Genomic DNA, 230,686 nt, shown 5'->3' on the forward strand with positions numbered 1-230,686 from the left:
GCCCAGGACGAGAGCGGCGCCCGCACCGCGGCGGCAGCGATCGTCCGGCTCACCCACGACCACGGGGTCCAGGCACCACTCACTTCCACCGAACCGGCCTCCACCGAAGAATGAAGACCGCCCGCCCCTTGCCCAGGCCTTCGAGGCCGCAGAGGAGAACACCCATGCCCGTCTTACCGCCCCCGGCCGACGACCTCGACGCACGCACCGCCCGACGCACCGCCCACCTGTACGCGACGGATCCGCAGTTCCGTGCCGCCGCACCCCTGGAGGCCGTCAGCGAGGCGATCCGGCGGCCGGGCCTACCGCTCGCCGACCTCGTGGCCACGGTGATGGAGGGGTACGCGGACCGCCCCGCCCTGGGCGAGCGCGCCACCGAGCCGGTGACCGACCCGGACACCGGCCGCACCACCCTGCGCCTCCTGGACCGGTTCGACACCGCCACCTACGGCGAACTGTGGGAACGCGTCGGCGCGGTGGCCTCGGAGTGGCGCCACCACCCCGACCACGCCGTGGGCCCGGGCGACTTCGTCGCCGTCCTCGGCTCCACCAGCCCCGAGTACGCCGTGCTCGATCTGGCCTGCGTCCGCTCCGGCGCGGTGAGCGTCCCCCTCCAGGCCGGCGCCTCGGCGGAACACCTGGCCACCGTCGTCGCTCAGACCGGACCACGCCTGCTGGCGGTGGACGTGGCACACCTGGACGTCGCGCTCCGGATCGCGGCGGACACCCCGTCACTGGGCAGGATCGTCGTGCTCGGCCACCGCCCGGAGGTCACCGACCACCAGGAGGCGCTGGACTCCGCCCGCGGACGGCTCGCGGCGCAGGGCCGCGGCGTCACCCTGGACGCGCTGGCGTCGATCGTCGAGCGGGGCAGGAGCCTGCCACCGCTCCCCCGGGTCCCCGAGGGCTCGACGGCCGACACGCTCAGCGCGCTGATCTACACCTCGGGGAGCACCGGCACCCCCAAGGGCGCCGTGTACACCGAGCGTCTCGTCAAGCACTTCTGGATCGACTTCGTGCCCGGCCAGGGGCCGCAGCCGTCCATCGTTCTCAACTACCTGCCCCTGAGCCACATGATGGGACGGGGCGTGCTGTTCGGCACGCTCGCCAAGGGGGGCACCGCCCACTTCGTGGCGTCGAGCGACCTGTCGACCCTCTTCGTGGACCTCTCCCTGGTCCGGCCCACCGAGTTCATCCTGGTGCCCCGCATCTGCGACATGCTCTTCGAGCGCTACCGGAGCGAGTCGGCCCGCCGCAACGAGCGGAGCGAGGCGGGGGGCGACACCGCCGGGCAGGCGGACCGCGCGAAGGAGGAGCTGCGGGAGAAGACCCTGGGCGGCCGCCTCCTGTGGGCCACCTACGGCTCGGCCCCGATGAGCGCGGAGCTGGCGGCGTTCCTGGAGAGCTGCCTGCGGATCAGGGTGTTCAACGGCTACGGGTCGACGGAAGCCGGACTGGTCTCGCTCGACGGCCGGGTGCTGCGCCCTCCGGTGACCGACCACCGGCTGGCGGACGTGCCCGAGCTGGGGTACTTCCGCACCGACTCCCCGCACCCCCGGGGCGAACTGCTGGTCAAGTCGGAACGCCTCGTTCCCGGCTACTTCCAGCGGCCGGACGCCACCGCCCAGGTCTTCGACGAGGACGGCTTCTACCGCACGGGCGACATCGTGGCCCTCACCGGCCCCGACGAGTTCGTGTACGTCGACCGCCGTTCCAACGTCCTCAAACTGTCGCAGGGCGAGTTCGTGGCCACCTCCCGGCTGGAGGCCCTCTTCGCCGACAGTCCGCTCGTCCGGCAGGTCTTCGTGTACGGCAACAGCGCCCGCGCCTACCTGCTCGCGGTCATCGTGCCCACCCCGGAGGCACTCGACCTCGCCGCCGGGGACGGCCCGCGCCTCAGGTCGCTCCTGCGCGAGTCCCTGCACCGCCTCGCCACCGGGGCGGGCCTCAACTCGTACGAGATCCCACGGGACTTCCTCATCGAGACCGAGCCGTTCAGCCAGCAGAACGGGTTGCTCTCCGGCGTGCGCAAGCTGCTGCGCCCCGCGCTGGCGAAGCGCTACGGCGAGCGCCTCGAAGCGCTGTACGCCGAGCTGACCGAGCGCGAGAGCGACGAACTCCGGGCACTGCGCCAGGCCGGCCCGTCCCGGCCCGTACCGGAGACCGTGTGCCAGGCCGCCCGCGCGCTGCTCGGACACCGGCAGGACGACGTCCACCCCGGGACGCGCTTCCTCGAACTCGGCGGTGACAGCCTCTCCGCACTGTCGTTCTCCCAACTGCTCAAGGAGGTCTACCGCGTCGACGTCCCCGTAGACGTCGTCATCAACCCGGTCAACACGCTCCAGCGGGTGGCCGACCACATCGAGAACGCCCTCGCGTCGGGCGACCGGCGCCCGACCGCCGACCAGGTCCACGGACCGGGCGCGACGCGGCTCGCGGCGGGCGACCTGACGCTGGACGCGTTCCTCGACCCGGGGACCCCGACGCGGACCGGCCGGCCGACGGGCCCGCTGCCCGAGGCCCGGACCGTCCTGCTGACCGGCGCCAACGGCTACCTGGGCCGCTTCCTGTGCCTCGAATGGCTGGAGCGCGTCGCGCAGCGCGGCGGCACACTGGTCTGCGTGGTCCGCGGCGCCACCGACGAGGCGGCCCGGGCCCGGCTCGACGCGGCCTTCGACAGCGGCGACCCGGAGCTCCTCCGGCGCTACCACGGCCTGGCCGCCGCGCACCTGGAGGTGGTCGCCGGCGACGTCGGGGAGAGCGACCTCGGGCTCGACCGGGAGACCTGGCAGCGGCTGGCCGACACCGTGGACCTGATCGTCCACCCGGCGGCACTCGTCAACCATGTCCTGCCCTACGACCAGCTGTTCGGCCCCAACGTGCTGGGCACGGCCGAACTGATCAGGCTCGCGGTCACCTCCAGGGCCAAACAGTTCACCTACCTGTCGACGGTCGCCGTCGTCTTCGACTCCGCGGCCGCGGCCGCGGCCGACGAGGACGCGGACATCCGCACGGCCAGCGGGACGCGCGACCTCGGCAGCGGCTACGCGAACGGCTACGCGGCCAGCAAGTGGGCGGGCGAGGTGCTGCTGCGCGAGGCGCACGACACGTTCGGCCTCCCGGTCGCCGTGTTCCGCTCGAACCTGATCCTCGCCCACCCGCGTTACCGGGGGCAGCTGAACGTCCCGGACGTGTTCACCCGCCTCCTGCTGAGCCTGCTGGCGACCGGCATCGCCCCCGGCAGCTTCTACGCCCGGGGCCCCGGCGATGTCGGCGGGCACTACGACGCGCTGCCCGTGGACTTCACCGCGCAGGCCGTCGCCGCGCTGGGCGACGACACCCGGGAGGGGTACCGGACCTTCAACATCGTGAACCCGCACGAGGACGGAATCTCCCTCGACACCTTCGTCGACTGGCTGGTGGCGGCCGGACACCCCCTGACGCGCATCCACGACTACGACGAGTGGCTCGACCGCTTCGAGAGCGCCATACGCGGCCTGCCCGACCACCAGCGGCGGCACTCGCTGCTCCCCCTGCTGCACGCCTTCGCCACGCCGTCGGAGCCGCTGCCCGGATCCGCCCTGCCGGCGGACCGGTTCCGCGCGGCGGTCCGGGCCGCCGCCCTCAACGCGGAAAACGACATCCCGCACCTCTCGCGGGACCTGATCACCAAGTACGTGGCGGACCTCCGGGCGCAGCACCTGCTGTAGCCGGTCCGCCCTCCTCCTCCGCACCCACCTCCGCACCCGCCGGCGGGAACGGCCACGGCCGTTCCCGCCGGTGGCGTATCGCGTGCCGGGCGGCCGGAACCGGGGGCCGCTCAGGCCCAGAAACATCCGATGTTCAAATGTCTGATGTTTGTATAGGCTGCCTCCATGAAACGCATCACCCACGACCACGAGGTCCAGGCATCACCGGCGACGGAGGAGCAATGAGTCCACAACTGTCCTCGACGCCCCGTCAGCACTCCGTCTCCGGGCCGAACTCCGTCTCCGGGTCGGCGGCCACCGACAGCACGCGGCCCGCCGTGTCGATCGGGCTCGTCCTCGCGATCTGCCTCGTGGCGGCCAACCTGCGGACCAGCCTCACCGGCGTCGGTACGCTGCTGCCGGCGATCGAGCAGGGCAGCGACCTGACAGCGAGCTGGGGCGGGCTGCTGAGCACCCTCCCCCTGCTGACGTTCGCCGCGACGTCGCCGCTGGTGGCCCGGGCCTCCCACCGGTTCGGCAGCGCGCGTCTGCTGGTGGCGGCCCTCGGCGCGCTGGCCGTCGGAACGGTGGTCCGGTCACTGCCCTCCGTGATCTGCCTCTTCGCCGGGACGGTGGTCCTCTCCGCCGCCATCGCGTTCGGCAATGTGCTGCTGCCCGCCATGATCAGGCGCAGCGTGCCCGCACACCGCATCCAGGGCATCAGCGCTCTCTACGTCACCGTCATGGGTGTCACGGCCGCCGTCTCCTCCGGGATCTCCGCCCCGCTCTCCCACTCCCTGCCGGGCTCCTGGCACACCGCTCTCGCCTGGGGCATCGCCTTCACCATCGCGGCGCTCCTCGTCTGGCTGCCCCGGATGCGGGGCGACGGGGCCCGGACCTCCACCGGCGCGACCCGCAGTCCCGTCCCCTGGCGGTCAGGACTGGCATGGCAGGTCAGCATGTTCATGGGCCTGCAGTCCCTGGCCTTCTACACCGCCGTCGCGTGGCTGCCCAGCATCCTGATCCACCACGGCACGAACAGCACCACCGCCGGATGGATGCTCTTCTACTACCAGCTGATCTCCCTGGCGACCAGCGGCCTGCTGCCCCTGCTCACCCGGGGCCGTCACGACCAACGGTGGACCGCGGCCGTCGCCTCGGTCATCGTGGCCGGCGGCTTCAGCGTGCTGGTGTCCGCCCCCGCACTGTCCGTCGTGGCGTGCACCCTGCTCGGACTGGGCGGCGGCGCGTGCCTCGTCCTCGCGCTGACCTTCCAGAGCGAACGCGCCGGCAGCTCCGGCGAAGCCGCCGCGCTGGCCGGCATGGCGCAGTCCATCGGCTACCTCGTGGCGGCGGCCGGCCCGCTCCTCCTCGGCATCCTCCACGACGCCACGGGCAGTTGGACACTTCCGCTCACGGTTCTGGCCGTCCTCGGCATCGCCATGGCGGCTGCCGGATACGGCGCGGGGCAGGACCGCCACGTGCGCCTTCCTCGGCCTCGCTGACGTCACCATCACCGCACGCGGCCCCGTCCGTCACGCCTCTCGCCCGTCATGCCTCTCGCGCGTTCACCGCAGTCGCGCGTTCACCGCCCCAGGAGTTCGGCGAAGCGGTCCAGCGCGAGATCGGTGCGCCGGCGGTCGCCGGTGGTCGTGAGATCGAACAGCAGACCCCGGACAACGGCCATCACCAACGTGGGCGTGACGGTGTCGTCAGGGCCGGTGGAGACGTCCCGGAAGGTGGCACCGAGAGTGTCGAACCAGTCCGTGATCGCCTCGGCCTGGTCGGGGTAGTTCTCGGGGTGGACCAGGCCGTCGGCATGCACCTCGAAGAACAGCCGGACGAACGGCGCACGTTCGTCCGCGCTCATCCACCCCCAGATGCCACGCAGCCGCTCCTGCACGGAGCCCTTCATCGGCGCGGGGTGCCCGGCCAGACGCACCGCGCCTCGGCGGCGGGCCTCGGCGAGGACCGCCGCGACCAACTCCTGCTTGCTGCCGAAGTCGTAGAGCAGCATCCGCGGGCTGGTGTCGAGGGCCGCGGCCAGTGGCCGCAGGCTCAGTCCGGCCAGGCCGTGCGCCAGCACGTAGTCGGTCGCCCGAGCCAGCGTGCGCTCGCGACGGGCGGGGTCAGGGGGTCGCCCCACGGTGGATCTCCCTTCGGCGCATCGGAGTTGAGACGGCATTAGCGAGTATATGGTACGACTGTTTCAATAACGAGGGGAGACCACATGCACACCTTCGACCGAGCACTCGTCCTGGGCCCCGGAAGTCACGTCGGCACGGCCTGGACAGCCGGACTGGCCTACGGATTGCGCCGCAACGGCGTGGACCTGGGCGAGGCCGGCCTGATCGTCGGCACGTCGGCCGGCTCGATCGTCGGAGCACTGCTCGCCACCGGGCAGGACCCGGGGCGGCTTGCCTCCTCGGCTCGCCAGGCCGCTCACCGGGTCAAGCCCGACCCCGAGCGGATGGGCGCGGTGTTCGCCGTACTCGGCGACCGCAGCCTGGAACCCGGCGAGGCGAGGCGCCGCGTCGGCCGCCTCGCGCTCGACGGCGCCAACCCCCAAGCCGAGGAGGCGCTGATCGCGGGGCGCGCCGCCCTGATCGGTGCGGACGCGTGGCCGGAGCGACGACTGCTGATCACCGCCGTCTGCGCCACCACCGGTGAGCCCGTGGTGTGGGACCGCGACAGCGGCGTACCGCTGGTGCACGCCGTGGCGGCGAGCAGCGCCTTCCCCGGAGCCGCGCCGCCCGTCGCCATCGACGGCCGGCGGTACATGGACGGCGCCCTGCGCGCGGGCCCCAACGCCGATCTCGCCGCCGGAGCCCGCACGTTGGTCGTGGTCGAGCCGATGGCCCACCTGTTCCCCCGGGAACCACTCAACCAGCAGCTGGCGACAGTGGGGGCGGACGCCGTGGTGACCATCGGCCCCGACCCGGCCTCGGTGCGCGCCTTCGGCTCGAACCCGGGCGACCTGGCGGCCTGGGAACCGGCCTACCAGGCGGGTGTTCGCCAGGCCGGCGACGTCGACGCGCAACTCCGCACCATGTGGAGAGCGGAAGCCGACGCGGGCTGACCGCTGATCACCAACGCCTGTCCGTCTTACCGCCGGGGTAGCCCTACTACACCTGACAGTTCACCATCGGGCCCGAAAGGAATTCCAGTCATGAGTGACCGCGCAGACCTGTCCGGCGCTTCCTGGATCAAGTCCTCGCATTCCAACAATGGTGGTGACTGCGTGGAGGTCGCCACCGACGTCCCCAACCTCGCCCCCGTCCGCGACTCCAAGGACCCCGAGGGTCCTGCCCTCGTCTTCCCCGCCGACGCCTGGTCGTCGTTCATCGCCGCCGTCCAGGCCGGCGAGTTCGGCGAGGCCTGACGCACGCACACCGCGCCGGCCCCACTACCCGCTGCGGGTAGTGGGGCCGGCACATAAGACGCCGGACGGGGCCGTCTGGTCACGGTCAGCCGATGGTGGCCGACCAACGCCCCCGGGACAGGTGGATCACTCCGTCCGGGGTGACGACGGCGCGGCAGTCGTAGAGCGGCAGGCCGCCTTCCACCTCCCGCCAGTTCCGGATGGATTCGAGTTCCGACCACAGGCGGCGGGGGCCGCTCTGGTGGACGGTCGGCGGCTCGAACTTCGTTGCCTCTGCGCGCGCCCATGACCCGTCCGGATGGGCGAGACAGGCCGTACGGCCCTCGGGCGTCTCTTTGAAGTCGACTTCGATGCCCGGGATTCTGATCGTGAGCATCGACCAGACTTCCCAGTTGTTGCGGATGTCGGTGACCGGGTACCGGAAGAGCTTGACGTTCTCCCCGTCGGCTTCGCGGGCGGTCTCGAACAGCTCGCCCAAACCGGGCGGGTAGGCGGAGCCGTGGCGCGTGGTCATGAAGCCCGCCCAGTCGCGCTCGATCACGCCGGTCGCTCCGCCGTCCGGGGTCTTGCCAGGCCGTCAGGATCAGCGCCGTGTCCGCGATGGTGGTGACGAGCCGTCCACCGCGCCGAAGCGCCTGGAGCCACGGAACCGGGACGGGGCGGGGCGGGCGGACACGGTGGCTACGATCCGGTCGTAGTCGCCCGGGAGGGCGTCGGTGGCGTCCTGAGTGACGAAGTGAGGGCTCAGCCCCATGCCTGCGAGGCGGCCCCGCGCGGCGTCGACCAGGTACCCGTCGATGTCCACGCTCGTCACGCGATCCGAACCGAGCCGCGTGGCGGCAATGGCGGTCAACCCGCCCGCTCCGGTGCCGATGTCCAGCAGGTCGTGCTCGGCGGCGATCCGGCCGTGCCGCAGCGTCTTGACCACGAGCGGCGTGAGCGTGGCCGACGACGTGGGCAACCCGGTCGGGCGGTCATCCGGCTTCGCGTGGTCCGCGTGCAACCCACCCACGCTGGTGACCAGGGACTCGTTCCCGTAGGCCCGTTGGAGCCAGAAATCCAGGTTCGCTTCCCCTACCTGAAGCTGCCAAGTGCCGCCCTCAGCAGGCTCCCACCACCTGGGAACCAGTTCGTGCCGGGGAATGCCCGCCACCGGGTTCCGCCATCGGGAGTCCGGATCGGTCGCCCGAGCGGCCAGATCGGCGGCCCGCCCTTCCCATGGGATGCGTGTCATGCCTCGGGATCCTTTCAATGAATTCGTGCGGAGCCCCGGCCGTTCACGGCCGGGAGGAATCGCGTCCAGCCCGCAACTTCCGGTGACTGGTTCGGACTTCCTGGAACGGGAATGCAGGAAGGTCGAGGCATGGAGCCGTGACTACGATCGGCTTCGGGTGGAGTCGCGTCCCAAGGTGGCTTCGCCTGCCGTGATCCGCACTGCTCGGAAGGAGCACGAATGACCGGCCCCACCCTTGACCTGGCCAGCGCCGAGTGGCACAAGTCCACCTACAGCAACAACGGTGGCACTTGCGTTGAGGTAGCTCCGAACTTCCCTGGTATGACGCCCGTCCGTGACTCCAAGGACCCCGAGGGTCCTGCCCTCGTCTTCCCCGCCGACGCCTGGTCCTCGTTCGTCGCCGCCGTCCAGGCCGGCGAGTTCGGCGAGGTCTGACGCGCACAACTCTCGCGAGCCCCACTACCCGCAGATGGGTAGTGGGGCTCGCGCGTCGTTCAGCGCCTCACGGCTGTTCGCAGCGGTGTACCCCGAAGCTATCGACATCGCCGCTCTCATCGCCTCCGCGCACTGGCGACAACTCGCCGCAGGTACCGACGAAGAGCACCGTAGTTTCGACAAGGAAATCAGCCGGCGGGTTACCTACCCGTACAACGACCGCCAGGAGTTCGGTGATGCCATCGCCCACTGGGCCCACACCGACTCATGGCGTCCGCCCTCAGAACCCTTGAGGACCTACTCCCCCGCCCGGGCCAGCAGCCTCATGGCTTCGCCACACAAGGGCAGCGTCGACCGCCACTCTCGCAGTGCACTGTGGTTCAGCCGCAACCGACGAGCAGGAACAACACTTCTCCACCATCGTCACCTCACTCCGGTTCTCGAGCGGGACTGGAGTCCATCGTACGAACGCGTCGAGGGATCGATCTGGTACAGCGAGGACGTGAGCTATCACATGCAAAGGAGTACAACACAGCAACGAGCATCAGCAGAGCTCGTGGCTCGCAGCATAATGGCCGGACCATGAGCGAAAGCGGCGTCTACTGGGGGAATTTACGGACTCGATCTCCAGGAACCCTGGATGTCAGCGAGTTCGCGTTTTTGGCTGCCAACTAGCTAGAGCAAGAACAAAGGCTCTCCCTAGAAGAGGGTAGTACCTTCAGCTGGGGGCTCAACTACCGGGCGCGCCCGGACTACATCGACTCCGGCGCGTTTCACCCATCCACGAAAGTCTTTTCCAGCTTTAAAGATCGTCGCCTCTCCCCATTCGGCATCATTTCCGGCGCACATCAGCAACCCAAGATCATGGTTACTTACACCGGGATCTCGCCGCAGCAAATCCAATGCCGCAGAGCCGCCCGGAATAGACCCAAGTGCATTGACAATTGATCCTGGATTTATCTTCCCATCCGCCCCAATAATATTGCTTGAGATATGGAGAGTACCATTTCCTTCCGATGCGATCCTCAGCATCGTCAGCTCGCGCATCGCATTCCGCTTCGCTCGGCCCCAGGAGCTAGCATCCGACAGCGCGATCGGTGAATTAGCCAGCTCGGCCAGTAGCTCAAAGGCCGGCTTCGGCGTACGGAGAACGAATGCACTTCCCTGCCGACGAGGAGACTGTTGAGCTCGCAGTGAGCCGTTCGGGACATGGCCATCAGGCGGGAGATAGAGGCGATCATCCTCAAAGATGGAAAGCCCGGCATAGTCAAACCATAGAGCGAAGCAACGAGCGTAGCCCAGCCATGATTGAGCTTGGGCAGCAACTGCCGGAAACGCATTCGTGAGCTCTCTCGCGTAGGCTCCTACCGCGACTCCGTTGCCGTCTCGCTCGGACAACCCCACGAATGAAGAATAGGCCCGATTTCTTCTAAGCGCCGCAGCCACCCTGCGACGAATCTCAAGATCAATGCTATCGGCATTCATTACATCGTCAAGAATTTTGACGCGATTCGGCTCGTAAGCCGTAATGCCAAATAGGCGAGGCTCGCGCGAGCGGTTGTAGATTACTTTCGTACTTACGTTCAGCTGGACAGCCAAATCAGCTACAGTGACATCCCCACCCAGTTCCAATACCGCAAAGATAAGTTCTGCCACCGCCCGCGGCGTCTGTCGAACGATATAGGAATCCTCAATTGGCACGCGCCCAGTATTGAGAAAGTCTCTAAATGTATCCCAGTACGTGTCGAGCTTTTCCGCCACTGCCACTACAAGGCGCGAGTCCAGAAGAGACTGAATGGCTGCACCGTTATATTTTTCAATGACATCAACAGCGGGCACTGGGGCAAACCTCGCGATGTGCCTGAGCGCGTCAGTTTCCATCGGAGACAAGCCAGCTAGATCAGAATCAAAGAGACTCTGAACATTAAGCGCCTCACTCACTAGCTGCTCTTGGCTCTTCTGATGCGTCTCAAGTTCTCGAATAATATGAACGCTTAGCTTTTTGAACAGCCACGGTAGTCCTTGAGAATACTCTCGGATGCGCTGCCGAAGGTCCCGAGAGAGCCCAGTGCCAAGCCTTTTTTCGAGCCGTCGGAGTAGAGTGTCCACCTCTCGGGCACCCATAGGTCCAACCGAGATAAAGGTACTGTTGCTTCGGATCTCATCACGAAGCCGGTACGGATGTGACTCAGTCCAAGCAACCAAGTCGGTCTTCCAGGCGAAGCCGACCATCAATGGGATCTGAGAATCTGGAACCATCAAGGCCAGATCTCGGAATTCTCGCGTGATGTTTTCATCCTGGAAAACATTCTCAAACTGATCGAAGAATACCATGATGGGTCGACCATCGGCCGTCCAACTGGAACGTCTCAAGGTCCAAATAGAGCTAGCCAGGCTGGCCCAGGATGAATCCTCGGGAAGTTCTACCAGCCCGCGTTCTTGCGCTTCATGGGCAGCCTCACGGAGGACCTCTGATACAAACCGTGGATTAGTTGCCGTCCGACTGTCTACGACAATCGAATAGCCTTGCCGATCTTCCACAATTCTCTGAAGCTGAAGCGCCAACGAGCTCTTGCCCCACCCTGACTGGGCATTCAGAACCAGCGTTCCTCCACGCTGCCTCACGAAGGCTTGCAGATCCTGAACGGTAGAGCCGCGCCCTACAAAATACTCAGGAGATGCGGGAAGCTGATACTCAAAGTCCGCAGAGCTTCCGCGCACCCTTACGATAGTTACAGGGGAACCATCTTCCCGGTCCTCAGGAGATACTGACCTGTCCAGATCGGGCAATGTATTAATAGGGAGCCCGGCGGCATAAGAGTCACCCTTTAGGAGGCTGACTACCCTCCCAGGCACCTTGGCGCCAGCAGCCGACCAAACGATAATTGAGTCCGCTCGATGCGAGTCCGAATTCAAGAGCTTCGCGCAGGAAAAAATTCCATCCTCCGCGACAATGATTGCGGGATCACTGTGAGACGGGGCCCGGCGGGTTATCTGCGACAGATCAGCGATCAATCCGCGACCACGAAGAAGCTTTACAATATCGCCGACATTGAAGTACCTGAAGAGCTTGTCATTGGCGGCAGCCTTTCGGGCCACCTCTTCCCCTTGCGCCACAAGTCGCGGGATCGCAAAGAAATAACCAAAAACATTCGGATCGCCTTCATATCGAGCCAACTGAAGCTTACCGAGAAAGGAAGTGCACGCCTGCGCTTTTACATTCGACGTATAGGACTTACACTCAACGACAGCCACCTGTCTACTGATCAAATTTGTGGCGTTTACGTCGATCTCAATGCCGTCGGCCGTTATGTTCAGGTCACTTGTCGTGGGCGCCTCATAGCCGTATTCGTGCAGCAAGAGCGCAACGAATTCTTCGAAGAGGTGACCTTTAGCGTTACTTCTGTCCGCGACTGTTTCCCCTGCTGCCAAAACCAGGACTTGGTGATCTTGGACGACTACGCGCTCCATGGCGACATCATAGGGGCAGACTCTGGCACTTCGAGCCTGCTTGCAGGCCGCTATCGGTGGCAATCGCCTAAGCCCCAGCTCAGTGCCCGTGTAGCTGCCTAGCGGGTGGCGCAGAGAGTAACGAAGGGTGGCTTCGGGCTGCCCCTCCGACAGGCCGCGCGGCCTCCGACAGGAGTGCAGATCGGACTAGCCCTCCCGGGAGTTCGGCCTCGACGCCAGCCGGGAGTCGTGAAATCGCGATCAACCTCTGTCTCTGACGGGCCGGTAGATACCCCTAAAACTCGCCAGTTATGGCATCAGTTCTAAAGGGGACTCAGCTCACCCCGGCCCCTGCTGGGATCGAACTTGCGCACGGACCAAGGTTGATCAACGCTCACCTCGGAGACCACAGCGACCAACGAGTCACCGTGCCGCACCTCGTACGAAGGCGATGGAGGGCTCGACTTCTTCCTTGCCCAACTCATGTCGCCCCGCGCCCCGTGACACCGAGATTGAAGAGTACTGCTGGACAGTCCCACTCCAGGCAGGCCAGCTCAACCCTTCAACGGCTAGGTCAGCACTTGGTCATCTGCGACGACTGAGGCAGACAGGGCACGCGAGACCGAGCTGGACCCGTCCGCATCACCCCTCAAGGCCTTCGGCGCACAACTCCGCAGGCTGCGCAAGGCGGCGGGGCTCACGCAGACCGACCTCGGGGCGATGACGAACTTGATTGACAGTCAGATCTCCAACCTCGAACGAGGGACACGCAGTCCCACACTCGACTGGGTCGTACAAGCCGACCGGGCCCTTGATGCCGGTGGAACACTAGAACTGACGTACTGGAGTCTCAGCGGCTCATCATTGCTGGAAGGGTTTCCCGAGTACGCCCAGCAAGAAACGAAGGCCCTGAGTATCAACCACTTCGAACTGGGCATCGTGCCTGGTCTGGCACAGACAATGGAGTACGCTGCGGCCTTCGCCTCCGCCGCCGTACGGCGCGGCAGCGTCACCGAGGAGCAGGCTGCGGATCGGCTCGACTTCCTTGCCACGCGCCAGAAGCTACTTGACCGGCAGCCTGCGCCCCGACTCCACTTCGTCCTGGACGAGGGCGCCCTTCTACGACCGGTGGGCGGGCGCAAGGTCATGGCTCGGCAGCTTGCGCACCTTGAAGACCTCGCCACTCGTCCGAACATCACGATCCAAGTGGCGCCGCTCTCTCTCGCAGAAGAGCTGCCGTTCACCATGATGGTCACGCTGCTGACCCTGGCGGATCGAAAACTCCTGGCATACTCGGAGTGCCAGTTGCGCGGCTTCCTCTCGCGGGACGCCGAGACTGCTCAAGCCTGGGAGCGGGACTGCCGCCAGCTCCAGGTGGAAGCGCTCTCGAAGGCTGCGTCACCGGAGCTGATCCGAAAGTGCAAGGCGTGAGAGGGACGTCGTGATCACTCCTGTAGATCTATCCAACGCCGCGTGGGTCAAGGCCAGTTACAGCAACAACGGCGGGTCTTGCGTCGAGGTAGCTCCCGGCTTCCCGGGTGTACTGCCCGTCCGCGACTCCAAGGACCCCGAAGGTCCTGCCCTCGTCTTCCCCGCCGACGCCTGGTCGGCCTTCGTTGCCGCCGTCCGGGCCGGCGAGTTCGGCGAAGTCTGACGCACACCTTGTCCGAGCCCCAGAAGGAACTATGGCAGGGGGCAGCTGCGATCGAGGGGTGGCCGCTCCCCGCCGGAGCGGCGATTTCGGCGGGGAGCGGTGTGGCTCGGCGAGGGTCTGGCGCCAACGTGCCCTCGGAGCCGGCCGGCAGGGGAGGTAGGCCTGCCGGCGCCCGTCCGTGACTGTCCTTCACGGACGGGCGTTGAACCCCGCCGCCGCGCGGGATGAGCACTCGCGGCGCGGTGGCGGGAGCGTGTTGTCAGTCCGGCACGAACGTGCCGCATCTGCAAGGGCGTTGAACCGGCGGCTCGGTGGTCGGCTCGTCACCCGCCTCGACCGCGTTTCGTTGCGTCGTCCCCGCCACGGCGGTGAAGCCGCCGGCCGCCAACGAGCTCAGGTGCAGCCCGGCGAGCAGCATCTCCCCCGAGGTCACGCCGGCTCCGGAAACATCGGCCGACGCTGGGAGTTGCTCCCCGTACCCGGCGCGATCTCCCTGGGGTCGCACCGTCGCAGCTGATCGGGCCTGGTCGTCCACTCGCACCCCCCGCCGAGCGGCCTCAGGAAGGCCGCCCCGCAGAGGATCTCCATGAAGACCCCCTCCTTCGGCTTGCCGTCGTCGTCTCGGTGCTTCAGGTCCCGCACCACCTCGTTGCGGACGAAGTCGGGCAGCGCGGATTTCGGGTTTTCGGGCATGGGGGTCTCCGTAGCGCTTCGCTCTTGGCGTGTCACTTGCTGTAGCCATGGTGGCGTGGTCTCCACTACGATCGCCAGAGTCTTACCTTTGACAGCAATGTCGTGTGAAGGAGCCGAAGGGTCATGGCTGAAGCCGAGGTTGACGCCCAAGCATCACCGCAGGTGCGCTTTGGTCAGGAGCTTCGCAGGTCACGACGGGCAAGGCGCTGGTCGCAGGCCGAAACTGCCAAGCGCCTGGGGTACTCGGGCGCGCACATCTCATATGTCGAGAACGGGAAGCGTTCCCCAACACGGGCATTGGCTGTTAAGGCCGATGAGGTGTTCGAGTCAGGCCAACGGTTCTACGAGTTGTGGCGGCGATACAGCCGCGCAGCGCTCCTTGAGGGCTTCGCGGAGTTCGCCGACGCCGAGGCACGATGCCGTCGGCTGCGGACGGTCGGGCTGATCATCGTTCCTGGGCTTTTCCAAACCCCTGCCTATGCAAGGGCACTGGCACAGGCAGCCGTCAGACGCGGCACGATCACCCCTGCTGAGGCCGACGAACGCACCGACTATCTGTTGCTGCGCCAGGAGATCCTCTCCCAGAAGAATCCCCCGATGTTTCACGCGGTGCTCGAAGAGGGCGTCCTCCTCCGCCCCATCGGCGGGCCACAGGTCATGGCTGAACAGCTCCGCCACCTTGAGGAACTGGCCCAACGTCCGAACGTCACGCTGCAAGTCGCTCCGTTCGGAATCGGCGAAAACCTGGCGTTCAAGCTGCCAATCGTCCTGTTGGACCTGCCCGACCATACTGTCGTGGGGTACGCGGAATCGACGGCGAAGGGCCATCTTGAGCGGTCTCGCGCAACAGTGGCGGGATGGGAGAGAGAGTACGATCAGATGCTGGTGGAAGCGCCGCCGCAGGCCGCATCCCAGGCGATGATCCGCAGGGCCCGAGAGGAACTCCAATCATGACCGACCGCGTAGAACTGTCCGGTGCTTCCTGGGTCAAGTCCTCATACTCCGACAATGGTGGTGACTGCGTAGAGGTCGCCGCCGACTTCCCCAACCTCGCTCCCGTCCGTGACTCCAAGGACCCCGAGGGTCCTGCTCTCGTCTTCCCCGCCGACGCCTGGTCGTCGTTCGTCGCCGCTGTCCAGGCCGGCGAGTTCGGCGAGGTCTGACGCGCACGACTCTCGCGAGCCCCACTACCCACGGCGGGTGGTGGGGCTCGCGCGTTCTGGGCGGTGACAGTGTTTCAACTGCGTTCACCGAATGCTCGTGCGCGGTCTTGTGCACCGTGCGGGCGGCGACGTTGGATGTACACCATCCGCTGACCGTCGCGTTCACGTCATACCCTCACGGAGCCCCAATGCCGCTGTCGTCCCTCCGCAAGGCCGCCGCCGCCTGCGCTGCCGCCGCCGTGCTCGGCGCGCTCGCCACCTCCCCCGCCACGGCTGCCACCGGCGCCACGACCGAGAGCGCCCCGGTCACCGCGCCCGCGCTGGACGTCCTCACGTACAACACGTTCCTGATGAGCACGACCCTCTACCCCAACTGGGGCCAGCAGTACCGGGCGCAGGCGATCGCCTCGGCGGACTTCTTCCAGGGCCACGACGTGGTCGTCCTGGAGGAGGCCTTCGACAACGCGGCCTCCGACGCCCTGACCGCCAAGGCCTCGGCCGCCTACCCGTACCACACCCCGGTCGTCGGCCGCTCCACCAGCGGCTGGGACGCGACCTCCGGCAGCTACAGCTCCGCCACCCCCGAGGACGGCGGCGTGACGCTGCTCAGCAAGTGGCCGATCCTGCGCAAGGAGCAGTACGTCTACAAGGACGCCTGCGGCTCGGACTACTTCTCGAACAAGGGCTTCGTCTACGCCGTCCTGAACGTGAACGGCCAGCGCACCCACGTGGTCGGCACCCACCTGCAGTCCACCGACTCGGGCTGCTCCAGCGGCCAGCCGGCCGCCATCCGGGCCAAGCAGCTCACGGCCATGCGCGGCTTCCTGGACGCCAAGCAGATCCCGGCGAACGAGCCGATCCTGCTCGCCGGCGACCTCAACATCGACTCGCACGGCTCCGAGTACCAGGCCCTGCTGGACAACGCCAATCTGGCGCCGGCCTCCGCCCGCACCGGCTGGCCGTACTCCTTCGACACCGCCGACAACTCCGTCGCCGCCTACCGCTACCCGGGCGAGCCCAAGGAGGACCTGGACTACGTGCTCTACCGGGCCGACCACGCCCGCCCGCAGCAGTACACCAACCAGGTCCTGCGCACGCACAGCGCGCCGTGGACGGTGAGCAGTTGGGGCAAGAGCTACACCTACACCGACCTCTCCGACCACTACCCGCTCGCCGCGCACTGACCGGGGACCAACCCGCGGGGAACTACACCGCCCCGAAGGGCAGTTCCAGCTCCGCCCAGACCACCTTGCCGTCCCTGGTCAGCCGGCTGCCCCAGCGCTGGGCCAGCTCGCTGACCAGGAACATGCCGCGCCCGCCCTCGTCCTGTTCGGCGAAGGGGCGCAGCTGCGGCGCCGACCCGCCGGCGTCGGAGACCTCCAGGGTGAGCACCCGGTCGCGGAACAGCCGCAGCCGCCGCGGGGCCCCGGCGTGCAGCAGGGCGTTCGTGACCAGTTCGCTGACCAGCAGTTCGGCGTAGTCGGAGAGGGCGGTCAGGCCCCAGGAGTCCAGGGTGGCGCGGGTGAAGCGGCGGGCCTTGCCGGGCAGCCGGCCGCCGCCGGTGAGCGGGAGGGTGGCGATCCGGTCGGCGGGCAGCGGCAGGACCCGCGCCATGATCATCGCGATGTCGTCCTCGGTGCCGTCGGTGACCAGTGCGCCGAGGACGGCGTCGCAGTTCTCCTCCAGGGTCCGGCCGGGCCCGGCGAGGGTGTCGGCCAGCAGGTCGATGCCGTCGTCGAGGTCCTGGCCGCGCCGCTCGACCAGGCCGTCGGTGTAGAGGGTGACCATGCCGCCCTCGGGCAGGGTGAACTCGATCGACTCGAAGGCCACCCCGCCGACGCCCAGCGGCACGCCGGGTGGCACCTCGACCCGGCGGGCGGTGCCGTCGGGGGCGACCCAGATCGGCGGCAGGTGGCCGGCCGAGGCGATCTGGACGGTGCGCTCCAGCGGGTCGTAGACGGCGCAGATGCAGGTGGCGAACTGGCCCTCGCCGATGCCCGAGGCGGTCTCGTCCAGGCGTGTGAGGACCTGCTCGGGCGGCATGTCGAGGGTGGCGAGCGTCCGGGCGACGGTGCGCAGCTGGCCCATGGTGGCGGCGGCCCGGATGCCGTGGCCCATCACGTCGCCGACCACCAGGGCGACCCGGCCGCAGGACAGCGGCACGACGTCGAACCAGTCGCCGCCGACCTCACTGACCACGCTGCTGGGCAGGTAGCGGTAGGCGATCTCCAGGCCCAGGGTGCGGTGGATCTCCTGCGGCAGCAGGCTGCGCTGGAGGGTGAGCGCCGTCTCCCGCTCGCGCCGGTAGAGCCGGGCGTTGTCGATGGCCAGCGCGGTGCGGGCGACCAGTTCCTCGGCGAGCGCCACGTCGGCGTCGCTGAACGGCTCGGAGTTGCGCATCCGGATGAACTCGGAGCCGCCGAGCACCATGCCCCGGGCGGTGAGCGGCACCATCAGGTACGAGTGGATGCCTGCCGCGATGCCGGGCTCGACCCGGTCCTCGCTGGAGACCAGGCCGCGCAGCACCTCGGCGTCCACGTGGGCGCGCAGCAGGGGGCGGCCGCTGCGCAGGCACTGGGTGTAGCTGCGGTCGGGGGCGTACTCGGAGGTCTCGCCGACGGTGTCCACGGCGTGCGCGAGGCCCGACTCGTACGACTCGCCGACCGCGACGGCACGCAGGGTGACCGTCCGGTCGGAGGGGATGGGGGTGGGTTCGGCGCCGCGCAGCACCGGTTCCAGCAGGTCGACGGTGGCGAAGTCGGCGAACCGGGGGACGACGGCCTCGATCAGCTCCTCGGCGGTGCGCTGGAGGTCGAGGGTGGTGCCGATCCGGGCCGTCGCCTCGGCGATGGTGGCGAGCCGCTCCTGGGCGCGGGCGGCGCGGGCCTCGGCCTGGAAGCGCTCGGTGACGTCGATGATCGAGGAACAGACGCCGAAGACCCGGCCGGTGGAGTCCTCCAGCCGAAAGTAGGAGGCGGACCAGGCGCGGTCGCGCTTCGGGTCCCCGGGCACCCGGCCGTGGGAGCGGGCGTCCACCACGGGCTTGCCGCTCCTGAGCACCTGCCGCATGGTCTGCTCGATCTCGACGCTGTTGATACCGGGCAGCACCGCGGGTATCCGGCGGCCGAGGTGGGCGGCGATGGGGACGCCGTTCATCCGGGCGAGCGCCTCGTTGAGCCGGACGTAGCGCAGCTCGGTGTCGTAGACGGCCATGCCGATCGGCGAGCGGTCGAAGACGCCGTCCAGGACGGCGAGGTCGGCCTCGACCGCCTGGAGGGCGCGGATGTCGGAGGCGGTGGCGAGCAGCAGCAGGGTGCCGGCCGGGCCGGCGATCGGGTAGGTGCGGAACTCCAGGTCGACCTTGTGGCCGTCGCGGTGGCGGACCGGGAAGACGCCGGACCAGCCGGCGGAGCCGCCCATGATGTGGGCGAACAGGGACAGCACCTCGGGGCGGTCGGTGCCGTCGGTGAGCAGCTGGGCGGCGTAGCTGCCGACGGCCTCCTCGGCGGAGTAGCCGAGCAGCGCCTCGGCGTCCTCGCTCCAGTGCAGGATCAGGCCGTCGCCCTGGAGCAGGGCCGTCGCGAGCGGGACGAGTCGGTGGCCTTCGGGGCGTACGGGGGTGGCGCCCGGTGCGGGGCCGGCGGCGGAGGTCACGTCCCACTCGTTTCCGTGCATGATCAGGCAGCACCCCGGTTCGGCTCGTGCCCGGCCGGGGGCCTCACGGTCCGTGCCGGCCGGGATTCTTCTCCAGACTGCACGGACATCGGCCGCCCGGCGACCCCTTGGTCAGGGGTCGTCCGGCCGTTCCGGTAGTACGGGAGTCATGGGCGTACCGGCCGCAGCGTACTCTCCAGAACGCCGGTCCACTGCCGGATCACCCCGGATCGTCGGACGCTGTCGTCGGTGAGCAGGTTGGCCAGGCCCAGCCCGCGGGCGAGGTCGAGGGTGGCCTGCACGGACTCGCGCACACCGGGGCGGGTCTCGTCGGCGTCCAGGAACTCGACGGCGGCCCGGTGGGCCTCCCGGCCGACGTGCCCCTCCAGGGCGATGATCCGCTCGCGCAGCGGCTCCTCGGTGGCGGCGGCCGTCCACAGGTGCAGGGCGGCGCGGAACAGCGGGCCGGTGTAGAGGCGCACGATCATGTCGACGACGGCCCGGGTGCGGTCGGGGCCGGCGGCCGGCAGCTCGCCCGTGTGGGCGCGGACGGCGGCCAGCCGCTCGGCGGTGACGTGCTCGACGGCCGCGGTGAACAGGTCCTCGCGGGTCGGGAAGTGGTGCTGGGCTGCGCCCCGGGACACTCCGGCGCGCTCGGCGACCACGGTGACGGTGGAGCCGTGCCAGCCGAGCTCGGCCAGGCAGTCCACGGCCGCCGCGAGCAGCCGGGCCCGGGTGGCGCGGCTGCGGTCCTGCTGGGGGGCGCGGGCGGCGGAGTGGCTGGTCATGGCTGGCGGCGGTTCCTGTTCCGGTGGGGGCTCGGCGGGCCGGTCGTGCCCGACGGGCCCGTCGCTCCCGGCGGGCCCGCCGTGCTCGGCGGGTCGATCCTCACAGACGGGCGCCGGTCTTCGGCCGCCGGGGGCCCGGCCGCTCAGCGGGAGGCCTCGGGGGCGGCTCCGGCGGGCGCGGCGGCGGCCGACGCGCGGCGCGAGGCCTCGCGGGCGCGCAGCTCGCGGCGGAGGATCTTGCCGGCCGCGGACTTGGGGACGGCCTCGACGAACTCCACCGCGCGGACCTTCTTGTACGGGGCCACCAGCCCGGCCACGAAGCCGGTGACCTCCTCCGCGCTCAGGCCGCTGCCCGGCGCACGGACCACGAAGGCCTTAGGGCACTCGGTGCCGTCGGCGTCCGGGACGCCGATCACGGCGGCGTCGACGATCTGCGGGTGGCCGAGCAGCACGGCCTCCAGCTCGGCCGGGGCCACCTGGTAGCCCTTGTACTTGATCAGCTCCTTCACCCGGTCGACGATGTACAGGTACCCCCGGTCGTCGACGAAGCCGACGTCGCCGGTGTGCAGCCAGCCCTCGGCGTCGACCACCGCGGCGGTGTCGGAGGGGCGGCCGAAGTACCCCTTCATCACCTGCGGGCCCCGGATCAGCAGCTCGCCCGGCTCGCCGGGCCCGAGGTCCTCGCCGGCGCCGTCCAGGGCGGCGACCCGCAGCTCGGTGGACGGGATCAGCCGCCCCACCGAGCCGGGCGAGGGGTCGCGCTCCAGCGGGGAGACCACGTGGGTGACCGGGGACAGCTCGGTCATGCCGTAGCCCTGGAGCAGGTGCGGCAGGCCCAGGCGGCGGGCGCAGGCGGCGGCGAGCTCCGGATCCAGCGGGGCGGCCGCGCACAGCAGGTACTCGACGGAGGAGAGGTCGAAGCGCTCCACGACCGGGTGCCTGGCCAGGGCGAGCGCGATCGGCGGGGCCACCACCAGCGCCTGCACCCGCTGCTCCTCGATGGTGCGGCAGAACTGCTCCAGGTCGAAGCGGGGCAGCACCACCACGGTGGCGCCGCAGCGCAGCGGCTGGTTGAGCAGCGCCGTCAGGCCGTAGATGTGGAAGAAGGGCAGCACGGCGAGCACCCGTTCGCCCACGGCGGGCCGGTAGAGGGCGTCGCACTGGGCGAGGTTGGTGGCGATCGAGCGGTGGGTGAGCATCACCCCCTTGGGCAGTCCGGTGGTGCCGCTGGAGTAGGGCAGCACGGCGACGTCCCGGCCTGGGTCGATGGCGATCCCGGGGGCGGGGCCGGTGGTGGCCAGCAGGTCGGCGAGCGAGCGGTGGCCCTCGGCGCCGTCCAGGACGAGGATCTCGGCCAGTGGGCCGCCCTGCTCGGCGAGCAGGGCGGCGGCCTTGCGGGCGGTCGGCAGGAGTGGGGAGACGGTCACCAGCCAGCGGGCGCCGCTGTCGCCGAGCTGCCCGGCCAGGTCGGCGGGCGTGGCCATCGAGGACACCGTGGTCACGGTGGCGCCGGCCCGGGTGGCGCCGTAGAAGGCCGTCGGGTAGCCGAGCGTGTTGGGGCTGAACAGGGCCACCACGTCGCCCTGGCGCACCCCGGCCGCGGCCAGCCCGGCGGCCACCCGCTCGACGCCGGCGGCGAGCCGCGCGTAGCTGACGCGCTCCCCGGTGACGCCGTCGATCAGGGCCGGCCCGTCGCCGTACGCCGCCGCGCCGCCGAGTACCGCGTCATGGATCGGCAGGTCCACCGTCGGCACGTCCGGGAATTCGCTGCGGAACACCAAAGTAAGCCTCCAGGAAGGTAGTTGACGCATCGACTGGCGCGGCGAAAGGTCGACCGAGGGTACGAACAGGAGCATACGGACCATGACGTCCGCCACTGCAAAGTTCGCCGAGATGTCCCTCTGGTGACCCACCGGGGGCACGCCCGGCGGGTGCGTCCGGTGGATGCGTCCGGTGGGTGCGGTGCGTCCGGTGCGTCCGGCGCTGCGGACTAATAGGACTTCGGGAGGCCGAGGGTGTGCTGGGCCACGTAGTTGAGCACCATCTCGCGGCTGACCGGGGCGACCCGGCCGACCCGGGTGGCGGCCAGCAGCGCGCCCAGCCCGTACTCCTGGGTGAGGCCGTTGCCGCCCAGCGTCTGCACCGCCTGGTCGACGGTACGGGCGGCGGCCTCGCCGGCCGCGTACTTGGCCATGTTGGCGGCCTCCCCGGCGGCCACGTCCTCCCCCGCGTCGTAGAGCAGCCCGGCCTTCTGGGTCATCAGCCGGGCCAGCTCGATCTCCACCGCGCACTGGGCCAGCGGGTGGGCCAGGCCCTGGTGGGCGCCGATCGGGGTGGACCAGACGGTGCGGGTCTTCGCGTACTCGACGGCCTTGCCGAGGGCCTGGCGGGCCAGGCCGAGGGAGAACGCGGCGGTCAGCACGCGCTCGGGGTTGAGGCCGGCGAACAGTTGCAGCAGGCCGGCGTCCTCGTCGCCGACCAGGGCGTCGGCGGGCAACCGGACGTCGTCCAGGAAGACCTGGAACTGCTTCTCGGGGGCGACGAGTTCCATCGGTATCGCCCGGTACTCGAAGCCGGCGGCGTCGCGCGGGACGATGAACAGGCAGGGCTTGAGCCTGCCGGTGCGGGCGTCTTCGGTGCGGGCGACGAACAGCACGGCGTCGCAGTGGTCGATGCCGGAGACGAACACCTTGCGGCCGGTCAGCAGCCAGTCCCCGCCGTCCCGGCGGGCGACGGTGGAGATCCGGTGCGCGTTGGAGCCGGCGTCCGGCTCGGTGATGCCGAAGGCCATCTTGCGGCTGCCGTCGGCGAGTCCGGGCAGCCAGCGCTGCTTCTGCTCCTCGGTGCCGAAGCGGGCGATCACGGTGCCGCAGATCGCCGGGGAGACGATGAGCAGCAGCAGGGGGCAGCCGGCCGTGCCCAACTCCTCCAGCACGATGGCGAGATCGGTGACGCCGCCGCCCCCTCCGCCGTACTCGGCGGGCAGGTTCACGCCGAGGTAGCCGGCCTTGCCGGCGTCCGCCCACAGCTCGTCGGCGGGCTCGCCGGCCCGTGCCTTGGCCATGTAGTAGGCGGAGCCGTAGCGGCGGCCGAGGTCGCCGACGGCCTGGCGCAGGGCCCGGCGTTCGGGGGTCTCGATGAGCTGACTGCCGATGGTGGACATGCGGGGTCCTTCCTCAGGCTTCTGCGGCGGGCTGGACGGCGGCTGTTGCAGCGGGCTCGGCGGCAGGCCCGGCCTCGGGCCCTGGGGCGGGCTGCACGACGGCGAGCAGGGTGCCGAGCTCGACCTGACGGCCGGGGACGGCCCGGAGTTCGACCAGGACGCCGTCGGCCGGGGCGGTGACGCGATGCTCCATCTTCATCGCCTCCAGGACGAGCAGCGGCTGACCGGCCGTGACGGTGTCGCCGACGGCGGCGGTGGTGCGCACGACGGTGCCGGGCATCGGGGCGAGCAGCGCGCCCGGGTCCGTCCGGGCGGCGGGGTCGGGGAAGCGCGGCAGGGCGGTGAGCGCGATGCCCCCGTTCGGGGTGTCGACGTACACCCGGTCGCCGTAGCGCGCGACGCGGTGGCCGCGCCGGACGGCGCCCTCGCGCAGCGTGACCTGCTCGGGCGAGGCGTCCAGGAGCTCCGTCTGCGGGTGGTCGTCGGCCCGCAGGCCGTCCCGGGTGAGGCGGTAGCGGACCTCCAACTCGGAGCCGTCGTCGGCGCGGTAGCGCTTGGACTGCGGCTGCGAGGGCAGGTTGCGCCAGCCCGACGGCAGTGCGCCGTGCGGGCCGGTTCGCCGGGCGGCGGCGTCGGCGAGGGCGGCGGCCAGGGCGGCGCGCGCGGTCTCCTTGCCGTCCGGGGCGGTGAGCTCCGCCGCGTGCTCGGCCAGGAAGCCGGTGTGCAGGCGTTCGGCCAGGAAGGCCGGGTGCCGCAGCGCCCGGACCAGCAACTCCCGGTTGGTGGCGGGCCCGTGGACCCTGGCGCGGGCGAGCGCGTCGGCCAGCCGGCGGGCGGCGGCGGCGCGGGTCGGCGCCCAGGCGATCACCTTGGCGAGCATCGCGTCGTAGTGCGGGGTGATCTCGTCGCCGGCCGCCACGCCGGAGTCCAGCCGGACGCCCTGCCCGCCGAACTCCTGGTACGGCACGGTGAGTTCGAGGCGGTGCAGGGTGCCGGTGGCGGGCTGCCAGTCCTTCGCCGGGTCCTCCGCGTACAGCCGGGCCTCGATCGCGCAGCCGGTGGCGGGCGGCGGGACCGGCCCGGGCAGCCGCTCCCCCTCGGCGACGGCGAGTTGGAGCGCCACCAGGTCCAGTCCGGTGACCGCCTCGGTGACCGGGTGCTCGACCTGGAGGCGGGTGTTCATCTCCAGGAAGTGGAATCGGCCGTCCTCGCCGAGCATGAACTCGGCCGTACCGGCGCCGGTGTAGCCGATCGCCCGGGCGGCGCTGACGGCCGCCGCGTGCAGCCCGGCGCGCACCGCCTCGGGCAGGCCGGGGGCCGGGGCCTCCTCGATCACCTTCTGGTGCCGCCGCTGGAGCGAGCAGTCGCGGTCGCCGACCGCCCAGACCGTGCCGTGCGCGTCGGCCAGCAGCTGGACCTCGACGTGCCGCCCGGCGGGCAGGTAGCGCTCGCAGAACACCTCGTCCGAGCCGAAGGCCTTCGCCGCCTCGGCGCGGGCGGCGGCCAGTGCGCCGGGGAGCTCCGCGAGCGTGCGCACCACCCGCATGCCGCGTCCGCCGCCGCCCGCCGCCGCCTTGACGAGGAGCGGCAGGTCGGCCTCGGTGGGGTCGGTCAGGGCGTCCAGCACGGGCACCCCGGCCGCGGCCATCAGCCGCTTGGCCGCCGTCTTGGAGCCCATCGCGGCGATCGCGGCCGGCGGCGGGCCGACCCAGACCAGCCCGGCATCCAGCACGGCCTGCGCGAACTCGGCGCTCTCCGACAGGAATCCGTACCCGGGGTGGACGGCGTCCGCGCCCGCCGCCAGCGCGGCGCGGACGATCAGGTCGGCGCGCAGGTAGGTGTCGGCGGGCGCGGCGCCGGGCAGCCGCACGGCCGCGTCGGCCTCACGGACGTGCGCGGCCCCGGCGTCCGGGTCGGAGTGGACGGCGGTGGTCGCGACGCCCAGGGCCCGGCAGGTGCGGAAGACCCGGCGGGCGATCTCGCCACGGTTGGCGACCAGCAGGTTGGTGATCATGTCTCGGGTGCCCCTCACAACTCGGCCTCACAGCTCCGTCGAACAGCTCGCTCTCGCAGCTCCGTCTCACAACTCGGTCTCGCAGCTCGGTGTCGCAGCTCGGCCTCACATCCGGAAGACGCCGTAGCCGCGCGCGCCCTCGACCGGCGCGTTGTGGATCGCGGACAGGCACAGGCCGAGCACCGTACGGGTGTCGCGCGGGTCGATCACGCCGTCGTCGTACAGCCGCCCGGACAGGAAGACCGGCAGCGACTCGGCCTCGATCTGCTGCTCGACCATGGCGCGGATCGCCGCGTCCGCGTCCTCGTCGTACGGCTGCCCCTTCGCGGCGGCCGACTGCCGGGCGACGATCGACAGCACCCCGGCGAGCTGCTGCGGGCCCATCACCGCGGACTTGGCGCTCGGCCAGGCGAACAGGAAGCGCGGCTCGAACGCCCGCCCGCACATGCCGTAGTGGCCGGCGCCGTAGGACGCGCCGATCAGCACCGACAGGTGCGGCACCCGGGAGTTGGCGACGGCGTTGATCATCATCGCGCCGTGCTTGATGATGCCGCCCTGCTCGTACGCCCGGCCGACCATGTAGCCGGTGGTGTTGTGCAGGAACAGCAGCGGGATGTCCCGCTGGTTCGCCAACTGGATGAACTGGGCGGCCTTCTGGGACTCCGCGCTGAACAGCACGCCCTGCGCGTTGGCCAGCACGCCGACCGGGTAGCCGTGCAGCCGGGCCCAGCCGGTGGCCAGGCTGGTGCCGTAGAGCGGCTTGAACTCGTCGAAGTCGGAGCCGTCGACGACCCGGGCGATCACCTCGCGCGGGTCGAAGGGCACCTTGAGGTCGCCCGGGACGATGCCCAGCAGCTCCTCCTCGTCGTACTTCGGCGGCTCGGCCAGCCGGTCCGGCGGCGGGCCCGGCTTGCGGTGGTCCAGCCGGGCGACGATCCGGCGGGCCAGCCGCAGCGCGTCCGCCTCGTCCGCCGCGAAGTGGTCGGCCAGACCGGAGGTGCGGGCGTGCATCTCGGCGCCGCCGAGCGACTCGTCGTCGGCCTCCTCCCCGGTGGCCATCCTGACCAGCGGCGGGCCGCCGAGGAACACCTTGGCGCGCTCCCTGACCAGCACGGTGTGGTCCGACATGCCGGGCACGTAGGCGCCGCCGGCCGTCGAATTGCCGAACACCACGGCCACGGTGGGGATTCCGGCCGCGGAGAGCCGGGTGAGGTCGCGGAACAGCGCGCCGCCGGGGATGAAGATCTCCTTCTGGCTGGGCAGGTCGGCGCCGCCGGACTCGACCAGGTTCACCACCGGGAGGCGGTTGTCGAACGCGATCTCGTTGGCGCGCAAGGCCTTGCGCAGCGTCCACGGGTTGCTGGCGCCGCCGCGCACGGTCGGGTCGTTGGCGGTGATCAGGCACTCCACGCCCTCGATCACGCCGATGCCGGTGACCAGCGCCGCGCCCACCGGGTAGTCGCTGCCCCAGGCGGCCAGCGGCGACAGCTCCAGGAACGGCGAGTCCGGGTCGACCAGCAGCTCGATCCGCTCACGCGGCAGCAGCTTGCCGCGGGCGCGGTGGCGGTCCACGTACTTGGGGCCGCCGCCGGCCAGCGCCTTGGCGTGCTCGGCGTCCAGCCCGGCCAGCTTGGCGAGCATCGCGGCGCGGTACTCGGCGTACTCGGGCCCGGCCGGGTCGACGCGGGTGGGCAGCACGGTCACAGCAGGGCCTCCGGGATATCGAGGTCGCGGGAGCGCAGCCACTCCCCGAGCGCCTTGGCCTGCGGGTCGAAGCGGTGCTGGGCGGCGACGCCCTCGCCGAGCAGGCCGGTGAGGGTGAAGTTGACCGCGCGCAGGTTCGGGAGCAGGTGCCGGGTGACGGGCAAGTCGGCGGTCTCGGGCAGGAGTTCGCGCAGCTTGTCGACGGTGAGGGTGTGGGCGAGCCAGCGCCAGCCCGCCTCGGAGCGGGCCCAGACGCCGAGGTTGGCGTCGCCGCCCTTGTCGCCGCTGCGGGTGCCGGCCACCAGGCCGAGCGGGGCGCGGCGGGTCGGGCCGGCGGGGGGTGCGTCGGGGAGTCCGTCAGGGAGTGCGTCGGGGAGTGCGTCGGGGAGCGTCGGCTCTTCGGAGGTCTCGGCCGGCCGGCTCGTCACCGGGGCCGGCGGGACGGCGAGCCGGCGGCCGTCCGGCAGTACGGCGGTGTGCTCGACGGCCTTGGCGTCGACGTACGCGGCGGCGAACACCCCGTACGGCGCTCCGGGGCCGGGCGGCGCGGTGAGGTGGAAGCCCGGGTAGCCGGCCAACCCCAACTCCACGGCGGCCTTGCCCAGTTCGCGCCCGACCTTGGCCTGGTCCGGGTCGCGGGCGGTGAGCCGGAGCAGGGCGGAGGCGGCCTCCTCGGTGCCGGCGTCCGGGTGGTCGGTCCGGGCGAGCGTCCAGCGCAGTTCGGCGGGCCGGGCGGCGGGCGGCAGGGCGTCCAGGAACTGCCGCCGCACCAGGTCGACCTTGGCCTCGATGTCGAGGCCGGTGAGGACGAACACCACCTCGTTGCGGTGGCCGCCGAGCCGGTTCAGGCCCACCTTCAGCGTGGGCGGCGGCGCCTCGCCGCGCACCCCGTCGATCCGAACCCGGTCCGGCCCCTCCTCGGCGAGCCGCACGGTGTCCAGCCGGGCGGTGACATCCGGGCCCAGGTAGCGCGCGCCGCCCGTCTCGTACAGGAGTTGGGCGGTGACGGTGCCCGCGGTGACGGCGCCGCCGGTGCCCGGGTGCTTGGTGATCACGCTGGAGCCGTCGGCGTGCAGTTCGGCGATCGGGAAGCCCGGGCGGGTCACGTCGTGCTCGCGGAAGAACGCGTAGTTCCCGCCCGTCGCCTGGGCGCCGCACTCCAGCACGTGCCCGGCGACCACCGCCCCGGCGAGGGCGTCGAGGTCCGCCGCCGTCCAGCCGAAGTGGGCGATCGCGGGCCCGGCGACCAGCGCCGCATCCGTGACCCGCCCGGTGACCACCACCTCGGCGCCCGCGGCCAGACAGGCCGCCACCCCGAAGCCGCCGAGGTAGGCATTCGCGGCCAACAGCCCTTCGGGAAAGCCGAGTTCGCTCCGGCGCGCCAGCAGGTCGTCCCCCTCGACGTGGGCGACGGCCACCGCAAGACCCTGGCGCTGCGCCAGGTTCCGCAGTTCGGCGGCGAGCCGGGCCGGGTTCAGCCCGCCCGCGTTCACCACGATCCTCACCCCGCGCTCCTGCGCCAGGCCGAGGCACTCCTCCATCTGCCGCAGGAACGTCCGGGCGTAGCCGAGGGACGGGTCCTTCAGGCGGTCCCGGGCCAGGATGAGCATGGTCAGCTCCGCCAGGTAGTCCCCGGTGAGCACGTCCAGCGGCCCGCCGGTGAGCATCTCCCGCACCGCCGCGAAGCGGTCCCCGTAGAACCCCGAGGCGTTGCCGACCCGCAGTACCGAGCGTTCGCGCGCCAAAGCGCCTCCCCTGCAGACGGGTTGGCGACGCTCCCACACGAGCGCCGCCGGGCAGCAGCGTGGCACCGGGCGCAGAAAAAAGCAATCACGCCTGCTTGTTTCAGGATGGCTCCGCCGTTCGCGTTGAACCACACCCCGGTGTGACTGGAACCGATAGGTGGCGGTTGGAACCGATAGGTGGCGGCTCCAGACTCCCGCCACACTGAGTGACTGTGACTGGTCCAGATAGATGTCACCTGGTCGCGACGTCTGTCACCGCACCTGCTGGCCCTCTCCCCGAAGCGAGCCGGGATGCGGCACCTGGTCACAGCCACGGGTCTTTTCGGCTGGCGCTATCGGTGCTCCGTAGTACATCTTCCGGTGGTGAGTGAATCATTGTTGACCGAGCACGATGACCGTTGGATCATGAACCTTCGCGGCCAGGCCGTCACCAGGATCAGCATCGACTACCAGCTGACTCTCCTGCTTGACTCGGATGCCCGCGTAGTTCTGGGATGCCCCTTCGAGCTCACCCAGGGTGCCAACGGAACCCGTGAGCCTGTCGTCCTCGACCCGGGGCGACAGGATGTGGTAGCCGCACTGGGGCTGTTCGGAGCGAAGGTCCTGTCTGCGGTGGCCTTCAAGGCAGGCTCGATGCGGCTGGTCTTCGACAACGGCTGCCACCTCAACAGCCGCACACACCCGGACTTTGAGGCATGGGAAGTACTCGGACCTGGAGGCTGGCGGATCATCGCGAGGCCGGGCGGGGGGCTGGCGGTCTGGTCCGGCCGGGGCTAGCCCAAAATGATCAGACGCCCGCCGCCGGGTCCTGGTAGAACCTGGTCCGGTGGCACTTGAGCCACGAGGCTCCGGGGGCGGCATGTCGGGACCGGCAGTTGGATTGTGGCTCTTCGAACCATACGGGTTCGCGGACATCCTGACCGATGTGATCCCGTGGTTGGAGACCTTTTGCGACCCGGTGGAAACCAAGGCCGGCGGCGACGTGGATTTCTGGAGGCATGGCTACCGCATCCTGATTTCCACTTGATCAAGTAGCGCCTCAGTGTCGACCTTCTTGGCGAGGAGGTCTCCTTGCCGGAGGAAGAGCCTTCGTAGGGCTGCGTGGTGCCAACAGGGATGACAAGTGACCGCCTGGTGCGAAGAGTTCTGGCAAAGTGGTTCCAACTAGCTCGTCACACACGGGGAAGAAGGCCAGGTCACCGCAACTGGCCGGTCCCAACTAACGCGTCACGCCACAGCCGCAGTCCCGTTCCTATCAACGCTCGTGGTCCTCACCAGAGCCCCTAATCCCCCAGGCCCTGGCTGCGCGAGCCACTAGGTTGGTGTTCGTGGAGACGCGGGGGCAGAGGTATCGGTATGTGGGTCCGGCGGAGCTGAAGGCGCTCGTCCGCGCGGGCAGTGCGGGTCGGAGCATCCGTTCGTCGGCGGACTTCGGCGAGTGGGTCTCTGCGCTGACCCTGGATGAGTTGGCCGAGCCGTTCACGTTCGTCGTCGACAGCGGCGGGGTGCTGCGACTGGCTGCGCGGCGCAGCGAGCACCTGGTGTGTGCTGGCGGCGGAGAAGTGCTGAGCGCTGGCGAGATGAGCTTCCATGAGAAGTCCGGGCGGTGGATGGTCGAGGAGGTCAGCAACCAGTCGACCGGCTACTGCCCGGACGCCAGCTCATGGCCAGCCGTGGCCGAGGCCCTGGACCGGATCGGGATCCATCGCCCGTCCGGGTTCACGCAAGAGGTGGTCTTCCGCCGATGCCGCTCCTGCCGGGAGCTCAACATCGTGCGGGAGGAGGACTTCGTCTGCGTCTTCTGCGGCGAGGATCTGCCGCAGGAGTGGAACGTCAGGGAGCCCGGGTGACTGGTCAGACAGCGAACATCGCATCGCGTTGCGAGTGCGGCAGCACAGCGGTGCGACAGGTGAACCAGCTCATCCTTCACGATGAGTTGTGGTGGGACTCGGAGTTCTCTTGCGGGTCCTGCGGCACCTACTTGTGTGAACACGCTGGTCCGGGACCAGCGCCCGATGATGTCCGGGAGGCTCTACTCGCGGCGCACGGACCCGTCAGGCTGCGGCTGGTCGGTCCGGTTCCCAGTCTCGTCCCGGCTTTGAAGGTCCTTCGGGAGGTCTCAGCGGCCTCGTTGTCACGGGCTCGTGAGCTGGTTAGGGAGCTGAGCCACGATGGCCTGGTGGGGACCTTGTCGGAGATGGAGTTCCTCAAGGCCCGGCTGCAACTGCGCGGGGTTCACGTCGACATCGATCGGTAGCGATCCCTGGAGGCACCGACAACTCGCGGTTGGTTGCAAGAAACGTGACCACTTGGTTCCAACAAGCATGTCCCGTCGTCCGGGAACCACTGGCTCACGCTTCCTCACCGGTGCCAACTACCGTGTCCAGGCTCACTGATTCGGCGGCACCTCGCGGAATCACCTGTGCAGATCACTGACCCGCCCGTTGACTACGGCTTCCAGTCACAACGACCTGATTCTCCGAAACCCGACTGACACCGGCCCGTCGGTGCGACAGGATGTCCGTCCGTCGTACTGGCGAGTGAAAGGCAGTCCGCATGCCGCAGCCTGCACCGCGACCGACTCCCGAATCGACCGACCTGCTCACCGCCGAACTGGTGGTGGACATGGCCACCCCCGTGACGCCGGCCATCTCGCCGGACGGCCGCCTGGTCGCCTACGGCGTGGTCGCGAACAGTGGCAGGGACGGACGGCCGCACAGCTCGGTCTGGGTCGCCGCCGCCGATGGCAGCGCGGCCCCGCGCAGGCTGACCGACGGCACGGCCCGCGCCGCCGCCCCGAAGTGGGCGCCGGACTCGGCTTTCCTGTTCTTCACCTCCGACCGCGAGGAGCGGGGCACCGCTCAACTCCAGCGGATCCTTCTGGACGGCAGCGGGGACATCGCCGAGGCAGAGCCCCTGACCAGCTGGCGCGGAGGCATCGGCGACCACTACCCGCTCGCCGACGGCCACACCGTCGCGCTGCTCGCCGAGGACGAGCCCACCGCGGAGGATGAACGCCGGGAGGCCGAGGGTGACGACGCGAAGGTCTGGGGCCGGCACCTCCCCGCCACCCGGCTGCGCCTGCTCGACCTGGCGACCGGCGCGGTCCGCACCGTGGACGGCCTCGGAGACCGCCATGTCGTGGAAGTGACCCAGCGTCCGGACGGCGGCCCGCTGGCCGTGCTGAGCTGGGCCACCCCCGAACTCGACCCCGGCGTCACGACGGCAAGACTGCACCTGGTCGCCCCGGAGACGGGCGCCGTCCAGGACCTGGGCCCGGTCGGATTCGAGGCCCGGTCCCCGGTCTGGTGGAATCACGAAGGTGAATGGCATCTGGCCCACCTGGCGGTGACCCCCGGGCACTTGGTCGGCGCGCTCGCCGTGATCGACACCGTCCCGCCGGTGACCGGCCCGACCGTCGAACAACGCAATCTCACGGTCGGCATGCCCGCCTGCCCCACCGAGCTGGTGCAGGTCGCCGACGGGCCGCCGCTGGCGCTGTTCGCCGACGGGCTGGACACCGCGCTGTACCGGCTCGATCCGCAGTCGCTGCGGTTCCACCGACTGTCCTGCGCGCCCGGGACGTTCGGCACGCCCTGCACGCTCGCCGGGCTCGCTGCGAGTCGCTCCGGAGAGACCCTCGCCGTGCTGCTGAGCACCGCGCGCGAGCCCAGGAACGTCCACGCGGGACCCACGGGCGGGCCACTGCTCCGGCTCAGCGACACCAGTCCCGAACTGCGCGGGATCCGCTGGGGTGTCCAGGAACGGCTCAGCTACCAGGCGTCCGACGGACTCCAGTTGGACGGCCTGCTGATCCTGCCGCCCGGCCGGACTCGAGGCCAGGGCCCGTTCCCGCTCGTCACCATGGTCCACGGCGGCCCTTACTTCCGCCATGCCGACGAGTTCGCGCTCACCGCGGTCGACTGCGGGCAGTGGCTGGCGACCGCCGGATACGCGGTCTTCCTGCCCAATCCCCGGGGCGGGTCGGGCCACGGCCATGAATTCGCCGCCGTGGTGGCGGGCGCGGTGGGCGGCGATGAGTGGACCGACATCCTCGCCGGGATCGACCTGCTGATCGCCGAGGGAGTCGCCGATCCCGAGCGCCTGGGCATCTCCGGCTGGAGCCACGGCGGTTTCATGGCGGCCTGGGCCATCGGCCAGACCGAGCGCTTCAAGGCCGCCATGATGGGCGCCGGCATCACCGACTGGGGCATGCAGGCCGGGACCGGCGAGTGGGGAGTCATGGACGCGGCGCTCGGCGGCAGCACCGGCTGGAACGGGCCGGGACCGCACCTCCACGACCGGAACAGCCCGATCTCCCACGTGTCCCGGATCCGCACCCCGGTCCTGATCCTGCACGGCGAGCAGGACACCAACGTGCCACTCGGCCAGGCCGTCCACTTCCATCGCGCACTGCGCCACTTCGGCGTCGAGCACGAGTTCGTCGTCTACCCCCGGGAGGGCCACGGGCTGCACGAGCGCGCCCATCAACTCGACGCCCTCCGGCGCATCCGCGCCTGGTACGACCGCTGGCTGTAGGCCCGTACCGGGGTGGGCATCGAGTCATGATCAATGAGTGGCGCGCCCCTGGAGCCCTTCCTCTTTCGGTTCCGGCCTGGTCCACCTTCTCCGGGATGACGGCTTCGATGCCGCGTCTGCGCGGGTGGGCCCGGTTGCTGCGGCACGAGTAGGCCCTGTCCCCGGCAGCCGCGTCCGGCCGGGCAACCAGTGCAGCCGGCGCCGACTAGGCTCGCCTCCGTGTCCGAACCAGCCCCTGACCCTCGCATGCAGTCCTTGATCAACCAGCTCCGGCCGGGGGCCGTGAGAACGGTGAAGGTCACCGGGTTCGACGGAGCGGACATCCTGGTGGAGCTTGTGGATGCCGAAGGAGGGAAGGCCGAGATCGGTCGGATTCCTCGACAGGAGGCGTCGATGCGTCAGATAGAGCATCCATCCGAGCTGTTTGAGGTCGGCCAAGAGATCAATGCCGAAGAGATCGGGCGCTGGCGCGAAGGTCAGCTTCACCTCTCCGCCAGGGCGTGCGAGATTCCGGCCCTTCGGTCCTTCCTCCTCGCGTTCGAACGAGGGCAGGTCGTCGCTGGGACAGTCTCCGAGGTTCACAACTTCGGGGTCTTCGTCCACGTCGATGGCGAACCGGACGGCCTCTGCACGGGCTTCGTCCGGGTGCCGGACCTGACGTGGGCCTGGATCAACCACCCCTCCGAAGCAGTCGAAGCCGGCCAACGGATCACCGCCGAGGTAATCATCGCCGAGACGCGCTCCGGACAGGTCACGCTCTCGTTGAAGGCTCTGCAGGAAGATCCGCTCATTCGGTTTGCGGATCAAGTCGGTCGGGTTCTCACCGGGCCGATCACCAAGATCGTTCCTTTTGGTGTGTTCGTGCAGCTTGCTCCCGACGTTGTGGGGTTCCTGCACCTCTCAGAACTGGCTGACGAGCGCGTCGAGACCCCGGATCAGCTCGTCGATGAAGGCGAACTGATCACGGTGAAGGTCGCCGAGGTCGACCTCCAGCGTCACCGGGTGCGGCTGGGTGCCGCTGGTAGAGCGGACAGCACCGGCCTCATCCGACGAAGCCTGGACCACCCACCGCTGGCAGACACGTCCCCACCGTCGCCCCTGGACACCAGTCCCTGAGGATCCCCACGCCCTCGGGGGACCGTCTCCCAAGTGGCTCGTACTGCGGGCCGCTTGTGCGGGGCCTGGTCAACGGCGGGCCAACACCGCGACCTCCCAGCCGAAGCCCACCACCAACCGGCCATCCGGTACCACGGCCACCGCCCAGACCCGCAGTGGGAACACCAACTCCGGCCCGACCTGGTCGCCGGTGGTCAGGTCCCAGACCCGCACCGTACAGTCGTCGCCGCCGGTGACCGCCACGGGGCGGCCCTCGACCACCGCCGTCGCCACCGCGTTCACCTCACCGGTGTGGCCGGCGAAGGGTTGGCCGATCCGCTGGACGGTGGTCAGGTCCCAGACCCGCACCGTACAGTCGTCGCCGCCGGTGACCGCCACGGGGCGGCCGTCGACCACCGTCGTCGCCACCGCCAGCACGCAGTCGGTGTGGCCGGTCAGGGGCTCGCCGATCTGCTCGCGCGTGGTCAGGTCCCAGACCAGTACCGTGCCGTCGTCGCCGCCGGTGATCGCTACAGGGCGGCCGTCGACCACCGCCGTCGCCACCGCGTTCACCTCGCCGGTGTGGCCCGTCAGGGGCTCACCGACCTGCTGACCCGAAGGCAGGTCCCAGACCCGTACGTCATCGAAGCCGCCGGTGATCGCTACAGGGCGGCCGTCGACCACCCCCGTCGCCACCGCGTTCACCCCCTCCTCGTGGCCGGTGGGCGGCTCGCTGATCTGCTCGCGCGTGGTCAGGTCCCATACCCGCAGGGTTTCATCGTGGCTGCCGGTGACCGCCACGGGGCGGCCGTCGACCACCGCCGTCGCCACCGCCCACACCCAGCCGTCCCGGTCGGTGAGGTGACGGCCGATATGGCGACCAGTGGTCAGATCCCAGACCCGCACGGTCTGGTCAGAACTGCCGGTGACCGCGACGGTGCGGCCCTCGACCACCGCCGTCGCCACCGTGCCCACCTCGCCGGTGTGGCCGGTGAGCGGCTCACCCACCTGGCCGCCCGAGGTCAGGTCCCACACCCGCACCATCCCGTCCTGACTGCCGGCGATCACGTGGGGACGGCCGTCCAGCACCGCCGTCGTCATCGCCCGTACCTTGTCGGTATGGCCGCGCACCGGCTCGCCGAGCGGCTTGCCCGTGGCCAGATCCCACACCTGGAGCGTCCAGTCCTCGCCTCCGCTGACGATGCAGGGGCGGCCTTCGATCGTGGTCGTGACCACCGACAACACCCATCCGTCGTGACCGGTGAGAGGTCGGCCGAGCTGCCGGCCGGTGGCCAGGTCCCACACCCGCACGGTCTCGTCGTGGCCACCGGTGACCGCCACGGGACGGCCGTCGAGCACCCCCGTCGCCACCGCTCGTACCGCCTCCTCGTGGCCGGTGAGCGGCTCGCCGATCTGCTCGCGGGTGGTCAGGTCCCACACTCGCGCGGTCCCGTCGTGGCTGCCGGTGACCGCGACGGGACGGCCGTCGAGCACCGCCGTCGCCACCGAGTACACAGCAGAGGTGTGGCCGGTGAGCGGCTCGCCGATCTGCTCGCGCGTGGTCAGGTCCCACACCCGCACGTCGCCGCTGCCGGTGACCGCGACGGGACGGCCGTCGAGCACCGCCGTCGCCACAGCCAACACCCCGGCTGTGTGGCCGGTGAGGGGTTGGCCGATCTGCTCGCGCGTGGTCAGGTCCCACACCCGCACGGTCCGGTCAGCACTGCCGGTGAGCGCCACGGGGCGGCCGTCGAGCACCGCCGTCGCCACCGCGCACACCTCGCCGGTGTGGCCGGTGAGGGGTTTGCCGATCTGCTGGCCGGTGGTCAGGTCCCATACCCGCACGGTCCGCTCGGAACTGTTGGCGACCGCCAAGGAACTACCGGTGACCGCCAAAGAACTGCCGGTGACCGCCACGGGGCGGCCGTCGACCACGGCCGTCGCGACCGCCAGCAACGCATCGGTAGTGTGGACGGTCGGAATACGACGCCGGGACCGGTCGAGCTGGCCGCCGGTGGCCCACTCGACGCCCCACGGTGCTGCGGGTTCGTTCTCCACCGGTGCCGCGGTGATCCGTGCCGACAGCTCCCGGTCCCCGTAACGGGCCGCGTCCAGCGCCAGCAGCTGTCGGCGCACCCCCGCAGTGACGTCACGATGCAGGTCTGTCGAGGCCCGGTACACCGACGCGGCCAATCGCGCCGCCGGGCCCGACGCCGCGTCCAGCAACGCCAGTACCGATCCCGGGTCCGCGTTCACCAGGAACCCCGGATCGGCCAACCGCCCAACGGCCACGGCGGATTCGGCACGCGGGCGGATGCCCCGCAGATCATCAGACATGACCGGCACACTAGCCGCACCCGGCAACACGGCACCGCAGAAGGTGCGACCGCCAGACCCCGCCTACAGATAGGCAGGGCGACGCCCCCGACGGGCGTCGCCCTGCCGGGCACCTCGGGGATCAGCGGTGCTTGAACTCCTCGATGGCCTCCCGGACGGTCTCCTTCATCTCCTCGCTGCCGATGTGCCCCGAGTCCTCGGAGATGTGCAGCCTCGCGCCCGGCCACGCCTTCGCCAGCTCCCACGCCGTCTGCACCGGGCCGCCCATGTCGTGCCGGCCGTGCACCAGCACCGCCGGGATCCCGGCCAGTTTGTGGGCGTTGCGCAGCAGTTGGTCCTCCTCCAGCCATGCGCCGTTGCTGAAGAAGTGGGCGCAGATCCGGACGAACGCGATCTGCTCGTCGACCTCCCGGGCGCTGTACATGCCGGGCGAGCCGTTGGGCTCGTTCGAGATGACCGCGTCCTCCCAGGCGAGCCAGTCTGCGGCGGCCTTCTCCCGGACCGCCCGGTCGGGGTTCTCCATCAGCCGCGCGTAGGCGGCGAGCAGGTCGCCGTCCCGCTCGTCCTCGGGCACGCCCTCGCGGAACCGGTCCCACGCCTCGGGGTAGAAGGACCCGGCGCCCCGGTAGAGCCAGTCGGTCTCGGCCCGGCGGGTCGTCGTCACCGCCTGGATGATGATCTCGCTGACCCGCTCGGGGTGCTGCTGCGCGTAGGCCAGCAGGAGGGTCGAACCCCAGGAGGCGCCGTTCAGCAACCACCGCTCGATGCCGAGGTGTTCGCGCAGCCGCTCCATGTCGTCGATCAGGTGCTGCGTGGTGTTCAGGCCCATGTCCGCCGCCGGGTCGCTGGCGTGCGGGGTGCTGCGGCCGCAGTTGCGCTGGTCGTAGCGGATCACGCGGTAGCAGTCCGGGTCCCACGCCCGGGTGGGCCGGTCCGGCGTCCCCGCCCCGGGGCCGCCGTGGACGTACAGGACGGGCTTGCCCTCGGGGTTGCCGAGCTGCTCGTAGTAGACCCGGTTGCCGTCTCCGGTGTCGAGGAAACCGTGGCCGTAGGGACTCGTCGGAGGATAGAGATCAACCATGACCGTCGATCCTAGGGCGCGGGCGCGCTCGGGGCCCGTGCTTTTCCGCCCAACCTGCGGCACGGGAACGGGCGTTCGGCCGACCTCAGGGCGCCTCAGTCCAGTGGGAGGGCCATCTCCAGGATGCGGGCCTGCGGGTCGAGCCCGTACGGGGTCTCTCCGCCGGTGTAGGTGAAGCCCCGGCGCAGGTAGAAGGCGGCGGCGCGGGCGTTCGCCTCGTGCACGCCGAGCAGCATCCGCTTGGCGCCGCCCTCGGTGCGGGCCCAGTCGGTGGCGGCGTCCAACAGGGCGTCCGTCACGCCGCGTTCGCGGCCGCGGTGTTGCGGGGCCACCCAGACGCCGATCAGGACGGCGGTCGCGGCCTGGTCCCGGTCGGGGACGGACAGCATCGTGCCGACCCATTCGCCGTCCGGGTCGACGGCCGCCAGGCCGACGCTGCCCGGCTCGTTCACCCGGGCCGCCCGGGCCCGCCAGTCGGCCTCGCCCAGGGCCTGCGCGGCCTCGTGGGTCTCGCCGAACGCTATCGGGAAGTCGAGGAGTTGGGCCAGCCGCACCTTCCGCAGGCGCTGCCAGTCCTCGGCGCCCATCCGCTCGATCCGGTACCGCATGCTCTCCGACCCCCACTGCCGCAGCTGCCTCCGCCGGCGGTGGTCACCTCCGGCGAAGGCAGCATAGCTGCAGGTCAGGGTCCGATGCGGACCGGTCAGGACCTGATGCGGAACGGTCAGGGCTTGATCCGGACCACCTGCGGGTCGTGGTCGCTGGCCTGCTGGGCGAACTCGGCGTTGATGTGCACCACGTCGTACTTGGCGTAGCCGACCTCGGGGCTGACCAGGATGTGGTCCAGCACCTGCGAGTTGCCCTGGTAGACGTACGAGTACTGCTCGGTCTCCGGCAGTTCGTTCACCAGGTCGCGCAGCACGCCGTCCTTGGTGAGCGCGGCCAGCGCGGGCGAGAACTGGTAGTCGTTGAAGTCGCCGAGCGAGACGACGCGCGCCTCCTTGTCGGCGGCCAGCAGCTTGGCGACGAAGGCCTGCTCGATGGTGGCCTGCTTGACCCGCTGCACCTCGGAGCTGCGGGTGGGGGCCTGGAAGCGGCTGTCGATGCCCTGGTCGCCGCCCTTGCTGTTGAAGTGGTTGGCGATGACGAAGACCTTCTTGCCGCGGAAGGAGAACTGCCCGACCAGCGGCTTGCGGCTGTTGGTCCACGCGTCGTCGGCCGGGGCGATCCGGCCGGGCGAGGCGGTCAGCGCGGTGGTGGCGCCGCTGCCGGCGACGTCCACGGCGCTGGTGGCGGCGCCGCCGGGGATGTCGGTGAAGGAGACCCGCTGCGGGTTGAACAGGAACACCTGCCGGATGTTGCCGCCCGGCTCGCCGCCGTCCTTGCCGTCCTGCGGGTCGATCGAGCGCCAGTCGTACGCCGGGCCGCCGGCCGCCTTGATCGCGGCGATGAACTTGGCGACGGTCTGGCTCGCGTCGACCGTGCCGTCGTTCTTGGCGCCGTTGTTGTCCTGGATCTCCTCCAGGGCGACGATGTCGGGCGAGCGCAGGTTGGTGACGATGCCCTGGGCCAGCTCGGCGAACTTGGCGTCCGGGTTGCCGGGGGCGAGGTTCTCCACGTTGTAGGTGGCGATGGCGAGTTCGCGGTCGGCCGCCTTGGCGGTGACCTCGCGCTGGAGGTGGTTGTCCTGGAGCGTGCCCAGGGTGCCGGCGACGAGGGTGTAGCCGCCGAACTGGTTGTAGTCCAGCGGGCCGGTGGTGGTGCCGGTCAGCACGTCGCCCACGTTGGCCACCGGGAACGGCTGCTGCGGGGTGACCGCCGCCTGCTGCTGCACCATCAGGCGGCCCACGTTGGGCTCCGCGTACGACTCGTACAGCACGCCGCCGCGCTTGCTGCGCTGGTCCTGCCGGTCGGCGGCGACCCACAGCTCGTTGTACTTGTCCGTCGCCTGTATTACCCGGACGTCCTTGACCTGGACGAGCATGCCCTCCAGCGACTCGTAGAAGTCCAGGGCGTACTTCTCCGGGTTGAGCGGCAGCGCGTCGATGCTGCCGCCCGCGGGCGCCGGCGGGGCGTAGGTGCCGGGGATGTTGCGGGTGTCCACGACCACCGGGGCCGGCAGCGGGTTGCCGGAGGACAGCACGGTGACGGCGGGGCCGGTGAGCTCGGTGACGGACTGCGAGCCGCCCGCGAAGGCCGGGTAGTACTCGGTGACCTTGCCGCTGACCAGGACCGAGTCGCCGGCCTTCACGGTCGGGTTGCCGCCGGTGTAGACGAAGACGCCCTCGCTGGTGGCCGGGTCGGCGTCGGGGTTCGGGTCCTGCATCCAGAAGCCCTTGGCGCTGCCGTAGGCGCGCACGCCGGTGACGACGCCGGGCACGCCGGTGACGGGCTTCCCGGCCTGCGGGGAGATCCGGGTGGTGCCCTGGATGTCGTGGATGCGCAGCGGTCCGGCCTCGGTCGGCCCGGCGGGGGCGGCAGTGGGCGCGGCGTTCGTGGCGTTCGCGGCGGCGTTCGTGGCGGCGGGCGCGGCGTTCGCGGCCGGCAGCGGGACGAGCACCAGCGAGGCGGCCAGTCCGGCCGGGAGGATCGCGGCGCGCAGCAGGGCCCGGCGGGGGCGGGGAGCGGGGGCGGTGGTCACCGGGGCATGACTCCTAGCTCCGTCGTGCGGCACGGTCGTGGCACGGCGGTCGAGGGTGGAGCGGGGCACAGGGCGTCGTCCACCCGGCGGATCTGCGGCCGCCGGGCCGTGACGCATGGTCAGGCGGCGTGCCCATGGCACGCGCTACCCGCGTAGATAAAGCGGAAGCCGGTCACCCGCCCCCCGCAGCGACCCCAAGATACGCGCGTAGAAAATGACGCGACAAGACCCCGTCAGTGAACTTCTGGTTCCACTCCGACGTCCGCCCCGGCCCTGCTCCCGCCCTCGCCCCTACCCCCGCTCCTTCAGGCCGCCTCGACGCCCCCTCAGCCCGCCTCGATCCGCTCCACGATCAGCTCGCACAGCTCGTGGGTGCGCAGGGCGTCGTGCGCGTCCACGGTCTTGCCGGCCCGGACGGCGTCCAGGAAGGACTGGACGCACTGCTCGATGCCGCGCTGACGGGCGACGGACACCCAGTCACCGCGCCGGCGGACGGTGGGCTGGCCGCGGTGGTCGATCACCTCGGCGAGGTTGTGCACCGCCCGCTTGGAGTCGGCGCCGGAGACCTCCAGGATCTCCTCCGTCGAGCCGGAGAGCCGGTTCATGATGCCGAGTGCCGTGAAGCCGTCCCCACCGAGGGTCAGCACGACGTGCTCGACCAGCCCGTCGCGCACCCGCGAGCGGACGTCGACGTGCTCGATCTCGCCGGGGGCCAGGAAGCGCAGGGTGTCGACGACGTGGATGAAGTCGTCGAACACCAGGGAGCGGGCCGCCTCGGCGAGGCCCTCGCGGTTCTTCTGCAGGACGATCAGGTCGCGGGGGCGCTCCTTGGCCTGGGCGTAGCCGGGCGCGTACCGGCGGTTGAAGCCGACCATCAGCGAGCGGCCCGTCCGGTCGGCGAGGTCGACGAGCCGGCGGGCGCCGTCCACGGTGTAGTCGAGCGGCTTGTCCACGTAGACGTCGACACCGGCCGTCAGCAGCTGCTCCACGATCGGGACGTGCTGACTGGTCGCGGCGTGCACGAACGCCGCCCGGATCCCGCTCCCGATCAACTCCCCGAGATCGGTGAAGCGGTGCTCGGGCGCGATCCGGTGGACGTCGCCGAGGCGATCGAGCTTGGCCCGGTCCCGGGTCATCAACCGCAGGTCGAGGCCCGGCATCGCTCCGAGGACGGGCAGGTACGCCTTCTGGGCGATGTCACCGAGGCCGATGACCCCGACCGGGAGCAGGGTGTCGGGAACAGCGGTCGAACTCATGAGGTCTCCAGTGGTGCGCTCGGTCATCGGCCGTACCCACCCTATTCACCAGCTCCCGTACGCCACCAACCCGTCGCCAGTGGGGCGGGACGCGAGTACACCTCGTTCAGGATCAGATCCACCCTTCTTCCCAGGCACGGCGAGCCGCTTCGTGGCGGGTGCGGACAGCGAGTTTGGTGATGGCACCGGAGAGGTAGTTGCGGACGGTGCCGGGAGCGAGATGGTGCTGTTCGGCGAGGGCGCTGACGGCGTGGCCGTGGTGGACGGCACGCAGGACATCGAGTTCGCGGGGGGTTAGAGGACAGGGGGTTTCGGTGAGGGCGTGGGTGGCGAGCTGGTGGTCGATGTAGCGGCCGCCGGTGTGGATGTCGCGCAGGATGTCGGCCAGTTGGGTGGCGGGAGTGGTTTTGGGGACAAAGCCCTGGATGCCTGCGGCCAGAGCGCGACGCAGGACGCCGGGCCGGGCGTGACGCGTGACGAGGACAGTGGGGATGGGGCGGTGGCGGCGGATCTCCTGGGCGGCGCAGATGCCGTCGAGGTGGGGCATCTCCAGGTCCAACAGGGCGATGTCGATCGGGTGACGGGCGGCGGCCTGGACTGCCGTGAGGCCGTCAGGAGCCTGGGCGGTGACGGTCAGGTCCGGTTCGAGGTCGAGGAGTGCGGCGAGGGCGCCGCGGGTGAGGTCTTCGTCATCGGCGAGCAGGATGCGAATCACGCGGGGTCTCCCGGTGGGTGTGGCCGACCAGTTCGAAGTGGCCGCCGGGGTGGGTGGCGATGCGAATGTAACCGCCGATGGCGTGGAAGCGTTCCTGCAGTCCGGCCAGGCCGCTACCGGGGTCCGCAGGGTGCGACGGGGCACCGTCGTTGCGCAGCAGGACGCGGGCCTGACCCGCGGCAGCGGTGATGGTGATCTGGCAGTGGCGGGCACGGCTGTGGCGGAGGATGTTGGTGATGCCTTCGCGGACCAAGGCGGCGAAGGCCGGCTGGAGCTGGTGAGGGATGCGTGCGGCGTCTCCGTCGATCGCGGTGCGGATTCCGGCGGCTTCCAGGATTCCCGCGGCGTTGGCCAGTTCGCTACTCAGGCTGGCGCGCCGGTAGCCGTGGACCACGGCCCGGGACTCCTCGAGTGCGGAGCGAGCCAGTTCGGTGATCTCCCGGACGTGCGCGCGCGCCTCGTGGTCACTGCGGCCGATCAATCGCTCGGCCAACTCGCCCTTGAGCGTGATGGCCTGGAGCCGGTGGCCCTGGAGATCGTGCAGATCTGCGGCGAACCGCAGCCTCTCCTCCGCCACGGCCAGGGTGGCCGTGGTCTCGCGGACGTGTTCGGCCTCCAGGACCGCCCGCCACAGCCGGGCCACCATCAACTCCACCCCGGCGATGAACAGCACCATCCCCGCACCGGTCGCCGCCGGCACCCCGGGCAGGTAGGGGTTGTCCTGGCGCCACTGCGCCACTGCCTCACCCAGCACCGCACAGCCCAGCGCGACTGTCGTGAGCAGCCGGCGGCGCGCCCGGGCGGGCAGGGTCAGGGCCATCGCCGCTGCCATGGCCCCCGGCAGCATGGCCCAGTCGAGTGCGGTGTACGGACGGACCGCCATGTCGCCCCACGTCGCGATCGCTGCGGCCAGCAGCAGGAGGCTCCACCGCCCCTCGGCGGTGGCGGAGCCATGGCGGGGGACCTGGCCGGCGAGGCCACCCGGCACCGCCCGGCGGATGAGCCGAGTGTGCTGGACCGCGACGGCGACGAGCACCGGAGCGACCAGTGCCTGGTGTCCGGGGCCGAGGTTGAAGACGAGGTCGTTCGCGGCCAGCAACAGCCATAGGGGCCCCAGAGCGAGCAACGTCCAGTGGGTGAGACGGCCCAGCCGCCCCGGATCGACCGTACCGGACCCCATAGGTGAGGTGATCATGTCCGGCCACCCTAGAGTCAGCCTCGGCTCGCTGTCTGCGACCGAACCAACCAAAAGATGACAGTTGTCATAGGCGAACCATGACACGGCCCGCCCGACTCATGTCATCAGCCACTACTGGCGACCGGTGCGCCACGACAAGACTCTTCATCACCGGACCACGGAGGTATCACGGTCCGGGCGCCTACCGGCCCCGGCCAGTGCGAACCCACACCACACGATCTCCGAGGAGCCTCCGGACAAGGGTCCTACCGCAAGGCCCGAAGCATCCACAAGGACGCATGCGCACCAGCAGTCCGCACGTACCCCTGCACGAGGCGCGCGCACGCACGCCTCGTCCTTGTTTCCGCGCCCGCTGGAGGAGCACAGATGACCACCACCCGCAAGCCGCGCCGGCGCACCCTCGCGGCCTCGGCCACCACCGCCATCGCGGTGGGCCTGTTAAGCCTTGGCGCCGCCCCCGCCGCCCACGCCGACACCCTCCCGACCCTCTGCAACCCCGCTGTGGACCACGCCACCACGGAACCCTTCAACCTGCAGATCACCCCCATCGTCACCGACTTCCTCATCTACAACGTCGCCCCGGGCACCACCGGACAGCACACCGACACCCTGACCAGGGTCAGCTCGGTGACCACCACCGTCGACAACAAGACCGAGATCACCGCCACCGCGAGCGCGCTGTTCGCCAAGGTCGAGGTCAAGGTCGGCTTCTCGGTCCAGAAGACCACCTCCAGCACCACCAGCCAGACCGTGAGCGACGTCTGGAACCTCAAGGACCCCGGGCGCTACGGCCTCTACCGCGGGACCAGGGTCGTCACCGGCCAGTACGTCACCCGCATCTGCGCCCAGACCGGCCCCACCACCGGCATCTGGGTCACCACCCAGCCCACCCCCGGGACGTTCACCACCTACGAGTCCCCGGAGATCGGCTCGGTCGGCTGCGCCCCCGCCGAACCGGCCGCCACCGTGCGCCGGACCGCCCAACTCCTCATCAGCAACTGCTGACCGTGCCCACCGACCTGACGACGGAGGAACCCGTGACAAACCCGCTGCGCCACGCCACCACCCGCCGGGGCACGGCGCTGCGCGCCCTCGGCGCCGCCGCCCTCGCCTCGCTGGCCGGCCTCACCCTGCTCGCCGGCCCCGCGTCGGCCGCGACCCAGGGGCTGGCGTCGAGCGAGTGGCACGGCTACGTCTGCGACGACGGCTACTACCGGATCAAGACGCCGTTCGGACAACTCGTGGAGAAGAACATGGCCAGCTCCTGGGGGCAGGTCATCCAGAACCCCGACACCGGTGGCTACAACCAGCAGTGGAAGCTGTGCCACTACAACTCCGACAACCAGTCCTTCATCTTCCGCAGCCGGCTGAACGAGGACGACTGCCTGGGCCACTGGAAACGGAACCCGAACGACCCGAACGAGGGGAACAGCGACGGCGCCCCCTTCAACGTGTTCGACTGCTCGGGGTGGATCTACGGCAACCAGATCTTCTCGCTGATCCACCCCTCACCCGGCTCCAGCGAGGTGCTGCTCCGGATCGGGCACAGCGGGAGCTTTGGCACCGTCGCCGACCCGGCCGGCTCCGCAGGTTCGGCCGTGAACCAGTACTCCTACCGGGCGACCCTGTTCACGTTGGAGCACCTCGCCGCGTGACGGCCCCCGCCCCACCCCGGGGCCAAGCTGTGCCTGCGGTCGAGAACCGAGGCGGCGCTCGTCTCCACCCTGCACGCCGAGGAGTTGGCGGGCGGGACGACCTGGGTGCTGGGCGCCGCCGGCTGAGCCCGCACACGCACAACGACGCCGGGCCCGTACGGGAGGAGATCCCGTACGGGCCCGGCGCCGTGCCGTCCGCGGGTCGGCGGGCGGCCGGGTCGGCGGCTCAGGGGATGAGGGCGCCGACCCCCTCGACCACCAGCATCCAGGTGGGCTGCCCGCCGGTGCCGAAGGCGGAGGCGAGGACGTACCCGATCGCGGCGTCGGCGGGGCGGGCGGGGGCGTCGTCCCGCCACTCCACGATGACGATCTGGTCGCCGTCGCAGGAGAAGTCGCCGAGGCGCTTGCCGTCGCGGATGAGCCGGCTGCTGGGGATGGAGTCCGGGACGAGGACGTAGACGGCGCCGTCGTACGTGGTCTCGACCCGGTAGGACTTCCGGCGGAGCTTGCCCCGGCCCGGCCGCAGCGGCACCGGCGAGCCGTCGACGGTCAGTGTCAGGTGGGCGGTGTCGCGGGTCCCGATGGCGATCTGCGGGTCCGGCTCGTTGCCCGGGTCGCGCTCCAGGACGGCTGTGGGGATCCGCTCCCCGGAGACGGTCACCCGGTCCTGGCCGTCGACGCGGACGGTGATCTCGCCGAACAGGGTGTCCTCGGTGGTGAAGGGGGCGGGCGCCGGAAGGTCGGTCATCTGTGATTCCTTTGGTGGGTCGTAACTCCGGCCTTCCGGAAGAGAATTAGCGGGCCGGAATTCGCGGGCCGGGGTGATTCTCTCATTCGGCGGAGAGGGATTCACCCTATGGTGGGTGCCAGTTGACTTCCCGCCGGCTCGCGGTGGAAAGCACGGCGGTCGAGCAGTTCCCGGTGGGCACCACGATCCCGGCAGGCCGGCTCCGCACGCCCCACCAGTCACTGCTGGATCTTCCAACTCTCCTCTACCACTTAATAGTTGTTCCATCCAATGGCAATGGAATCCCCTAGGCTTCGATCCACCCGGTGCCCGGCGCGGCGCACCGGATGACACAGGGGAGGACATGATGAGGACCCCGGCAAGCGCGTTACGGCGCGGATCCCGCTGGACTGTCTCGGCGGCGACGGCGGCGGCCCTGCTGCTCGGTGGGGCGGGTGTCTCGGGGGCCTCGGGGGCGGCCCCCTCCGGCGTTCCCGACGGCCCCGACGGCCCTGTCTCCGGCGTTCCGGGGGCCGTCCGGCTCGCGGAATTCACCTGGGAGAAGGTCACCGAGGCGGTCAGTGCGGACGGCCGCACGGTCTACCTCGTGCTGACGGACGTGGTCGGCGGGCGCCAGGGCGTGTACCTGTCCACCGTCGACACGCAGACCGGCACGGTGAGGGCCCGCCTCCCGCTCGGCGACCCGGCACCCTACGGGCGGCCGGCCCTCAGCCCGGACGGCCACCGGCTGTACGTCGGAGTCGGCTCCGCCGTCTACGTCATCGACACCGCGACCAACACGGTCAAGGCCCGCATCGCCGCGCCGGCGCAGCAGCTCCCGGCGGGCTGGACCCCGGGCGCGGCGACCAGTCTGGCCACCGACCCGGACGGCGAGACCCTCTACGTCGGCCAGTCCGGGCCCTCGGGCCCCACCGGGCAGGAGGAGCCGGGCCGGATCCTGGAATTCTCCACCGGCGACCAGGAGTTCATCGACCAGACGGCGGTCACCGCCCACACGGTCAACGATCTCGCCGTCCTGCCCGACGGGAGCTCCCTCTACGCGGGCACGAACCTCGACCTGCTGCGCCTCGACATCAGGACCGGGCTCGGCACCGCCAAGGTCGTCGACCCCGGCGCCAAGGACGAGCTGGCGCTCTCCCCCGACGGCTCCTTCCTGCTCGCGCTCGGGTCGGTCCGCACCTACTCCGTGGGCATCGGGCTCGACACGGGCACGGACAAGGTGCGCTACCTCATGAAGTACGGCTCCGGCTACTTCGAGTACCACCACCCGGCGATGAACACCGACGGCAGCCGCGTCTACCTGCTCGGCGGCCCCTCCTACACCATCCCCGTCCCGCTGTACACGCTCGTGCCGGGCGAGAACCGGTTCGACCAGAGCGTGCGCCTCTCCGTCCCCGAGACGTACATCCACGCCCTCGCCACCGGGCCGGACGGCCACTCGCTGTACGTCACCGGCTGCGTGTACTCCGACTCGGCGAAGGGCTGCTTCCTGCGAACCCTGCAGATCTGACGCCGCGCCGGTCCGAGCACGCGGGCGGCCCGTACGAGCACCTGCTCGCACGGGCCGCCGCCGTTTCGCGCGGCGGTTGACCTCAACTGGCCCACCACCACCGCCGGTACGACCCAGTCCACCACGGCGGTCAACGGGGTGCTGAGCCGGCTCAACGCCGTCGCCCCCGGCTCGTCGACCAGCTTCACCAGTCCCGGCTGGACCTCGCACTCGCTCGGCGGCGTGCCGCTCGGCGTCGCGACGGACTCCGGCGGACAGCTGAAGAACCACCCGAACCTGTTCGTGGTGGACGGCTCGCTGTTCCCCGGCGGCGGGCTCCAGGCGACCCCGGCGGCCGTCACCATCACCGCGCCGGCCGACCGCCTGATATCCGGCATCGCCGGCTCGGCGATGGTCACCGCCTCCTCCTCGGCCGCCGCGGGCATGGCATCCGCGGCCGCCTCCGACACCTCCCTGCGGTAAGGACGCGTCGTCAAACCCCCACCCGCGTGACGGCATTGGACACGCACCCTGAGACTGGTCCGCAAGGCGCCCGGCGCCCGCGAGGTCTCGCGGGCACCGGGGCCGACCAGCCTTCATCAGGCCGCGGCATCCCCCGCGCGGCCTGTTCGCACTGATCGGAGAACCATGACCACCAGGAAGCTCGGCACCAACGGCCCGCTCGTCTCCGCCCTCGGCCTCGGCACGATGGCGATGGCGGGCAGCTACGGCGCAGCCGACGAGCAGGAGTCCGTGGCCACCATCCGCAAGGCCCTCGACTCCGGCATCAACCTGATCGACACCGCCGACTTCTACGGCCCGGGCACCGCCGAGCAGATCACCGGCCGGGCGATCGCCGGCCGCCGCGACGAGGTCGTGCTGGCCAGCAAGTTCGGCATGCGCACCCTGGAGGACGGCCGCCGTGTCGTCGACGGCACCCCCGCGTACGTCAAGGAGGCGGTGGAGCTGTCGCTCTCCCGCCTGGGCACCGACCACCTCGACCTCTACTACCTCGCCCGGGTCGACCCGAACGTCCCGGTCGAGGAGACCGTCGGCGCGCTGGCCGAGCTGGTCGAGGCCGGCAAGGTCAAGCACATCGGCCTGTGCGAGGCGGCCGCCTCGACGCTGCGCCGGGCGCACGCCGTGCACCCGATCGCCGCGCTGCAGACCGAGTACTCGCTGTGGGAGCGCCACGTCGAGGACGAGATCCTGCCGACCGCGCGCGAGCTCGGTGTCGCCCTGGCCGCCTACCGCCCGCTGGGCAGCGGCTTCCTCGGCGGCAGCTTCAACTCGCCCGAGGACCTCGACCCGTCCGACTTCCGCCGCCACGACCCGCGGTTCCAGGGCGAGAACTTCACCCGGAACAAGGCGATCGCCGACGCCGTCGCCGTGGTCGCCGAGGAGAAGGGCGCCACCGCCGGCCAGCTCGCGCTGGCCTGGGTGCTGGCCCAGGGCGAGGACGTGGTGCCGCTGTTCGGCGCCCGCCGTCCGTCCCGGATCGAGGAGAACGCCGCCGCGGCCGACCTGGAGCTGAGCGCCGAGGACCTCAAGCGGATCGCCGACCTCGTCCCGGCGACCGCCGGCGACCGCTACGCCGCCCCGCTCCTGGCCACCATCGACCGGGGCTGACCCGAACGGTCCGTCGCGGCCGCCGTACCCCCTCTTCCTCGGCGGCCGCGACGGACCACCTTCCACTCGTGAGACGGACCACCACCACCCACTCGTGAGGGAGCAACAGCCGTGACCAGTGGGCAGGACGCCGAGAACGGGCCGACCGCGAAGGGGGGCCGGGCCCGTCCGGCGCAACCGGTAATCCCACGTCCACGGCCTCCCGTCAGCTGGTTCTCCGGCACCGAGTCTGCCCGCCTCGTCTCGCGGCGCGCCAGTGATCCCGCCATGTCCGGATCGTGAAGTTCTCACACTCCCGCCCGGTGGGATCCCGGGTTGCCCGGTCGGCCGTTCCAGGAGACGAACTTGTTCGTTACGAACATGTTCGTTACCGTGGAGGAGCGGGCGGCGAACCCACGCCGACCGACACGGACCGACACCGACCCAAGGAGTGGCCATGACCGTCCAGCACGTTCCCGTCGCCGTCATCGGAGCCGGGCTCGGGGGCCTCGTGCTCGCCCGGGTCCTGCACGTCCACGGCATCCGGGCCGCCGTCTTCGACCTGGAGCCCTCGCCCGAGGCCCGCACCCAGGGCGGCCTGCTCGACATCCACGACGATTCCGGCCAGCGGGCCCTGCACGACGCCGGGCTGCACGACCGGTTCCTGGCCCTGGTCCACGCGGGCGGCGAGGCCCTGCGGGTGGTGGGGCCGGACGGCGCCGTCCGGCTGGAGCAGGAGGACGACGGCACCGGCGGCCGCCCCGAGGTCGACCGGGGCCGCCTGCGCGACCTACTGCTGGACTCCCTGCCCGCCGGCACCGTGCGCTGGGGTCGGAAGGTGGTCCGCGCCCACGCGCTGGGCGACGGCCGCCACCAGGTCGCCTTCGCCGACGGCACGGCCGTCACCACGGACCTGCTGGTCGGGGCGGACGGCGCGTGGTCCCGGATCCGGCCACTACTGTCCGACGCCCGGCCCGCCTACACCGGGATCTCCTTCGTCGAGGCCGACCTGCACGACGCGGACACCCGGCACCCCGAGGCGGCCGCCCTGGTCGGCGGCGGGTTCTTCCTCTCCGTGGCCGAGGGTCGCGGCTTCCTCGCCCACCGCGAGGGCGACGGCAGCATCCACGTCTACACCGCCGTCCGGGCCGGCGAGGACTGGCTGGACGGCATCGACACCACTGCCCCCGACACCGCCAAGGCGACCGTGCTGGCCGGCTTCGACGGCTGGGCCGACGGCCTGCGGGCCCTGCTCGCCGACGCCGACGGCGGCCTCGTCCCGCGCCGGATCCACGCCCTGCCCGTCGGCCACCGCTGGGACCGCACCCCCGGCGTCACCCTGCTCGGCGACGCCGCCCACCTGATGTCCCCGTTCGCCGGCGAGGGCGCCAACCTCGCCATGCTCGACGGCGCCGAACTCGGCAAGGCCCTCGCCCACCACCCCGGCGACCCCGAGGCCGCCCTGACCGCCTACGAGCGCGCCCTCTTCCCGCGCAGCGAGGCCTCGGCCGCCGCCTCCGCCGCCAGCCTGGAGCTGATGTTCGGCCCCGACGGCCTCCAGGGCCTGCTCGACCAGTTCACCGCCCCGGCCCAGCCCGCCCCGGCGGGCACACCCTCGGCGAACTAGTTCGTCACGAACACGGTCGCTAGGCTGGCCGGTATGACGAGCTCCCCCTCCCGACCCCGCAGCCGCCGCGAGCGGCCGGCGAAGCCCGCGCTGAGCCACGAGGCGATCATCGCCGCCGCCGTACGGGTGCTGGAGGCGGAGGGCCTGCCACGGGTGACCATGCGGCGGCTGGCCCAGGAGCTGGACACCGGGCCTGCCTCGCTGTACGTGTACGTGGCCAACGCCGCGGAACTGCACGCCGCGATCCTGGAGGAGTTCCTCGGGGAGGTGGACCTGAGCCCGGTGACGGCGGCCGGGGACTGGCGCGAGCGGTTGGCCGCCGTCCTCAACTCCTGTACCGGGGTGCTGTTCCGGCACCCTGCGCTCGCCCACGCCGCACTGGTGGCGAGGCCGTCCGGGCCGCACTACCTGGCCCTGGTGGAGGCGGTCCTGGCACTGCTGCACGAGGGCGGGGTGCCGGACGGGCAGGCGGCCTGGGGCGTGGACGTGCTGCTCCAGGTGGCCACCGCCACCGCCGCCGAGCAGTCCGCCCGGCAGGGCGAGCAGGCGGAGCGGGAACACGGCGCGCTCACCGACGCGCTCCGCGCGGCGCCCGCCGCCGCCTACCCGAGGATCGCCGCACTCGGGGACGACCTGGTGTCCGGGGCGCCGGAGGACCGGCTGTCCTGGATGTTCCGGGTGGTCGTCAACGGCACGCGCACAACGCCCCGACCCGTCTGAGCCCAGGCGCCGAGCGCAGGCCGGTCCGGGCTCAGGCGCCCGCCGCGGCCGCCTCGGCGAGGGCGTCCAGGACCGGGCGGATCAGCGGGTGCCCGTCGGCGCCGGCCCGGACGGCGGCGAAGACCCGGCGGGTGGCGAGTTCGCTGTCCACCGGCCGGACGGCGATCCGGCCGAGGTCGACGCCGCGCAGCGCCGAGCGCGGCACGAGGGCGACGCCGGCGCCCGCCGAGGCGAGGGCGACGACGGCCCGGAAGTCGTCGGAGGAGTGCACCAGGCGCGGCTGGAAACCGGCGTGCTCGCAGGCCAGCAGGACGACGTCGTGGCAGGGGTTGCCCGGGTAGGGGCCGATCCACCGCTCGTCGGCCAGGGCCGCGACGGCGAGCGGACCGCCGTCGGCGGCCAGCGGGTGGCCGAGCGGCAGCACCGCCTCGAACGGCTCGGCGTACAGCGGGACGCGGGTGAGCCGGGCGTCGTCGGCGCGCGGGGCGCCCCGGTACTCGACGGCCACCGCGAGGTCGGCCCGGCCGTCGAGGACCATCGGCAGGCTGGCGTCGCCCTCCGCGTCCAGCACCTTGAGCCGCACCCCGGGCGCCTGCGCGGCCAGCAGCCCGATCGCCGGGGCGAGGACGAGCGCGATGCCGGTGGCGAAGGAGGCGACGGTGACCTCGCCGGAGACGCCCGCGCTGTAGGCGGCGAGGTCGGCCTCGGCGCGCTCCAGCTGGGCGAGCACGGCGTCGGCGTGGCCGAGCAGGATCTCCCCGGCGGCGGTCAGCCGCACCCCGCGGCCCTCGCGGGCGAGCAGGTGGTGGCCGGTCTCCTGTTCCAGGGCGGCCAGCTGCTGGGAGACGGCGGAAGGGGTCAGGTAGAGGGCGGCCGCCGCGGCGGTCACGGTGCGGTGGTCCGCCACGGCCCGCAGGGTCCGCAGCCGTCGGGCGTCGATCACGGACCAATTCTGCCAGCGTGCCGGGGCGGTCCGGACCGGGCCCGGAGTCGGGCCGGGATTCGGGCCGGGGTTCGGGCCGGGGCCGCGTAAGGGGCGGTACGACCGGTGGCGTATTTCCGGACGAGATCGCTTCGCCCGGTTGACCACCCGGCCCGGGCGGCGATTGGCTCTTCCCCAGCCGGGCCACGGGGGTGACGAGGGCCCGGCGCCGTCATCAGGGGAGGATGTCCATGACCACCGCACGAACCCGCCGTTGGCTGGCCCGTACCGCCGGCGTCCTGGTGGCCGCCGCCGTGGCCGGGGCCGCGATGCCCGCCGCCGAGGCCCGGCCGCTCAAGGGCGACACCTCCCGGGTGAGCGAGGGGCCCAAGGGCGAGCAGCTCGACGGCACCTCGTCCGCGCTCGGGCTGAGCGCTGACGGCCGCTCCGCGCTGTTCAGCTCGACCGCGACCAACCTGCTGCCCGGGGCCGGCACCCCGAACTCGGACGAGGTCTACGTGCGGGACCTGCGCAACGGACACGTCGAGCGGGTCAGCGTCGCCGCCGACGGCTCCAAGCTGGACGCCGCCACCAACCAGGCCGCGATCAGCGGCGACGGCCGGTACGTGGCGTTCAGCACCGCCGCCACCAATGTGCTGCCCGGCCAGCCGAAGCACGGCAGCGACGTCTTCGTCCACGACCGCTGGACCGGCCGCACCGAGCTGATCACCGCGCCCGGCTCGGCGAGCACCGACGACCAGAGCATCCGCACCGCCGACAGCCCCACCCTCAGCTGGGACGGCCGCTTCGTCGCCTACGCCTCCAGCCGTACCGACCTCGCCCCGGGCGTGAAACGCGGTAAGAACAACATCTACGTCACCGACCGCTGGACGCACACCACCCGGCTGGTCACCTCCGGCACGGAAGGCGAGGGCGCCGACAACAACTCCTTCAGTCCGACGATCAGTGCGGACGGCTCGACGGTCGGCTTCGGCTCCCGGGCCGGAAACCTGCTCCCGGGCACTCCGGCCCCGACCCCGACCTCGGCCCCGGCCGCCGACCCGACGCCCGGGGCCGGGGCACCCCAGCTGGCCGGGCCCAAGTTCTACCCGTACTACGTCTGGAAGGCCGGCACCGGCAAGATCGCCGGCGCCAGCCTGGACGACACCGGGGCCCTGAGCGACGGCGGACGCGACGGCCGGGTCAGCCCGGACGGCCGCTACGCGATCTACAGCCTCCCGGTCTTCATCGGCGGGGCCCCCGCCCCGGCCCACGGCATCCGGATGGACGTGTACGTCCACGAGCTGGCCACCGGCAAGATCACCAAGGTCAACACCGACCTGCCGGGCACCACCGCCAAGTGGTCCTCGTCCGGTGGCGTCATGACGCTCGACGACCGCTGGGTCTACTTCGACTCCGCCGCCGAGAACCTCGTCCCCGACGACACCAACTCGGCCAGTGACGTGTTCCGCCGCGACCTGTGGACCGGGCGGATCGAGCGGGTCAGCCTCACCCGGAGCGGCGGGCAGAGCGCCGCCTCCTCCTACGGCCCGTACGTGGACGCCACCGGCGACACGGTGATCTTCGACGCCTCGGACGGCGACCTGGTGCCGGGTGACACCAACACCTTCCTGGACGTCTTCCTGCGCCGCCTGTGACGTCCTGACTCCCCTGCCGCATACGTCCGTTGACGTATTTTCGGCCGAGATCACCCGTGGGCGTTGACCACCGGCCCTCCCGACGATTGGCTCTCCCGAAAGCCCGTCGCCGGGAGGGAGCCCGGCCGGGCGACCCCCGGGGAGGCAGACGTCATGACACGCAGCACCCGTACCACCCGCAACCGGTGGCTGGCCGGCGGCGGCAGCATTCTCGCGGCCACCGCCGTACTCGCCGTGACCGCCGCACCCGCCCAGGCCGCCCAGGCCGACCGGGCGCCGCGCGGCACCGTCCAGGTCAGCGTCGGGGTGAACGGCGCCGCACCGGACAACCAGTCGTGGAGCCAGGCGATCAGCGCCAACGGCCGCTACGCCCTGTTCACCTCCTGGGCCACGAACCTGGTGTCCCAGCCCGCGAAGAGCGCCCGCGACGCCTACGTCCGCGACCTGAGGACCGGCCGCACCGAGCGGATCAACCTGGCCGCCGACGGCAGCGCGCTGAACGGCTTCACCGACAACGTCGCGATCAACGCCGACGGCCGCTACGTCGCCTTCGACAGCGACGCCGAGAACGTGGTGCCCGGCATGCAGGTCCAGGGGCGCGACGAGGTGTACGTCCGCGACCGGAAGACCGGCCGCACCGAGCTGATCAGCGGCGGGCTCACCGGCACCGACGCCGACAAGTTCCACGCCTCCTACGCGCCCTCGATCAGCGCGAACGGCCGCTACGTGGTCTTCGGCTCCAGTCGGAAGGACCTCGTCCCCGACCTCCAGGGCGGCGACCCCTCGCTGGCCAGGCCCTACACCTGGGACTACAACATCTACGTCACCGACCGCTGGACGGGGAAGACCAAGCTGGTGACCCGCGGCGTGGACGGCAAGCCGGGCGACGGCATGTCCCTCAACCCGACGATCAGCGCGGACGGCCGCACCATCGGCTTCACCTCCATGGCCGACAACCTGCTGCCCGCCGACCAGGCCCCCGCCCCGGCCGCCGGGGGCGCCGCCGCCCCCGCCGACGTGGAGCTGGCCCCGGGCGTCGCCCCGGCCCTGCCCCACAGCGCGCAGAAGGGCCTGGCCCCGAACCTGGCCCGGCCGGTGACCGCCCCCTACTACACCTACGACGTGGAGTCCGGCCGGATCTCCGCCGCCAGCCTCGACCTCGACGGCAAGCTCGGCGCCCCGAGCTTCGGCGCGACGATCAGCCCCGACGGGCGGCGCGCGATCTACGCCCTGCCCGAGCCCGGCGGGTCGACCGGCGGCCACCGGTTCCACACCGTGCTGTACGTCCGGGACCTCGGGAAGGGCACCGTGACGAAGATCAGCGGCGGCCTGCCCGGCACCACCTCGGTCGGCTCCTCCGACCACGCCCGGATCACCGCCGACAACCGCTGGGTCTACTTCGCCTCCGCCGCCGACAACCTGGTGGCGGGCCCGCAGCACCCGGGCTGGGACGTCTACCGGCACGACCTGCGCACCGGCCGCACCGAGCGGGTCGCCACCGCTGCGGACGGCTCGCTCGGCAACGGCACCTCGGCCGATCCGGTCGTGGACGCCCGCGGCCGCACGGTGGTGTTCAGCTCGACCAGCGGCAACCTGCTCACCGGCACCGGCGGCCCGGCGAGCACCGACTCCCAGGTCTTCGCCCGCGCCACCGCGCACCACGGCCACGGCGACGTCCAGGGCGACGACCAGGACCAGGACCAAAGCCAGGACCAGGGCCAGGACAGCGACGACTGACCGTCAACCGCCGCTCGCACCGTGAACCGCGTACGGGGGCGGGACGTCGGCCGGGCCGGCGTCCCGCCCCCGTAGCGGGAGGGTGGGGCAGATGGTTGGTGGGCCGTGCGGTGGGGGCGGATCGATGCGCCCCCACCGCACGACGATGGTGAGCCCGCGGGCCGGTCCGGTTCCGAGCGGACCGGCCCGCGGGCAGCTCATGGGGCTGCCGGCTTACTCAGCGCCGGACAGGGCCTACTCGCCCAGCGCGGCGCGCGCGTCGACGAAGGCGGCGACGGCGCGCTCGACGTCCTCGGTGGAGTGCGCGGCGGACAGCTGCACCCGGATCCGGGCCTGGCCGTGCGGGACCACCGGGAACGAGAAGCCGATCACGTACACGCCGCGCTCCAGCAGCAGTTCGGCGAGCCGGCCGGCCTTGGCCGCGTCGCCGATCATCACCGGGGCGATCGGGTGGTCGCCCGGCAGGATCTCGAAGCCGGCCTCGGTCATCCTGCTGCGGAACAGCGCCGTGTTGGCCGCCAGCCGCTCGCGCAGCTCGTTGGACTGCTCGACCAGGTCGAGCACCTTCAGCGAGGCCGCCGCGATCACCGGGGCGAGCGAGTTGGAGAACAGGTACGGGCGGGAGCGCTGGCGCAGCAGGGCGACGATCTCCCGGCGGGCGGCGACGTAGCCGCCGGAGGCGCCGCCGAGCGCCTTGCCGAGGGTGCCGGTGATGATGTCCACGCGGTCCATCACGCCGTGCAGTTCGGGGGTGCCGCGGCCGCCGGGGCCGACGAAGCCGACGGCGTGCGAGTCGTCGACCATGACCATGGCGTCGTAGCGGTCGGCCAGGTCGCAGATCTCGCGCAGCGGGGCGACGTAGCCGTCCATCGAGAACACGCCGTCGGTGACGATCAGGCGGCGGCGGGCGTCCTGGGTCTCCTTGAGCTGCTGCTCCAGGTCGGCCAGGTCGCGGTTGGCGTAGCGGTGGCGGCGGGCCTTGCTGAGCCGGATGCCGTCGATGATGCTCGCGTGGTTGAGCGCGTCGGAGATGACGGCGTCGCGGTCGTCGAGCAGGGTCTCGAAGACGCCGCCGTTGGCGTCGAAGCAGGAGGAGTACAGGATGGTGTCCTCCTGGCCCAGGAAGGCCGAGAGCCGGTCCTCCAGCGCCTTGTGGACGTCCTGGGTGCCGCAGATGAAGCGCACCGAGGCCATGCCGTAGCCCCAGCGGTCCAGCGCGTCCTTGGCGGCGGCGAGCACCTCGGGGTGGTCGGCCAGGCCGAGGTAGTTGTTGGCGCAGAAGTTCAGCACCTCACCGGGGCGGCCGCCGCCGGTGACGGTGACCGCGGCGCTCTGCGGGGTGCCGATGACCCGCTCGGGCTTGAAGAGCCCGGCCTCGCGGATCTCGTCGAGGGTGATGGCGATGTCGGCGCGCACGTTGTCGAACACTGCGGACTCCTAACGAGGACGAACGGGGGGGCTCAGGCGGTCCAGTCGAGGATGATCTTGCCGCAGCGGCCGCTGGCGGCCTCGTCGAAGGCGGCCGCGAAGTCGTCGGCGGCGTACCGGCCGGTGATCACCGGGGCGAGGTCCAGCCCGCCCTCCAGCAGCACGGACATCGCGTACCAGGTCTCGAACATCTCGCGGCCGTAGATGCCCTTGATGGTGAGCATCGAGGTGACGACCGAGGCCCAGTCGATCGGGAACTGCTCGGCGGGCAGGCCGAGCACGGCGATCTTCCCGCCGTGGGTCATGTTGGCGATCATCGACTGCATCGCCTCGGGGCGGCCGGACATCTCCAGGCCGACGTCGAAGCCCTCGCGCAGGCCGAGCTTCTGCTGGCCCTCCTCGATGGTGTGCTCGGCGACGTTCAGCGCCAGCGTGACGCCGACCTCCCGGGCCAGGTCGAGGCGGTACGGGGAGACGTCGGTGATCATCACGTTGCGGGCGCCGGCGTGCTTGGCGACGGCGGCCGCCATGATGCCGATCGGGCCCGCGCCGGTGATCAGCACGTCCTCGCCGACCAGCGGGAAGGAGAGCGCGGTGTGGACGGCGTTGCCGAACGGGTCGAAGATCGCGGCCACGTCCAGGTCGACCGGCACCCGGTGCACCCAGACGTTGGAGGCGGGCAGGGCCACGTACTCGGCGAAGGCGCCGTCCCGGCCGACGCCGAGGCCGACCGTGTTGCGGCACAGGTGGCGGCGGCCGGCCTGGCAGTTGCGGCACTTGCCGCAGACCAGGTGGCCCTCGCCGCTGACCCGGTCGCCGACCGCGATGTCCGCGACGCCGGCACCGATCTCGGCGACCTCGCCGACGAACTCGTGGCCGAGCACCAGCGGGGTCGTGATGGTCTGCTGGGCCCAGCCGTCCCAGTTGCGGATGTGCAGGTCGGTGCCGCAGATGCCGGTCCGCAGCACCTTGATCAGCACCTCGCCGGGGCCGATCTCCGGCTTCGGGACGTCCACCAGCCAGAGCCCGGGCTCGGCCTTCTGCTTGACGAGTGCCTTCACGGGCGACGGCTCCTGACGTGCGAGTGGGGCGGCCTTCGCGGGTGGGCAGGCCGAGTGGCCCCGGTGTGGCCGTTCCTGGCGGACGCGTTCCGGGCAGGCAGCAATCTGCCTGGTCAGGGTGGGTTCGGTCCATCGAGGAATTCTTAAGGGCGGCCACAGCTGGGCTAAACGATCGTGCCCGAGCTGGGGCCGGGGGCGGGTGCGGCATGCCGGTGCTCACCTGTTCGGCCGAGCGCGAGCCCGCTTCCGCGACACCAATCCCCCAGTGGGCACCGGTCCTTGACAACACGGGAGGCAATGTGCGCCAGCCGGCTGGGGCAGTCGGCTGACCGCTGGGTCCGTTCGGGTCAGCCCCGCGGCGGCCGACGCGCGGGGCCGCACCGGCGGTGCTTACGGTGGCGGCGCTCCCCCGTCGGCCTCGTGGAGCAGCGCTCCGGGGCCGTCCGCCGCAGAGAGGCGCCTCGACCTATGACCACGATCCGACGGCCGCATCCGGCCGCGTCCCGTTCCACCCGCCGAGCGGCCTGCGCCGCCCTGGTGCTGACCGGCCTGCTCGCGACCGCGGCCTGCTCCGGCGGGTCGCCGCCGAACCGGCCGGCCGGCGGCGCGGCCCTCACCGCCGAGCCGGCCGCGCTCAGCCCGTCCGCATCGGGCTCGGGCGCGGCCGGCGGCTCGGCCGGCGCGGTGGTGCCGCTGACCCCCGACGTCGCCAACCAGCTGGACGCCGCGATCAAGCAGGTGCTGGGCCAGACCGCCACCCCCGGCGTGATCGTCGGGATCACCACCCCCGACGGCAGCTACCAGCGGGCCTTCGGCCAGGCCGACAAGTCCGGCACCCCGATGTCGCCCGATCTGAACATGCGGATCGGCAGCGTGACCAAGACCTTCACGGCGACCGGCGTGCTGCGGCTGGTCGACCAGGGCAAGGTGGGCCTGGACGACCCGGTCTCCAAGTACGTGGACGGCGTGCCCGGCGGCGACACCATCACCATCCGCCAGCTCGCCGGGATGCGCAGCGGCCTGTTCCCGTACACCTCCGACCCGGACTTCGTGAACGCGCTGATCAGCGACCCGAACCGGGTGTTCACGCCCGACCAGCTGCTCGCCTACGGGTACAAGCACCCGGCGAACTTCCCGCCGGGCAGCAAGTTCCAGTACAGCAACAGCAACTACATCCTGCTCGGCAAGGTCATCGAGAAGGCCGGCGGGGAGCCCGTGGACCAGTTCCTCAAGGACCAGGTGTTCAGCCAGGCCGGGTTGAACGGGACGGTCTTCCCGACCGACGCGACCTTCCCCGACCCGCACGCCCGCGGCTACACCGACCAGACGCCCAACGGCCAGACCACGGACGCCACCGACTGGAACCCGTCCTGGGCCTGGTCGGCCGGAGCGGTCATCTCCAACCTCACCGACCTGCAGAACTGGACGAAGTCCCTGGCCACTGGCTCCCTGCTGAAGCAGGACACCCAGTCCCAGCGGTTGAAGACCCAGCCGACCGGCGACCCCGGCGTCGGCTACGGCCTCGGGCTGTTCAACAACAACGGGTGGATCGGGCACAACGGCTCGCTGCCCGGTTACGAGACCGTGGCGGTGTACCTGCCGCAGTCCCAGGCCACCCTGGTGGTGCTGCTCAACACCGATGTGCCGTACCGGGGTTCGGAGCCGTCCTCGCTGTTCGCGAAGGCGATCACGCAGATCGTCTCGCCGAAGAACGTCTACTCGATCCCGCCGATGAACACGGCCTCGCCGTCGGCCTCGTCCTCGGGGTCCGCGTCACCGTCGCCCTCGCTCTCGCCCTCTGGATCGGGGTCGGCCTCGTCCCCGGCCTCGCCCGGCGCCCCGGGGTCCCCCTCCGGCGCGCCGACCACGGTCAACGCCTGAGCGCCAGACCGCCTGAACGTCTGAACGCCTGAACGTCTGAACGCCAGACCCGCCGGAGGCCCGGCCCGGATCACCGGGCCGGGCCTCCGGCGCGCAGTCAACTGCCCAGCACGCGGGCCAGATCGTAGGAGACGGGCTCCTCCAGCTGCGCGTAGGTGCAGCTCTCCGGCGCGCGGTCCGACCGCCAGCGGCGGAACTGCGCGGTGTGCCGGAAGCGGGTGCCCTCCATGTGGTCGTAGGCGACCTCGACCACCCGCTCGGGGCGCAGCGCGACCCAGGAGAGGTCCTTGCCGCCGGTCCACCGGCTGACCGCGCCCGGCAGCCGGCCCTCGGCGTGCGCCGCCTCGTCCGCCCAGCCGCCCCACGGGTGGCGGGAGAGGTCGGTCATCCGCAACGGGGCCAGTTCCTCGGCGAGTTCGCGGCGGCGGGCCATCGAGAACGCGGCGCAGACGCCGACGTGCTGGAGCCGGCCCTCGGCGTCGTTGATGCCGAGCAGCAGCGAGCCGACCACCGGGCCGCTTTTGTGCTCGCGGTAGCCGGCCACCACGCAGTCGGCGGTGCGCTCGTGCTTGATCTTGAACATGGTCCGTTCGCCCGGCCGGTACGGCTGGTCCAGCGGCTTGGCCACCACGCCGTCCAGCCCGGCGCCCTCGTACTCGGCGAACCAGGTCTGCGCCACGTCCCGGTCGGTGGAGGCGGGAGCGGTGAACACCGGGTCGCGGGCGGCGCCGAGCGCCGTCTCCAGGGCCGCGCGGCGCACCGACAGCGGCTCGTCCAGCAGCGGGGCGTCACCGAGCGCGAGCAGGTCGAAGGCGATGAAGGAGGCGGGCGTCCGCTCCGCCAGCAGCCGCACCCGGCTGGCCGCCGGGTGGATGCGCTCCAGCAGTTCCTCGAACCGCAGCCGGCCGTCCCGGGCGATCACCACCTCGCCGTCCAGCACGCAGCGCGGCGGCAGCTCCCGCCGCAGCGCGGCGACCAGCTCGGGGAAGTACCTGGTCAGCGGTTTGCCGGTGCGGCTGCCGAGCTCCACCTCGTCGCCGTCGCGGAACACGATCGTCCGGAAGCCGTCCCACTTGGCCTCGTACTGCATCCCCGGCGGGATCTTCGCCACCGACTTGGCGAGCATCGGCGCCACCGGCGGCATCACGGGCAGGTCCATGGCTCCGATCCTCGCGCGCACGGCCGGAAGGCGCGCGACGAAAGGGCACACGACGAAAGGGCACGCGACGAGAAGGCCCGCAACGAGAAGGCCCGCGACGAAAAGACGCGCGCAGGGCACGGCCCCCTTAGCGTGAGGGGCATGGGCTCAGCCGTGGAACTGGATGTCGCCGGGCGCAGCGTCCGGCTGTCGAACCCGGACAAGGTGTACTACCCCGAGCGCGGCTTCACCAAGCTGGACGTCGCGCAGTACTACCTGGCCGTCGCCGACGGGGTGCTGCGCGGACTGCGCGACCGGCCCACCACCCTGCAGCGCTTCCCGGACGGCGTGGACGGCGAGTTCTTCTACCAGAAACGCGCCCCCAAGGGCCTGCCGGACTGGCTGCCCACCGCCCGGATCAACTTCCCCAGCGGCCGCTCCGCCGACGAGATCTGCCCCACCGAGCCGGCCGCCGTGCTGTGGGCCGCCAACCTCGGCTGCCTCACCTTCCACCCCTGGCCGGTCCGCCGCTCCGACACCGAGCACGTCGACGAGCTGCGCATCGACCTCGACCCGCAGCCCGGCACCGACTTCCACGACGCCGTCCGCGCCGCCCACGAACTGCGCGCCCTGCTGGAGGAGTACGGGCTGCGCGGCTGGCCCAAGTCCTCCGGCGGGCGCGGCCTGCACGTGTACGTCCCGCTGGTGCCGGAGTGGACCTTCACCGACGGCCGGCACGCGGTGATCGCCCTCGGCCGGGTGCTGGAGCAGCGCATGCCCGGGCAGGTCACCACCGCCTGGTGGAAGGAGGAACGCGGCGAGCGGATCTTCGTCGACTACAACCAGATGGCCCGCGACCGCACCATCGCCTCCGCCTACTCCCTGCGCGCCCGCCCGCGCGCCACCGCCTCGACCCCGCTGCGCTGGGAGGAGCTCGACGACGCCTCCCCCGAGGACTTCGACCTGCGCACCGTCCCCGCCCGCTTCGCCGAACTCGGCGACCTGAACGCCGGGATGGACGGTCGGGCGTACCGGCTGGACGGCCTGCTGGAGCTGTACGACAAGCAGCTGCGCGACGAGGGCCTCGGCGAGCTCCCGTACCCGCCCGACCACCCCAAGGCGGCCGGCGAGCCGACCAGGGTGCAGCCCAGCCGGGCCCGGAAAGCGTAGGGCGTGTCTTCACACCCCCGTCATGGCCAGCACGAACCAGAGGATGCCGCCCAGCACCACCAGGGTGAACAGCAGGACGCCCCCGACCGCGCCGGAGAGCAGCAGCCCCCGGCCGACCCGCCGCTCGCGCAGGCCGACGCCGGTCAGCAGCACGCCCGCCACCCCCGGTGCCAGGGCCAGCGCCAGCAGCATCACCGTCCGCGCCACCTCGGCGTCCGACACCAGGTGGCACTCGTCGCCCTCGCACACCGCCCAGACGTCCTCGCCGACCGGCGCGCCCGCCCACATCCGGGCGTGCCCGTGCACCGGGCCGCCGCCGTCCGGGCGGAACGCGCCCCGGCAGTCCGAAGGGGGTGGGCCGTCCTCGTACGCCGGGATCAGACACCGCTCCGCCCGGAACGTCCCGGGCACCCCCACCAGGCCCGCCGCCTGCCCGAACTGCCGCACCGGCCCGCCCACCAGCCACCCGGCCAGCCACACCAGCAGCACCCCGGCCACCACCGGCCCCCACCGCCGCACCGCCACCCCCATCGGCTCACCCCCGCTGGGGTGACGCCACCGACGGCCGGACGGTTGCACGGGCGGCCAAGCGGCCGACCAAGCGGGCGACCAAGCGGGCAGCCGGGCGGGCGGCCAGGCAGCCGGCCGCCGCGCGCCCCTCCCGGCAGGTGTCAGCCGACCCGGGCGCCCTCCGGCGCCAGCTCGGCGATGATCCGGACCGCCTCCGCGAGCTGCGCGTCCGTCAGGTCCCCGCGCGCGGTCAGCCGCAGCCGGGACACCCCGTCCGGCACGGACGGCGGGCGGAAGCAGCCGACGGCGAGCCCGGCCCGTCGGCAGTCGGCGGCCCAGGCGACGGCGGCCTCCGCGCCCGGGGCGCGCACCGACACCACGGCCGCGTCCGGCTCGCAGGCCCGGAACCCGGCGGCGGTCAGCCGGGCCGCGAGGCCGCGGGCCACCTCGCGGGTGCGGTCGGCGCGGTGCGGCTCGGTGCGCAGCAGGCGCAGCGCGGCGAGGGCGGCGGCGACGGCGGCCGGGGCGAGGCCGGTGTCGAAGATGAAGGTGCGGGCGGTCTCGGTGAGGTGGCGGATCACCCGGCGCGGCCCGAGCACGGCGCCGCCCTGCGAGCCGAGCGACTTGGAGAGAGTGACGGTGGCGACGGTGTCCGGCTGCCCGGCGAGCCCGGCCGCCGCGAGCGCCCCGGCGCCGCCGGGGCCGAGGACGCCCAGCCCGTGCGCGTCGTCGACCAGCAGCGCTGCACCGTGCGCCCGGGCGGCGGCGGACAGCCCGGTCAGCGGGGCGGCGTCGCCGTCCACCGAGAACACCGAGTCGCTGACCACCAGCGCCCGCCGCTGGGTCCGCCCGGCCAGCACCTCGGCGACCGCCGCCGGGTCGCTGTGCGGGGCCCGGTGGACGTCGGCGCGGGCGAGCCGGCAGCCGTCGATCAGCGAGGCGTGGTTGTAGGCGTCCGACACGATCAGCGTGTCCGGGTCGGTGAGCGCGGTCAGCGCGGCCAGGTTGGCGGTGTACCCGGAGGAGAACACCAGCGCCGCCTCGACCCCGCAGAACGCGGCGAGCTCCTCCTCCAGTTCGGTGTGCAGCGCGGTCGTCCCGGTCACCAGCCGCGACCCGGTCGATCCTCCGCCCCAGCGCAGCGCCGCCTCGGCCGCCGCCTGCGTCACCGCCGGGTGCCTGGTCAGCCCCAGGTAGTCGTTCCCGGCCAGGTCGAGCACCGGGTCCTGTGCCGCGCGGCTGCGCAGCCGGCGCGTCAGCCCGGCCTCGGCCCGCAGCTCGGCGGCCTCGTCGAGCCAGTCGAAGACGGCCGCCGGGGCCAGGTCGGTGGTGTGCGTTCCGGACGCGAGCGGTTGGACCATGCCCGGCACTCTGGCACGGCCCCGCCGCCGCGATCAATGTGCGGCCGCGCACAGCTTCGCGGCCGACGGTGCAGCGATCCGGACAGTCCCGGGGCGGGTGCCGGCGGAGGGCGGGCTTTGCCGGGGGTGGCGGCGAGCAGGCAAGATAGCCGGGTGACCCTCCTTGATCTGATGCCGAAGCCCGCCACGCCCGATGCGCTGTACGAGACCTTCGCCGCGTGGGCGGAGGAGCGCGGGATCACGCTGTACCCGGCGCAGGAGGAGGCGCTGATCGAGCTGGTGTCGGGGAACAACGTCATCCTGGCGACGCCGACCGGGTCGGGCAAGAGCCTGGTGGCGGCCGGGGCGCACTTCGCGGCGCTGGCGGAGGGGAAGCGGACGTTCTACACGGCGCCGATCAAGGCGCTGGTGTCGGAGAAGTTCTTCGACCTGGTCAAGATGTTCGGCACCGAGCAGGTCGGCATGATGACCGGCGACGCGAGCGTGAACCCGACCGCGCCGATCATCTGCTGCACGGCCGAGGTGCTGGCGCAGATCGCGCTGCGCGACGGCCTCCGGGCGGACGTCGGCCAGGTGGTCATGGACGAGTTCCACTTCTACGCGGAGCCGGACCGCGGCTGGGCCTGGCAGATCCCGCTGCTGGAGCTGCCGCAGGCGCAGTTCCTGCTGATGTCGGCGACGCTCGGCGACGTGCGCCGCTTCGAGGAGGACCTGACCCGCCGGACGGGCCGCCCGACGACGGTGGTGCGCAACACGACCCGCCCGGTGCCGCTGTTCTACGAGTACCGCCGCACCACGATGCACGACACCCTGGAGGAGCTGCTGCAGACCGGCCAGGCGCCGGTCTACGTGGTGCACTTCACGCAGAAGGAGGCGGTGGACCGGGCGCAGTCGCTGATGAGCATCAACATGTGCTCGAAGGCGGAGAAGGACGCCATCGCCGACCTGATCGGCGGTTTCCGCTTCACCACCAAGTTCGGCCGCAACCTGTCGCGTTTCGTGCGCCACGGCATCGGCGTGCACCACGCGGGCATGCTGCCGAAGTACCGCCGGCTGGTCGAACGCCTCGCCCAGGCGGGCCTGTTGAAGGTGATCTGCGGGACGGACACGCTCGGTGTCGGCGTCAACGTGCCGATCCGCACGGTGCTGTTCACCGCCCTGTCGAAGTACGACGGGCAGCGGGTGCGGATCCTGCGCGCCCGGGAGTTCCACCAGATCGCCGGGCGCGCGGGCCGGGCCGGGTTCGACACCGTCGGACAGGTGGTGGCGCAGGCGCCCGAGCACGTGATCGAGAACGACAAGGCGATCGCCAAGGCCGGGGACGACCCGAAGAAGAAGCGCAAGGTGGTGCGCAAGAAGGCGCCGGAGGGCTTCGTCGGCTGGACCGAGGAGACCTTCGACAAGCTGATCGGCGCCGACCCGGAGCCGCTGGTCTCCCGGTTCAAGGTGAGCCACGCGATGCTGCTGTCGGTGATCGGCCGCCCCGGCAACGCCTTCGAGGCGATGCGCAAGCTGCTCACCGACAACCACGAGGACCGCACGGCGCAGCGCCGGCACATCCGCACCGCGATCGCGATCTACCGCTCCCTGCTGCAGGGCGGCGTGGTCGAGCGGCTGCCGGAGCCGGACGCCGAGGGCCGGATCGTGCGCCTGACGCTCGACCTCCAGGAGAACTTCGCGCTCAACCAGCCGCTCTCCACCTTCGCCCTGGCCTCCTTCGAGCTCCTCGACCCGACCTCGCCCTCGTACGCGCTGGACGTGATCTCGGTGGTCGAGGCGACCCTCGACGACCCGCGCCAGATCCTCGCCGCGCAGCAGAACAAGGCGCGCGGCGAGGCCATCGGCGAGATGAAGCGCGACGGGATCGAGTACGAGGAGCGGATGGAGCGGCTCCAGGAGATCACCTACCCGAAGCCGCTGGAGGAACTGCTCACCCACGCGTACGAGGTGTACCGCCGGGCGCACCCGTGGATCGGCGACCACGAGCTGCGGCCGAAGTCGGTGGTCCGCGACCTGTACGAGCGGGCGATGACCTTCTCGGACTACGTCGGCTTCTACGAGCTGGCGCGCACCGAGGGCATCGTGCTGCGCTACCTGGCGAGCGCGTTCAAGGCGCTGGAGCAGACCGTCCCCGAGGACGTGAAGACCGACGACCTGAAGGACGTCATCGCCTGGCTCGGCGAGCTGGTCCGCCAGGTCGACTCCAGCCTGCTGGACGAGTGGGAGCAGCTGGCCAACCCGACGGACCCGCAGGCCCCCGAGGTGACGCTGGACGACAAGCCGGCGCCGGTGACGGCGAACGCGCGGGCGTTCCGGGTGCTGGTGCGCAACGAGCTGTTCCGCCGGGTCGAGCTGTGCGCGCTGGAGCACTACGCGGAGCTCGCCGAGCTGGACGGCTCGTACGGCTGGGACGCGGACCGCTGGGCGGACGCCATGGACGGGTACTGGGAGGAGTACGACGACCTCGGCACCGGCCCGAACGCGCGCGGCCCCAAGATGCTGATCATCGAGGAGGAGGACTCCGCCTGGAAGGTCCGGCAGATCTTCGACGACCCGGAGGGCGACCACGACTGGGGCATCAGCGCCGAGGTCGACCTGTACGGCTCGGACGAGGAGGGCCGGGCGGTGCTGCGGGTCACCGCGGTGGACCGACTGGGCGGCTGACGGGCCGCCAGCCCTCGCTTTCGGAGTCGCCGGCCCCCCGGAGCGGGGGGCCGGCGCGGCGTCACATCCAGACGAACGGCGCGCCCGCCGCGTAGGAGAGCGCGCGGGTCGCCTCCTCCAGGGTCTGCTCGGTGGTGAGCGCCGGGCCCGACGGCGTCGAGGCCGGGGTGGACTGGGTGCCGGGGCCGGGCGTGCGGGCGTCGCTGAGCCGGGAGCTCACCACCGTCACGTAGTGCCCGACCGCCTCGACCCGTGGCTCGGCCGACTTGGGCCCGCCGGAGGACGGCGCGGGGGCGGCGTTGGTGTCCGGAAGGATGAAGGCGAGCGCGCCGGGCTTGCCGCGCAGGGTGTCGGCGGCCCGGGTGGCGGCGGCCTGGTCGCCGAAGCGCAGGACGGTGACACTGCTGAGCACCGGGCGGTCCTGGCCGGTGAAGCTGACGGTCAGGTAGGCCTGACAGCCGGTGTCCTTGAGCAGTTCCTGGGTGCGGTCCTGCAGCACCTCGGTGCAGTTGCCGCCCTGCCGGATGGCGCCACGCCGGGCCTTGTATCCGGCGGCCTCGACCGGCCGCTGGGCGGGGAAGAGGCTGTCGGCATTGAGGCCCTCGGGGTCGGTGCGCGGCGGCGGGGTCCCCACCACCGGCGGCGTCCTGGCCGCGTCCTTGCTGGACGGGCCGAGCCCGGGTATGTAGTCGCCGGGCATCGGGCGGGTGATGATCCATCCGCCGGCGGCCACCACTCCCACCACGACGACCCAGCCCACGGCCCGGCGGGCCGTCAGCCGCCTGCCCCTGCCGCCGACCCGACTGCCGCTCAGGTCCGTGCCCGCGCCGGCGGGGGCCCCGCCGGTCCGCCGCACTGCCTGGCCGTTCTGGCCCTCTCCCGGAGTCGGGGTGCGCTCCCCCTGCGTGGTCATGGCGCAGATTCTAAGCAACCGTCGGGTGGCGTGGATCACGGGGTGGGGGGTTGCCGGTCACCGCCGCGCGCCGACGCCCGCGACCGTCCGGCGCGCGCACCGGCGACCGCCCTGCGCCGGCCTGTCCGGCCCTTCGCCGCGACCACCGCCTACCCGCCAGTAACCTCCGATTCGCACCGGCGTCAAGCTCGTGACCAGCGACGACACCGTGAGCTTCGACACTGTGGCAAGTGGCACATCCTTCCGCCGATCTTCTGGCGGGTTCCCTCTGGCGCCATTCGAGCGCCACCAGGCAGGATCGGCCCCATGGATCTGCTCGATACCCTCACCGCCAAGGGCCTGCGCGGCGAAGTCCCGACCCGCGAGGAGGCGCTGGCCGTCCTCGCCACCACCGACGACGAGCTGCTGGACGTCGTCGCCGCGGCCGGCAAGGTCCGCCGGAGGTGGTTCGGCCGGCGCGTGAAGCTCAACTACCTGGTGAACCTCAAGAGCGGGCTCTGCCCGGAGGACTGCAACTACTGCTCGCAGCGGCTGGGCTCCAAGGCCGAGATCCTCAAGTACACCTGGCTCAAGCCCGACCAGGCCGCCGACGCGGCCCGCGCCGGGGTGGCCGGCGGCGCCAAGCGCGTGTGCCTGGTCGCCAGCGGCCGCGGCCCCACGGACCGCGACATCGACCGGGTCACCGACACCATGGCCGCCATCAAGGACGCCGACCCCGAGGTCGAGATCTGCGTCTGCCTCGGCCTGCTCTCCGACAACCAGGCGGAGCGGCTGAAGGCGGCCGGCGCCGACGCCTACAACCACAACCTCAACACCTCCGAGAAGACCTACGGCGACATCACCACCACCCACACCTACGCGGACCGGGTGGACACCGTGCAGAAGGCGCACGGCGCGGGCCTGTCCGCCTGCTCCGGCCTGATCGCCGGCATGGGCGAGAGCGACGAGGACCTGGTCGACGTGGTGTTCGCGCTGCGCGAGCTGGGCTCGGACTCCGTCCCGGTCAACTTCCTGATCCCGTTCGAGGGCACCCCGCTCGCCAAGGAGTGGAACCTCAGCCCGCAGCGCTGCCTGCGCATCCTGGCGATGGTCCGCTTCGTCAACCCGGACACCGAGGTGCGGATCGCCGGCGGCCGCGAGGTGCACCTGCGCTCGATGCAGCCGCTCGGCCTGCACGTCGCCAACTCGATCTTCCTCGGCGACTACCTGACCAGCGAGGGCCAGGCCGGGCAGACCGACCTCGACATGATCAAGGACGCCGGGTTCGAGGTCGAGGGCGCCGGCGAGGCCACCCTGCCCCGCCACCGCGCGGACATTGCGGCGGCCTCCTCCTGCGGCACCGCGGCCTCGGCCTGCGGCAGCGGCGGCGGCTGCGGCCCGTGCGGCGGGCACGCGCACGCCCCGGCCGACGCCCCCGTCGCGGTCGACGCCGACGCCGCCGCCTCGGACGCCTCGGACGGGGAGCTGCGCAGCGACCTCGTCAAGGTCCGGCTGCGCGGCGCCGGCACCGAACTCGCGCCCAATGCCTGATAGTTCTGGAGACTGACGCATCATGCCCCAGCTGTCCGCGGACACGCTGCTCGCCCTCGACCGCGCCCACGTCTGGCACCCGTACGGGCCGATGCCCGGCACCGCCACCCCGTACGTGGTCGAATCCGCCTCGGGGGTCCGGCTGCGCCTCGCCGAGCCCGTCGCGGGCGGGCAGCGCGAGCTCGTCGACGGGATGTCGTCCTGGTGGGCGGCCATCCACGGCTACCGGCACCCGGTGCTGGACGAGGCCGTGCGCGAGCAGCTGGGGCGGATGAGCCACGTCATGTTCGGCGGGCTCACCCACGAGCCCGCCGTCCGGCTGGCGGCGACGCTGGTCGAGATCACGCCCGAACCGCTGCAGCACGTCTTCCTCGCCGACTCGGGCTCGGTGGCCGTCGAGGTCGCGCTGAAGATGTGCCTCCAGTACTGGCAGTCCACCGGCCGCCCGGCCAAGCGCCGGCTGCTGACCTGGCGCGGCGGGTACCACGGCGACACCTTCCACCCGATGTCCGTCTGCGATCCGGACGGCGGCATGCACCACCTGTGGGGCGGGGTGCTGCCCGGGCAGCTGTTCGCCCCGCAGCCACCGGCCGGGTTCGACGCCCCGCTCGACGCCGGGTACGCGGCCGAGTTCGAGGAGCTGATGGCCCGGCACGCCGACGAGCTGGCCGCCGTCATCGTCGAACCGGTGGTGCAGGGCGCCGGCGGGATGCAGTTCCACTCCCCCGCCTACCTACGGATGCTGCGCGAACTCTGCGACCGGTACGGGGTGCTGCTCGTCTTCGACGAGATCGCCACCGGATTCGGCCGCAGCGGCGCACTGTTCGCCGCCGACCACGCGGGCGTCTCGCCGGACGTGATGTGCCTGGGCAAGGCGCTCACCGGCGGCTACCTGACCCTCGCCGCCGCACTGTGCACCGGCGAGATCGCCGACGGCATCAGCCGCGGCGAGATGCCGGTGCTCGCGCACGGGCCGACCTTCATGGGCAACCCGCTGGCCTGCGCGGCCGCCAACGCCTCGCTGGAGCTGCTGCTAGGCCAGGACTGGGCGGTCGGGATCAAGCGCATCGAGGCCGGACTCGCCGACGGGCTCGCGGCCGCCGCCGGCCTCCCGGGCGTCCGGGACGTCCGGGTCCAGGGCGCCATCGGCGTCGTCCAGTTGGACCACCCGGTGAACGTCCCGGCGGCCACCGAGGCGGCCGCCCGGGCCGGCGTCTGGCTGCGCCCCTTCCGGGACCTGATCTACACCATGCCCCCCTACGTGACGGAGGACGAGGACGTGGCACGCATCGCCGACGCCGTGACCGCTGCGGCGGTGGCCGGATGAGCGCGCGGATCCTGTTCATGACGGGCACCAACACCGAGGTCGGCAAGACGGTCGCCACGGCGGCGGTCGCCTCGGCCGCGCTGCAGGCCGGCCTGCGGGTCGCGGTGCTCAAGCCCGGGCAGACCGGGATCGCCCCCGGCGAACCCGGCGACGCCGATGAAGTCCGGCGCCTGGCCGGTAACCTGACGATCCGTGAACTCGTGCGCTACCCGGAGCCGCTGGCGCCCGACACCGCCGCCCGGCGGGCCGGGATGCCCTTCCTCTCCCCCGCCGAGGTGGCCGACGCCGTCGCCGAACTGGCCGCCGGGCACGACCTGGTGCTGGTCGAGGGCGCGGGCGGGCTGCTCGTCCGTTATGACGACGAGGGCCGCACCCTGGCCGACCAGGCCCGGGCCGTCCTGGACGCCGGGCTGCCGGCCGAGGTCCTGCTCGTCGCCTCCGCCGGGCTGGGCACGCTGAACATCGTCGCGCTCTCCGCGGAGGCCCTGGCCGCCCGCCGGCTGCCGCTGACGGGCGTGCTCGTCGGCTCCTGGCCCACCGCCCCCGGGCTCGCCAAGCGCTGCAACCTCGCCGACCTACCGCGCTCGGCCGGCGCCCCGCTGCTCGGCGCCCTGCCGGAACGCGCCGCAGCCGCCGCGGACTTCGCCGCCCTCGCCGTCGCCTCGCTGGCCCCGGAACTGGGCGGCACCTGGAACGCGGAGCACTTCGCGCACACCCATCGGCCCGAATAGGCCCGGCTTCGCTCGAAGGTGTGATTCCGGCGCCCGAACCCTGGGTTCGGACGCTACGGGCTCAATACCGTTCCTCCCATGACAGACGGGATGACGGTAGACGAGTCTCTTCGGGCCCTGGCCGCCCTGGAGGCTGCGTGGAAGGACGACGACGAGGCGCTGTCCGCCCTCGCCGCGGGCGGTGCGGACGAACGGTCGCTCCCGGCGCTGGTCGCCGCGTACGGCGAGCACGCGATGGACACCCTGATGGCCCTGGCCTTCGGCCTGCGGTCCACCATGAGCGACGAGGAGCTCGCCGAACTCTCCGACGCGGTGAGCTCCAACATCGGCGCCCGGATGAGCGCCCTGCTCACCCAGGCCCTGAAGACCTGGGGCACCCTCGCGCCCCGGGACGACCTGGCGGTGACCAAGGCCATCGCCCACGCGGTGATCGACTCCATGCGCGCCGTGACCGAGGACCCGAGCCAGACCGAGGTCCTCCCCCTGCTGGCCACCTTCCGCACCTACGCCCTCAACGGCGCCTGACACCGGAACTTCGGCGCGGGCTTCGAGACCCCTCGAAGCCCGCGCCGTCATGCCTGCACCCTCATCCACCCCGCGGCGAGCGCGAATCCACCCGTCGAGGAACGGCGGCGGCCAATGCATCGAGGTCGCACCCGGGCTCCCCGGCACCCTCCCCGTCCGCGACAGCAAGGACCCCGAGGGGGGTGGCGTTGTCGTTGCGCAGATGGAAGACCCGGCCCGCCAGGTCGGCCGGGTCCGCGAGGTGTCAAGCCCTTCTCTTCGAACTCTGCTCGATATACCGTACATAACGCTTGTTACGTACTGGGCAGGTCAGCGTAGCGAAGCGCCTCGCATCCACCACCCTCACCTGGAGAGTCTGCTGTGACCGAACCCGCCGAGACCATCAAGTACCGCAAGAACGGCCTCACCCGCGGCGTCACGGACGAGCTCGCCGAGAACATGAAGCAGGGCTGGGCCGACACCGAGCGCCTCGCCCTGGAGCCGATCCCGCAGGCCGCGCACACCGCCCGCCGCCGCGCCGAGCTGTCCGCGGCCTTCCCCGGCGAGCGCCTGGTGATCCCGTCCGGCAACCCGAAGGTGCGGGCCAACGACACCGACTACCCGTTCCGCCCGTCCTCCGACTACGTCTACCTGACCGGCGACCAGTCCCAGGACGCCGTGCTGGTCCTGGAGCCGACCGGCGACACCGGCCACCGGGCCGTGCTCTACCTGCGCGACCGCTCCCGGACCGACAACGGCGAGTTCTGGCTGGACAACCACGGCGAGCTGTGGGACGGCCGCCGCAACAGCCTGACCGAGAGCGAGCAGCTGCTCGGCCTGCCCTGCCGGGACGTCCGCACCGTCCGCGCGGACCTGGGCACCGCCACCGGCCCGGTGCGCGTGCTGCGCCGCCACGACGCGGGCGTGGAGCAGTCCCTCCAGGGCCGGGCCGTCGCCGAGCGGGACGCGGAGTTCGAGGTCTTCCTGTCCGGCCAGCGCCTGGTCAAGGACGAGTTCGAGATCGCCGAGCTGCGCTTCGCCTGCGAGGCCACCGCCCGCGGCTTCGAGGACGTGGTGCGCATCCTCGGCACCGACACCGAGACCCCCGAGCGGCTGATCGAGGGCACCTTCTTCGTCCGCGCCCGGATCGAGGGCAACGACATCGGCTACGGCAGCATCGCCGCGGCCGGCCCGCACGCCACCACCCTGCACTGGGTGCGCAACAACGGCCACGCCAAGCCCGGCGACCTCCTGCTGCTCGACGCCGGCGTGGAGACCAACCGCCTGTACACCGCCGACGTCACCCGCACCCTCCCGGTCAGCGGCCGCTTCACCGACCTGCAACGCAAGGTCTACGACGCGGTGTACGCGGCGCAGGAGGCCGGCATCGCCGCGGTGAAGCCCGGCGCCGACTTCCGCGACTTCCACCACGCCGCCCAGCGCGAGCTCGCCGAACACCTCACCTCCTGGGGCCTGTTCGGCGACCTCACCGCCGACAAGGTGTACGAGCTGGGCCTGCACCGCCGCTTCACCCTGGCCGGCACCGGCCACATGCTCGGCCTCGACGTCCACGACTGCGCCCACTCGCGCACCGAGGAGCACGTCGACGGCCCGCTGAAGCCGGGCATGGTGCTCACCGTCGAGCCGGGCATCTACTTCCAGGAGAACGACCTGACGGTACCCGAGGAGTACCACGGCATCGGCGTCCGGATCGAGGACGACATCCTGGTCACCGAGGACGGCAACGAGAACCTGTCGGCCGGCCTCCCCCGCACCTCCACCGAGGTCGAGGCCTGGCTCGCCGAACTGCGCGGCTGAGCTGGGCGGCTGAGTCCAGGAACGGCGCATGCGGCACCCGGGAGCTCCCGGGTGCCGCACGGGGCCTGCTACTTCAGCTTCCCCAGCGCCGTCCCCACCCGCTGGACGGCGGCGACGACGTCCTCGGGCTGGCGGGCGGTGAAGCAGAGGCGGAAGAAGCCGGGTGCCGGGTTGTGCATGGTGCCGCCGGGCAGCAGCGTGACCTCGGTGGGCTCGGCCATGAGGTACTTGAACAGCCACTCCTCCTTCGGGTCGAGTCCGCTCGGCCGGGCGAGCGGCAGCCCGGCCACCTCCTCGCGGCCGGTACCGGGGTGCTTGCCCAGGTACTTGGAGAGGTCGAGCCAGAAGAACTGGGCGGCGTTGTCGCCGGGCCGGTGCACGTAGTCGATCTTGGCGGCGTCCAGGGCGCCCTTGACCCTGTCGAAGCTGGTCTTGAGCAGCGTGCGGTACTCCCGCATCGCATAGGTGGTGTAGAGCTCGCCGCCGGAGCCGTTGGCGGGGGCGCTCAGCAGGTCCTGGATGACGTAGGTCTTCAGCGAGTCGAAGGGGCTGAACCAGGGCAGCGGGTGGGTGGGCTCGGCCGGGTCGTTGTTGCCGAGCATGGTGTTGCGCACGGCGGGGTTCCGGGAGATCACGAAGCCGGTACGGAAGCCGGACAGGCCGAAGTCCTTGGCGAAGCCCCAGACCACGTGGATCCGGTCGGGCTGCTCCCGGTACGCCTTCAGGGCCAGCGCGCTGGTGAACTTCGTTGTGCTGCTGTCGAGTTGGGAGTGACAGTAGATCTCGTCCGAGATGATGTGCAGGTCGGTGTCCGTGAGCGCCCACCCGTAGATCTCGTCCAGCAGGGCCCGCGAGTAGTTCACGCCCAGCGGGTTGTGCGGGTTGGTGAGGACGAGCAGGCGCGGCGTGCGGCCGGCCGCCTTCCGGTCCTCGTAGGCCTTCTGGATCAGGGGCAGGGTGAGCCGGTACCGGTCCTCCCCCGTGGTCGGCAGGTTCACCGGGACGCACTTGAGCCTGGGCCGCTCCTGGAAGGACCAGTTGAAGCCCTGCCAGTACGGCGCGGGGATCAGCACCTCGTCGCCGTCCTTGAGCGGCGGGCCGACCGGGTCGGCGCCCTTGAGCGCGAAGGCGATGCACTCCAGCGCGGAGGAGACCCCGGCCACGCCGAACACGTCGCCCTCGTCGACCTCGGCGCCGAGCGCCAGGGTGAGCAGCTTGGCGACCGGCCGGCGCACCGCCAAGGTCCCGGCCGAGTCGATGTACTGGATGTACCGCTCGGGGATCAGCTGGATGTTGTCGAAGACCTTCTTCTTCATCGAGTGGTGGTAGAGCAGGACGTTCTCGGCGACGGACAGGTTGACCGCCTTGGGGGACGCCACGTGCTGGTGGAAGTAGGCGAGGGCCTGTTCCAGGTCGGGCATCCGGGTGAGCAGTTCGGCGGCCGTCTCGGGGGAGGCGAGGGTGCGGGTGTCGTCGGTCATGGCAGTCCTTGTCCGGGCTTCGCGGGGTGGGCTGGGCGGCGTGCCGGAACATGGTCGTTCGCACACGCATCGGCCCCAGCGGACCACGTCCCGGGCACGGCCGCCAGCGCTCGGCGCCCGTCCGGACGGGGGCGGGGTCAGGCGGTCAGCGGCTTGACCCAGCGGCTCCACTGCGGTTCGGGGCGGTAGCCGGCGGCCTCCCAGGTGCGGTGGCCGAGGGCGTTGTCGTCCAGCACCATGGCGTCCGCGCGGCGGCCGCCGAGCGCGGCGAAGCGCTCCTCGGCGGCGGCGAGCAGGGCGGCGCCGATGCCCCGGCGGCGGTGGTCGGGGTCGACGGCGAGCCGGTAGAGGTGGCAGCGCCAGCCGTCCCAGCCGGCGATCACGGTGCCGAGGACGGCGGTCGGGTCGCCCGCCGGGGTCGCGACGATCAGGCACTCCGGGTCCCGGGCGAGCAGCGCGGCCACGCCCGGGGCGTCGTCCGTGATGCTGGCGCCCTTCGCCGCCCGGGCCCAGAGGGCGAGCAGCGCGGGGATCTCGTCGGGGGTGGCGGTCCGCAGGGCGATCTCGTCGGGGGTGGCGGTCCGCGGGGCGATCTCTTCGGTCATGGCGGCCTGTCTAGCAGGCGGTTTCGCCCGGCGGCCGGGAATTCCGCAGCCTGGACGGACGGGCCGTCAGCCCAGCCGCCACACCGTGGTGGTCTTGACGGCGGTGTCCTCCAGGTCGGCGACGACCGGCACCTGGTAGGCGGCGAGCGCGGTGAACCGCTCCCGGGGCAGGTAGGCCCGGCCGGGGTCGCCGACGATCACGGTGGCGCCGCGCGCGGCGGCCCGTTCCAGGAAGGGCAGGAAACGGGCGGCCATGGCCCGTTCGTAGAAGACGTCACCGGCGAGCACCACGTCGGCCGGGGCGCCGTCGCCGTCCACCAGGTCCACCAGGGCGGCCTCCACGCGCACGCCGTTGGCCTCGGCGTTGAGGCCGATGGCGGCCACCGCGTAGGCGTCGATCTCGGCGGCGCGCACGGACGCGGCGCCGCTCAGCGCGGCCGCGACGGCGACCACCCCGCCCCCGGCGGCCACGTCGAGCACCGCCCGCCCGGCCACCAGCTCGGGGTGGTCCAGCACGTGGCGGGCGACGGCCACCCCGCCCGCCCAGGCGAACGCCCAGAACGGCGGCGGCAGTCCGACCTCCCCCCGCGCCCGCTCGGTGGTCTCCCACAGGGTGATCGCGTCCTCGGCCATGTGCAGGCCGACCTCGGGGACGAACGGGACGGGCTTCAGCTCGGTCTCGCGCCGGATGAAGGCGAGGTCGGCCTCCGACGGGCGGCTCCCCGGTTGATCGGCCTCCGGCTGGTCGGTCTCCGCTTGATCGGTCTCCGACGGGTGGGTCTCCGGCTGGTCGGTCTCCGGCTTGAGAGTGCGCAACTCACTCGGCATCTCCGCAGCATAGGGCCCGCGCGGGGGTGCTCACGCCCGCCCGGCCGCCGCCCGGACGCGCCGGGCGAGCGAACCGGCACCCGCCGCGGCTACTGGAGGCCGGCCGCGGAGCAGGCGGCGACGTAGTCCGGCGTGCAGATCTGGGCGACGGTGTAGAGGCCGTCGGCGACCACGGTGGCCTTGACGTTGTCCTTGGTGAGCGCGACCGGGGCGATCAGGCCGGTCGGCACCTTGTCGCTGCTGCCGCTGGTCACCGTGGTCGGCACGAGGGCGCCGCCGATTTCCTGGCCGTAGGCCAGGTCGACGGCCAGCTGCGCGGCCACGTCGGCCTCCGACTTGAGGGGCTTGTAGACCGACATGGCCTGGGCGCCCGCCAGGATCCTCTGCACGCCGTCGAGTTGGAAGTCCTGGCCGGTCAGCGGGACACTCAGGCCGGACGCCTCGGGATCGGACGCGTTGGAGCCGACCGCGCTGGGTGCGGCAGTGCTGGGGTCGGCCGCGCTGGGATCGGCGGGCGAGCCGTTGGTCGTGATCGTCTCGCCGCCGTCAGCCGTGCCGTCCACCGCCGCCGCGGCCTGGCCCCGCAGTTCGCCGACCTTGCGGTTGTCGAAGGACACGTAGGCGTCGACCGGGCCCTGGGCGAGGCGGTCGTAGGCGACCACCCTGACGCCCGCGTCGTGCGCCTTCTGGATCGACGCCTGGATCGACTCGGCGTCCACCGCGTCCAGGATCAGCACCTTGGCGCCCTTCTTCACGGCGGCGTCGATCTGGGTCTGCTGGACGGCGGCGTCCTGGCCGGCGTTGTAGTAGTCGATCTGCGCGTCCGGCGCCAGCTCCTTGATCTTCTTCTCGATCAGCGGCCGGTCGAACTGCTCGTAGCGAGTCGTCCTGGCCTCCGGCAGCAGCAGGGCTATCCGCCCGGCTCCCCTCCCGGCCGCGGCCGGGAGGGGAGCCGGTCCGCCGCCGGAGCCGCCGCTGGACGACTGCGACGCGCTGTCGCAGGACGCCGCGCCCAGGCCGAGGGAAATCGCTGCGGTCACCGCGAGGACGCGGCGCAGCCCGATGCTCATGAGGATGCCTTTCCGATTGGTTGGGTCCACCCCTCTTTCGTTCGAGTCTGGGAACCTTCGGCCGCGACCACGATCCCGGTGCGCCGAATGGGTCTCAAGCCACCGTCGGCGGGTGTCCGTCAAAAGGCGTCCGCGAGGCGGAGGCTGGCGCGACGGCAGGCCCCGGGGCGGGGGCCAGTGGGTCGGGGGCCGGCGGGACGGCGGCCAGCGGGAGGGTCGCCGTGAGCCGGGCCCCGGACGGCGTCGGGGTGACGGCCAGGGTGCCGCCGTGGTGGCGGGCGATGTCGCGGGCGATCGGCAGGCCCAGGCCGCTGCCGCCCTCGTCGCGGCTGCGGGCGTCGTCGAGGCGGGTGAAGCGTTCGAAGACGCGCTCACGGTCGGCGGGCGGGATGCCCGGGCCGTCGTCCTCGACGTCCAGGACGGCCACGCCCCGGGCGCGGTCGGCGGCGAGCCGGACGTGGACGGCGCCCGCCGCGTGCCGGTCGGCGTTGTCGAGCAGGTTGGTGAGCAGCCGGCCGAGCCAGAGAGGAATGCCTTCGACGGCCACCGCGGGGGCCAGGTCGGTGGTGCGCCGGTGCGGGCCGGCCGGGCGGCCGAGCACGGTGGCGGCGACCAGCCCGGTGAGGTCGATCCGCTGCCGGGGCCGGTCCTCGGCGCCGCCCGCGTCGAGCCGGGCGAGCAGCAGCAGGTCGGTGGCGAGGCTCTGCAGCCGGTCGGTGTCCTGGAGCGCGCCGTGCACCAGTTCGGCCCGGACGGCCGGGTCGGGGTGGGTGTCGGCGACCTCCAACTGGGTGCGCAGCACCGCGAGCGGGCTGCGCAGTTCGTGCGAGGCGTCGGCGATGAACTGCCGCTGGCGCCGTCCGGAGGCCTCCAGCCGGTCGAGCATCGCGTTCATGGTGGCGGCCAGGCGGGCGATCTCGTCGGCGGTTCCGGGCTCGGGGACACGCCGGTGCAGGTCCCGCCCGGTGATCGCGTCGACCTCGGCGCGGATGGCCTCCACCGGCCGCAGCGCGTGCCCGGTCACCCGCCAGGTGACGACCACGCCGATGAGCAGCAGCAGCGGGCAGGCGACGGCGAGCGCGGCCTGGGTGGTGTCGAGTGCCTCGTCGGCGGCGCGCAACGAGGCGCCCGCGTAGACGGTGACCGGCCCGCCCGGGGTGTCGGCGGTGACGGCGGTGAGCCGCTGGCGGTGGTGGTCGTACAGCGGGTCGACGTCGTCGGTGGTGCGCGAGCCGGTGCGGTGGGCGGCGGTGAGGGCGGTCCGGCCGGCCAGGTTGGGGCTGGCGGCGAGGACGGTGCCATGGGCGTCGACGGCCTGGAGGAAGTCGGTGCCGTGGCCGGCGTGCAGGACGGGCGTCAGCCGCCCCTGGACGGCGAGTTGGGCGACGGACTCGGCCTGCTGCCGGGTGGCGGAGGCGGCGGAGGCGACCAGGTCGGCGTGCAGGGCGGTCAGCAGTCCGGCGCCGGCCAGGGCCAGGGCCGCGGCGAGCACCGTACCGGCGGCGGCGGTGGCCCGGGCGCGCACGGACCGGGGGACGAAGCGGCGCAGCGGGCGCGGGAGCCCGGGGCGGCGCGGCGGGCGCGGCGGGGTGGGGAGGCCGCGTATCGGGGTGAGGAGGCGGCGCAGCACTGCGAGGAGCCGGCGCGGGCACGGGCGCGGGCGCGGGCGCATCTCAGCCGCCGTCGGGGGCGAGCCGGTAGCCGGCGCCGCGCATGGTCTGGAGGGCGGCGCGGCCGAACGGGGCGTCGATCTTGCGCCGCAGGGCGTGGATGTGGACCTCGACGATGCTCGGGTCGGCGTCGTGGTCGGCGTCCCAGACGTGGTCGAGGATCTCCCGCTTGGAGACCACCGTCCCGGCGCGTGCGGCCAGGTACTCCAGGATCGCGAACTCACGGGCGGTCAGCTGGGTGGGGTGGCCGGCCCGGACGCAGGTGCGGGCGTTGGCGTCGAGGACCAGGTCGCCGAGGGTGTGCAGGCGCGGGCGCCGCTGGTCGACCCGGCGGTGCAGGGCGCGCAGCCGGGCGAGCAGCACGACGAAGGAGAACGGCTTGGACAGGTAGTCGTCGGCGCCGGTGTCCAGGGCCTCCGCCTCGTCCCATTCGCCGTCCTTGGCGGTGAGCATCAGGATCCCGGCCCGGCAGCCGCTCGCGCGCAGCCGGGCGCAGACCCGGTAGCCGTTGAGGCCGGGCAGCATGATGTCGAGGACGATCACGTCGTAGGGGTGACGGTCGGCGAGGGCGAGGCCTTCGGGCCCGTTGTGGGCGGTGTCGACGGTGTGGCCGTCGGCCTCCAGGCCGCGGCGCAGCGCGGTGGCCATCCGGCGTTCGTCCTCGACGACGAGTATGTGCATCCGTTCAGGGTGCCAGGTGGTTCCACGCGGTCCGTCGGCGGCTTAAGCGGGGGTTCAGGAACGGTCCGCCATGATCGCCGGGCGCGCCCGGGGGGATCCGGGCGCGCTGAGCAGCCGAGGCAAGGAGAACGCCCGATGAGCGATGCTACGTCGTCCACCACCCCGCTCCCGGAGGACCCGGAAGGCCCGGCGGACCCGGAGCAGGCTTCGCAGGCGCAGCCGCAGTCGAAGCGGCCCCGGGCGGCGCGGCTGCGCGGTTGGGCGGGCGGACGGGAGCGCCGGATCGCCGCCGGGGTGGCCGCCGTCGCGCTGATCGGCGCGGGCGGGCTGGTGGCGCTGGCGGTCGCGCACGAGGAGCACGGGCGCGGGGACCACCGCGGGCTGAGCCGGGCCGAGGGCGGCTCGTCCGACGAACACGGTGGCCGCAACGGCGGCGGCAACGGCGGCGGCCGCAGCGCGCACGACGGGACCGACGGGACCGCCAGGAGCGCCGGGAGCGACCGGGGCGAGGGACACGCCAAGCGCGGCCGGACCGCCCCCGCCCCGCTCCCCTCCCTCGCCGCCTCGACCGCGCTGGAGAAGGCGCAGGGCGCCGTCCCCGGCGGGCGGGCCGAGTCGCTGCGGCGCGTCGCCCAGCAGGGCGGCTCCGCCGCCTGGGCCGTGGTGGTCGTGGGCCCGGACGGCGTGCGTCACCTGGTGACCGTGGACGGCACCAGCGGTGAGCTGACCGGGAACACGGTCGTCGACGGGTCCGGGCGCTGACGTGGCCCGGCACGCGACGACGATCCGGCACGCGACGACGGCCCGGGCCGCGACGATGACACGGGTCGCGGCCCGCCCAGACGCCCTGGCCGGGGGCACCCCTGCCGAGGGAGCCCCGGCGGGGGCCAGCAAGGTCCCGGCGGTGGACGGCTGGTTCTGGCTGGTGAAGGTGCTGACCACCGGTATGGGCGAGACCCTGTCGGACTTCCTGGCGCACACCGTCGGCCCGGTGCCGGCGGTTGCGGCGGCCGGGCTGTTGCTCGCCGTGGCGCTGCTGGTCCAGCTGCGGCTGCGCCGCTGCGTGCCCTGGGTGTACTGGGCGGTGGTGGTGCTGGTCAGCGTGTTCGGCACGATGGTCGCCGATGTCGCGCACGTCGCGCTGGGCGTGCCGTACGCGGTGTCGGCGGGCGGGCTGGCGGTGGCGCTGGCCGCGCTGTTCGTGCTCTGGCACCGGGTGGAGGGCTCGCTGGCGATCGACCGGGTGACCGGGCTGCGCCGGGAGCTGTTCTACTGGGCCGCGGTGCTGCTGACCTTCGCCCTGGGCACGGCGCTGGGCGATCTGACGGCGGCCACGCTGCGCGCCGGGTACTTGCTGGCCGGTCTGGGCTTCGCCGTGCTGATCGCTGTCCCGGCGGTGGCGGCGCGGGCCCGCTGGGTGGGCCCGGTGGCCGGGTTCTGGTGGGCGTACGTGCTGACCCGGCCGCTGGGCGCCTCGTTCGCGGACTGGCTGGGCGTGGGCGCCGACCGGGGCGGCCTCGGGCTGGGCACCGGCCCGGTGAGCCTGGCACTGGCGGTGCTGATGGTGGCCGCCCTCGGCCTGGCGGCCCGGGCGCGCCGGCGGCGGAGGGCGGCTGGACGCTCCGCCGCCTGACCGTCTACATTGTTGTAGACGCTGGAGGCGTAGGGCATCACCCCCCGGACAGCCCTACGCCTCCGGCCTCGCAGGCCCCACGCCCCTGGGCCCCACGCTCACCCAGGCCCCAGGACTGCGGGCCCCCTCCGGCCTCACCCCCGCTCGTCGACCACCCGCCGGATCTTCCCGACCGAGCGCTCCAGCGCGTACGGCTCCACCACCTCGACCGCGACCGTGACGCCCACCCCGTCCTTCACCGCCCGGACGATCGCCTCCCGCGCCGCCGCCCGCTGCTCGGCCGGGGCGTCCGGCCTCGCCTCGACCCGGACGGTCATGTGGTCCAGCCGCCCCTGCCGGGTGAGCCGCAGCTGGAAGTGCGGCGCGACGCCCGGGGTCCGCAGCAGCACCTCCTCGATCTGGGTCGGGAAGACGTTCACCCCGCGCAGGATGATCATGTCGTCGCTGCGCCCGGTGACCTTCTCCATCCGCCGGAAGGCCGGCCGCGCGGTGCCGGGCAGCAGCCGGCTGAGGTCGCGGGTGCGGTAGCGGATGACCGGCAGCGCCTCCTTGGTGAGCGAGGTGAAGACCAGCTCGCCGCCCTCGCCGTCGGGCAGCACCTGGTCGGTGAACGGGTCCACGATCTCCGGGTAGAAGTGGTCCTCCCAGATGTGCAGCCCGTCCTTGGTCTCCACGCACTCCTGCGCCACCCCGGGGCCGACCACCTCGGAGAGGCCGTAGATGTCGACGGCGTGCAGGTCGAGCCGGTCCTCGATCTCGCGCCGCATCTCCTCCGTCCACGGCTCGGCGCCGAAGATGCCGATGCGCAGCGAGGTGCTGCGCGGGTCGACGCCCTGCTTCTCGAACTCGTCGAGCAGGGTGAGCAGGTAGGAGGGGGTGACCATGATGATCTCGGGACGGAAGTCCTGGATCAGCTGCACCTGCCGGGCCGTCATGCCGCCGGAGGCCGGGATGACGGTGCAGCCGGCCCGCTCGGCGCCGTAGTGCGCGCCCAGCCCGCCGGTGAACAGCCCGTAGCCGTACGCGATGTGCACCTTGTGCCCGGGCCTGCCGCCGGCCGCGCGGATCGACCGGGCGACCACGTCGGCCCACATCGACAGGTCGTGCTCGGTGTAGCCGACGACGGCCGGGCGCCCGGTGGTGCCGCTGGAGGCGTGGATCCGGCGGACCTGCTCCATCGGGACGGCGAACATGCCGAACGGGTAGCCCTCGCGCAGGTCGGCCTTGGTGGTGAAGGGGAAGCGGGCGAGGTCGGCCAGGGTGCGGCAGTCCTCGGGGCCGACGCCGGCCGCGTCGAACTTGCGGCGGTACAGCTCGACGTTGTCGTACGCGTGGCGCAGGGTGGCCCGGAGGCAGGTGAGCTGGTGGGCGCGCAGCTCGTCGACGCCCATCCGCTCGCCGGCGTCCAGCAGCGCGGGCGGGATCGGCTCACCCAGGCGCCGGGCGGGCTTTTCGCCACGGCCGGGCTCTTCACCGCAGGCGGGCTCTTCGCCGTACGGGCTCGGGGCGGGTGCGCTGCCGGTCATCGTCGCTCCTCCGCAGGTCGGCCGGGACGGGTGCACCGACCGATCGTTCGGTCAGGACGACTCCCACGCCAAGTAACCCAGCGCCCGTACCGGCTGTCAAGGGGTCGCACACCGGATCCGGAATGCGAAGTTCCGACCACTTCGGGTGGAGATCGGGCACCCACCTTGGCTGGCCGATATGAAAATCATTACAGAAGTTTGACCCGTGCACGGCATCACCCGGCCCGACCGCGTGGTTCAGTAGTGCGGTTTCTCCCCCGCACCCCGGAGTGATCACCGTGCCCACGACTCCCGCCCTGGTCAGCGCGCTGCGCGAACTCGGCGACCGACCCGCCGTCGTCGCCGACGGGCGCGCGATCAGCGGCATCGGCCTGCTGCTCGGCGTCTCCCCGCCGGGCGGCCTGCCCCGGACCCTCGCCCAGCGCGTCGCCGCCCACGCCGCGCTGCCGCCCTCCGCCGCCCGCACCGCCGAACAGCGGCTGCGGCACTGGGCAGGCGTCCTCGGCCCGCCGCCCATCCGGCACACCGTGCTCCACCCCGCCACCGACCTCGCCGTCGAACTCGCCCTCGCCACCCTGCTCGCCGGCGGCACCGTCCACTGCGGCGACCCCCGGCAGGACCCCGAGCAGCAGCTCGTCGACCTCGCCGCCAGCGCCACCACCCACCTCAGCCTCCCCTCCACCCTGCTGTGGCGCCTCAGCCGCCGCCCCGACCTCGCCGACCACGACCTCGGCGCCCTGCGGCTCGTCCTGCACGTCGGCCCCGAACCCCGGCAGGACGACGTGTACGCCGCCGTCGACGCGCTCGGCGCCGTCCTCGCCCACGTCCGCGCCCCGCACAGCCACGCCGAAGCCGCCGACCGGCGACTGCGCACCGCCGCCGACGCCGCCGACGCCATCGCCTGGAAACACGCCATAGGCGTCACCGCCGAACAGGTCCAGGCCTTCGGCACCCACCTCGACCACGCCGTCCTGTCCGCACTGCTGCTGACCCTCCAGCAGAGCGGCGTCCTCACCGACCCCGGGCGCGGACACACCGAGGCCGAGATCCTCGCCGCCGCCCTCGTCACCCCCGCCCAGCGGCCCCGGGTCGGCCGCTGGCTCGACGCACTCACCCGACACGGCCTGATCACCCGGCACGACGACGTCCACTACGGCCGACCCGAACTCACCGCGGCCGAGGTCCGGGAGGCCTGGCGGCCCGCCGTCGAGACCTGGAACGACGGGCTCGGCCCGGTCGCCGCCCTGGACCGGATCCGGCGCGGCGCACTACGGCTGCCCCGGCTGATCACCGGCGAGGAGGCACCCCGCCCGGCCGCCGCCCCGATCCGCTGGACGGCCGCCCGCGGCTACCTCGGCGCCGCCCTCGGCGCGCTGGTCCGCGGCCTCGCCGAGACCCACGACGGGCCACAGCCGCTGCGCATCCTCGAACTCGGCCAGGACGACGCCGACTCCACCGTCACCCGGGCCCTCGCCACCCGGCCCCGCCCCGGCGCCGACCACCACCAGCTGCCCGACGGCGGCCGCTACGACCTCGTCGTCGCCACCGTGACCGGCCACCCGGACACCGCCGTCCCGGAGCTGGTCGACCTGCTCGCGCCCGGCGGGCAGCTGCTGCTGCTCGCGCCCACCGGCGAACAGCTCGACCTGCTGATCACGGGGGACGCCGAGGCCGGCGCCGACTCCCCGGCCTCCCCGGGATCCCCTGCCGCCGCGGTCTCCGCCGCCCCCGCCGCCCCCGCCGCCCCTGCCTTCCCGGCGCTCCCCGCCGAGCGCTGGCGGGCCGCCCTCACCGCCGCCGGCTGCCCGACCGTCCTCGCGCTGCCCGAGGACGGGCACCCGATGGGACTGCTCGGGCAGCGGCTGCTCGCGGCGCGGATGCCCTGAACCGCCGCTACCATCGGGCCGTGCCCGACTCCCCCGTGCAGTTCCTGCGGCGCTTGCCGCCCTTGCGCCCCTTCCAGCCCCAGCGGCGGCCGCGGTCGCTCCGGTCCAAGGCCTCCCTGGCCTCCCTGTCATCCCTGGCCTCCGTCTGCTCCATCGCCTCCCGCTCCTCGATCGCCTCCGTCTGCTCGATCGCCTCCGTCGGGTCCGTCGGCTCGGTGCTGTCGATCGGCTCGGCCGGCTCCGTCCTCTCGATCGGGTCGGCCGGCAGCGTCCTCTCGGTCGGGTCCGCCGGCAGCGTCCTGTCCCTCGGGTCGGCCGGCTCCGTACTCAGCGCCCTGTCGGCCGGCTCCCGGCTGAGCCTCGGCTCGCTGCTCTCCGCCCGTTCCCGCTGGTCGGTACGGTCCCGGCGGCCCGGCGGCGGGCGGCCCGTGGCCGGGCCGTGAAGCCCGGGTCGTGCACCACCACCCGATGCGTACCATTTCGATACCGAAGCCTGGATGAGCTGCAAGGATTCTCGCCCACCGGGCCCACCCCCGGGTAGGCTCCGCTTGTCCTCCGGCCCTGGCGCAGGCGGCCCCGCGCCGCCGTGCCGCGTTCCGGGGGTGTCACACCCCCCGCGGGCCATTCGGTGGGCACCGCGCACTCGACACCGCGCGCCAGGGCAGTCGCGCGAACGGCGAAGGGCATCGCATTGGCGGATCGGCTCACCGGAGGAGACTCCTCGCTGCTGCGGCGGATCAACGCGGCGGTCACGCTTCGGGCGCTGCGGACCGGCCACTCCGTGACCCTCACTCAGCTCGTCGGCGAGACCGGGCTCTCCCGCCCGACCGTCGAGGGCGTCATCGAGGGTCTGGTCGAAACCGGGCTGGTCGCCGAGGTCGACCAGCCCAAGGAGGACGGCCAGCCCGGCACCGGCCGGCGCGGCCGACCGGCCCGCTGGTTCCGCTTCCGCGCCGAGGCCGGGCACATCCTCGGCATCGAGGTCGGCGTGCACGACATCCGCGTCATCCTCGCCGACCTCACCGGCGAGGTGGTGGGCAGTCACTTCAAGCCGGTCGACGAGACCCTGGACGCCGAGGACCGGCTCGCCGCCGTCCGCACCGCCGTCGCCGAGGTCCTGCGCAAGGCCGGCATCTCCCGCGACAACCTCTGGGCCGTCGGCATCGGCACCCCCGGCATCGTCGACCGCGACGGCACCATCCAACTCGGCACCGCCATGCCCGGCTGGACCGGTCTCGACCTCGGCGCCCGGCTGCGGCGCTCCTTCCGCTGCCCCGTCCTGATCGAGAACGACGCCAACCTCGCCGCCATCGCCGAACACTGGCAGGGCGCGGCGGTCGGCGCCGGCGACGTCGTCTTCGTCATGGCCGGCCTCAGCCCCGGCGCCGGCTCCCTCATCAACGGCAGGCTGCACCGCGGCCACGGCGGGGCGGCCGGCGAGATCGGCGCCCTCCACCTGCTCGGCCAGGAGGTCACCCCCGAGCGCCTCCTCTCCACCACCGGCAAGCCGCTCAACCCGCTCGACGAGGCCGCCGTCGCCCGCGTCCTGCGGCTCGCACGGGAGGGCGACGAGGTGGCGAAGGTCGCCATGGACCGCTTCCTCACCCGCCTGGTCCAGGGCGTCGCCGCGCTCGTCCTCGCCATCGACCCGCAGCTCGTCGTGATCGGCGGCTGGGCGGCCGGCCTCGACGGCGTCCTGGAACCGCTGCGCGAGCGCCTCGCCCAGTTCACCCTCCGCGCCCCCGAGGTGGCGCTCGCCGCGCTCGGCTCCGAGGTCGTGGCGATGGGCGCGCTGCGCGTCGCCCTCGACCACGTCGAGGACCAGCTGTTCGCCGTCGACCCGCCGACCACCGGCAACGGCCGCGCCTGACGGTCCCGGACCTCAGCCCGGGACCGGTCCCGGGCTGAGGTCCGAACTCAGCTCCGCCCGGACAAATCCGCCCGCACAAATCCGCCCACACAACGACCGAGGCCCGGACGCCGGTCGGGCGTCCAGGCCTCGGCCTGAGGGTGTCGGAAAAGTGGTTCAGGAGGCGGTGCGGACCTCGGCCGCAGCGCCGACCGGGGTGACCTCGACCAGCCCGGTCGAGCCGAAGGTCAGCTTGCAGGTGTCGGCCCGGTAGGTGGCGACGGCGAGCGCCACCAGGCGGCCGGCCGACGCGTACTGGGTGGTCATCACCAGCACCGGCGAGCCGGGCGGGCGCTCCAGCAGGGCGCCCTCGGCGGCCTCGGCGACACCCAGCTCGACCGCGCGGGACTCGCCGTCCACCTCCAGCCGCTCCAGCTGGCGCAGCACCGAGCGGGCCCGGTCGCTCTCGGCCCGGAAGCCGGGCAGGTGCGGCAGCGCGGCGGCCGGGACGTGCAGCGACTCGGTGGCCACCGCCCGGCCCTCCACCAGGCGAACCCGGCGGACGGTGTGCACGGTGGCGCCCTCGGCGATACCGAGGCCCTTGGCCAGCTGCGCCGGGGCGGGGGCGGTGGTGCAGTCGACCGTCCGCCACGCGTGGTTGCGGCCGACGCCGGGCCAGCCCTCCTCCTGCCGGTTGACCGGGACGCCGACCCGCGGGGCGGCGATCAGGGTGCCGATCCCCCGGCGGCGCACCAGGCGGCCCTCCAGCTCCAGCTGGTCGAGGGCCTGCCGCAGGGTCGCCCGGGCGACCCCGAAGCGGGCGGAGAGCTCGCGCTCGTTGGGCAGGACCTGGCCGGTGGAGAACTCCGAGTCGATGGCCCGCAGCAGCACCGTGCGCAGGTGCCAGTACTTCGGTTCCGGCACCGCCGAAAGCTGTCCAGTCGTCCCCACCGTGTCCTCCACCCTGCTTGTCCACCCTGCGGTAAGGAGGTCGGATCCCGAGCCCGCTGTCCGCGGATGCGGCAGGTGGGAGAGCGGGCTTTTATCCGTCCTTCTTTATTAAAGGTCTTTGCAGTAAGCGACCCTAGGGGCATCGTCCGGAGATGGTCAAGACCAATGGCGCGGCTTGGTGCGACTGTCGCACACATTCATGCCGCGTTCACGTCATCCCACAGCCGGTGCGCGTCACGCTTCGGCGCAGGCCCCGGCACTCGGTAGGCTGCCCGGGTGATCGTGGTGACGAGTGTGAACGTGAACGGAATCCGGGCGGCAGCCAAGAAGGGCTTCGTCGAGTGGCTGGCCGGCACCGAGGCGGACGTGGTCTGCCTCCAGGAGGTGCGCTCCGAGCCGGAGCAACTGCCCGTCGAACTGCGCGACCTCGACGGCTGGCACGCGGTCTGGGCCCCCTCCGTCGCCAAGGGCCGGGCCGGCGTCGCAGTCCTGTCCCGCCAGGAGCCGCAGCGGACCGTCATCGGATTCGGGTCCGAGGAGTTCGACAACACGGGCAGGTACGTCGAGATCGACCTGCCGGGGCTGACCGTCGCCAGCCTCTACCTCCCCTCCGGCGAGGTCGGCACCGAACGCCAGGACGAGAAGGAACGCTTCATGGCGGAATTCCTCGTCCACCTCACCGCCCTCCGCACCCGCGCCGCCGCCGACGGCCGCGAGGTCGTCGTCTGCGGCGACTGGAACATCGCCCACCGCCCCGAAGACCTCAAGAACTGGAAGGCCAACCAGAAGTCAGCCGGCTTCCTCCCCGAAGAACGCGCCTGGCTCTCCCGCGTCTACGACGAAGCCGGCTACGTCGACGTCGTCCGCACCCTCCACCCCGACCGCACCGGCCCCTACTCCTGGTGGTCCTACCGCGGCCGCGCCTTCGACAACGACTCCGGCTGGAGGATCGACCTAATTATCGCTACTGGAATCCTCGCTAAGAAGTGCGTCGAGGCCTACGTCGAACGCGCCGCCACCCACGCCGAGCGGTGGTCCGACCACGCACCGGTCACGGCAGTGTTCGATCTGAACAACTAGGCAGCAGAAACTGGTTCGACAGAATCAAGAGGCGGCCCCGACGCGGGGCATTCCACACGTCGGGGCTTCCTCTCGGTAGCAAATACGCCAGCGGCGAAGGAAGTCGCACGGCACTCCCGGAGTGGATTTTTCAGCAAAGCGATTCACGTGACCCTGCTTCCACAAGCGAAGCACCTGTCCGCCCCAGATCAGCTCCCCCGACGATCCAGACCTGAACATCCCTCTAGATACGGCCACCGCCCGCAACCCCTTGACCCCCAGTCAAGGGGTTCAACTATTGTCGGCAGCCGAGACCTCAAGGTCTCGGCTTCTTTGTTGCTCAACTATCCCGAGGAGCAAGTGAGTTGGAAACTCTCAGCGGAAGTGGCACCATAGAATGCTGACGGTGACTCAGTGTTTACTTTGCACACAAGCGTCCGCTTTCGCCCATCAGCGTTCATGAGCGCTCATCCCGCGTGGTCCCAAAATGGTCCCCAGGCCGACCACCCCACCGCAGCTACTGCCGGTGAGCGATATCTGTCGCCCCTTCAGCAAGCACCACCGTGCGATCCCGACAGCCGCTTCGCCGACGGCGTCGGCCGGCTCGCGGGGCCGACTCCTGCGAGCGGATCACGGTCGCTTACCCACCGACTACGGATTGTGATCTTCCGGGCGGTGTGTCGTCTTGAGCGTGTCTTCGCCGTCTGATTCTGAGTGCTTCGCGCACCGCCCCGCGCGCTCTGCCGCCAAACCCGACACTGCAGTCACTCTTGCCCCAGAGTCACCACCCAGTCCAAGAGAAGGGGAAGCTCATGGGACAGCGTGCGCAGCGGGGTCGGGCGTACCGGCGGTGTGGTTGTTCGGACGGGCACGGGAGGCAGTTGGGTCCGTGGTGTGCGCGGTTGCTGGAGGAGGCGGGCCACGGGTCGTGGACGTACTGCGTCGACCTGACCCCGGAGGACGGGAAGCGAAAGACCCGTCGGCGGGGTGGGTTCGCCAGCCGCGCGGAGGCGATCCGGGAGATGAGGGCGGTGCTGGACGGTGAGCTGCGCGGCGTGTACGAGGACCGCCGCGTGACCGTGGCGAGTTTCCTGCGGCAGTGGCTGGCGGTGAAGAAGGAGGAGGAGCTCGCGCCGAACACGTACGCCGGCTACGAGGCGTGTGTGGAGCGGGACCTGATCCCCGCCTTCGGCCACTACCGTCTCCCGGACCTGCGCCCCAAGCACATCGCGCGCTGGATCGCCACCCAGCGCAAGGCCAAACGCGGCAAGACCACCGTCTACCGGATCGTCTCCACCCTTCACAACGCCCTCAACCACGCGGTGCGCTCCTGGGGGCTGCGCTACAACCCGGCCAAGCACTCCGTCCCGGCCAGGCCCCGCGCCGCCGAGCGCAGCTGCTGGACCCCCGACGAGGCCGCCGCGTTCCTGCACCACAACGCCGAGCACTACGCCGATCAGCTTGCCGATCTGTTCGAGGTCATGCTCGGCACCGGCATGCGCCGCGGCGAGGTCCTCGCCCTGCACTGGTCCGACGTGCACCTCATGGACCGTAAGCTCTACGTCCGCTGGACCCTCGCCGCCATCGACAACGGCAAGATCCACCTCCGCGAGCCCAAGACCGAGGCCGGCCGCGCCTGGACCAGCCTCTCCCCCAGAGTCATGGCATCCCTCCACCGCCAGGCCGCGATCCAGATGGGCGCCCATCCCGACGGCCGGCTCGAAGGCCTCGTCTTCGGCCGCCCGGGTGGAACGCCGCTGCGGCCCCAGTGGGTCCTCGACCAGCTCCGCAAACGCACCGGCGACCTCGACCTGCCGAAGATCGGCCTGCACGACCTGCGACACACCGCAGCGAGCATCATGATCGCCGAAGGCATCCCCGTCGCCGTCGTCTCCAAGACCCTGCGCCACGCCACCCTGGCGACCACGATCAACCTCTACGGCCACCTCTTCAAGGACTCCGCCGACCAGGCCGTCAACGCCCTCGCCCGAGCACTCGACCAAGCCCAGGCAGGCCGGCTCCGGGCCGTCCCTCATGGCGACGACGACCTGCCGCTCGCCGCATAGCCGCCCGGTCGGTCACCCGACCTGCCGTGCCGGGCCGAAAGTGCCCCGTCGGCCTTCCTCCCCGGTTGCCGCGGACGGTGGGCGGAGGCACCCAAGGTGCCTCCGCCCACCGTCCGGCGTGGGCTCGGCCGGTTAGCGGCGGAAGCCGCGGTGGGGGTCGCGGGCCGTGACGTTCCCGAACGGTTCGAACCACGCCTGCGCACGAAGGTCCCCCACACCGAGCTGCCGGTTGGCGTCGCCGTCGGGATCCTCGATGCCGTCGAAGCGGGAGCTGTAGAGCATGAGGACATCGGTGTCCTGGAAGAACATGTCCGTGCAGGCACCGAAGTCGTAGTCGTCGCGGTGAACCGGCAGCGTGCTGTGCGCGCCGTCCCCGGTGCCGTCTGAGTCGTCCCCGAGTTCATCGGCGCTGTCGCCAGCGTCGTCGATGGCAAGGTGCAGGGCGAGTTCCTCAGCGGTGCAGGTCGGCCGCGGCCAGTGGCCTCGTTCGAGGTCGTCGGCGAGGTCGTCGGCGGCGCGGGCGAAGCGGCGCCGCCACTGGAGGTCGGTAGCGAAGGTCAGCTTCGGCAGCCGCGGGAACACACCCCAATTGCCCTCGTGCTCGTCCGGGACGAGGCGCCCGTCACCGAGTTCCTCAGCGTCCTCGTACGCCTCGTCGGCCAGCAGCGACAGCGCGGTGTGGAGGAGGTCGGCCGTGCGGGGAGTCAGCTGCCACAAGCAGCTCTCTTCCTCGCACTCCGGGTCCTCGCAGTGCGGAGGCTCCACAGGGAAGAGCGCCACGAAATCGGGAAGTTCCTCCCCACGGCTGTGCTCAGGGGACTCCCCGGCCTTGGCGGCACGCGGGCCGGGGCCGAAGTCCGCCACGACCGGCTCCACACTCCACTCGGCGACCTCGTCGCCCTTGTCCCACCGCAGCAGAGAAAGATGGCTGCGATCGGTCAGGGCGTCCGCCCCGTCGACGTCGGCAGGCGGGTCCGCGAGCCACATCACCGCGCCGACCACGTCGTACGGATCGTCATCGTCGAGCTGATCGGCCGGCATCGGTTCCCATCCCTGTTCGCCCGCGGCGTCCAGCAGGGCCTGCCGGTCGTGGACGTGGAACTCGCGGAGCGAAGTGATCCGTACGACCTGGCCCGGAAGGTCCCTCAACCGAGCCTTACCCCGCGCGGGGCCGCCGGATTCCGCGGCCTCGTCGTTGTCGCCGCCCTCGCTGTCCGCGCCGTCGTCCTGGCCCGGGTCCTCATGCGCGGATCCTTCGGGCCAGGCGATGAGCGTTCCAGCGGCGACCGGCCAGGTGCCGGAGAGCACGTGGGCCACGGCCTGCCGGAGTGAGGATGCCGGAGCGTCCGGCAACTGCCCGCACAGCCCGTCCACGGACTCGGTGTGCAGGACACCGGCCGCCCGCCTCAGGGTCCGGCGCAGCAGTTCGGCCGCGCGGTGGGCGAGTTCGGGGTCACGGCAGGTGAGGACAGCCTGGAGCGAGTCGGGGCCGTCGTCGTGGGAGAGGAGCGCGAGGACGCGGCTCTTGCTGGGGGTGTGTTCGCACAGGAAGTCGCGGGGTGAGGCGGCGAGTTGGTGCTCGGGCATGCGGGGAACTCCGGTGCGGTGAGGCACGCCGCAGGCACGCGGCGTGGTAGATGGTGGAGTTCCGCTGGTGGGCGCGTTGCTGACGCACCTCCGGACGGTAAAGAAGACAATCGGCCGAGGCTGGTTCCGCCGATGCTGTCGGCGGCCCGGACCTGGTCCTGCCGGACACCGTACCCGAGCCGCCGGGGAGTTGTCCCCCGCGATGACGCTACGCGACCGGCGGCGCGGCACAGCATCCCGGGCAGCCGCAGCCCCCGGAGGGACTCCCTGGCGCGTGGCCGCCTGTGGACGGCGGCGGAGGGACAGCGGCACGGGTGTCAGTGGGAACGGCTAGCGTGCCAGCATGCCGTCGACTACCGCCGCAGTCCGCCTTGTCCCGCTCGGCCACACGTTTACCCCGGAGATTCCGCTCGGACCTGCCGGGAACCTCCTCCTCACCTGCTACGCCACGGCGTCCGGTAAGGGCAAGCTCCACGGCGACGAAGCCTGCGGCACGCTGCGGTCGGCGCCCTCCGTCCGCAGCGCCAAGATCCCGCTGGGCGAGGCTGTGGGACGGCTGTGCCGGACCTGCCGCTGACCTCTTCCCACCGACAGTCCGATCCTCAGGCTCCTGGCGGCGGTCATCGACATCGGCACCCTCAAGATCTGGCTCGACCGCGAACCCGACTCGGAGGAGGGGAAGGCGGAGGAAGAAGATGCCGCCCTCGCCCTGGCCATCGGCGAGTACCCCCCAAGCAGTACGGGTGAGCCGTCGGACGAGACGGACGGCGAAGCCGAGGAACAGGAAGAGGACTTCGACGACGAGGCCTGGGAGCGCTACTCCCGTGCCCATGAGACGCGATGCCACCACCATGAGCACTGGCGGCACCTGCACACCGTCCTGCTCAGGAGCAACAATGCCCTCCAGGCGTTCCCCGTCCTGCGGCCCTGGGCCGAGCCGTTGCAGGCCCGGCTCGCCGAAGTCCTCGACGAGGAGCGCAGGGCTTTCGCGACCCTGGTACAGCCGGTCCCGCTGGTGGAGGCCGTGGTGGTCAGACTGCTCCCGGACCCGGAGTTCACACCGGGCCCGGAGCTCACGGGCCTTGGCACCGATGCGACCAGGGTGATGCGACGCGCCTGGCACCGGGCATCCTGGTCGTGGTACCGCTTGGAAGACAACGACATCACAGTGTCCTCCGTGGTGGACGACGCGTTCGGCCGCCGCCGTAAGGGCCGTCCGGAGGCCGAGGCCGCGTTCGAGCGGCTCGTCGCAGGCTGGATCTCCGAAGCCCGCAAGCAGGCCGTCCTGCACGGCGAAGCCCCGCGGCAACTCGTCGCCGTCAAGGTCCCCCCAGTCGAGAAAGACACCTACGAGGAACGGGCGCACGATCCGCTGACCGCGTGGGAGGCAGCCGTCATCTCCACCTACCAGATCGCGGCCGACTGGCCAGCCGGCACGGTGGCACTACTCGTCCCGCACCTCATCGGCGAACACCTCATCTCAGGGGCCACCGGCGCCATGCCGGTCACCCGACTCACCGTGCCGGACTCCGCGCTCCCCGTACAGGCACTGCTCCAAGCCTGGCAACCGGAGACGGACGACGAGGAATAGAGAAGTGGGCCCGGGAACGGCAGGCGGCATGGCTGCGCCCGGCAGGCCCCACTGCCAAGGGCGATCACGACGACGCCGCCTGCTGGAACGCGCTGGGCCAGGCCGTCGGGACTGCGTGGTCGGCGTGCGGGGCGCCCCGGGAAGCGGGAGGGCACCGAAACCCTCGCCAGGGATCGGTTGAGGCTAGATCGACACCTGGGGCAACGACCGCACAATGTGTGACTTGTGCCACATTCAAACCCCATTGCCACTCCCGCTGGACTTATCGCGACCCCTTCTGCCCGCCTCGCGAGCAGCCACACTGCCCCCAAGATAGCTGCGCAGCATTACTGCGCATCAGATGGCGTGCGCCGCCAGGCCTTTTCGGGGTCCCACTGAACACGGTCGACCGTTGCTATCGTTCGACACGACCAACCGCAGCGTGCACTCGGCCGCGGAGACCTAACACCAGGGATAGTGCGCAGTATCACTGCGCAGCTGAGAGGTAGAGGCTGCGACACCATGAAGTCATTCATCAAACTGCTGGAAAAGGCGATGGAGAACACCGGTACTACGCTCCGGCTGTGTCTGCTGATGCTCGTCGCCGCGGCGGCTTACGCCGTCAGCCAGTTCAAGTAACCGATTCGGAAAACGAGGAGGACCCCCGTGGAGACCAGCGCACCGGAAAGCCGTGATGCGGAGCTCGCTGACCGGCTCTGGCGAGCCTACGCGCCCTACCAGCGGGGCCGGAACGGCTTCCGCGATCTCACACTGATGCTGGCGGTCCTGCTACTCGCGCGGCTCATCGAGACGGCGGAGCCGCAGGACGAGCTCGTGATGCGGTGGGACCGCGCCGTCGCGGACGCCCGGTTCCGCGGCTCGCCGCTGCGCGACCTGCGTGCTGCGCTGGACAGCGTCCGCCGGAGCAGGGGACTCGGCCTCACCGTCGACCTGCTCGACGGTGAAGGGCCGGACGACGTGCCGTGGGCGGTGCCCTTCCTCGAAGCCCTGGGCCACCGTCCAGGCTCCGAAGCCAACTTGGCCGAGGTCGCCGAGCTGCTCATCGAGCGCCAGTCTCAGGAGACCGACGTCTCGGCAGGCGAGTTCTACACACCGCGGGAGGTGGTCCGACTGGTCGTCGACCTGGCGGAGCCGCAGGCCGGGGACCGGATCTTCGACCCGGCCTGCGGGACCGGCGGCTTCCTGACGGAGGCGGCGCAGCGGATCTCCGGACACGGTGGCCTCGGCGGTACCTCCTTCGAGGCATACACCACAGATCTTGGCGCCCCGCGGCTGGCGACAGTGAACCTCGCCCTGCACGGGGTGGACCAGCCCGTGGTGCGCGCCTCCGATCCGGCAATGCTTCTGCAGAGCAGGGGATACGGTCTGGCCGACGTGGTGATGAGCAATCCGCCATTCAACCAGCGCGCCATGAACCTCGACCACGTCGGCCTGCCCCCCGACTCCAGCGCCAACTACGCCTGGCTGCAGCTCGCCTGGAGCCGGCTGAGCGAGCACGGGACCGCCGCGGTGATCATGCCGCCGAGCGCCGCCTGGTCCGGCGGCGCCGATGAGACACACCGTCAGAACCTGGTCGCCCAAGGCGCCGTCCTCGGCATCATCGCGCTGCCGGCGAACCTGTTCCCCGCCACCACCGTCGCCGTGCACATCTGGTTGCTCGCCCGAAACAAGTCCGGCCGACTTCCGGTGGGCGAGGCGGACTCCGTCCTCTTCGTCGATGCCAGCCAGCTCGGTTCCCCAACGCCCCGGAAGCCGCGCGCACTGACCCCCGCCGACATCGAGCGCATCACCAGCCGGTTCCGCGCATGGCTGCAGTCCCCGGGCGCGGTGGCGGACGAGCCGGGGTTCTCTCGCTCGGTCGGATACGACGAGATCACGGCGAACGCCGGAAACCTTGACCCCCGCCTGTACGTCGCCCCCACGCGGGAGCGACCAGCCGCGGCGCTTGACCTGGACAACACACTCGACGAGCTGCACGGGCACGCGCTGGCGACCGCTGAGTCGGTCAGCGAGCTCAGCGAACTCGCCGACAGGTGCGAGCGGTTGACCGGCAATGAAGAGGAACCTCCGCTGCTGACACTCCGGGACGCGGTCAACGGTGCCCCCGGGAACACCAAGGCGAACCGGCTCCTCGCCGGCCCCTCCGGAAGCCTCATCCGAGCCGACGACTATGTGCAGGGCGGCGGGGTCCCAGTCGTGATGCCCAAGGACCTGACTGACAGTGGCTTCAACACGACGGACATCAGGTACATCACCGAGGCCCAGGCCGAGAGACTGGAGCGCTTCCGCCTCCGCCGCGGCGACCTCGTCGTGGCCCGCCGAGGTGAGCTCGGCCGGTGCGCAGTAGTCCGCGAGGAACAGCACGGCTGGGTCTGCGGCACGGGCTGCTTCCTGCTCCGCCCCCACCCCGCGCTCAACCCTGACTACCTTGCCGCCTACCTGCGCAGTGCCCAGGCACGCGACTGGCTTGACAACCATTCCACCGGCAGCATGACCATGAAGACCATCTCGCTCCCCATCCTCGCCGACCTCCCCGTCGTCCTGCCTGACCTTGCCACTCAGCAAACCATCGCCAGCCTGATGACCCGTCTGGACATCCACGAACACCAGCTCCGCGAGCAACTCACCCTGACGCGGCAGCTCCGCCGGGACGCATTGCAGGGGTTTCTGGCTCCGGGGGCCTGATGTCCCGTCCAGTCCTCGTCAGCGCAGCTGGAGCGGTGTGGGAGCCCGGCAAGGAACTACTGCCATTGCTGGCGGTTGGGGCGTGGTGTCGACGCAGATCTGCTGGATGGCCTGATCAGCTCCCATCGGCCACAGCTGGACTGTCGTCCCAGCCGCCGAGCTGGCAAAGGCTCGACCCTCCAGGCGAACGCAGATCGATCCCACCTGCCGATACGCCAGGGAACCCCCCACTCGCAACGACACCCGTCCCGCTGGGACCTCGCGAACGCCACCAGCCTGCGGATGTGGGAGTCCCAGCTCGAGGGGCACGAGGGACGCAACACCCTGGCACCACTCCTTGATCTCTCCCCCGGCGGACCGGTGCCTCTGTCGGAGGTCCTCCAGCGCGACGAACACGGCCGGATCATCGGCCCACACTGGGCATTCCGGGTGGCTGGCTGGCGCATCGCCGAGATGCTGGCCGCCGCACCGCTGCCGCTCGGCAACGGACAGGAGATCCCGTTCCTGCTCGACACCGAGGGCGGCCTAATCTCCTGGCACGATCCGCTCGTCGCCGAAGAGGAGTGGATCGACAAGAAGAGCGGGCAGCTCGTCAAGCGGGCCGGCCACGCCATGGACCGCATCCAGGTCGACGTGGAACCCGGCCCCGGCGGCCTTGCTCTCGTCGCGCACCTCTCACCGCGAATCTCCCGCGTGGCGACGAACTGGAAGGGCATCCGCAACGTCTACCTCAACCACAACGTCAACACCGAGGTGATCCTCAAAGCCCCCGTCAAGATCCAGTGGACGGTCGAGGACGGCAGAAGGGTCGTCAAGAGTGTGGAGTACAAGGGCGCCGCAGCCAAGGTCGTGGAGAAGTGCGGCGTATCCCGGCTCCCCGAGGCACCCACCGCGCTCGGCGAGCTCGGCCCGGTCCAGGGCGTCCACCGCACGCAGGAGCACCTCATCGGGACCGGGCCAGGTGCCCGCCTCAAAGCGCTACTCACGCAACATGCCGCCAACGTTCTCGGCATCGAACCGATCACCTACGACGGCACCCCGGTACGGATCTCCGCCGCGAGCCCGAAAGAGTTCCCGGCTCCCTGCGTCCTCCCCGACAAGTTCCCGCAGGCTCTCCAGGCCGTCAAGAACAGCGGCATGACGATCGCCGTCCTGTACTCCTCCCTTGAGTGGAAGAGCCGGGTCCTGCGGCAGATCGGCCGGGACTACGACCTTCCCAAGCTCGTAGAGAGCGAGGATGAGCAGACCAGCCACCTCGCACCGGGACTCATCCTGGTGACGCTGCGCATCCCTGAGCTTGTGCTGCACGGCCGGCGCGACCGCGCGAAGATCATCAACAGCCTGCCATAGTTCCGCAGGAACGACCCAGACGCGGTGCTCGCGGCAATGTGCGAGACCTCGTGGCCAACCGACGAGGAGAAGGCGCGGGGTATCCAGGACGCCAAGAAGGCTCTCAAGGAAATCTTCGCCCTTCAGCGGATCCCGTCGCAGTTCATCACCATGGACTCCGACCCCGGCGACCCATTCCGCCGCAACATGGTCGACCGCGTCGCGATCTCCCGGGCACGCAAAGCGCCAGCGCCCGGCGGGTCATACTTGCTCGGCACGGCGCTGTGTCGCTCCACCGGCTTCCCTGCTCCGATGTCGTCCACAACCAATATCCACGCCGAATGTGAGAGCCGCGTGGCCGCAGGCATGCTCCTCCTGCAGGTTGTCCCGGCCCGTGCTGAGCGCTCAGTGGATCGGCAGGAACGGGCTGGCGGCACCGTGCCAGGAGATCAACAGTGCGTCGCGGGCACGGGTGGCAGCCACGAAGAGCAGGTTGCGACTCTGCTTCAGTTCCCGCTCGTAGCGCTTGGGGTCGGTGTGCGCGAACTTCTCGATCAGTGCCGTGCGCGGCAGGATCCCGTCACTCGCGCCGATGATGGCGAGCTTCTGGTACTCCAGGCCCTTGAACCGGTGCATGGTGCCGATGTGTACCTCACCGCCGCCCTGGGGGCCGTCCTTGGTGAGGGTCGCGGTGGTGATGCCGTGCTTCATCAGGAGATCGGCGGCGACCCGGCCGGCCATGTCGCCGTCCGCGACGCAGACGGCCATGGCGCCGCCCGGGTCGCGGACGCTGCCGTCCTCGCCGGGTCGGGTGATCTCCTCACGCCACAACTTCAGCCTGGCGGCGAGCTGGGTGATCTCGTCGTCCCAGTCCGCGCAGGCGACGAACTCCGGTGCCGGGCCGCGGAGCAGCGAGTGGTAGCCGCTGAGGTTCTCGGTGCCGTCGTCGAGGTCGTCGTAAGTGGAGTCGCCGACGACCTTGGCGGCCTGGTCGAGGATCTCCTGCGTGGTCCGGTAGCTCAGGGTCAGTTTGGATGCCTTGCCCCGGATGTTGATCCCGACGGTGGAGAGGGTGACCTGGCGGTCGTAGATCCGCTGGTGGGTGTCGCCGGCGATGAACAGGTCGTTCGGGCCGGGGGCGGCCATCGCGCGCAGCATCTTCCAGTGGGCGGCGCTGAGGTCCTGGGCCTCGTCGACGACGATGTGCTGGTAGCGGTGGCGGAGGTAGCGGACCGCGGAGCTGTTGTCGTCGCGGTGGATCAGGTCTCCGCCCCCGATCTCGGCCTTCCGCTCAGCGCGGTCCTGGATCTTGCGTGCGCGCTCCATCTCGTAGCGCGCGGCACGCTCCGCGGACTGCGCCCAGGTTTCGCGCTTCATGCTGTTCAGGCGCAGCGTGAACTGCTCCAGCACCTGCCAGACGCCGCCGCGTTCGGGGCGGGTCAGGGCGCGGCCCATGCCCGGGCGCCGGGCCTTGAAGTAGTCCTGCCGGGTGGCGAGCGACTGGCCCAGGATCACCTGCTCCCACTCGTCGAAGAGGAATTCCGCGTCCCAGCGTCGCTGCGCGTCGTACTCGAACAGGACTTCACCGAGGACCTCCTTCGCCTGGGCGTCGCCGATCAGCGAGCGCTGGGCTCCGGCGGCGCTGTTCTCGTTGAGGATGCCCTGGGCCAGGATGTCGATGTGCTTGATGTCCACGCGGGCGAGCAGGTCGGGGGTGACCAGGGAGCTGAGCCGGGAACGCAGGTCGGCGGTGAGGTTCTTGGTGTACGTGGTCAGCAGGATCGGCTTGTCCCGGCCGGGCTGGAGCTGGGCGGCGAGACGGGCGGTGCGGTGCAGCGCGACGATGGTCTTGCCGGTGCCAGGGCCTCCGCTGACCCGAGCCGGGCCGCTGTAGTTCCGCTCGACGATCTTGCGCTGGGTGGGGTGGAGGTAGACCTTCCAGGCCCGGAAGTCGCCCTCGGCGAGCACGTTGCGCAGGTCGTCGTCGACGGTGGTGACCGCAGTACGGATGAGGGCGGCGCCCATGTCGTCCTCGAAGCCGGCTTCGAGGACGGTGGCGGCGGGGCGGGTGATCTCGCTCTCCACCTCGTCGACGCTCATGCCGGCGCCCAGGCCAGTGAGCACTTCGGCGGTGAGACGCGGCGCACCGGCGACGAGCTGGTCGAGCTCGTCGTCGGTGGTGACCAGGAGGGCCACCTCGACCAGGGCCTCCGCGACCCCGAGACGGCGGAGATCGTCGGCGGTGCAGGCGGCGAGCAGCGGCTCTGCGGAGGGCTCGACGACGGGGGGGTCGACAGCAGGGGCCGCAGCGCCGATGGGTTCGGCTGCGGCGTCGGCCTCCGGCGCGCCCCGCTCCTCCGGGTCGGGGGTGAGCTGGATGCCAGCCCGCTTGAGCACGCTCTGGCCAACGACGCCAAGGTCGACGAACTCGATCTCGCCGGTGATCCGGTTGATGGCGACGCTGAGCTCTTCGTAGACGTGTTTGCGGTGCCGCACGGCGACGACGAGCCACTGCTCGACGCCGTCCGGGCCCACGCCGACGGGAGCAAGGAGGGCGCGGTACGACGGGTCGATCTTGGCGCGGTAGATACGGCGGTCGCCCTTGAGGGGCTTGAGGTCGAGCTTGGGGTGCCCCGGGTCGTTCCGGAACAGGTGGCAGAAGTCGTAGAACTTGGTCTTGACCGACGAGTCCATCTTGTAGAGCTCGTTCTCGGCCTTCTGATAGAGGCTCAGGCGTGCGGTCATCGTGCGGCACTCGGTTCGTGGGAGTCGGAGGCGGAGTCGGGGCAGTCCGTGGCATCGGGGAGGGCGGCGAGCAGGTCGTCGAGTCGGCCGAGCCATTCCTCGGCCGAGCGTACGGTGAAGCCCGCGTCGCGGTATGCCTGCCAGGTTTTGTGGTGTTCCTCGTCGTCGCTGTCGTACGGCTCGGCCATGACGGCGATCCACAGCCCTTCGTCGGCCCAGACGAGGTCGGCGAGCCAGCCTCGGTCACCGAGCTCGTAGCCGTAGATGGGTGCCCGCCTGCCGCGGTCGGCCAGGACGTGGGCGAGGCGGGCGAGGGGGGCGTCGGGTTCATCCTCGTCCAGGTAGCCGAGGATCTCCCGGTCCCACAGCAGGTCCCGCAGTGCGGCCTCCAGCGGGGTCTCGTCCATCGGTTCGGCCGTCGCGGCCTGCGGTGCGCTCGCGCTCCCGCCGTACTGGACGACCAGGGACTCGAGTTCGCCGATTCCGCCGAACGCCTTGAGCGTGCCGAGGTCGAACAGGCCCGCGCCGGAGGTGGTGAGCTGGACGCCGTCGCCACCGGTGTGGGTGAGGAACTGCAGCAGGTTGGACCACTGGAGCCAGGCCCGCCACCGTGCCTTGTGCTCGGGGGAGCCGAGCTGGTCGCTCTTCGTGTCGTCAAGGCACACCAGCCCCGTCCAGCGGCCGGTGGCACCGTCAACCATGAAGGCGACGGGCAGTCCGGACCGGTCGGCGGCCTGGAACAGGTTGACCGTCCCGCCCCCCGTCACAGAGGCCGGGTCGATGCCGCCGGTCCGCCCCCAGGCTTCGAGGAGCGTCGCGAGCGCCTGGTGTGCCTGCTCCGCGGAGCCGTTGCCGACGAGCGCCATGGGGTTGGCACCGAGCAGTCCGCCCACGACGGATGCGGCCCGCCTGCCCCAGGCGGCGTCATCGGGGCTGCGCAGGTAGGCGAGGAGCTGGCTCATCGGGTCGAGGAAGGCGGTGGAGCCCAGGTCGTCTTGGCCGTGCTCGGCGTGAAGCTGCTTGGCAACCGCTCGGGCGCTGTGCTCGTACGGCGGCCACACCGACTCGACCGCGTCGCGGTCCCCCGCGTGCACGCCCGTGTGCTGTTCGAAGGCGGCCAGGTCGTCCCAGGTGAGCTGGAAGACGGCGTGCCCCTGTCCCCGCAACCGGTTGCGCTTGTCCGCGTCGCCCGCGAGCCGGTTGTGGCGGCGGGAGGCGTGGAAGCGACGGCCGTCGAGGTAGACCGTCACCTTCCGCTTCGGGCCCTCGGTGCGTTCGAAGGTGAAGTCGGTGCGGGTGAAGCCCTCGCTGCGCTGCGCGGTGAGGCGCCAGCCGTGGACCGTGGTCGAGTCCTTGAGCCGGAGGTACCCACTGTTGTCACCGCTCTCGTCGAGCGAGGCGTCGCTGCCCCGCTTCTCGGCCCAGGCCCGCAGGACGGTGAGGAAGCGTGCCTCCAGGTCGGATTCGACCTGTCCGTCCAGCCCGATCTGGTCCGTGTTGCCGACCTCCTTGGTGGTCCAGGCGTCGCTGCCCCGGCCGAGGAGGTCGTCAAGGATGTCGAGCGCCGCCTGTCGGGACACGACCTCGATGTGCCGTTCGTCGGTGTAGCGGTACAGGCAGCGATGGCAGGCGGGCCGGTTCTCCTGGACGCACGGGCAGTCGACGAGGAGGGTCCGCGCGTCTTCGAGGACCTGGCGGAAGGCGGCCGGGGCGGTGAGCCGGTCGAGGTAGCCCGTGCCGTACGGGAGCCGGTCGTAGACGACGAGGAAGTGCCTCGTCTCGTCGGTGTCGCGGTCGGGCATGGTGGCGAGGCAGGAGTCCAGGTGCTGCGGGTCCCCGCCGAAGGCGCGGTCGACGCCGAGCCGCAGCGCGGCCTGGAAGGAGTACACCTTCTCGTCGACCAGAACGGTCGCCGCCGGGAGCAGGACCCGCAGCGCCTCGGTCTCCAACTCGTGGGCGAGCAGCACCTGTTCCTGCGGCACCGCCTTCGTGCCGCGCCGGTGCGGGCACCAGGGCGTGTGGTGCTTGAGGGCGCGCTGGCGGTTAGCCGAGATGTCGACGGCGTCGCGGTCGTCGTCGAACACCGGTTGCCCGTCCGCGCTTGCCGCGCCGCACGCGGTGCACACCTGGAAGGGGGCGATCCGTACCGGCCGCCCAGCGAGCCGGTCACCCTCCTGGGCGCCGATCCTGAGCGGCCCGACGTTGACCCTCCGGATCACGGCGCGCCGGGTGTAGTCGACGCCGAACACCTCACGGGTGTGCCGCCAGGAGGTCTTGGGCACGAAGTCGCGGGGGGCGATGTCGACCATGTCGACGACGCTGTAGAACCGCCGGTCGCGGTCGTCACTCTCGTCCCCGATGCGGGCGTCCTCGCGCTTGGCGCGGGCGGTGACCGTGGTCGGCTGGACGATCTGCCACAGGCTCCCGGAGTCGGCGATGCCGGCCTCCTGGCAGCGCGGGCAGGGTGAGATGTCCTGCTGGGCGTTGTGCGTGCGCACGTGGCCGCAGGAGGGGCAGAACCGCCAGTACCGCCAGTCGTGGTCCTGTCCCGTGACGATGTCGATGCCGGTGATGCGGTGTTTGTAGCCCTCCGCGTAGAAGGTGTTGCCGGGGGCGAGTTCGGCGATGGCGAAGGAGCGCGGCCGTTCGTAGGTGTACGGCTTCGACTTGTACTGCTCCTGCCCCGTACCGGTCTTCCCCTCCGGCCAGTAGAGCGTGGCGGACAGGGTGGTCGTCGAGTCGATCAGCGCGTAGTTCGGGAGAAGCCCGAGGTCGCACAGGACGCTCTGGGCGGGCTGGCGCAGCCTGGCCCCGCCCTTCTTCGACAGTGCCCGCGCCTCGGCCTCCAACTCGGCCTTCGTCCGGGCCTGTTCCTCGTCACCGTCCTTCAGCTCGTCGATGGCCGAGCGGATCGTACGAATGCGGTCGCGCAGCTTCTGGCTCTCACGCTCCCAGTCGCGCTCGGCCCGCTCGACCGCGCTGCGCAGGCGGCGCACCGCGTACTTCGTCAGCTCGGCCCGGGCGTTCTCGCTCACGCCGGCCGGGAAGAGGTCGAGGAAGCCGCGGACCAGCTCCTCCCCGTGCGCGAGGGCGGCGGCGGCGAAGTCCGCAAGGTAACCGGACGGGCCGAACAGCTCGTCCACCCGGCGCGGCAGCGCGGCCAGCGGCCTGCCGTCCTCGCGCAGCAGCCGGCCGCGCGCCGCGAGGTCGAGCAGGTGGGCGGTGTACTGGCGACGCAGGATCTCGACAGCCGACAGGTACGAGCCGGGCGGCACGATCTGCCCGTCGATCATGTCGCGCGGCCGGTCCAGGAAGTACAGGTCGCGGCGCGAGCGGTCCGGGATGGTCAGCATGAACGCGTTGCCGGTGCGGCGGCCGGCCCGGCCCGCCTGCTGGGTGTAGTTGGCGGGGCGGCGCGGCAGGGCCCCGAGCACGACGGCCGACAGGTCGCCGATGTCGATACCCATCTCCAGGGTCGGAGTGCAGGAGAGCACGTTGGGGTCGTTGAAGCCCTCGCCCTTGCGGAACGCCTCCTCGACGCGCTCGCGCTTGGCCCGGGAGAGCAGGCCGGTGTGCTCCGCCGTGATCACCTGGAAGACGTCGGCCCACCGGTAGAGGCTGCGGTAGTAGTCGTCGCGGTAGTCCCGGTCCCGGTCGTGCCGGTCGACGGTCTCCTGCCAGCGGTCGCCCGCCACGAGCCGCCCGGAGGCGCAGCGGTACGCGGGGCAGGGCTGGTCGTGGTACCCGGACAGCAGCGACGGGTGCACGGTCTGCTCCCAGAAGCACCTGGGGCAGCGCACGTAAGCGATGTTGACCTGCTCGTCGGAGAGCAACTGGAGCTGCACCGAGCCGGGTTGGAGGCCGTAGATCCGGGCCGCCGAGTCGCCCGGCGTACGGACGGCGAGCAGTCCGGCCTCGGCGAGCCGGGGCAGAAGGCGCAGCCAGAACTCGTCCGCCTGCTCGCGGGTCAGGCCCAGGCAGCGCTGCGCCCACGTCTCGTACCAGGACAGGCGCCCGGCCGCGACGTCGAACTCGCTGTTGGGCTTCGGCTTGGCGAGCAGGAAGGTCGGGGCGGAGACGCCCTTGGGGAACGCCTTCATGCCGGGCGGGCGGCCGCCCCAGATGAAGAACCGGCTGGTCCCGGCCTCGTCCAGGTACTTCCCCAGCCAGCGGTGGCCGATCGCGCCACGGGTGCGCATCCGGTCGAGGAAGCCCCGCAGGAAGGCGAGGTAGCGGTCGTCCTCGTGGGAGGTCAGGACGAGGCCCCGGTCCGCCGTCTCCTCGTGGGCGGTGCGGACCAGCGCGATCGCGGCCCGCTCGTCCGAGACGGCGGCGAATGCCGCTGCGGTACGGGTGAGTTCGAGGGTGCGACCGTTGCGGGAGCGGTGGCCGAACTCCATCACGGCCTCGAAGGCGAACCGCTCCCCGATCAGGTCCCAGGTCCGCTTGTCCCCGCCGCGCCCGGCGCCCGACAGCAGACGGGCCACACCCGTGTCGTCGTGCAGGTCGGGCGGGACGACGGCGGCCAGGGTCCTGCGGTCGGTCGTGGCCTCGACCACGTCGGCCACCAGGTCGTTGAGCGCGGTGGGCCGGTGCTCGCTCAGGTGCTTGGCGAACAGGACGCGCAGCGAGAAGGTATAGGAACGGGAGGCGACGAAGCCCGCCCGGTGCGCGGCGTCCTGCACCGAGTCGTTGAACATCAGCGTCTTGGTCTCGCGCTGCTCCTCGTCCATCTCCCCGCCGGTGAACAGCTGGGTGACGGACGCCGCCGCGAGCGCGGCGGCACCGGTGCCAAGGAAGCGGATCGCGTTGTGGGTGCCGCAGGCCGGGCACCAGTCGTCCTGCGCCGCGCGCTCGGCGCGCTCGCCCAGCTGGACGAGGACGAACGCCGCGTCCGCGCCCCGGGGCCGGGGATCGCCCTCGGCGGTGTAGTCGTCGGCCGGATCCGGCAGCCGGAGACGGCGGTCGGGGCCGTCCAGCACCATCAGCACGCCCGCACCGCCGGTGGTCAGCGACCGCTGGACCGCCGGGTCCATCGCGGCACGGCCGCTGCCCTCCAGGGCCTCCTTGTCGGTGGCCGCGATCAGGGTGCGGATCTTCGCCTTGTCCGCGGTCACCGAGGCGCGCCGGACCTTGTGGGACTCGAAGCTCAGCTCCTCCGCGTCCGACTCGGGCGCCAGCGCCGACCAGCCGGAGCGGCCGCACTCGCGGCAGTACACCGCCGGAAGGAACAGCCGGGTCTCACGCGGGCCGGTGGTATCCGGCGTCGCCCGCGACGGGGCCTGCGCCCCGGCCGCGTCCCAGGCGAACGAGGCCTGCGGCCACGGCTGGACGCCGCGCAGCATCCGCGTCACCGACCGCGCCCACTGGTGCACCTCCACCTGCACCAGTGGACGGCCGCTCCCGGTGGGCCCGTCCGGATCCCGGGCGACGGACAGCAGGGCGACGAACCGGGCCAGGGCGAGGGCAGCCACCTCGGGCCGGGTGGTGACCGCCTCGTCCCAACTGGCGGCTCCGCTGCGCCGCATGACGTCCAGGACCTCGTCGTAGCTGCGCACCGAGCCGTCGAACGCGGACAGGACGGCGTAGGTGAGCCGGTTGCGCTTGAGCGCCGCGCCCAGTTCCCGGGCGTCGAGCGGGCCGGTCGCGTCGAACCGGGTTCCGGTGACGGCCTCGGCGAGCGCCGCCAGCGCCACGTCGCCGGAGGCGGGGTCGGGCAGGGTGGTGAGCGCCTCGGGCGGGGGCACCCGGCCGGGCAGGAACCTGGCGTCCGGGACGGTCTCGTCCAGCATGAACTCGTCGACGGTGAGCCGGTCCTCGCCGACGACGGCATCCTCGGTGAACTCGGTGCCGAAGACGTGCGCGGCGACGTCGAGCAGCTGACGCACCCCGTCCGCGTCGGTTCCGGACGCGAGGGTGGCGGAGGTGGCGACCGGGGTGATCGTCCCCAGCGGCTTGCCGGGCTGCGTCGCCCCGACTGCGGAGGCCAGGCGGCGCAGCAGCATCGCCACGTCGGTGCCCTGCGCGCCGTCGTAGGTGTGGAACTCATCCACCACCACGTAGCGGATGTCGCTGCCGTCCCAGAGCGAGGCGTCCGCGGAGCGCTGCAGCAGCAGGTCCAGCATCTTGTAGTTGGTGATCAGGATGTCCGGCGGGGACAGCTGCATGTCCTGCCGGCGGGTATAGACGTAGTCGTAGTGCGTCGCCGCCTTATCGCCGATGTACAGACCGGCCCGGACTCCCTGGAGCACATCCTTCTCGGTGCCCAGCAGGTCGTTGATCCGTCCCGCCTGGTCGGTGGCGAGGGCGTTCATCGGGTACAGGAAGACGGCCTTGATGCCGACGTGCCCAGCCGCGCGCTCGCGGGCGCAGTGATCGAGCACCGGGTAGAGGAACGACTCCGTCTTACCGGAGCCGGTGCCTGTGGTGACCAGGGTCGGCTGCGGGGTGTGGCCGTCCTTCGTGGTGAGCCGGGCGAAAGCGCGGGCCTGGTGGGCGTATGGCGACCAGCCGTCAGCACGATGCCAGTCCAGGTACTGCTGCCAGCCGTCCTCTGCACGGGTGAACGGCGTGCGCAGCCGTAGGTACGGCCCGCGGAACATGCCCGTGGCCTCGTCCCCGAGGAAGGTGTGCAGGGCCTTGCGGGCACCCTCGTCGGCCAGGCCGTAGGTGGTGGAGAGGTACTGGAGCAGGCTCTCCTTCAGCCCCTGCGCTTCCAGCGTCGGCCTCACGGCTTCGGGACCTCCATCGTCGTCGGGTTCCACAGGCCCTTGGCCACGGCGTCATTCAGGCGCTCGGCGAAGTGGGCGTGGGCGCGGCGCATCTCCGCTTCGCGGTCGGCCTTGTAGAAGGGCGCGGCATAGCCGTCGGGGAGCTCGGCGGCGGGGGGTGGGGGTGAGCCGGTGGACGGGTCCGGGAGAACGCCGTCCTCGCTCGGCTCACCGACGGCTTCGCGGTACGCCTCGAAGGCGGTCCAGTGGTCTTTGGTCTGGTCGAAGCCGTATGTGTCCCGTCTGGCCGCAATTTTGCGTTCATAGGCATCGAACCATGTCACGTCGTCATAGCCCTGCAGCACTGGGAAGCGGGCTCGGTACATAACGATGAGCGTGTCCGCGTCGATGCCGAGCCAGACCGCTACGAGCGCGTCGATCTCAACGAGGGCGGCCCGGCGAGCGTACTCGGTACGGAGGGGGGTGTCGCGCTGCCAGGTGGGAGTTACGGTGTGCAGCTCGGTGGACATGCCAGGCCAGGTGATCGCCCAGCGCTCGTAGCCGGGCCAGCTGGGGTCGTAGAGCTCGGACCAGAGGTCGGCGTAGGCAGTAGTCAGGGCATTGAGGCGGAGGGTGCGGAGGAGCAGAGCAGGTGCCAGCGGGTGGCCTGACTGTGGCGCCGGAAGGCGCCTCGCCTGGGTCACATCCAGATGCCCGACCCCGGCGGTCCGCAAGAGATAGTCCACGGGAAGAGCAGCCATGAACCCGGCGGTAAGCACCGTGAGGTGGGGTGATGCGATGTGCCCGGAACGCACCGCATGAATGTGGCTCGCGCCTGGAGGGATCAGAGTTGCGTAGAGTGCACGTTCTGTATCGAATGTGACCCTCTCGCGCCATGCCACCCGGTACCACGCGCTGCACGGCATCCCCGCCTCATCTCGCAGGAGCGCTTTAATCTCTCGCTCCTCGACCTGCCCCTCCGGAATTTTCCGCATTCCAGCAATCTGAGTCCGAGCCTTGTCCCACCCCTCGTCCGATGCGAGTAGCGCCTCGTACACTCTCCGGTCGGTCCAATTGTCTTGGGCAGTCAGGAACACTCGGGGCGTTGCTACTCTCCTGTACTCCGACTCGGGTACCTCGCCGTCGGCAATAGTCATTGGGTCGAGCCCGCGCCTCTCACCCTTACCTTGACTGGGCTGCTTGTACATCGGGTTGGCGACGTCAATCTGCACACCCTTGAGGATGACGTCATCCCATGACGCCGCGTGGTAGTCCTCCCGGCCGTCGATGCCGGTGTTGTAGTCGATGAGCCGCTGGTTCTTGCCGGGACCGAACTGCGCCTTCTTGGCGCCACTTTCGTCGTACCCACGAGTGATATCTGGATTCAGTTCCCCGAGCCTTAGCGGATACAGGCCAAGTGCGTCGATCGCAGGGTCCTCCGCTGTGCTCACCGGCGTGAGGAGGGGCGCCTCCTCCAGCGGCCCATCTTCGCCAGAAAATCGCTGCCAGCGTTCGAGAGTTCTGCGGTTTACTCGCACCATCCTTTTGGGGTGAGGTCGCTCATCCCAAGTGCCATTGAATCTGACGCCCGGGTCCTCCCCGGGATCATCAGCAGCGCCCGAAAGTCGCAGGACGTCTACAGCGTAGAGCCAAGCCAACGAGTAGAAATCGACTTCCTGATCAGGACCATAGATATGCACGCCAAAGTGAGTCACATCCCTAACCGGTTCCGGGAAGAACCGGTTATTGGCGTTCACAAAGTCGCCATGCACACGCAGCCGCCGGTACGCCACCGACCGTAGTACTGCCTCCTTGTCTCCCGCGAAGTGCGTGTCCGGGTGCACCATTCCCGCCGTGCCCTCGGCGGCCGCGTGGTCCCACACCTCGCACATGAACGCGCGGTACAGGTTGGGTTGGCTACCCGAGATGAACGGGTAAACGGATGCGGCCGCCAGGTATGACGCCATCGCCGCCGTGTGCGTTAGCGCACCTAGCAGGTACTCCTGCACCTGACCTCGCCCTAGTTCCGCGTCCCGCCGACGGGCCTTCTCCTCGGCCTTCGGCTTCTCGGTGAGTACGAACCACGGCTCGAACTCGCCGAGGACCGGGTCCTCCTTCCACTGGGGCCGCACCCACGGCGGGTTACCGACCTGAAGGTCGAACCCTCCGGCCTGTCCCGTGAAGATCCCGGCGTACTCCAACTCCCAGTGCAGGAATCCCTGTTCCGCCGCGATGTCCCGGACCGTCCGCATCCACGGATACCGCGTCTCGACGGCCTTACGGGCGTCGTCCATGCCCATCTCGGCCTCGACCAGCTTCTCCAGGTCCTTCAGCTTGGCCAGGGAGTCGACGGACGTAGCGAACGTCCCCTCCGGCACCTCACCCGTGCCGACCATGGACTCCAGGAACGCGAGCCAGTCGTCAAGGCCGGTCAGCGCGATGACGTCACGGCGACGCACCGGCCCGCCCGCGCTCTTGCGGCCGGACGACGCGCCAGCCTTCTTGATCTCCCGCCGCTCGACGAGATCGTCCTCCCCCTCTCCGAAGGCCAACTGCTCTCCAGGCATGGCGAACAGCAGCCCGTGCTCCACGAACGCTGGCTCGGCTTCGGCGGCCGGCTCGGCGGTCCCCACGACCGGCGCCACCCCGGACGACAGCAGCGCGTCCAGCGAGACGACCGGCGCGGAGGCGTACTCCGGGTCCGAGCCGTCCAGCAGGCCCACCTTGTCCAGCGGCCAGAACCAGAGCGCGCACCAGGCGTCCATGACCTGCTTGAGCCGCCAGTAGGGCGAGCCTTCGGCCTCGAACAGGTCCTTGAAGACCTGCTCCTTGGTCAGCGGCAACGTGCCGCCCGCGTTCTCCTTGTCGCGGCGGAGGAAGGCGTACTCCTCCGCCCCCTCCGGCCGTTCGGCACCCCAGATGTCTATCGTCCGGGCGATCTCCTGCTCGCTCAGCTCCAGCCGCTTGGCGACGAGCTGCCACAGGTACTCCACCCGCTCCGCGACCGCCTGGAGCCGCGCCAGCTGGCTGCCCTTGCCGCCGACGGTCTTCGGCTTCGTCACCACCGTCTTCCGCCACGCCTTCAAGGCATCGAACTGTCCGCCAGCGAGCTGCTCGACCAGCTTCTTCGCGTCCCCGCCGGCGTCCGCGACCGCACCCCACCCGGGCGAGGGCAGCAGAAACTGGTGCACCGCGCCGGCCGGCAACGACTGCTCCGCGCCATCCTCGGCCGACCGGAACGGCAACTTGGTCGGCGTCTGCGCAGCGACCCTCAGCTCCTTCTTGAGGCGATCGGCTGCGTACACCCAACGCCGGGCCCCGATCAGCGAGTTGCCGCGCCGCAGGTGGAGGCCGAACCAGGGCGCGCGCATGCCGGGGTGCATGGTGTTGAGCCACAGCGACACCTCGGCGAGTTCGACGCCGGTGGCGTTGAGATCGACGCCGTACGCGTTGTGGAGGGCGACGTAAGCCTTGACCTTCTGCTTGACCTCCAGCGCCTGCGAGGTGTCGAGACTGAGGCCCAGCTCCTCCTGGCGGCGCTTCAAATACTCCTCGGCGACCTGGTTGATCGCCTCGTTGAGGAACGCGCCGGAGCCAAGGGCCGGCTCGCAGATGGTGTACCGCAGAAGCTCGCTCGCCCGAGTACGGACGGCCTTGCCTTCCTCATCCTTCTCCTGGTCGAGCCGGTGCTTCAGGGCCAGTTCGACGGTGACCTTGGTCAGTGACTCAGGGGTGTAGTAGGACGCCGAGGTCTCGCGGTCACGTCCGGCGAGACGGTAGACGAAGGTGCCGGGTTCGTACTTCTTCGGGCCGCGGAGACCGTGCTGCTCGGCGTCCTGCGCGGAGTACACGACATGCGTGTTCGCCGGGTAGTCGCTCAGCCGGTCGGCGGGGATGAGCCAGGAGCCCTTCTCGGGGTCACCGTGCTGCTGGGCCCCGCTCTTCGCGCCGGGCTTGGCGACCTCGGCCAGCTCCCGCCGCTCGTCGATGACGCCGGTGTAGGACATCAATCCCTCGTAGACGGCGCCGAGTTGGTTGATGCCGAGGTTGCGATAGGAGATGAAGCCGCCCTGTCGCCCCTTTGTGCTCGCCTCCTTCATGGTGAGCAGGCGCAGCACCTCGTGCAGAGCCTCGTTGCGCAGCCGGAGGTCGAGCCACTTCGGATCTTCGTCCGCTCCGCTGTCGGTCTCGGTGCGCGGATCGCGGGTGCCGCGGCCGATGAGAGCAATGGCCTTCGGGTCGAAGAGTTCGCTGCGCAGCGGTTCGAAGCGCAGACCGCTCTGTTCGCTGCGTTCGCCGGCTGCCTTGTGGTCGTCGGGCTCTGTGCCGTGCGGGCGGTGGCCGTAGTTGACCTTGTTGAACAGAACGTCGAGCGAGGCGTGGAGGTGGAATCCCTCCCGGCTCTCCTCGTCGACCAACTTCCGTTCACGGGAGACGAGTTCGCGCAGCCGGGCGACCGAGTAGCCGGACTCGTAGGTGGAGTCGTCGGCCGGCAGGATGCCGAGCTCGGGCCGGGCCTCGGCGTAGAGGAGGAAGAGGATGCGATACAGGTAGCGCAGCGATTCGCGGGTCAGCTGCTTGGCGAACGGTCCGTACCGTTCCGGGTCCTCAATCTGCCGCGGGGTGACACCGTGCTGCTTCAGTCGGGCCAGCACCTCGTTGGCGATGATCTCGACCGAGCGCTGGAGACCTTTGCGCAGTTCGGAGTTGACGCCGACGGCGTTGTCGCGGGACGCCTTGAGCAGGTCGTCCATGCGGCGGCCCTTGCCGTCGGGTCGAGGGGCCAGCATGTCGTGGGAGAAGAGTGCAGCAAGGAGGGCGAGTTCGCCGGTCTTCTTGGTGTCGTTGCGCAGCAGCGCTGCGTCCACGCTCGCCGCGAGGTAGCGGCCCTCGGACCAGGTGGTGCGGTCGGCGAGGACGATCACACCGCCGCAGAGCAGCAGGACGAAGCGCGGTGCCTCGCCGCCCGGCTCGTGCAGTTCGCTCTGGAAGAGCCAACCAGCGAGCTTCTCACCCGAACTGATCAGGCCCTCGTGGGTCTTGAGGGGAGCCAGCAGGCGGCCCGCGCCGTCGGCGTCGAGGGCGTCGTCGAGGTTGTCGGTCCACCCGCAGCGGAGGGCCACGATGCCGTCGCCGTGCCAGGCGACGGGGAGTTCGTACGCACGGCCGGCGTTGTGCAGCGGCAGCACCGTGTCCGACGTGCCGTACCCGAGGGCGGTGAGCAGGTCGGTGTGCCAGGAGGTGAGGCGCTCGGCCTGCTCGCCCGCCGGGTCGTCGTCAGCGGCGAGGACCGGCCGGACCCGGCCGGCGTACTCGGCGTGCAGCCTGAGCAGCAGCTCACGCGGAGTGGATTGCGTGTCGTGCTTGTCGGTCTCGCGGTAGGTCCACAGTGTGAACAGGCCTTCGTCGTCCGCCGACTTCTTCTTGAGGGTGTTCTCCAGTTCCTCGCTGAAGTAGTGGGCGGAGAGGTATTCGCCGCGGTTGGCGAAGGAGTCGAAGGTGTAGCTCATCGGACGGACTCCTCGGCACGGGCGGCGGTCGGCGCGGCGGTGATTACGGCGGAGTAGAGGGGTTCGAGGACGGCGAGGACCCGGATCATCGGGTCGCCGGAGGTGCGCATGCGTCGGACGAGCTCGCGACGGTCCGTCGCAGTATCCTCGACCTTCTCGCGGCGGCGGTGCTGGTTTCCTGCGACTTCCAGCGCGATCTGCTCCCAAGTCTGGACGCGATCCTCGTACGGGGCGAGGTAGCCGTCGATCAGCCGGTCGTACTCGGCGCGCCGGGCCCGCAGGTGGGCCTCCGCAGCATCGACGGCGGCCGGCACGAGGGCCTTCAGGCCGCTCTTGTCGAGGATCCGGTCGCGTCCCGGCATGCTCGGGCCGACGCCGCAGGCGGCGAGGAACGCCGAATCCATCCGCCAGACCCGGGGGTCGGCGCCGTCGAGGCCGGTGACGGCCATCCACTCGACCACGGTCGGAGTGCCGGCAGCGTTGGAGTGGACGCCCTGCAGCAGATAGACGGGGCCGCCCAGGGCTGCCGGCAGATCGGGGTGGATACGGGTGGCCTTGGCGACGTCCGGCCGGTGGGCGAGGACGAACGCCTCGTCGTACTTGAGCTTGGCGAGGACCTTGTCCGTCACCCAGTCGAGGACCGGATGGATGTCGGACACGTAGGAGACGTTCGGCCACTGCGACGCGGTCTGCTCGGTCTTTCCCCGCTTGGCGTCGCGGGCCGCTTCGAGCCGCTCCGCCGCGTACTTCCGGTTGAAGGTGATGCTCAGCGTGCCGTCGTACTTGGAAGTCGTGAGGATCTTCTCCTGGTCGAGGTACGAGGCGGGCAGTGCGCGCAGCCGGTACTGGAGGTCGTCCGGCGGCGTGAACTCGACGCGGCCCCGGTCCGTGACGGGCTTCCAGCCCATAGCCTTGCGCTCGGCCTGCGGGTAGACCAGGTCCATCGCGGCGTGAAAATACGCCTCGGTATCGGCGAACAGGTGCGGCACGTCCGCCTTGGCCACCGGAGGGATCACCGCAGCGGCCGACGCGGCCGACGGATCGGCGATCAGCGCGTTGACGTTCGCGAGGAGGCCGGCCAGGACGCCGCCCGCCTCCTGCCGGGACTGCTGGAGGGAGCGCTCCGCCGTGCCGCCCTTGATGAGGTCGCGGGTCAGGCGGTCGTCCTCCTTCTTGGCGTCGTACAGGCCGGTGACGGCCTCGGCGCAGCCCTCGCCCGTCTCGATCTCGTGGGCCTGCGCCTCGCGGCGCAGCAGCCGGACACCGACCAGCCGGTCGTCGAGGGTGAGCTGCTCCCCGGTCGTCTCGTCGCGCCGCCACGGAACGTCGGCGGTCAGGGTGATCGCGCGGAACTCCGGGTTCTCGGCCTGGCCGTAGCGGTCGATTCGGCCGTTGCGCTGCTCGATCCGGATCAGCGACCACGGCAGGTCGTAGTGGACGAGGTCGTGGCACTGGTGGTGCAGGTTGACGCCTTCGGAGGCGATGTCGCCGGTGAACAGCAGCCGTACGGGCTCGTCGCGGCGGCCGAAGCGGTCGACGATCTCCCGCTGCTGGTCGTCGTTGGTGGCGTCGCCGTGCATGACCTCGACCGCCCCGCCGTACGCCTTCCAGGGGCGCGCCTTCTCCGCCAGGGCCGGCTTCGCCTTGAAGCCCAGCCGCTCCGGGACGACCTGCGCGAGCCACTCGAGCGTGGCGATCCGCTCCGAGAAGACCACGACCCGGCGTTCGGAGCGCGGGCCGACGCCGAGCTCCTTCAGCGCGTCCACCAGCGCATCCAGCTTGGCGGAGTCCTTGTCCTCGAACTCTGCGACGAGCGCTTCGAGTTCGGCGAGGGCCCGGTGTTCCGCCGTGAACGCCTCGCGGGCCTTGGGAGCCGCCTCGGCGCGCCGCGGGTGCTCCAGGTAGGCGCGGCGGTTGGCGAGCGACTTGCGCAGGGCGACGTGAGAGGAGAGGAACGCCTTGAGGAAGCCGTATGCCACCATCGGCTCGGCGCAGACCGAGGAGCGGGCGGGATCACCGGGGGTCCATTCGGCGGCCAGCTTCTCCAGCACGGCCACCTCCTTCGGCGTGGCCGGGGCCGGGACGGGAAGGGACGGGCCGCGTTCCGCCCACGGTTTGTCCTTCAGGCCGTCACGCACCTCGCGGTCGGTCTTGGTGCGGCGGATGTAGAGGTGGTCGAGGTCCGCGACCTTGTAGTTCTTGACGTCGGCGATCGCCGCCGGGTCGAGCATCCGGATCAGCTCGGCGAAGGACTCGGCCTCGCCGTTGTGCGGGGTCGCCGAGGCCAGGATCAGCGCGTCGGTGTTCTTGGCGAGCCGCTCTGCGAGGCGGTTGTTCCGGGTGCCCTTGTTGACGAGGTTGTGCGACTCGTCGATGACCACCGCGTCCCATGCGGTCTTCTCCAAGTGGTGCGCGTAGGTAGCCGACTTGAGCGTGTCGACGGAGACGATCACCCGCTTGAAATGGGCGAAGGGATTGCGCCCGGCGGGGATCTCCTGCTGGATGCGCTGGATGCCGGTGGAGTCCAGTCGCACCAGCGGCAGGGAGAACCGGGTCCACATCTCGCGCTGGAACTGTTCCAGGACATGGGCCGGCGTGACGACGAGAATGCGCTCGCCCCGGCCCCTCCGGATCAGCTCCGCCAGGGTGATGCCGATCTCCAGGGTCTTGCCGAGGCCGACCACGTCGGCGATCAGCAGCCGCGGCTGCGGATTGCGCATGGACAGCGCCCGCTCGGCCGGGCGCAGCTGGTGCTCCTGGCGGTCCATCAGGAACGAGTCGGCCAGGGCGAGCCCGTGCTCGGTCTGCGGGAGCGCGGTCTTGCGGATCACCGCCTCCAGATAGAGGCGGGCCTTGGCGTGCTTCGAGGTCTCGTCCTCGACGAGGTCGGTCTTACGCGGGTCGAGCACGTCGATCTGGTCGAGGCCCTGGTAGAACACGGCGTCCGTACCCCGGACGAACGAGGAGACACCGCTGACCTCGACCATCAGCCCGTCACGGCTCTCGGTGACCGACTTGACCAGCCACTGCTCGTCCCGGATGCGGACCTGGGCGCCGGGGGCGAAGGTCGGCTTCGCCCCCGCCGGGAAGTGCGAGTCCTCGGCGGTGCCCGCAGCAGAATCGTCGGGCAGTGGCGCCGTGGTCACGTTGTGCTCCTCGATGATGGTGTGCTCGGCCGGTTCAGCGGTGCCGCCGTATCCGTGTCTACTGTCTACCGCAAGCGGTCGGGACTGGGCGAGGCGCTCAGAGCTTCTGGCGCTCGGACCAGGTCAGCTGACCACGGGCCGCATACCGCTTGCGCAGTTCGTCGGCCACCCGCCGGGACGCGGGCGGCCGGCCGGGGCGCGCGGCGGGGGGCCGGGGTTCCGTGGGCGGGCCTGCCGGTGCGGGTGTCAGCCCGACAGGGAGGTCACCCGCGGCGGGGCTGCCCTCCTCGGCGGGCGCGGAGTCGGCCTCGGCCCCGGGCACGGCCTCCGGCTGCTCCCGCAGCAGCTTGTCGAGGGCCTCCAGGCGGTCCAGCATCAGGGCGTCCGGTTGCGGGAGGGCCACCGGCGCGCCGTCGGCCGGCCTGGTCTGCTGGATCAGCGCGTGGCGGGCTCGAGCCGGGCTGGTGCCCAGTTCCCGCAGCAGGTCGGCGCAATGCCTGGTCACCTGGTCCAGGGTGGGACGGTCGCCCGGCTCGTACGCGAGCATCGAGGTCAGCAGCGGGGTGAGCTGCTCCGGCAGTCCGGACAGGTCGGGCCCGACGTCCGGGCTCACCACCTGCACCGCGATCGCCTCCCACCGCACACCGTCGTAGGGTGCGTGGCCCGTGGCGGCGTGCAGGAGGACCGTTCCCAGCCCGTACACGTCCGCCGCTCCCGTCACCTCAGTCTCGCCGCGCGCCTGCTCGGGCGGCATGCAGCGGACCGTGCCGAGCACGGTTCCGGGCTGGCTCATGGAGCCCTTCGACGCCTCCAGGAAGGCGCCGAGGCCGAAGTCGATGATCACCGGGCCGAAGTCGCCCAGGATGACGTTGGACGCCTTGAGGTCTCGATGGAGCAGACCTGCCCCGTGCACCGCAGCCAGCCCCTCGGCGAGCAGTGCGCCCACACTCGCCACCAGTGGTGCCGGCAGCGGGCCCTGGTCCTTCACGACCTCGGTGAGCGGGCGGCCAGGAACGTAGTCCATGGCCAGCCACGGCTGCTCGGCGAGCGGATCCGCGTCGAGGAAGCGCGCCACCCGGCCCGTACCCGAGATGGTGCGCGCGATCTCCGCCTCCCGCTCGAAGCGGGCCCGGGAATGCGGATCGATCTTGTCGGGCCTGATGACCTTGACCGCGACCGGGTCGCCCGCGACGGAGTACGCCAGGTACACCGCCCCCATGCCTCCGGTGCCGAGGCACCGCTCGACGGCGTACGGGCCGATCCGCTGCGGCAGGACGGTACCTGTCACCAGCTTCCCCCCGGGTTCCACAGTGCCGACACGAACGCGATTGACGTGAGTGTCTCACCCGCTTCAGAAGGCTCTGCCGAGCAGTGTGGACACTGACGAATCACCCGCACAGCGTACCGATCGATATCGGCCCGGCAGAAGGTGCCGTCGTTCCGCGGCCCGGAGAACGAGCGGGAGCGGCCGAGACGACAAGCAGCAGGTCATCGCGACGTGCGTGTCAGCACCTGATCATAGAGCGAAGTACACGGGCGAGGGGGCGGGTCATCGACAGGTCGACGCGCTCGGCCAGCAGTCAAGTGAGCATCCCTGATCACCGCCATGAAGCTGCTGTCGGCGCCCGAGTAGAGCACCGACTCGCCAACAGCCCCCGCGGGCCGCAGACACCTACCGTCCAGTGCGAAGCCTTCGGGTGGACCAGGCAATCACCGTCTACCCGAAGGCTTCGCACCGACTACAGCCGCTCGGGGGTCCCGATGCCGAGGAGGTCCATGCCCTGGCGGAGCGTCTGGCCGGTGAGCCGGCAGAGCAGCAGCCGGGTCTCCATGACCTCGCGGCTGGGGGCCTTGAGGACGGGGCAGTGCTCGTAGAACGTGGTGTACGCCGCGGCGAGGCTGTGCAGGTAGGCACAGAGGCGGTGGGGTTCGAAGGTCTCGGCGACGAGGTCGATGGTGGCGCCGAATTCGTCGAGGAGGAGTCCGAGGGCGCGTTCGGCCGTCTCCAGGGCCAGGTCCTGGTGAGCGGTCGGGGTCACGCCGTCTGGGGCCTTGCGCAGGATCGACTGGATACGGGCGTAGGCGTACTGCAGGTAGGTGCCGGTGTCGCCGTTGAGGGAGACCATGCGGTCGGCGTCGAAGATGTAGTCGCGGGTACGGGAGGTCGACAGGTCTGCGTACTTGACCGCGCCGATGCCGACCTGCTTGGCCCGGTCTTCGAGTTCCTCGGTGGCGAGCTGGGGGCTCTTCTCGGCGACAACGGTGCGGGCCCGGTCGACGGCTTCGTCGAGGAGGTCCATGAGGCGGACCGTCTCGCCGGAGCGGGTCTTGAAGGGCTTGCCGTCCTTGCCGAGGACGGTGCCGAAGCCGAGATGCAGTGCGCGGACGTTGTCGGGGAGCCAGCCGGCGCGGCGGGCGGTCTCGAAGACCATCTGGAAGTGCAGGGCCTGGCGGCTGTCGACGACGTAGAGGAGCTGGTTGGCGCAGAGCATGCCGACGCGGTCGCGGATGGCGGCGAGGTCGGTGGTGGCGTAGCCGTAGCCGCCGTCGCTCTTCTGGACGATGAGCGGGGTCGGTTCGCCGTTGGGGCCCTTGATGTCGTCGAAGAAGACGCACAGGGCTCCATCGGAGCGAATGGCGACGCCGGAGGCTTCGAGGTCGGCGCACACGTCGGCGAGCATCGGGTTGTAGTAGCTCTCGCCGACTGCGTCCGCGTCTTCGAGGAGGACGCCGAGGCGGGCGTAGACGGCTTCGAAGTAGACCTTCGACTCGTCGACCATGCCCTGCCAGGACGCGACGGTCTCGGCATGGCCGGCCTGCAGCTCGACGACGCGCCGGCGGGCCCGGTCGGCGAAGTCGGCATCGCTGTCGAACTTCGCGCGCGACGCCTTGTAGAGGCGGTTGAGCCGGGACATCGACGGCCCGGAGTCATCCGACTGGATGTCTTCGTCGAGCTCGACGGGGTGCTCGATCAGGTACTGGATGAGCATGCCGAACTGGGTGCCCCAGTCCCCGAGGTGGTTGCGCCGGACGACCTTCTCGCCGGTGAACTCGAGTGCGCGCACGAGCGCGTCCCCGATGATCGTGGAGCGCAGGTGGCCGACGTGCATCTCCTTGGCGATGTTCGGCTGGCTGTAGTCGATCACCGTGACGCCGGCCTCGGCGTTGCTGCCGACACCGAGTCGGGCGTCGGCCGCGCGGGCGGCCAAGCGCTCGAGGATGGCGGCGTCGGTGACGGTGACGTTGATGAAGCCGGGCCCGGAGACCTCCAGGTTCGCGACCACCTGGTCAGAGCTAAGGTTCTCGAGCACACGCGCGGCCACCTCGCGGGGGTTGGCGCGAAGCGGCTTGGCCAGGCTCATGATGCCGTTGGCCTGGAAGTCGGCGCGGTCACTTCGTCGCAGCTGGGGGTCGCTGTCCGCGGCGTCGGGGAACGCAGTGGAGATCGCCTGTGCGAAACGCTCGCGCAGCGCGTCGGCGATGGAGAGGACCGTAGGCATAGATCGAAGGACCACTTCTGTGAGAGGGCGGATCCGCGGACGGGACGCGGGAGTCGCACAGCGCGCCGCTCCGTCGAGCGGTCGGCGCCATCTGCCGAGTATCCCATGCCGCACAGAGCCAACGGCCCGATTATGGTCGTCGCGGAGCGAAGCCTTCACGCTCAAGATCCTTGACCGTGGATCATCCTGAGTGATCATCAGCACCAACGGTGGAGCCCTCCACCTCCGAGGAGGCACGCGTTCCGTATCCCCCCTTGAGTCGAATCCGCAAATTCGATCGAACACAGCGTGATGGAGCGGCTACGGTGGCAAGCCTGCTGTGCGGCGCTCGGGAGGGAAGTGGGGTGAGCAGGCTGTCTAGGAGTGCGGGTGGTTCGCCGGGCATCGCCTCGGCGATCCGGGCGGTGTTCGCCGGTGACGGCGAGGGGCATGCGCTCGACGATCCGGGGTTCGGCGACGTCACCGGTGCAGTGCGGCGGCTGCGCCACGAAGGGTGGGACCTCGTGGCCAAGCTCCGGTCACGGGCGGCGGCGCACGCGGAACGCGCCCTCGCCTCGGAGGCGGCGCGTCGCCTGGGCGCGCTCACAGTGGACGGGTTCGGGCGTATCGACGTGTGCGTTCCCGACCTGATTCCACTCGACGACCGTACGGCCGCTCTGGTGTCGCCCTACCTCGGGATCCCGCTCTCCGCCTCAACGGATGGTCTGGCCGGCTTGTCGACGGAGGAGATCGAGGATCTACTCCTGGCGGTGCTGGGGCGCGGAGTGGAGGCGTCCGGGTGCATTCCGCGGAACATGTTCCGGCAGAGCGACCGGACGGTCCTGATCGACTGGGAAGACGCGCTTCTTGTTCCAGCGGGCACCGCCGCCCCCAACGCCCTGACCGTCATGAAGTGGGACATCGCGTGGTCCGACCTGACCGGCCGCGATCTCGACCTCAGAAGGCGCATCACGGTGCGGAGCGGCGACGAGCCCCCACTGGACGATTTCGAGTCCATACTCGCCGCCTGGCTGCCGGCCGGACTGACCGCACGGGAGGTGCGTCGCCGCGGCATCGAGTTGACGCTCGCGAGCGAACTGCCCGCCGTGGGGCCGAAGTCCGCGAGTGCCGCCCGCCTGGGTCATCTCGCCGAGGACGTCCTACAGCCCGGCCTCGGTGTCTTCCACACGGTGCTGACCTCACAGCTACGAGCAGACCAGGGTGAGGACACCTATGCCGATCTCCTTCACCAGCTGGATGTCCTCACCGAATGCACCGTTAGCGGCGGCGGCCGTGGCCTGGAGCGGTTACGCCGACCGTGGGTTCTCGCCCTGTTCTCCACGGCCGAGCGCCCGTTGGCCGCCGGCCTCCAATCGCTCAAGCATCTGGTCTTACGCCTGGAGGAGCTGCGGGGCGTTGACGGGTGGGATGCGGCATGTGAGCGCGCCCAGGTCGCCGAGGAAGTCACCGCCCGCATTGCCCGGACTGCTCAAGCCGTCCTGGGGCTGGAGGGGTTGGAGCTCATCTTGCGCGGCTCGTGCGCGCAAGGAGTCCTCGGACGCGGTAGCGACATCGACTTCGAACTGAGCTCACCCGGCCACCCTCACGGGCATTGGGCGCTTGAGGATCTTGTGATCGAGGTGCTCGCCTGCCTGGGTCTTGCGGCCGAGGGCTCCGCCGCCCGGCCGACCGAGCGGGATGTCGTCAGCGCGGACGGGATGTTGAGCCGCGATCTCCACGAGTGGTTCGAGCTGCGCCGGCCCGGCGTAGACCATCACTCCCCTGGCTGGGTCGCCACCGCCATCGCCGCCCCGTCGACCACCGTCATCAGTCGGCCGAGCGAGTACGAGCGGCGGGGCCGCGAACTCACCGCCAAGTACCTGTGGTTCGAGTCCCGGGCGTTGCTGGCCCGGCTCGTGTTCGCCCGCTCCGCAGCTGCGCCGCCTCCGGTGGAGCTGGTCCCCCAGCTGTCGCTCCTGCACGAGCTCGTTCCGAGTGACGAGGCCGCCACGGTGGAAGCCCTGGTACGCCGAACGTTCGCCCTGCGGGAGGCGGCCGACCACGCGCCGCCGACCACCGGCCCGGACACGGAGGTGGAGCAGCTGGCCGACCGGCTGGACGTGCTGCGTCGCCGCCTCGATCTACCTGGCCCGCGCAACCTGTAATCCCGCTCCGCCCCGATCCGCGCCATCTCAACCCGAGAGGTCAACCGTGATCAGCGACGCGATTCCACTGTCCACCAGCGATGCTTCGCACGTCTCCTTCGCGGACGGCTACACCTTCCATGTCCGCGGGGGCCAGATCACCGCCCCTGGCAAGCAGTGTCCGTGCGGCGGCCTGGAGCCGGTCCACCAGGTCACCTCCTACCGTGAGGCGTACCCGCAGGCCCAGCTGTCGCTGACCGACGTCTGCAACATGGGCTGCACGTACTGCTCGTTCCGGGACCGGGTGCACGCCGACGGCAAGCCCGTCACCATCCCGCTGGAGACCGTGGTGCAGGGCCTTCGCACCCACCGCGAGCGGCTGGTCGAGGAGAACGCCCGGTACAGCCGGATCGACTTCGGCCTGGCTGGCGAGACCATGCTCGTGCGCCACATGCACGACGCGGTCCAGGAGCTGGTCGCCGAGAACCTCGCCCACTCGCCCGTCGCCGTGATCTGGGCGGGGCCCATGGTCACCAACGCGACGCTGTCGATGACGGCCGAGCTCGCCAAGCAGCTCGGCCCGCCCCAGGACATCAGCCTGGACGGGCCCCGGGACGTCCACGACCGGGTGCGCTTCTACACCGGTGGCCGCGGTGGCACGTACGATCACGTGCGTTCCGTGCTCGACCAGGTGCTGGCCCGCCACCCCGACATGGGGGTCTCGGCGGTCCTGACCGCGTACTGCACCGACTTCGTGGCGATCTTCCGCCACCTCTTCGAGGACGTCGGCGCCCGCAACATCTACATGAAACCGGTCAACGCCACCCACGACAAGACCTACGCGCTCAACGCCGCGACCCTGCCGGCCTTCCGCCAGGGCTACGCCGACCTCGTCGAGCACATTCTCGCCCAGCCCCCGGAGGGCATCCTCGCCCGGCTTCTCGCCCTGAACTCCGAGGACTTCTTCATGCGGTTCTTCTACCGCGTGAAGGACCGCGCGGCTCAGGTCTACCGGTGCGGGGCCGGCAAGAGCGGCACCTACCTGGACACCAACGGCAACCTCTACCCGTGCGCGCACTTCATCGGCAAGTCGGGCTGGCACATCGGCCACGCCTCCACCGGCGTCGAGGACACCGAGCGCCGCAAGTACCTCGACCTGGTCGTCGATCAGCGGGACGAGTGCTCCTCCTGCCCGTCGCGTTACGTGTGTGGCGGCGGCTGCTACTACCAGGCGGTCCTTGCGAACGGTGACATCACCAAGCCCGACGGTGTGAAGTGCGACCTGATCCGTTTCCTGACCGACCTGTCGATCCGCCTCGTCGTCGCCCTGCGCGAGCGGCACCCGGAGGTGCTGGACGCGCTGCCCTCGCCGTACGGACTCACCACCGAAGCGCTCGTCTCCTCCCCCGAAGCCGCCTACCAGCCCGCGGCCCGTCTCAATGCCGCGGTCGACGATCAGCGGGTGCCCATCCCGCTCGCCGGTCTGGGCCGGGTACGAGGCGGACTGGCCAGCCCTGCGGGACTCACCGTCACGCTCGCCCCAGGTGCCGAAGGGCTCGCGGTGCGGCTGGAGTTGGGGGATACACCCGGCGCCGTCCAGGCGGTCCGCGTCCGCCTGCAGCCGTTGGGCGAGGGCGTGTTCACCCTGCATGATCTCGCCGCCGGGCAGTGGCCCGGCGAGCGGTACCTGCGGTGCACCCGCGACGGCGCCTGGTGGCTCGCAGCCCCCACCGCCCGATTCCGCCGTGTTCCGCATCCCGATCCCGTCTGGGAGGACGCCCACGACGTCCGCCTCTCCTGGGAGGCCGATCACCTGGAGCTCCTGCTACCACTTCCCGAACCGGCCGGTTCCGGCGAGGGGCTTGGTGTGAACGTGTTCGCGGACTTCACGGACGGCGGGTGGACGGCCTTGACGCTGCACGAGCCGTTCGCGGCCCTGGACCTCAACGCGAAGGGTCCGCTTCGCTTGTCCGGCCCGGAGGCACCCGGGCGAGCGGCCTCGGCGGGAGTCAACGGCCGTATGCCCGTTGAGCTCACGCCGCTCAGTCGCTGGGCCGGGCTCCAGGGCAACACCTGTTGACGGGAGGCAAGATGCGTATTCTTCTGGTCACCCACCGGTTCGCGGGAGAGGAGGCTGGCGGGACGGAGATCCTGGCCGACGATCTCGCCCGGGCCCTGATAGCGCGAGGCTTGGACGTCGCGTGGCTGGCGGCCGGCGACCCGCCGTCGCCGCAGCTACGCACCGCGGCCGAGTACATCAGCGTGCCCGCGGTCTTCGCACGCGACTACCCGGCCGGTTGGCAGGTCCAAGAGGATCAGCAGGCAGCACTCATTGAACAGTTGCTCGCCTCGCGACCTGCCGTCGACCTCGTCCACGTCCTGCACTTCAGCCGCATCGGCCTGGCGTTCCTCGACACCGCACCGCTGCGGAACGTGCCGGTCGTCGCGACGCTGACCGACTACACCACCGTCTGCCCCGACCACCAGCTCCTCGTGCGCTCCACCGGTGGCCAGTGCACCAGTACCACGCCCTCGACCGGCTGCTTGGGATGCCTGGGTGCACCAACTGCGGCGGCTGGGGACGTGGAGTCGTGGCGGGCCCGCAATGTCGTGTGGCTGAACAGGCGGGTGCGGGCGCTGTGGACGCAGACGCCGCACCAGGCTGTGGAGCTCGCGAAGGCCGGCGTCGCGATGGACAAGATGGTCCGGGACCAAGCTTGCTACGGGCTTCCAGACAGCTGGCAGTCGCTGGCCGAGAACAGTGGCGGCGGCGAGTACCTGCTCTTCCTCGGCCGGTGCTCACCCGAGAAGGGCCTCCACGTCCTGCTCGACGCCCTCGCGCACAACCCGACCACGCTACCGCTCCTGGTCGCGACCGTGCCGGACGACGCCGCGTACGAGGAGCGGATGCGCCTGGTCGCCGCAGCCGATCCGCGGGTGCGCTGGCTTCCTCCGCTCTCCCGCTCCGACGTAGGGCCGGTGCTGGCCGGCGCCTGGGCGCTGCTGGTGCCCTCGCAGTGGTGGGAGAACCATCCGATCGTGGCGCACGAGGCCCGGGCCCTGGGCGTGCCGGTGTGGTCCTCGGCGGTGTCGTCCATGCGCCACCTCGCGGACGACGAAGGCGTCCACCTCGTCGAGCAGTACGCCGACCCGGCTTCGTGGAGGCAGGCGATCGATGCCGCGGCCGGATACCAGGAGCTGCGGGTGCCGTCGTTCGGCCGCCGGGCGTCGGCGTTCGAGGCGTTCGTCGACGAGATGGTCTCCGTCTACAGGAAGGAGGCGATCAGGTGATGCCCATGCACGTGCCTTCGATCGTGGTGCCGGAGCGCTTTCGGAAGTTCCTCGTCACCGACGACTTCGACCGCTACGGGCTCGAACCCGGCCGACCGACGCCAACTCCCCAGTACCTGCAGGTGGAACTCACCGACCTGTGCAACCTCGCCTGCGCCGGATGCGTGCGGGCAGTGCACGACAGTAGCGGCGGACACCTGCCCTTGGACGCCTTCGTCACGCTGCTCGAGCAACTGCCCGATCTCGGCCACGTCTCCTTCGTCGGCGCCGGTGAGGCGCTGATCGTCCGCGACTTCGCCGCCTACGTCCAGGCGTGCACCGACCGATACGTGTTCACCTCGACGAACACCAACGGCCTACTCGTGCGCCGTCGTCTCCAGCCGGTCCTCGACGCCGGACTGGGCTTGCTCGCCATCAGCGTCGACGGCGCCGACGATGCCACGCTCGGGCGGATGCGCTCCGGCCTGCGCCGATCCCAGCTGTCCACCGCACTACGGGAAGCTGCGGAGATGACGCGACAGCGCGACACTGCTCTGTCGGCCGCGGTGACACTCTCCACCGCCAACCTCGACCAGTTCCCGGCGATCGTCGACTTCGTCGCGGACCACGGCGTCACGCGCATCAACGTGGAGAGCCTGCACCACTGGGGCGACGACAAGACCCTCAACACCGAGTCCCTGTTCGCCGCCCCACCCTCGCAGGTCGTGCCGTACCTGGAGGCCGGCCTCGCCCGCGCTGACGAGCTGGGGCTGCAGCTGTCGATCTTCGACTACTCCCGGCTGGCCTCCCCGGCCGCCGGCCGGGCCGTGTGCCCGTGGCCCTGGGACGCCAGCTACATCACCAAGGACGGCGACGTCACGCCGTGCTGCATCCACATGGAGTCCTCACCCGGAAACGTGCTCGGCAACATCCACCAGGCGCCGATGGCCGAGATCTGGACCTCGAAGCCGTACGGAGCCCTGCGGGACTCCTTCCGATCCCACGGCCCGGCCTGGTCCTCGTGCGAAGACTGCGTGTACCGAATGGAGTTCGGACGTGTCTGAGACCCACACACCCGCCCTCCTGGGCAACCGCCCGACCGAGGACGGCCGGCGGCTGCTGCACCGGGCGGTCGACCTCGGCCTCGACTTCGCCTCCGGAGCCTTGCGCGACGACCTCGTCCTGCGGCATGCGACGGTCAGCGAGCTCATCGACCGCTTCGCCGGCCCGCTCCCCGAGGCCGGCGAGAACGACGAGCAGCTGCTGGAGGCGCTGACCGAGATCGCCCAGTGGTCGATCTCCCAGGCCGACCCGCGCTATCTCGCGTTCCCCGACACCGGCGACAGCATCGCCGCCCTCGCGGCCGACATCGTCGCGTCCTTCCTCAACCAGAACCTGATCGCCTACGACCGCAGCGCTCCCGCCGCCAGCGTGATCGAGGCCCAGCTGATCACCTGGCTCCGGGAACTCATCGGCTACCCGGTCACGCCTCTGGCCGACTACCAGGGACTCGCCTCGCTCGGCGGCATGTGGACCTCCGGTGGCAACATGAGCAACCACATCGCCATCGCCGCCGCCCTCACCCACACCTACCCCGAGATCCGCACCACCGGCCTGCGCGCACTCCCCGAGCAGCCGGTGATCCTGCTGGCCGGCGGCGTCGAGCACTTCTCCTACCTCGCCGCCGCCCAGGCCCTCGGCCTCGGCACAGACGGACTCCTATGGGCGGACGCCACCCCGGACTTCACCAGCGACCCCGCCTCCGTCGCCCACCTGCTGGCCTCGCCGCCTCCCGGCAAGCGGATCTTCATGGTCGTCGGCGTCGCCGGCAACTGCCGCACCACCGGCATCGACGACCTTCAGGCCCTCGCCGACCTCAGCGAGCAGCACGGTGTGTGGTTCCACGTGGACGCCTGCCACGGCGGCAGCCTGCTCTTCTCCGACAAGCTCAGGGTCCGGCTCGCCGGCATCGAGCACGCCGACTCGGTCGCTCTCGACCCGCACAAGGGCCTGTTCGTCAGCTACCCCTCCAGCTACGTTCTCTTCCGAGACCCCGCCGCGCTCGGCCGCTTCGCCCGCTACCCGGACCGCGCCCACGATCCCGGCTGCCTCGACCTCGGGCTGATCACCCCGTTCTACGGCTCCCGCGGCTTCGAATCGCTCAAGCTCTGGGCGCTGATGAAGTACCAGGGCGTCGACGGCATCGGCCGACTCGTCGAAGACCGCCAGGCGACCTTCCAGAAGATGATCGACCTTCTCGAGCGCACCGGATGCTTCCGGATGCTCGGCACCTCCGACTTCTACCGGTGCGCCTTCGTCTTCCTCCCCACCCCGGTCACCGAAGCCCTCGAACAGAAGGCCCTGCCAGTCGCGCACCACGCCGCGATGCGCGACCTCATCTCCCGCTACACCGCCGCCTTCGCCGACCGCCTGTACCGCGCTGGCACGGTCGTCTTCGACCTGTTCGCGCTGCAGGACCTCGCCGACCGCCTCGGGCTCGGCAGCAGCGCCAAGTACCAGGTCATGGGGATGTGCGTGGGCCACCCGCACATCCCCAACCAGGTCGAGCGCGGAATCGAGCGGGACATCACCGAAGCAGCCGGGGACCTCACCGCCCGCATGCTGGAAGACCTCCGCACCTTGCTCACGTCCACGGACCCGGCTAGCAGCACCCCGGGGACGGACGTGACCGGACCGGCGGGCTGGTGACCGCCGTGACCTATCCACCCGCGTTCACGATCGCCTACCTCGTCCACAGCGACGTCGAACTCCTGCGCCGCACCATCCCCACCACCCTGGACGCCCTGACCCGCGGCACCCGCCACCCGTACGACCTCGTGCTCGTCGTCGACGGCGCAGAAAGCGCCCCGGCCGACGAGATCCTCGAACTCGCCCACAACACCTGGGGGTTCGACGAGGTACGGCTACGCCGGCGCACCCGCCACCGGGCCTCCGGCGACCAAGCGAACAACATCCACACCCACTTCGTCAGCGACAAGAGCCGCTTCCTGATCACCATCGAAGGCGACGTCGTCGCCTTCCGCGACCCGAGCACCACCGACGTCCTCGCCGAGATCGCCGAAACCTTCGACCATTGCCCTCAGCTCGCACTCGCCCAGCGCATCGACGATCACGACTGCTGGCAGTGGAAACTAGAAGAGGCCGGCCCGCCACTGAGCGGCCGAGCCCGCTCCGTCAACCGCATCTCCTCCCACTTCCTGATCTACGACAGCCAGCGGGCCCGCCCCATCATGACCGCGGCCGGCGGCATCCCCGGCGACCAGTTCCACGACGACGGCCAGCACTGGATGAACTACGAGGACTGGCTCTCCCACACCTTCGCCCAGCCCACCGGCCCCGGCATCGGCTACCTGCACCGCCTCCCGCTCCGGATCTTCCACTGCGACGAGAAGACCGCCCCAGGTTCCGCCCACTACCGCCGCGACATCGCCACCCGCCTGCGTGTCTTCGCCGAGCGCGAGCACGCCGTGAAGGAGGAACTCGGTGCCTGACCACCGTCTTGTCCCCTCGCCCGTGTTCCTCCTCTCCCCGATCCGCTCCGGATCGACCCTGCTGCGCTGTCTGCTCGGCTCCCACCCCGACGTCCATGCCCCGCACGAACTCCACCTCGCCGGCTACACCGTGGCCGTCGACGACGAGTTCACCGACCTGTCCATGCGCACCCTCGGCCTCGCCCGCACCGACCTCGAGCACCTGCTCTGGGACCGCCTGCTGCACCGCCAGCTCACCGAGACGGGCAAGAGCGTGCTCGTCGAGAAGTCCCCGGGCAACGTGCTCATCTGGCAACGTCTCGCCGCCTGCTGGCCCCAGGCCCGCTACATCGTCCTGCGCCGGCACCCGGTCGCCATCGCCGACTCCATCTGCCGAGCTGGCGACGCCAATGACCTCGCGGAAGCGGCCGTCACCGTCGACAAGTTCGCCACCGCTCTCGACGAAGCCGCCGCCAACCTTCCGGGCACCGTTCACGTCACGTACGAGCAGCTCACCGCCGCTCCGGAAGCCACCTGCAAGGCCCTGTGCGAGCACATCGGTATCTCCTGGGATCCGAGCATGCTCGACTACGGCCGCCACGATCACGGCCCGTTCGTCTACGGCATCGGTGACTGGTCGCCCCAGATCGCCTCCGGCCGCATCCAGGCCGCCACCCCGCCGCCCTCGGACGCGAATATCCCCCAGCTGCTCAACTCCTGGTGCCAGAAGTGGGGCTACGCCCCGTGAACCAGCCGCGATCATCAGCCGTCTTCTGGCTCCTCGGGCTGCCGGCCTCCGGCAAGACCACCCTCGCCCGCCACCTCCTCGACCACCTCCGCGCCGAGCACGGCGTCGAATGCGGGTTCTACGACGCGGACGCCGAACGCGCCGCCGGCGTGCTGCAGGATCTCGGCTGGTCACCCTCCGACCGCATCGCCACGATCCGCGCCCTCGCGCACGCCGCCAGCCGGCACCAGGTCGGCATCGTCACCCTGGTGACCTCCACCGAGGCGGAACGGCAGCTCGCCGCAGACCTTCTCGGAGAACGCCTCCACCTCATCCGCGTCCACGCGCCCAAACCGGTGCGCCACGCCCGCGACGCCCTCCGCACCGTCCGCGCCTACCGGCCCAACCCGGCACCGGACGCGCCGGAGCTGTCCTGGTCCGATCCCGAACAGCTCGCGCTGGCGCTGGACACCACGGCCCCGCTCAGCACCACCGTGAACGCCCTGTGCACCTTCGCCGCCACCGTCCTCGCGAACGCCTCTTCCCCATAGACGCTGGTCAAGCAGCAGTCGGGAGATGCGGCATCGATCCGGCTCGCACGTGGGCCGTCTGCCAGCCGTCGTGCGAGCCAGCCCCATGCCCGCTGCGACCGCTCCTCACCTTCTCCGCCACCGCGATGAACGCCAGCTCGGAGAAGAAGAAACCGCCCAGCTGGTCCGCCTCGCACACCGAGGTGTACCACGCCTCGACCTCCTCAGGGGCGACCGCGCAACGACCGTGCCTGGCGGCCGACAACAGAGCCTTCCGAATCTGGTCAACCCGATCCTTCGCATGCCCCGTGAACGCGGTCGACCACGCCAGCAGTGGTTCAACTCCGACGAGGTCCAGCGGGCTACGGGCGAGGAGCAATCCGAGCTTGCGGCCGATCCTGCCATCCGCGTGATCCATCCAGCTCTGCGCATCGTCCGCGAACGCGTGGCACACCCGCCGATCGAGATCGGCGTCCGCGCCCGCGATGACCATCGAGTCGAAGTCGACGTGCGCGATGACCGCCCGCCCCCCAGGCCGAAGAACTCGCGCCACCTCGGCCAGCATCTCCTGTGGGTTCGGCAGGCACTCGATGGTGTTGTACGACAGGACGACGTCCACACTCTCGTCGGAACACGGAAGACGGTCGCGCAGATCCGCAACGATCGTCGTCATCGCCCCCTTGTGGCCTGCCAGAGCCGCGTGGACCCGGCGCAACGACTCCACCGAACGGTCGATCCCAATGAGGGAAGCCTGCGGCACCTTCCGGCTGACAGCCCGAAGCGTCGGTCCCCCACCGCACCCGAGATCAACAACCCGGTCGGTAGCCCGCGGGCCAGCCAGCTCTACAAGGCGCGCATGGACCGGCTCATCACTATCGGACACGGCGCAGCCCTCTTTCCGGTCCGCACCAGAGCCCGAGATGGCGCCACCAATAATTCAGGTTTGCACTATATGACGCCTTCTGAGATATCTCATCCCGAGATCCTCCGACATGCCACTCCCCTTGATGACGGCACGTAGTCGACCGGCCGACCGGAAGGCAACCGGCGCCAGCGCCGCACCTGCAGTAACCTGCCGTCCACCCCAGAAAGACCCCGAACCGGTTACGCGCAGTAGCAGAATCCCGCGGCCGACTCCGGCCCACAATGTCGAGGTATCGCGTTGGCTCGCCACTGCCACACGTCTCCCTTTCGCTAACGTGAGCCGCCCGATCGGAGTCCGAACCACCCGGCCTACACCGGACTGCCAGCTCGCTCCAGTTGTCGTGCTCGTGCTTCAAGTTCGGCGGGAAGGTGCCAGCCTTCGATGGTGGGTGTCATGTAGAGGCGGGCCTTGAGGCCGAGGAGGAGCTGGCGGCGGTGTTCCTGATCGGCCTGTGTCCAGGCGTCGGCGAAGGTCTGGCCGGTCTCGGCCTCGACCCAGGCGGAGGGGCGCTGTGGGAGGGCGGCGAGGCGGCGGCGTTCGTCGACGAGGACTTCGAGGGCTTCGGCGTACTCGTCGTCACCGCCCGGGTAGTCGAACAGGTTGCGGCGCTTCTCCTCGCGCAAGTCCTTCATGGCCTGGGTGACGTGGTTGAGCTGCTCGGTGTGGTCCTCGCCGGGTATGAACCTGCGCACCGTCATCGCCAGCCCGGCCAGGCGCTGCACCAGGGCGGTGATCGCCGCAGTGACGTGCTCGCCCTTGACGGACTGGCCCTTGCAGGCCGGCTTCCCTGCCGTCTTCGCGCAGCGGTAGTACTCGTACACCTTGCCGTTCTTCGCGAGGTTCACCTGCCGGTACAACCGGTCGCCGCAGCGGTCGCAGTGCGGCACGCCGAGCCAGGGCGAGGCGCCGTTCGAGCGCTCCTTCGTGACTGACCGCTCGTCCATCGCCACCTGGATCGCGGCCCACTCCTCCTCCGTGAACAGAGGCTTGGCCATGCGGATCGGCAGGCCCTTGGCGTCGCGGGCGATCTTGCGCGCCTTGACGGAGCGGCCGGTCAGTTTCAGGCCCATCGTCGCCGGCGAGCGCAGGATCTTGCCCACACTCGTCGGGTTCCAGTGGTTCGACGGCGGCGTCTTGCGCTTGCTCGAGTACGACTCGCCCTGGTTCTTGTACGCGTACATCGACGGGGTGTCGAAGCCGGCGGCCTCCAGCGCTGCGACGATCATCCACTGGCTCTGCCCCTCCAGGAGGAGCTTGCCCATGTAACGGACCGTCTCGGACGTCACGGGGTCCGGCTCCAGCGTCCGACCACCGCCGGGCCTGTCGACGATCCGGTACCCGTACGGCGGCTGCCCGCCCGCCCACCGGTCCGTCTTGCGCAGGTGCCTGTGCGCCGCCGCGACCCTCGCCTTGATCCGCTTGAGCTCCATCTCCGCGAAGATCGACGCCAGCATCAGGAACACCTTCGCCAGCTCGTTCCCGAACGACGACTCCCTCCCCTCCCGGTAGTCCAGGGTGATCCCGTCGTCCGTGAACACCAGGACCTTGCGGTTCTCCTCCGCCCAGTGCGCCACGTCCGCGCAGTCCTTCGCCGACCGGAACGCCCGGTCGACCTTGGCCCACACCAACGCATCCCACTCACCCTGCCGCTCGGTCAGCCACGGACCCAGGTCCGGACGCTTCCACGGCGTGACCTCCGCCGAGACATCCAGATCCTCGAACGACCCGACAACCTCCCACTCCTTCGAGAGCGCATGCCGCGTCGCCGACTCCGCCTGCACCAGATGCGAGACCTTGCCCTCATCCCCGTGCGTGTCCGAGACTCGCGAACCGACCACCGCCCGAACCGGCGCCAAAGCCGTCACAATGCCCATGGGCCTCCCCCTACCGCCCAGGCCAGCAGGCACCCTCGAACAGGCTGCGCTCGAACGGGTGGACCTTTTTCGAAAAGGTGTCGTTCCGCTGGAGGATCGACCTCCAGGTCGCCACCCCGGGCCTCGCCGCCAAGGCCGTCGAGGCCTACGTCGAGCGGGCCGCCACCCACACCGAGCGCTGGTCCGACCACGCACCGGTCACGGCAGTGTTCGATCTGAACAACTAGGCAGCAGAAACTGGTAGTTCGACAAAATCAAGAGGCGGCCCCGACGCGGGGCATTCCACACGTCGGGGCTTCCTCTCGGTAGCAAATACGCCAGCGGCGAAGGAAGTCGCACGGCACTCCCGGAGTGGATTTTGGCCGCAACGGCCAGCGCGGATCCGCGGCGACCGGCCGAACCGGCACGGCCCCCGCTCGTACCCGGGCCCGGCTGACCGGCGGCAGCCGGCCCTTCGCGCTCCGGGCTGGCGACCCTTGTCGCCCGCCCGGTCGGCGGCACCGAGCGGGCGGAGGGCAAGGGTCGCCAGCCGCCGATGGCCGTCACCCCCGCTGGGTGACGGCCACCGAACAGGGCTCACACCGTGGTCACTAGCACGACCACGGCGTGGTGACGTGGCCCGTCACGGTGTCCACCGCCACCGTCCTGCCCTCGCTGGGAATGCAGAAGTAGTAGGTGGGATGCGGGTTCTGCACGACGGGCTCATTGAGGTACAGGGGCTTGAACGCGCCGGTGTGCCCGGCCTTGACGGCCAGATCGTGGGCCTGGACCTCCGTCATGGTGAACGGGGAGATGGCCTGGATCCCGATCGGGACGCTCCACGGCTGCGTGCTCTGGTACTGACCGGTGGTCGAGTACTTGTACTCGAAGGACGGCTCCGAGCCCTTGGCCCGGAATCGGATCCACCAGGCCTGGACGTCATTGGGGTTGGTCGTGGGTGTCAGCAGGACGGCGTCCGCGTCGTAGAACTGCGAGCCGGGGTGCTCCTGCTGCGCCTTCACCTTGGCCTCCCGCACGATCTGTGTGAGCGGGAGATGGGGTGCCGCGCTGGCGGTGGACGGGGCGATCGGCAGCAGCGACAGGGCCGTGGCGGTCGCGGCGAGCCCGATCCGTGCCCGACGGCGGTGGCGTGATGTCCGGCACCCGTTCAGTGCGGGTGTCGCGGGCGTGCGGGCGGTGCGTGTGGTGTTCATGTCCTTCATCTCCTTCGACCCGGACCCTGCGTGGTCACGGTGGAAGTCGACTGCCGGGTTCGGCGTGAGCGGTGGCCGACGGGCGAGAGGTCCTCGGCCGGGCTCCGCGGGATGCAGCCTCCCGGGGTCCAACGGTAGGAGGGTCTCCGGGCGCCGTCTCCTGGCCGTCATCCTCGCTGAGCCGAACAGGTGAACCTCTCACCCGGAGCGATGCCCGTCCGGGGTTTCGCCGCGCGGTCCCGGCCGGTGGGCCCGATCCTGTGCCGCTCCTTGATCATCGCTGACTGTTACAAGGTGGTGACACGATCTTCTCGAAGTAGGCGTCCCAGCCGACGAGCCTGTAGATCGTCCTTCAGGCTGCGCTCCACCCACTCCAGGGCGATGTAGTACCGCTCCAGAACCGGGTCCCAGCCCGACTCCAGCATCCGCACGATATGAGGGTGCTCGACAGCTTGAGTGCGGCGGTCTCCCGTTCCAGGAAGACCTTGATGATTTCGTCGTCGCGCCGCTTGAGTAACTTGATCGCCGCGAACTGCCTGTCACTGTCGCTATTTGCCGTGTCGACGGCCTTTCGCACCTTCGACAGACCGCCGCTGCGCGCGCTGTCTCCCACCAGCAGGAAGCGATCGTTGATCACATGCGGTCCCACACATGCTCCGCGTCCAGCACCGGCGTCAACTACCGGTCCGGCCATCCTGCCAGCCCAGGACTCCTCGGTTGGATGGTTCGGCAGATCCGGGCTTGATCGTGGCCAACTCCTCGATGACTACAGTGCCCGACGCTCGACCAACTTATCGCTTATCTTCGGCTTGTTGGGGAGAGCTGTAGCCGCTCCCCCGCACGGAAGCGGCCCGTCGAATCTGTCGATGACGGCCGCCAGTTGCTCGTCCGCTTCGCGATCTACGCCGACCTTCCAGCGCGGTCCAGCTTCGATACTCGTGCTTCGATTTCGGCGGCAGGTACCAGCCTTCGATGGTGGGTGTCATGTAGAGGCGGGCCTTGAGGCCGAGGAGGAGTTGGCGGCGCCTTTCCTGGTCGGCTTGGGTCCAGGCATCGGCGAAGGTCTGGCCGGTCTCGACTTCCACCCAGGCGGAGGGGCGTTGTGGGAGGGCGGCGAGCCGGCGGCGTTCGTCGACGAGGACTTCGAGGGCTTCGTCCTCGCGCGCTGACCCCAGCCCGCCGGCTACGCACCCGCCCGGCCGCAGTCCGGCCGGGCGGGCCCCGGCACCGGCGTCGCACCAGCCCTGTCCGCCGACGCAACGGTGGTGGGCCACCCGGCAGCCGCAGGCCGGCGGTGCGGACGGGTTCCTGTTCTGCCGCTACCCGGAAGCGGCAACAACGTCCTGCCGCTCCCCGGTGACTGCGGTGCCAGGAGCGGTGGTGGTGACGCTGCCACCCCCGGTGGGCAGCCACAGCCCAGCGGTACGGGGCGGTGCGCGCCGCGTCCGGTGGCACGGGCTTCGGCCCGGCGGCCGGTGAGCTGTCCCCAGTCGCCGCCCCGCCCTCCGGGTTCTCGGTGCCGTCGACGAAGCCCAGCAGGTTGCGGTCGTCGAAGTCGCGGAAGCCGTGCACGGAGTCTGCGCACCACCGGGGAAGTCCCCTTCAGGTCCACCATCCCAGCCGGTGAGGCGTCAGCCTGTGGACGGGAGGTTCCCACCTTACGGTGACCATGCCTGTCTCATAGGCGATGACGACCATCTGGGCCCGGTCATGGGCGTGGAGCTTGGCCAGCAGCCGCCGGACGTGTGTCTTGACGGTCGCGATGCTCAGCCCCAGATGCTCGGCGATCACGTGGTTGGGCAGTCCCCGGGCCACCAATCGGAGGACTTCCCGTTCCCGTGGGGTCACGCCCGCTAGCTCCCGGGCGAGTCGCGGGCGCGGCTCGTGGCGTCCGGCGAACTCGCGGATCAGACGGCGGGTGACCGCGGGCGCGAGCAGGGCGTCGCCGGAGGCGACCACCCGCAGGGCTGTCAGCAGGTCGGCGGGGAGGATGTCCTTCAGGATGAATCCGCTGGCTCCGCCGCGGAGTGCCGCGTACACGTACTCGTCCAGGTCGAACGTGGTGAGGACCAGCACACGGGTGCCGACGGCGTCCGGGTCCGCGCAGATGCGCCGGGTGGCCTCCAGACCGTCCATGCCCGGCATCCGGATGTCCATCAACACGACGTCGGGCCGCAGCCGCAGGGCGAGTTCGACGGCCTGCTCGCCGCTGACGGCCTCGCCCGCGACGGTGAGGTCCGGCACGCTCTCGATGAGCAGGCGGAAGCCCGCCCGCAACAGCGCCTGGTCATCGGCGATCAGAACCTGGACCGGCCGGTTCACCGTGCTGCCTCCGATCCGCAGGGCAGCCGCGCATGCACCCGGAATCCGCCCGTCGCCAGGGGGCCGGCGGAGAGGGTCCCGCCGCACATGGCCGCCCGCTCCCGCATCCCGATGAGTCCGTGCCCGCCGCCAGGACGCCGGGACGGGAGCCGGGACGGCGCGTCGTTGACGACCTCGATCTCGACCGCCTCGGGACCCATCCGGGACAGCTTCACCCGGCAGTCCGCCGATCCCGCGTGCCTGACGACATTGGTGAGGGCTTCCTGAACGATCCGGTAGACCGCCAGTTCCACACCCGGGGGGAGCGGTGGATCCGGGTCGACGGACAGCTCCACGCGCGGGCCCGCGCCGGCCGCGAGCGCGGGCAGGTCCGCCAGACCGGAGGCGGACCCCAACTCGGCTCCGTCACCGGGTGATCGCAGAACGCCGAGCATGCGGCGCATCTCGGTGAGCGCCGTCCGGCCCGCCGTCCCGACCAGTGCGAGGGTCCGCTCGGCCTCCTGCGGGTCGGTGGAGGCCACCGCACGGGCCACCTCGGCCCGTACCGCGATGACAGTCAGATGATGGGCCACCACGTCGTGGAGTTCGCGGGCGATCCGCAGGCGCTCGTCCGTCACGGCCTGCCGGGCGGCGAGTTCCGCGTACGACCGCTGCTCTCTCAGCGCGGTGCCCACCAGCCAGGGCAGGGTCATCATCAAAGACGCGAAGACGACGCCCCACGCGACCCCGGAGGCCGGGACCGGTCGCGGTACGAGGGCCATGGCCGCCGCGACGGCGCCCAGCGAGCAGCCGAGCGCCGTCGCGGACCGGCGCCCCGGTTCCCGCGCCGCCACCGTGTACAGGGCGGCCCCGACCGGGACCCAGGACTCCTCCCATCCGGTGAACGCCATGGCGAAGACCGCTCCGGCCAGGACCGTGTACAGAACCCGGACGGGCCGTCTACGCCGTACCGCGACCGGCAGCCAGACCACCGCCGCCACGGCTCCCGCGCCCCAGCCACCGCTGCGCGTCTCGCTCGCGCCGAACGCCAGGGCGAGGAGCACGACCGCGACCGTGTCCACGCCGTGCCACTGTCCGTCCCGCAGACGTCTGGCCACCAGCGGCCGTGACTCCCCGTCGCCCATGCCGGCCACGCTATCCAAACGGGGCCCGGGGCCCGTCAGCCCGGAGGACGTCATCCCGCGGGCTGAGTCATCCGCGCGGCCGATGCCCGTCGTACCCTCCTGGGCTGACACCGGGTTACTCCCCGGGGGCGAAGCCGCCGGGCTCATCGGACGGAACAGTGGAGCCATGAATCGGAGAACACTGCTGTCCTCGTGCGCCGGACTGGCCGCCGCCATGATCCCGGGTCCGCTCGCGCCGGTGGCCGCCGCGCGACCGGGGCAGGAGGAACCCGTGCGGTTCCAGCTGCCCGCCCCGAACGGACCGTACCCGCTGGGTACGATCGCGCTGCACCTGACCGACACCGCGCGGCCGGACCCCTGGGTACCCTCCCGCCCCTGCCGTGAGCTGATGATCAGCATCTGGTACCCCGCCCGCGGCTGCGCGGCCCGTCCCACTGTTCCCTGGATGCCTCCGGCGGCGGCCGACCGGTACCTGAGCCTCCTCGGCCTGCCTCCTGGCCGGGTACGGCTGGGAGGCACCCACGGCCACGAGGGCGCTCCCGTCGGCGGCCCACCGGGCCCTCTGCCCGTCGTGCTCTACTCTCCCGGCGCCGACGCGTCACGGTCGTTCGGCACCGGCGTCGTGGAAGACCTCGCCAGTCACGGCTTTCTGGTGGTCACCGTCGACCACACCTACGACGCGGCGGCGGTCGCCTTCCCCGGTGGACGCGTCGAGACGAATCCGCTGGGCGGGATCAGCGACTACGCCAAGGCCCTCGCGGTCCGTACCGCCGACATCCGCTTCGTCCTGGACCGGCTCGCCGTCCTCCGCTCGGGTGGCCACCCCGGCGTCTGCCGCACCCCGCTGCCCCCCGGCCTGCGCGGGGCGCTCGACCTGCGGCGCGTCGGGATGCTCGGCCACTCCCTGGGCGGCGCCACCACCGCCGCGACGATGCTCACCGACGGGCGGATCACGGCGGGCATGAGCCTGGACGGGGGCGCGGCCGGCCCGGTGGTGGACGCCGGGCTCGACCGTCCGTTCCTGGTCGTGGACACCCCGGGCAAGGGCAGCATGGAGAGCAACCCCGCCCTGCGCGCGTTCTGGTCGCGTCTGCGCGGCTGGCGCCTGCATCTGACCGTACGGGGAGCCGCGCACCAGTCGTTCGGCGACGATGTGCTGATCCTGCCGCTGATCGCCCCTCTCCTGGGCATGTCACCGCCCGATCTGGAGGACGAGGTCGGGACGATTCCCGGGCACCGGGCACAGGCGTTCCAACGCGCCTACCCGCGAGCCTTCTTCGACCTCCACCTCCGCGACCAGGGGCGACTGCTCGACGGTCCCTCCCCCGACTTCCCCGAGGTCGACTACGCCCGGTGAACACCTTGGCGCCGGTCCCGCCCGTCTGGGCTCCGAGGTACGACGCCGCGGCGCTCACCGGGCGGGGTCCAGCGAGGGAGGGTCGTCGGTGTCCTCGGCTTCGCAGGGAGGATCACGACCCGGGAAATCCTGCGGGGCGACGCCTCCACCATCCCGACAGGGGAGCGGCGCCCTGGACGGAGCACGGCCCTGCTCTCGGCGACGGAGGTGAGGATGCCGGGAGGGTTCCTTTGAGGACTTCGACGACGTGGATCTTCGAAAGGGGCTCTCGGTAGCCTTCACCTGCGCCCCGGAAGCGATCACTCCGCCGCGAAGTCGGTGGAGGCCTGTGTCGAGCGCGCCGCCACCCATGCCGGTCGCTGGTCCGACCCCGCGCCCTTCGCCCGAACTCCCTTGGCAGGAAGGCGATCCAGCCTCGCGGCATGCGAAGGCCATGCGCACCAGGGCGGTGGACGCGCGGACCACCCGCGCCTACGGCCTGCGACCCACGACCCGGCCGCGACCCGCCTCGGCCCGGTAACCACCGGGGGCGGCCTCGCCGTCGAGCTGTTCGAGCGCAGAACGACGGCGCAGGCGCACACCCCGACCACGACGGAATCCAGCCGACGCCTCGGCATGGCATCGGACCAGAAGGTAGTATCGGTTTCCACACTGACTGAATATCAAGTGCACGCTATTCATTGGACATTGCTGTCGGGGGCGTCAGCCGACCCCTCAGGTGGGGGGTTGCGCCGAGTCGCGCCCCCCTGCGCCCCACCCTCCGCACCGGAACCGACCACCGAAACCGGCAAGAACCCAGAAGGCGTCCATTGGTTACCATCGCAGACTCCGAGCTCGACGTCTTTCCACTCTGCCTCGGCGGCAGCGTCTTCGGATGGACCGTCGACGAGCGGACATCCTTCCGCGTCCTCGACGCCTACGCCGCCGCGGGCGGGAACTTCATCGACACCGCCGACTCCTATTCCCAGTGGGCCCCCGGAAACACCGGCGGGGAGTCCGAGTCCATCCTCGGCAACTGGCTGGCCGCGCGCGGTCAGCGGGACCGTTTCGTCATCGCCACCAAGGTAGGCCGACTGAACGGACTGTCCGGGCTCACGGCGAAGGTCGTTCACCAGGCCGTGGAGGAATCCCTGCGCCGTCTGCGGACGGATCATATCGACCTCTACTACACGCACGCGGACGACCCGGAAACTCCCCTCGAAGAGACCCTCGCCGCACTCGACACACTGATCGTGGCAGGGAAGGTGCGCCATATCGGCGCCTCGAACATCAGCGGCCCCAGGCTGGCTGAATCCCTTGAGGTTTCGAAGCGTTCGGGGCTCGCCTCGTACGTGGCGGTCCAGCCTCCCTACAACCTCATGGAACGCGAGCCCTTCGAGAGCGGGATCGCCCCGGTCTGCGAGCGCGAGGGCGTCTCCTGCGTCCCGTACTTCGCCCTGGCGCAGGGCTTCCTGACGGGCAAGTACCGCGAAGGCGCACCCGCCGTTCCCAGCGTCCGCAGCGACGCGGCACGACCGTACGGCGAAACGCCCCGCGGCCGCACGGTGCTCCGGACGCTGGACACGATCGCCTCCGAGCACGACACCGCCCCCGCCGCGGTGGCCCTGGCCTGGCTGAGGGCGCAGCCCCATGTCGTCGCTCCGCTCGCCAGCAGCAGGACGCCCGAGCAGCTCGCCGAACTGACCCCGGGAGCGACCCTGGAACTCTCCCCGGCCGAGGTTCACTCGCTGGACCTCGCTTCACGGACCACCGCGGCGGACCACCATGCGCATGTCGGCTGAAGGAGGAGGAGCCGCCGTGACCCTCACCCCCCACACCGCCCTGATCGGATTCGACGCCGTCAAGTCGTTCATCTCGGTAGCGCGCGATGAATACGAGGCCTGTACCCCGCAGGAACCACCCTCCTGTTTCGCCCTCCTGCTCGGCACCGTCGACGACGGTGTCGCGGCCATCACCTCGGTCCAGTTCGCGACCAACGTCCGTGCCACCGACCCGATGGCGCTCGAAGAGTTCTCGAGCTCCATAGAGCCGTGCTTTGGAAGCGCCTACCGAAACCCCCGCCGGGGATTCTGGTGCAGCTCGCAGGATCTGCTTCGTATTCACCGGCAGGCGGACCGTGACGGGGCCGAGATCCTGGGCTCCATCCATCTGCATCCCGACTGGCACCGGATCGGCCCACCCGAAGAGCGAGGGCTGCGAATAAGCGAGGAGCCGACACCGATGGACCGCTACATGCTCGACAACAGTCGGTACCCGGTGAACATGATCTGCTATCTGGAATCCGGCCCACAGGGGGTTTCCGCCGCACTCGCGGCATGGGGCCCTCCTCCCGAGGGAGAGGTCGCGGCGCCATGCCCCCGCCTCCTTCTGAGGTTCAGCGCGTCCTGAGGAACGGCAGGCTCACCCCTCGCCACCGGCGGGACTCCGCCCCGGTCACGCTCGCGGATGTGACCGGGGCGGGGCCGCCCGTCCACCCCTGGGTGAGTACCGCCGGAACGGGGCCGTCGGGGCGGACGGTGGTGCTGTAGGCGGCGCTGGTGGGGGTGGAGGAACAGCCCGGTCGGCGTGGTCGCGGTGGCCTCGTGCCCGGCGACCGGCAGGGTGACCCGCTCGTCCCGGATGAACGTGTCGTGCCGGAGCATCATGGCCCCGATCCGGGGGCCCGACACCGTACCGCCCGCTGCCTGGGGGCCGGCGAGTCAACCCCGTGGGTCGACAACGACGCGGCGTGGAGAATTGATTATCTGATGGTCAGTCAGAACCTCGCGGACGGACACCTGCACCAAGGCCTACATCGAACGCCCCGCCTCCTCTGCCGATCGATGGAGCAACCACGCACCGGTGACCGCCGTCTTCGACCTTGACCAACTCCTGTAGCACCGACGGGAAGTCGGACGACTGGCTTCTGATGCCTCGGCCGTCGCGCTGCTTGATTCGGGCGACGACCGAGACTGCCACCGGCCTGCGGCTGGATCGCGCCGCCATCCGTGCTTCGGAGTGATGGTCAGCTGACGCTCCAGAAAAATCGTTTTGTAAAGGCCAAGGCCGTCTCGCCGCAGCATGGGCGACGAATGGCATCGACGCCCATGCGCAGGACCTGCCGGTGTTCTGTCGCTTCCTCCACGAGCCCCGGACCGGGAAGTCGACCCACCCGACCCGACCGCGCCACCGGAGCAGCAGACGTTGCCAAGGTCGAGACCGCCGACCGGCTCGCACCCGCACCCATCGCTGAGACCCAAAACGCCACCGGCAGGGGGCACGCCAGGGTCCCGGCCAGCCGCCAAGCGGAGCACCCCTCGTCCGGCCACGCCGCCCAGGCCGCCGACCTGGTGACCCGTTTCGAGCGGGCCAAGGCCGCAGACGACGTGTCTGCCGCGACCTCGATCCGTGAGGAGTCGGTGCGCGCCCTCGGCGCACCCGGGGTGCCGGGCTCGACGGCCAAAACGCTTCGACGGCTTCTGAGGAACCTGCACAAGTGGATCGGTTCGCACGAGGCCGGCGACGTCCTGGCGCTCGAAGGCACGCTCACGCGCGCCTTCGAGCGCCAGGACTCCGGGCCGGCTTACAGCAGGGTGGCCTCGGCGGTGCCAATGGCCTGGGGCACCGCCAGAATCGCGCCGTCGACGTAGTCGATGCCGGCCTCGGCCGCCCACTCGGCGGTCTCCCGGGCCTGGGTGGAGCTCGCCATGGTCAGGTTGACCAGGGTGCGGCCGGCCAGGGAGGAGGCGGCCGGGTCCAGCAACCTGTGCACGGCGTCGTAGTCCGAGACACGGACGACGACCAGCGGGCTCGCCTCGAGCGCGCTCCTGACCGAGCCGGCGAGGGGCGCGCCCTTGGCGACGAGCTGCTCGGCCTTGCCGGCCGAGCGGTTCCAGACGGTCGTCGGGTGGCCCTTGTCCAGGAAGACCGCGGCCGACGCCTGGCCCATCACCCGCGGTGGACGGTGCACGGCCTCCCGCCGGACCCGACGTCACGGCCGAGGCCCCGGGCGACCTGCTGGACGTCCTCCTCGCCTTCGGCGAGCCGCCCGGCAGGGTGGGCCGCCGCTGCGAACGGTGGTCCCGTGCAAGCGCATTGGCCGGGTAGGACGAGTTGGACGGGCCGACCGGCCGGTCACCAGCCGTCGGTGAGCCGGAAGGCGTGGGAGAAGGAGGCTCCGCCCGTGTTCATCCATTCGTCGAGGACGCCGTAGGTGTCGTTGCGGGCGATGAGGTCGGCACGGCCGGTGCCCCGGAAGTCACCGGCAACCGTCTGCGAGAACGGACCCCACCCGTCGGTGACGAGCACGCGGCCGGCGAAGGTACCGTCCCCGTTACCGGGCCACATGTACAGATTGCCCGTCGCGTCCTCCCTCGCCATCAGGTCCGCATGACCGGTCCCCCGGAAGTCACCGGCAACCGTCTGCGAGAACGGACCCCACCCGTCGGTGACGAGCACGCGGCCGGCGAAGGTACCGTCCCCATTGCCGGGCCACATGTACAGATTGCCCGTCGCGTCCTCCCTCGCCATCAGGTCCGCATGACCGGTCCCCCGGAAGTCACCGGCAACCGTCTGCGAGAACGGACCCCACCCGTCGGTGACGAGCACGCGGCCGGCGAAGGTACCGTCCCCGTTACCGGGCCACATGTACAGATTGCCCGTCGCGTCCTCCCTCGCCATCAGGTCCGCATGACCGGTCCCCCGGAAATCGCCGGCGGTGGTCTGGGAGAACGCGCCCCAGCCGGCCGTCAGGTCGGTCCTGGCCGTGAAGGACCCGTCTCCCAGCCCCGCCCACTCGTACAGGTGCCCGTCCGAGTCGTCTCGGGCGACGAGGTCGCCGATGCCCTTGCCGTGGAAGGCTCCGGCCGTCGTCTGGGAGAAGGTGTGGGAGGGGCTGGTCGGGGCGGGCCGCGGGGCGAGGACCTCGGCGAGGGCCGTGTTCCCGTTGGTGGTGAAGTGCAGGTGGTCGGAGGAGACGTAACCGGCGAACGCGGCGCTCGGGTTGAGCGGGTCGCGGGTCGCCCGGTCGAAGTCATGGAAGCCGTCGATAGCCGTCGTCGTGCGGATCCAGTCGTTGACGCACTGGCGCACCCGGTCCCGGGCGGCGGTGTAGTCGGTGTAGCCCTGGAAAGCGGGGATGGTGGCAACGGTGAAGCGCAGCCCGGCCGCGTGCGCGCGTGAGGCCAGCTGCTGGATCCCCGACTCGAGCGCGGAGTCGGAGGCGTCGTCCATCGTGATGTCATTGATGCCCTCGTAGAGCACGACGCTCCGCACTCCGGTCTGGGAGAGGACGTCCCGGTCGAAGCGGTTGAGCGCGCTCTGACCGAAGCCGACGCGTCCTCCCGTCCCGTCGGTGAGGATCCGGTTGCCGGAGATGCCCTTGTTGACGATGCCCTCGGGCGTCGGTCGGGCGCTGAGGGCGCGCCCGTAGTCATCGGCCCAGCGGGTGTTGGAGTCCTGGTTGGTGTGCCCGCCGTCCACCTGCGAGTCGCCGAGGGCGACCACCGTCCCGTCGCTGCCGGCGGCCGTGACGTCCAGGCCGCCGAGGAAGGCCCAGTAGGCGTACGGGGTGGAGAGGTTGGCGCCGCCCGTGTCCTGGGTGCGGTCGGCTCCGTCGCCGGGGGCGGAGGTGTAGGAGGTGGTGAGCGTGTACGGGTGGTAGGGCGCGGTGGTGACCCCGTCGGGCAGCCAGAGGCTGACCAGCAGGTTCTCGTCTGCGGTGACCGGGAAGGCGACGGGGTCGCTGTAGACCTCGCCGCCGGGTGGGATGACGGTCCGGCCCGAACCGCCGAACGTCAGGGTGGCCGGCGTGGCCGCCGCCGTGGCCGGATTCCCGTTCCGGGCGGAAGTCCTGTCCTGGGCCGCGACGGTGACGTGCCCGATGGTCACCGGGTCCGGGCTGAAGGTGTTCACCAGGTGGATCCGGGCGGAGCTGCCGCCGATGCTGGTGTGGACGACCATGCGCAGGGTCTGCCGCCCCGTCACGCCCGAGGATGCCGACGGTCCTGCCAGGCTCATGGCGGTACCCCAACTTCCCGTCCAGGCCGAGGACTCGGGGCGCGGCACGCCCGGGGCTGACGGGAGCGCGGCGGGGACCGGCCCGCAGCCGACGGCCGCGTTCGCCGGGGCCGCGGGCGGCAGGGCGGCGAACGCGCCGAGGACGACGGCGGCTGCCGTCATGGCGGACGGGCGGCCCCGCAGTGGGCGGTGGGTGACGTGCACAGGAGTCCTTTCGCCGGGTACGGAAAACCATTCCCGCATGGCTCGGGTGACGAAGAAATGGTGGCGATCCGTTTCCCGAAGGAGGAGGTCCGAGAATGGCCGAGAAATCTCGGAGCCCGCTCGCCATCCACCATGCAATCACCGCCGGTCCGGATTTCGCCAGGAGGAACATCAGGCGGAAACCATGGGGAAGTTCCAGCAGAAACCGCGCTGTACAGGCGAGATCGGCGAGAAAAAGACGGATTGGCTTGATTGCACGTCAGTTGACTGTCGCGCCTGACGAGATTTGCGATATACCGTCTCGGGCACTTCCCGCCCTACAATCCGCCAATCTCCTCCTGGCGTGATCACCTGCCGACCTCGAATCTCGAATGAGGGGAAATCACATGGCAATCGGACGACGGCAACTCCTCACCTCCCTCGCGCTGACCGCCCTCGCCGCACCCGTCCTGGCCAAGGGGACCGCGACCCGCGCCTCCGCGGCCACGGGTACGGGTACGGGTACGGCCGCACGTATGGCCGCCGGCTCCGGGCCGCTGTTCATGCAGATCGTCGCCCATGAGGACGACGACATCCTGTTCATGAACCCGGACCTGTCCAACGCCCTCGGCAACGGCACCCCGTCCGTCACGGTGTTCGTCACCGCCGGGAACATCACCGGTGACCCGTGCGTGGGCGGCTGCTGGGACCCCGCCGGCGACCCACTGCGCACCTGGAACCGCCAGATGGGCGCCGTCAACGCCTACTCCCGGATGACCGGGGTCGGCGACAACGACCCGGCGACCGACGAGATCGGGCACTGGACGGTCGAGGCGTGGACGGTCGCGGGCAAGCAGGTCGAGCGTTACATGCTCAAGGACCGGCCGGTGCACCTGATCTTCCTCAACCTGCACGACGCCGGGCTCGCCAACGTGCTGAACGGCGGCACCGACACCACGGTCGTCCCGAAGGACAGCCCGCTGTCCGGGCCGTCGACCTACACGGCGGCGGACGTCGTCGAGGTGCTGCGGCAGATCATGGTGACGTACCAGCCGACCGTGCTCCGGGCCCAGGACGAACTCCCGGACACCCGCTACAAGGACGACCACTCGGACCACATCTCCGCCGCGAAGTTCACGGGCGTGGCGGCGAGCCAGTACGGCGGCTCGCTGATCCAGGTGAACTACCGGGACTACAACATCAGCGACTGCCCGGTGAACCTCGACCCGGCGACGGTCGGCGCCAAGGGCGTGTTCGTCTCCGAGTACGCCAGCCACGACCACTCGGGGAACTACGAAACCGCCTGGTTCTCCCGGATGTACTACCGCTGGTCGCGGGGCACCTCCTGGGCCGGACTCAACCAGGACGGCCGGCCGCAGGTCTTCGTCGTCCGGGCGGGCTCCCTCTACACGTACTGGCGTCAGGGGGACGGCAGTTGGGGCGGCCCGGCACGGTTCGCCGACCCTGGCGGGCGGCTGGCGCCGGGCATCGCCGTCGGCACCAACGCGGACGGCCGGATGGAGGTCTTCGCCCGCCGCCTCACCGACCACCACATCGTCTCCGTCCCGCAGACCACGCCCAACGGCGTGTGGCGGGACAGCTGGGCCGACCTCGGCAACCCCAACGCCGGGCTCGACAACGCGGGCCAGGTCGGCGTGCCCGCGGTGGTCGCCTCCCAGGACGGCCGGCTGGAGCTCTTCGTCAAGAACGGCGGCGGCGGCCTCAGCAGCATCCGGCAGACCAGCCCGAACGGCGCCTGGACGACCACCTGGGATGACCTGCACGGCACCGACATCCAGGACCCGGTCACCGCGATCCGCAACGGCGTCGGGAGGATCGAGGTCTTCGCCAGCACCCGCGACGGGGTCGTCAACTGGTGGCAGACCGCTCCGAACGACGCCATCAACGGCCCGGGCCCGATCCCGAACTCCCGGCCGGCCAGCCCGCCCAAGGCCGCGCTCGACCAGGACGGCCGCATCGAACTCGCCTACCGCGAGGCTGGCACCGGCGCGATGCTCGTCAGCTACCAGACCCAGCCCGGCGGACCGTGGAGCCAGTCCCCGGGCAACCTCGGCGGCCACGCAGGAGTGGGCGAGCCGGCGATGGCCAACCTCGGCGGGCGGGTCGTCCTGTTCGAGCGCAACGGCGGCGGCGGCGTGAGCACCACCGCCCAGACCGCCCCGAACGCCGGCTACGGCGCCTGGCAGGACCTCGGCGGCACCGTCCTCGACTACCCGACCGCGCTCGTCGACGGCGGCGGTGTCCTCCACGTGTTCGCCATCGGCACGGACGGCCGCGTCTACTACCGCACGGGCACGACGCCCACCAACCTCGGCGGCTGGCAGGGCATGCCCCTGTGACCGCCGGTTCCGTCGGCCGGTCGGACACACTCCCGACCGGCCGACGGGCCGGGCCCGTGGGAGCGCCCGTGGAAGCGCCGGTGGAAGCGCCGGTGGGAGCGCTCTCACGCCGTGTAGGATGGCCACTCCCCAGAGTGAGCCACACCGGAGTGTGATCATGACCCGAACTGACAGGCCGGGCCCCGGAAGCGCCCGGTCTGCCGCGCGACCGACGGTGGAGGACGTGGCCGCCCGCGCGGGAGTCAGCCGGGGAACGGTGTCCCGGGTCATCAACGGTTCGCCCAAGGTGAGCGCCAGGGCGAGGGAGGCCGTGGAGCACGCCGTCGCCGAGCTCGGCTACGTACCCAACCAGGCGGCACGGTCCCTCGTGACCTCGCGCACCGACGTCGTCGCCCTGGTCGTCCCGGAGAGCCTGGCGCGACTGAGGTCGGAGCCGTACTTCGCGGACGTCATCACCGGGATCTCCGACGAACTCGCGTCGACCGACCTTCAGTTGCTGCTGACCCTGGTCCGCAACGAGGACGAGCGCGAGCGTCTGACGCGCTACCTCACCGCGCGCCGGGTCGACGGGGTGCTCCTGGTCTCGGTGCGCCAGGACGACCTGTTGCCCGACCTGCTCGAACAGCTCGGGATGCCGGCCGTACTGGGCGGTCGCCGGTCCGAGCGCGAATCGCTGAGCTACGTCCACGCCGACAACGCCGGCGGGGCCCGGGCGGCCGTCCGGCACCTGGTCGGGCGCGGCCGCACCAGAGTGGCCACCATCACGGGGCCGCTCGCCATGGAGGCGGCCGGGGCACGCCTGGCGGGGTACCGGGAGGCGCTCACGGAGGCCGGCCTCGCCCCGGAGGACGCGCTCGTCGCCCACGGCGACTTCACCGAGGCGGGCGGCTACGCGGCGATGTGCGAGCTCCTGGCCGAAATGCCCACCCTCGATGCCGTGTTCTGCGCCTCCGACCTGATGGCCGTGGGCGCGTTCCGGGCACTGCGCGAGGCCGGGCGGCGCGTGCCGGGAGACGTGGCCGTCGTCGGCTTCGACGACTCCGTCATCGCCCGTAGCACCGAGCCGCCCCTCACCAGTGTTCGCCAACCGACCGAGGCGATGGGGCGGTTGATGGTTCAGCTGCTGCTCGAGGAGATCGCCGAACCCGGGCGGCCGCGTCGCCAGGTGATCCTTCCGACCGAACTGACGGTCCGCGCCTCGGCCTGACGGCCTCGGACGGCTTCGAACTGAATGGCCGTCACGTTCCGTTGTTCCGGTATGAGCCACTGCCGCGTGTCGCGGCTGACCTGGGCATGAGGTGCTGCTACGCTCCCGATGGGTGTGGGAGCGCTCCCACGCGCCAAGATTCTGGGGGTGACGTGTCGAAGGCACAACAAGGGGATTCGGCATTCGGGGGCATGCTGAGGACGCTTCGTCGTGAAGTGGGATTCACGCATGAGGAACTCGCCCGGCGTTCCCAGGTCAGTGTGAGGACGATCAGCGACATCGAGCGGGGCCGGGTGCGCCGACCACAGCGCCGCTCCGTCCAGCAGCTCGCGGAGGCGCTCGGCCTGGGGACCTCGCGATTGGAATGGTTTCTCCGTGCCGCGCGAGCCGTTCCCGGCAGCGGGCTCGACCAGCCGGACGGGAGCCGTCGCGAGACGCCGGCCGCCGGGGAGGTGGACGAACAGCCGTCCGCGGTGGTCGTGATGGTCCTGCCGTTGACCGCGATCGGCGAGAGCGGTCCGTGCTGTCGGCGCCGCCGACGCTGTCCGAAACCGCGCCCGGCCGGGCCCCGACACCTGCGCCGGGCCGGTTGACGGCCGTCGCGTGCGGCGGGCAGGCGCCGGCGGCCACACGTCCGCCACGAGGACGCCGAACGCGTACGCCCGCCCCACCAGCGCCGTCCGGTTGGGGACGTGCCACCGGCGGTGGGGTGGGCGGTGCCGGAGGCATGTCGGGCGGGTGTGGGCCGCTTCGGCATGCGGGTGCCGGGGTGGACTCTGGCGAGGTTTCATCCTCTGGGTGCGGCGCGGAAGTGTGACGGGCGGTGCCTGGCGCTGAGTGATCCTGCGGGGACGAACGGTAGGTGGATTTGATTCAACTTTCAGGCGTCGTAGTTCGTCTACCCGGAGAGCCGAAACGGGCGGGTGCCGGGGCCGTATCTGCTGTTCATTGCTTGTTTATTCGGAGAAGCCAGAGTCATTACTGATCTTCCTGACTCGGGCGGCCGGACGGTGCCTGGCAGGCAACTCTGGAGAACGTACATCATGCCGCGCAAGCCACTTGGGACCCTGGTCGCCGCCGCTGGGGCGACCGTCGGGCTCACGCTCGTCACACCGGCCCGGGCCTCCGCCGCCGCCGTCATGGGGTGGGACGTGTCAGCGGAATCAGCACACCGATCGTGCGTACACCGACCCGGGTGTGGTGATGGGCGGCGCCTTCTCGGAATCGACTTCGTGAAGTCGCCGATCGACGAGGCCGGAAAGTGCGCCGAAGTTCGGGGAAAACAGGCCGAGTTGCATGAGGGCCCCTCCAGGATGCCGCGACGGCTCGCCATGAGCGAGTGCACCATCAGCATCTTCTGGTGAGACGAGGGCTTCCGGGGTCGACCACCGACCCGGGCGGAGGCGATCGCCGAGCCGTCGCGTCACAGCCGAGGCCGGGACACGGACGCGAGCCGGACAGAACCGGAGACTCCGCTTCCCGCCGTCCGTCTGACCGGCATTCTCCGAACGGCCACGCCGTTCCCGTACGTCAACACAGATAAGACGACCGGCCCTCACCCCGGTCGTACCACCGGTCGACCGGGTTGCCTCCCCCACAGGCCTGAACCGACCGACCGCGCCAGCGCGTTCGCATCCTGTCACCCCCACGAAGAAGGAGGGTTTCCACATGACCGAGATTTCCACGCTTGCCGTCGTACGCTGCCTCGGCGGCTTTTCACTGGACTTGGGGGGACTCCCGGTCAGACGCTGGCGGGCCGGCAAGGCGCGCACACTGTTCCTTTACCTCCTCATCAACCGGGGCCGCACGGTCGACCGCGACGAACTGCACGCCGCGCTGTGGCCCGACCGCACCCGGGCGGCGGGCTCCAGCTCGCTCAAGGTCGCCAAGCACGCGGTGCACCAGATACTCAGCGGGCAGCAGGCCGCGGAGGAGCAGCCGGCCGCGGAGATCGTCTGCAGCGAGTACGGGTACTCCCTCAAACTCCACGACGCCTGGCTGGACTTCGAGGAGTTGGAGCGGCTGTGCAACGAAGGGCACCGGGCGGCGGCCCGAAGTGATCCGCGCGCGGCCGCGGAGTACTACCGCAGGGCGCTCGATCTTCACACCGGGGACTTCCTGCCCGGTGAGACCGCCGACTGGGCCAGGGAGCAGCGGGACTGGGTGCGGTCCCTCGCGCTGGGAGCGGCGGACTTCCTCCTCCAGGAGGCACTGGACCGGGGCGAGTTGCCGAAGGTCATCGACATGTGCCGCCGCACGCTGGACATCGATCCGTACCAGGAGGACGTCTACCGGACCCTGATCCAAGTTCACGGCGACCTGGGCCAGTTAGGGCAGGCCAGGTCCTGGTACAAGCTGTGCCGGGCCCGGATGTCGGATGGTCTGGACATCGATGTCAGCCCTGACACCCAGCGACTTCTGGAGCGGGTTCTGCGCACCCAGGACGCGTCCGCCCGGACGGTGGACCAGACTTCCGGCCCACGCGTAACCAATGCATAACCCACGCATAACCAGCTCATAACCAGCGCATAACCGCCCTGTCTAGACTCCGAAAACCGCGACCGGTCAAGGAGATTGGGGTAACCGTGCTGGAGACGAACCAGGGTTCCGTTCTTTCGGTGGAGAATCCCGGTGTTGGTGCCCCAGCCGATGCCGGGCCCCTGATCGTCGGCATCGGGGGCACCGTCCGCTCCGGTTCCTCGACGGAACGGGCGGTCCGGGCGGTACTCGCGGCCTCCGCTTCGGCGGGGGCCCGGACCCTGCTGCTGGGTGCCGATGCACTTCAACTGCCGCTCTACGCACCGGGGGAGTCACTGCGCACCCCGGCGGCCCGGCGGCTGGTCGAGGCCGTCGCCCTCGCCGACGGCCTGGTGATCGGCACGCCCGCGTACCACGGGGGCGTTTCCGGTCTGGTGAAGAACGCCCTCGACTACCTGGAGGACCTGCGCGAGGACGCGCGCCCGTATCTGCACGGCCGCGCCGTCGGCTGTGTCGTCACCGCACGCGGGGCGCAGGCCGCTTCGACGCTGGCGGGGCTGCGCTCCGTCGTGCACGCCCTGAGGGGCTGGCCCACTCCCCTGGGAGTGGCCATCAACACGGAGAGCGTCACCCTGGCGTCCGACGACAGCGCCGGCGACAGCACCGGCGACCCGCATCTCACCGCGCAACTGGCCACCGTCGGACGGCAAGTGGTCGAGTTCGCCCGGATGCGCACGCCGGTCGGCTGAGCGCCCGGGGCCTGCCGCCCGCCGCGGCCGCCCACCGTACGTCCCCCGTACGTCCGCCGTCACGATTCCCGCCCACGCCTTTGGTTCCGGCTGCCCTGACGCCGGATCCTTCGCATCCGCATTCCCACGTCCGACCGTGATTCCGAATGGAGCGCGCCATGGAAGACACCGCGAAGTCCACCGCGAAGTCCACAGAGCCCGAGGAGACCGCCGAGGGGACGGAAGCCCCCCAAGCGGAAACCGCCGGGGCCGAAACCGCCGAGGACACCGAACTGGACGCGCTGGACGAGCTGGACGACGTCGACTTCGACCTCGACGAGGTCGAGAACAAGATCGCGCCGCTCGCCCTCGCCACCACCGAGCCCTCGCGATGGTGACGCGGGCGGCCGAGGTGAGCCGCGCATCCACCGCCTCCGTCCTGGTCGACGTGAACACCGGCCCGGCCGCCTCGTACAGCGGGCTGCGGGCGGGCATCGACGCCCTGCGCGCCGAGGGCGCCGACTTCACCGGGCTCGCGGCCGGGCACCCGTCCGAATGGGCGGAGCTCTTCCCCGCCGAGACCGCGCCCGGCACCGCGCCGCTGGAGGAGATCGCGCTCGCGCCGTCCGAGCGGCGGCTGCACCGGGAGAGCGAGCAGGTCTACCGCGTGCTGACGGTGGCCGCGACCGCCCTGTGCACGGGCACCGCTCAGTTGGGCAGGCCCCTGCTGCTCAGTGGGATGGGCGGCACCGACCTGTCCTCGCTGCGCGGTTTCATGCGGGCGTTCGAGCACGCGCAGCTCGTCGAGGGCGCCGAACTGCTGCTGGACGCGCCGACGTCCGTGCGCGAGCCGGTCGGCCGGTACGCCGACTACCGCGGGGAGCGGGTGCGCTGTCTGCGCCGCATGGGGCTGCCGGTCACCGAGGGCGACCTGGCCGTGGACCTGGGTACGGCTCCCGACGCCGGCTTCGAGCCGGTGTCCGAGGAGGGCGAACTGTTCCTGCGGGCGAGGGACTCCGAGGGCTCCGCCGTGGACCGGGTGGCCGCCGCACTGGCCTACTGCCGCCGGGCGTTCTTCTCCACGAACTGGGAGGGCATGGCGGTCGTCGCCGAGGAGGCGATCGGGCTGCTCGCCGGCATCCCCGAGTCGGGCGTACCCGGGCTGCTCGCCGAGGCGGAGCGCGAGGAGGAGCTCGTCCACGCCATCGAGTTCGAGACGGCGATCCTGCGCGGCACCGCCGACGTACGCGGTTTCCTGCTCAAGGTGCTCGGCATCCAGGCGGGCTTCCGCGGGGACCAGGACACGGCCCTCGCCTGCTTCCGGGCCATCCGGGAGGACGCCGCCGGCCTGTCCCCGGAGCTGCGTGCCCAGTCGCACCTGTACTCCGCGCTCACCCTGTCCAAGCGCAAGAACCGGCTGGCGGAGGCGGTCGCCGAGGTCGAGCAGGGCTTCGAGGTCGTCGGGGAACGTCCGGGCGAGGCCGAGAGCGTACGCCGCGAGCGCGGCTGGCTGCACAACCTGCGCGGGCTGACCCTGTTCGCGGAGCGGCGTCTGGGGGCGGCCTTCGAGCACGAGAAGCAGGCGCTGGCCTGCATGGCGGGTCTGACCGACGCCAGTGCCGCGCATCTGCGGATCAACCTGTACTCGAACATCAGCGTGCTCCAGGAGAAGGCGGGCAAGCACGCCTCGGCCCTGGCGACCTGGGAGAAGTTCAAGCAGGCCGCCGGCTCGTCGAACGCGGGCTTCCGCAAGCACCACGCGTACCGCAGCGCCGGGCTGCGGCTGCTCGTCGGCGAGCGGGACGCCGCCCTGGCGGACCTGGACACCACGCTGGTGAACGCGGCCGAGCTGGGTGACCGCTTCCACGAGACCGAGGTGCGCCTCGAACTGGGCATGCTGCACGCCTCCGGCGGTGACGCGAGGACGGGCGCCGAGCAGTACGAGCGCGCCGAGGCCGCGGCGCGGCTGCTGGGCGACCCGTACCGCATCGCGCTGGCCCAGGCGGGTCGGGTGATGACGACCGGCTCCGTGACCGCGGCCGGGTCGGTGGCGGCCATGGCGCCGCTGAGCCTCACCCGTCCCGGTGCGGCGGACGCCCTCGCCAAGGCCGTCGCCGACGGCGGTGACCTGCAAGGGCTGCTGCCCAAGCCGCGGACCAAGCTCAACCGCCCGTTCGACCTGATCAACTTTCAGGACTGAGGCCATGACGGACCATGCGACCCAGGGGGAGACGGGACAGCGGGCCAGGTGGCAGCTCTACGATCGGCTGCTGCTGCGCAGGGCGGGCTTCGGCATCGGCCTGCTGACCGCTCTCGGTGACGGGCCGGCGGGTGCCGCGGCCGCGGAGTACCGGGAGGCGGTGGCGCGGTTCGAGCAGAGCCGCGCCCGGCTCCAGGAGGCGATCGCCAAGGCCGTCACCGGCGCCGACCGCGAGCGGGACCGGGCCGGACTGCGCGAACTGTCGAAGCTGCGCGGCCGGGTGGGCCGCCGGCTGCCGGTGGAGCACGACCCGCGCGGCGGCGACGTGGCATCGGCGGTGGCATCGGCGGTCGACGGCTACCGCGCGGCGCACTCCGCTCAGCAGCAGGCGGGCGAGCGGCTGACCGCTGCCCTGGGTGAGGAGGTGCTGCGGCGGCCGGAGCGGGTCCGCGACGTGCTCCGCGACGAGCGGGTGTGCGACGCCCTGCTCCAGCTGTCGCCGTCCTTCCACACCGAGGCGGTGCGCTGGGTCGACGGCTGGCAGCAGCAGGACAGCGCGACGGGCCGCAACCGCGCCAAGGACCGGTCCTTCTACCGCCGCGTCTACCTGTACGGCCAGCGGCTCGGCGCGAAGAACGAGACGACCAGCTTCTTCGGTCCGCTGGTGCACGGCCGGGTCGACCGTGGGGCCGAGGGCACCGTCCTCGGCCCCGAGACGGCCTGCGGCTACCACCTCCTGGAGGCGCAGACCGCGTTCTGGGCGGTGTGCGAGCTGGCCAAGCTCATCGGCACGGACCCGCAGGTGCGGGACCGCCCGCCGGTGGCCTGGATACCGTCCTGCCGCCGGACACCGGGCGAGGTGCCGGGCGGGACACCAGGCGGGGCGCCGGGGTCGGGGACGATCCAGTCCGCCGACGGCCGCCGGATCACCCTGTCCGGGGTGCGGTGGCAGCTCGCCGAGGCCGTCGACGGGCGGCGTTCCCCCGTCGAACTGGCGGCGCTGGCAGGACTCGACCTCGCGCAGACGCGCCGGGTCCTGGACCGGCTGCGGCAGGCGGGGGCCGTCCGGCTCTGGCCCGAGCCGCCGTCCACCGCGGCACGGCCGCTGGACTGGCTGGTCTCCTGGGCCGACCGCTACGCGGAGGACACCGCCTGGCCGGCACGGCTTCGGGAGCTGCGCGACCTGGGCGACGCCTACGCGGCGGCCGACGGCCACCGTGCCCGGGCGGTCGCGCTCGAGCGCGTCGAGGAGTGCTTCACCCGGCTCACCGAGGTCGACGCACGTCGCGCCGGCGGCCGGATGTACGCGGACCGGCTGGTGGTGTCCCTGGACGCCAAGGGCGACCAGAGCCCGGTGGTGGTCGGTGGCGACGTGGCCGGGCGCTGGGAGTCCGAGCTCAGCCCGGTGCTGGACGTGGCCGCCCGCTACGGCGAGCTCCAGCAGCACGCGGCGGCCGAGCTGTGCGCGGGGATCCTGCGCGAGGCGGGCGGCGGCGCCATGCCGTACGACGAGCTGATCCGCCGGATGCGCGCCTCCGTCGAGGCGGGCGGTCTGGACCGGCTCGCCGGGCCGCTGATCGGGTTCAAGCGGGACTACGCGGCGCTGGTGGAGTCCGCCGTGCAGGGCCAGGAGGCCCGGCTCTCCCCCGCCGAGCTCGCGGGGTTCGCGCCCGAACCCGGCCGGCCCCGTTTCGTCAGCCCGGATCTGATGCTGGAGAGCCGGGAGGACGGCGGCGAGCTGCTGGTACTGGGCGAGCTGCACCCGTACGTCTTCGCCTGGGGTTCACAGGGGCTGTTCAGCGACGAACAGGACCGGATGCTGGGCGACTTCGAGGCGGGTCTCGAACCGTGGGGCGGCCCCGAGCGGCTGGCCACGGTGATCCGCCGCAGGCGCCACAAGGGCCTGGTGGCCGACTGGTTCCCGGGCCGCTTCATCGAGATCACCTCGGTGGCCACCGACGACCGGGAGCGGACCGTGCCGCTGACCGATCTGACCGTCGCCCTGGTGGACGGCACGCCCCGGCTGCGCACCCCGGACGGTGAACTGACCCTGTACGCAGGCGAGGACGACCATGTGCACCTGCGGGCCTTCGCCGCACCCGGGGTGGGGCTGCCGCTGGTGCGGATCGGGGACTTCGCGCCGAGGATCGTGGTCGGCGACCTGCTCGTGCAGCGGGCCCGCTGGTGGTTCGACCGTGCCGACCTCGGGGTCGACGCGGCACGCGACCCCGCCGCCGCCTTCCTCGCCGTCCAGTCGCTGCGGGCCCGGCACGGAGTGCCCCGGTTCTGCTTCGCCTCCCTCGCGCACGAGCCGAAACCGGTCGGGATCGACCTGGACAGTCCGCTGGCCGTCGACGCACTGGTGGCGATGGTGCTGGCCGGTGACAGCGCGACGGTGTCGCTGGCCGAGATGAGGCCGGCGCCGGACGCGCTGTGGCTGCGCCACGGCGGGGCCCCCGTGACCTCGGAGTTCCGGATCGCCATGAAGCGAGCGTCGTCATGACCCACCGATCCGACCGATCCGACCAAGCCGACCGATCCGACCTGTCGCCACAGGAATCGACGGCGCGGCGGCACGGCTGGGAGCTGCTGCCCACGGTCGTCCTGCGCAGCGCCGGGTTCCCCTGGCAGATGGTCGAGCGACTGGCCTGTGAACGGACCCGTCTGCTCATCGAGGAGCTGTTCGCCCTGGAGGCCCGGTCGGCCGACGTGGCATCACGGCTGCACCCGGCCGGGCGGCTGTCCCGGGGCCAGCAGGCCAAGTTGCGCGGTCTGCGGCCGCTGCCCGCGTCGGACAACCTGCCCGCCGACTGGCTGGCCGAGTGGAACGCCGCGGCGGAGCGGGTGAGCGCGGTGCGGGAGCGGTTCGCCGCCACCGTCGAGGCCGACACGGCGGCGGTCGACGAGGCGCTCGCCGCCGTCCGCACCGATCCGCGGGTCAACGACGCCATCGTCTGCTCGTCGCCCGCCGTCCACCGCGATCTCGCGCGGGGTGCGGCCGGCGGCCGGATCCGGCGCCAACTCGCCTCCTACGCACAGCGGCTGGCGTCCAAGAGCGAGACGATGAGCTTCTTCGGGCCCATCAACTACGGCAGGCTCAGCCCCGGCTCCGACGCCGCCACGGCGCTGGACTGGGAGGGCCACACCGCGATCCCGGTCCGCCAGGCGCACACCGCGGCCCGGGTCAACGACGCCGTGCAAGGCCTGCTGCTGGGCGATCCGGCGCTGGCCGAGCGGCTGGCGCCGGTGCGCAAGACGATGACGGGGCCGCCCCGCGGCACGGGCGTCGGCGCGGCGCTGCTGCGGGAGGCCGACGGCGTACGGACGGTGGCCCGGATCGCGTCCGGGTGCGGTGCCGGCGCCCCGGAGGCGGTGGAGGCGTTCGCGGCCGCCGTGGCGAAGGGGACGCTGACGCACACCCTGTGCCCGCCGGCGACCGTGGTCGACCCGCTGCGCTGGACCCTGGAACGCATCGACGCCTCGGACACCGAGACGGCCGCCCGCGCGGCCGGGGTGCGGGCCCTGCTGGTGAAGGTGCTCGCACTGCTCGACGGCTACCCGTCGGCGCCGCCCGAGCGGAAGCTGACCGTCCAGGCCGAACTGGAGTCGCTGCTGCCCGTCGCCGACCGCTCGGCGGAGCGCGGCCGCTTCTACAACGACCGGGTCGTAATCCACGAGGCCGCCGTCGGCACAGCCCGGCTGGAGGTCCGCGGACCGCTGGCCCGCGACATGTGCGACACCGTCGCGCCGGTGCTCGACCTGCTGGCCCACGAGGCCGAGGCGACCCGCGTACGCACCAACCGGGCGGTCGCGGCCCGGCTGGGAGCGGGACGCATCCCGCTGCTGCGGGCGCTGCGGGAGTGCGCGGACCTCGCCATCGAGCCGGGCGGAGAGCTCGGCGCCGAGCTGAGCCGGGTGATCGGGGCCGAAGGCGCGGACCGGGCCGAAATCGACGTGGCGGGGCTGCTCGCCGCGCCGCCACCGCCCGCCGCCCCGGTGCTGTGCTCCATCGACGTCCTGATCGCGGCTCCCGACCTGGCCGGATACCAGCCGGGGGTGACCCCGCTCGTGCTCGGCGACATCCACGACGCGGCGCTGCTCACCCCGTGGGCGCTGCAGTTCCATCCGGACGCCGCGGCGCTGCTCGCCGAGCGGGACGCCGGGGTGCGCAGGGCCCTGGGCGACCAGGTGGCCGTCAATGTGATCTCCCGTCGTACGACCGGGCTGCCGCCGCTGGAGTTCCCCGGGGTGGTGCTCGAACTGGGCGGCATCGCCGGCCCGGACCGGGAGCGGATCGGCCTGGACCAGCTGTGGCTGGAGAGCGACGGCGAACGGGTCGTCCTGCGCGGCGACACCCACCCCGGCCGGAGCCTGCTGTTCCACAACGGCGAGCTCGACACCGCCGTGCACACCGCGCTGGCACTGCCCCGGATCCGCCGCCCGGTGCTGCCGGACCTGCCGCACGTGCCGCGGCTGCGCTGGGGCAACGTGGTGTTCTCGCGGCGCCGCTGGGCGCTGCCGAGCGCGGCGCTGCTGGAGGCGCACGGCAGCCAGCGCGACGCCGAGCGGCTGCTCGCCACGGCCCGGCTGCTCCGGGAACGGGGCCTGCCCGACCGCTTCTTCGCGAAGTCACCGGCCGAACGCAAACCGGTGTACGTGGACACCGCGAGCCCCGAACTCCTCAAGGGCATGGCCCGGCTGGCGGGCACGGCGGAACAGCTCCTGCTGTCCGAGACGCTGCCCGCACCCGAGGACGCCTGGCTGCGGGACGGCGAGCTGCGCTTCGCCTCCGAGCTGCGCTGCGTGTATCTGCGGGGCGGTGGTGAGCGGTGACGCGCCGGGTGGTGCTCCCTCCCCTGTTCGATCCGAGTCTGGAACCGGAGCTCGGGCCGGATGACCAACTGATCGACGTGAACGCGCACTTCGTCGCACGCCTCGCGGACACCGGGGCACTCGCCGCGCTGGCCGACGACTACGACCTCGGCAGGCGCGGCGGGAGCGACCCTGCAGAGAACCGGACCAGGGCGCTGTTCGCTCGGGCCGCCGCGAGGGTCACCGCACGGGTCACCGCGCGGGGCGGCCAGGCCGCGGGCCGGCTGCGGGCCATGGGCATGGCGCTACGGCTGGCGGGCGAGGCCGATCCGGCCCTGCGGCTGGCCGCGGACGACGTGGAACTCGTCGGCGGCACCACCGAGCGTGGGGCCGATGTGGTGCTGGCCGCGCAGCGGACCGAGCTGCTGGGGCCCGAGGCGCGGTGGACTCGTGCGGCGGCCCCGGACGGGCGGGTGCACCTGGTGATCGAGACCGACCAGCAACTCCCGGCGGCCGCAGTGCTCCTGGAGGCGCTCGGCCCCGCACGGGTCGTGCTGTGCGGGCGTTTCGCCACCGCGCACCGGGAGGCGCTGCGCGCGCTCGCCCCGTTCTCGGCGGCGGCGGGCTTCGACGACTGGGCGCCGGCCTGGCGGCTGGGCAAGGAGTGGTCGGGGGACGGCACGCCGGTCCGCTGGGTCCGCCGCGCGGCCGACTGGCCGGCCGGCGCCCCCTGGGCGGGCTGGCTGGCCCCGGACGAGGCGGCGGCGCTGCCCGCCGAGGCGTGGCGCGAGTGCCGGGGCGCGGCGCTGACCGTGGCACGGCTGGAGTCCTGGGCCGAGGTGACGGGGGCGGACGGCCGCCGTACCGATCTGCGGACCGTCCTGGACGCGGTGGACGGGGCCCTGCTCCGGGTCGAACTGCTCGTCGGGGCGCCCGGGGTGAGTGCCGAGGAGACGGCCGGCACGGCGCGGAGCCTGCTGTCCGGGCCGGGCCCCCGGCTCGCGGGGCTCAGCCCGTTCCGGCTGCCGACGGCCCGGGGCGGCGCGGCACCGCAGGCCTGGGGCGGCGTGCCGCTGATCCGGCACACGACCCCGGGCAACGACCTGCCCCGCTGGGACCGGTTCAGCGGGCCCGGGACACTCGACGAAACGGCGCGCACCGCGGCGATCGGCGCACTCAACGCCGAACTCGGCGCCGTGGCCGACCTGTTCCCCGGCCGGTTCGCCTGCTGCGTGCTCGCCGCACCGGACGGGACGACGGTGTGGGAGCCGTCGGCCGCCGTCGTCGCCGGGGAGGGGCCCGGCCCGGACGGCCAGGGCCCGGGTTCATTCGTGGTGAACCTGCGGACGGGCAGCGCGTTCCGGCTGCATCCGAAGCTGACGCCGGTCGTGGAGCGGCTCTCGTCCGGCGACACCGCCGTCCTGGACCGGATCAGCGACGGTGCCCGAAGGAAACTGACCGACCGGCTGGTCCAGGCCGGTGTGATGCGGAGGAGCCAGTGAGCCGACAGTGGCGCATCGGGCGGGAGTTCATCCTGCGCCATGCGGGAATGCCGTTCGACTGGCTGGAGGAGCTGGGCGCGCCCCACTCCCTGCTGGAACTCGCGGACGAGCTGCTCGACCGCGAGCGGACCGTCCTGGAGTTGGTGGAGACGCAGTTCAGCGGGCCCCGCGCCGAGTCGCTGCGCTCCGACGTGCTGCGCGGACGGGCGCGGCAGCTGCCGGCGTCGTCCGGCGGGGAGCAGTGGAGCCGGGCGGTGAGCGCCTGGGCCGACGCCTGGGAACGCTACGCGCTCGCCTGCCGGCAGGCCGACGACGAGGCCGGAAAGCGACTGCGGGATCTACTGGCGGATCCGGGGGTCTCCGAGGCCGTGTTCCTGTCCAACCCGGACGCGTACCGCAACATGCTGCTCCCGCTGCTGGCGTACGAAGGCCCGCTGACCTCGCGCTGGCGCCGGGTGCGCCGGCAGATGTTCACGTACGTGCAGCGGTTCTGCGCGAAGAACGAGACGGTGAGCTTCTTCGGGCCCATGGCGTACGGCACGGTGGGCGAGGGCGAGGGTGCCGTGCTGCGCGACGACGTGCCCCGCGTCCGCCGGGTGTTCTTCTCGCACTGGGCGGCGCGTGCGCTGGCCACGGCGATCGCCCGGGACCCCAGGATCCTTCCGCACCTCGCGTTCCACTCCACCGGACGGGGTGACGCGGCGCGGGAGCCGCTGCTGCCGCTCGTGGCCCCGGACGGAACGGTGTTCCGCGACGTGGTGCGCGCCGCCGGGCAGCCGGCCCGCGACGTGGCCAGGACGCTGATGCGGCTGGTGGCCGAGGAGGCCGTCACCATCGGCCTCGGCGGCGGCGACTACGACCTGGAGCCCCTCGCGACGCTGCGGGACCAGCTCTCCGCGCTGCCCGCCTCACCGGCCCGCGAGCTGTGGCTCGACCGGACAGGCGAACTCGCATCCCTCATCGGCGAGTTGGCGCAGGCGCCGCTGGACCGCAAGGCGGCCGCCGTCGCCGCCCTGGAGGAGCGGTTCACCGAGTTCACCGGCAGGCCGGCCAGGAGGGGCGCCGGTGCGGCGTACGCCGACCGCGCCGTGTTCTTCGAGGAGTGCGCGTCGCCCTTCGCGCTGACCCTCGGAGCCGGGCTGGTCGGCGACTGGGAGCGGCAGCTCGCCCCCGTGCTGGAGGTGTGCACCGCGCACGGGCAGGCCGCCCAGCGCGCCGCGGCGGCCGCAGTGCGCGACGCCTTCACGGACGGGACCGCAGGAGAAACGGGCCCAGCCGGGGCACCGGCCACGGAGTTGGACCTCCTCACGTACGCGACCCGAGCGGCCGCGAGCCGGTCCGACTCGACCAGCACCTTCCAGGCGACCCACGCACCCGTCTACCCCGGCGCCGACTGGCGGGCCGAGGTCGAGCGGCTGACCGAGGAGGCCGGGGCGCTGGACGGCGACCGGTACGCGGTCATCGACCTGTGCCCCGCGGCGCCGGACGCCGCCGGGCTCGGCGCGGACGCCCCGCTCGTCCTCTCCCGCGCCCACCACCACCTGCTGGTGCGCAGCTGGCTGGGCACGATGCACCCGGATCCGGACCGGCTCGGCGCGGACGCCGCCGCCTGGACGGCCGCGCAGGACGGCACGGTCGTCGGCCTCGACTTCGGGCGCCGCAACAAGGGCTACTACCGCTTCCCCGGCCGCGAGGTCGCGATGCGCCCGCTGACCTGGACCGACCACGACCAGCCGGAGCTGCTGAAGCCGGAGGACCTCACCGTCCGCATCGGGCCGCACGACGTCACCCTGCACGATCCGGACGGCAAGGCGGTCAGCGCGTACGTCCCGCTGAGCGACTTCGTCAAGTACGCCCCGATCGCCGCCCTTTCGCATCCGCAGGTGCTCCACCCCACCTTCACCACCGAGGACGCACAGCCCGAAGTGGCCCTGGGATCGGTCGTCCTGCAGCGGTCCCGGTGGCAGGTGCCCACCGCGGCGCTCGCGGCACCGGAGCCCGAGGCGCGGTTCCTCGCGCTGCGCAGGCTGGCCCGGGACACCGGAACGCGGTTCGTCTTCTGCCGCAGCGCCCATGAGCGCAAGCCGTACCTGATCGACCTGGCCTCACCGCTCGCGGCGGACCTGATCAGCCATGTGGCGCGCGGCGCCGAGCAGTTGGGCGTGGAGCGGATGGCGCCGGGGCCGGACGAGCTGTGGCTGCGCGACGGCGAAGGCCGGCGCTACACCAGCGAGCTGCGGATGCAGATCATCGGCAGCGACGACAGCAGCAGCGGCAGCAGGAACAGCGACGGCAGCACCAACAGCGACGGGAGCAGCACGCGATGACGCACACCACGCTCTTCGCCGAGCACTCGCTGCGGATGCGGGCCGACGTGCTCCCGGACGGCACCGTCTCCACCGAGCGGACCTCGGTGCGCGGAATGAGCGTCGAACGGCACCTCGACCGGGGCTTCACCGAGCACCGCTTCGCCGACGGCGACGACCTGCTGGCCTCGGGCGCCGCCGGGGCGGCCCCGCAGGCCGCCGACGCGCTGCGCGAGGTGCAGGAACGGCCGCTGTTCGAGCTGACCCCCGAGCTGCGCGCCGAGCTCGCCGGGATCGCCGCCGAGACCGGCGCGGAGCTGACCCTGGGGGTGGCCCAGCAGCACGTCGCCGCCGGCGGCGCGGACCGCGTCGCCACCACCGAGCGGATCGTCACGACCCTGGAGACCAGGCTGACCGGTGACGACGGCACCGTCCACTCCCGGTCGCTGCTGTGCGCTCCTGCGGGCTCCGACCCGGGCGGGCTGCGGGACGCGGCCGTGCGGACGGCCGAGGCGGTGCGCGAACGCCTCGCACTGCCGCTCGCCGCCGAACTCCCGGACGGCGCCGACCTCGTGCTGCTGCCCGGCCTCGCCGGGGCGTTCTTCCACGAGATCGTCGGACACCCGATGGAGGCCGACGTGGTCGCGTCCGGAACGAGCTACCTCGGGGCGCGCGCCGGGCGGCGGGTCGCACCCGCGTGGCTGTCGGTGCTCGACGGCGGTGCGCACGACGGGCCGGGCTACCGCAGTCCGTTCGACGACGAGGGCACCCCGTGCCGCACCCTGCGGCTGATCGACCGGGGCACGGTGGGGCCGCCGATGACCGACCGGGCGCTCGCCGCCCTGCTCGGCGGCGGCCCCGGCACGGGCCATGGGCGCAAACAGAGCTACCGGCATCCGGCGATCCCCCGGATGACCCACACCGTGGCCCTGATCGAGCCCGCGGCCGAGCCGGAACCGCCCTCGGGCGGCTGGATCGCCCCGTACGGGCTGCGGCTGGACATGATGAACATCGCCTCGGGCGCCTTCGTCTTCCACGCCCCGTTCTCCCTACTGCACCGCGTCGACGGCAGCACCGCCCGGCTGGGCCCGCTGACGGTGACCGGTGACGGAGCGCGGGTGCTCGCGGGTCTGCGGCCCTACGAGCACCGGGTCGCCGCCTATCTGCGGGCCACCGGGGGCTGCGGGAAGCTGGGGCAGTACCCGGTGCCGGTGTCGTTCGCGAACGCCGGGTTCCGGCTGCCGGCCGGGCTCGTCGGGCTGCGGGCGGTGGCCCGTGGCTGAGACCAGGATCCGTGCCTCCGGAATCGTCACGCCCACCCGCGGCGCGCCGCGGCTGACCGTCTCGCTCGACACCCTGCGCCTCGAACGGGACGCGACGGGCCGGGTCACCGGCTCCCGGCGGGTCGCCGGATCGGCGGACCAGGACGCGGGCAAGGAGACCGGGCTGCTGCTCACCGAGGCGGCCGAACGGACGGCGTCGGCCGTCGCCGGGCTCCAGAGCGCGGTGGCGCAGATCCACGAGTGGCGTGACGGCGACGGCCTGCCGGTGTCCCGGCGGGCCGAGTTGCTGGCCCGCGTCGAGACCCCCGGCGGTCCCGTACTGCTCGGCACCAGCGGCCCGGGGGATCCGGCCGGGCTCGTGGACGCCCTGCCCTGGGACGAACTCGGGGCACTCTCGGAGCCGTTCGTACCGGCCGACCCGCCGGACGACTGGCGCGAGCGGCCGCTGCTGCTGCGGCCCTCCGCGGCGTCGGTGCTGGTGGCCGGTGCGGCCTTCTCGCTGACCTCGCGCGGGGGGCGCGCGACCGCCGCCCGGCTGGCGGGGCGGCGGATCCTGCCGCAGCTGACCCTGACCGACCTGCCGTCGGCGCCGCCCGGGTCGGGGCTGAACGGGTCGGGGCTGGACGCTTCGGCGCTGGACGGGGCGGCGCTGGGCGCTTCGGGGCTGGACGACCGGGGCGACCCGGCGCTGCCCACCGTCCTGGTCGACGGCGGCCGGATCTGCCCGCCGCCCCCGCTCGCCGAGGGCATCGCGCTCGGCCGGGCCGTGTGGGACCACGACACCGGCGGGTTCGGCCCGCCGCCGCTGGCCCGGCTCGAACTCGACGGGCCCCGGGCCGAGGTGCCCCCGGACGCGGTGGAACTCGTCTGGTGCGTGGAGGGCCTCCAGCGCTACCACGGCGACGGCACCGTCCGGCTCCAGTGCCTGGCCAGGGTCGCGGACCGGCCCGGCGGCTGGTTCCGCCTCGCCCTGCGGGGCAAACCCGTCCATCTGCTGCGCCAGGCCCGCGGCCTGGCCGACCCACCCATGGCTGTCCACAGCGACAGCGACGTGACCACCCGCTCGCTGGTACTCGCCGGCGCGGCCGAAATGGAAGGTGCAGGACATGCCGTCGTCACCGTCATCACCCCCTGACTTCACGCTCATCGGCGGAGGGATCGTCGGCGCCTGCCTCGCCGAGGAGTTGAGCGACAGCGGGGCGTCCGTCCGGGTGCTCGACTCCGGTGCCGAACCCGGGCACTCGACCAACCGCGCGGCGGGGGTGGCAGTCCCCTCGCTGCGCTACCTCACCGACCGGGAGTTCTACGACTGGCTGCGCACCGCCAAGCGGGACCTGGACGCCGACGTCGCCCGGCTGGAGCCGGAGTACGGCGCGTTCAGCGTGGCCAGGCCCATCCTGCGCGCCCTGCGCGAGACGGACGTCGAGGCCCACGGCGACGTGCTGAGCGGGCTCGGCGTCGGCGACTGGGTGGAGGGCGACGCCCTCGCGCAGGCCGCGCCCGGGCTCAAGCTGCCGACCAGCAGGCGCTACCTCCTCGACCCGGACGGGCTGATGATCGACGGCCGCCGCTACCTGGACGCCGTACGGCGCCGGTGCCTGGCCCGGGGCGTCGACTGGCAACAGGGCGTCACGGTCCGGGAGGTGCGCGAGGAGGGCGCGGCCGTCTCGGTGGTGACCTCCGACGGGACGCTCCGCGCGGACCGGGTGGTGATCACCGCCGGCGCCTGGAGCTCGGGCAAGGGCCTGGCCGAGGCGACCGGAGTCCGGCCGCAGCGCGGGCAGATGGCGGTGCTGCGGACCGACGAGGAGCTGAACTGCATCCTGTCCTCCGCCTACTACCTCGCGCCCGGGGTCGGTGACGACGTGATCGTCGGTGCGACGGAGGAGGACACGGGCTTCGCCGAGCACGTGACCACCCAGGGCATCGCCAACCTGCTGCGGTTCGCCACGACCGTCATGCCGGGGCTCGCGGACTCGGTGCCCGTGGAGCTCCGCGCCGGACTGCGCCCGGTGTCCGGCACCGGACGGCCGCTGGCGGGCGCGCTGCCCGGCCACGAGCGGATCTTCCTGTCGGCCGGCCACGCCGGGCACGGGCTGCTCTCGGCGCGCGCCACCGGCAAGGGCATGGCGGCCGGCCTGGTCGGCGACGACTGGGAGGCCCTGCCGTACAGCATGTGCCCCTCGCACGCCCTGGGCGGTGCCTCCTGATGCGCATCGACCATGTGATCCTCGGCGCGCGCACCATCGAGCCGCTGCGCGAACTGCTGTGGGACGAGTACGGGTTCGGCATCACCGACGGCAGCCCCAACCCGGACGGCACGGCGAGCTGGGTGGTGCCCTTCGACACGCCCGACGTGCAGTACCTGGAGCTGCTCGTCACCCACGACGAACGGCGGCTGGCGGGCGAGGACTTCGGCCGGCTGTTCCTGGAACGGACGGCGGACGGGCCGGACTTCCTCAACTGGGCGGCGCTGACCGACGACATCGAGTCCACCGCACGCGCGGTGGAGACGGTCACCGGAGCGGATCCGGACCTCTTCCGCGGCGAGTCCGTCCGGGCCGACGGAGGGAGCGTACCGTGGGCGGAGGCGGCGTTCGACCTGTCGTGGCGCAGCCGGGTGCTGCCGTTCTTCCTGAGCTACAGCGACCCGCAGGCGCGCGCGGCACGGGTACCGGGCGATCTCAAGGCGGCCGGGCACCGGGTGTGCCCGAAGGCGCTGCGGCGCCTTGAGACGGGCCCGGCGCGGGAGCCGGAGCGGGCTTGGGCGGACCGGTGGCCCGGACTCGCCGCGCTCGACGTCCTGGTCGACCCCGCGGCCGGCCCCCGCATCTCGGCGGTGCACATCGACACCGCCGAGGGCGAGACGGTGGTGCGGCTTCCGTGACCCCCGCACGCCCCGCACCCGCGGGGGCACCGGGCGGCCCCGGCCGCAGCACCGCCGCGGCCGGGGCGTCCGGACCCGCCCGGCCGGGCAGGTCCGGACGGCGGCGGTCAGCCGGCCGTGCGGCCCGCGTCCCGACGAGCAGTGCGGCCCGCGTCGCGACGAGCCGCGTGGGCCGTGAGCAGCCGCTCCCGGGCCTGGTCGTCCTCGGCGGCCTGCACCGCCGTCCAGGCCAGTGCGACGGACGCCTGGAGCAGCGCCCGGTCGGCGGCCGGGGTCACGCAGGCCCGGGCGAACTCCGGCTGGTGGTTGACCGCGCCGCCGCTGTCGATGCCGATGCTGGGGTGCACGCTGGGCAGGACCCGGCTGACGTTGCCCATGTCGGTGCTGCCGGTGGGCATCGCGCGCTCCTCCTCGGGGGACACCAGGGGGCGGCCCAGTTCGGTCGCCGCCGCCCGGTAGGCCGCGACCAGGAACGGGTCGTGGGCCAGTTCGGCGTACGCGGGTGTCGAGCGGACCTCGTGGGTGCAGCCGGTGGCGACGGCGCCGCCCTCGAAGCAGGCCCTGACGCGTGCTTCGAGGCGGCCCAGGGACTCCATGTCGCCGGCCCGCAGGTTGTACAGGGCGCTGGTGTGCGCGGGGACGACGTTGGGCACCTCGCCGCCCCGGGTCACGATGCCGTGCACCTGCTGCCGCGGCTCGAAGTGCTGGCGGCCCACGCCGACGGCGACCTCCGCCACGGTCAGGGCGTCGGCGGCGTTGACGCCCAGGTGCGGGGCGAGTGCGGAGTGCGACTCCCGTCCGGTGTAGCGGACTTCGAGCTCGACCAGGGCGAGGGGGCGGGGAGCGCAGTTGTCCTCGGGGGCCGGGTGGACGAGCATCGCCATCGACACCTCGTCGAAGACGCCGGCCTCCAGCATGGCGATCTTGCCGCCGCCCTCCTCCTCGGCCGGGGTGCCCAGCACCATGACGGTGATGCCGAGGTCGTCGGCCACGTCCCTCAGCGCCAGGGCCGCGCCCACCGACGAGGCGGCGATGATGTTGTGGCCGCACGCGTGGCCGAGGCCCGGCAGCGCGTCGTACTCCGCGCACAGCCCGACCGTGAGCGGGCCGCTGCCGTAGCGGGCGGTGAACGCGGTGTCCAGGCCGCCGGCGCCGGGCACCACCTCGAATCCCTCGTCCCGCAGCAGGCCGCTCACCTTGGCGGCGCTGCGGTGCTCCTTGAACGCGGTCTCCGGCTCGGCGTGAATACTCCTGGACAGCGCGATCAGTTCGTGTTCGGCGCGTTCGACGCTTTCGCGACAACCGCGCATGATCCGAGACGAGATTCGCATCTTCTCTTTCCCCTCCGCATGACCGGGATCTCCGCCGGCCGGATGGCCGGACAATTCCCTGGCCTTTTCCTTCCTACCGGAGTCTCCGACGAAAAGCGAGACCAGTCTGGAGAATTGACATGGCGTCACCGACAGATTCACTGACAGATTCGCTGAAAGATCCACTGACAGCGTCACTGACCTGGAACGTGCGGGCGGGTGACGGGGAACTCTCGGTCGAGATGATGCCCTGGTCGCTGCTGCGCGCGACCGGCTTCCCCGCCGGGCTCCTGGACGGGCTCGCGTCCGAGGAACTGCTCGGCACCGCCGCCGGGGTGTTCGCGGCGGAGCAGGCGGTCGCCGCCGAACGTACGCACTTCCTGGACGCGCTGTGGCCGGGGCTGCGGAAGGCCGTACGGACGGTCGAACCGCGCCAGCGGTCGCTGCGGGCCCTCCAGAGCTGCCGCCGGCTGGTGGACGACGGCGCGCCCCTGGACGAGCGGTGCGCAGCGGTCCTCGCGGCGACCGGCGCGCCGGACTGGGCGCCCCGCTGGAACGCCCTGGTCGCCGCGCTCGACGAGCGGCTGGCCGCGGCCGGAGCCGAGCTGGAGGCGGCCCTGCTGCGGGCCCGGCTGCACACCGCGCGGGCCGCCGGCCGCGACGACTTCGGGCACGCCGTGTTCGTGTCGAACCCCTCGTTCCACCACACGGCCCTGGAGACGCCGCCGCTGACGCACCCGGGCTGGGCGCAGGCCCGGGACGAGGGCGGCGCCCTGCCGCAGACCCTGCGTCGCCGGGTCGACACCCTGCACCGCTATCTGCGCCGGTTCGCCACCAAGTGCGAGACCGTCTCGTTCTTCGGCCCGGTGCTGTTCGGCCGCCTGGCGCCGGAGCAGGAGGAGACCCTGCTGGTCGGCGCGCCCGGCCGGGAGAGGGTCGTGGTGGAGGCGAGCGCCTGGCTGGTGGAGGAGCTGCGGGAGCAGGCCGCCCGCGAGGTGCCGCTGACGCGGCAGCGCGTGTGGCCCAGTCCGCTGTTCCGCCGGTCCGGCTCGTCCCCGGTGCTGGAACGGGCCGTGGACGGGCGCAGGTTCAAGGTCGCGGGGCCCGCGCTGGCGCTGTGGAGTGCCGCCGCCGCGGCGCCGGGGAGCCGGCTCGACTCGCTCGTCAGCGCCGCCGGCCCCGTGCCGCCGCCGTACCGGGCGGGGGCGGACGACGCGTACGCCGCCGGGCTGGTGAAGGCACTCGGGCCGGCGCTGGTCGTCTCCCCCTGGCGGCTGCCGGCGACCGAGCTGCACGCGCTGACCAGGCTCGCGGCCGAGCACCCCACGGACACGGTGGTGAACCTGGCGGAGGTCCGCGACACGTACGCACGGGCGCCCTGGCCCGAGCGGGCGGCGCACCTCCTCGCCGTGCGGGCGGCCCGCGCGGCGGACGGCGGGCGGGTCTCGCAGGACAGCGGACGGCACTACGCCGACCGCGAGCTGTTCCACGAGGACAGGTCGAGTCCGGTGAGCGAGCGGGTCGGCTTCGGGGCGCCGGTCGTGGAGCGCATCCGGGAGGTCACCGAGGCGGTGTTCCCGCTGGTGTTCCTCGCGGCGCTACTGGCCAGGGAGGACGCCCGCGACGCCCTGCGCGCCGAGCTGGGGGGCGCCCCGGCTCCGCTCGCCGCACTGGCCGCACGGGAGATACCCGCCCGTTCACCGCGCCGCGACCGGCTGGACGCGGTGCTGCGCCGACTGGTCGGGCAGGCCGTGGAAGCCGCGGGAGCGACCGACGGCCGCCCCCCGGTCGTGGAGCTGAGCGGCAACGAACTGGCCGAAGCGCTGGCGCCGCTGTGGGACACCGTGACGTACGGCCCCGACGACGCCTGCCTGCCCAGCCCCGACCTGATGGTGGCGGGCCCCGACCCGGCCACCGCCGACTGGGTGCTCTCGGAGCTGCACGACGACTGCAGCTCGATCTTCGGGGGGCTGGAGCGTCCGCTGCACAGCGACCCGGACGGGCTGTGGGGCGGCTTCACCGAGCGGGTGGCGCGAGCCGTGCCGCCCGGGACCGCCGCGACCATCGTCTCGCGCCGGCGCAGCGCCCATGTGACCCCCGAACTCCCCGGTGCCGCCATCGAACTGAGCGGCCTCTCGGGCAAGGACCGGGCCGACGTGGTGCCGATCGCGGACGCCGTCGTGCCCGCTTCGGCCGACGCGGTGGTGGTGGGCGGCCGGCGGCGGCTGCTCTACCCCGGCGACCTGTCGTCGACGCTGCACCGCGCGGTGTCCAGGCCCGCACTGGTCCCGGTGCCGGTCGACCTCGGCGCGTACACCCCCAGGATCGTGGTGGACGGTGTCGTGGTCCAGCGTGCCCGCTGGCGGCTGAGCATTCCGGAAAGGGCTCCGGAGAAGGCCGCGGACACCGCCACCCAGTGGTTGTCCGTACAGCGGCTGCGGGCCGCCCAGGGAATTCCACGCCACGTCTATGTGAAGCATCCGGCCGAACCGAAGCCGCTGTACGTCGATTTCGCCGACCCGCTGTCGGTGATCGATATCGCGCGACTTCCCGAAGGGGAAGTCGTCGTGTCCGAAATGCTGCCCACCCCGGACCAGCTGTGGTGGCGCGTCGCGGACGAAACGCATTGTGCCGAATTCCGTCTCGGCTGCATCGTGCGGCCGGTGACATCCGACAATCCGCCGACCCCGGAACAACAGGAAGAGAGCGCGTCATGACCGAGGACCTCCGCATCACCTCACTGGTGAGGGACGCTTACGACAAGGCCGCCGAGCAGTACGAGTCCGCAGGTCAGATGATCTTCCACCCGCTGGGGAAGATGATCGCCGACACCCTGGAGCTCTCGCCGGGCGAGCGGGTGCTCGACATCGGCTGCGGGCGCGGCGCCTGCCTGTTCCCGATCGCCCACGCGGTGGGCCCGGAGGGCTTCGTGCTCGGCATCGACCAGGCCCAGGGCATGGTCGACGCCTGCACGGCCGACATCACGGCCCGCGGGGTCGCCGGCCGCGCCCGCGCGGAGCTGGGCAACGCCCAGGACTTCGCCTTCGCCGAGCCGTTCGACGCGGCGAGCGCCGGGATGGTCCTGTTCCTGCTGCCCGAGGCGGAGAAGGCCCTGTCCTGCGCCGCCGCGGCGCTGCGCCCCGGCGGCAGGTTCGCCGCGACCACCTTCCCCACCGAGAACGGCAGGCTGGCCGCCGGCTGGGAGTCCGCCGAGATCCTCTCCGGGGTGCTCGCCAAGTACCTCCCCGAGGGTGTGGACGACCCGTGGCAGGTGGTCCTGGGCCTCGGCGGCCCGCTGGCCGGTGAGGAGTCCACGGCCGCCGCCTTCCTCACCGCCGGCTTCAGCGATGTACGGATCCGCCACGTCCCGGCGGACTCCCGCTTCGAGACCATCGACGACTACCTGGCGTGGACCAGGACCGTGACCACCCGCGTGCAGTGGGACCTGGTGCCCGCGGAGCGGGTGGCCGAAGCGACCGACGAGGCGCGCGAGGCGCTGCGGGTGCTCGCGGGGCCGGACGGCTCCCTGGAGTTCTCCTGCCCGACCAGGACCGTGCTGGCCGTCCGCTGACGGCACGACCGCAACCGTCTACCAAGCGCTGAACACAGAGCCGAGAGGTGCGATGACATGGCTCCTGACACGACCCCTTCGCTGATCCGTCCGCTGTCCGAACTGCTCGGCGGACACGCCGCCCGGATCGGGGACAAGGTGGCCTTCGCCGACGCCCGGCGGGGCGTCGGCTACCGGGAACTGGATCTGCGGACCTCTCGGCTCGCCGGCCGGCTCGCCGCGCTGGGACTGGAGAACGGCGGCCGGGCCGCCGTCCTCATGGGCAACAGCGTGGAGATGGTGGAGAGCTGCCTCGCCGTCATCCGGGCGGGCGGCATCACCGTGCCGCTGAATCCGCAGGCGTCCGAGGCCGAACTGGTCCACTTCCTGCGGGACTCCGGGGCATCGGTGGTGCTGTGCGACCCGGCGCGGCTCGACGTGCTGCTGCGCGCGGTGGCCGCGTCCGGCCCGTCCCGGCCCTCGATCGTGCTCACCGGCGACTCCCCCATGGCACCGGCGGACGCCTCCGGCGCAACCACGGACATCACCGCGTACGAGACGCTCGCGGCCACCCCCTACGACGGGCCGGCGCCCGAGGAGAGCCCGCTCGACGCTCCGGCCTGGATGCTCTACACCTCGGGCACCACCGGCCGCCCCAAGGGGGTGCTCTACTCCCTGCGCAGCTCGCTGTGGCTGGTGGAGGCCTGCCACGTGGGTGTGCTCGGGATGACGCAGGACGACCGACTGCTGTGGCCGATGCCGCTGTTCCACGGCCTGGGCCAGAACCTGTGCGTCATGGCGGTCGTGGCCGTGGGCGCCGGCGCCCTGCTGATGAGCGGCTTCGCCCCTTCCGAGGTGCTGGACGCCCTGCGCGAGGACGGGGTGACCTTCCTCGCCGGGGTGCCGACGACGTACCACTACCTGCTGGACCGTGCCCGCCAGGAGCACACCCGGCTGCCGTCGCTGCGGCTCGGGTTCGTCGCCGGTTCGGCCAGCGGCGCCTCCCTCGGCAGCCGTTTCGAGGAGGCGTTCGGGGTCCCGCTGGTGGACCAGTACGGATCGACCGAGACCGGCGCGATCACCTCGAACCGGCCGACGGGCGACCGGGTCGCCGGGGCGGCCGGGCCGCCCGTCCCGGGGGTGGCCATCCGACTGGTGGACGACGGTTCCGGTGCCGAGGTGCCCGACGGCGAGCAGGGCGAGGTCTGGGTCAGCGGCCCCAACCTGATGCTGGGCTACCACGGGCAGCCCGACGCCACGGCGCAGGTGCTGCGGGACGGCTGGTACCGCACGGGCGACCTGGCCCGCCGGGACGCCCTCGGGCAGGTGACCCTGACCGGCCGTCTCAAGGAGCTGATCATCCGGGGCGGCGAGAACATCCACCCCGTGGAGATCGAGGACGTGGTGCGCACGGCGCCGGGCGTGGCCGACGCGGCGGTGGGCGGGGAGCCCCACGAGGTGCTCGGCGAGGTGCCCGTCGCGTACGTGGTGCCCGGTCCCGAAGGCGTCGACGTCCAGGCGCTGTTCGAGCACTGCCGGACGCGGCTGTCCTTCTTCAAGGTGCCGGAGAAGGTGTACGCCGTCGAGCACGTTCCGCGCACCGCGTCCGGGAAGGTCACCCGGCATCTGCTGGCGGACGCGGACCCCCGGTTGCTCGGTACGGCGTCCACCGGCGGGCCCGGGGAGCACGGGAGCCTCGGGGCCGAGCCCGACCGGGGCGAGTGGGCGGGCCGGCTCGCGGCGCTCACGGCGGCCGAACGGGCCCGGACGGTACTGGACCTGGTCCGCGCCGAGGTGGCGCTCGCGCTCGGCGTCGAAGCCGAACGGGTCGCTCCCACACGGCCGTTCGTGGATCTCGGCCTCGGCTCCCTCGCCGTCGTGGCGGTCGGGCGGCGGCTGTGCGCGCTGGTCGGGCTGCGGCTCCCGGCGACGGCGGTGTTCGACCACCCGACGCCCGCCGCGTTCGCGGACCGGCTGGTCGCCGAGCTGACGGGGCCGTCGGACAGCTCCACGGCCGCCGAAGCGTTCCCGGCCGAGCACACGATCCCCGCAGCTCCCGGCCCGGACGGCGCCGAGCCGATCGCCATCATCGGCATGGCCTGCCGCTTCCCCGGCGGGGTGGAGTCACCCGAGCAGCTGTGGGACCTCGTCGCCGCAGGCCGGGACGCCACCTCGGACTTCCCCGCCGACCGGGGCTGGGCACTGGACACCCTGTTCGACCCCGACCCCGACCACCCCGGCACCAGCTACGTCTCGCGCGGCGGCTTCCTCACCGACCCGTCCGCGTTCGACGCCGGATTCTTCGGCATAGCCCCGCGCGAGGCGACCGCGATGGACCCGCAGCAGCGGCTGATGCTGGAGGTCGCCTGGGAGGTCTTCGAACGGGCGGGCCTCGACCCGACCGGCCTGGCCGGCTCGGAGACCGGCGTCTTCGTCGGCACCAAGGGACAGACGTACAGCACGCTCGCCGCGCCCGGGTCCGAGTACGAGGGCCATCTCGGCTTCGCCACCTCGGGCAGCGTGATGTCCGGCCGGGTGGCCTACGCCCTCGGTCTGCACGGCCCCGCCGTCACCGTCGACACGGCCTGCTCCGCGTCCCTGGTCGCCCTCCACCTGGCCTGCGGCTCCCTGCGCTCCGGTGAGTCGCGGCTCGCGCTCGCGGGCGGGGTCACGGTGATGTCCACCCCGGACGACATGATCACCTTCAGCAGGCACCGGGGCCTCGCCCCGGACGGCCGGGTGAAGGCCTTCGCCGGCGCGGCGGACGGCACCGCCTTCGGCGAGGGCGCGGGGGTGCTGCTGCTCGAACGGCTCTCGGACGCGCAGCGGGCGGGCCACCGGGTGCTCGCCGTGATCCGGGGCAGCGCCGTGAACCAGGACGGCGCGTCCAACGGGCTCACCGCGCCCAACGGCCGGGCGCAGCAGCGGGTGATCCGCCGGGCGCTCGCCAACGCCCGGGTGGCCGCGCACGAGGTCGACCTGGTCGAGGCCCACGGCACGGGGACCATGCTCGGCGACCCGATCGAGGCCGAGGCGATCCTCGCCGCGTACGGGCGCGGCCGGGATCCTCAACGGCCGCTGTGGCTCGGCTCGGTGAAGTCCAACATCGCCCACACCCAGGCCGCCGCAGGCATGGCCGGTGTCATCAAGCTGGTGGAGGCGATGCGGCACGCCGTCCTCCCGGCGACCCTGCACGTGGACCAGCCGTCGCCGCACGTCGACTGGTCGTCGGGGAACGTACGGCTGCTCGACGAGGCGCGGCCGTGGACGGCCGCCGACGGACGGCCCCGGCGCGCCGGGGTGTCCTCCTTCGCCATCAGCGGCACCAACGCCCATGTCGTCCTGGAGGAGGCGCCGCACTCCCCCGCGCCGGAGGAGGCCCCGGCCCCGGTCTCGCCCGAGGGGGCCCCGGCCCCGGTCCGGGCGCTCAGCGCCGTACCGTGGCTGCTGTCCGCGAAGTCCCCGGCCGCGCTGCGCGACCAGGCCCGCCGGCTGGAGTCGTTCCTGCGTGCGGAGCCCGACCGGAATGCCGTGGACGTGGGGCGCACCCTGGCACTGTCCCGGGCCGGGCTCGAACACCGGGCCGCCGTCGTCGCGGACCTCGGTCGCGGGGCGAACGGCGCGGACGGGGTGGAGGGTCTGCTGCGCGCACTCGGCGCGCTCGCGGAGGGCGAGCCCGCGGCCGGACTGACCACCGATCACGCCGGTGCCGCCCGGACCACGGCGTTCCTCTTCACCGGCCAGGGCTCCCAGTGGGCGGGCATGGCCCGTGAACTGTACGAGGCGTTCCCGGTGTTCGCCGAAGCGCTGGACGCGGTGTGCGACCATCTGGCGCCGCAGGTACGGCAGTTGCTCCTCGCCGCCGCCGGCGACGCGGCGGACGACGGGCGCATCCATCGCACCGGTATCGCCCAACCCGCCCTGTTCGCACTGGAGGTCGCGCAGTTCGCGCTGCTGCGGTCCTGGGGGGTGCGTCCCGACGCGCTCGCCGGCCACTCCCTCGGCGAGCTGGCCGCCGCGCACGTCGCCGGGGTGTTCTCGCTGGCGGACGCGGCCCGGCTGGTCACCGCCCGGGGCGAGCTGATGCAGGCGCTGCCCGAAGGCGGCGCCATGATCGCGCTGGAGGCCACGGAGGACGAGGTCCTGCCGCTGCTCGCCGGCCGGGAGTCCCGGCTGGGGATCGCCGCCGTGAACGCGCCCCGGTCCGTCGTGGTCTCGGGCGACGAGGACGCCGCGGCGGAGGTCGCCCAGCTAGTGGCCGAACTGGGCCGCAGGACCAAGCGCTTGACGGTCAGTCATGCTTTCCACTCGCCCCGGATGGACGCGGTGCTGGAGGAGTTCGAGGCCGTGGCCCGGACCGTCACCTACCGTGCGCCGGACCTGCCGATCGTCTCCACGGTCACCGGCGCCCTCGCCGGTGCGGAACTGCTGACACCCGCGTACTGGACCGGGCAGCTGCGCTCGGCCGTCCGGTTCGCCGCCGCGGTGCGGACCCTGCGGGAGCGGGGCACCGACACCTTCGTCGAACTCGGCCCGGACGCGTCCCTGACGGCCCTGGTGCGCCAGATCGCCGACGGGGGTGACGCCCACGGGGGTGATGGGGGTGACGACGCCGACGGGGGTGACCGGACGGGCGGCCACCGTACGCTGCCGGTCTCCCGGCGTGACCGGCCCGGCGCGGCGACCGCCGTCGCAGTCGCTGCCGCGCTGCACACCGCCGGTGTCCCGGTCGACTGGGCGGCGTTCTTCGACGGCACCGGCGCCCGCCACGTCACGCTGCCGACCTACGCCTTCCAGCGCAAGCGTTACTGGCTGCCCGCACTCGCCGCCCCCACTCCGGCACCGGTACCGGCCGCGATCGCGGAGGCGGAGGCGGAGGCCGCAGCCGAGGAGGCGGCCCCGTCCGGGCGGGTGCTCAAGCCGGGTGAGCGCCCGGAGGTCGCCGCCCGCCTGGCCGGCGTGCTCGCCGGCCTGGACGAGGAGAAGCAGCTCCTCCACATGATCGACCGGATCGCCACGCGGGTCGCGGCGGTGCTCGGCCACGACAGCGCGGACGCCATCGACCCCGACGTGCCGTTCCTCGAACTCGGCGTCGACTCCCTCATGGCCGTCGAGATGCGCAACCAGTTCAGCGACTTCTGCGGGGTGAGCCTGCGCCCGACGCTCGTCTTCGAGCACCCGACCCCGGCGGTGCTCGCCGACCACCTGCTCGCGAAGGTGCTGGCCGCGGTGTCCGCCACGCCGGGCGTCGACGAGGACGCGGTGGACTTCGCCTCCGAGGTCGTCCTGGCGGCGGACATCTCCCCCGCCGACGAGGTGATCCGGGTCGCGGACGACCCGCAGGAGGTGCTCCTCACCGGTGCGACCGGGTTCCTGGGCGCGTACCTGCTGCGCGACCTGCTGCGGACGACCCGTGCGACCGTGCACTGCCTGGTCCGCGGGGCCGACGAGGCGGACGCGTGGGCGCGGCTGCGCAAGAACCTTGAGTGGTACGAGTTCTGGGACGCCATCGACCCGGACCGGTTGTCCGTGGTCGTCGGCGATCTCGCCCGGCCGCTGCTGGGGCTGGCCCCCGAACGCTTCGACGCCCTCGCCCGCAGCGTGGACAGCGTCTACCACGCCGCCGCGACCGTCAACGGCCTCTACCCGTACTCGGCGTTGAAGGACGCGAACGTCACGGGCACCGCGGAGATCCTGCGCCTGGCCGCACGGCACCGCACCGTGCCCGTCCACCACGTCTCGTCCACCGGCGTGTTCGCCGCGGAGGCGGTCCCCGGGCAGGCGCTCCAGGTGACCGACCCGCCGGGCCCCGCCGAGGCGCTGTCGTCCGGCTACCGGCAGACGAAGCTGGTGGCGGAGCAGATCATCGAACTCGCCAGGGGGCGGGGCCTGCCGGTCTCGGTCTACCGGGTGGACGAGATCTCCGGCGACTCGGAGCGCGGCTTCTGCCAGACCCACGACTTCGTCTGGCTGAGCATGAAGGGCATCGTGCAGGCCGGTGCCGTCCCGCAGGATCCCGCCGGCATCTTCCACCTGGTGCCGGTCGACCACGTCAGCGCGGCGATCCTGCGGCTGTCCCGCGACGACCGGGCGGCGGGCCGCAACCACCACCTCGCCAACGGGACGCACCTCCCGTTCTCCGCGATGACGGAATCCCTCCGCTCCCTCGGCTACCGGCTGGACGAACTCCGCTGGGACGCCTGGGTGCGGCGCATCCGCGCCGACCGCGACAACGCGATGGTCCCGATGATCGACGCGTTCGAATCGACCATCTACAGCGGACGCAACCACTACCTGTCCGTCGACACCTCGCAGACCCGCGAGCTGCTGGCCGGTACCGGCGTCGACTGCCCGCCGATGACGCGTGAACTCTTCGAGAAGTACGTCGGGTTCTTCGTCCGCGTCGGCTACTTCCCCGAACCGGGCGCCGGCCGCTTTCCCGGCGGCGACGCCGTGGACAGCGGTGCGCAGGCCTTCCGGGTCCGGGAGGCGGCGTGGGAGGACCTTCCGGCGATGGCGGGCATCTGCTTCGAGGCCTTCAACACCCTCAACGCCTCGCTCGGCCTCGCCCCGGAGTGGTCGTCGGTGGACGAGGTGACGGAGATGTTCCGGGACCGGCTCGCGGCCCCGGGCTGCCTCGCCTACGTGGCAGTCGACGGCGCGGACTCCGTGACGGGCTCCAACTTCCTGGTCCTGGGCGAGTCCGTCGCCGCCTTCGGCCCGCTCAGTGTCGCGCCCGGCGCGCAGGGCGGCGGTGTGGGCCGGCTGCTGATGGACGAGGTGATCGGCGCGGCCGCCCGGCACGACCGCGGCTCGGTCCGGGCCGTCCAGGTGACCAACAACCTGGGCGCGTACCGGCTCTACTCCTCGCTCGGCTTCGTCCCGCACGAGCAGCTGTCCCTGGTCGCCGGGTACGCACCGCCCACCCCGGCGAACATGGCGGGCTTCACGGTGCGCGCGATGACCGAGGACGACGTGCCCGCGTGCCAGGAGCTGTACCGCTCGGTCAACGGCCATGCACGGGACGGCGAGATCCACATGGCGGCCAAGCGGGCCTTCGGCTGGTCGCAGCCGTACGTGGTCCTGGACCGGTCGAGCGGTGCACTCGCCGGCTACACCACGGGCCTGTCCGACCTGGGCCATCTGACGGCGGTCTCGGAGGCTGCGGCACGGGCGCTGTACACGGGCGCCGGCGAGCTGATGCGCCGGGCCGTCCCCGACGGCCCGCCGCCCCGGCTGCGCGTCCCGGGCCGACTGCTGCCCGAGACCCTGAGCTGGGCGTTCCACACCCGGGGCATCACCCTGGAGCGACTGGAGACCCTGGTGGCACGCGGCTCGTACACGGCGCCGCAGCAGGGGGTGTACTGCCCGGGGCTGTCCTACTGAGGCACCGCCGCAGGCGAGGGGCACGTTGGTCCAAGCCCTGTCGTCCCGACGCGAGTCGGAAGGCCGTTGGCCGGGAGAAATCTCTGGCCAACGGCCCCAGCGGTCACGGCGGCCGGGCTCCGCAGCCGGGTGTCACCGCCCGATGGACTCCTCGGCAGCCCCGAGTGCGGCCTCCCACGGGTAAGCCTCCGGTCTCCCCTGGCCCGGATCGTTCGGGACGAAGCCTCCTTCGCCGAGCAGCACTCGGACGCCGGAGTCACGCAGGGTGGCGACGCTCCGGGGGAACTGAGGGTGCCCGGTGAGCGCCGTGTTCGTACACGGCATCACCGACAGCGGGATTCCCTTGCCGATCGCCTCGGCCGCGAACCCTATGACCCAGGAGGTCGTGAGGCCGAGCGCCAGGCTGTTGATGCTGTTCATCGTCGCGGGAGCGAACAGAACCGCGTCGGCGGGCGGAAGCACGTCCGGCTCGCCCGGCCGACGGTACGCGAACTTCACCGGGTGGCCGGTCAGACGGTTCAGCTTGGGAAGCTCGTCCTGGAGCCAGCTCGCCGCGGTCGGGGTGAGCCCGAGCGCGACCTCCCACCCCCTGAACTGGGCGTGGCGGACGACCTGCGCCATGTTCAGGACCGGCGGGGCGGCGGAGCCGAAGAGGTACAGGACCGGGCGCGTGGTGGACATGGCAGTCATCGAACCCCGTGGGGATGGCCGGCGGCAAACCCTGCCGAATTCGATGATGCGCCTGACTACTTGGCGCTACCGTCGGACCACCGGGCCGAACTCCTCAAGGAACGCGCCATGACCGACTTCACGCCTGACACCGTAGGCAAGCGGATCAAGCAGACCCGCAAGCTCCGGCACATGACCCAGACCGGACTCGCCCTGAAGGCGCGGATCTCGGCGTCCCACATGGCTCAGATCGAGCAGGGCAAGCGGCAGGCCGGCCCGGCTGTCCTCGCCTCCATCGCCAGGGCGTTGTCCGTACCCGTCGCCGATCTCGAAGGACGCCCGTACATCGAGGAGTTGCGGCGCGACCAGCTCGACGGGCTGATCCAGCCGATCCGGGAATCCCTCGACATCTTCGACCTCGGAGCCGACCCGGACGTGGCACCGCGTCCGACCGAGGAACTCGTCGACCACACCGACCTGGTCTGCCGCCTGATCCGGGCGTCGGATCTGCGGAGCGCGGCGACAGAACTGCCCGGCCTGATCACCGAGACCACGACCGCGGCGCACAGTAGCGGTGATCGACGTCTCTGGCAGGCCCTCGCCATGCAGTACCGCTCCGGCTACGACCTCGCGAGCAAGCTCGGGTTCCAGGACCTCGGGTCGATCTCCCTCGACCGCATGGGATGGGCGGCGGAGCGGGCGTCCGACGCCGTGACCGCGGCGATCAGGCAGTACAGCCGGGCGCTGGCCTACCTGCGCGCCGGCCAGTACCGGACGGGCATCCGCATTGCTGAGCTTGCCCGCCAGGCGGCCGAGCAGGCCGATCCCGGCGTCGAGCGGGATGCCGTGACCGGCCAGGTGCACCTCGGAATCGCGGTCCTTGCCGCCCGGAGTAGCGACACGGAGGCGGTCGACGGGAACCTCGCCACGGCCGAGAGGATCGCGGGGCGAACAGGTGAGGTGCCGGGGGTCTTCTGGTTGTCGTTCGGTCCGACCAACGTCGCGGCCCATCGGGCAAGCTGCCTGATCGATCAAGCGCTCTACCACGAGGCCTTGCAGGTCGCGCGGAGCATCGAGATCCCCGCGTCCTGGCCGGCCAGCCGCGCCGCGCACCACCACGCCGAAATCGCCCGAGCCCTCCTGTGGACCGGCAAGGGCGACGCCGCCTTCCGCCGCCTCCTCGACGCACGCCGCCTCGCCCCACAGCAGTCCCGCCACAGCCCCACCGTGCGCGAGACGATGGCCGGCCTACTCCGAGCGCAGCGGCGGCTCCCGGAGTCGATGTCCAACTTCGCCTCCTGGATCGGGATGTGACGACGAACTGACACAGAGTTGTGTGAGTTCTGGACTTGCGACGGCTCGACCTTGTTCATGACGGATTCACCGACATGACAGGAGCCTTCGCATGCCTCCCTCGCTCGGCACCAGCACATGGGCTCCGCCAGGAGCCCCCGGTTCCTCTGCCGCGGGAACAACCCGCGGGTCCCGACTACGAGTACCGGCGGGAACGGTGACCGACGGCAGCATCACGTTCGGTAGGTTCGTCTCGCTGCATCGCGCAGAGATGGGCTGGACGCAGCTGCGCCTGGCGACGGAGCTCAACCGCAGCGAGGACTGGATGTCGCAGGTCGAGCGGGACGTCCAGCAGGTCCAGGACGTGCAGCTCCTACGGCGGATGGCCTCGACCCTGGGCGTTGAGATCGACAGGCTGATGGCCTTGCCGCAGCCCGCGGCCACGAAGCCGAGATCACCGCGACGTCATGTCAGCTCGGCTACGCTGGCGACGACTTCCGGTGCCGAGGAGGACGATGTGCGACGCCGCCCGTTCCTGTCCCTGGCGGTTGCCGCCTTCGTCACCCCGGCCACGGGTCAGCAGGTCGCGCACGCAGAGGCGGTGTCGCCGTTGTCCGGCCTGGAGGACCTGCTGCTGTACGGGCCGGGCAGGGCCCCGGCTCCCCGTCGCGAGCCGACCCTGAAGTCCGTCGCCACTTCTCTCGTGTCCTCGCGCCAGGAGTTCAAGGCGGCCCGGTACGACACGCTCGCGCAGGCACTGCCCGGACGGCTCGCGGCTGCCGACATGGTCGGTACGGCGGAGGAACGTGCCCGAAACGTCGCCCAGTTCTACAACATCGCCACCAGGTTGACCATCAAGATCGGTGACAACAACCTGGTGGCCGTGACCTCGGACCGCGCCCTGACGGCCGCCCGTCTGGGCGGCGATCCGCTGATCACCGCGGAAGCCCAGCGGATGGTCTCCAGCTCGTGGCGCCGCCAGGGCAGCCTGGCTCGGGCGACCGACATCGTGGTGGTAGCCGCCGAAGACCTGCTCGCCGACACCTCGGTGGCCGAGGCCGCCCGTCTGGCCACGCGCGGAGACCTGTACGCCACCGCCGCGTACACCGCGGCCAAGTCCGGAGACCGGTCCTACGCGCACGCCCTCATCCGGGAGGCCGCAGACAGCGCCGCGGCCGCAGGCCGGGCCTCCGGCCTGGTGGACGGCATCCAGGGTGTCGCCCTGCACGAGCTATCGGTCCACTACGAGCTCGGAGACGCCGGCCGGGCGATCGAGCTGGCCAGGACGATCGACCCGAGCGCGCTGCCGACGGCCGAGCGGCAGGCCAGATTCTTCACGGACGTGGCCCGCGCGTTCGACCAGTGGGGCAAGCACGAGAACTGCTACCGGGCACTGCTCGCCGCCGAGGAGGCGGCCCCGCAGGAGATCCGTCGGGGCGCCGTCCGCGACCTCGCCGTAGGCCTTCTGCGGTACGACCGCCGGCTTCCGGGCGTTCGCGACTTCGCCGCCCGCGCAGGCGTACAGGGCATCTGACCCGTAGTCGGACTACGGCCCGTAGTCCGACTACGGATCACGGCAACGAGCCGGCAGTTCACTGGGACAGCCAACCCGTCCCTTCGCTGCGGAGGCTCTCACATGCCGACGTCCAGCACCTCGCCGTTCTCCGCCGGTCCCCGGCTCGCCGCCCCGCAGGACCGTGACCGGCTCGGCACCTTCCTGGCCGCCTCCTGGGCTGCCCTGCACCTGCCCGTGCTCGTCCTGCTGGGGTTCGCCGTCCAGCAGCAGGTCGACGCCCGGCCCGAGGCCGCGGTCGCCGCTGCCCCGGACCTGCCCATTCAGTAGGCATCTGGCTCATCACCGCCCCTCCTTCCACTCGCTCGCCCGAGAGGAGCCCCGGCCATGCACCGGCTACCCGAAGCTCCCACGATGAGTGCCGCGTTGGCGCGCATCGACTACCGCACCACCCCCGAGTACTACATCGACACCGAGCAGGTCGCCGACCCCGTCGTCGCGCGGCTGCTGAGCTGCTGTCCGACCGTCTTCGGGCTCAAGAAGGCCATCGTCGACCTGCTGGCCGGACGGTTGGACATCGAGCTACCGGAGGGAGCCGGGGTCATCGAGCCCGGTGCCGTCGTCCGCGGCGAGGTGACCGTGGCGGCCGGCGCCGTCATCGCCGAGGGCGCGGTCGTCACCGGCCCGGTACTGGTCTGCCCCGGCTCGGTGATCGACTCCGGAGCCCGGGTCCGGGACCACACCGTCATCGGTCCCGGCTGCCGGATCGGCTGGGGCGCCGAGGTCACCCGCTCGCTGCTCACCGGCGGGGTCTTCATGAAGCACACCAGCTTCGTCGGCGACTCCGTCCTCGGCCTGGGGGTCAACATCGGCGCGTTCGTGTCCACCACCGGCCTGCGCGTCACCAGCGGCCCGGTCGTCGAGCCGGCCACCGAGGAGGTCTGCGCCCGTCTCGACGGCCACCGCGTCGCCACCGGCCAGACCAAGTTCGGCGCGGTCATCGGCGACGGAGTGATCGTCCCCGCCGGCACCGTGCTCCAGCCCGCCACCCTCATCGGCGCCCACTCCACGCTCTACCCCCGCACCCAGATCGGCGGATTCTTCCCCGCCGGAAGCCAGGGAAGGTGACCATGACCGCCACCACGACCCCCGACCAGCTCACCCTCCGGATCACCGGCGGCCACCCGCTGCACGGTACGACGACCGTCCAGGGCAGCAAGAACATCGCCCTGCACCTGTACGCTGCCGCGATCCTCGCCGACCAGCCGCTCACCCTTACCGGCGCCCCCGCGATCCTCGACACCGGCGTGTGCGCGGAGATCCTTCACCGCACCGGCACCCGAGCCACCATCGCCGAGGGCGAGTTCGAGACCCGGCCCGCCGACTCCTACTTCCCGGTCATCCCCGACGACCTCGGACGGTGCATCCGGACCACCGCGGTCATCGCGTCCGCGCTGCTGGCCCGCTCCGGCAAGGTCACCTTCCCACTGCCCGGCGGCGACGCCTTCTGCGCCCGGTACATCGACCTGCACCTGGCCGCCATGGAAGCCGCCGGCGCCGACGTCGAGGTCAACCGGGGCCGCGTGCGCGCCCGCTTCACCGGAACGAAGCGCCTTCCGTTCATCACCACCGTCAGCACCAAGAAGTGGGGCCCGAGCCTGGGCGCGACGGTCACCGCGATGCTGCTGGCCGCCCGCACCCCCGGCACGTCGTCCATCCTCGGGCCGAGCATCGAACCCGAGGTCACCGTATCCGCCGAACTCCTGGCTCGCTCCGGCGTCGGCATCACCTGGCAAGGCACGGACGCCCTGCACGTCACCGGCACCGACCACATCGCCGGCGGCGTCTTCCCGGTCCCGTCCGACCGGCTGGAGGCCGCCACACTGGCGCTCGCCGCCGCGATCACTGGCGGCACCGTCCACCTCGACGCCTTCCCGCCCTGCGGCTTCCCGCCAGGCCTGGTCTCGGTCTTCGCCGACACCGGGATCCTCCTGACCCCCGAGCGCGGCGGAACGACGGTCACCGTACCGGCCGGACTGCATGCGACGGAGATGGCCACCGGCCCCCACCCGGGTTACCCGACCGACGTCCAGCCCCAGCTGACCGCGGTCCTCACCCAGGCCGCCGGAACGTCCCGGATCGAGGAGCGGATCTACAGCCGACGCGACACCCACCTCGCCGCGCTGCGCAAGTTCGGCGCGGTCGTCAACGCGGAGGGCCAGCTGATCACCGTCGAGGGGCCCTCCGGGCTCGCCGCCGCTGACGTGGCGGGCGAGGACATCCGGGCCGCGACCGCGCTCGTGCTCGCCGCGCTGGCGGCCGAGGGCACCTCTACGATCCGGGGCATGTACCACCTCCGGCGCGGCTACGGCGACCTGCTGCCCAAACTCGCCGCGCTCGGTGCCAGCCTGACGATCGACCGGGAGATGCCGTGACCAGCACCAAGCCGTTGAGCCCCGACACCGTCGCCGAGCTGCAGCAGTGCCTCGACCTGCTGGTCGACGACGGCGCCCTGCCCGGCGGCGTCCTCGCCCACGGCGCCCGGAACGGCCGGCCCGCGTTCGTCTCCTCCGGCGTCATCGCGCCCGAGTGCGGGAACGCCGGGCCCGGCCCGGGCACGCTCTACGACGCCGCGTCGCTGACCAAGGTACTGGCCACCTGGCCGCTGATCGGGCTCACCGATGGCATCACCACCGACACCACGGTGCGGGACCTGCTGCCCGACCTGCCGGACCAGGTGCCCGGCGCGAACGTCACGATCGGGCAGATCCTCGCGCATACCTCCGGCCTGCGGCCCGAGACCCGTCTCGACCAGTACCGGGGCCGCACCGAACCCCTCGCGGAGCTGATCTGCGGCGAACCGCTGATCGCCGAACCCGGCGCCGGCCACCGGTACATCAACCGCGGGTTCATCCTCCTCGGCCTCGCGCTCGCCCACCTCCACGGCCGCCGCCTGGACGAGCTCGCCGCCGACCTCTGGCAGTCCCTCGGCATGACCCACACCACCTACGGACCCGTCAGCCGCTCCGCCGACGTCGCCCCGACCGAGCAGCGCCTCCCCGGCGGCCCGCGGCTGTGGGGCATCCCGCACGACGACAACGCCACTCTGCTCGGCGGCGTCGCCGGCCACGCCGGCGTCTTCACCACCCCGGCCGACCTGGCCACCTTCGCCGACCGGCTCCTCACCGCGTACACCTCCAGCCACGGACTGGGTGCCTGGCTCCGCACCAGCATGGAACCGAAGGCCGAGATCGAGCCCGGGCTCCACCGCGGCCTGGCCTGGATCCTCGCCGACGGCGGCCGGGTCGCCTACCACCACGGCTTCACCGGCACCAGCCTCTACCTCGCCCCGGACACCGGCCGCTACCTGGCCATCTGCACCAACGCCGTCTACCACCACCAGAACAACCGCACCCGGCTCGCCCCGCTCCGCAACCTCGCGCTCAAGGCCGTCGCCGCCGACTGAGAGGACCCTGCCGTGCCCCAGGCCACGCTCGCGTCGCTGACCACCCTCCGGCTCGGCGGGCCCGCCGGCGCCGTGCTCAACCTGTCCGACCCCGCGGACTGGCTCGACGCCGCCCGTGCGATCAGCGCCCAGGAGCAGAACGGTCCCGTCGTCCTGGGGCACGGCAGCAACGTGATCGCGGCGGATGCCGGCCACCCCGGCACCGTCGTGGTCATGAACACCCGCGGCATCACCGCCAAGAAGCTCGACGACACCACGGTGGCCGTCACCGTCCAGGCCGGCCACCCGCTCACCGACCTCGTCCATTGGGCCGCTGCCGAACGGCTTGCCGGCATCGAGTGCCTGGCCGGGATCCCAGGCACCGTCGGCGCCGCGCCGGTCCAGAACGCCGGCGCATACGGCCAGCAGATCGCAGACTCCCTCCACAGCGTCACGGTCTGGGACTGGGGCATGGGCTGCCTGCGGACCTTCCCGGCCCAGTCCTGCCGCCTGCGCTACCGCAGCAGCCGCTTCAAGCGAACCCCCGGCCGCTGGACCATCCTCGCCGCCTCGCTCCACCTGACCCACACGCCGGCGGCCCCGATCACCTACCAGCCGCTCGCGGACGAGCTCGGCGTGCCCGTCGGCGCGCGCCCGACCGTTCCGGAGGTCACCGCGGCCGTACTCGCCAACCGCCGTCGGCGCGGCCTCCTCCTCGACCCGAGCGACCAGGACTCCCGGCAGGTCGGATCCGTCTTCCTCAACCCTCGAATCACCACCGCCCAGGCCACGCGCTGGTCCGACCGCGGCTGCCCGGTCCACCAGGACAGCGATGGCGGCCTCCGAGCCAGCGCCGGGTGGCTCCTGGAGCATGTCGGCTGCCGGCCCGGCCAAGCCGTCGCCGACGGCGTGCGCTGCTCGGAACGCCGGACCCTCACGGTCACCGCTCAAGGAGAGGCCACAGCGGCAGCGTTCGTCCGGGCGCTCGCTGACCTCACCGCCCAGGTCGCAGCTGCAACCGGAATCATCCTCCAGCCCGAGCCGACGCGCGTCGGCCAGTGGGTCACCGGCCCCTGATCTCCCGCTGGCCTCAGCTACTTGCCACCTCCGCCACACGCCGGTCGATCAAGGTGGCTGGGCTGGCCGAGCGCACATTGCCGAACAGCTCTTGGCCCGCGAAATGAGGCAGTGCGATCCTCCACCGAGGGCTGGAATCTGATCAGCAGGCTTACCGTCAGCTACATCGTCCGAGTGTCCCGGTTGACCGAGGTCGCAGGCCGGATTGCTGCCCATCGGGGTGAAGGATCGACGAACAGGCCTTAGGCCTACAGCCTTTCGATGACCTTCTTCACGGCTGAGGAGTTGTCCCCCGGCTACGGGAAGTCCGCAGGGCGCTCACCCCATGGCCGTGGAGGCAGGGTGAGCGCCTTCGCGCGTCCGGACGTCGCCGTTCGTCAGACCGGCGTAACCGGAAGGTCGTCGTGTGCGGGCCGTTCGCCCCTGGGTACGGCCAGCAGGGTGATCAGCACGCCGAGCACGGCGAAGCCCGCCCCGACGGCGAACGCGAGCCGGAAGCCCTCCGTCATCGCGTCGGCCATGGCCGGGCCGCCGGCCTGCTTGCCCTCAAGGAGCTCCCTGATCCGGGCGTTGGCCACCGAGGAGAGCACGGCGAGCCCGAGCGCGCCGCCGATCTGCTGGGTGGTGTTGATGAGTCCGGAGGCGAGGCCCGACTCCTGCGGAGTCACACCGGAGACGGCGACGATGGTCACGGGCACGAACGAGAAGCCGAGTCCGAGTGCCGCGACCACCGAGGGCAGGAGCACGTCCCCGGCGAACGTGCCGTTGGCGGGGATGCGGGTGAACAGCAGGAGTCCCACCGCGGTGAGCGCCAGCCCGCAGGCGAGGACGGGCCTGGGCCCGACCTTGGTCACCAGCTGGGAGGCGGCGCCGGCGGCGACGATGCTCGCCACCGAGAAGGGCAGGTAGGACAGTCCGGCCTCCAGTGCGGAGAAGCCGAGCACCTGCTGGAGGTAGAGGGAGATGAAGAAGAACATCGACAGCAGCGCGGCGCCCACCAGCAGGGACACCGCGTTGGCGCTGGAGAGGTTGCGGTTGCGGAAGATCCGCAACGGCATCACCGGGTGCTTGACGAGACGCAGTTCGACCAGGGCGAAGACCAGCAGCAGGACCGCCGCGAGGCCCAGTAGCCCGATGGTCCTGGCCGAGCCCCAGCCCGCCCGCTCGGCGTCCACGAGCGCGTAGACCAGCACGCTGAGACCGCCGGTGACCAGTGCGGCGCCGGCGAAGTCGATGCCCGTGCGTTCGTGGCCGCGGCTCTCCCGGACGAACCTCGGTGTGAGGACGGCGGCGACGACGCAGATCGGCACGTTGACGAACATCACCCACTCCCAGCCCGCCCACTGGGTGAGCACACCGCCGAGCAGCACGCCGATGGCCCCGCCCGCTCCGGCGAGCGCGCCCCAGATGCCGAGGGCCTTGTTGCGTTCGGCGCCTTCGGTGAAGGTCGTGGTGACGATGGACAGGGCGGCCGGCGCGATGATCGCGGCGCCGAGGCCCTGCCCGACCCGTGCGGCGATCAGCAGTCCCGCGGTCGGTGCGAGACCGCCGAGCAGTGACGTGGCGGCGAACAGGCCGAGCCCGGTCATGAACACCCGCCGCCGTCCGAGCAGATCGGCGGTCCGGCCGCCGAGCAGCAGGAAGCCGCCGAAGGCGAGTGCGTAGGCGTTGACGATCCACTGGACGTCGGAGTCGGCGAAGTGCAGGTCCCGCTGGATCGAGGGCAGCGCGACGTTCACGATCGAGGCGTCGAGCACCACCGTCAACTGGGCGACGGCCAGGACGACGAGCGCCTTCCAGCGGAGTGGATCCGGGGAGGGGGTCGAGGTCGAGGTCGATAAGGAGGAAGTGGGAGGCATGGCCATGGGAGGGATACGCTCCTGTGGGTTAAAGTGGTAACCGGAATCGGACTCACGGTTCCGGATGGCGACGATACGGAGGCGCGGTTCCCCTTGTCAAACACCCCTTCCCCTCCCCCTTCCCGCTCCAGCACACCCACCGGCGGCAAGCTGCGCTCCGACGCCGCCCGCAACCGGCTCAAGGTGCTCGACGCCGCCCGAGCCGCCTTCTCCGAGTCCGGCCGGGACGCCCAGATGGGCGACATCGCCCGCAGGGCCGGGGTGGGCGTCGGGACGGTGTACCGCCACTTCCCCACCAAGGAATCGCTGGCGGAAGCGATCGTGGAACACCGGTTCCAGCAGACCCTGGACTTCCTCAGGAACGAGGTGCTCCCCGACCCCGACCCCTGGCACGGCCTCGCCCGCTCCCTGGAGTTCTGCGGAATCATGCAGGAACAGGACCGGGGCTACGCGGAGACGGTCACCGCGATGGTCGGCGGCAGCACGTTCGACGCGGCGGCGATCGCCGAACTCAACGAACTCACCGACAAGGTGCTCAAGCGCGCCCAGGCCGAGGGTTCGGTGCGAGAGGACCTGACCGTCGCTGACGTGTCACCGCTCTACATCGGCCTCTGCCACGTCGTGCAGGCCGGGGTCACCGACTGGCGCCGCTACCTCGGCATCATCCTCGACGGGCTGCGCCCGCGACGGTGCGCGGACTGCTCCCGCGACTGACACCGTCCATCGCCCGCCGCCGGGGGGCGAATCAGGAAATCCGCCGGCAAACCCCCCACCTCCCCAACTCCCTCGACAAGAACTCCCCCCAAAGGTGAACCCGATGGAGACCCGGCCGCGTGTCTACGTCTGTAGGGCGACTGCAGAGTGGCCTTACATTCGCTCAGCCACCTGGTAACGAAAGGGAGACCCAAAGATGAAGATCCTGTTCGCCATCCGTGACGCGTCCTTCGCCAAGAAGAGCCTGAAGGCCAGCGCTTGGTACATCTGGTACTAAGCCGGCTGATCGGTACCTCCGGTACCTGAACAGCTGATCCGCCCCCGCCCCTGCCCCCCCTCGCGGCCTCCGCCGGGAGATCGGGCCCGGGGCGGGGGCGGAGACCGCTCCCGGCAAAGTCTCGGAGACATCACATGGCCCTCTCCCCCGCCTCCGCCCGTTCGCGAACCACCGTGCTCTCCCCCCGACTTGAGGCCCTGCTCAGGGACCATCTGGGCAAGGACGCCGTCCGGCTCGAACCCGACACGATCGGGGTCGCCGGGCCCGAGCTCACCGACCGGATCCTCGCCGCCCGGCGCGCCACCGAGATCGAACGGCCCACCTTCAAACCGCTGCACGGACGTTCGATCACCCGCACCGAGGCATCCTCGGTGACGCGGACGATCGGCAGCGACGTGCGCGAGGCACTGAAGGCCCCGCTGCCGCCGAACATCGACCTGTCCGGTCCGTGGCCGCTCACCGGACACCTCTTCCTGCGCGACCTCATCCTCGGCCGGGACCCGCGCCGACTGCGGATCCTGATGAGCCGCAACCTCGAACTGACGCCCCTGCTCACCTGGTTGGTGATCTCGGCCGGCGCCGCACTGCCCGGCAGGCCCAAGCCCGGCGACGACCTCACCGAACTCGGCAAGCTCACCGCGAAGGCGGCCAACTACCAGGACCGACGGTACGCGCTCGGCATGTACCGCCGAGCCGCCGCACCGGTCTGCTTCACCATCTCCACCCTGGTCGCGAACGCGCTCTGGCTCGGCGCGCCGTTCGACGACAGCACGCCGAACCGGAACATCATCTTCGAGTCGCTGCGCCTGCTGCCGCCGTCCTGGAACATCCTGCGCCGCGCCTCGCCCGAGTACCCCGCGATCGACCCGCGGATCGGCGCCGGCGACGACGTCCTCGTCCTGCCGCTGCTCTCGCACCGCGACCCGGCCCTGTGGGAGGACCCGCACGAGTTCCGCCCGGAGCGCTGGGACCACCTCGACCCGGACAACACTCCCGGCTACCTGCCGTTCGGGCACACCTCCGAACGCTGCTGGGGCCGGCACATGGTGATGCCGCTCGCCGAACTGCTGCTGGACCAGATCCGTACGGCCGGCCTGGTCGTCGACCCCGAACAGCGGACCGCCAAGGTGCCACTGCTCGGCCTGCTCGGCGTCAGCGAGATCCGCGTCCTGAAGCCACGCGGTGCACACTGATCACATGCACGATGATCACATACAAACCGAGCACGGGGATTCCGAGCGCGGGGATACCGAGCCCGGGGCTACCGAACACAGCGCCGACGAACCGGAGTTCGCCGACGGCCAGTTCTACGCCGACCCGCACGCCGCGTACCGCCGCTGGCGCACCGAGGGCGGCGCCCGCAAGGTCCGGTTCGGCGGCGCGGCCGGACTCGAAGGCTGGGTCGTCACCGGCCACGCCGAGTGCCGGGCCGCCCTCGCCGACCCCCGGCTGAGCAAGAAGGCCGTCACCGAGGCGTTCGCCCGACACGTCGGGAACTCCGAGGGCGGCCCGGGCCGCGACCTGATGACGCACATGCTCAACTCCGACCCCCCGGAGCACACCCGACTGCGCAAGCTGGTCCAACAGGCCTACACCGGGCGGCAGGTGGCGACTCTACGCCCGATGGTCGAGCGCCACGTCGGCGCGCTGCTGGACCAACTCGACGGGCCCGACCCGGTCGAGCTGATCAGTGAGTTCGCACTGCCGCTGCCACTCGCGGTCGTCTTCGAACTGTTCGGCGCGCCGCAGGCCGAACGGGAGAACCTCCAAGTCCGGGGCAACGCGGTCGATGCCGACCCGGAGGACGACGGCGAGGCGGACGGCGGAGCGGACGGCGCAGCGGACGGCGCAGCGGACGGCGAAGTCTCGGTGGAGACCGCCGAAGGCATGGCGAACTACCTGCGCGCCCTGGTCGACCACAAGCGCACCCACCCGGGCGACGACCTGATCTCCGAACTCCTCGCCGCCCAGGCGGACGGCGACCGGCTGACCGAGGCCGAGATCACCTCGATGGCGTTCCTGCTCGCGATCGCCGGCCACCAGAGCACCGTCAACCTGATCACCAACGGCATCCACGCGCTGCTCCGCCACCCCGAGCAACTCGCGGCGCTGCGCGCGGATCCGGCGCTGCTTCCCGGCACGATCGAGGAAGTCCTGCGCTACGAGAGCCCGTTCAGCATCGCCTCGCTGCGCCGCACGACCGAGCCGGTGACCATCGCGGGCACCACGATCCCGGCCGGCGAGTTCGTCCAGATCGCCCTGCTCGCCGCCAACCGCGACCCGGCCGTCTTCACCGACCCCGACCGCTTCGACATCACCCGCCCGGACGCCACCCGACACCTCGCATTCGGCCACGGCATCCACCACTGCCTCGGCGCACAACTGGGCCGCCTCCAGGCCGAGGTCGCGTTCACCGAACTGCTGCGCCGCTTCCCCGCCCTACGCCTAGCCGACCCGGCCGAGCCCGCACAGTGGCAGGAGAACCCGAGGCACCGCGGGCTGCTCAACCTGCGAGTGCTGCTGCACTGACGCCGCCAGGCCCCCACCCACCCAAAGCCGGTGGGGGCCGAGCACATCACCCGCATGGCCCGGGTCGCGACCGCCCATCCGACGCACCCCGTCGAGGACCAACTCCACACACCAGAACGGTCTCCACCGCGGTAAGTGGCAACTCCCCCGGACAGCCGTGCTCCCACGCGCCGCTTCCAGGACTCACTGCGGCGGCGCTGAAGCTCTACGACCTTCCCCATGCCCGGGGCCAACTACCCGCAAGGCCGGCAACACTCCGCGGCAACCGGCGACCAGCCCCCGCCCCACTTCGCTTCGCCCAGCAGCGCCCACCACGCACCTGTCCCACATGAACACCACCCGGCGGACAGCCTCCTCCGCCGCGTATCCCGCACAACCAGCCGAACAGACCTGGCCCCGCAAGACCATTCAGACGCCGCCACGTCACCAGCGTCAGGCAGCGGCCCCGGACAATCTCAGCCACTGCCCCAGCGTCCAGCATGTACGACAGCAACAGGCTGCCCCGAACCTCAGACGGCTACCACTGCCAACGGCCCTCAACCTCCACATGCGGGTACGCTTCGAGAACTCAGGCCACGACATCGACAACCAGCCCTGGGGCAAGGAGAGATGGCAACAACACATCGGCCGTTCGACGGGCCCCCTACCAATCGAACTGAACCAATCAGGCCCCTCGACCGGTAATCACCCCAGGCCAAAAAGCATCGGCCCCGCACCCGTGGGGATTGCTCCCCGGACCATCATGCGCGGGGGTTCACGGTGGTGTCGGCCCCGCGCTCGCAGGGATTGTTCCGAGCTTGCGGCGCTGCGGAGTCGGGGCGCCCTGTCGGGCCGCGCTCGCGGGGATTGCTCCGCGATCGGGACCTGGCTCGCCGGTCTTCGGGCGTTGACCCCGCACACGCGGGGATTGCTCCAACTACGTCGGCTTGATCAGTTGCAACCCCGGGTCGGCCCTGCGCTCGCGGGGATCGCTCCAGCGTTCCGCAGCGGTGCCAGCCGTACGCATTGTCGGCCCCGCGCTCGCGGGGATTACTCCAAGGGCTGCCACCGGATCCACAACCGCTTCATGTCGGCTCCGCGCTCGCGGGGATGGTTCAGGGGACCAGCCCGTCGCACCATTGACCACCGGGAGTTGGTCTCGTCGAGGGTACGAGCAAGGCGGACACGAGCCTGCCAGAGCCGGTCGAAGACGGTGTCCAACCGCCTTCGACCGGCACACGGGCCCGCGCCACTGGCAACACACCACGGTGCTGCCCGACGCCCGCCGCGACACCGTCGAGTTCGCCGAACCGTCTACCAACGCCCCGCAATCGTCACCTGCACCACCGACCGGAACGGCCTCCAGGACAGCGGACAACACCCCAGAACGCGGCACCGGGACGACGAGCGGCAAGCTGGCGGGCGGGAGGCTGCCGACGGACCTGCCGCTCGGCACCGCACCTCGACCCGAGCGAGAGCATCCAGACCCCCCGGCATCACCGGCGGCAGGAAGCGATCCCAAACGACCTCCGCCACCACCACGGCACACAGCATTTGCGACAACAGCACGTCACCCCCGCCCACCCAGCCACCTCCTGACCTCGGGCAGATACCAACGCCAACCGTCCCCAAGCACCGCCCCGGACCTTCCCGCACGAGTACGCTTCGGGAGCGCACGACACAGCTGACAACTCTCCCCACGTGCACGAAGAAGCATGAACTCCTTCACAGACCGCCTGCCTAATCGAACTGAATCAACTGACGGCACCTGACACGAATCACCGCAGGTCAGGAAGTATCGGCCCCGCGCTCGCGGGGATTGCTCCGCGGCGAGCGGATCGAGGTGGCCCCCGCCGTCATCGGCCCCGCGCTCGCGGGGATTGCTCCACGATCGGTACCCGCCTCGGCGCGCTGGAGCAGTCGGCCCCGCGCTCGCGGGGATCGCTCTCAGGCTTCCGCGTTCCGGCCGCGCTCGCTGCCATCGGCCCCGCACCCACAGGGATCGCTCCCGGGCAGCCCGGTGCAGCTCCGTCGACGCTTGATCGGTCTCGCGCTCGTGGGGATCGCTCCCGTGGCCACCTCGACGTCGATCCCGGTCTCCTATCGGCACCGCGCTCGCGGGGATTGCTCCTCCGCCGGCCGGTATCGGGCTTTGCGCTCCTTATCGGCCCCGCGCCCGCGGGGATCGCTCCGCCCCCGCTCGGCTTCGGCCGGGCGGGGGCGCTTCGTCGTTACGGGGTGTCGTGCGTCCACCGCCACACGCTGTCCGCGTCCGGCTCGTACCAGGACCGTCCGTCGGCGTACCGGCCATGCCGCCATCGTGCGACCGGCATCGGACCATGCAGGTCAGGAACGTGGGGCGCGCCCGTACTCAGCAACCCAGCGCGAGGTGAGCACGATGTCTGCGGTCTCAACTGGGCGCCCGGTGGCCTGGTCGTAGTAGGTCCGTTCAATTGCCATCACCGGGACAGCGGGTGCAACACCGAGGGTCTGAGCCTCAGGTCGCGTGGCAGCCCTGGCACTCACGCGCTCAACGGGCACGCCCACGTCGATGCCGATGATCGCCATGCGGTCGGCGACGCCGATACCAGCGTGTGGACCGGCCTCGGGCAGGACGATCAAGCTGCCGCCAGTGGTGGCCATCGGTTCCCAGCTCTCTGCGAGCTGCACCGGGTCTCCGTCGGCCAGGTACACGTAGGTCGTGTGCATCACCGGATCGCCGGGCTGGATTTCCAGCCGGGCCGCGATGCGGGCCTCGGCGGCACGAGGCTGAGATTCGTGCCGCCAAGTACCGGCGACACCCTGTCTGGCGAGGGTGGCCTCCGTCGGGCTGCCGTCGCCGCGGGGTACGCGTTGACGGCGTACCAGGACGGTGGGCGGTTCCTGGCTGCGGACGTAGTAGCCGCGGCCATGGCGGGCGACGACCAGGCCCTCGGATTCGAGTAGCCGGTAGGCGTTCTGGCCGACGCCGTGGGAGTAGCCGAATTCCTCACGCAGTGCAGCGAGAGATGGCAACTGGGCTCCGGCTGCGAGCTGGCCGGTGAGGATCCGTTCGCGGATGTGGTCTGCGATGCGGAGGTAGGGGGATTCGGCGTCGCCTGCCATGCATGTCCTCCTACGTTCCGTGCTCGGTGGATGACAGAGTATGCGGCCAGGCCCTACTGTATGTGTAGAGCTAATCCTTACATGTACTGGGGGATCGGTGCAGATCGGCATGTGCGCAGGAGCCGTGAAGGCTGCGCTCGGTCAGGCCACAGGCGCCCACGTACGCGTTACGCGCCCCACCGCTGGAGTAGTGCGCCTGAGCGTCCCCGCGCCTGTCGACGAATCAGTCGAACGCTGGGCTGATGTCCTGGCCATCGTGCAGTCCTGCACCTCATGGGGATCCACGGACGCAACTGGCGCGGTGGTCGTTTGGGCCGAACTGGAGGAGCCGCAATGATCTCCAGACCGGACGTCCCGTCCGGCATCGTCATCACTCTGGACACAGCCCAGGCCGGGCGCTACGTCAGCGCCGAGTGCCAACTCAACGCCCACCACGGGTGTCCCGGCGGCCTGTGGGACGAGTGCGGTGCTCGGGTGCTGGTATGCCTCTGCGGCCAGTCGGGGTGCCCCTGCGTTCGCAACCTGCCGAGCGGATCTCCCACCGGTGGCCCGAACCATCCCCCTCGCGATCAGGTCGAAACGCCCTGATCAACCCTCCGCCTCCTCGCGGGCCTGACGACGACGTCGGCCCAGGAGGTTGCACCACTCGACACACCGAGAGGAGCACTACCATGATCACTCCCGAACCCACCCCGGCACAGGCGCCGCCCCCGACCGCTCCGGACCAGTTCGTGAGCGCGGCAACGTTCGACTCCGTCATCTCCACCGTGCTCTCCAACAACGAGGGCATGAACGTCGCGATGGCCACCCGGATCACCCGGGAAGCCATCGCGTTCGTGGTCGTGGGCGCCCGCCGCCCCCACCTGGCCATGGCGCCGTCCAGGATCGTGGACGAGGGCTGGCACGCGTTCCTCGTCCACACCGAGGCGTACGCCGAGTTGTGCGAGCGCGAGGGCCGGTTCGTGCACCACAGCCCGGGATTCGACCCGGGCAACTTCGACCAGGACATCATGGAGCAGACCCAGGCTGCCATCCGGGAGGCGGGCTTCGAGGTCGACCAGGAACTGTGGCGGCCGCCGACGGACGACAGCCTGGTGACCGTAGCGGCGAGCTGTCAGCACTCGCCCAGCTGTTCAATCAGGCCGATGAAGAAACCGGAGAAGCCCTGCACCAAGCCCGCTGAATAGCGGACTCGGAACGCGTACGCTGCCGGCACACGAGTAGGAGGCATCCGATGGAGTGGATCGATCCGCGGTACGCAGACCTGGTCGCGTGCTACCGGCAGCAGGACTTCGAAGCTTTCGGGCCATTGCTCGAACGTCCCGACGGCGAGCCTGTGCCCCCGCGGCTCGGGTTCGTCATGGAGCCGCTTCGAGGCGAGTAGCAGCAGGTCAAGGCCCTGGCCGGCCCGATGGCCGGCCAGGGCTACTCGTCGCGGACCAGACGCCAGAGTGGCACGCCGATTGCCCGCGCGATGGCGCCGAGTTGGTCGAGCGTCGCAGGTGCGAGGCCGTTCTCGATCCACCCGATCGTGCGCCGGCCAAGTCCGGCGCGCTGCCCAAGCCGCTCCTGCGTGAGGTCCGCCTGTCGCCTGAGCGAGAGGATCCGGGCCCATGAACTCCTTCACACGCCGCCTGCCCAATCGAACTGAATCTACTGACGGTCCCTGACACGAATCGCCGCAGGTCAGGAAGTGTCGGCCCCGCGCTCGCGGGGATTGCTCCAAGCGGTACTTCGCCTGGGCGATGCGCGCCAGGTCGGCCCCGCGCTCGCGGGGATTGCTCCGCGGGACACATTGCCATCGCCGAACTCACGCTGTTGGCCCAACACTTGCGGGGACTGTCCCGTGGCAGATCCCCAGCCCGCCCGACGGACTTACCCCACAGCGCACCCAGCCAGCCCCTGACCTCGGGCAGGTACCGCTGCCAGCGGTCCTCAATCATCGTCTCAACCTCCACGTGCGGGTACGCTTCGGAGAGTCAGGCCACGACACTGACAACCAGCCCTGGGGCAAGGAGAGATGGCAACAACGCATCGACTGTTCGACGGGACTTCTACCGATCGAACTGAATCAATCAAGCCCCTCAGCCGCTAATCACCGCAGGTCAGAAAGTATCGGCCCCGCGCTCGCGGGGATCGCTCCTGCCGGTGGCCTTGGGCACCGAGCCCATGCCCATCGGCCCCGCGCTCGCGGGGATCGCTCCTGCACCGAGCCGGTGCTGATCGGCAACCAGGTATCGGCCCCGCGCTCGCGGGGATCGCTCCTCATCCCAAGAGGCAAGCGTGTCCAACTGGCCTTCGGCCCCGCGCTCGCGGGGATGGTTCAGGAGACCAGCCCGTCGCACCGGTGGACCACTGGGAGCTGGTCTCGTCGAGGGTGCGAGCAAGGCGGACACGAGCCCGCCAGGGCTGGTCGAAGACGTGTCCAACCGCCTTCGACCGGCACGCGAACCCGCGCCACTGGCAACACACCACGGTGCTGCCCGACGCCCGCCGCGACGCCTTCGAGTTCGCCGGCACCGTCTGCCAACGCCCCGCAATCGACACCTGCACCACCCACCGGAACGGCCTCCAGGACAGCGGACAACACCCCTGAACCCGGCACCGGGACGACGAGCGGCAAGCTGGCGAGCAGGAGGCTGCTGGCGGTCCTGCCGCTCGGCACCGTGCCTCGGGCCCGAGCGAGAGCATCCAGACGCCCCGACGTCACCAGCGGCAGGAACCGATCCCAAACAACCTCAGCCACCACCACGGCACACAGCATTTGCGGCAGCAACACGTCACCCCCGCCCATCCAGCCACCTCCTGACCTCGGGCTGATACCAACGCCAACCGTCCCCAAGCACCGCCCCGAACCTTCCCGCACGAGTACGCTTCGGGAGCGCACGACACAGCTGACAACTCCCCCACCCGCAAGAAGAAGCATGAACTCCTTCACAAACCGCCTGCCTAATCGAACTGAATCAACTGACGGCACCTGACACGAATCACCACAGGTCAGGAAGTATCGGCCCCGCACTCGCGGGGATTGCTCCCGCGCCCGCCACGTGTACGACCTGGTCTTCTTGGTCGGCCCCGCGCTCGCGGGGATTGCTCCGCCCAGTAGGGGACGTGGTCGGGGTCCACGTTGTCGGCCCCGCGCTCGCGGGGATTGCTCCCGGTCCTTGCCTTTTGACCGGATGACGCTGATATCGGCCCGCGGTCGTGGGGATTGTTCCGGGGCGACGGCCCAGGAGGAGAATCAGGCCTTTCGGCCTCGTGCCTCCGGGCGGGGGTTGCCGGCATCAGGGGGATCTTGGTCGGCTTGCTGCCTGGGCGACGGCTCCCAGTCCTCCCAGTAGTCGAGGGGGATGCCGTCGTCGGTGGAGGCCAGGACTTTGTGGTGCTGCTCCTTCGTCCCGTGTGCCACGTTCGCGTGGTCCTTGGTAGACGGGAACGCCCGGTTGACCTTGGGGCATGCCGTCTATCCCGCTGGTTCTGGTGCCCGGTCAGTCACGGGACCGGATCCGGGCTCATGGCGTGATTTCTGGGGAGACATCCGGGTCTTCGGAAACCGTCATGGTGCCCACACGGGCTCAATCGAACGCGTGCTTCTTTCTCCTTCGGAAAGGTGTCGACCTCCAGGTCGGGGTACGACACCCTCGTCGCCGGCGTAGTCAACTGCCTTGCAGGCGAAACCATTTGGGACCACCGGCCGACAGCAGCCGGGCTGCCGGCGGGAATCCCACCTCCGGACCCCGTGGCTCCGGAGGTGGGATTCGAGGGGGCCGTCGGGCCGGCCGTGAGGGGAGATCACGGCCGGGCCGAGGGGGCGGGGGGATCAGTGCGGGAGGTTCCACTTCTGGTTGTCGGCGCCGTTGCAGTCCCAGATGCCGAGCTGGTTGCCGTTGTTGGTGGCGAAGCCCAGGTCGTCCAGGCAGCGGCCGGACTGCGGGTTGAGCAGCGAGCCGTCGGGCTGGGCCTTCCACTGCTGGGCTCCGCTGCCGTTGCAGTCGTAGAGCTGGACCATGGTGTGGTTGGCGGTGTTGCCACCCTCCACGTCCATGCACTTGCCGAGGGCGCGCATCGTCCCGTCCACTCCGACGGTCCACTTCTGGGCGTTCGTGCCGTTGCAGTCATAGATCTGGACCGCGGTGCCGTTCTTGTTCTCGCCGCCCCGGACGTCGACGCACTTGCTCGCGTAGCCGCTGATCTGGCCCTGCGGCCCGGCGACCGGCGGCGGCACCGTCCCGAGGAAGACGACCTGCGGGAACATGATGGTGTCGCCGAAGTTGCACATGGCGGTGCTCATCCCGCTCCCGACGACGGCTCCGCCGATCGCCATGCGCATGTACGGGCCGGTGTTGTTGACGTAGTACTGGCACTGCGCCTGCACGCGCCAGATCTGCAGGGGGCTGATGCCCGAACAGGTTCCGATGACCTGGCCGCCGCCGGCGGCGATGGCGTTACACCCGCCGGCCAGCGCCGCGCTCGAACTCGCCTGCTCTGCCTGGGCGGTGGCGGGCGCGGCCTGGCGCGCGGCGGTGGATGCGGCCTGGGCGGCGGCGGGGACGGTGAGTGCCGCGGCGGAGGCCAGCAGCGTGGTCATCATGACAACAGCGGTACGGCGCATGAGGGTTGGGCCCTTTCCGTGATGACAGGGTGATGGCACTGCTCAGATGTTGCGCAGGTTTGGTCATGAGCATTGCAGTGCCGCCTGGGGCCGTCAACGGATGTGAGCCGACAAGATGTCGCCATTCACCTCAGCTCATCCGCGACCTGCTCGTTCCCGCCGGACGGGAGTCTGAAAGGAGTCGGATGGGATCCGAACAGGGGCTGGATTCAGCCGAATTGACGCAATCTCAGCCCAGTGCGCGGTCGAGGTTGAAGGCCGCGCTGATCAGCGAGAGGTGGGTGAAGGCCTGCGGGAAGTTGCCGAGTTGCTCGCCGGTCGGGCCGATCTCCTCGGCGAACAGCCCGAGATGGTTGGCGTAGGTGAGCATCTTCTCGAAGGCGAGCCGGGCCTCCTCCAGGCGGCCGGCGCGGGCCAGTGCCTCGACGTACCAGAAGGAGCAGATCGAGAAGGTGCCCTCGGAGCCGCTCAGGCCGTCCGGGCTGGTGGCCGGGTTGTAGCGGTAGACCAGGGAGTCGGAGACCAGGCCCTTGGTGAGTGCGTCCAGGGTGGAGAGCCACTTGGGGTCGGTGGGCGAGATGAACTTGGCCATCGGCATCATCAGCAGCGAGGCGTCCAGTTCGCCGTCGTCCAGGGACTGGACGAACGCGCCCAGCTCGCTCGACCAGCCGCGCCGCATGATCTGGTGGTAGATCGCGTCCCGGGTCTGCCGCCAGCGGGGCAGGTCGGCCGGCAGGCCGCGGCGGTTCGCCATCCGGATCGCGCGTTCCAGCGCCACCCAGCACATCAGCCGCGAGTACACGTAGTTCCTGCGGCCGCCGCGGGTCTCCCAGATGCCCTCGTCGGGCTGGTCCCAGTTCTCGCAGAGCCAGTCCGCCACCATGCCGACGTCCTCCCAGCCGGCGCTGCTGATCGGCTGCCCCCACTTGTCGTACAGGTAGATGGAGTCGATCATGGCTCCGTAGATGTCCAGCTGGAGCTGGCCGGTGGCGGCGTTGCCGACCCGGACGGGTGCGGAGCCCAGGTGGCCCTCCAGGTGCGGCAGCGCGTACTCGGGCAGCTCGGTGCGACCGTCGATGCCGTACATGATCTGCAACGGGCCGTTCGCGGCGGTGTCGCGCATGCGCTCGAAGAGGAAGCCCATGAACGCCTCGGCCTCCGATGTGAACCCGAGGCGCAGCATGGCGTAGACGCAGAAGGCGGCGTCGCGGACCCACATGTACCGGTAGTCCCAGTTGCGCTCGCCCCCGACCTGCTCGGGCAGGCTGGTGGTGGGTGCGGCGACGATCGCGCCGGTCGGCGCGTAGGTGAGCAGCTTGAGCAGCAGGGCGGAGCGGTGCACCATCTCCCGCCACCGCCCCTGGTAGCGCGACCCGGCCAGCCAGTGGCGCCAGAACCGGACGGTCGCCTCGAACTGTTCCTCCGCCTCGGCGCGCGGACACGACCGGGCCGGGACGTCGTCGCCGATCTGGTCGAGGGCGAACACGACGGAGTCACCCTCCAGGAGCTTGAAGTGCGACCACACGTCCAGGCCGTCGGTCTCCAGCGGCGCGGTGGCGGTCAGCGCGAGCGTCAGCGACGGGGAGCGGAACACCGCGACGTGGCCTTCGAGGGACACGGTGTGCGCCTCGGCGCCGTAGCCGAAACGCGGGGCGATCCGCGCCCGGAACGGGAGGATTCCCCGGACGCAGATGAGCCGCCGGATCAGCCGGTGCCGGGCGACCTCGGGCGACCCCTCGGCCACGGGCATGAAGTCCTGGATCTCCGCCACGCCGTCCGCGGCGAAGAAGCGTGTGATCAGCACGTTCGTGTCGGGGAAGTAGAACTGCCGGGTGCGGGTCGGGACGTCCGCGGCCAGCTCGAACGATCCGCCCCGCTCCGCGTCGAGGATGGCCCCGAACACGCTGGGCGCATCGAAGCGCGGACAGCAGTACCAGTCGATGGTGCCGTTCGTGCCGACCAGGGCGGTCGTCCGGAGGTCGCCGATCAGGCCGTGCTCGGAGATCGGCAGGTACCGGCCGCTGTCCGCCTGCTCGAACCCCGTCGTGTCGAACGCCATGCCGACCTCCCCGCCGCTGTGGCGCGGGCTTGGAGACGAAGCCTTCCCAGCCATGGTAGATCGCCGTCGACGTAGGGGCCGGACCGAGCACCGGCCGGGCCTCGCGGGCCCCAACCGGAGCGGGCCCCGGCCGGCGAGGTCCCCAGCCGGAGCGGGCCCCGGCCGGTGCGGCTTCCGCCGTGGGCGTGGCCCCTCCCGTCCCAGCCGGACGCGAGGGGCCACGCCCCGTGGTCAGCGGGTGACGCTCCAGACCAGGCTGCGGGTGAGCGCCGGGGTCAGGGCCGGGTCGATGACGGACGAGGTGGGGTCGTTCGCGACGGCCTTGAGCTCGTGGGCGGCGGGCTTGGGGCCGGTGGGGCCGAGGTCGGAGACGGCGATCGTCTTGCGGTCGCGCAGGGCCGTCACCTCCTTGCCGTCGAGGTACCACCGCAGCTTGGTGCCGGAGACCGGGAGGTCGACGGTGAGGCGGTCGGTCGCGGTCAGCCGGGTGGTGACGGGCGTGGCGCTGGAGAGGGTGGAGGCGTGCCGGTAGAAGCCGGCGATCATCGCCTCGCGGCCGGGCAGGTTGAACTCGCGGCCGAGGGAGCGCATCACCGAGTTGTCGGTCGGCCGGTTCAGGCCGGACGGGTAGTTGCTGCCGCCCTGGTAGGCGCCGACGGTGCCGCCGTCGGGCGAGGTCTTGCCCAGCCAGCGGTACCACTTGGTCTTGTCCTGGCGCATCCGGTCGGCGCTCAGGGTGGTGATGTTGGGCTGAGTCGGCTCCGCGCCCTTGTAGGGCCCCGCCCCATCGGCCCAGTACTCGTCCGCGAGCTTGCCCAGTGAGTGCCCGGTCTCGTGCACCGCTATCTGGCCGGACGCGGCGTTTCCGCCCGCCACGGTGGCGATGCCCTCGTAGCCGAGCGGCGACTGGGTGCTGCCGTAGCCGGCGCCGCCGTACTTGGCGGTGTTGGCGACGACGATCACGAGGTCGGCCTGCGGGGCCTTGGCGGCGTAGGCGTCGACGGCCTTGACGTCCACGCACAGCAGCCGCTCGATGGAGTTGCACCAGAAGTGCGAACCGAGGGCGGTCTTGCGGACGGTGTTCTGCTTCGGGTCCCCGGAGACGCCCGACTGTTCGGAGACGGCGCCCACGGCCCACACGTTGAACAGCTTGCGGTAGGTGGCGTAGGGCTCGACGGCGCTGATGTCCTTCCACTTCGCCGCGGCGTCCTTGCGGAACTTGTCCTGCTCCGAGGCCGTGTAGCCGTCGCCGATCATGACCACGTCCAGCTTGCTGTCCGTGCTCCCGTTGTTGACGACCTTCGTGACGGCGCCGTCCCCGGCGGCAGCGCCGGCAGCGGCCACGCTCATGGACTGCTCGGCGACGAAGGGGGACGCCGCAGGGACCTTGGTCCGGCTGATGGCGCCGTCCTCGGCGAAGACCTCGACGTCCTGGTCGCCCGGGAAGGCGTCCGGGAAGGCGTCCGGGGAGTCGACGATGGCGGCCGGGTCGGACGGGGCGGCGACCGCCGGGCCGACACCGACGGCGAAGGCCGTCAGCGTCGTGACGCCGGCCAGGAGGACCGAGGTGAACCTGCTGTTGCGCAAAGGAGTTTCTCCGGAATCGACGGGCAGCGAGGGCCGGTGGCGAGACTCCCGACAAGGGACGTGCGTGCAATACCGCACCGTCCCGTACCGCGACACCGCCACCCGCCGCCACCACCGCCGCACAAGGCCGGAGCTGACGGGGCGACACCGTCCGCTCGCCACCTCACCGGTGGATACGTCCGGCTGCCCACGAACGGTTCACACCGGCTGCCGACACGGTAGTGATGGCGCCCTTGATGCGGTCGACGACGGCCAGGCGGCCGGCGAGGTCCGCTCGTACGATGCCTCCTGCGTGCAGTCGGCCGAGGAAGGGAAGCTCGGGCCTGGTCATGATTAATCCCCGCGCGCGGCACGGGACTTGAGGACACTCCCAACCCGGGCTGCCGCCAGCGCGACCGGCGACAGCCGGGTGGCCAGGTTCCGGGCCAGGATGCCGCCGCGGCCGGCCGGGACGAGCAGCGCGAAGGCCGCTCGTACGGACTGCCGGGCCTGGTCCACCAACCCCCGGTGCGCGGCCTCGTAACGGGCCAGGGCCGCGCGGTGGTCGGCGGGATCGGCGGCCAGGGCGTCGGCCAGGGCGTAGGCGCCCGCCAGGGCCAGGCTGGAGCCGCCGCCGAAGAGCGACACGCAGGACGCGGCGTCGCCGAGCAGCGTGACCCGGCCCCGCGACCACTGCGGCAGCCGGACCTGGCTCACCGCGTCGAAGTACAGCTCCTCGCTCTCGCGCACCTGCGCCAGCACCTCGGGCGCGCGCCAGCCCATCTGGGCGAACGCGGCGGTCAGCAGTCGCCGGTGCTGATCGGTGTCGCGGTGGTCGAAGTCCGGCACGGCGGCGGACCGGACCATGAACGCGGCCAGCGGCCTGCCGCATCCGGGATGCACGCAGAGGGCGCGGCCCGGCGTGTTGTGGATCGCCACTTCCCGTAGGTCGCCCGCCATCCCGGCCAACGGCATGGTGGCCACGTACATCCCCAGGTGGCGGACGAACCCGGACTCCGGGCCGAAGGCCAGCCGGCGGACGGCGGAGTGCAGGCCGTCGGCGCCGACCACCAGGGCGAAGCGGCGGGGGCGGCCGGACTCGAAGGTGACGTCGACACCCGCCTCGTCCTGGCTCAGGCTCGCGATCGAGTCGCCGAACACGAACTCGGCGTCGTCCCGGCCGGCTTCGTGGACGATCGCGGCGAGATCGCCGCGCGGCAGCTCGACCGTGTCGGCCCGGTCCGCGCCCGACAGGCCGCGCAGGTCGATCCTGCCCACCCGGCGGCCCGCGGCGTTGTAGAAGCCCACACCGGTGACCTGGGTGGCGGCCGCCCGGAGGCGGTCCCTGATCCCCATCCGCTCGGCGACCTCCATCGCGCGACCGGCGACATCGACCGGGCTGCCGCTGGAGCGCGCGGCCGCGGCCCGCTCGACCACGGTCGGCTGGAAGCCGTGGCGGGCCAGCCAGTAGGCGAGCGTCGGTCCGGCGATGCCGGCCCCGGAGATCAGCACGGTGCGATCGGCTGTCCTGGTCGAGGCGTTCATGGACGCTCCTTCTGTCATCGCCCGATCGTCGTCGCCTGATCGCGGCCAGGCCGACTCGCGGCAGCCGTCGCCGGTCAGCGGTCACGTCGGCACCCCCGGACTGACCATCGGTCAGTAATTCGACGCTACGCCCTGACCGCCGGTCAGGCAAGGGGCAGCGACTAGGCTCCCCACATGACTGCTGCCGAGAACCCCGACACCCGGGCACGGATCCTCGCGGTGGCCCTGAAGGAGTTCGCCGCGCACGGCTACCACGCCACCTCGGTACGCGGGATCGCCGAGCGGGTGGACGTGACCAAGGCCGCGGTGCTGTACCACTTCCCCAGCAAGGCGGACATCCTCGGCGCGCTGATCGAACCGATGCTGGACGACCTGGACGCCGCGCTGGCGCCCACCGGGCCGCCGGATCCGACCGCAGCCCGCTGGGCGGCGATCGAGGGGCTGCTCGACGTCTGGCTGCGCCACCGCGACCTGCTGCGGATGAGCCTGTACGACGCGGCGCCGGGCCTCTCGGGTCCGGGCTTCACGCGGTTCCGCGACGGAATGCTGTGCGCGAACGTCCTGGTGGCGGGGCCCCACCCGGACTTCGTCGCCCGGGTGCGCGCCGCCCAGACGATCGCCATGCTCTCCGACCCGGTGATCCTGCTCGCCGACGCCCCGCCCGAGGACCTGCGCGCCTGCATCCTGGCCGGAGTTCACCGGCTGCTGGACGGCCCCGAACCCCCCGCCGCGGCCGGCCCCGGGCGCGGCGGCGCTGAACGGCGCGGCCGGCCGAGCGCGATGAGCCCGGCGATGGTCGACACCGCCCGGCGCCTGCACGCGGCCGGCCGCACCGCCGAGCAGATCGCGGCAGAGCTCGGAGTCTCCCGGGCGACGGTCTACCGCCACCTGCCGACGTAGCCGGAGACACGAGGGCGGCCGCCGGGCAGCGGCTAATAATGAGACTTCATTGAGACAGTGGCGGCCATCTCGGCGGTGGTGCCGGTGGGACAGGCGCAGGAAGTCTCCACCCCGCCAGTGCTCACGTTCCCCTGGCCTCCTCGATGTCCGATCTCGCGGGGGTGTCCTGCTGTTGACGGGGCAGAGCCGCGACGCCGACCGGGGCAGCGGCGGCAGGAGCCCGGATGAGGCGCCGAACGAGCGGGTTCACGGGCAGGGTCGCGGCGAAGGCGGTGACGAGGAGAACAGTGAACAGCCGGTCGCCGATGATGCCCAGGTCACGGCCCAGGGTCAGGATGAGGACCTCACTGAGGCCCTTGGTGTTGAGCAGGACCGCCACCGTCGTGGCCTCGCCGCGCGGCACGCCGATCAGCCGGGCACCCAGCCTGGCGCCGGCGAACTTGCCGCCCCAGGTGACGGCCAGGAACACCACCACCGCGACCAGGCTCCCGAAGCCCAGCCCGCCGATGTCCACGGACAGCCCGGTGAGCGCGAAGAAGACCGGCACCAGCAGCGCCCCCGCATGGCGCAGCGGCACCTCGACGGCGTGCCGCAGTTCCTCGGCGGCGTCGCGCGGCATGGCCAGCCCGAAGGCGAAGGCGCCGATCACGGCGTGCATGCCGAGCCACGAGGTGGTCCACGCGGACAGCAGGATCCCGCTGCCGAGAGTCAGCAGAACGAGCAGGGGATGCCCGTCGACGCGAGCCGGGCGGCGCAGCAGGCGCCGCAGCAGCGGGCGGACCACGAAGGCCATCGTCGCCGCGTAGCAGGCGAGTTCGGCGAACGCGAGGAGGACGCGGTCCGAGCCGCCGCTCCGGGCCGCGGAGGCGACGCAGGCGACGCCGCACCACGCGGTGATCTCGGTGAGCGCCCCGCAGGCCGTGGCCATGGCCCCGGTGCGGGTCGTCTGCAGCTGGTTCTCCCCCACGATGCGCGCGAGCACCGACAGCGCGCTGGCGGACAGCGCGATGCCCAGGAACACGGCCAGCAGCACGGGGGACGTCTCCGCACCGATGAGGTGCGGCCACCTGGCCGTGAGGACCGCCGCCAGGGCGACCGCGAGGGCGAAGGGCACGGCGACGGAGGCCGCGGTGACCGCCACCACGGTGCGGACCCGCCCGTTCAGCTGCTTCAGGTCGAGTTCCCAGCCGGCGGCGAACATGAAGAGCGCGATGCCCAGTTGGGCGATCACCGACAGGTGCTCGCGGACCTGGGGCGGGAAGAGGACGTGCGGGAGGTCGCCCGGCAGCAGCCCGAGGACACTCGGCCCCAGGATCACCCCGACCGCGATCTCGCCGACCACCACCGGTTGGCGCAGGCGGGTGCGCAGCGGCGACAGGACGAGTCCGATCAGCAGGATGGTCGCGATGTCGGCCAGCGCGGTCGAGGAGGAGCCTTCCATGGTCGTGCGCCTTCCTGGGAACGGGGGCGTGCGCGGCCCGGTGACGCGGCCCCTGCATTATCGGGAAGGACCCGTTCGTCGACGTAGCGTTCCCCGCGTGTCGCGGTCGCGTGGCTCCTCCCCCCGCGCCCCGACCCGGACCTTCACGCCCCTACCAGACGGACCGGCGGACAGGGGCGCACAAAGGGCGCGCGGCGTAACGCTGTGCAAGCGAAAGATCGCGTTCCGATACTGACGATCGGAACGCGGAGGTACGGTGACGCCCAGATACACGTGTTGAGCACGTGGTGCACAGCAGGGGGCAGTGATGGCACGACGGAAGATCAAGTGGGGACCGACCGCGAGCTCCGCGATCGGGTGCGGCAAATCACCGAGGCGCTGGAAGGGTTCGGAGATGATGCAGAACGAGCTCGACGCGGCCAGCTGGCGCAAGAGCAGCTACAGCGGCACGAACGGCGGCGACTGCATCGAGGTGGCCCCCGGGTTCCCCGGCCTCGTGCCCGTGCGTGACTCCAAGGACCCCGACGGCCCGACCCTCGCCTTCCCCGCAGCCGCATGGCAAGCCTTTGTCGCGGCCGTTCACAAGGGCGAGTTCCCCGCATGAAGCTGCTCTGGCACAAGAGCAGCTACAGCGGGGGCAACGGCGGCAACTGCGTCGAGGTCGCCCACGGCCACCCCGACCTCGTCTCAGTGCGTGACTCCAAGGACCCCGGCGGTCCGGTCCTTTCCTTCCCGGACCCGGCATGGGGCGCCTTCGTCGCGGCCGTCCAGAACGGGGAGTTCCCGGCATGAAGTTGGTCTGGCGCAAGAGCAGTTACAGCGGTCCGGACGGTGGCGACTGCGTCGAGGTCGCCCACGGCCACCCCGACCGCGTGCCCGTGCGTGACTCAAAGGACCCCGACGGCCCGGTCCTTTCCTTCCCGGACCCGGCATGGGGCGCCTTCGTCGCGGCCGTCCAGAACGGGGAGTTCCCGGTTTAGCGCGCCCGGCCGGGCCTGTTACTCGTGGGGGCGGGCCAGTAGGGCTGCCGAGTTCGGGTCGCCGACGAAGGTCGCGGCCACTCCCTTGACCACGGCCAGCGCGGCCGGCAGTGCCGCCACGGCCGCCGCCTTGAACGCGCCGATCGACGTCAGGTCGAATCCGTCGGCCAGCAGCAGGCCGAGGAATGCCACGGCGTAGGTGGCGACGGTGCGTTCGGCCAGATCGATGATGAACTTCCGCATGGTCGGGACTCCTTCGCGGTGAAGGTGCAGAGGTACACGGGGGGCGCTCGGAATTGCCGTCCCTGGTGTACACGTTCACGCTGTCGAGTTCCGACGACGGGCTCGGCGACCAGTCCGGTGCCCCGCACACGCGTGGTGTGCGGGGCACCGTCGTCGGCAGGCCGCCCGGCCGTCACCCGTCGTGCAGGGCCCACTTGCTGCTGTCGACCTGCACCGTTCCGGGCAGCGCGATGAGTTCGGGTTTGAACAGCGGTGGCGCGCCCATCGCAGGCTCCCAGGTGGCCAGCTTCTCGTCCTGGGGGACTTCGATCCGCCGGTCCGCGGTGAGGTCGGCGACCACCTTGAGGAGCAGTCGCACGCCGAGCGGTGCCAGGTGGTCGCGCCACAGGCTCTGCGCGGTCGAGCCCGGGGGCACGAACAGGTGCTCCTGGGCGGCGAGCGGGCCCGCGTCGGTGCGTTCGGTGAGGTGGTAGACGCTTCCGCCGGTCACCTTGTCGCCGTCGCGGATCGTCCACCGGATGGCGTCCCGGCCGCGGTGCAGCGGCAGCAGGCTGGGGTGGTAACCGATGGTGGCGACGGCGGCCCGGGCGCGGGTCTGGCGGCCGAGGAAGGCGTGCGAGTGGGCGGCGACGATGATGTCGACCCCGTCCGGGATGTGTCGCGCGCGCAGTTCGGCCGAGTCCGTCCACGGGACGTCCTTGTGGTACGCCCAGGAGCGCAGGCGGTCCCAGCACATCGCGTCGCCCTCGTCGGACTTCCCCTTGCGCAGCCGGGGGGCGGCCGCGCCGACGATCTTGTGCCCGTCGTCCAGCAGGGCTTCCGCGACTGCGACCGCGAATCCCCCTTGTCCTGACATGTAGATGTTCATCCGGGTCAGTCGACCTCTTTCAGTCCGCGGTGGTCGGGTTCGAACCGCACCGGCATCGTGGAGAACCCGGTCAGGAAGTTGGACCGGATCCGCAGCGCCTCCTCGGTCTGCTCGAATCCGGTGGTGAAGTCCCGCAGGGCCGTGAGCAGTTCGGCGATCTCCACCTTGGCCAGGTACGAGCCGACGCAGAAGTGCGGGCCGTAGCCGAAGGCCAGGTGCTTGTTGGGGGTGCGGCCGAGGTCGAACGCCCCGGGCCGGGCGAAGACCCGTTCGTCGCGGTTGCCGGAGGCGTGCCAGAGCGTGACGATGTCGCCCGGCCGCAGCCGGACGCCGTGCAGTTCGGTCTCCCGTACAGCGCTGCGCCCGAAGTGCATCGTGGGCGAGGCCCAGCGCAGCACCTCGTCCACGGCGGTCTCGACCGCGACCTCGCCGTGTTTGAACCGCCGCCACTGTTCGGGTTGGGCGGCGAGGGTGTGGACGCAGTCGATCATCGTCAGCCGGCTGGTCTCGTCGCCGCCGATGATCAGGCTGTAGCAGTTGAGCACGACGTCCTCGTCGGACAGCGGCACGCCGTCGATGGAGCTGCCGATCAGCATGCTGATCACGTCGTCGCCCGGGGACTCGCGCCGTTCCTCGACGACGTCCATGAAGTACATCAGGATCTCGTTGCGGGCCATCTCGGAGTCGACTTCGTCGACGTCCTCGTCCTCGGCCGACAGCGCGGTCTTGGTCAGGCTGAGCAGGTAGTCCCGGTCCTGCTCGGGCACGCCGAGCAGGTTCGAGATCGTGGTCATCGGGATCCGGCTGGCGATCTCCTCGGCGAACTCGCAGCCGCCGGATTCGACGGCCTCGCGGATCCACTGCCGGGTGTTGACGCGGACGGTCTGCGCGACCTCGTCGAGCACCCTCGGCGAGAGCACCCGCTGGAGGATCTTGCGCAGTTCGTGGTGCCGGGGCCCGTCGGTGACGGCCAGCATCCGGCCGGCCCCGGCGTCGCCGCCCTCCAGGAGCGTGACGAGGACGTTGCCGCGCTCGGAGGTGAAGTTCGCGTTGTCCCGGTAGGTGGCCATGATGTCGTCGTGGCGGGAGAGCACCCAGAATCCCCGGCGGCCGTCGACGGGCGGGTTCCAGTGCATCGGGGCGGTGTCCCGCAGGGTGCGCCAGAACCCGTCGAGGTCGTGGTCCGCGAAGGTGGCCGGGTCGCCCAGGTCCACGGTGTCCGGTGGCGGCGTGCTCATGGTCACCAGTCCGTGCGCCAGAACCGGCGCGGCTGGAACGGGTAGGTGGGCAGCGGCACCCGGTGGCTGGCCTGCCCCCGGTGCAGGGCGTCGAAGTCCACCTGCTGGCCGGTCACCCAGGCGGCGGCCAGTTCGGCCAGCGCCCGCTCGTCCTGGCCGGAGGGCACGATCCCGTTGTCGGTGCGGGAGAAGGAGCCCGGGTCGGTCTGCGGGGCGGCGGCGGTCGTGGTGGCGGGGCCGCGGGCGGCGTCGTCGGACAGCGCCGCGATCAACTCCGCGCGGCTGCGGACCACGGCCGCCCACCGGCGGGCCATCACCTTGCGGCCGAGGTTGAGGCTGAAGCAGACGTCGTCCAGGCGCAGGTCGGAGTCGGCCTCCAGCCGCTCCTTGAGCCGCGTACGCTGCCGGGCCAGCGCGTCGTCGTCCAGGGCGGACAGGGTGGCCAGCCGCGGCCGGCCCTCGTCCTCGGGGGCGCGCCCGGCGGCCGTCGGCGCCTCCTCCAGCAGCAGGTGCGCGTTGTAGCCGCCGCCACCGATCGAGGTGATGCCCGCGCGGCGGATGCCGGCCTGCGGCTCCCAGGGCGCCCCTTCGATCTGCGGCACGAAGGGGGTGCTGGGGAAGTCGAGGTCCTGGTTGACCTCGGTGAGGTTGATCGTCGCCGGGAGCGTCTTGTGGTGCAGGGCCAGCGCGGCCTTGATCGCGCCGAAGCCGCCCGAGACCACGCCGCCGTGGCCGACGTTGCCCTTGACCCCGCCGATCGAGGTGGTCGCGGTCTGCTTCCCGAACGCCATGGTCGCCGCGTGCACTTCGAGCTCGTCGGTCATCGGCAGGCCGAGACCGTTGGCCTCGTACATGGACACGGTGTCCGGGGTGACGCCGCCGACCTCCATGGCGTTGGCGATGCAGGCGCTCAGCCGCTCGGGCTGGGCCAGGCCGTACGCCATCGCGCTGACGCCGTTGTTGTTGACGGCCGAGCCCTTGACGACGGCGTAGATGTGGTCGCGGTCGGCGACGGCGTGGCCCAGCGGCTTCAGCAGCACGGTGACGACGCCGCTGGACAGCGCGGTGCCGGTGCCGTTGGCGTCGAACGGGCGGCAGTGGCCGTCCTTCGACAGGATGCGGTTCTCCTCCCACAGGTGGCCGCGCGGGTGCGGCAGGCGGACCATGGCGCCGCCGGCGATCGCCAGGTCGGTCTGGCCGAGCAGCAGCGACTGACAGGCCAGGTGGACCGCGTAATGGAAGCCCGCGCAGACGGCGGCGACGGTGACGGCCTCGCCGATGAGCCCCATGTAGTACAGGGCGTTGGAGGTCATGGTGTCCGGCGACCACGCCAGGCTGGCCTCGATCGCCTCGGGGCCGACCGACACCCGGTCCGGCGGGGAGCTGTAGAGCGCGGCGGTCTGCGGGTTGTTGGCACCGTACATGCCGATCTCGGCCCGGAGCCGGTCCGGGTCGTAGCCGCCGTCCTCCAGCGTCTCCCAGGCGCTCTCCAGGAACAGCCGGTTCTCCGGGGTCATCGCGGCCGCCATCCGGTCGCTGATGCCGAACACCGACGGGTCGAACTTGTCGTACGTGTCGAGCACGCCGCAGGCCCGTACGTAGAACGGGCTGTGGATCAGGGTCTCGTCGACGTGGATGTCGTCCTTGGCCAGGAACGACACGGACTCCCGGCCGTGGACGAGGTTGTCCCAGAACTGCTCCTTGGTGCGGGCTCCGGGCGCCCGCAGGGACATGCCGATGACGGCCACGTCGCCCGGGTCGTAGTCCTGCTCGGGGTTGTCGGTCATGGGGAGGCTCCTGCTTCGTTTCGAGTGAGGGTGGCTCAGCAGACTCAGCGGCTCGTGGTTCAGCGGCCGGTGGCGCCGCCGCGGCCGCGCAGCGCGGCCCGGCGGGTGTTGGCGCGCGCACGGGCGGACTGGACCGCCTCGGGGGTGGCGCCGCTCTCGTCGTCGAGCCAGCGGGCGAGGGAGGAGATGTCGCGGAAGCTGAAGAGGTCGGGCACCCGGACGCGGCGGTCGAAGCGCCGGGTCATCAGCCGGGCGAGGCGGATGAGCAGCAGGGAGTCCCCGCCGAGGTCGTAGAAGGCGGACTGCACGTCGATGCTCGACGGTTCGAGGTCGAGCAGCTGGCCCCAGATCTCCGACAGGGCGACCTCGGTCGGTGTGCCGGCGGCCGTCAGGGGCCCGCCGGTGTCGGCGGCCGGCGGCTCGGGCAGCGCGTTGCGGTCGAGCTTGCCGCCCGGCCCCAGCGGCAGGGCGGCGAGGAACACGAGCGTCGCGGGCACCATGTAGTCGGGCAGTTCGGCAGCGAGCCTGCCGGTGACGGCGCTCTGGAGCGCGGCGTCCAGCCGGGGGCCGCCCTGCGGCGCGTCGTCGCCGGCGGGCACGACGTAGCCGACGAGCCGGTTGCCCCGGACGACGACGGCGGCCTCCCGGACTTCGGGGCAGCCGGTCAGCCGGGCCTCGACCTCCTCCAGCTCGATGCGGTAGCCGCGCAGCTTGACCTGGTGGTCGGTGCGGCCGAGGAAGCGGAGTTCGCCGTCGTCGGTGAACTTGACGACGTCCCCGGTGCGGTACATGCGTTCGCCGTTGCGGAACGGGTCCGGCACGAAGCGTTCGGCCGTGGTGCGCGGCCGGTTGACGTAGCCGTGCGCGAGGCCGGCGCCGCCGAGGTAGAGCTCGCCGGGCTCGCCGGCCGGGAGCGGATTCAGCTGCTCGTCGAGCACGTAGACCCGGTCGCTGGTCGTCGGCGGGCCGATCGTCGGTTCGTCGGTCCCGTCCTCGGGCACCGGCCCGAACGAGCAGAAGACCGTCCCTTCGGTGGGGCCGTAGGCGTTGAACACCCGGTCGGCGCCGGTCTCCCGGTAGGTGCGGTCCACCAGCTTGCGGCGCAGGGCCTCGCCGCCGAACACGACGGTGCGCACGTTCGGGGGCAGGGCTCCGGCGTCGAGCAGGCTGTTCATGACCGAGGGGACGACGTTCAGGTGGGTGATCCTGTCGGCGTACCGGCTCTCCGGCAGGTGCACGGCGCTCTCGACGAGCACGACGGCGCCGCCGCGGCACAGCGCGTTGAAGATCTCCATCACGGACAGGTCGAAGCAGACCGAGCTCGCCGCCGAGACTCCGCTCAGGTCACAGCCGTCGAGCACCCGGTCCATCTCGGCGAGCATCGCCACGCAGCCGCTGTGCCGGACGGCCACGCCCTTGGGCCTGCCGGTGGAGCCCGAGGTGTAGATGACGTACGCGGTGTCGCCGGGCACGACCGCGGCGGGCTTCGCGCCGGGCTCGGTCGTCACGCTCTCCCCGAGCACGACCACGGTCGGTCCGGGCGGGCAACTGGCCCGGGACGCGGGCGTGGTGAGCAGCAGGCGGGTCCCGCTGTCCTGGACCATGAAGGTCAGCCGGTCGGCGGGGTAGTTCGGGTCCAGCGGCAGGTAGCAGGATCCGGCGCGCAGGGCCGCCAGGATGCCGACGAGCAGGTCGGGGGTGCGCTCGACGCAGATGCCGACCGGGACGCCGGGGCCCGCGCCGTCGGCGACCAGCCGTTCGGCCAACTCCCGGGAGCGTTCGTTCAGTTCGCCGTAGGTCAGGACGCCGGCGTCGGAGTAGACGGCGGTCGCGTCGGGGCTCTTGAGCGCCTGCTCGACGAACGCGGAATACAGGGTCTCGGTCACTGGTCCGTCTCCTCGGGGAGGCCGGTCGGCGCCAAGTCGCCGAGGGCCCGGTCGGGTTGGGCGATCGCGTCGAAGAGCACGGTGCGGTACAGCGCGAGCAGTGCCGTCACGGTCTGCCTTTCCAGGTAGCTCGGTTTGAACTGGACGTGGCCGGCCACCTCGCCGTCGATGTCGGCCATCGAGATTTCGAGGTCGAACTTGGCGAGGTGCCTGCGCACCTGAAGCGGTTCGAGCGGCAGCGCGCCGTCGGGCGTGATGGTGTCGCCGATGCCGTGGAAGAGCTTGACGGACCGGGGGAACGCGTCCGAGGACAGCCAGTTGACGACCACGTCGAACCACGGGGAGCGGCCCTCGGCCCTCGGCGGCCGCAGTTGGGAGGCCAGCAGGTCGAGGGGGTAGTTCATGTGCTCCAGGAGGCCGAGCGAGAAGGCGTGGACCTCGCGCAGCAGTTCGCGGAAGCTGCGGTCACCGGCGGGGTTCGCCCGCACCAGCACGGTGTTGAGGTAGTAGCCGATGGCGGATTCCCAGCCGGGTTCGGCGCGTTGGGCGATGGCGGTGGCCAGCACGGCGTCCTCGGTGCCGACCGCGCGGTTGAGCGTGGCGAAGAACCCGGCCAGTACGACGGTGCTGATCGACACGCCTTCGCGCACCGCGAACTCCCGTAGCAGGCGGGTCTGTTCGGCGTTCCAGCGGAAGGCGAGGTCGCGGCCCTCGTAGGTGACGCCCGGCGGCCGCTCCTTGGTGGACAGGTCGAGGTGGGCGGGCGGGTCGGCCAGCTTCTGCGACCACCAGTCCAGGGCCGCGCCGGCCGCCGGGCCGGCCAGCCACTGCCGCTCCCATTCGACGAACTCCGTGTACGGGGCGACCGGCGCGCTGTCGGCGGGGTCGGCGCCCTCGTAGTACTCCTGGAGTTCGCGGATCATGACGTCGGCCGACGCCGCGTCCGACGCGATGTGGTGGACGAGCACCAGCAGGTAGTGGTCCGCCGGTCCGCGCGTCATGAGGACGACCCGCACCAGCGGCCCGTTGTCCAGGTCGAGCGGCTCGTGCCCGTAGCGGGCCAGTTCCTCGCGGGCCTGTTCGTCGTCCAGGTCGGTGCCGTCCGCCACGACGAACTCGTACACCGGTTCGTCCAGGATGACCTGGTACGGGCTGCCGCCCGCCTCCACGAAGAGGGTGCGCAGGGCGGGGTGGCGCTCCATCACGGCCTGGACGGCGCGCTCCAGGGCCTTCTCGTCGACGGCGGTCCGGATCCGGGCGGTCACCATGAAGTTGTAGGGCACGGCGTCCGGCGCGACCATCTGCATGAACCACAGCGAGGCCTGGCCGTGCGAGGCCGGCGCCAGGGCGAGGCCGAGGCCGTCGGCGCGCAGCTGGTCCAGGGCCGGGGCGTCGGTGGCCTCCAGCAGTCCGCGCGCGTCCAGTTCGTCGACCAGCTCCTCGGCGTCCAGTTCGGACAGCTCGTCGAGGTACGTCCGGTCCGGCTCGGCCTCGGGGGCCTGGGCGGGGGCGGGGGCGGCTGCCGGTACGGGCGGTGCCGTCGCGGGCGCGGCCGGTCCGGCGGTGAGCCCGACGAAGTGGCCGACGACCTCGGAGATGGGCCGGCCGTCCAGGAACACCACCGGCGACACCCGGTGCCCGAACAGCGACTGCAGCCTGTTGACGAGGCGGATCGCCAGCATCGAGTCGAGGCCGAAGTCGAGCATGCTGGCGTTCACGTCGAACCTGCTCACCGGCACGCCCAGCGCGTCGGCGAGCTCGGCGAGGACGACCTCCGCCACCGGCCGGATCGCCGCCGGCTGCTCCTCCTCCACCACACGGGCCACGGGCGCGGCCACGGTTTCGACGGCCGGGGCCGGGGCCGACGACTGGGCGGGGCGGGGCTCGGTGTCGATCCAGTAGCGGTCCTTCTGCCACTGGACGAGCGGCGTCTCCACGACCTCGACGTCGTCGCCGAACAGCGGGTCGAAGGTCAGCGGCAGGCCCCTGACGTACAACGACGCGGCGGCGCCCAGCAGGCAGCGGACGTCGCTCTCGTCGCGCCGCAGGGAGTTGATCGCGTGCACCTGGGCGCCACGGGTCAGCGCGATCTCCTCGACCGCGCCGCGCAGCGTCTCGTGCGGGCCGATCTCGATGAAGGTGCCGACGCCCTGGTCGACCAGCGCGCCGATCGTCTCGGCGAACCGGACCTGGTTGCGCAGGTTGTGCACCCAGTAGTCGACGTCGGCGACCGGGTTCACCGTGTCGGCCAGTGCCGTGGAGTGGAAGTCGATGCCGGGTGTCAGCGGGGTGATGCCGTCGATGCCCGCGCGCAGCGGCTGGAGCAGCGGGTCCATGCCGGGGCTGTGCACCGGCCGTTCGACCCGGATCCGCCGGGTCGAGATGCCGTCCCGCTTGAGGTCGGCCTCCAGGGCGTCGACGGCTTCGGGCGAGCCCGAGACCGCCGCGCTGGTGGGGCTGTTGACCACGGCGACGGCCGCGTGCGCGGCGTAGGGGGCGAGCCGCGGCAGCAGCTCCGCCTCCGGCAGGTCGACGGAGATCATGGCGCCCGCGGCGGCCTTGCGCTCCAGCAGGTGCGACCGGGCGACCACCACGCGGGCGGCGTCCTCCAGCGACAGCGCGCCGGCCACGCAGGCGGCCGCGACCTCGCCCAGGCTGTGCCCGACGACGGCGGTCGGCTGGATGCCGAGTCCGAGCCAGACCTTCGCCAGCGAGACCTGGAGGGCGAACAGCACGGGCTGCTGGAAGTCCATCTCCTCGTACCTGGCCTCGTCGGCCGGGGCGGCGAGCTGGTCGAGCACCGAGCAGCCGCCGGCCGCGCGCACGGCGGCGTCGCAGGCGGTCATCCAGGTGCGGAAGCCGGCGTGCGAGCGCAGGAGTTCGCGGCCCATGCCGACCCACTGGGTGCCGCCGCCGGAGAACACCAGCGCGACCCGCCGGTCGACGTTGCCGGAGACCGTGCCCGTGACGACGTCGGGGTGCGGCTGGCCGGCGGCGACCCGGGCGAGGCCGTCCAGGACGTCCTGCCGGTTGCGGGCGAACAGGGCGATCCGGTGGTTGTGGTGGGTGCGCCTGGCGGCGAGCGTGTAGGCGAGGTCGGAGACCCGCAGGCCCGCGTCGCGTTCGACGTGGTTGGACAGCTCGCGGCAGGTGTCGGTCAGCGCGCCGGCCGTCCGGGCGGTGACGGGGACGAGGTGCACCTGCTCGTCGGCGGCGGCGTCGCTGCGGCCGGGCGTGACGTGCCGCCCGCGGTCGCCCGCGAGGAACGGGTGGGCCGTGACGGGGAGGCCTGCGGTGTACAGGGCGCCGAGCGAGCCGAGCAGGGTCGAGGCCTCGTCGGCGCCGCGGCGCAGCGAGGGCAGGGTGGTCGCCGTCAGGATCTCCGACACCGACTTGAGCAGGACGGGGTGCGGGCTGATCTCGATCACCGCGTCGACGTCGTGGTCGCGCAGGTTCGTCAGGGCGTCGACCACCCGGATCTCCCGGCGCAGGTTGTCCGCCCAGTAGTCCGGCCCGAGCTCGGCGCCGTCGACGCGTTCGCCGGTGACCGTCGAGATCATCGGGATGCGGGTGGTCCGGGGCCTGATGCCGTCGAGTTCGACCTTCAGCGGGGCGAGGACGTGGTCGACCAGCGGGGAGTGCGGGGCGTGGCCCATCCGGACCCGGTGGTTGGTGACGCCCGCCGCGGTCAGCCGCTGGACGAGGTCGTCGATCTCCTGCGGTGTGCCGGTGACCAGGGTGGAGCTCAGGCCGTTGTGGCCGGAGACGGTGAGCCGGCCGGTCAGGTACGGCTCGACCTCGTCGGCAGCGGTCATCACCACGATGCCCTCGCCGCGCCCCACCGCGAGCTGCTGGAGGAGCCGGCCGTGGTGGGCGGCCAAGCGGGAGGCGTCGTCGAAGTCGAGCGCGCCGGCGATGTGGGAGGCGGCGAACTCGCCGACGCTCTGCCCCACGACGACGTCCGGCTCCACCCCCAGCGAGCGCCAGGCCTCGGCCAGCGCGACCTGGAGGGAGAACAGCAGCGGCTGGAAGACGTCCATGTCGTCGATGCGGCCGTCCGGGGACATCAGCTGCTCGACGAGCGAGAAGCCCAGCAGCTCCCGCATCCGCCGGTCGGACTTCATCATGGACCGGCGGAACACGGGCATTCCGGCGAGCAGTTGCCGGCCCATGCCCACCCACTGCGAGCCGTTGCCCGAGAACAGGAAGGCCACCCGCGGCCTACGTCCGGTCCGCTCCCCGACGCTCAGCCCGGCGGCCTTCGCCCCGCTGCCGAAGGCGTCCAGCTGGGAGCGGAGTTCGGGCATGTCGCGGGCGGTGGCCGCGAGCCGGAACGGGCCGTCGCCGGGCGTCCGGCGGCAGAGCTCGCGCAGGTCGCTCTCGTCGCGCAGCGCCCGGGCCCGCTCGGCCAGCGCCTCCCGGGAGTCCGCGGCCAGCAGGAGCAGCGAGCTCTCGGGGCGCGGCAGTTCCTCGACGGCGACGTGACAGATCGCGCCGCCGAACCCGAACGAGCTGACGCCGCCCCGGCGGGCGTCGGAGCGTCGCGGCCACGGCGTCAGCCGGTCCTGGACGGTGAGGTTGTACTCGTCGAACATGATCTGCGGGTTCGGCGCGCTGTAGTGCAGGCTCGGCGGCAGCACGCCGTTGCGCATCGACATCGCGAGCTTGACCAGGCCGACGATGCCGGCGGCCGCCTCCAGGTGCCCGACGTTGGACTTGACGGACCCGAGCCGCAGCGGCTCCGTACGGCCGCCGCCGAGGACCGCGCCGATGGCGTTGGCCTCGATCGGGTCGCCGAGGGGTGTCGCGGAGCCGTGGCACTCGATGTAGTCCACGAGGTGCGGTGCGATGCCCGCCCGCTGGTACGCGGTGCGGAGCATCTTCTCCTGCGCCTGGGGGTTCGGCGCCGTCATGCCGTTGCTCAGGCCGTCGTTGTTGGAGGAGCTGCCCTTGATCAGGCAGTACACCGGCAGGTCGCGCTCCAGCGCCACGCTCAGCGGGGCGAGTACGACGACGCCGGCGCCCTCGCCGCGGACGTAGCCATTGGCGCGGGCGTCGAAGGACTTGCAGCGGCCGTCCGGGGCGAGCGCGCCCATCGCGTCCATGGCGGTGTAGTAGTCGGAGACGAAGCTCAGGTTCACGCCGCCGGCCAGCACCAGGTCGCTCTCGCCCAGCCAGATCGACTGGCACCCCACGTGCACCGAGACCAGCGATCCGGCGCAGGCGGCGTCGATGGCCATGCTCGGGCCCTGGAGGCCGAGGACGTAGGAGACCCGGTTGGCGATGATGCCGTCGTGCATGCCCGTCGCGGTGTGCGGGGTGATCTGGCTGTCGGGGCCGCGGTAGTGCGCCAGGGCGGCGTAGTCGCCCCAACAGGAGGCCATGAACACGCCGGTGTCGCTGTCGACCAGGCTGTGCGGGGCGATGCCCGCGTCCTCCAGCGCCTCCCAGGACAGCTCCAGGATCAGGCGCTGCTGCGGGTCCATCTGGACGGCTTCGCGGGGCGAGATGCCGAAGAACAGCGGATCGAACCGGTCGATGCCGTCGATGAAGCCGCCCCAGCGCACCCTGTCGTTCAGCAGCTCGCGTCGCGCGGCCGGTACCGGCCCGACGGCGTCGCCGCCCTCGACGAGCAGCTGCCAGAACGACGACGGGTCCGGCCCGCCGGGGAACCGGCAGCCGATGCCCACGATCGCGACGGGCTCGTGCGAGGGCAGGCGGCGGCGCTCGGTGGCCGGGGCGGGCTCCGCGGCACGCGGACCGTCGACGAGCGCACGCGCCAGCGCGTCGACGGTCGGGTACTGCCACATCCAGGTGGCCGGGACCTGCCAGCCGAGGAACTCGGACAGCGAGGCCGCGAGGGTCACCGATCTCAGCGAGTCCAGTCCGTACCGGTGCAGCGGCGCCGAGCGGTCCACCGTGCTCGCGGACACGTCCAGCAGCTCGACAACACGGGAAAGCAGGAAATCCGTTACGGCGGAAATGTCTCGCGCTGCGCGCTCTCGGGGCACGGCGACTCCCTCAACAGGGCGGATGGAATGGACGGGTGGAGCTTCACGGCCGACCGGCCAGGGGGGGCGGTCCGCACCCGGGCAGCCGGATACGGGGGGCGGCTCATGACGCGGAGGGTCCCCTTCGCCGCATCAAGTTCCTGGGTGGGGCCGACGGTTGGCGTGCGGATGAGATCGGCGTTTCCGATCCCCACGTTCACGGCGGGCGAGAACTCCCGTTCGTGTACCGCTGTTTCAGCTGGCGGCGCAGCTCGTTCTCACCGCGGGAGAAATCACGGGCGTCTCTGGGTCACATCGGTCCGCGAGTGCATCGACGACAGGATCGCGTACGCGGAATCTTCACCTGCACGGCTACTGTCGATGGGCTCCAAGGTCCATTTGGTCAAGCGCAACGAGTATGCTGGTTGAGGCAAAATGGATCGTCAGTGCTAATCCGACCGGCGGACAGCAGAGTGCCAGTTTGTTAATGGTGAGACAAGCGCCATTCGAGGGCTGGTTGAGGCAGTGGCGAGATTTGATCTCCAAGTGTCCGGTTCGAGTGGGAGCCGTCGGCGGTCCGAAATGGCACCTCGACTCGGCGGCGCCCCCGCATCACCGCGCCCCGGCCGGGATAGGCGCACGACCCCGCGAAAGGCGCGCCCCACCGGCACGCGACGGGGGTAGACAGCGGCTGAGCGACCCATGCAAGCTGACCCCCATGGCAGTTGAGAACCTTGATGCGGCGTCAGCCCGTGCCGACCGTTCCTTAGCCGGGCTCACCGGCCGCGACGTCGACGGCAGGCCCGCATGACGGACGCCACCGACACCGCCGGCACCACCGGCACCGCGGTCAAGTCGGCGCTCCGGCCGGGGCTGGCACTCGGCGTACTGGCCGGGGCGCTCGCCCTGGACGTGAGCGGCCTCGGAGTCCTCAACGCCGCCCTGCCATCGGTCGGAGCGCGCTTCGACCTGGACGAGACCACGCTCCAGTGGGTCATGACCGCCTACGCCGTCACGTTCGCCGGCTTCCTGCTGGTGGGCGGCCGACTGGCCGACGTCCTCGGCCGGCGACGGGTGTTCGAGGTCGGGGTCGCCCTGTTCACCGTGTCCGCGCTGGTCGGGGCGCTGGCCCCGGACACCGCGGTGCTGCTGGGTGCGCGCGCCGTCCAGGGCATCGGCGCCGCCCTGTCGGGCCCGGCCGCGCTGGCCCTGCTCACCGAGACGTTTCCGGCCGGTCCGGCCCGCAACCGGGCCTTCAGCGTGTACGCGGCGGTCGGCGCCGCGAGCTTCAGCGGCGGGGTGATGCTGGGCGGCGTACTGACCCAGTTCCTCGGCTGGCGTTCGGTGCTGTGGTTCTCGGTGCTGCTCGGGCTCGCCGTACTGGCCGCGACCCGCGCCGGACTGCCCGGCGGCGCCGGGCACAGCGGCCGACTGGACCTGCCCGGCGCGATCACGGGCACGCTCGGCCTCACCCTGCTCATCGTCGGCGTGAGCAGTGACGGCGCGACGGCGTGGATCGTCCTCGGCGCCGCGGTGGCCTCCCTGGTGCTGTTCGTCGTGCGTGAGCACCGCACCGCCGACCCGGTGCTACCGCTCGGCCTCTTCCGGATCAGGTCGGTCCGGGCCGCGAGCCTGGCGGCGTTCCTCCAGTACATGGGATCGGTCGGGCTGCTGTTCTTCGCGCCGCTGTACCTCCAGGGAATGCTGGACTACTCCCCGTTCGAGTCCGGTCTCGCGCTGGTGCCGATGTCCCTGGCCGTGTTCCTCACCGCCAACTTCGCCACCGGACGCCTGCTGGCCCGGTTCACCCCGCGCACGCTGATGGCGGTCGGCCTCGTGCTGATCGGCGGGGGTGCCGCGCTGTGGCTGGGCACACCGCACGACGGCGGCTACGTGCAGTACGTGCTGCCCGGCCTGGTGCTCAGCGGCATCGGCCAGGGGCTGAACTTCCCCTCGATGACGTCCGCCGGGCTCACCGGAGTCCCGGCGCAGCAGCACGCCGTCGCCGGGGCGGTGAACGTCGTGGCGCAGCAGATCGGCGCGAGTGCGGGCGTCGCGGTGATGGTCCTGGTCGCCGCGACCAGCACGGACCAGCTCGCCGGCTACCACCTCGCCTACCTCACCGCCGCCGGCGCGTGCGTCCTGGGCGCGGCGGTCATCGCCGTACGACGGCAGGCCTGAGGGCCCCGGCCGACCGGCGGCCGGCCCGCGCCCGGCCGGGCGCTGCCGTGTCGGCCCAGTGCGCGGTCGAGGTTGAAGGCGGCGCGCCGTCCGCGGCGAAGAACCGCGTGATCAGCACGTTCGTACCGACCAGCGCGGCCGTACGAAGCTCGCCGATCAGGCCGCGCTCGGAGATCGGCGCATAACAGCTGCCGCCTGCCTGCTCGAACCCCATCGTGGCCGGAGGCGATGAGGGCGCGGAGCGCGCCGGACATCCCGCGCTGGGCCGCCCCCGGCGGCGACGGCAGCTGGCTGTGCGGACCGGGCAAGGCGATCGAGGCGTCGGCGACCCTCCCGGCCTCCTGGACTGGAGGGGACGGCAGGCCCGGCCCTCGCCCCCTGCACGCCCACACCCACGCCCGTACCCCTGAGCCGCGTCCGAGCCGGGCACCGGCGCCGCCACCGAGGAGTGGGACGCCTTCCCGCTGATCGGCTGATCTGCTGATCTGCTGATCGGCATCACTCCCTCGACTGTCGTCACGTCACCCGACGGCATCAGGCCGCCCGCGACCATCACCGGTGCGCGACCAGAACAGCAGGGCCGATCGCACCGGGGCCGCCGAACCGAGAGCGGCCGAGGAGGCGGACGGCAGGCCCGAGAAGCACGGGGCGGCCTGCCGGAGCGGGCGGTTGCCCACGCCAACATCCCGGCTCACCTCGCTAGTTCAGTCGACGATGAGCCGGGGAGCGGCGGTCCCGCGCGGACGGGCCGCCAGGTTGCCGCGAGCCGCAACGGAGATTGTGATCATTCACAGTCCCTTCCCCCTCTTCACACCCACCAATCACACGAGATGCGCACGGCCGGGCCGGCATCGCGCTTCGTTCACGGAGAGCGAGATCATCCCGTGATCTCACCGTTTCCGACGCGGCGAAAAAGCGCCCTTGGGCTGCCCGCGAGGGTCGGTTAGGTTCTCCTTACATCAGGTCACGGCAACAGTCCCGGTGCCGCCGCGGCTTCGGACTCCAGCACCCCGTTGCCTCTGCGGCAAGCGGGGTTGTGATCTGGACCATAAAGCCCGCGAAAACCAGCCGCTGATCGACGATCGGAAGAAGATGAATGGTTGGCGTTCCCAGTTGATGGCTGACCCCGGACCTGCACTGTGGCCGCTGCCGTGACGGTCGGCGCCGCCGCCCACGAGGGCGGCGGTCGCCCGAAGGTGCAGGTGACGCCGGTGCGCGCAAGCCTCCGTCGGCATCGAGGCCGGACCTCACACCGACGGTCGAGGCCTCGCGGACCACCGGGCCGGGACGGCCGAATGGCACCAGCGGGCTCGACACCGCGCAGCCCCCGATATCACTCCCCCCACACGCCCGTTGCCGTCGAATCCCGTCGGGCGCGCCGCTCTCCGCGGCGGGCCGAAAACGGCTGCCACGGCCGGGAATTCGCGCCTTCTACCAACGAGGTCTATCGTGACAATGATAAAGAATCGCACGTCGGTCCTCGTCCTCGAAGGAAATTCGCTGCTGCGCCAAGGACTGCACGCCTTCCTCTCCGCCGAGCCCGACCTGGTCGTACGCGCGACGGTGGGCACCGTGGACGAGGCGCTGGAGGTGCTGTCCGAACACCACGTCGACGTGGTGCTGTTCGGGGTGGGCGACTCGCACGCGGCCACCGAACAGGCCCTGGGCCGGCTGCTCCCCCGCGGCGCCCGCTGCCGGGTGGTCGTGCTGAGCAAGCGCGAGCGGCCGGGCGAGGTGGAGATGTACCTCGGCTTCGGAGTGAGTGCCTACCTGCGCGAGGACGTCACCAGCGACTGCCTGGTGTCCGTGGTCCGGGGGCTGGCCGTCAACCGGGAGCGGGTGTACATCATGGCCTCCCGCTCCGGCATCGACTGGATGACCGGGCCACGCGGATCCCAACTCTCCTCACGGGAACGGGAGATCATGGGACTTGTGGCGAACGGCCTGAGCAACTCCGCCATCGCCGGCCACCTCAGCATCGCCCCCGGCACCGTCAAACGCCACCTCAGGAACGTCTTCGTGAAACTCAACGCGGTCTCCCGGATCGATGCCGTCAACAAGGCCAGGGCCGCCTCCCTGCTGGTGCCACTAGGCTGAGCCGGCCGGCTGCTGGCCGAGTTCCATCACCTGCCCGGCACTCGGCCGACGCGGCTCCCACAGCCGCGAGATTCCACTGAGCAGATCGTCGTGCAGCTCCCGCAACGGCTGCGACGGGTAGATGCCCAGGTCCTCGTCGAGCTTGCGGTAGAGCGACCGGTAGACGTGCAGGGCCTCACTGCGTCTGCCGGCACAGTCGAGCGCGAGCATGAGCTGCTCGTGAAACCACTCGTTGAGCGGGTGGTGGAGCGTCAACGCCCGTAGCTCCGGTATGAGTTCCCGGTGCCGGCCGATCTGCTGATCGGCCAGGATGCGGTTCTCCAGCGCGCGCAGGCGCATCTCCTCCAGGACGGCCACGTGGCCGGCGAGCGCCCTGCCGACGGGGATGTCCGCCAGCGCGCCGCCACGCCACAGGCTCAGCGCCTGGCCCAACCGGTCCGACGCCGCCTCGGGGTGGCCGTCGGCCAGCAGGCGGGCGCCCTCGTTGTAGAGCCGCTCGAAGTCCTGGGAGTCGAGCTCCTCCTCGCCCAGGAGCAACAGGTAGCCCGGCGCCTTGGTGAGGATGAAGTCGCGGCCCTCCACCCGACCGAGTTTGCGGAGTTGGTAGATGTAGGTCTGCGCGGTGGTCACCACCGTGCGCGGAGGATTGTCGCCCCATATTTCCTCGATCATGACGCCGAGGTCGACGATCCGATTGGCGTGCATCACCAGGATGGCCAGCGTCCACCGGACCTTCAGCGCGCTGGGTGTGCACGGGGTTCCCGCATCGAGGACTTCCATCGGGCCGAGAACATTGAACCTCATGACGCCTCCGATTTCGCCGAGATAATCACTCGACTCCTGTATATCCACGCTTCGATCAACGACTCAAGGGGACTGCGCGCAAGGTGGCACTACTGCTATTCCCAGGCGCTCGGCACGGTTGTTCCAAAAGGAATACTCCCCCGCCGATCGACGGGGGTCGATCGGCGGTCGGGTCGTCAAGTGCTGTTAGACTGCGACAGGTTGGACTACTGTCACGACACGAGGAGAATGACGTGCCCCGAAAGATCCGTGTTGCTCCGGTTGTGCAAGCGAAGACCGAAGAACTAGGGGAAGCACGTCATGTCAAGCGTGAACATCGGAATCCTGGCCCATGTCGACGCCGGTAAGACCAGCCTGACCGAGCGGCTGCTCTACACCGCCGGCGTCATCGACCGGATCGGCAGCGTCGATCGCGGCGACACTCAGACCGACTCCCACGACATGGAGCGGCAGCGCGGCATCACCATCCGGTCGGCGGTGGTGTCCTTCACCGTCGGCGATGTGAAGGTCAACCTCATCGACACCCCCGGCCACCCGGACTTCATCTCCGAGGTGGAGCGGGCCCTCGGCGTGCTCGACGGCGTGGTGCTCGTCATCTCCGCGGTGGAGGGCGTCCAGGCCCAGACCCGCCTGCTGATGCGCACGCTGGTCAAGATGCGCATGCCGGTGATCCTCTTCGTCAACAAGATCGACCGCATGGGCGCCCGCCACGACGACCTGCTGGAGTCGATCCGCTCCGAACTCACGCCCGCCATCGTCCCGATGAGCAGGGTGGAGAGGATCGGTACGCCGCAGGCGAGCGCCGCGGCCCGCCGGATCGCGGTGGGGGGCACGGAGGAGGAGGCGGGGGACGACTTCGCCACCGAACTGGCCGACGTCCTGGCCGAGCACGGCGACGCGTTCCTGGCGCGCTACCTCGACGACGAGGCGGCGCTGACCGAGCAGGATTACACGACCGAGCTGGCCCGGCAGACCGGCTCGGCGCAGTTGTACCCGGTGTTCTTCGGCTCGGCCGTGGCCGGCGTCGGCATCACCGACCTGATGGGCGGGATCACCAGCCTGTTTCCGGTCAATCACGGTGGCTCCGGCGATGCGCTGCGCGGAACGGTGTTCAAGATCGAACGCGGCTGGGCCGGCGAGAAGGTCGCCTATGTCCGGCTGCACACGGGGGCGCTCAAGGGCCGCACCAAGGTCTCCATCCACCGGCAGGACCAGCACGGCGCCGTCGTCGAGCTGCCCGGCCGGACGACCGTGGTCGAGGTGTTCGACCGGGGCTCCGCGGTGGTCGAGGCGCCGGCGTCGGCCGGTGACATCGCCAAGGTCTGGGGGCTCAAGGGCATCCGGATCGGGGACCAGCTCGGCACCGCCGAGGGGCTGCGCGGGCAGCACCTGTTCGCGCCGCCGAGCCTGGAGACCGTGGTCAGGGCGACGAGGTCCGGCGCGATGCCCGAACTCTACGAGGCCCTGCTGCAGTTGGCCGACCAGGACCCGTTCATCAACGTCCGCAAGAACGACGAGGAGCAGGAGGTCTCGGTCTCCCTCTACGGGGAGGTGCAGAAGGAGGTCATCAAGGCGACGCTCGCCGAGGACTACAAGCTGGACGTGGTGTTCGAGGGCACCCGGATCATCTGCGTCGAGCGGCCGATCGGGGTCGGTGAGTCGGCGGAGGAGATCGACTACCGGAGCAAGACCTACTTCTGGGCCACGGTCGGGCTGCGGGTGGAGCCCGGAGAGCCCGGCTCGGGGGTCGTCTTCCGGCGGTCGGTCGAGTTGGGTTCGCTGCCGTACGCCTTCCACAAGGCGGTGGAGGAGGCGGCGCGTTCGACGCTCCAGCAGGGACTGTGCGGGTGGGAGGTGCTCGACATCCTGGTGACGCTGACCCACACCGGGTTCGCCAGCCCGGTCAGCGCGGCGGGCGACTTCCGCAAGCTCACCCCGCTGGTGCTGATGAACGCGCTCAAGCAGGCCGGGACGCAGGTGTTCGAGCCGGTGAACAGGTTCGAACTGGAGGTGCCGGCCGAGAACGTCAGCACCGTCCTGTTGAACCTGGTGGAGTGCGGTGGCACGCCGGAGACGACGAAGGCGCAGGGCAGCACCTGCCTGGTGGAGGGCACCATCCCGGCCCGCACGGCGCAGGAGTTCGAGCAGCGGCTGCCGGGGCTGAGCCAGGGTGAGGGAGTGTTGGTCACCCGGTTCGACAGCTTCCAGCCGGCCGTCGGCGCGGCCCCGAGCCGCCGTCGGACCGACACCAACCCGCTGGACCGCAAGGAGTACATGCTGCGGATGTTCGGCCGGATCTGACCACAGGGCCGCACGCCCGACAGGTCCCGATCACCCCACGGTGGTCGGGACCTGTCGCATACCGGCCGCGCTGAATTCGGCGGCCGCGGCCGTCAATCGAGCAGTGCCACCGCCCGAGTCCAACCCGCGCCCGCGCCGACGATTTTGACCGGAAGCGCGTGTACGGTGAATCCGGTCGGCGCGGGCAGCGCACCCAGATTGCACAGCCGCTCGATCTGACAGTATTCCCGCTGCCGCCCCGCGAAATGCGCGGGCCAGAGCACGGAATGGTCGCCGGAACGCCGGAACTCCGAGAGCATATGCGTGAAAGGGGCGTCCAGGCCGAAGGCGTCCGTCCCGATGAGCCGCACCCCGAGGTCGAGCAGTAAGTTGGTCGCCTCACCGTCCAGGCCGGCGAACTCGGTGAAGTACTCCGGTGTTCCGGCGAGCTGGTCGGCGCCGGTGTGCAGGAGCACGATGTCCCCGGCGCGCGGGCAATGGCCGATGTCGTCGAATGCCCGCCGCAGTCGGTCCGCGCCGATCGTACCGACCCCGGTGTCGGTCAGGTCGAGGACGACTCCCGGGCCGATGAACCAGTCCAACGGCAACTGGTCGATGTCGCGCGGAATTCCGTACGCCGTCTTGGTGCCGTAGTGCGACGGCGCGTCGACGTGGGTGCCGGTGTGGGTGGTCAGGGTCAGGGTGTCGAGGGAGAGCAGTTCTCCGTCGGGCAGGTCGGCGATGTCGAACTCGATGCCGTGGTTGCGGAGCATCCCCTCGGCCATGTGCCGCGCGCCGTCGGCCGGCGTCAGCACCTCGTGACGGATCCCGTCCACCTCCCAGGCGCCGCCGTCGATCGCCGAGGACAGGTCAATGATGCGCACTGGTGGTCCCTTCCGGTAGCAGGGCGCAGGCCTGGAGGACCTGGCGGAACCGGCCCGGGCCGCGGTCCCGGGCGGCGACGTAGCCGTCCGGCCTGATCAGCAGGAACTCCCCGGGCGCCAGACCCAGGGCACGACGCAGCGCGCCGTCGGTGTCCGCGTCGGAGTGACCGTCGGCGTCGGAGTGACCGTCCGCGTCGGAGCTACCGTCGGCGTTCGCGTCGGACAGCACCCGTACCGAGACGGCCGCGCCGAACAGCCGGTCCACCTGCTCCACCGCCTCCCGGTGGGCGGCGCGCCCGGTTGCCGGCTCGGCGGCCAGCAACGTCCATCGGGGATCGGCGAGTTCGGCACGGAGAGCGGCCCCGCCGGGGTGCCCGCCTGCCGTGCCGGCGGCGCAGCCCACCCGGTCCCCGGGCCTGATCCCACCGGTGGCGTCGGTCGCCAGGGTGAGCGGGCTGTCCGGGTAGGCCAGGCCCAGCCCGCAGAAGCCGCGGATCATCTTGCCCTCGACCCGGCGCTTCAGCGGCGGCACCGCGCGCAGCACGGCGGTGCCGACGGTGAGCAGGGCCGGCCCCAGCACGGTGCGCAGCGAGACCAGCGCGGTGGCCGTCCTGGTGGAGCGCAACAGGACGGCCCCGGTCGGCACCCGCTCGGCGTCGTAGCTGTCGAGCAGGTGGGGCCCGGCGTGACCGCGCGTCACGTCCGCCAGCTTCCAGGCGAGGTTGTAGGCGTCCTGGATGCCGCTGTTCATGCCCTGCCCGGAGGCGGGGCTGTGCACGTGCGCGGCGTCACCGGCGAGGAAGCAGCGTCCCGAGCGCATCCGGGTGATCTGGCGCTGCTGCACGGTGAACACCGAGAGCCAGCTGGGCGCGCCGACCGCGACCGGCCGGCCCAGCGCCCGGCCGATTTTGGCGGTCAGCCTGCGCCGGACGACCTCGGGGTCGTCGGCTCCGCCGGTGTCCCTGGTGTCCACCACGCGCCACTTGCCCGGTTCGGGGAAGGGCACCAGCAGCAGCGTTCCCGGGTCGGTGTGCAGCAGGTGGTTGCTGTCCGGCGGCAGGTCGGCGTCGATCGTGACGTCGGCGTTGAGCCACTCCTGGGTGGTGTCCCCGATCAGCCGCATGCCGAGCTGGCGCCGGACGGTGCTGCGCCCGCCGTCGGCACCGATCAGCCAGGGCACCGGCGTCTCCTCGACCCGCCCGTCGGGGTGGCGCAGGGTGACCAGCGCGGCGTCCGTCTCGGAGCGGACGCCGACCAGTTCGACGCCCCATTCGACGGTGACGCCGTACCGCGCGGCGCACTCGCGCAGCACGCGTTCCGTCACCACCTGGTCCACCATCAGGCTGAATGGGTAACCGGTGGGCATCGTCTCGTAGTTGGTGTCGAATCGAACCAGGGTGCGGCCCCGGCGGTGCATGGTGAAGTGGGTGACACGTCGGCCCAGCGGGAGCAGCCGGTCGAGCGCTCCCATCTGGTCGAGCACCTCCATGGTCCGGGCGTGCACCGCGAGCGCCCGGCTGCTGGTGGCCGGGCCGTCGGCGGCGTCGATCAGCCGTACCCGTACGCCGCGTCGGGCGAGCTCGTGGGCCGCGGTGAGCCCGACCGGGCCGGCGCCGGCGATCAGGACGGACGGTGCGGGGTCAGCCATGGCGTTCCTCGGCGAACCGCTTGGCCAGCGCCAGGGTGGCGCGGCTGTTGCCGCCCGCGGCGGAGCGGATGAACGTCCGGGCGGAAGCAGTGGTCGCCTCGGGGCCCAGGACGGCGGGAATCGCCTCGGGGTTGAGCACGACGGCGTGCCAGGA

166 protein-coding genes, 2 pseudogenes and 1 CRISPR repeat array (2 of these 169 only partly in view) are annotated in these 230,686 nt (G+C 71.4%); of the genes and pseudogenes, 94 read left to right on the top strand and 74 right to left on the bottom strand.

Annotation, left to right across the window (positions count from 1 at the left end):
• From A6F73_RS02320 to A6F73_RS02330, 3 genes are all read left to right on the top strand, one after another.
• Positions 1-114, top strand: the 3' portion of a protein-coding gene (locus A6F73_RS02320; RefSeq protein ID WP_063346199.1) for an FCD domain-containing protein. 612 nt of this gene lie to the left of the window's left edge; only the last 114 of its 726 coding nucleotides appear in the window; its start codon lies off the left edge, out of view; its stop codon occupies positions 112-114.
• A 50-nt stretch (positions 115-164) separates the two neighbouring features.
• On the top strand, positions 165-3,710 hold the full coding sequence (gene car, locus A6F73_RS02325) for a carboxylic acid reductase (RefSeq protein WP_079135364.1): 3,546 nt from the start codon (positions 165-167) through the stop codon (positions 3,708-3,710).
• 221 nt (positions 3,711-3,931) lie between these two features.
• Positions 3,932-5,194, top strand: coding sequence for an MFS transporter (locus A6F73_RS02330; protein WP_063346200.1), 1,263 nt, complete (start codon positions 3,932-3,934; stop codon positions 5,192-5,194).
• An 80-nt stretch (positions 5,195-5,274) separates the two neighbouring features.
• On the opposite strand, the gene A6F73_RS02335 is transcribed toward A6F73_RS02330, so the two are convergent.
• The gene (locus A6F73_RS02335) at positions 5,275-5,835 is read right to left on the bottom strand and encodes a TetR/AcrR family transcriptional regulator (protein ID WP_063346201.1); all 561 of its coding nucleotides are present in this window, start codon (positions 5,833-5,835) and stop codon (positions 5,275-5,277) included.
• Positions 5,836-5,919: 84 nt separating this feature from the next.
• Here A6F73_RS02335 and A6F73_RS02340 point away from each other — a divergent pair, with 84 nt between their 5' ends.
• Complete coding sequence (locus A6F73_RS02340; protein WP_063346202.1) at positions 5,920-6,768, top strand: patatin-like phospholipase family protein; 849 nt, start codon at positions 5,920-5,922, stop codon at positions 6,766-6,768.
• A 90-nt stretch (positions 6,769-6,858) separates the two neighbouring features.
• Positions 6,859-7,071, top strand: a complete 213-nt coding sequence (locus tag A6F73_RS02345; RefSeq protein WP_063346203.1) for a DUF397 domain-containing protein — start codon at positions 6,859-6,861, stop codon at positions 7,069-7,071.
• Positions 7,072-7,156: 85 nt separating this feature from the next.
• Here the strand turns inward: A6F73_RS02345 and A6F73_RS44330 are convergent, their stop codons facing one another.
• Both A6F73_RS44330 and A6F73_RS44335 read right to left on the bottom strand, forming a co-directional pair.
• Entirely contained in the window at positions 7,157-7,612 is a 456-nt protein-coding gene (locus A6F73_RS44330) for a hypothetical protein (RefSeq protein ID WP_347878510.1), read from the bottom strand.
• A 42-nt stretch (positions 7,613-7,654) separates the two neighbouring features.
• On the bottom strand, positions 7,655-8,305 hold the full coding sequence (locus A6F73_RS44335) for a methyltransferase domain-containing protein (RefSeq protein ID WP_347878511.1): 651 nt from the start codon (positions 8,303-8,305) through the stop codon (positions 7,655-7,657).
• Positions 8,306-8,524: 219 nt separating this feature from the next.
• On the opposite strand from A6F73_RS44335, the gene A6F73_RS02355 reads away from it, so the two are divergent.
• On the top strand, positions 8,525-8,740 hold the full coding sequence (locus A6F73_RS02355) for a DUF397 domain-containing protein (RefSeq protein WP_063346204.1): 216 nt from the start codon (positions 8,525-8,527) through the stop codon (positions 8,738-8,740).
• Between the two features lie 699 nt (positions 8,741-9,439).
• Here the strand turns inward: A6F73_RS02355 and A6F73_RS38945 are convergent.
• Positions 9,440-12,211 (bottom strand): restriction endonuclease, encoded by a 2,772-nt coding sequence (locus A6F73_RS38945; protein ID WP_079136178.1) that lies wholly within the window; start codon positions 12,209-12,211, stop codon positions 9,440-9,442.
• A gap of 606 nt (positions 12,212-12,817) precedes the next feature.
• Between A6F73_RS38945 and A6F73_RS02360 the strand changes: the two genes are divergently transcribed.
• Positions 12,818-13,621 (top strand): helix-turn-helix transcriptional regulator, encoded by an 804-nt coding sequence (locus tag A6F73_RS02360; protein WP_079135366.1) that lies wholly within the window; start codon positions 12,818-12,820, stop codon positions 13,619-13,621.
• Between the two features lie 10 nt (positions 13,622-13,631).
• A complete protein-coding gene (locus A6F73_RS38950; protein WP_079135367.1) occupies positions 13,632-13,844 on the top strand; it encodes a DUF397 domain-containing protein in 213 nt (70 codons plus the stop codon).
• A gap of 259 nt (positions 13,845-14,103) precedes the next feature.
• Here A6F73_RS38950 and A6F73_RS41235 read toward each other — a convergent pair whose 3' ends face one another.
• Positions 14,104-14,277: a hypothetical protein gene (locus A6F73_RS41235; RefSeq protein ID WP_159398321.1), complete on the bottom strand. Its 174-nt coding sequence runs from the start codon at positions 14,275-14,277 to the stop codon at positions 14,104-14,106.
• The gene (locus A6F73_RS02365; protein WP_063346205.1) at positions 14,274-14,537 is read right to left on the bottom strand and encodes a hypothetical protein; all 264 of its coding nucleotides are present in this window, start codon (positions 14,535-14,537) and stop codon (positions 14,274-14,276) included. Before A6F73_RS02365 ends, A6F73_RS41235 begins: the two co-directional genes overlap by 4 nt.
• 123 nt (positions 14,538-14,660) lie before the next feature.
• Between A6F73_RS02365 and A6F73_RS02370 the strand changes: the two genes are divergently transcribed.
• The 3 genes from A6F73_RS02370 (at position 14,661) to sph (ending at position 16,884) form a co-directional block, all read left to right on the top strand.
• Positions 14,661-15,491: a helix-turn-helix transcriptional regulator gene (locus tag A6F73_RS02370; RefSeq protein ID WP_063346206.1), complete on the top strand. Its 831-nt coding sequence runs from the start codon at positions 14,661-14,663 to the stop codon at positions 15,489-15,491.
• A complete protein-coding gene (locus tag A6F73_RS02375) occupies positions 15,488-15,700 on the top strand; it encodes a DUF397 domain-containing protein (protein ID WP_063346207.1) in 213 nt (70 codons plus the stop codon). Before A6F73_RS02370 ends, A6F73_RS02375 begins: the two co-directional genes overlap by 4 nt.
• A 188-nt stretch (positions 15,701-15,888) precedes the next feature.
• Complete coding sequence (gene sph, locus A6F73_RS02380; RefSeq protein WP_063346208.1) at positions 15,889-16,884, top strand: sphingomyelin phosphodiesterase; 996 nt, start codon at positions 15,889-15,891, stop codon at positions 16,882-16,884.
• Positions 16,885-16,906: 22 nt separating this feature from the next.
• Here sph and A6F73_RS02385 read toward each other — a convergent pair whose 3' ends face one another.
• From A6F73_RS02385 to A6F73_RS02415, 7 genes are all read right to left on the bottom strand, one after another.
• Positions 16,907-19,375, bottom strand: coding sequence for a SpoIIE family protein phosphatase (locus A6F73_RS02385; protein WP_063346209.1), 2,469 nt, complete (start codon positions 19,373-19,375; stop codon positions 16,907-16,909).
• Positions 19,376-19,521: 146 nt separating this feature from the next.
• Entirely contained in the window at positions 19,522-20,142 is a 621-nt protein-coding gene (locus tag A6F73_RS02390) for a TetR/AcrR family transcriptional regulator (protein ID WP_063346210.1), read from the bottom strand.
• Between the two features lie 143 nt (positions 20,143-20,285).
• Positions 20,286-21,923 (bottom strand): AMP-binding protein, encoded by a 1,638-nt coding sequence (locus tag A6F73_RS02395; protein WP_063346211.1) that lies wholly within the window; start codon positions 21,921-21,923, stop codon positions 20,286-20,288.
• A 209-nt stretch (positions 21,924-22,132) separates the two neighbouring features.
• A complete protein-coding gene (locus tag A6F73_RS02400) occupies positions 22,133-23,305 on the bottom strand; it encodes an acyl-CoA dehydrogenase family protein (RefSeq protein ID WP_063346212.1) in 1,173 nt (390 codons plus the stop codon).
• A 13-nt stretch (positions 23,306-23,318) separates the two neighbouring features.
• A complete protein-coding gene (locus tag A6F73_RS02405) occupies positions 23,319-25,319 on the bottom strand; it encodes a biotin carboxylase N-terminal domain-containing protein (RefSeq protein WP_063346213.1) in 2,001 nt (666 codons plus the stop codon).
• A 105-nt stretch (positions 25,320-25,424) separates the two neighbouring features.
• Complete coding sequence (locus tag A6F73_RS02410; protein WP_063346214.1) at positions 25,425-27,023, bottom strand: carboxyl transferase domain-containing protein; 1,599 nt, start codon at positions 27,021-27,023, stop codon at positions 25,425-25,427.
• Positions 27,020-28,768 (bottom strand): acyclic terpene utilization AtuA family protein, encoded by a 1,749-nt coding sequence (locus tag A6F73_RS02415; protein WP_063346215.1) that lies wholly within the window; start codon positions 28,766-28,768, stop codon positions 27,020-27,022. Before A6F73_RS02415 ends, A6F73_RS02410 begins: the two co-directional genes overlap by 4 nt.
• A gap of 378 nt (positions 28,769-29,146) precedes the next feature.
• Between A6F73_RS02415 and A6F73_RS02420 the strand changes: the two genes are divergently transcribed.
• The 4 genes from A6F73_RS02420 (at position 29,147) to A6F73_RS02435 (ending at position 33,307) form a co-directional block, all read left to right on the top strand.
• Positions 29,147-29,545 (top strand): DUF6188 family protein, encoded by a 399-nt coding sequence (locus tag A6F73_RS02420; protein WP_159398322.1) that lies wholly within the window; start codon positions 29,147-29,149, stop codon positions 29,543-29,545.
• Between the two features lie 49 nt (positions 29,546-29,594).
• Positions 29,595-29,795, top strand: coding sequence for a DUF6368 family protein (locus tag A6F73_RS41240; protein WP_159398323.1), 201 nt, complete (start codon positions 29,595-29,597; stop codon positions 29,793-29,795).
• A 331-nt stretch (positions 29,796-30,126) separates the two neighbouring features.
• Positions 30,127-30,618: a hypothetical protein gene (locus A6F73_RS02425; protein ID WP_244293260.1), complete on the top strand. Its 492-nt coding sequence runs from the start codon at positions 30,127-30,129 to the stop codon at positions 30,616-30,618.
• A gap of 706 nt (positions 30,619-31,324) precedes the next feature.
• Positions 31,325-33,307: a S9 family peptidase gene (locus A6F73_RS02435; RefSeq protein WP_063346218.1), complete on the top strand. Its 1,983-nt coding sequence runs from the start codon at positions 31,325-31,327 to the stop codon at positions 33,305-33,307.
• Between the two features lie 20 nt (positions 33,308-33,327).
• On the opposite strand, the pseudogene A6F73_RS42780 reads toward A6F73_RS02435, so the two are convergent.
• A pseudogene (locus A6F73_RS42780) lies at positions 33,328-33,488 on the bottom strand (IS5/IS1182 family transposase); the annotation flags it as partial.
• Between the two features lie 65 nt (positions 33,489-33,553).
• Between A6F73_RS42780 and A6F73_RS02440 the strand changes: the two are divergent.
• Complete coding sequence (locus A6F73_RS02440; protein WP_244293573.1) at positions 33,554-34,423, top strand: S1 RNA-binding domain-containing protein; 870 nt, start codon at positions 33,554-33,556, stop codon at positions 34,421-34,423.
• A 69-nt stretch (positions 34,424-34,492) separates the two neighbouring features.
• Here A6F73_RS02440 and A6F73_RS02445 read toward each other — a convergent pair whose 3' ends face one another.
• From A6F73_RS02445 to A6F73_RS02475, 7 genes are all read right to left on the bottom strand, one after another.
• Positions 34,493-36,739: a WD40 repeat domain-containing protein gene (locus tag A6F73_RS02445; protein WP_159398324.1), complete on the bottom strand. Its 2,247-nt coding sequence runs from the start codon at positions 36,737-36,739 to the stop codon at positions 34,493-34,495.
• A 121-nt stretch (positions 36,740-36,860) separates the two neighbouring features.
• Positions 36,861-37,820 (bottom strand): prolyl aminopeptidase, encoded by a 960-nt coding sequence (pip, locus tag A6F73_RS02450; protein WP_063346220.1) that lies wholly within the window; start codon positions 37,818-37,820, stop codon positions 36,861-36,863.
• A 95-nt stretch (positions 37,821-37,915) separates the two neighbouring features.
• Positions 37,916-38,428 (bottom strand): GNAT family N-acetyltransferase, encoded by a 513-nt coding sequence (locus tag A6F73_RS02455; RefSeq protein ID WP_063346221.1) that lies wholly within the window; start codon positions 38,426-38,428, stop codon positions 37,916-37,918.
• Positions 38,429-38,544: 116 nt separating this feature from the next.
• Positions 38,545-40,461 (bottom strand): endonuclease/exonuclease/phosphatase family protein, encoded by a 1,917-nt coding sequence (locus A6F73_RS02460; RefSeq protein WP_244293261.1) that lies wholly within the window; start codon positions 40,459-40,461, stop codon positions 38,545-38,547.
• Positions 40,462-40,787: 326 nt separating this feature from the next.
• Complete coding sequence (locus tag A6F73_RS02465; RefSeq protein ID WP_063346222.1) at positions 40,788-41,717, bottom strand: Gfo/Idh/MocA family oxidoreductase; 930 nt, start codon at positions 41,715-41,717, stop codon at positions 40,788-40,790.
• A gap of 112 nt (positions 41,718-41,829) precedes the next feature.
• Positions 41,830-42,432 carry a response regulator transcription factor gene (locus A6F73_RS02470; protein WP_063346223.1) on the bottom strand — a complete coding sequence of 201 codons (603 nt, stop codon included), beginning with the start codon at positions 42,430-42,432 and terminating at the stop codon, positions 41,830-41,832.
• Positions 42,407-43,627, bottom strand: a complete 1,221-nt coding sequence (locus tag A6F73_RS02475; protein ID WP_063346224.1) for a histidine kinase — start codon at positions 43,625-43,627, stop codon at positions 42,407-42,409. The genes A6F73_RS02470 and A6F73_RS02475 overlap by 26 nt, the downstream gene beginning before the upstream one ends.
• A 369-nt stretch (positions 43,628-43,996) precedes the next feature.
• On the opposite strand from A6F73_RS02475, the gene A6F73_RS02480 reads away from it, so the two are divergent.
• Both A6F73_RS02480 and A6F73_RS02485 read left to right on the top strand, forming a co-directional pair.
• Positions 43,997-44,635 (top strand): hypothetical protein, encoded by a 639-nt coding sequence (locus A6F73_RS02480; protein ID WP_063346225.1) that lies wholly within the window; start codon positions 43,997-43,999, stop codon positions 44,633-44,635.
• A 32-nt stretch (positions 44,636-44,667) separates the two neighbouring features.
• The gene (locus A6F73_RS02485) at positions 44,668-45,285 is read left to right on the top strand and encodes a hypothetical protein (RefSeq protein ID WP_159398325.1); all 618 of its coding nucleotides are present in this window, start codon (positions 44,668-44,670) and stop codon (positions 45,283-45,285) included.
• A gap of 226 nt (positions 45,286-45,511) precedes the next feature.
• Here A6F73_RS02485 and A6F73_RS02490 read toward each other — a convergent pair whose 3' ends face one another.
• Positions 45,512-46,033 carry a hypothetical protein gene (locus A6F73_RS02490; RefSeq protein ID WP_063346227.1) on the bottom strand — a complete coding sequence of 174 codons (522 nt, stop codon included), beginning with the start codon at positions 46,031-46,033 and terminating at the stop codon, positions 45,512-45,514.
• A 346-nt stretch (positions 46,034-46,379) separates the two neighbouring features.
• On the opposite strand from A6F73_RS02490, the gene A6F73_RS02495 reads away from it, so the two are divergent.
• The 5 genes from A6F73_RS02495 (at position 46,380) to A6F73_RS02515 (ending at position 51,477) form a co-directional block, all read left to right on the top strand.
• Positions 46,380-47,543 carry a hypothetical protein gene (locus A6F73_RS02495; RefSeq protein ID WP_159398326.1) on the top strand — a complete coding sequence of 388 codons (1,164 nt, stop codon included), beginning with the start codon at positions 46,380-46,382 and terminating at the stop codon, positions 47,541-47,543.
• Positions 47,544-47,681: 138 nt separating this feature from the next.
• Positions 47,682-48,005, top strand: coding sequence for a GMC oxidoreductase (locus A6F73_RS02500; protein WP_063346229.1), 324 nt, complete (start codon positions 47,682-47,684; stop codon positions 48,003-48,005).
• Between the two features lie 165 nt (positions 48,006-48,170).
• On the top strand, positions 48,171-49,151 hold the full coding sequence (locus A6F73_RS02505) for an aldo/keto reductase (RefSeq protein ID WP_063346230.1): 981 nt from the start codon (positions 48,171-48,173) through the stop codon (positions 49,149-49,151).
• 436 nt (positions 49,152-49,587) lie between these two features.
• A complete protein-coding gene (locus A6F73_RS02510; protein ID WP_063346231.1) occupies positions 49,588-50,757 on the top strand; it encodes an NAD(P)/FAD-dependent oxidoreductase in 1,170 nt (389 codons plus the stop codon).
• 33 nt (positions 50,758-50,790) lie between these two features.
• Positions 50,791-51,477 (top strand): TetR/AcrR family transcriptional regulator C-terminal domain-containing protein, encoded by a 687-nt coding sequence (locus tag A6F73_RS02515; protein ID WP_063346232.1) that lies wholly within the window; start codon positions 50,791-50,793, stop codon positions 51,475-51,477.
• 31 nt (positions 51,478-51,508) lie between these two features.
• Here A6F73_RS02515 and A6F73_RS02520 read toward each other — a convergent pair whose 3' ends face one another.
• Complete coding sequence (locus A6F73_RS02520) at positions 51,509-52,420, bottom strand: LysR family transcriptional regulator (RefSeq protein WP_063346233.1); 912 nt, start codon at positions 52,418-52,420, stop codon at positions 51,509-51,511.
• 230 nt (positions 52,421-52,650) lie between these two features.
• Here A6F73_RS02520 and A6F73_RS02525 point away from each other — a divergent pair, with 230 nt between their 5' ends.
• Together A6F73_RS02525 and A6F73_RS02530 are read left to right on the top strand one after the other, a co-directional pair.
• Positions 52,651-54,057, top strand: coding sequence for a PD40 domain-containing protein (locus A6F73_RS02525; RefSeq protein WP_063346234.1), 1,407 nt, complete (start codon positions 52,651-52,653; stop codon positions 54,055-54,057).
• Positions 54,058-54,210: 153 nt separating this feature from the next.
• Positions 54,211-55,794, top strand: coding sequence for a PD40 domain-containing protein (locus A6F73_RS02530; RefSeq protein WP_063346235.1), 1,584 nt, complete (start codon positions 54,211-54,213; stop codon positions 55,792-55,794).
• Positions 55,795-56,028: 234 nt separating this feature from the next.
• Here A6F73_RS02530 and A6F73_RS02535 read toward each other — a convergent pair whose 3' ends face one another.
• Positions 56,029-57,222: a glycine C-acetyltransferase gene (locus A6F73_RS02535; RefSeq protein WP_063346236.1), complete on the bottom strand. Its 1,194-nt coding sequence runs from the start codon at positions 57,220-57,222 to the stop codon at positions 56,029-56,031.
• Positions 57,223-57,254: 32 nt separating this feature from the next.
• Positions 57,255-58,283 (bottom strand): L-threonine 3-dehydrogenase, encoded by a 1,029-nt coding sequence (gene tdh, locus A6F73_RS02540; RefSeq protein WP_063346237.1) that lies wholly within the window; start codon positions 58,281-58,283, stop codon positions 57,255-57,257.
• A gap of 468 nt (positions 58,284-58,751) precedes the next feature.
• Here tdh and A6F73_RS02545 point away from each other — a divergent pair, with 468 nt between their 5' ends.
• Positions 58,752-60,164: a serine hydrolase domain-containing protein gene (locus A6F73_RS02545; protein WP_063346238.1), complete on the top strand. Its 1,413-nt coding sequence runs from the start codon at positions 58,752-58,754 to the stop codon at positions 60,162-60,164.
• 97 nt (positions 60,165-60,261) lie between these two features.
• Here A6F73_RS02545 and A6F73_RS02550 read toward each other — a convergent pair whose 3' ends face one another.
• Entirely contained in the window at positions 60,262-61,323 is a 1,062-nt protein-coding gene (locus tag A6F73_RS02550; RefSeq protein ID WP_063346239.1) for an ATP-dependent DNA ligase, read from the bottom strand.
• A 141-nt stretch (positions 61,324-61,464) separates the two neighbouring features.
• Between A6F73_RS02550 and ligD the strand changes: the two genes are divergently transcribed.
• A complete protein-coding gene (ligD, locus tag A6F73_RS02555) occupies positions 61,465-62,472 on the top strand; it encodes a non-homologous end-joining DNA ligase (protein ID WP_208869040.1) in 1,008 nt (335 codons plus the stop codon).
• 9 nt (positions 62,473-62,481) lie between these two features.
• On the opposite strand, the gene A6F73_RS02560 is transcribed toward ligD, so the two are convergent.
• Both A6F73_RS02560 and A6F73_RS02565 read right to left on the bottom strand, forming a co-directional pair.
• On the bottom strand, positions 62,482-63,003 hold the full coding sequence (locus A6F73_RS02560; RefSeq protein WP_063346240.1) for a hypothetical protein: 522 nt from the start codon (positions 63,001-63,003) through the stop codon (positions 62,482-62,484).
• A 140-nt stretch (positions 63,004-63,143) separates the two neighbouring features.
• Positions 63,144-64,343 (bottom strand): 8-amino-7-oxononanoate synthase, encoded by a 1,200-nt coding sequence (locus A6F73_RS02565; protein ID WP_063346241.1) that lies wholly within the window; start codon positions 64,341-64,343, stop codon positions 63,144-63,146.
• Positions 64,344-64,496: 153 nt separating this feature from the next.
• Between A6F73_RS02565 and A6F73_RS02570 the strand changes: the two genes are divergently transcribed.
• Complete coding sequence (locus tag A6F73_RS02570) at positions 64,497-67,007, top strand: DEAD/DEAH box helicase (protein ID WP_063346242.1); 2,511 nt, start codon at positions 64,497-64,499, stop codon at positions 67,005-67,007.
• A gap of 61 nt (positions 67,008-67,068) precedes the next feature.
• Here the strand turns inward: A6F73_RS02570 and A6F73_RS02575 are convergent, their stop codons facing one another.
• Positions 67,069-67,920, bottom strand: coding sequence for a hypothetical protein (locus A6F73_RS02575; protein WP_159398327.1), 852 nt, complete (start codon positions 67,918-67,920; stop codon positions 67,069-67,071).
• Positions 67,921-68,226: 306 nt separating this feature from the next.
• On the opposite strand from A6F73_RS02575, the gene bioB reads away from it, so the two are divergent.
• The 6 genes from bioB (at position 68,227) to A6F73_RS02600 (ending at position 73,830) form a co-directional block, all read left to right on the top strand.
• Positions 68,227-69,450 carry a biotin synthase BioB gene (gene bioB, locus A6F73_RS02580; protein ID WP_063346244.1) on the top strand — a complete coding sequence of 408 codons (1,224 nt, stop codon included), beginning with the start codon at positions 68,227-68,229 and terminating at the stop codon, positions 69,448-69,450.
• A 22-nt stretch (positions 69,451-69,472) separates the two neighbouring features.
• Positions 69,473-70,777, top strand: a complete 1,305-nt coding sequence (locus tag A6F73_RS02585; RefSeq protein ID WP_063346245.1) for an adenosylmethionine--8-amino-7-oxononanoate transaminase — start codon at positions 69,473-69,475, stop codon at positions 70,775-70,777.
• Complete coding sequence (gene bioD, locus A6F73_RS02590) at positions 70,774-71,508, top strand: dethiobiotin synthase (RefSeq protein ID WP_063346246.1); 735 nt, start codon at positions 70,774-70,776, stop codon at positions 71,506-71,508. The genes A6F73_RS02585 and bioD overlap by 4 nt, the downstream gene beginning before the upstream one ends.
• A gap of 78 nt (positions 71,509-71,586) precedes the next feature.
• Positions 71,587-72,033: a hypothetical protein gene (locus A6F73_RS02595; protein WP_063346247.1), complete on the top strand. Its 447-nt coding sequence runs from the start codon at positions 71,587-71,589 to the stop codon at positions 72,031-72,033.
• 49 nt (positions 72,034-72,082) lie between these two features.
• A complete protein-coding gene (locus A6F73_RS38960) occupies positions 72,083-72,397 on the top strand; it encodes a DUF397 domain-containing protein (protein WP_079135371.1) in 315 nt (104 codons plus the stop codon).
• Positions 72,394-73,830 carry an aminopeptidase P family protein gene (locus A6F73_RS02600; RefSeq protein ID WP_063346248.1) on the top strand — a complete coding sequence of 479 codons (1,437 nt, stop codon included), beginning with the start codon at positions 72,394-72,396 and terminating at the stop codon, positions 73,828-73,830. Before A6F73_RS38960 ends, A6F73_RS02600 begins: the two co-directional genes overlap by 4 nt.
• Positions 73,831-73,898: 68 nt before the next feature.
• Here the strand turns inward: A6F73_RS02600 and A6F73_RS02605 are convergent, their stop codons facing one another.
• The 6 genes from A6F73_RS02605 to A6F73_RS02630 all read right to left on the bottom strand — a co-directional run bounded on the left by A6F73_RS02605 (position 73,899) and on the right by A6F73_RS02630 (position 80,165).
• Positions 73,899-75,311, bottom strand: coding sequence for a pyridoxal phosphate-dependent aminotransferase (locus A6F73_RS02605; protein ID WP_063346249.1), 1,413 nt, complete (start codon positions 75,309-75,311; stop codon positions 73,899-73,901).
• Between the two features lie 137 nt (positions 75,312-75,448).
• Positions 75,449-75,916: a GNAT family N-acetyltransferase gene (locus A6F73_RS02610; RefSeq protein WP_063346250.1), complete on the bottom strand. Its 468-nt coding sequence runs from the start codon at positions 75,914-75,916 to the stop codon at positions 75,449-75,451.
• A 66-nt stretch (positions 75,917-75,982) separates the two neighbouring features.
• Entirely contained in the window at positions 75,983-76,744 is a 762-nt protein-coding gene (locus A6F73_RS02615; protein ID WP_079135372.1) for a 50S ribosomal protein L11 methyltransferase, read from the bottom strand.
• Between the two features lie 89 nt (positions 76,745-76,833).
• Positions 76,834-77,814 (bottom strand): substrate-binding domain-containing protein, encoded by a 981-nt coding sequence (locus A6F73_RS02620; RefSeq protein ID WP_063346251.1) that lies wholly within the window; start codon positions 77,812-77,814, stop codon positions 76,834-76,836.
• 94 nt (positions 77,815-77,908) lie between these two features.
• On the bottom strand, positions 77,909-79,444 hold the full coding sequence (locus A6F73_RS02625) for a HAMP domain-containing sensor histidine kinase (protein ID WP_244293262.1): 1,536 nt from the start codon (positions 79,442-79,444) through the stop codon (positions 77,909-77,911).
• Positions 79,445-79,487: 43 nt separating this feature from the next.
• The gene (locus A6F73_RS02630; RefSeq protein ID WP_063346253.1) at positions 79,488-80,165 is read right to left on the bottom strand and encodes a response regulator transcription factor; all 678 of its coding nucleotides are present in this window, start codon (positions 80,163-80,165) and stop codon (positions 79,488-79,490) included.
• A 135-nt stretch (positions 80,166-80,300) separates the two neighbouring features.
• On the opposite strand from A6F73_RS02630, the gene A6F73_RS40250 reads away from it, so the two are divergent.
• Both A6F73_RS40250 and A6F73_RS02640 read left to right on the top strand, forming a co-directional pair.
• Positions 80,301-80,927 (top strand): PepSY domain-containing protein, encoded by a 627-nt coding sequence (locus A6F73_RS40250; protein ID WP_063346254.1) that lies wholly within the window; start codon positions 80,301-80,303, stop codon positions 80,925-80,927.
• Between the two features lies 1 nt (position 80,928).
• A complete protein-coding gene (locus A6F73_RS02640; RefSeq protein WP_244293263.1) occupies positions 80,929-81,798 on the top strand; it encodes a hypothetical protein in 870 nt (289 codons plus the stop codon).
• 134 nt (positions 81,799-81,932) lie between these two features.
• Here the strand turns inward: A6F73_RS02640 and paaK are convergent, their stop codons facing one another.
• Positions 81,933-83,189 (bottom strand): phenylacetate--CoA ligase PaaK, encoded by a 1,257-nt coding sequence (gene paaK, locus A6F73_RS02645; protein ID WP_244293574.1) that lies wholly within the window; start codon positions 83,187-83,189, stop codon positions 81,933-81,935.
• Between the two features lie 413 nt (positions 83,190-83,602).
• On the opposite strand from paaK, the gene A6F73_RS02650 reads away from it, so the two are divergent.
• The 3 genes from A6F73_RS02650 (at position 83,603) to A6F73_RS02660 (ending at position 87,080) form a co-directional block, all read left to right on the top strand.
• Positions 83,603-85,210, top strand: coding sequence for a hypothetical protein (locus A6F73_RS02650; protein ID WP_159398328.1), 1,608 nt, complete (start codon positions 83,603-83,605; stop codon positions 85,208-85,210).
• Between the two features lie 170 nt (positions 85,211-85,380).
• Positions 85,381-85,653 carry a hypothetical protein gene (locus tag A6F73_RS40260; RefSeq protein ID WP_167745879.1) on the top strand — a complete coding sequence of 91 codons (273 nt, stop codon included), beginning with the start codon at positions 85,381-85,383 and terminating at the stop codon, positions 85,651-85,653.
• 248 nt (positions 85,654-85,901) lie between these two features.
• Entirely contained in the window at positions 85,902-87,080 is a 1,179-nt protein-coding gene (locus A6F73_RS02660; RefSeq protein ID WP_063346257.1) for an ROK family protein, read from the top strand.
• A 156-nt stretch (positions 87,081-87,236) separates the two neighbouring features.
• Here A6F73_RS02660 and A6F73_RS02665 read toward each other — a convergent pair whose 3' ends face one another.
• Positions 87,237-88,010, bottom strand: coding sequence for a GntR family transcriptional regulator (locus A6F73_RS02665; protein WP_063350887.1), 774 nt, complete (start codon positions 88,008-88,010; stop codon positions 87,237-87,239).
• Between the two features lie 285 nt (positions 88,011-88,295).
• Between A6F73_RS02665 and A6F73_RS02670 the strand changes: the two genes are divergently transcribed.
• Both A6F73_RS02670 and A6F73_RS02675 read left to right on the top strand, forming a co-directional pair.
• On the top strand, positions 88,296-89,090 hold the full coding sequence (locus tag A6F73_RS02670) for an exodeoxyribonuclease III (protein WP_244293575.1): 795 nt from the start codon (positions 88,296-88,298) through the stop codon (positions 89,088-89,090).
• Positions 89,091-90,091: 1,001 nt separating this feature from the next.
• Positions 90,092-91,135, top strand: a complete 1,044-nt coding sequence (locus A6F73_RS02675) for a site-specific integrase (RefSeq protein ID WP_244293264.1) — start codon at positions 90,092-90,094, stop codon at positions 91,133-91,135.
• Between the two features lie 132 nt (positions 91,136-91,267).
• Here A6F73_RS02675 and A6F73_RS38975 read toward each other — a convergent pair whose 3' ends face one another.
• On the bottom strand, positions 91,268-92,722 hold the full coding sequence (locus tag A6F73_RS38975; protein ID WP_079135376.1) for a hypothetical protein: 1,455 nt from the start codon (positions 92,720-92,722) through the stop codon (positions 91,268-91,270).
• Between the two features lie 1,177 nt (positions 92,723-93,899).
• Between A6F73_RS38975 and A6F73_RS41245 the strand changes: the two genes are divergently transcribed.
• From A6F73_RS41245 to A6F73_RS02700, 3 genes are all read left to right on the top strand, one after another.
• Positions 93,900-94,313: a hypothetical protein gene (locus A6F73_RS41245; RefSeq protein ID WP_159398330.1), complete on the top strand. Its 414-nt coding sequence runs from the start codon at positions 93,900-93,902 to the stop codon at positions 94,311-94,313.
• A gap of 645 nt (positions 94,314-94,958) precedes the next feature.
• Positions 94,959-96,998, top strand: coding sequence for a type I restriction-modification system subunit M/S (locus A6F73_RS02695; protein WP_063346261.1), 2,040 nt, complete (start codon positions 94,959-94,961; stop codon positions 96,996-96,998).
• Positions 96,999-97,280: 282 nt separating this feature from the next.
• On the top strand, positions 97,281-98,348 hold the full coding sequence (locus tag A6F73_RS02700) for a DUF3962 domain-containing protein (RefSeq protein WP_063346262.1): 1,068 nt from the start codon (positions 97,281-97,283) through the stop codon (positions 98,346-98,348).
• 384 nt (positions 98,349-98,732) lie between these two features.
• On the opposite strand, the gene A6F73_RS02710 is transcribed toward A6F73_RS02700, so the two are convergent.
• The 6 genes from A6F73_RS02710 to argS all read right to left on the bottom strand — a co-directional run bounded on the left by A6F73_RS02710 (position 98,733) and on the right by argS (position 119,938).
• The gene (locus tag A6F73_RS02710) at positions 98,733-101,072 is read right to left on the bottom strand and encodes a UvrD-helicase domain-containing protein (protein WP_063346264.1); all 2,340 of its coding nucleotides are present in this window, start codon (positions 101,070-101,072) and stop codon (positions 98,733-98,735) included.
• Entirely contained in the window at positions 101,069-107,803 is a 6,735-nt protein-coding gene (locus A6F73_RS02715; protein WP_063346265.1) for a DEAD/DEAH box helicase, read from the bottom strand. Before A6F73_RS02715 ends, A6F73_RS02710 begins: the two co-directional genes overlap by 4 nt.
• The gene (locus A6F73_RS02720) at positions 107,800-113,292 is read right to left on the bottom strand and encodes a hypothetical protein (RefSeq protein ID WP_063346266.1); all 5,493 of its coding nucleotides are present in this window, start codon (positions 113,290-113,292) and stop codon (positions 107,800-107,802) included. The genes A6F73_RS02715 and A6F73_RS02720 overlap by 4 nt, the downstream gene beginning before the upstream one ends.
• On the bottom strand, positions 113,289-116,438 hold the full coding sequence (locus A6F73_RS02725) for an SNF2-related protein (protein WP_063346267.1): 3,150 nt from the start codon (positions 116,436-116,438) through the stop codon (positions 113,289-113,291). Before A6F73_RS02725 ends, A6F73_RS02720 begins: the two co-directional genes overlap by 4 nt.
• A 97-nt stretch (positions 116,439-116,535) precedes the next feature.
• Positions 116,536-117,726 (bottom strand): serine/threonine-protein kinase, encoded by a 1,191-nt coding sequence (locus A6F73_RS02730; RefSeq protein ID WP_107452806.1) that lies wholly within the window; start codon positions 117,724-117,726, stop codon positions 116,536-116,538.
• Positions 117,727-118,177: 451 nt separating this feature from the next.
• Positions 118,178-119,938, bottom strand: coding sequence for an arginine--tRNA ligase (gene argS, locus A6F73_RS02735; protein WP_063346268.1), 1,761 nt, complete (start codon positions 119,936-119,938; stop codon positions 118,178-118,180).
• Positions 119,939-120,243: 305 nt separating this feature from the next.
• Between argS and A6F73_RS02740 the strand changes: the two genes are divergently transcribed.
• The 8 genes from A6F73_RS02740 to A6F73_RS02775 are packed head-to-tail and all read left to right on the top strand — an operon-like array spanning position 120,244 to position 130,100.
• Complete coding sequence (locus A6F73_RS02740) at positions 120,244-122,082, top strand: hypothetical protein (RefSeq protein WP_159398331.1); 1,839 nt, start codon at positions 120,244-120,246, stop codon at positions 122,080-122,082.
• A 46-nt stretch (positions 122,083-122,128) separates the two neighbouring features.
• Positions 122,129-124,141, top strand: a complete 2,013-nt coding sequence (locus tag A6F73_RS02745) for an SPASM domain-containing protein (protein ID WP_063346270.1) — start codon at positions 122,129-122,131, stop codon at positions 124,139-124,141.
• Positions 124,142-124,152: 11 nt separating this feature from the next.
• A complete protein-coding gene (locus A6F73_RS02750) occupies positions 124,153-125,352 on the top strand; it encodes a glycosyltransferase (RefSeq protein WP_063346271.1) in 1,200 nt (399 codons plus the stop codon).
• Positions 125,353-125,357: 5 nt separating this feature from the next.
• Positions 125,358-126,395, top strand: a complete 1,038-nt coding sequence (locus tag A6F73_RS02755; protein WP_159398332.1) for a radical SAM protein — start codon at positions 125,358-125,360, stop codon at positions 126,393-126,395.
• Positions 126,388-128,040, top strand: a complete 1,653-nt coding sequence (locus A6F73_RS02760; protein ID WP_063346273.1) for a pyridoxal-dependent decarboxylase — start codon at positions 126,388-126,390, stop codon at positions 128,038-128,040. Before A6F73_RS02755 ends, A6F73_RS02760 begins: the two co-directional genes overlap by 8 nt.
• 5 nt (positions 128,041-128,045) lie before the next feature.
• On the top strand, positions 128,046-128,843 hold the full coding sequence (locus tag A6F73_RS02765; RefSeq protein ID WP_159398333.1) for a hypothetical protein: 798 nt from the start codon (positions 128,046-128,048) through the stop codon (positions 128,841-128,843).
• A complete protein-coding gene (locus A6F73_RS02770) occupies positions 128,836-129,570 on the top strand; it encodes a sulfotransferase (RefSeq protein ID WP_063346275.1) in 735 nt (244 codons plus the stop codon). Before A6F73_RS02765 ends, A6F73_RS02770 begins: the two co-directional genes overlap by 8 nt.
• A complete protein-coding gene (locus tag A6F73_RS02775) occupies positions 129,567-130,100 on the top strand; it encodes an adenylyl-sulfate kinase (protein ID WP_063346276.1) in 534 nt (177 codons plus the stop codon). The genes A6F73_RS02770 and A6F73_RS02775 overlap by 4 nt, the downstream gene beginning before the upstream one ends.
• A gap of 7 nt (positions 130,101-130,107) precedes the next feature.
• On the opposite strand, the gene A6F73_RS02780 is transcribed toward A6F73_RS02775, so the two are convergent.
• On the bottom strand, positions 130,108-130,962 hold the full coding sequence (locus tag A6F73_RS02780) for a methyltransferase domain-containing protein (protein ID WP_159398334.1): 855 nt from the start codon (positions 130,960-130,962) through the stop codon (positions 130,108-130,110).
• Between the two features lie 350 nt (positions 130,963-131,312).
• On the bottom strand, positions 131,313-132,878 hold the full coding sequence (locus A6F73_RS02785; protein ID WP_079135379.1) for a recombinase family protein: 1,566 nt from the start codon (positions 132,876-132,878) through the stop codon (positions 131,313-131,315).
• Positions 132,879-132,967: 89 nt separating this feature from the next.
• Between A6F73_RS02785 and A6F73_RS40265 the strand changes: the two are divergent.
• Positions 132,968-133,105, top strand: a pseudogene (locus A6F73_RS40265) (exodeoxyribonuclease III); the annotation flags it as partial.
• 363 nt (positions 133,106-133,468) lie between these two features.
• Here the strand turns inward: A6F73_RS40265 and A6F73_RS02790 are convergent.
• Both A6F73_RS02790 and A6F73_RS41250 read right to left on the bottom strand, forming a co-directional pair.
• Positions 133,469-134,071 carry a hypothetical protein gene (locus A6F73_RS02790; RefSeq protein ID WP_159398335.1) on the bottom strand — a complete coding sequence of 201 codons (603 nt, stop codon included), beginning with the start codon at positions 134,069-134,071 and terminating at the stop codon, positions 133,469-133,471.
• Between the two features lie 352 nt (positions 134,072-134,423).
• Positions 134,424-134,708 carry a hypothetical protein gene (locus A6F73_RS41250; RefSeq protein ID WP_159398336.1) on the bottom strand — a complete coding sequence of 95 codons (285 nt, stop codon included), beginning with the start codon at positions 134,706-134,708 and terminating at the stop codon, positions 134,424-134,426.
• Between the two features lie 403 nt (positions 134,709-135,111).
• Here A6F73_RS41250 and A6F73_RS43865 point away from each other — a divergent pair, with 403 nt between their 5' ends.
• Positions 135,112-135,240: a hypothetical protein gene (locus A6F73_RS43865; RefSeq protein ID WP_279634871.1), complete on the top strand. Its 129-nt coding sequence runs from the start codon at positions 135,112-135,114 to the stop codon at positions 135,238-135,240.
• Positions 135,241-135,673: 433 nt separating this feature from the next.
• Here A6F73_RS43865 and A6F73_RS02795 read toward each other — a convergent pair whose 3' ends face one another.
• The gene (locus A6F73_RS02795) at positions 135,674-136,393 is read right to left on the bottom strand and encodes a response regulator transcription factor (protein ID WP_063346280.1); all 720 of its coding nucleotides are present in this window, start codon (positions 136,391-136,393) and stop codon (positions 135,674-135,676) included.
• Positions 136,390-137,490 (bottom strand): sensor histidine kinase, encoded by a 1,101-nt coding sequence (locus A6F73_RS02800; RefSeq protein WP_244293265.1) that lies wholly within the window; start codon positions 137,488-137,490, stop codon positions 136,390-136,392. The genes A6F73_RS02795 and A6F73_RS02800 overlap by 4 nt, the downstream gene beginning before the upstream one ends.
• A 193-nt stretch (positions 137,491-137,683) precedes the next feature.
• Between A6F73_RS02800 and A6F73_RS02805 the strand changes: the two genes are divergently transcribed.
• The 3 genes from A6F73_RS02805 (at position 137,684) to A6F73_RS02815 (ending at position 141,262) form a co-directional block, all read left to right on the top strand.
• Positions 137,684-138,874 (top strand): lipase, encoded by a 1,191-nt coding sequence (locus A6F73_RS02805; protein WP_063346281.1) that lies wholly within the window; start codon positions 137,684-137,686, stop codon positions 138,872-138,874.
• An 809-nt stretch (positions 138,875-139,683) separates the two neighbouring features.
• On the top strand, positions 139,684-140,655 hold the full coding sequence (locus A6F73_RS02810; RefSeq protein WP_063346282.1) for an aldo/keto reductase: 972 nt from the start codon (positions 139,684-139,686) through the stop codon (positions 140,653-140,655).
• A 16-nt stretch (positions 140,656-140,671) separates the two neighbouring features.
• A complete protein-coding gene (locus A6F73_RS02815) occupies positions 140,672-141,262 on the top strand; it encodes a hypothetical protein (RefSeq protein ID WP_107452807.1) in 591 nt (196 codons plus the stop codon).
• 1,174 nt (positions 141,263-142,436) lie between these two features.
• On the opposite strand, the gene A6F73_RS02820 is transcribed toward A6F73_RS02815, so the two are convergent.
• Together A6F73_RS02820 and A6F73_RS02825 are read right to left on the bottom strand one after the other, a co-directional pair.
• Positions 142,437-142,823 (bottom strand): NAD(P)-binding domain-containing protein, encoded by a 387-nt coding sequence (locus A6F73_RS02820; RefSeq protein ID WP_244293266.1) that lies wholly within the window; start codon positions 142,821-142,823, stop codon positions 142,437-142,439.
• Between the two features lie 164 nt (positions 142,824-142,987).
• Positions 142,988-145,075 (bottom strand): FG-GAP-like repeat-containing protein, encoded by a 2,088-nt coding sequence (locus A6F73_RS02825; RefSeq protein ID WP_063346283.1) that lies wholly within the window; start codon positions 145,073-145,075, stop codon positions 142,988-142,990.
• 386 nt (positions 145,076-145,461) lie between these two features.
• Between A6F73_RS02825 and A6F73_RS02830 the strand changes: the two genes are divergently transcribed.
• From A6F73_RS02830 to A6F73_RS02900, 15 genes are all read left to right on the top strand, one after another.
• Positions 145,462-147,414 (top strand): PIG-L family deacetylase, encoded by a 1,953-nt coding sequence (locus A6F73_RS02830; RefSeq protein ID WP_063346284.1) that lies wholly within the window; start codon positions 145,462-145,464, stop codon positions 147,412-147,414.
• A 157-nt stretch (positions 147,415-147,571) separates the two neighbouring features.
• Complete coding sequence (locus A6F73_RS02835; protein ID WP_063346285.1) at positions 147,572-148,621, top strand: LacI family DNA-binding transcriptional regulator; 1,050 nt, start codon at positions 147,572-147,574, stop codon at positions 148,619-148,621.
• Positions 148,622-148,812: 191 nt separating this feature from the next.
• The gene (locus tag A6F73_RS02840; RefSeq protein WP_079135383.1) at positions 148,813-149,214 is read left to right on the top strand and encodes a helix-turn-helix transcriptional regulator; all 402 of its coding nucleotides are present in this window, start codon (positions 148,813-148,815) and stop codon (positions 149,212-149,214) included.
• A 1,075-nt stretch (positions 149,215-150,289) separates the two neighbouring features.
• Entirely contained in the window at positions 150,290-151,120 is an 831-nt protein-coding gene (locus tag A6F73_RS02845) for a BTAD domain-containing putative transcriptional regulator (protein WP_063346287.1), read from the top strand.
• Between the two features lie 86 nt (positions 151,121-151,206).
• Complete coding sequence (locus A6F73_RS02850) at positions 151,207-151,848, top strand: NAD(P)H-dependent oxidoreductase (protein ID WP_244293267.1); 642 nt, start codon at positions 151,207-151,209, stop codon at positions 151,846-151,848.
• A 146-nt stretch (positions 151,849-151,994) separates the two neighbouring features.
• Entirely contained in the window at positions 151,995-152,225 is a 231-nt protein-coding gene (locus A6F73_RS02855; RefSeq protein ID WP_063346288.1) for an ammosamide/lymphostin RiPP family protein, read from the top strand.
• Between the two features lie 14 nt (positions 152,226-152,239).
• Positions 152,240-154,027, top strand: a complete 1,788-nt coding sequence (locus tag A6F73_RS02860) for a hypothetical protein (RefSeq protein WP_208869042.1) — start codon at positions 152,240-152,242, stop codon at positions 154,025-154,027.
• A 4-nt stretch (positions 154,028-154,031) separates the two neighbouring features.
• Positions 154,032-156,530 carry a lantibiotic dehydratase gene (locus tag A6F73_RS02865; protein WP_063346290.1) on the top strand — a complete coding sequence of 833 codons (2,499 nt, stop codon included), beginning with the start codon at positions 154,032-154,034 and terminating at the stop codon, positions 156,528-156,530.
• The gene (locus tag A6F73_RS02870) at positions 156,527-158,860 is read left to right on the top strand and encodes a lantibiotic dehydratase (RefSeq protein ID WP_107452808.1); all 2,334 of its coding nucleotides are present in this window, start codon (positions 156,527-156,529) and stop codon (positions 158,858-158,860) included. Before A6F73_RS02865 ends, A6F73_RS02870 begins: the two co-directional genes overlap by 4 nt.
• Positions 158,861-158,868: 8 nt before the next feature.
• The gene (locus A6F73_RS02875) at positions 158,869-160,341 is read left to right on the top strand and encodes a hypothetical protein (RefSeq protein WP_208869043.1); all 1,473 of its coding nucleotides are present in this window, start codon (positions 158,869-158,871) and stop codon (positions 160,339-160,341) included.
• The gene (locus tag A6F73_RS02880; protein WP_208869044.1) at positions 160,338-162,668 is read left to right on the top strand and encodes a lantibiotic dehydratase; all 2,331 of its coding nucleotides are present in this window, start codon (positions 160,338-160,340) and stop codon (positions 162,666-162,668) included. Before A6F73_RS02875 ends, A6F73_RS02880 begins: the two co-directional genes overlap by 4 nt.
• Entirely contained in the window at positions 162,665-163,930 is a 1,266-nt protein-coding gene (locus A6F73_RS02885; protein ID WP_063346292.1) for a metallopeptidase TldD-related protein, read from the top strand. Before A6F73_RS02880 ends, A6F73_RS02885 begins: the two co-directional genes overlap by 4 nt.
• Complete coding sequence (locus tag A6F73_RS02890) at positions 163,923-165,065, top strand: hypothetical protein (RefSeq protein WP_063346293.1); 1,143 nt, start codon at positions 163,923-163,925, stop codon at positions 165,063-165,065. Before A6F73_RS02885 ends, A6F73_RS02890 begins: the two co-directional genes overlap by 8 nt.
• Positions 165,037-166,140: an FAD-dependent oxidoreductase gene (locus A6F73_RS02895; protein ID WP_063346294.1), complete on the top strand. Its 1,104-nt coding sequence runs from the start codon at positions 165,037-165,039 to the stop codon at positions 166,138-166,140. Before A6F73_RS02890 ends, A6F73_RS02895 begins: the two co-directional genes overlap by 29 nt.
• Positions 166,140-166,817, top strand: a complete 678-nt coding sequence (locus tag A6F73_RS02900) for a VOC family protein (RefSeq protein ID WP_063346295.1) — start codon at positions 166,140-166,142, stop codon at positions 166,815-166,817. The genes A6F73_RS02895 and A6F73_RS02900 overlap by 1 nt, the downstream gene beginning before the upstream one ends.
• Positions 166,818-166,924: 107 nt before the next feature.
• Here the strand turns inward: A6F73_RS02900 and A6F73_RS02905 are convergent, their stop codons facing one another.
• Positions 166,925-168,148, bottom strand: a complete 1,224-nt coding sequence (locus A6F73_RS02905) for a M20 family metallopeptidase (protein ID WP_063346296.1) — start codon at positions 168,146-168,148, stop codon at positions 166,925-166,927.
• A gap of 221 nt (positions 168,149-168,369) precedes the next feature.
• Between A6F73_RS02905 and A6F73_RS02910 the strand changes: the two genes are divergently transcribed.
• Genes A6F73_RS02910 through A6F73_RS02920 form a run of 3 tightly spaced genes read left to right on the top strand, consistent with a single transcriptional unit; the run spans position 168,370 to position 179,063 of the window.
• A complete protein-coding gene (locus tag A6F73_RS02910) occupies positions 168,370-170,844 on the top strand; it encodes a lantibiotic dehydratase (protein WP_208869045.1) in 2,475 nt (824 codons plus the stop codon).
• Positions 170,841-171,698 (top strand): methyltransferase domain-containing protein, encoded by an 858-nt coding sequence (locus A6F73_RS02915; protein ID WP_063346298.1) that lies wholly within the window; start codon positions 170,841-170,843, stop codon positions 171,696-171,698. The genes A6F73_RS02910 and A6F73_RS02915 overlap by 4 nt, the downstream gene beginning before the upstream one ends.
• 57 nt (positions 171,699-171,755) lie before the next feature.
• Positions 171,756-179,063: a type I polyketide synthase gene (locus A6F73_RS02920; RefSeq protein WP_063346299.1), complete on the top strand. Its 7,308-nt coding sequence runs from the start codon at positions 171,756-171,758 to the stop codon at positions 179,061-179,063.
• A gap of 132 nt (positions 179,064-179,195) precedes the next feature.
• Here the strand turns inward: A6F73_RS02920 and A6F73_RS02925 are convergent, their stop codons facing one another.
• Positions 179,196-179,744, bottom strand: coding sequence for a flavoprotein (locus tag A6F73_RS02925; RefSeq protein ID WP_063346300.1), 549 nt, complete (start codon positions 179,742-179,744; stop codon positions 179,196-179,198).
• Between the two features lie 117 nt (positions 179,745-179,861).
• Between A6F73_RS02925 and A6F73_RS02930 the strand changes: the two genes are divergently transcribed.
• From A6F73_RS02930 to A6F73_RS02960, 7 genes are all read left to right on the top strand, one after another.
• On the top strand, positions 179,862-181,046 hold the full coding sequence (locus A6F73_RS02930) for a helix-turn-helix transcriptional regulator (RefSeq protein WP_063346301.1): 1,185 nt from the start codon (positions 179,862-179,864) through the stop codon (positions 181,044-181,046).
• 91 nt (positions 181,047-181,137) lie between these two features.
• The gene (locus A6F73_RS02935; protein ID WP_079135384.1) at positions 181,138-182,559 is read left to right on the top strand and encodes a helix-turn-helix domain-containing protein; all 1,422 of its coding nucleotides are present in this window, start codon (positions 181,138-181,140) and stop codon (positions 182,557-182,559) included.
• A 102-nt stretch (positions 182,560-182,661) separates the two neighbouring features.
• Entirely contained in the window at positions 182,662-182,868 is a 207-nt protein-coding gene (locus A6F73_RS02940) for a hypothetical protein (protein ID WP_063346302.1), read from the top strand.
• A gap of 84 nt (positions 182,869-182,952) precedes the next feature.
• A complete protein-coding gene (locus A6F73_RS02945) occupies positions 182,953-183,666 on the top strand; it encodes a hypothetical protein (RefSeq protein ID WP_159398338.1) in 714 nt (237 codons plus the stop codon).
• Positions 183,667-183,668: 2 nt separating this feature from the next.
• Positions 183,669-184,973 (top strand): UDP-N-acetylglucosamine 1-carboxyvinyltransferase, encoded by a 1,305-nt coding sequence (locus tag A6F73_RS02950; RefSeq protein ID WP_063346304.1) that lies wholly within the window; start codon positions 183,669-183,671, stop codon positions 184,971-184,973.
• Positions 184,970-186,004, top strand: a complete 1,035-nt coding sequence (locus A6F73_RS02955; protein ID WP_063346305.1) for a serine hydrolase domain-containing protein — start codon at positions 184,970-184,972, stop codon at positions 186,002-186,004. Before A6F73_RS02950 ends, A6F73_RS02955 begins: the two co-directional genes overlap by 4 nt.
• 12 nt (positions 186,005-186,016) lie before the next feature.
• Positions 186,017-187,060 (top strand): UDP-N-acetylmuramate dehydrogenase, encoded by a 1,044-nt coding sequence (locus A6F73_RS02960; RefSeq protein WP_079135385.1) that lies wholly within the window; start codon positions 186,017-186,019, stop codon positions 187,058-187,060.
• Positions 187,061-187,437: 377 nt separating this feature from the next.
• Here the strand turns inward: A6F73_RS02960 and A6F73_RS02965 are convergent, their stop codons facing one another.
• On the bottom strand, positions 187,438-188,925 hold the full coding sequence (locus A6F73_RS02965; RefSeq protein ID WP_208869046.1) for an MFS transporter: 1,488 nt from the start codon (positions 188,923-188,925) through the stop codon (positions 187,438-187,440).
• 87 nt (positions 188,926-189,012) lie between these two features.
• Between A6F73_RS02965 and A6F73_RS02970 the strand changes: the two genes are divergently transcribed.
• The 3 genes from A6F73_RS02970 to A6F73_RS02980 all read left to right on the top strand — a co-directional run bounded on the left by A6F73_RS02970 (position 189,013) and on the right by A6F73_RS02980 (position 192,439).
• Positions 189,013-189,633 carry a TetR/AcrR family transcriptional regulator gene (locus A6F73_RS02970; RefSeq protein ID WP_063346306.1) on the top strand — a complete coding sequence of 207 codons (621 nt, stop codon included), beginning with the start codon at positions 189,013-189,015 and terminating at the stop codon, positions 189,631-189,633.
• A gap of 411 nt (positions 189,634-190,044) precedes the next feature.
• A complete protein-coding gene (locus A6F73_RS02975; RefSeq protein ID WP_063346307.1) occupies positions 190,045-191,103 on the top strand; it encodes a cytochrome P450 in 1,059 nt (352 codons plus the stop codon).
• A gap of 4 nt (positions 191,104-191,107) precedes the next feature.
• Positions 191,108-192,439, top strand: coding sequence for a cytochrome P450 (locus A6F73_RS02980; RefSeq protein ID WP_063346308.1), 1,332 nt, complete (start codon positions 191,108-191,110; stop codon positions 192,437-192,439).
• Positions 192,440-194,764: 2,325 nt separating this feature from the next.
• Here the strand turns inward: A6F73_RS02980 and A6F73_RS02985 are convergent.
• Positions 194,765-195,523, bottom strand: a complete 759-nt coding sequence (locus tag A6F73_RS02985) for a GntR family transcriptional regulator (protein ID WP_063346309.1) — start codon at positions 195,521-195,523, stop codon at positions 194,765-194,767.
• 671 nt (positions 195,524-196,194) lie between these two features.
• On the opposite strand from A6F73_RS02985, the gene A6F73_RS02990 reads away from it, so the two are divergent.
• The gene (locus A6F73_RS02990) at positions 196,195-196,710 is read left to right on the top strand and encodes a hypothetical protein (protein WP_063346310.1); all 516 of its coding nucleotides are present in this window, start codon (positions 196,195-196,197) and stop codon (positions 196,708-196,710) included.
• Positions 196,711-196,948: 238 nt separating this feature from the next.
• Here A6F73_RS02990 and A6F73_RS38985 read toward each other — a convergent pair whose 3' ends face one another.
• Complete coding sequence (locus tag A6F73_RS38985; RefSeq protein ID WP_079136183.1) at positions 196,949-197,128, bottom strand: helix-turn-helix transcriptional regulator; 180 nt, start codon at positions 197,126-197,128, stop codon at positions 196,949-196,951.
• Positions 197,129-197,637: 509 nt separating this feature from the next.
• Positions 197,638-197,850: direct repeats of the CRISPR family, unit length 30 nt; unit sequence ATCGGCCCCGCGCTCGCGGGGATCGCTCCT.
• A 20-nt stretch (positions 197,851-197,870) separates the two neighbouring features.
• On the opposite strand from A6F73_RS38985, the gene A6F73_RS41255 reads away from it, so the two are divergent.
• Complete coding sequence (locus tag A6F73_RS41255) at positions 197,871-198,119, top strand: hypothetical protein (RefSeq protein ID WP_159398339.1); 249 nt, start codon at positions 197,871-197,873, stop codon at positions 198,117-198,119.
• Between the two features lie 645 nt (positions 198,120-198,764).
• On the opposite strand, the gene A6F73_RS41260 is transcribed toward A6F73_RS41255, so the two are convergent.
• From A6F73_RS41260 to A6F73_RS03010, 6 genes are all read right to left on the bottom strand, one after another.
• Positions 198,765-198,932 (bottom strand): hypothetical protein, encoded by a 168-nt coding sequence (locus A6F73_RS41260; protein WP_159398340.1) that lies wholly within the window; start codon positions 198,930-198,932, stop codon positions 198,765-198,767.
• 411 nt (positions 198,933-199,343) lie between these two features.
• Complete coding sequence (locus tag A6F73_RS02995; protein WP_107452810.1) at positions 199,344-200,114, bottom strand: ricin-type beta-trefoil lectin domain protein; 771 nt, start codon at positions 200,112-200,114, stop codon at positions 199,344-199,346.
• 250 nt (positions 200,115-200,364) lie between these two features.
• A complete protein-coding gene (locus tag A6F73_RS03000; RefSeq protein ID WP_063346311.1) occupies positions 200,365-202,194 on the bottom strand; it encodes a glycoside hydrolase family 15 protein in 1,830 nt (609 codons plus the stop codon).
• Between the two features lie 231 nt (positions 202,195-202,425).
• Complete coding sequence (locus A6F73_RS03005) at positions 202,426-203,781, bottom strand: M64 family metallopeptidase (protein WP_244293268.1); 1,356 nt, start codon at positions 203,779-203,781, stop codon at positions 202,426-202,428.
• Positions 203,782-203,944: 163 nt separating this feature from the next.
• Positions 203,945-204,112 (bottom strand): hypothetical protein, encoded by a 168-nt coding sequence (locus A6F73_RS41265; protein WP_159398341.1) that lies wholly within the window; start codon positions 204,110-204,112, stop codon positions 203,945-203,947.
• A gap of 2 nt (positions 204,113-204,114) precedes the next feature.
• Positions 204,115-205,305: an FAD-dependent monooxygenase gene (locus A6F73_RS03010; protein ID WP_063346312.1), complete on the bottom strand. Its 1,191-nt coding sequence runs from the start codon at positions 205,303-205,305 to the stop codon at positions 204,115-204,117.
• Positions 205,306-205,479: 174 nt separating this feature from the next.
• On the opposite strand from A6F73_RS03010, the gene A6F73_RS03015 reads away from it, so the two are divergent.
• A complete protein-coding gene (locus A6F73_RS03015; RefSeq protein WP_063346313.1) occupies positions 205,480-206,205 on the top strand; it encodes a TetR family transcriptional regulator in 726 nt (241 codons plus the stop codon).
• A 121-nt stretch (positions 206,206-206,326) separates the two neighbouring features.
• Here the strand turns inward: A6F73_RS03015 and A6F73_RS03020 are convergent, their stop codons facing one another.
• Complete coding sequence (locus A6F73_RS03020) at positions 206,327-207,646, bottom strand: cation:proton antiporter (RefSeq protein ID WP_063346314.1); 1,320 nt, start codon at positions 207,644-207,646, stop codon at positions 206,327-206,329.
• Positions 207,647-208,040: 394 nt separating this feature from the next.
• Between A6F73_RS03020 and A6F73_RS03025 the strand changes: the two genes are divergently transcribed.
• The 3 genes from A6F73_RS03025 to A6F73_RS03035 are packed head-to-tail and all read left to right on the top strand — an operon-like array spanning position 208,041 to position 208,626.
• On the top strand, positions 208,041-208,250 hold the full coding sequence (locus A6F73_RS03025) for a DUF397 domain-containing protein (protein ID WP_244293269.1): 210 nt from the start codon (positions 208,041-208,043) through the stop codon (positions 208,248-208,250).
• Positions 208,247-208,438, top strand: a complete 192-nt coding sequence (locus A6F73_RS03030; protein WP_063346315.1) for a DUF397 domain-containing protein — start codon at positions 208,247-208,249, stop codon at positions 208,436-208,438. The genes A6F73_RS03025 and A6F73_RS03030 overlap by 4 nt, the downstream gene beginning before the upstream one ends.
• A complete protein-coding gene (locus A6F73_RS03035; RefSeq protein ID WP_063346316.1) occupies positions 208,435-208,626 on the top strand; it encodes a DUF397 domain-containing protein in 192 nt (63 codons plus the stop codon). The genes A6F73_RS03030 and A6F73_RS03035 overlap by 4 nt, the downstream gene beginning before the upstream one ends.
• Positions 208,627-208,644: 18 nt before the next feature.
• On the opposite strand, the gene A6F73_RS03040 is transcribed toward A6F73_RS03035, so the two are convergent.
• From A6F73_RS03040 to A6F73_RS03065, 6 genes are all read right to left on the bottom strand, one after another.
• Complete coding sequence (locus A6F73_RS03040; protein WP_063346317.1) at positions 208,645-208,869, bottom strand: holin; 225 nt, start codon at positions 208,867-208,869, stop codon at positions 208,645-208,647.
• 172 nt (positions 208,870-209,041) lie between these two features.
• Positions 209,042-209,737 (bottom strand): formyltransferase family protein, encoded by a 696-nt coding sequence (locus tag A6F73_RS03045; RefSeq protein WP_063346318.1) that lies wholly within the window; start codon positions 209,735-209,737, stop codon positions 209,042-209,044.
• Positions 209,738-209,742: 5 nt separating this feature from the next.
• Positions 209,743-210,981, bottom strand: coding sequence for a cytochrome P450 (locus tag A6F73_RS03050; RefSeq protein ID WP_063346319.1), 1,239 nt, complete (start codon positions 210,979-210,981; stop codon positions 209,743-209,745).
• On the bottom strand, positions 210,978-212,762 hold the full coding sequence (locus A6F73_RS03055) for a type I polyketide synthase (protein ID WP_063346320.1): 1,785 nt from the start codon (positions 212,760-212,762) through the stop codon (positions 210,978-210,980). The genes A6F73_RS03050 and A6F73_RS03055 overlap by 4 nt, the downstream gene beginning before the upstream one ends.
• 59 nt (positions 212,763-212,821) lie before the next feature.
• Complete coding sequence (locus tag A6F73_RS03060) at positions 212,822-214,648, bottom strand: non-ribosomal peptide synthetase (RefSeq protein WP_063346321.1); 1,827 nt, start codon at positions 214,646-214,648, stop codon at positions 212,822-212,824.
• On the bottom strand, positions 214,645-220,659 hold the full coding sequence (locus tag A6F73_RS03065; protein WP_079135388.1) for a type I polyketide synthase: 6,015 nt from the start codon (positions 220,657-220,659) through the stop codon (positions 214,645-214,647). The genes A6F73_RS03060 and A6F73_RS03065 overlap by 4 nt, the downstream gene beginning before the upstream one ends.
• 786 nt (positions 220,660-221,445) lie before the next feature.
• Between A6F73_RS03065 and A6F73_RS03070 the strand changes: the two genes are divergently transcribed.
• Both A6F73_RS03070 and A6F73_RS03075 read left to right on the top strand, forming a co-directional pair.
• Positions 221,446-222,819, top strand: a complete 1,374-nt coding sequence (locus A6F73_RS03070) for an MFS transporter (protein ID WP_063346322.1) — start codon at positions 221,446-221,448, stop codon at positions 222,817-222,819.
• Positions 222,820-224,274: 1,455 nt separating this feature from the next.
• Positions 224,275-224,916 (top strand): response regulator transcription factor, encoded by a 642-nt coding sequence (locus A6F73_RS03075; protein WP_063346323.1) that lies wholly within the window; start codon positions 224,275-224,277, stop codon positions 224,914-224,916.
• On the opposite strand, the gene A6F73_RS03080 is transcribed toward A6F73_RS03075, so the two are convergent.
• Positions 224,908-225,720 carry an AfsR/SARP family transcriptional regulator gene (locus A6F73_RS03080; protein WP_063346324.1) on the bottom strand — a complete coding sequence of 271 codons (813 nt, stop codon included), beginning with the start codon at positions 225,718-225,720 and terminating at the stop codon, positions 224,908-224,910. The genes A6F73_RS03075 and A6F73_RS03080 overlap by 9 nt on opposite strands.
• A gap of 300 nt (positions 225,721-226,020) precedes the next feature.
• Between A6F73_RS03080 and A6F73_RS03085 the strand changes: the two genes are divergently transcribed.
• Complete coding sequence (locus A6F73_RS03085) at positions 226,021-228,021, top strand: TetM/TetW/TetO/TetS family tetracycline resistance ribosomal protection protein (RefSeq protein ID WP_063346325.1); 2,001 nt, start codon at positions 226,021-226,023, stop codon at positions 228,019-228,021.
• Positions 228,022-228,113: 92 nt separating this feature from the next.
• On the opposite strand, the gene A6F73_RS03090 is transcribed toward A6F73_RS03085, so the two are convergent.
• The 3 genes in view from A6F73_RS03090 to A6F73_RS03100 are tightly spaced (each overlapping or abutting the next) and all read right to left on the bottom strand, a layout consistent with a single transcriptional unit that may run on beyond the window.
• On the bottom strand, positions 228,114-228,884 hold the full coding sequence (locus A6F73_RS03090) for a cyclase family protein (protein ID WP_063346326.1): 771 nt from the start codon (positions 228,882-228,884) through the stop codon (positions 228,114-228,116).
• Complete coding sequence (locus A6F73_RS03095) at positions 228,871-230,532, bottom strand: FAD-dependent oxidoreductase (protein WP_063346327.1); 1,662 nt, start codon at positions 230,530-230,532, stop codon at positions 228,871-228,873. The genes A6F73_RS03090 and A6F73_RS03095 overlap by 14 nt, the downstream gene beginning before the upstream one ends.
• A protein-coding gene (locus A6F73_RS03100) for an aromatase/cyclase (RefSeq protein ID WP_063346328.1) crosses the window boundary here: on the bottom strand, positions 230,525-230,686 show its final stretch. The gene runs 777 nt beyond the window's last position; 162 of the gene's 939 nt are visible here — the last part of the coding sequence; its start codon lies off the right edge, out of view; the stop codon is at positions 230,525-230,527. Before A6F73_RS03100 ends, A6F73_RS03095 begins: the two co-directional genes overlap by 8 nt.

It is taken from the genome of Streptomyces sp. MJM8645, from assembly GCF_001625365.1.
In the GTDB taxonomy this organism is placed as follows: Bacteria; Actinomycetota; Actinomycetes; order Streptomycetales; family Streptomycetaceae; genus Kitasatospora.

Bases quoted from the DNA above. Each gene is read 5' to 3' on its own strand.
- car (WP_079135364.1), top strand. From the start codon at position 165: ATGCCCGTCTTACCGCCCCCGGCCGACGACCTCGACGCACGCACCGCC.
- A6F73_RS02330 (WP_063346200.1), top strand. From the start codon at position 3,932: ATGAGTCCACAACTGTCCTCGACGCCCCGTCAGCACTCCGTCTCCGGG.
- A6F73_RS02340 (WP_063346202.1), top strand. From the start codon at position 5,920: ATGCACACCTTCGACCGAGCACTCGTCCTGGGCCCCGGAAGTCACGTC.
- A6F73_RS02345 (WP_063346203.1), top strand. From the start codon at position 6,859: ATGAGTGACCGCGCAGACCTGTCCGGCGCTTCCTGGATCAAGTCCTCG.
- A6F73_RS44335 (WP_347878511.1), bottom strand. From the start codon at position 8,305: ATGACACGCATCCCATGGGAAGGGCGGGCCGCCGATCTGGCCGCTCGG.
- A6F73_RS02355 (WP_063346204.1), top strand. From the start codon at position 8,525: ATGACCGGCCCCACCCTTGACCTGGCCAGCGCCGAGTGGCACAAGTCC.
- A6F73_RS38945 (WP_079136178.1), bottom strand. From the start codon at position 12,211: ATGGAGCGCGTAGTCGTCCAAGATCACCAAGTCCTGGTTTTGGCAGCA.
- A6F73_RS02365 (WP_063346205.1), bottom strand. From the start codon at position 14,537: ATGCCCGAAAACCCGAAATCCGCGCTGCCCGACTTCGTCCGCAACGAG.
- A6F73_RS02370 (WP_063346206.1), top strand. From the start codon at position 14,661: ATGGCTGAAGCCGAGGTTGACGCCCAAGCATCACCGCAGGTGCGCTTT.
- A6F73_RS02375 (WP_063346207.1), top strand. From the start codon at position 15,488: ATGACCGACCGCGTAGAACTGTCCGGTGCTTCCTGGGTCAAGTCCTCA.
- sph (WP_063346208.1), top strand. From the start codon at position 15,889: ATGCCGCTGTCGTCCCTCCGCAAGGCCGCCGCCGCCTGCGCTGCCGCC.
- A6F73_RS02385 (WP_063346209.1), bottom strand. From the start codon at position 19,375: ATGCACGGAAACGAGTGGGACGTGACCTCCGCCGCCGGCCCCGCACCG.
- A6F73_RS02390 (WP_063346210.1), bottom strand. From the start codon at position 20,142: ATGACCAGCCACTCCGCCGCCCGCGCCCCCCAGCAGGACCGCAGCCGC.
- A6F73_RS02400 (WP_063346212.1), bottom strand. From the start codon at position 23,305: ATGTCCACCATCGGCAGTCAGCTCATCGAGACCCCCGAACGCCGGGCC.
- A6F73_RS02405 (WP_063346213.1), bottom strand. From the start codon at position 25,319: ATGATCACCAACCTGCTGGTCGCCAACCGTGGCGAGATCGCCCGCCGG.
- A6F73_RS02435 (WP_063346218.1), top strand. From the start codon at position 31,325: ATGCCGCAGCCTGCACCGCGACCGACTCCCGAATCGACCGACCTGCTC.
- A6F73_RS02440 (WP_244293573.1), top strand. From the start codon at position 33,554: ATGCAGTCCTTGATCAACCAGCTCCGGCCGGGGGCCGTGAGAACGGTG.
- A6F73_RS02445 (WP_159398324.1), bottom strand. From the start codon at position 36,739: ATGTCTGATGATCTGCGGGGCATCCGCCCGCGTGCCGAATCCGCCGTG.
- pip (WP_063346220.1), bottom strand. From the start codon at position 37,820: ATGGTTGATCTCTATCCTCCGACGAGTCCCTACGGCCACGGTTTCCTC.
- A6F73_RS02455 (WP_063346221.1), bottom strand. From the start codon at position 38,428: ATGCGGTACCGGATCGAGCGGATGGGCGCCGAGGACTGGCAGCGCCTG.
- A6F73_RS02465 (WP_063346222.1), bottom strand. From the start codon at position 41,717: ATGAGTTCGACCGCTGTTCCCGACACCCTGCTCCCGGTCGGGGTCATC.
- A6F73_RS02475 (WP_063346224.1), bottom strand. From the start codon at position 43,627: ATGATCACCTCACCTATGGGGTCCGGTACGGTCGATCCGGGGCGGCTG.
- A6F73_RS02480 (WP_063346225.1), top strand. From the start codon at position 43,997: ATGACCACCACCCGCAAGCCGCGCCGGCGCACCCTCGCGGCCTCGGCC.
- A6F73_RS02490 (WP_063346227.1), bottom strand. From the start codon at position 46,033: ATGACCGACCTTCCGGCGCCCGCCCCCTTCACCACCGAGGACACCCTG.
- A6F73_RS02495 (WP_159398326.1), top strand. From the start codon at position 46,380: ATGAGGACCCCGGCAAGCGCGTTACGGCGCGGATCCCGCTGGACTGTC.
- A6F73_RS02505 (WP_063346230.1), top strand. From the start codon at position 48,171: ATGACCACCAGGAAGCTCGGCACCAACGGCCCGCTCGTCTCCGCCCTC.
- A6F73_RS02510 (WP_063346231.1), top strand. From the start codon at position 49,588: ATGACCGTCCAGCACGTTCCCGTCGCCGTCATCGGAGCCGGGCTCGGG.
- A6F73_RS02515 (WP_063346232.1), top strand. From the start codon at position 50,791: ATGACGAGCTCCCCCTCCCGACCCCGCAGCCGCCGCGAGCGGCCGGCG.
- A6F73_RS02525 (WP_063346234.1), top strand. From the start codon at position 52,651: ATGACCACCGCACGAACCCGCCGTTGGCTGGCCCGTACCGCCGGCGTC.
- A6F73_RS02530 (WP_063346235.1), top strand. From the start codon at position 54,211: ATGACACGCAGCACCCGTACCACCCGCAACCGGTGGCTGGCCGGCGGC.
- A6F73_RS02545 (WP_063346238.1), top strand. From the start codon at position 58,752: ATGACCACGATCCGACGGCCGCATCCGGCCGCGTCCCGTTCCACCCGC.
- A6F73_RS02550 (WP_063346239.1), bottom strand. From the start codon at position 61,323: ATGGACCTGCCCGTGATGCCGCCGGTGGCGCCGATGCTCGCCAAGTCG.
- ligD (WP_208869040.1), top strand. From the start codon at position 61,465: ATGGGCTCAGCCGTGGAACTGGATGTCGCCGGGCGCAGCGTCCGGCTG.
- A6F73_RS02560 (WP_063346240.1), bottom strand. From the start codon at position 63,003: ATGGGGGTGGCGGTGCGGCGGTGGGGGCCGGTGGTGGCCGGGGTGCTG.
- A6F73_RS02565 (WP_063346241.1), bottom strand. From the start codon at position 64,343: ATGGTCCAACCGCTCGCGTCCGGAACGCACACCACCGACCTGGCCCCG.
- A6F73_RS02575 (WP_159398327.1), bottom strand. From the start codon at position 67,920: ATGACCACGCAGGGGGAGCGCACCCCGACTCCGGGAGAGGGCCAGAAC.
- bioB (WP_063346244.1), top strand. From the start codon at position 68,227: ATGGATCTGCTCGATACCCTCACCGCCAAGGGCCTGCGCGGCGAAGTC.
- A6F73_RS02585 (WP_063346245.1), top strand. From the start codon at position 69,473: ATGCCCCAGCTGTCCGCGGACACGCTGCTCGCCCTCGACCGCGCCCAC.
- bioD (WP_063346246.1), top strand. From the start codon at position 70,774: ATGAGCGCGCGGATCCTGTTCATGACGGGCACCAACACCGAGGTCGGC.
- A6F73_RS02595 (WP_063346247.1), top strand. From the start codon at position 71,587: ATGACAGACGGGATGACGGTAGACGAGTCTCTTCGGGCCCTGGCCGCC.
- A6F73_RS38960 (WP_079135371.1), top strand. From the start codon at position 72,083: ATGCCTGCACCCTCATCCACCCCGCGGCGAGCGCGAATCCACCCGTCG.
- A6F73_RS02605 (WP_063346249.1), bottom strand. From the start codon at position 75,311: ATGACCGACGACACCCGCACCCTCGCCTCCCCCGAGACGGCCGCCGAA.
- A6F73_RS02610 (WP_063346250.1), bottom strand. From the start codon at position 75,916: ATGACCGAAGAGATCGCCCCGCGGACCGCCACCCCCGACGAGATCGCC.
- A6F73_RS02615 (WP_079135372.1), bottom strand. From the start codon at position 76,744: ATGCCGAGTGAGTTGCGCACTCTCAAGCCGGAGACCGACCAGCCGGAG.
- A6F73_RS02620 (WP_063346251.1), bottom strand. From the start codon at position 77,814: ATGAGCATCGGGCTGCGCCGCGTCCTCGCGGTGACCGCAGCGATTTCC.
- A6F73_RS02630 (WP_063346253.1), bottom strand. From the start codon at position 80,165: ATGCACATACTCGTCGTCGAGGACGAACGCCGGATGGCCACCGCGCTG.
- A6F73_RS40250 (WP_063346254.1), top strand. From the start codon at position 80,301: ATGAGCGATGCTACGTCGTCCACCACCCCGCTCCCGGAGGACCCGGAA.
- paaK (WP_244293574.1), bottom strand. From the start codon at position 83,189: ATGGGCGTCGACGAGCTGCGCGCCCACCAGCTCACCTGCCTCCGGGCC.
- A6F73_RS02675 (WP_244293264.1), top strand. From the start codon at position 90,092: ATGAGGGCGGTGCTGGACGGTGAGCTGCGCGGCGTGTACGAGGACCGC.
- A6F73_RS38975 (WP_079135376.1), bottom strand. From the start codon at position 92,722: ATGCCCGAGCACCAACTCGCCGCCTCACCCCGCGACTTCCTGTGCGAA.
- A6F73_RS02700 (WP_063346262.1), top strand. From the start codon at position 97,281: ATGTGGGAGTCCCAGCTCGAGGGGCACGAGGGACGCAACACCCTGGCA.
- A6F73_RS02710 (WP_063346264.1), bottom strand. From the start codon at position 101,072: ATGACCGCACGCCTGAGCCTCTATCAGAAGGCCGAGAACGAGCTCTAC.
- A6F73_RS02720 (WP_063346266.1), bottom strand. From the start codon at position 113,292: ATGAGCTACACCTTCGACTCCTTCGCCAACCGCGGCGAATACCTCTCC.
- argS (WP_063346268.1), bottom strand. From the start codon at position 119,938: ATGCCTACGGTCCTCTCCATCGCCGACGCGCTGCGCGAGCGTTTCGCA.
- A6F73_RS02750 (WP_063346271.1), top strand. From the start codon at position 124,153: ATGCGTATTCTTCTGGTCACCCACCGGTTCGCGGGAGAGGAGGCTGGC.
- A6F73_RS02755 (WP_159398332.1), top strand. From the start codon at position 125,358: ATGCACGTGCCTTCGATCGTGGTGCCGGAGCGCTTTCGGAAGTTCCTC.
- A6F73_RS02785 (WP_079135379.1), bottom strand. From the start codon at position 132,878: ATGGGCATTGTGACGGCTTTGGCGCCGGTTCGGGCGGTGGTCGGTTCG.
- A6F73_RS02790 (WP_159398335.1), bottom strand. From the start codon at position 134,071: ATGAACACCACACGCACCGCCCGCACGCCCGCGACACCCGCACTGAAC.
- A6F73_RS02805 (WP_063346281.1), top strand. From the start codon at position 137,684: ATGAATCGGAGAACACTGCTGTCCTCGTGCGCCGGACTGGCCGCCGCC.
- A6F73_RS02830 (WP_063346284.1), top strand. From the start codon at position 145,462: ATGGCAATCGGACGACGGCAACTCCTCACCTCCCTCGCGCTGACCGCC.
- A6F73_RS02835 (WP_063346285.1), top strand. From the start codon at position 147,572: ATGACCCGAACTGACAGGCCGGGCCCCGGAAGCGCCCGGTCTGCCGCG.
- A6F73_RS02840 (WP_079135383.1), top strand. From the start codon at position 148,813: ATGCTGAGGACGCTTCGTCGTGAAGTGGGATTCACGCATGAGGAACTC.
- A6F73_RS02845 (WP_063346287.1), top strand. From the start codon at position 150,290: ATGACCGAGATTTCCACGCTTGCCGTCGTACGCTGCCTCGGCGGCTTT.
- A6F73_RS02855 (WP_063346288.1), top strand. From the start codon at position 151,995: ATGGAGCGCGCCATGGAAGACACCGCGAAGTCCACCGCGAAGTCCACA.
- A6F73_RS02865 (WP_063346290.1), top strand. From the start codon at position 154,032: ATGACGGACCATGCGACCCAGGGGGAGACGGGACAGCGGGCCAGGTGG.
- A6F73_RS02870 (WP_107452808.1), top strand. From the start codon at position 156,527: ATGACCCACCGATCCGACCGATCCGACCAAGCCGACCGATCCGACCTG.
- A6F73_RS02885 (WP_063346292.1), top strand. From the start codon at position 162,665: ATGACGCACACCACGCTCTTCGCCGAGCACTCGCTGCGGATGCGGGCC.
- A6F73_RS02895 (WP_063346294.1), top strand. From the start codon at position 165,037: ATGCCGTCGTCACCGTCATCACCCCCTGACTTCACGCTCATCGGCGGA.
- A6F73_RS02900 (WP_063346295.1), top strand. From the start codon at position 166,140: ATGCGCATCGACCATGTGATCCTCGGCGCGCGCACCATCGAGCCGCTG.
- A6F73_RS02905 (WP_063346296.1), bottom strand. From the start codon at position 168,148: ATGCGAATCTCGTCTCGGATCATGCGCGGTTGTCGCGAAAGCGTCGAA.
- A6F73_RS02910 (WP_208869045.1), top strand. From the start codon at position 168,370: ATGATGCCCTGGTCGCTGCTGCGCGCGACCGGCTTCCCCGCCGGGCTC.
- A6F73_RS02915 (WP_063346298.1), top strand. From the start codon at position 170,841: ATGACCGAGGACCTCCGCATCACCTCACTGGTGAGGGACGCTTACGAC.
- A6F73_RS02920 (WP_063346299.1), top strand. From the start codon at position 171,756: ATGGCTCCTGACACGACCCCTTCGCTGATCCGTCCGCTGTCCGAACTG.
- A6F73_RS02925 (WP_063346300.1), bottom strand. From the start codon at position 179,744: ATGTCCACCACGCGCCCGGTCCTGTACCTCTTCGGCTCCGCCGCCCCG.
- A6F73_RS02930 (WP_063346301.1), top strand. From the start codon at position 179,862: ATGACCGACTTCACGCCTGACACCGTAGGCAAGCGGATCAAGCAGACC.
- A6F73_RS02935 (WP_079135384.1), top strand. From the start codon at position 181,138: ATGCCTCCCTCGCTCGGCACCAGCACATGGGCTCCGCCAGGAGCCCCC.
- A6F73_RS02940 (WP_063346302.1), top strand. From the start codon at position 182,662: ATGCCGACGTCCAGCACCTCGCCGTTCTCCGCCGGTCCCCGGCTCGCC.
- A6F73_RS02945 (WP_159398338.1), top strand. From the start codon at position 182,953: ATGAGTGCCGCGTTGGCGCGCATCGACTACCGCACCACCCCCGAGTAC.
- A6F73_RS02950 (WP_063346304.1), top strand. From the start codon at position 183,669: ATGACCGCCACCACGACCCCCGACCAGCTCACCCTCCGGATCACCGGC.
- A6F73_RS02965 (WP_208869046.1), bottom strand. From the start codon at position 188,925: ATGGCCATGCCTCCCACTTCCTCCTTATCGACCTCGACCTCGACCCCC.
- A6F73_RS02975 (WP_063346307.1), top strand. From the start codon at position 190,045: ATGGCCCTCTCCCCCGCCTCCGCCCGTTCGCGAACCACCGTGCTCTCC.
- A6F73_RS02980 (WP_063346308.1), top strand. From the start codon at position 191,108: ATGCACGATGATCACATACAAACCGAGCACGGGGATTCCGAGCGCGGG.
- A6F73_RS02985 (WP_063346309.1), bottom strand. From the start codon at position 195,523: ATGGCAGGCGACGCCGAATCCCCCTACCTCCGCATCGCAGACCACATC.
- A6F73_RS02990 (WP_063346310.1), top strand. From the start codon at position 196,195: ATGATCACTCCCGAACCCACCCCGGCACAGGCGCCGCCCCCGACCGCT.
- A6F73_RS02995 (WP_107452810.1), bottom strand. From the start codon at position 200,114: ATGATGACCACGCTGCTGGCCTCCGCCGCGGCACTCACCGTCCCCGCC.
- A6F73_RS03000 (WP_063346311.1), bottom strand. From the start codon at position 202,194: ATGGCGTTCGACACGACGGGGTTCGAGCAGGCGGACAGCGGCCGGTAC.
- A6F73_RS41265 (WP_159398341.1), bottom strand. From the start codon at position 204,112: ATGACCAGGCCCGAGCTTCCCTTCCTCGGCCGACTGCACGCAGGAGGC.
- A6F73_RS03010 (WP_063346312.1), bottom strand. From the start codon at position 205,305: ATGAACGCCTCGACCAGGACAGCCGATCGCACCGTGCTGATCTCCGGG.
- A6F73_RS03015 (WP_063346313.1), top strand. From the start codon at position 205,480: ATGACTGCTGCCGAGAACCCCGACACCCGGGCACGGATCCTCGCGGTG.
- A6F73_RS03020 (WP_063346314.1), bottom strand. From the start codon at position 207,646: ATGGAAGGCTCCTCCTCGACCGCGCTGGCCGACATCGCGACCATCCTG.
- A6F73_RS03025 (WP_244293269.1), top strand. From the start codon at position 208,041: ATGATGCAGAACGAGCTCGACGCGGCCAGCTGGCGCAAGAGCAGCTAC.
- A6F73_RS03030 (WP_063346315.1), top strand. From the start codon at position 208,247: ATGAAGCTGCTCTGGCACAAGAGCAGCTACAGCGGGGGCAACGGCGGC.
- A6F73_RS03035 (WP_063346316.1), top strand. From the start codon at position 208,435: ATGAAGTTGGTCTGGCGCAAGAGCAGTTACAGCGGTCCGGACGGTGGC.
- A6F73_RS03040 (WP_063346317.1), bottom strand. From the start codon at position 208,869: ATGCGGAAGTTCATCATCGATCTGGCCGAACGCACCGTCGCCACCTAC.
- A6F73_RS03045 (WP_063346318.1), bottom strand. From the start codon at position 209,737: ATGAACATCTACATGTCAGGACAAGGGGGATTCGCGGTCGCAGTCGCG.
- A6F73_RS03055 (WP_063346320.1), bottom strand. From the start codon at position 212,762: ATGACCGACAACCCCGAGCAGGACTACGACCCGGGCGACGTGGCCGTC.
- A6F73_RS03070 (WP_063346322.1), top strand. From the start codon at position 221,446: ATGACGGACGCCACCGACACCGCCGGCACCACCGGCACCGCGGTCAAG.
- A6F73_RS03075 (WP_063346323.1), top strand. From the start codon at position 224,275: ATGATAAAGAATCGCACGTCGGTCCTCGTCCTCGAAGGAAATTCGCTG.
- A6F73_RS03080 (WP_063346324.1), bottom strand. From the start codon at position 225,720: ATGAGGTTCAATGTTCTCGGCCCGATGGAAGTCCTCGATGCGGGAACC.
- A6F73_RS03085 (WP_063346325.1), top strand. From the start codon at position 226,021: ATGTCAAGCGTGAACATCGGAATCCTGGCCCATGTCGACGCCGGTAAG.
- A6F73_RS03095 (WP_063346327.1), bottom strand. From the start codon at position 230,532: ATGGCTGACCCCGCACCGTCCGTCCTGATCGCCGGCGCCGGCCCGGTC.